Source organism: Thiocapsa imhoffii, from assembly GCF_016583985.1.
Lineage (GTDB): Bacteria > Pseudomonadota > Gammaproteobacteria > Chromatiales > Chromatiaceae > Thiocapsa > Thiocapsa imhoffii.
In genome coordinates, this window is the sequence record NZ_NRSD01000002.1 from 56,754 (window position 1) to 287,439 (window position 230,686).

General features: G+C 62.6%; 195 protein-coding genes, 1 pseudogene and 1 CRISPR repeat array (2 of these 197 only partly in view). Of the genes and pseudogenes, 102 read left to right on the forward strand and 94 right to left on the reverse strand.

What is annotated here, in order from left to right; genetic code table 11:
• The 3 genes in view from tadA to guaB are tightly spaced (at most 56 nt apart) and all read right to left on the reverse strand, a layout consistent with a single transcriptional unit that may run on beyond the window.
• A protein-coding gene (gene tadA / locus CKO25_RS02755) for a tRNA adenosine(34) deaminase TadA (protein WP_200386404.1) crosses the window boundary here: on the reverse strand, window positions 1–294 show its 5' portion. The gene continues 159 nt to the left of window position 1, outside the view; only the first 294 of its 453 coding nucleotides appear in the window; the start codon lies at window positions 292–294; its stop codon lies beyond the left edge, outside the window.
• A 24-nt stretch (window positions 295–318) separates the two neighbouring features.
• The gene (gene guaA / locus CKO25_RS02760) at window positions 319–1,899 is read right to left on the reverse strand and encodes a glutamine-hydrolyzing GMP synthase (protein WP_200386405.1); all 1,581 of its coding nucleotides are present in this window, start codon (window positions 1,897–1,899) and stop codon (window positions 319–321) included.
• A gap of 56 nt (window positions 1,900–1,955) precedes the next feature.
• A complete protein-coding gene (gene guaB, locus CKO25_RS02765) occupies window positions 1,956–3,422 on the reverse strand; it encodes an IMP dehydrogenase (protein WP_200386406.1) in 1,467 nt (488 codons plus the stop codon).
• Between the two features lie 299 nt (window positions 3,423–3,721).
• On the opposite strand from guaB, the gene xseA reads away from it, so the two are divergent.
• Window positions 3,722–5,125 carry an exodeoxyribonuclease VII large subunit gene (gene xseA, locus CKO25_RS02770; protein WP_200386407.1) on the forward strand — a complete coding sequence of 468 codons (1,404 nt, stop codon included), beginning with the start codon at window positions 3,722–3,724 and terminating at the stop codon, window positions 5,123–5,125.
• A gap of 42 nt (window positions 5,126–5,167) precedes the next feature.
• On the opposite strand, the gene CKO25_RS02775 is transcribed toward xseA, so the two are convergent.
• The 3 genes from CKO25_RS02775 to CKO25_RS02785 form a co-directional block, all read right to left on the reverse strand.
• Window positions 5,168–6,229 (reverse strand): lipocalin-like domain-containing protein, encoded by a 1,062-nt coding sequence (locus CKO25_RS02775; protein WP_200386408.1) that lies wholly within the window; start codon window positions 6,227–6,229, stop codon window positions 5,168–5,170.
• Between the two features lie 176 nt (window positions 6,230–6,405).
• Window positions 6,406–9,072 carry an FtsX-like permease family protein gene (locus CKO25_RS02780; protein ID WP_200386409.1) on the reverse strand — a complete coding sequence of 889 codons (2,667 nt, stop codon included), beginning with the start codon at window positions 9,070–9,072 and terminating at the stop codon, window positions 6,406–6,408.
• 37 nt (window positions 9,073–9,109) lie between these two features.
• Complete coding sequence (locus CKO25_RS02785) at window positions 9,110–9,781, reverse strand: ABC transporter ATP-binding protein (RefSeq protein ID WP_200386410.1); 672 nt, start codon at window positions 9,779–9,781, stop codon at window positions 9,110–9,112.
• Between the two features lie 134 nt (window positions 9,782–9,915).
• Between CKO25_RS02785 and CKO25_RS02790 the strand changes: the two genes are divergently transcribed.
• From CKO25_RS02790 to CKO25_RS02820, 7 genes are all read left to right on the forward strand, one after another.
• Window positions 9,916–10,632 (forward strand): glutamine amidotransferase-related protein, encoded by a 717-nt coding sequence (locus CKO25_RS02790; RefSeq protein ID WP_200386411.1) that lies wholly within the window; start codon window positions 9,916–9,918, stop codon window positions 10,630–10,632.
• Window positions 10,633–10,855: 223 nt separating this feature from the next.
• A complete protein-coding gene (accA, locus tag CKO25_RS02795) occupies window positions 10,856–11,833 on the forward strand; it encodes an acetyl-CoA carboxylase carboxyl transferase subunit alpha (RefSeq protein ID WP_200386412.1) in 978 nt (325 codons plus the stop codon).
• 4 nt (window positions 11,834–11,837) lie between these two features.
• Complete coding sequence (tilS, locus tag CKO25_RS02800; protein ID WP_200386413.1) at window positions 11,838–13,241, forward strand: tRNA lysidine(34) synthetase TilS; 1,404 nt, start codon at window positions 11,838–11,840, stop codon at window positions 13,239–13,241.
• Window positions 13,242–13,568: 327 nt separating this feature from the next.
• Entirely contained in the window at window positions 13,569–14,120 is a 552-nt protein-coding gene (locus CKO25_RS02805) for a cytochrome b (RefSeq protein ID WP_200386414.1), read from the forward strand.
• A gap of 274 nt (window positions 14,121–14,394) precedes the next feature.
• The gene (locus CKO25_RS02810) at window positions 14,395–15,573 is read left to right on the forward strand and encodes an aspartate aminotransferase family protein (protein WP_200386415.1); all 1,179 of its coding nucleotides are present in this window, start codon (window positions 14,395–14,397) and stop codon (window positions 15,571–15,573) included.
• Between the two features lie 44 nt (window positions 15,574–15,617).
• The gene (argF, locus tag CKO25_RS02815; RefSeq protein WP_200386416.1) at window positions 15,618–16,562 is read left to right on the forward strand and encodes an ornithine carbamoyltransferase; all 945 of its coding nucleotides are present in this window, start codon (window positions 15,618–15,620) and stop codon (window positions 16,560–16,562) included.
• 100 nt (window positions 16,563–16,662) lie between these two features.
• Complete coding sequence (locus CKO25_RS02820; protein ID WP_200386417.1) at window positions 16,663–17,346, forward strand: TIGR04211 family SH3 domain-containing protein; 684 nt, start codon at window positions 16,663–16,665, stop codon at window positions 17,344–17,346.
• A 101-nt stretch (window positions 17,347–17,447) separates the two neighbouring features.
• Here CKO25_RS02820 and CKO25_RS02825 read toward each other — a convergent pair whose 3' ends face one another.
• Window positions 17,448–17,741: a hypothetical protein gene (locus tag CKO25_RS02825; protein ID WP_200386418.1), complete on the reverse strand. Its 294-nt coding sequence runs from the start codon at window positions 17,739–17,741 to the stop codon at window positions 17,448–17,450.
• A gap of 381 nt (window positions 17,742–18,122) precedes the next feature.
• Between CKO25_RS02825 and CKO25_RS02830 the strand changes: the two genes are divergently transcribed.
• Together CKO25_RS02830 and CKO25_RS02835 are read left to right on the forward strand one after the other, a co-directional pair.
• Window positions 18,123–19,331 (forward strand): alpha/beta hydrolase family protein, encoded by a 1,209-nt coding sequence (locus tag CKO25_RS02830; RefSeq protein WP_200386419.1) that lies wholly within the window; start codon window positions 18,123–18,125, stop codon window positions 19,329–19,331.
• Between the two features lie 74 nt (window positions 19,332–19,405).
• Window positions 19,406–19,861 (forward strand): bacteriohemerythrin, encoded by a 456-nt coding sequence (locus tag CKO25_RS02835; RefSeq protein ID WP_200386420.1) that lies wholly within the window; start codon window positions 19,406–19,408, stop codon window positions 19,859–19,861.
• Between the two features lie 136 nt (window positions 19,862–19,997).
• On the opposite strand, the gene CKO25_RS02840 is transcribed toward CKO25_RS02835, so the two are convergent.
• From CKO25_RS02840 to CKO25_RS02855, 4 genes are read right to left on the reverse strand one after another with little or no spacing between them, the layout of a single operon-like run.
• Entirely contained in the window at window positions 19,998–20,534 is a 537-nt protein-coding gene (locus tag CKO25_RS02840) for a hypothetical protein (RefSeq protein ID WP_200386421.1), read from the reverse strand.
• A gap of 38 nt (window positions 20,535–20,572) precedes the next feature.
• Window positions 20,573–23,719 carry an efflux RND transporter permease subunit gene (locus CKO25_RS02845; protein ID WP_200386422.1) on the reverse strand — a complete coding sequence of 1,049 codons (3,147 nt, stop codon included), beginning with the start codon at window positions 23,717–23,719 and terminating at the stop codon, window positions 20,573–20,575.
• Between the two features lies 1 nt (window position 23,720).
• Complete coding sequence (locus tag CKO25_RS02850) at window positions 23,721–24,866, reverse strand: efflux RND transporter periplasmic adaptor subunit (protein ID WP_200386423.1); 1,146 nt, start codon at window positions 24,864–24,866, stop codon at window positions 23,721–23,723.
• Entirely contained in the window at window positions 24,863–25,510 is a 648-nt protein-coding gene (locus CKO25_RS02855; RefSeq protein ID WP_200386424.1) for a hypothetical protein, read from the reverse strand. Before CKO25_RS02855 ends, CKO25_RS02850 begins: the two co-directional genes overlap by 4 nt.
• A gap of 1,211 nt (window positions 25,511–26,721) precedes the next feature.
• Between CKO25_RS02855 and CKO25_RS02860 the strand changes: the two genes are divergently transcribed.
• The 4 genes from CKO25_RS02860 to nadE are packed head-to-tail and all read left to right on the forward strand — an operon-like array spanning window position 26,722 to window position 31,523.
• Complete coding sequence (locus CKO25_RS02860) at window positions 26,722–26,967, forward strand: acyl carrier protein (protein WP_200386425.1); 246 nt, start codon at window positions 26,722–26,724, stop codon at window positions 26,965–26,967.
• Between the two features lie 47 nt (window positions 26,968–27,014).
• A complete protein-coding gene (locus CKO25_RS02865; protein ID WP_200386426.1) occupies window positions 27,015–28,520 on the forward strand; it encodes a class I adenylate-forming enzyme family protein in 1,506 nt (501 codons plus the stop codon).
• Window positions 28,521–28,524: 4 nt separating this feature from the next.
• Window positions 28,525–30,519, forward strand: a complete 1,995-nt coding sequence (asnB, locus tag CKO25_RS02870; RefSeq protein ID WP_200386427.1) for an asparagine synthase (glutamine-hydrolyzing) — start codon at window positions 28,525–28,527, stop codon at window positions 30,517–30,519.
• Window positions 30,520–30,536: 17 nt separating this feature from the next.
• Window positions 30,537–31,523 carry an NAD(+) synthase gene (gene nadE, locus CKO25_RS02875; RefSeq protein ID WP_200386428.1) on the forward strand — a complete coding sequence of 329 codons (987 nt, stop codon included), beginning with the start codon at window positions 30,537–30,539 and terminating at the stop codon, window positions 31,521–31,523.
• 48 nt (window positions 31,524–31,571) lie between these two features.
• On the opposite strand, the gene CKO25_RS02880 is transcribed toward nadE, so the two are convergent.
• From CKO25_RS02880 to CKO25_RS02890, 3 genes are all read right to left on the reverse strand, one after another.
• Entirely contained in the window at window positions 31,572–32,423 is an 852-nt protein-coding gene (locus CKO25_RS02880) for a hypothetical protein (RefSeq protein WP_200386429.1), read from the reverse strand.
• 90 nt (window positions 32,424–32,513) lie between these two features.
• On the reverse strand, window positions 32,514–32,810 hold the full coding sequence (locus CKO25_RS02885) for a YMGG-like glycine zipper-containing protein (protein ID WP_200386430.1): 297 nt from the start codon (window positions 32,808–32,810) through the stop codon (window positions 32,514–32,516).
• A gap of 275 nt (window positions 32,811–33,085) precedes the next feature.
• Window positions 33,086–34,528, reverse strand: a complete 1,443-nt coding sequence (locus CKO25_RS02890) for an aldehyde dehydrogenase family protein (RefSeq protein WP_200386431.1) — start codon at window positions 34,526–34,528, stop codon at window positions 33,086–33,088.
• A 230-nt stretch (window positions 34,529–34,758) separates the two neighbouring features.
• On the opposite strand from CKO25_RS02890, the gene smc reads away from it, so the two are divergent.
• The 5 genes from smc (at window position 34,759) to CKO25_RS02915 (ending at window position 42,729) form a co-directional block, all read left to right on the forward strand.
• Entirely contained in the window at window positions 34,759–38,262 is a 3,504-nt protein-coding gene (gene smc / locus CKO25_RS02895; RefSeq protein WP_200386432.1) for a chromosome segregation protein SMC, read from the forward strand.
• A gap of 165 nt (window positions 38,263–38,427) precedes the next feature.
• A complete protein-coding gene (gene zipA / locus CKO25_RS02900) occupies window positions 38,428–39,129 on the forward strand; it encodes a cell division protein ZipA (RefSeq protein WP_200386433.1) in 702 nt (233 codons plus the stop codon).
• Complete coding sequence (gene ligA / locus CKO25_RS02905; protein ID WP_200386630.1) at window positions 39,126–41,456, forward strand: NAD-dependent DNA ligase LigA; 2,331 nt, start codon at window positions 39,126–39,128, stop codon at window positions 41,454–41,456. The genes zipA and ligA overlap by 4 nt, the downstream gene beginning before the upstream one ends.
• A gap of 198 nt (window positions 41,457–41,654) precedes the next feature.
• The gene (locus tag CKO25_RS02910; protein WP_200386434.1) at window positions 41,655–41,927 is read left to right on the forward strand and encodes a segregation and condensation protein A; all 273 of its coding nucleotides are present in this window, start codon (window positions 41,655–41,657) and stop codon (window positions 41,925–41,927) included.
• A gap of 4 nt (window positions 41,928–41,931) precedes the next feature.
• Window positions 41,932–42,729 carry a carbonic anhydrase gene (locus tag CKO25_RS02915; protein WP_200386435.1) on the forward strand — a complete coding sequence of 266 codons (798 nt, stop codon included), beginning with the start codon at window positions 41,932–41,934 and terminating at the stop codon, window positions 42,727–42,729.
• Window positions 42,730–42,738: 9 nt separating this feature from the next.
• Here CKO25_RS02915 and CKO25_RS02920 read toward each other — a convergent pair whose 3' ends face one another.
• Window positions 42,739–43,683: a glucosamine inositolphosphorylceramide transferase family protein gene (locus CKO25_RS02920; protein ID WP_200386436.1), complete on the reverse strand. Its 945-nt coding sequence runs from the start codon at window positions 43,681–43,683 to the stop codon at window positions 42,739–42,741.
• Between CKO25_RS02920 and CKO25_RS02925 the strand changes: the two genes are divergently transcribed.
• Window positions 43,682–43,828: a hypothetical protein gene (locus CKO25_RS02925; protein WP_200386437.1), complete on the forward strand. Its 147-nt coding sequence runs from the start codon at window positions 43,682–43,684 to the stop codon at window positions 43,826–43,828. The two genes, CKO25_RS02920 and CKO25_RS02925, sit on opposite strands and share 2 nt — an antisense overlap.
• A gap of 9 nt (window positions 43,829–43,837) precedes the next feature.
• On the opposite strand, the gene CKO25_RS02930 is transcribed toward CKO25_RS02925, so the two are convergent.
• The 3 genes from CKO25_RS02930 to CKO25_RS02940 form a co-directional block, all read right to left on the reverse strand.
• Complete coding sequence (locus CKO25_RS02930; protein WP_200386438.1) at window positions 43,838–44,926, reverse strand: hypothetical protein; 1,089 nt, start codon at window positions 44,924–44,926, stop codon at window positions 43,838–43,840.
• 113 nt (window positions 44,927–45,039) lie between these two features.
• Complete coding sequence (locus CKO25_RS02935; protein WP_338115056.1) at window positions 45,040–45,888, reverse strand: peptidylprolyl isomerase; 849 nt, start codon at window positions 45,886–45,888, stop codon at window positions 45,040–45,042.
• Window positions 45,889–46,029: 141 nt separating this feature from the next.
• Window positions 46,030–46,332 (reverse strand): YciI family protein, encoded by a 303-nt coding sequence (locus tag CKO25_RS02940; protein WP_200386439.1) that lies wholly within the window; start codon window positions 46,330–46,332, stop codon window positions 46,030–46,032.
• 38 nt (window positions 46,333–46,370) lie between these two features.
• Here CKO25_RS02940 and CKO25_RS02945 point away from each other — a divergent pair, with 38 nt between their 5' ends.
• Window positions 46,371–46,550: a hypothetical protein gene (locus CKO25_RS02945; protein WP_200386440.1), complete on the forward strand. Its 180-nt coding sequence runs from the start codon at window positions 46,371–46,373 to the stop codon at window positions 46,548–46,550.
• A gap of 160 nt (window positions 46,551–46,710) precedes the next feature.
• Here CKO25_RS02945 and CKO25_RS02950 read toward each other — a convergent pair whose 3' ends face one another.
• A complete protein-coding gene (locus CKO25_RS02950) occupies window positions 46,711–47,787 on the reverse strand; it encodes a DUF2914 domain-containing protein (protein ID WP_200386441.1) in 1,077 nt (358 codons plus the stop codon).
• A gap of 281 nt (window positions 47,788–48,068) precedes the next feature.
• Window positions 48,069–52,685 (reverse strand): DNA glycosylase AlkZ-like family protein, encoded by a 4,617-nt coding sequence (locus CKO25_RS02955; protein WP_200386442.1) that lies wholly within the window; start codon window positions 52,683–52,685, stop codon window positions 48,069–48,071.
• A 645-nt stretch (window positions 52,686–53,330) separates the two neighbouring features.
• Between CKO25_RS02955 and CKO25_RS02960 the strand changes: the two genes are divergently transcribed.
• The 3 genes from CKO25_RS02960 to CKO25_RS02970 all read left to right on the forward strand — a co-directional run bounded on the left by CKO25_RS02960 (window position 53,331) and on the right by CKO25_RS02970 (window position 60,695).
• Complete coding sequence (locus CKO25_RS02960) at window positions 53,331–56,504, forward strand: EAL domain-containing protein (RefSeq protein ID WP_200386443.1); 3,174 nt, start codon at window positions 53,331–53,333, stop codon at window positions 56,502–56,504.
• A gap of 536 nt (window positions 56,505–57,040) precedes the next feature.
• On the forward strand, window positions 57,041–58,543 hold the full coding sequence (locus tag CKO25_RS02965; RefSeq protein ID WP_200386444.1) for a hypothetical protein: 1,503 nt from the start codon (window positions 57,041–57,043) through the stop codon (window positions 58,541–58,543).
• Between the two features lie 151 nt (window positions 58,544–58,694).
• Window positions 58,695–60,695, forward strand: a complete 2,001-nt coding sequence (locus CKO25_RS02970; protein WP_200386445.1) for a BCCT family transporter — start codon at window positions 58,695–58,697, stop codon at window positions 60,693–60,695.
• A 33-nt stretch (window positions 60,696–60,728) separates the two neighbouring features.
• Here CKO25_RS02970 and CKO25_RS02975 read toward each other — a convergent pair whose 3' ends face one another.
• The 7 genes from CKO25_RS02975 to CKO25_RS21775 form a co-directional block, all read right to left on the reverse strand.
• Complete coding sequence (locus CKO25_RS02975; RefSeq protein ID WP_200386446.1) at window positions 60,729–62,264, reverse strand: mechanosensitive ion channel family protein; 1,536 nt, start codon at window positions 62,262–62,264, stop codon at window positions 60,729–60,731.
• Window positions 62,265–62,413: 149 nt separating this feature from the next.
• Window positions 62,414–63,241, reverse strand: coding sequence for a bifunctional DNA-formamidopyrimidine glycosylase/DNA-(apurinic or apyrimidinic site) lyase (gene mutM / locus CKO25_RS02980; RefSeq protein WP_200386447.1), 828 nt, complete (start codon window positions 63,239–63,241; stop codon window positions 62,414–62,416).
• Entirely contained in the window at window positions 63,241–64,569 is a 1,329-nt protein-coding gene (locus CKO25_RS02985; RefSeq protein ID WP_200386448.1) for a hypothetical protein, read from the reverse strand. Before CKO25_RS02985 ends, mutM begins: the two co-directional genes overlap by 1 nt.
• The gene (locus CKO25_RS02990; RefSeq protein ID WP_200386449.1) at window positions 64,566–65,939 is read right to left on the reverse strand and encodes a Gldg family protein; all 1,374 of its coding nucleotides are present in this window, start codon (window positions 65,937–65,939) and stop codon (window positions 64,566–64,568) included. The genes CKO25_RS02985 and CKO25_RS02990 overlap by 4 nt, the downstream gene beginning before the upstream one ends.
• The gene (locus CKO25_RS02995) at window positions 65,936–66,682 is read right to left on the reverse strand and encodes an ABC transporter permease (RefSeq protein WP_200386450.1); all 747 of its coding nucleotides are present in this window, start codon (window positions 66,680–66,682) and stop codon (window positions 65,936–65,938) included. Before CKO25_RS02995 ends, CKO25_RS02990 begins: the two co-directional genes overlap by 4 nt.
• A complete protein-coding gene (locus CKO25_RS03000) occupies window positions 66,679–67,623 on the reverse strand; it encodes an ABC transporter ATP-binding protein (RefSeq protein WP_200386451.1) in 945 nt (314 codons plus the stop codon). Before CKO25_RS03000 ends, CKO25_RS02995 begins: the two co-directional genes overlap by 4 nt.
• A gap of 58 nt (window positions 67,624–67,681) precedes the next feature.
• A complete protein-coding gene (locus tag CKO25_RS21775) occupies window positions 67,682–68,659 on the reverse strand; it encodes a universal stress protein (RefSeq protein WP_200386452.1) in 978 nt (325 codons plus the stop codon).
• A 427-nt stretch (window positions 68,660–69,086) separates the two neighbouring features.
• On the opposite strand from CKO25_RS21775, the gene CKO25_RS03010 reads away from it, so the two are divergent.
• Complete coding sequence (locus CKO25_RS03010) at window positions 69,087–69,944, forward strand: DUF6920 family protein (RefSeq protein ID WP_200386453.1); 858 nt, start codon at window positions 69,087–69,089, stop codon at window positions 69,942–69,944.
• A gap of 43 nt (window positions 69,945–69,987) precedes the next feature.
• Here the strand turns inward: CKO25_RS03010 and CKO25_RS03015 are convergent, their stop codons facing one another.
• From CKO25_RS03015 to CKO25_RS03035, 5 genes are read right to left on the reverse strand one after another with little or no spacing between them, the layout of a single operon-like run.
• Entirely contained in the window at window positions 69,988–70,485 is a 498-nt protein-coding gene (locus CKO25_RS03015; protein WP_200386454.1) for a PGPGW domain-containing protein, read from the reverse strand.
• A gap of 43 nt (window positions 70,486–70,528) precedes the next feature.
• Window positions 70,529–71,575 (reverse strand): hydrogenase expression/formation protein HypE, encoded by a 1,047-nt coding sequence (gene hypE, locus CKO25_RS03020; RefSeq protein ID WP_200386455.1) that lies wholly within the window; start codon window positions 71,573–71,575, stop codon window positions 70,529–70,531.
• A 13-nt stretch (window positions 71,576–71,588) separates the two neighbouring features.
• Window positions 71,589–72,728, reverse strand: coding sequence for a hydrogenase formation protein HypD (hypD, locus tag CKO25_RS03025; protein ID WP_200386456.1), 1,140 nt, complete (start codon window positions 72,726–72,728; stop codon window positions 71,589–71,591).
• Window positions 72,725–72,967, reverse strand: coding sequence for a HypC/HybG/HupF family hydrogenase formation chaperone (locus CKO25_RS03030; RefSeq protein ID WP_200386457.1), 243 nt, complete (start codon window positions 72,965–72,967; stop codon window positions 72,725–72,727). Before CKO25_RS03030 ends, hypD begins: the two co-directional genes overlap by 4 nt.
• A 55-nt stretch (window positions 72,968–73,022) precedes the next feature.
• Window positions 73,023–74,204 (reverse strand): nickel-dependent hydrogenase large subunit, encoded by a 1,182-nt coding sequence (locus tag CKO25_RS03035; RefSeq protein WP_200386458.1) that lies wholly within the window; start codon window positions 74,202–74,204, stop codon window positions 73,023–73,025.
• A 103-nt stretch (window positions 74,205–74,307) separates the two neighbouring features.
• On the opposite strand from CKO25_RS03035, the gene CKO25_RS03040 reads away from it, so the two are divergent.
• The gene (locus tag CKO25_RS03040) at window positions 74,308–74,898 is read left to right on the forward strand and encodes a methyltransferase (protein ID WP_200386632.1); all 591 of its coding nucleotides are present in this window, start codon (window positions 74,308–74,310) and stop codon (window positions 74,896–74,898) included.
• 175 nt (window positions 74,899–75,073) lie between these two features.
• Here CKO25_RS03040 and CKO25_RS03045 read toward each other — a convergent pair whose 3' ends face one another.
• Complete coding sequence (locus CKO25_RS03045) at window positions 75,074–75,646, reverse strand: tetratricopeptide repeat protein (RefSeq protein WP_200386459.1); 573 nt, start codon at window positions 75,644–75,646, stop codon at window positions 75,074–75,076.
• A gap of 814 nt (window positions 75,647–76,460) precedes the next feature.
• Here CKO25_RS03045 and CKO25_RS03050 point away from each other — a divergent pair.
• The 7 genes from CKO25_RS03050 to speE all read left to right on the forward strand — a co-directional run bounded on the left by CKO25_RS03050 (window position 76,461) and on the right by speE (window position 83,963).
• Window positions 76,461–77,168 (forward strand): response regulator, encoded by a 708-nt coding sequence (locus tag CKO25_RS03050; RefSeq protein WP_200386460.1) that lies wholly within the window; start codon window positions 76,461–76,463, stop codon window positions 77,166–77,168.
• Window positions 77,168–78,535 (forward strand): ATP-binding protein, encoded by a 1,368-nt coding sequence (locus CKO25_RS03055; protein ID WP_242467358.1) that lies wholly within the window; start codon window positions 77,168–77,170, stop codon window positions 78,533–78,535. The genes CKO25_RS03050 and CKO25_RS03055 overlap by 1 nt, the downstream gene beginning before the upstream one ends.
• Window positions 78,536–78,715: 180 nt before the next feature.
• A complete protein-coding gene (locus tag CKO25_RS03060; RefSeq protein ID WP_200386461.1) occupies window positions 78,716–79,180 on the forward strand; it encodes a peroxiredoxin in 465 nt (154 codons plus the stop codon).
• Between the two features lie 141 nt (window positions 79,181–79,321).
• Window positions 79,322–81,712 (forward strand): ATP-binding response regulator, encoded by a 2,391-nt coding sequence (locus CKO25_RS03065; RefSeq protein ID WP_200386462.1) that lies wholly within the window; start codon window positions 79,322–79,324, stop codon window positions 81,710–81,712.
• 80 nt (window positions 81,713–81,792) lie between these two features.
• Window positions 81,793–82,704 carry an ATP-binding response regulator gene (locus CKO25_RS03070; RefSeq protein ID WP_200386463.1) on the forward strand — a complete coding sequence of 304 codons (912 nt, stop codon included), beginning with the start codon at window positions 81,793–81,795 and terminating at the stop codon, window positions 82,702–82,704.
• Window positions 82,701–83,036, forward strand: coding sequence for an ArsR/SmtB family transcription factor (locus tag CKO25_RS03075; RefSeq protein ID WP_200386464.1), 336 nt, complete (start codon window positions 82,701–82,703; stop codon window positions 83,034–83,036). The genes CKO25_RS03070 and CKO25_RS03075 overlap by 4 nt, the downstream gene beginning before the upstream one ends.
• 75 nt (window positions 83,037–83,111) lie before the next feature.
• Complete coding sequence (gene speE, locus CKO25_RS03080) at window positions 83,112–83,963, forward strand: polyamine aminopropyltransferase (protein WP_200386465.1); 852 nt, start codon at window positions 83,112–83,114, stop codon at window positions 83,961–83,963.
• Between the two features lie 148 nt (window positions 83,964–84,111).
• On the opposite strand, the gene CKO25_RS03085 is transcribed toward speE, so the two are convergent.
• The 3 genes from CKO25_RS03085 to CKO25_RS03095 all read right to left on the reverse strand — a co-directional run bounded on the left by CKO25_RS03085 (window position 84,112) and on the right by CKO25_RS03095 (window position 86,596).
• Window positions 84,112–85,374, reverse strand: a complete 1,263-nt coding sequence (locus CKO25_RS03085; RefSeq protein WP_200386466.1) for an ammonium transporter AmtB — start codon at window positions 85,372–85,374, stop codon at window positions 84,112–84,114.
• A gap of 18 nt (window positions 85,375–85,392) precedes the next feature.
• Window positions 85,393–85,731 (reverse strand): P-II family nitrogen regulator, encoded by a 339-nt coding sequence (locus CKO25_RS03090; protein ID WP_200386467.1) that lies wholly within the window; start codon window positions 85,729–85,731, stop codon window positions 85,393–85,395.
• Between the two features lie 82 nt (window positions 85,732–85,813).
• A complete protein-coding gene (locus CKO25_RS03095) occupies window positions 85,814–86,596 on the reverse strand; it encodes a TorF family putative porin (RefSeq protein WP_200386468.1) in 783 nt (260 codons plus the stop codon).
• A 507-nt stretch (window positions 86,597–87,103) separates the two neighbouring features.
• Between CKO25_RS03095 and ubiK the strand changes: the two genes are divergently transcribed.
• The 16 genes from ubiK (at window position 87,104) to CKO25_RS03175 (ending at window position 108,452) form a co-directional block, all read left to right on the forward strand.
• The gene (ubiK, locus tag CKO25_RS03100) at window positions 87,104–87,370 is read left to right on the forward strand and encodes a ubiquinone biosynthesis accessory factor UbiK (protein WP_200386469.1); all 267 of its coding nucleotides are present in this window, start codon (window positions 87,104–87,106) and stop codon (window positions 87,368–87,370) included.
• A 20-nt stretch (window positions 87,371–87,390) separates the two neighbouring features.
• On the forward strand, window positions 87,391–88,917 hold the full coding sequence (locus tag CKO25_RS03105; RefSeq protein WP_200386470.1) for a YifB family Mg chelatase-like AAA ATPase: 1,527 nt from the start codon (window positions 87,391–87,393) through the stop codon (window positions 88,915–88,917).
• Window positions 88,918–89,038: 121 nt separating this feature from the next.
• Window positions 89,039–90,955: an ATP-binding cassette domain-containing protein gene (locus CKO25_RS03110; protein ID WP_200386471.1), complete on the forward strand. Its 1,917-nt coding sequence runs from the start codon at window positions 89,039–89,041 to the stop codon at window positions 90,953–90,955.
• Between the two features lie 392 nt (window positions 90,956–91,347).
• Window positions 91,348–93,855, forward strand: coding sequence for a glycogen/starch/alpha-glucan phosphorylase (locus CKO25_RS03115; RefSeq protein WP_200386472.1), 2,508 nt, complete (start codon window positions 91,348–91,350; stop codon window positions 93,853–93,855).
• Between the two features lie 392 nt (window positions 93,856–94,247).
• Complete coding sequence (locus CKO25_RS03120; protein ID WP_200386473.1) at window positions 94,248–95,444, forward strand: PP2C family protein-serine/threonine phosphatase; 1,197 nt, start codon at window positions 94,248–94,250, stop codon at window positions 95,442–95,444.
• 269 nt (window positions 95,445–95,713) lie between these two features.
• Window positions 95,714–96,106 carry an Hpt domain-containing protein gene (locus tag CKO25_RS03125; RefSeq protein WP_200386474.1) on the forward strand — a complete coding sequence of 131 codons (393 nt, stop codon included), beginning with the start codon at window positions 95,714–95,716 and terminating at the stop codon, window positions 96,104–96,106.
• Window positions 96,107–96,185: 79 nt separating this feature from the next.
• On the forward strand, window positions 96,186–96,527 hold the full coding sequence (locus CKO25_RS03130) for an STAS domain-containing protein (protein ID WP_200386475.1): 342 nt from the start codon (window positions 96,186–96,188) through the stop codon (window positions 96,525–96,527).
• A 91-nt stretch (window positions 96,528–96,618) separates the two neighbouring features.
• Complete coding sequence (locus CKO25_RS03135) at window positions 96,619–97,617, forward strand: SLBB domain-containing protein (RefSeq protein WP_200386476.1); 999 nt, start codon at window positions 96,619–96,621, stop codon at window positions 97,615–97,617.
• 79 nt (window positions 97,618–97,696) lie between these two features.
• On the forward strand, window positions 97,697–99,856 hold the full coding sequence (locus CKO25_RS03140; protein WP_200386477.1) for a GumC family protein: 2,160 nt from the start codon (window positions 97,697–97,699) through the stop codon (window positions 99,854–99,856).
• Between the two features lie 154 nt (window positions 99,857–100,010).
• On the forward strand, window positions 100,011–101,063 hold the full coding sequence (locus CKO25_RS21555; RefSeq protein ID WP_200386478.1) for a glycosyltransferase family 4 protein: 1,053 nt from the start codon (window positions 100,011–100,013) through the stop codon (window positions 101,061–101,063).
• Complete coding sequence (locus tag CKO25_RS03150) at window positions 101,060–102,073, forward strand: glycosyltransferase family 2 protein (RefSeq protein ID WP_242467360.1); 1,014 nt, start codon at window positions 101,060–101,062, stop codon at window positions 102,071–102,073. Before CKO25_RS21555 ends, CKO25_RS03150 begins: the two co-directional genes overlap by 4 nt.
• Window positions 102,074–102,226: 153 nt before the next feature.
• A complete protein-coding gene (locus CKO25_RS21560; RefSeq protein WP_200386479.1) occupies window positions 102,227–102,811 on the forward strand; it encodes an acyltransferase in 585 nt (194 codons plus the stop codon).
• A gap of 144 nt (window positions 102,812–102,955) precedes the next feature.
• Complete coding sequence (locus CKO25_RS03160; RefSeq protein ID WP_200386480.1) at window positions 102,956–104,335, forward strand: O-antigen ligase family protein; 1,380 nt, start codon at window positions 102,956–102,958, stop codon at window positions 104,333–104,335.
• 136 nt (window positions 104,336–104,471) lie between these two features.
• A complete protein-coding gene (locus tag CKO25_RS03165) occupies window positions 104,472–105,260 on the forward strand; it encodes a hypothetical protein (RefSeq protein WP_200386481.1) in 789 nt (262 codons plus the stop codon).
• A 53-nt stretch (window positions 105,261–105,313) separates the two neighbouring features.
• Window positions 105,314–106,966 (forward strand): oligosaccharide flippase family protein, encoded by a 1,653-nt coding sequence (locus tag CKO25_RS03170; protein ID WP_200386482.1) that lies wholly within the window; start codon window positions 105,314–105,316, stop codon window positions 106,964–106,966.
• Window positions 106,967–106,973: 7 nt separating this feature from the next.
• Window positions 106,974–108,452, forward strand: coding sequence for a phosphotransferase family protein (locus tag CKO25_RS03175; RefSeq protein WP_200386483.1), 1,479 nt, complete (start codon window positions 106,974–106,976; stop codon window positions 108,450–108,452).
• 340 nt (window positions 108,453–108,792) lie between these two features.
• Here CKO25_RS03175 and CKO25_RS03180 read toward each other — a convergent pair whose 3' ends face one another.
• The 3 genes from CKO25_RS03180 to CKO25_RS03190 all read right to left on the reverse strand — a co-directional run bounded on the left by CKO25_RS03180 (window position 108,793) and on the right by CKO25_RS03190 (window position 111,890).
• Window positions 108,793–109,431: a class I SAM-dependent methyltransferase gene (locus CKO25_RS03180; protein ID WP_200386484.1), complete on the reverse strand. Its 639-nt coding sequence runs from the start codon at window positions 109,429–109,431 to the stop codon at window positions 108,793–108,795.
• A gap of 238 nt (window positions 109,432–109,669) precedes the next feature.
• Window positions 109,670–110,743 (reverse strand): class I SAM-dependent methyltransferase, encoded by a 1,074-nt coding sequence (locus CKO25_RS03185; protein WP_200386485.1) that lies wholly within the window; start codon window positions 110,741–110,743, stop codon window positions 109,670–109,672.
• Between the two features lie 73 nt (window positions 110,744–110,816).
• A complete protein-coding gene (locus CKO25_RS03190) occupies window positions 110,817–111,890 on the reverse strand; it encodes a radical SAM protein (protein ID WP_200386486.1) in 1,074 nt (357 codons plus the stop codon).
• 349 nt (window positions 111,891–112,239) lie between these two features.
• Here CKO25_RS03190 and CKO25_RS03195 point away from each other — a divergent pair, with 349 nt between their 5' ends.
• Window positions 112,240–112,500, forward strand: a complete 261-nt coding sequence (locus CKO25_RS03195; RefSeq protein WP_200386487.1) for a hypothetical protein — start codon at window positions 112,240–112,242, stop codon at window positions 112,498–112,500.
• 421 nt (window positions 112,501–112,921) lie between these two features.
• Here the strand turns inward: CKO25_RS03195 and CKO25_RS21565 are convergent, their stop codons facing one another.
• Window positions 112,922–113,872 carry a leucine-rich repeat protein gene (locus CKO25_RS21565; RefSeq protein ID WP_371829692.1) on the reverse strand — a complete coding sequence of 317 codons (951 nt, stop codon included), beginning with the start codon at window positions 113,870–113,872 and terminating at the stop codon, window positions 112,922–112,924.
• 90 nt (window positions 113,873–113,962) lie between these two features.
• Entirely contained in the window at window positions 113,963–115,009 is a 1,047-nt protein-coding gene (locus CKO25_RS03205) for a pilin (protein ID WP_200386489.1), read from the reverse strand.
• A gap of 512 nt (window positions 115,010–115,521) precedes the next feature.
• On the opposite strand from CKO25_RS03205, the gene CKO25_RS03210 reads away from it, so the two are divergent.
• The 9 genes from CKO25_RS03210 (at window position 115,522) to CKO25_RS03250 (ending at window position 127,043) form a co-directional block, all read left to right on the forward strand.
• Window positions 115,522–116,865 (forward strand): glycosyltransferase family 4 protein, encoded by a 1,344-nt coding sequence (locus CKO25_RS03210; RefSeq protein ID WP_242467362.1) that lies wholly within the window; start codon window positions 115,522–115,524, stop codon window positions 116,863–116,865.
• A gap of 58 nt (window positions 116,866–116,923) precedes the next feature.
• On the forward strand, window positions 116,924–118,171 hold the full coding sequence (locus tag CKO25_RS03215) for a glycosyltransferase family 4 protein (protein WP_200386490.1): 1,248 nt from the start codon (window positions 116,924–116,926) through the stop codon (window positions 118,169–118,171).
• A complete protein-coding gene (locus tag CKO25_RS03220) occupies window positions 118,168–120,474 on the forward strand; it encodes a hypothetical protein (protein ID WP_200386491.1) in 2,307 nt (768 codons plus the stop codon). The genes CKO25_RS03215 and CKO25_RS03220 overlap by 4 nt, the downstream gene beginning before the upstream one ends.
• Window positions 120,471–121,718 carry a glycosyltransferase family 2 protein gene (locus CKO25_RS03225; protein ID WP_200386492.1) on the forward strand — a complete coding sequence of 416 codons (1,248 nt, stop codon included), beginning with the start codon at window positions 120,471–120,473 and terminating at the stop codon, window positions 121,716–121,718. Before CKO25_RS03220 ends, CKO25_RS03225 begins: the two co-directional genes overlap by 4 nt.
• Window positions 121,711–122,709 carry a glycosyltransferase family 2 protein gene (locus CKO25_RS03230; RefSeq protein ID WP_200386493.1) on the forward strand — a complete coding sequence of 333 codons (999 nt, stop codon included), beginning with the start codon at window positions 121,711–121,713 and terminating at the stop codon, window positions 122,707–122,709. The genes CKO25_RS03225 and CKO25_RS03230 overlap by 8 nt, the downstream gene beginning before the upstream one ends.
• 43 nt (window positions 122,710–122,752) lie before the next feature.
• On the forward strand, window positions 122,753–123,280 hold the full coding sequence (locus CKO25_RS03235; protein WP_200386494.1) for a serine O-acetyltransferase: 528 nt from the start codon (window positions 122,753–122,755) through the stop codon (window positions 123,278–123,280).
• Window positions 123,281–123,318: 38 nt separating this feature from the next.
• Window positions 123,319–124,647, forward strand: a complete 1,329-nt coding sequence (locus CKO25_RS03240) for a WecB/TagA/CpsF family glycosyltransferase (protein WP_200386495.1) — start codon at window positions 123,319–123,321, stop codon at window positions 124,645–124,647.
• Window positions 124,644–125,432, forward strand: coding sequence for a sugar transferase (locus tag CKO25_RS03245; protein WP_207161943.1), 789 nt, complete (start codon window positions 124,644–124,646; stop codon window positions 125,430–125,432). Before CKO25_RS03240 ends, CKO25_RS03245 begins: the two co-directional genes overlap by 4 nt.
• Before the next feature lie 123 nt (window positions 125,433–125,555).
• The gene (locus CKO25_RS03250; RefSeq protein WP_200386496.1) at window positions 125,556–127,043 is read left to right on the forward strand and encodes a nucleotidyltransferase family protein; all 1,488 of its coding nucleotides are present in this window, start codon (window positions 125,556–125,558) and stop codon (window positions 127,041–127,043) included.
• A gap of 49 nt (window positions 127,044–127,092) precedes the next feature.
• Here the strand turns inward: CKO25_RS03250 and CKO25_RS03255 are convergent, their stop codons facing one another.
• Window positions 127,093–127,560, reverse strand: coding sequence for an ATP-binding protein (locus CKO25_RS03255; protein ID WP_200386497.1), 468 nt, complete (start codon window positions 127,558–127,560; stop codon window positions 127,093–127,095).
• A gap of 174 nt (window positions 127,561–127,734) precedes the next feature.
• Entirely contained in the window at window positions 127,735–131,061 is a 3,327-nt protein-coding gene (locus tag CKO25_RS03260; protein ID WP_200386498.1) for a PAS domain-containing hybrid sensor histidine kinase/response regulator, read from the reverse strand.
• A 191-nt stretch (window positions 131,062–131,252) separates the two neighbouring features.
• On the opposite strand from CKO25_RS03260, the gene CKO25_RS03265 reads away from it, so the two are divergent.
• From CKO25_RS03265 to CKO25_RS03280, 4 genes are all read left to right on the forward strand, one after another.
• On the forward strand, window positions 131,253–132,038 hold the full coding sequence (locus CKO25_RS03265; protein ID WP_200386499.1) for a (Fe-S)-binding protein: 786 nt from the start codon (window positions 131,253–131,255) through the stop codon (window positions 132,036–132,038).
• A gap of 116 nt (window positions 132,039–132,154) precedes the next feature.
• Complete coding sequence (locus tag CKO25_RS03270; protein WP_200386500.1) at window positions 132,155–133,564, forward strand: LutB/LldF family L-lactate oxidation iron-sulfur protein; 1,410 nt, start codon at window positions 132,155–132,157, stop codon at window positions 133,562–133,564.
• Entirely contained in the window at window positions 133,561–134,205 is a 645-nt protein-coding gene (locus tag CKO25_RS03275; protein WP_200386501.1) for a LutC/YkgG family protein, read from the forward strand. Before CKO25_RS03270 ends, CKO25_RS03275 begins: the two co-directional genes overlap by 4 nt.
• Complete coding sequence (locus CKO25_RS03280; protein WP_242467363.1) at window positions 134,202–134,888, forward strand: plasmid pRiA4b ORF-3 family protein; 687 nt, start codon at window positions 134,202–134,204, stop codon at window positions 134,886–134,888. The genes CKO25_RS03275 and CKO25_RS03280 overlap by 4 nt, the downstream gene beginning before the upstream one ends.
• A gap of 183 nt (window positions 134,889–135,071) precedes the next feature.
• Here the strand turns inward: CKO25_RS03280 and CKO25_RS03285 are convergent, their stop codons facing one another.
• Window positions 135,072–136,142 (reverse strand): class III poly(R)-hydroxyalkanoic acid synthase subunit PhaC, encoded by a 1,071-nt coding sequence (locus CKO25_RS03285; RefSeq protein WP_200386638.1) that lies wholly within the window; start codon window positions 136,140–136,142, stop codon window positions 135,072–135,074.
• A gap of 94 nt (window positions 136,143–136,236) precedes the next feature.
• Window positions 136,237–137,304 carry a class III poly(R)-hydroxyalkanoic acid synthase subunit PhaE gene (phaE, locus tag CKO25_RS03290; RefSeq protein WP_200386502.1) on the reverse strand — a complete coding sequence of 356 codons (1,068 nt, stop codon included), beginning with the start codon at window positions 137,302–137,304 and terminating at the stop codon, window positions 136,237–136,239.
• A gap of 203 nt (window positions 137,305–137,507) precedes the next feature.
• On the opposite strand from phaE, the gene CKO25_RS03295 reads away from it, so the two are divergent.
• From CKO25_RS03295 to phbB, 4 genes are all read left to right on the forward strand, one after another.
• A complete protein-coding gene (locus CKO25_RS03295; protein ID WP_200386503.1) occupies window positions 137,508–138,692 on the forward strand; it encodes an acetyl-CoA C-acetyltransferase in 1,185 nt (394 codons plus the stop codon).
• A gap of 254 nt (window positions 138,693–138,946) precedes the next feature.
• Window positions 138,947–139,486: a polyhydroxyalkanoate synthesis repressor PhaR gene (phaR, locus tag CKO25_RS03300; protein ID WP_242467364.1), complete on the forward strand. Its 540-nt coding sequence runs from the start codon at window positions 138,947–138,949 to the stop codon at window positions 139,484–139,486.
• A 175-nt stretch (window positions 139,487–139,661) separates the two neighbouring features.
• Window positions 139,662–140,027, forward strand: a complete 366-nt coding sequence (locus tag CKO25_RS03305; protein ID WP_200386504.1) for a phasin family protein — start codon at window positions 139,662–139,664, stop codon at window positions 140,025–140,027.
• A gap of 224 nt (window positions 140,028–140,251) precedes the next feature.
• Window positions 140,252–140,992, forward strand: coding sequence for an acetoacetyl-CoA reductase (gene phbB, locus CKO25_RS03310; protein WP_200386639.1), 741 nt, complete (start codon window positions 140,252–140,254; stop codon window positions 140,990–140,992).
• Window positions 140,993–141,403: 411 nt separating this feature from the next.
• Here the strand turns inward: phbB and pufA (CKO25_RS03315) are convergent, their stop codons facing one another.
• The 4 genes from pufA (CKO25_RS03315) to pufB form a co-directional block, all read right to left on the reverse strand.
• A complete protein-coding gene (pufA, locus tag CKO25_RS03315; protein ID WP_200386505.1) occupies window positions 141,404–141,559 on the reverse strand; it encodes a light-harvesting antenna LH1, alpha subunit in 156 nt (51 codons plus the stop codon).
• A gap of 32 nt (window positions 141,560–141,591) precedes the next feature.
• Window positions 141,592–141,732 carry a light-harvesting protein gene (locus tag CKO25_RS03320; protein WP_200386506.1) on the reverse strand — a complete coding sequence of 47 codons (141 nt, stop codon included), beginning with the start codon at window positions 141,730–141,732 and terminating at the stop codon, window positions 141,592–141,594.
• Window positions 141,733–141,820: 88 nt separating this feature from the next.
• Entirely contained in the window at window positions 141,821–142,036 is a 216-nt protein-coding gene (pufA, locus tag CKO25_RS03325) for a light-harvesting antenna LH1, alpha subunit (RefSeq protein WP_200386507.1), read from the reverse strand.
• Window positions 142,037–142,055: 19 nt separating this feature from the next.
• Complete coding sequence (gene pufB, locus CKO25_RS03330; RefSeq protein WP_200386508.1) at window positions 142,056–142,199, reverse strand: light-harvesting antenna LH1, beta subunit; 144 nt, start codon at window positions 142,197–142,199, stop codon at window positions 142,056–142,058.
• Window positions 142,200–142,667: 468 nt separating this feature from the next.
• Here pufB and kaiC point away from each other — a divergent pair, with 468 nt between their 5' ends.
• From kaiC to CKO25_RS03355, 5 genes are all read left to right on the forward strand, one after another.
• A complete protein-coding gene (gene kaiC / locus CKO25_RS03335; protein ID WP_200386509.1) occupies window positions 142,668–144,134 on the forward strand; it encodes a circadian clock protein KaiC in 1,467 nt (488 codons plus the stop codon).
• A 38-nt stretch (window positions 144,135–144,172) separates the two neighbouring features.
• Window positions 144,173–144,451, forward strand: coding sequence for a circadian clock KaiB family protein (locus tag CKO25_RS03340; RefSeq protein ID WP_371829695.1), 279 nt, complete (start codon window positions 144,173–144,175; stop codon window positions 144,449–144,451).
• Between the two features lie 31 nt (window positions 144,452–144,482).
• Window positions 144,483–144,884, forward strand: coding sequence for a circadian clock KaiB family protein (locus CKO25_RS03345; protein ID WP_200386511.1), 402 nt, complete (start codon window positions 144,483–144,485; stop codon window positions 144,882–144,884).
• 56 nt (window positions 144,885–144,940) lie between these two features.
• Entirely contained in the window at window positions 144,941–147,019 is a 2,079-nt protein-coding gene (locus tag CKO25_RS03350) for an ATP-binding protein (RefSeq protein WP_200386512.1), read from the forward strand.
• 84 nt (window positions 147,020–147,103) lie between these two features.
• Window positions 147,104–147,775 (forward strand): response regulator transcription factor, encoded by a 672-nt coding sequence (locus CKO25_RS03355; RefSeq protein WP_200386513.1) that lies wholly within the window; start codon window positions 147,104–147,106, stop codon window positions 147,773–147,775.
• Window positions 147,776–147,832: 57 nt separating this feature from the next.
• On the opposite strand, the gene CKO25_RS03360 is transcribed toward CKO25_RS03355, so the two are convergent.
• The 15 genes from CKO25_RS03360 to cutA form a co-directional block, all read right to left on the reverse strand.
• Entirely contained in the window at window positions 147,833–151,282 is a 3,450-nt protein-coding gene (locus CKO25_RS03360; RefSeq protein ID WP_200386514.1) for a PAS domain-containing hybrid sensor histidine kinase/response regulator, read from the reverse strand.
• Window positions 151,275–155,276: a CBS domain-containing protein gene (locus tag CKO25_RS03365; RefSeq protein WP_200386515.1), complete on the reverse strand. Its 4,002-nt coding sequence runs from the start codon at window positions 155,274–155,276 to the stop codon at window positions 151,275–151,277. The genes CKO25_RS03360 and CKO25_RS03365 overlap by 8 nt, the downstream gene beginning before the upstream one ends.
• A 29-nt stretch (window positions 155,277–155,305) precedes the next feature.
• A complete protein-coding gene (locus CKO25_RS03370; protein ID WP_200386516.1) occupies window positions 155,306–156,478 on the reverse strand; it encodes a response regulator in 1,173 nt (390 codons plus the stop codon).
• A gap of 268 nt (window positions 156,479–156,746) precedes the next feature.
• Window positions 156,747–158,036: a phosphoribosylamine--glycine ligase gene (gene purD / locus CKO25_RS03375; RefSeq protein WP_200386517.1), complete on the reverse strand. Its 1,290-nt coding sequence runs from the start codon at window positions 158,034–158,036 to the stop codon at window positions 156,747–156,749.
• 55 nt (window positions 158,037–158,091) lie between these two features.
• A complete protein-coding gene (gene lpxA, locus CKO25_RS03380; RefSeq protein WP_200386518.1) occupies window positions 158,092–158,877 on the reverse strand; it encodes an acyl-ACP--UDP-N-acetylglucosamine O-acyltransferase in 786 nt (261 codons plus the stop codon).
• Between the two features lie 88 nt (window positions 158,878–158,965).
• Window positions 158,966–160,525, reverse strand: coding sequence for a bifunctional phosphoribosylaminoimidazolecarboxamide formyltransferase/IMP cyclohydrolase (purH, locus tag CKO25_RS03385; RefSeq protein WP_200386519.1), 1,560 nt, complete (start codon window positions 160,523–160,525; stop codon window positions 158,966–158,968).
• Window positions 160,526–160,627: 102 nt separating this feature from the next.
• Entirely contained in the window at window positions 160,628–160,936 is a 309-nt protein-coding gene (locus tag CKO25_RS03390; RefSeq protein WP_200386520.1) for a helix-turn-helix domain-containing protein, read from the reverse strand.
• Window positions 160,933–161,931: a tRNA dihydrouridine synthase DusB gene (dusB, locus tag CKO25_RS03395; RefSeq protein WP_200386521.1), complete on the reverse strand. Its 999-nt coding sequence runs from the start codon at window positions 161,929–161,931 to the stop codon at window positions 160,933–160,935. Before dusB ends, CKO25_RS03390 begins: the two co-directional genes overlap by 4 nt.
• Window positions 161,928–162,818, reverse strand: a complete 891-nt coding sequence (prmA, locus tag CKO25_RS03400) for a 50S ribosomal protein L11 methyltransferase (RefSeq protein ID WP_200386522.1) — start codon at window positions 162,816–162,818, stop codon at window positions 161,928–161,930. The genes dusB and prmA overlap by 4 nt, the downstream gene beginning before the upstream one ends.
• A gap of 50 nt (window positions 162,819–162,868) precedes the next feature.
• Complete coding sequence (accC, locus tag CKO25_RS03405; protein WP_200386640.1) at window positions 162,869–164,209, reverse strand: acetyl-CoA carboxylase biotin carboxylase subunit; 1,341 nt, start codon at window positions 164,207–164,209, stop codon at window positions 162,869–162,871.
• 94 nt (window positions 164,210–164,303) lie between these two features.
• Window positions 164,304–164,756, reverse strand: a complete 453-nt coding sequence (gene accB / locus CKO25_RS03410) for an acetyl-CoA carboxylase biotin carboxyl carrier protein (protein ID WP_200386523.1) — start codon at window positions 164,754–164,756, stop codon at window positions 164,304–164,306.
• A gap of 2 nt (window positions 164,757–164,758) precedes the next feature.
• Window positions 164,759–165,220 carry a type II 3-dehydroquinate dehydratase gene (aroQ, locus tag CKO25_RS03415; RefSeq protein WP_200386524.1) on the reverse strand — a complete coding sequence of 154 codons (462 nt, stop codon included), beginning with the start codon at window positions 165,218–165,220 and terminating at the stop codon, window positions 164,759–164,761.
• Window positions 165,221–165,352: 132 nt separating this feature from the next.
• Complete coding sequence (locus CKO25_RS03420; RefSeq protein ID WP_200386525.1) at window positions 165,353–165,916, reverse strand: TlpA family protein disulfide reductase; 564 nt, start codon at window positions 165,914–165,916, stop codon at window positions 165,353–165,355.
• On the reverse strand, window positions 165,913–168,342 hold the full coding sequence (locus CKO25_RS03425; RefSeq protein WP_200386526.1) for a protein-disulfide reductase DsbD: 2,430 nt from the start codon (window positions 168,340–168,342) through the stop codon (window positions 165,913–165,915). The genes CKO25_RS03420 and CKO25_RS03425 overlap by 4 nt, the downstream gene beginning before the upstream one ends.
• Window positions 168,321–168,647, reverse strand: a complete 327-nt coding sequence (cutA, locus tag CKO25_RS03430; protein WP_200386527.1) for a divalent-cation tolerance protein CutA — start codon at window positions 168,645–168,647, stop codon at window positions 168,321–168,323. The genes CKO25_RS03425 and cutA overlap by 22 nt, the downstream gene beginning before the upstream one ends.
• A gap of 560 nt (window positions 168,648–169,207) precedes the next feature.
• On the opposite strand from cutA, the gene CKO25_RS03435 reads away from it, so the two are divergent.
• From CKO25_RS03435 to groL, 3 genes are all read left to right on the forward strand, one after another.
• Window positions 169,208–169,648, forward strand: a complete 441-nt coding sequence (locus CKO25_RS03435) for an FxsA family protein (protein ID WP_200386528.1) — start codon at window positions 169,208–169,210, stop codon at window positions 169,646–169,648.
• 548 nt (window positions 169,649–170,196) lie between these two features.
• Window positions 170,197–170,487, forward strand: a complete 291-nt coding sequence (gene groES / locus CKO25_RS03440; RefSeq protein WP_200386529.1) for a co-chaperone GroES — start codon at window positions 170,197–170,199, stop codon at window positions 170,485–170,487.
• Window positions 170,488–170,563: 76 nt separating this feature from the next.
• Window positions 170,564–172,213 carry a chaperonin GroEL gene (gene groL / locus CKO25_RS03445; RefSeq protein ID WP_200386530.1) on the forward strand — a complete coding sequence of 550 codons (1,650 nt, stop codon included), beginning with the start codon at window positions 170,564–170,566 and terminating at the stop codon, window positions 172,211–172,213.
• Window positions 172,214–172,377: 164 nt separating this feature from the next.
• On the opposite strand, the gene CKO25_RS03450 is transcribed toward groL, so the two are convergent.
• On the reverse strand, window positions 172,378–173,055 hold the full coding sequence (locus CKO25_RS03450; RefSeq protein ID WP_200386531.1) for a DUF1826 domain-containing protein: 678 nt from the start codon (window positions 173,053–173,055) through the stop codon (window positions 172,378–172,380).
• Window positions 173,056–173,455: 400 nt separating this feature from the next.
• On the opposite strand from CKO25_RS03450, the gene CKO25_RS03455 reads away from it, so the two are divergent.
• The 5 genes from CKO25_RS03455 (at window position 173,456) to CKO25_RS03475 (ending at window position 176,999) form a co-directional block, all read left to right on the forward strand.
• Window positions 173,456–173,647, forward strand: a complete 192-nt coding sequence (locus tag CKO25_RS03455; protein ID WP_200386532.1) for a hypothetical protein — start codon at window positions 173,456–173,458, stop codon at window positions 173,645–173,647.
• Complete coding sequence (hemP, locus tag CKO25_RS03460; RefSeq protein ID WP_242467395.1) at window positions 173,647–173,928, forward strand: hemin uptake protein HemP; 282 nt, start codon at window positions 173,647–173,649, stop codon at window positions 173,926–173,928. The genes CKO25_RS03455 and hemP overlap by 1 nt, the downstream gene beginning before the upstream one ends.
• Before the next feature lie 97 nt (window positions 173,929–174,025).
• Complete coding sequence (locus CKO25_RS03465; RefSeq protein ID WP_200386534.1) at window positions 174,026–175,279, forward strand: FAD-binding domain-containing protein; 1,254 nt, start codon at window positions 174,026–174,028, stop codon at window positions 175,277–175,279.
• Complete coding sequence (locus CKO25_RS03470; protein WP_207161948.1) at window positions 175,276–176,844, forward strand: FAD-binding domain-containing protein; 1,569 nt, start codon at window positions 175,276–175,278, stop codon at window positions 176,842–176,844. Before CKO25_RS03465 ends, CKO25_RS03470 begins: the two co-directional genes overlap by 4 nt.
• Window positions 176,841–176,999, forward strand: coding sequence for a DUF2256 domain-containing protein (locus CKO25_RS03475; protein ID WP_200386535.1), 159 nt, complete (start codon window positions 176,841–176,843; stop codon window positions 176,997–176,999). Before CKO25_RS03470 ends, CKO25_RS03475 begins: the two co-directional genes overlap by 4 nt.
• Before the next feature lie 263 nt (window positions 177,000–177,262).
• Here the strand turns inward: CKO25_RS03475 and CKO25_RS03480 are convergent, their stop codons facing one another.
• The gene (locus CKO25_RS03480; protein ID WP_200386536.1) at window positions 177,263–178,837 is read right to left on the reverse strand and encodes an AAA family ATPase; all 1,575 of its coding nucleotides are present in this window, start codon (window positions 178,835–178,837) and stop codon (window positions 177,263–177,265) included.
• Window positions 178,838–179,046: 209 nt separating this feature from the next.
• On the opposite strand from CKO25_RS03480, the gene CKO25_RS03485 reads away from it, so the two are divergent.
• Window positions 179,047–180,003, forward strand: a complete 957-nt coding sequence (locus CKO25_RS03485) for a DNA methyltransferase (RefSeq protein WP_242467365.1) — start codon at window positions 179,047–179,049, stop codon at window positions 180,001–180,003.
• Window positions 179,943–180,251: a DUF8810 domain-containing protein gene (locus CKO25_RS22195; protein ID WP_503663876.1), complete on the forward strand. Its 309-nt coding sequence runs from the start codon at window positions 179,943–179,945 to the stop codon at window positions 180,249–180,251. The genes CKO25_RS03485 and CKO25_RS22195 overlap by 61 nt, the downstream gene beginning before the upstream one ends.
• A gap of 129 nt (window positions 180,252–180,380) precedes the next feature.
• Here the strand turns inward: CKO25_RS22195 and CKO25_RS03490 are convergent, their stop codons facing one another.
• Window positions 180,381–180,914, reverse strand: a complete 534-nt coding sequence (locus CKO25_RS03490) for an REP-associated tyrosine transposase (protein ID WP_200386537.1) — start codon at window positions 180,912–180,914, stop codon at window positions 180,381–180,383.
• Window positions 180,915–181,613: 699 nt separating this feature from the next.
• Between CKO25_RS03490 and CKO25_RS03500 the strand changes: the two genes are divergently transcribed.
• Window positions 181,614–181,862, forward strand: a complete 249-nt coding sequence (locus CKO25_RS03500; protein ID WP_242467367.1) for a helix-turn-helix domain-containing protein — start codon at window positions 181,614–181,616, stop codon at window positions 181,860–181,862.
• 228 nt (window positions 181,863–182,090) lie between these two features.
• Here the strand turns inward: CKO25_RS03500 and CKO25_RS03505 are convergent, their stop codons facing one another.
• From CKO25_RS03505 to CKO25_RS03545, 9 genes are all read right to left on the reverse strand, one after another.
• On the reverse strand, window positions 182,091–182,357 hold the full coding sequence (locus tag CKO25_RS03505) for an invasion associated locus B family protein (protein WP_200386538.1): 267 nt from the start codon (window positions 182,355–182,357) through the stop codon (window positions 182,091–182,093).
• Window positions 182,344–183,573 (reverse strand): TIGR03032 family protein, encoded by a 1,230-nt coding sequence (locus CKO25_RS03510; protein WP_338115058.1) that lies wholly within the window; start codon window positions 183,571–183,573, stop codon window positions 182,344–182,346. The genes CKO25_RS03505 and CKO25_RS03510 overlap by 14 nt, the downstream gene beginning before the upstream one ends.
• A gap of 174 nt (window positions 183,574–183,747) precedes the next feature.
• Window positions 183,748–190,254: an autotransporter outer membrane beta-barrel domain-containing protein gene (locus tag CKO25_RS03515; protein ID WP_200386539.1), complete on the reverse strand. Its 6,507-nt coding sequence runs from the start codon at window positions 190,252–190,254 to the stop codon at window positions 183,748–183,750.
• Window positions 190,255–190,343: 89 nt separating this feature from the next.
• Window positions 190,344–191,681, reverse strand: a complete 1,338-nt coding sequence (locus CKO25_RS03520; RefSeq protein ID WP_200386540.1) for an MFS transporter — start codon at window positions 191,679–191,681, stop codon at window positions 190,344–190,346.
• A 142-nt stretch (window positions 191,682–191,823) separates the two neighbouring features.
• The gene (locus tag CKO25_RS03525; RefSeq protein ID WP_200386541.1) at window positions 191,824–192,522 is read right to left on the reverse strand and encodes a gamma-glutamyl-gamma-aminobutyrate hydrolase family protein; all 699 of its coding nucleotides are present in this window, start codon (window positions 192,520–192,522) and stop codon (window positions 191,824–191,826) included.
• Entirely contained in the window at window positions 192,507–193,505 is a 999-nt protein-coding gene (locus tag CKO25_RS03530) for an amidoligase family protein (RefSeq protein WP_200386542.1), read from the reverse strand. The genes CKO25_RS03525 and CKO25_RS03530 overlap by 16 nt, the downstream gene beginning before the upstream one ends.
• A 244-nt stretch (window positions 193,506–193,749) precedes the next feature.
• Window positions 193,750–194,169, reverse strand: coding sequence for a gamma-glutamylcyclotransferase family protein (locus CKO25_RS03535; RefSeq protein WP_200386543.1), 420 nt, complete (start codon window positions 194,167–194,169; stop codon window positions 193,750–193,752).
• Window positions 194,170–194,214: 45 nt separating this feature from the next.
• Window positions 194,215–194,475: a hypothetical protein gene (locus CKO25_RS03540; protein WP_200386544.1), complete on the reverse strand. Its 261-nt coding sequence runs from the start codon at window positions 194,473–194,475 to the stop codon at window positions 194,215–194,217.
• A gap of 13 nt (window positions 194,476–194,488) precedes the next feature.
• Complete coding sequence (locus CKO25_RS03545; RefSeq protein WP_200386545.1) at window positions 194,489–196,303, reverse strand: Na/Pi cotransporter family protein; 1,815 nt, start codon at window positions 196,301–196,303, stop codon at window positions 194,489–194,491.
• 537 nt (window positions 196,304–196,840) lie between these two features.
• Between CKO25_RS03545 and CKO25_RS03550 the strand changes: the two genes are divergently transcribed.
• The 5 genes from CKO25_RS03550 to pyrC all read left to right on the forward strand — a co-directional run bounded on the left by CKO25_RS03550 (window position 196,841) and on the right by pyrC (window position 203,116).
• Window positions 196,841–197,752 carry a D-hexose-6-phosphate mutarotase gene (locus tag CKO25_RS03550; protein WP_200386546.1) on the forward strand — a complete coding sequence of 304 codons (912 nt, stop codon included), beginning with the start codon at window positions 196,841–196,843 and terminating at the stop codon, window positions 197,750–197,752.
• An 11-nt stretch (window positions 197,753–197,763) separates the two neighbouring features.
• Entirely contained in the window at window positions 197,764–200,652 is a 2,889-nt protein-coding gene (glnE, locus tag CKO25_RS03555) for a bifunctional [glutamate--ammonia ligase]-adenylyl-L-tyrosine phosphorylase/[glutamate--ammonia-ligase] adenylyltransferase (RefSeq protein WP_200386644.1), read from the forward strand.
• 71 nt (window positions 200,653–200,723) lie between these two features.
• The gene (locus CKO25_RS03560) at window positions 200,724–201,647 is read left to right on the forward strand and encodes a branched-chain amino acid transaminase (RefSeq protein ID WP_200386547.1); all 924 of its coding nucleotides are present in this window, start codon (window positions 200,724–200,726) and stop codon (window positions 201,645–201,647) included.
• Window positions 201,648–201,769: 122 nt separating this feature from the next.
• Entirely contained in the window at window positions 201,770–201,961 is a 192-nt protein-coding gene (locus tag CKO25_RS03565) for a zinc-finger domain-containing protein (protein WP_200386548.1), read from the forward strand.
• A gap of 60 nt (window positions 201,962–202,021) precedes the next feature.
• Complete coding sequence (pyrC, locus tag CKO25_RS03570; protein ID WP_242467368.1) at window positions 202,022–203,116, forward strand: dihydroorotase; 1,095 nt, start codon at window positions 202,022–202,024, stop codon at window positions 203,114–203,116.
• 99 nt (window positions 203,117–203,215) lie between these two features.
• Here the strand turns inward: pyrC and CKO25_RS03575 are convergent, their stop codons facing one another.
• Together CKO25_RS03575 and CKO25_RS03580 are read right to left on the reverse strand one after the other, a co-directional pair.
• Window positions 203,216–203,950: an MlaA family lipoprotein gene (locus CKO25_RS03575; protein ID WP_242467369.1), complete on the reverse strand. Its 735-nt coding sequence runs from the start codon at window positions 203,948–203,950 to the stop codon at window positions 203,216–203,218.
• A gap of 147 nt (window positions 203,951–204,097) precedes the next feature.
• Window positions 204,098–204,919, reverse strand: a complete 822-nt coding sequence (locus tag CKO25_RS03580) for a TraB/GumN family protein (RefSeq protein WP_338115059.1) — start codon at window positions 204,917–204,919, stop codon at window positions 204,098–204,100.
• A 121-nt stretch (window positions 204,920–205,040) separates the two neighbouring features.
• On the opposite strand from CKO25_RS03580, the gene rnt reads away from it, so the two are divergent.
• Window positions 205,041–205,694, forward strand: coding sequence for a ribonuclease T (gene rnt, locus CKO25_RS03585; RefSeq protein WP_200386550.1), 654 nt, complete (start codon window positions 205,041–205,043; stop codon window positions 205,692–205,694).
• Window positions 205,695–205,949: 255 nt separating this feature from the next.
• Here the strand turns inward: rnt and grxD are convergent, their stop codons facing one another.
• The 3 genes from grxD to CKO25_RS03600 all read right to left on the reverse strand — a co-directional run bounded on the left by grxD (window position 205,950) and on the right by CKO25_RS03600 (window position 209,802).
• A complete protein-coding gene (gene grxD, locus CKO25_RS03590) occupies window positions 205,950–206,282 on the reverse strand; it encodes a Grx4 family monothiol glutaredoxin (protein WP_200386551.1) in 333 nt (110 codons plus the stop codon).
• A 114-nt stretch (window positions 206,283–206,396) separates the two neighbouring features.
• Entirely contained in the window at window positions 206,397–208,181 is a 1,785-nt protein-coding gene (locus CKO25_RS03595) for an N-acetylglutaminylglutamine amidotransferase (RefSeq protein ID WP_200386552.1), read from the reverse strand.
• Window positions 208,182–208,185: 4 nt separating this feature from the next.
• A complete protein-coding gene (locus tag CKO25_RS03600) occupies window positions 208,186–209,802 on the reverse strand; it encodes a hydantoinase B/oxoprolinase family protein (protein ID WP_200386553.1) in 1,617 nt (538 codons plus the stop codon).
• Between the two features lie 253 nt (window positions 209,803–210,055).
• On the opposite strand from CKO25_RS03600, the gene CKO25_RS03605 reads away from it, so the two are divergent.
• From CKO25_RS03605 to CKO25_RS03615, 3 genes are all read left to right on the forward strand, one after another.
• Window positions 210,056–210,637 (forward strand): superoxide dismutase, encoded by a 582-nt coding sequence (locus CKO25_RS03605; RefSeq protein WP_200386554.1) that lies wholly within the window; start codon window positions 210,056–210,058, stop codon window positions 210,635–210,637.
• A 108-nt stretch (window positions 210,638–210,745) separates the two neighbouring features.
• Window positions 210,746–211,288, forward strand: a complete 543-nt coding sequence (locus CKO25_RS03610) for a Uma2 family endonuclease (RefSeq protein ID WP_200386555.1) — start codon at window positions 210,746–210,748, stop codon at window positions 211,286–211,288.
• A 79-nt stretch (window positions 211,289–211,367) separates the two neighbouring features.
• A complete protein-coding gene (locus tag CKO25_RS03615; protein WP_200386556.1) occupies window positions 211,368–211,556 on the forward strand; it encodes a hypothetical protein in 189 nt (62 codons plus the stop codon).
• 67 nt (window positions 211,557–211,623) lie between these two features.
• On the opposite strand, the gene CKO25_RS21000 is transcribed toward CKO25_RS03615, so the two are convergent.
• The gene (locus tag CKO25_RS21000) at window positions 211,624–211,932 is read right to left on the reverse strand and encodes a hypothetical protein (RefSeq protein WP_242467370.1); all 309 of its coding nucleotides are present in this window, start codon (window positions 211,930–211,932) and stop codon (window positions 211,624–211,626) included.
• Window positions 211,933–212,146: 214 nt separating this feature from the next.
• Here CKO25_RS21000 and CKO25_RS21005 point away from each other — a divergent pair.
• From CKO25_RS21005 to CKO25_RS03640, 8 genes and pseudogenes are all read left to right on the forward strand, one after another.
• Window positions 212,147–212,581: pseudogene (locus CKO25_RS21005) on the forward strand (DEAD/DEAH box helicase family protein).
• Window positions 212,578–213,939, forward strand: a complete 1,362-nt coding sequence (locus tag CKO25_RS21010) for a type I restriction-modification enzyme R subunit C-terminal domain-containing protein (RefSeq protein ID WP_276569000.1) — start codon at window positions 212,578–212,580, stop codon at window positions 213,937–213,939. The pseudogene CKO25_RS21005 and the gene CKO25_RS21010 overlap by 4 nt, the downstream one beginning before the upstream one ends.
• Entirely contained in the window at window positions 213,882–214,055 is a 174-nt protein-coding gene (locus CKO25_RS21570) for a type I restriction-modification enzyme R subunit C-terminal domain-containing protein (RefSeq protein WP_276569005.1), read from the forward strand. The genes CKO25_RS21010 and CKO25_RS21570 overlap by 58 nt, the downstream gene beginning before the upstream one ends.
• Before the next feature lie 41 nt (window positions 214,056–214,096).
• Entirely contained in the window at window positions 214,097–215,431 is a 1,335-nt protein-coding gene (locus CKO25_RS03625; RefSeq protein ID WP_242467371.1) for a class I SAM-dependent DNA methyltransferase, read from the forward strand.
• A gap of 33 nt (window positions 215,432–215,464) precedes the next feature.
• The gene (locus CKO25_RS21015) at window positions 215,465–215,665 is read left to right on the forward strand and encodes a hypothetical protein (RefSeq protein ID WP_242467372.1); all 201 of its coding nucleotides are present in this window, start codon (window positions 215,465–215,467) and stop codon (window positions 215,663–215,665) included.
• Window positions 215,665–216,816, forward strand: a complete 1,152-nt coding sequence (locus tag CKO25_RS03630; protein ID WP_200386557.1) for a restriction endonuclease subunit S domain-containing protein — start codon at window positions 215,665–215,667, stop codon at window positions 216,814–216,816. Before CKO25_RS21015 ends, CKO25_RS03630 begins: the two co-directional genes overlap by 1 nt.
• A gap of 346 nt (window positions 216,817–217,162) precedes the next feature.
• Window positions 217,163–217,807: a hypothetical protein gene (locus tag CKO25_RS03635; protein WP_200386660.1), complete on the forward strand. Its 645-nt coding sequence runs from the start codon at window positions 217,163–217,165 to the stop codon at window positions 217,805–217,807.
• Window positions 217,808–217,809: 2 nt separating this feature from the next.
• Window positions 217,810–218,541 (forward strand): HIRAN domain-containing protein, encoded by a 732-nt coding sequence (locus CKO25_RS03640; protein WP_200386558.1) that lies wholly within the window; start codon window positions 217,810–217,812, stop codon window positions 218,539–218,541.
• A 236-nt stretch (window positions 218,542–218,777) separates the two neighbouring features.
• On the opposite strand, the gene CKO25_RS03645 is transcribed toward CKO25_RS03640, so the two are convergent.
• Window positions 218,778–219,029: a hypothetical protein gene (locus tag CKO25_RS03645; RefSeq protein WP_200386559.1), complete on the reverse strand. Its 252-nt coding sequence runs from the start codon at window positions 219,027–219,029 to the stop codon at window positions 218,778–218,780.
• A gap of 3 nt (window positions 219,030–219,032) precedes the next feature.
• A complete protein-coding gene (gene zigA, locus CKO25_RS03650) occupies window positions 219,033–220,253 on the reverse strand; it encodes a zinc metallochaperone GTPase ZigA (RefSeq protein ID WP_200386560.1) in 1,221 nt (406 codons plus the stop codon).
• A 291-nt stretch (window positions 220,254–220,544) separates the two neighbouring features.
• Here zigA and gloA point away from each other — a divergent pair, with 291 nt between their 5' ends.
• The gene (gloA, locus tag CKO25_RS03655; RefSeq protein ID WP_200386561.1) at window positions 220,545–220,937 is read left to right on the forward strand and encodes a lactoylglutathione lyase; all 393 of its coding nucleotides are present in this window, start codon (window positions 220,545–220,547) and stop codon (window positions 220,935–220,937) included.
• A 140-nt stretch (window positions 220,938–221,077) separates the two neighbouring features.
• Entirely contained in the window at window positions 221,078–222,019 is a 942-nt protein-coding gene (locus CKO25_RS03660) for a DNA ligase (protein ID WP_200386562.1), read from the forward strand.
• Window positions 222,020–222,353: 334 nt separating this feature from the next.
• Window positions 222,354–223,300: direct repeats of the CRISPR family, unit length 29 nt; unit sequence CGGTTCATCCCCGCAGGCGCGGGGAACAC.
• A 91-nt stretch (window positions 223,301–223,391) separates the two neighbouring features.
• On the opposite strand, the gene cas2e is transcribed toward CKO25_RS03660, so the two are convergent.
• From cas2e to cas3, 10 genes are all read right to left on the reverse strand, one after another.
• Window positions 223,392–223,691 carry a type I-E CRISPR-associated endoribonuclease Cas2e gene (gene cas2e, locus CKO25_RS03665; RefSeq protein ID WP_200386563.1) on the reverse strand — a complete coding sequence of 100 codons (300 nt, stop codon included), beginning with the start codon at window positions 223,689–223,691 and terminating at the stop codon, window positions 223,392–223,394.
• Window positions 223,672–224,583: a type I-E CRISPR-associated endonuclease Cas1e gene (gene cas1e, locus CKO25_RS03670; RefSeq protein WP_200386564.1), complete on the reverse strand. Its 912-nt coding sequence runs from the start codon at window positions 224,581–224,583 to the stop codon at window positions 223,672–223,674. Before cas1e ends, cas2e begins: the two co-directional genes overlap by 20 nt.
• Window positions 224,584–224,644: 61 nt before the next feature.
• Window positions 224,645–224,857 (reverse strand): type II toxin-antitoxin system HicB family antitoxin, encoded by a 213-nt coding sequence (locus CKO25_RS03675; protein ID WP_200386565.1) that lies wholly within the window; start codon window positions 224,855–224,857, stop codon window positions 224,645–224,647.
• A 12-nt stretch (window positions 224,858–224,869) separates the two neighbouring features.
• On the reverse strand, window positions 224,870–225,055 hold the full coding sequence (locus tag CKO25_RS03680; protein ID WP_200386566.1) for a type II toxin-antitoxin system HicA family toxin: 186 nt from the start codon (window positions 225,053–225,055) through the stop codon (window positions 224,870–224,872).
• The gene (gene cas6e, locus CKO25_RS03685; protein ID WP_200386567.1) at window positions 225,052–225,675 is read right to left on the reverse strand and encodes a type I-E CRISPR-associated protein Cas6/Cse3/CasE; all 624 of its coding nucleotides are present in this window, start codon (window positions 225,673–225,675) and stop codon (window positions 225,052–225,054) included. The genes CKO25_RS03680 and cas6e overlap by 4 nt, the downstream gene beginning before the upstream one ends.
• Window positions 225,662–226,312 (reverse strand): type I-E CRISPR-associated protein Cas5/CasD, encoded by a 651-nt coding sequence (gene cas5e, locus CKO25_RS03690; protein WP_200386568.1) that lies wholly within the window; start codon window positions 226,310–226,312, stop codon window positions 225,662–225,664. The genes cas6e and cas5e overlap by 14 nt, the downstream gene beginning before the upstream one ends.
• Before the next feature lie 2 nt (window positions 226,313–226,314).
• Window positions 226,315–227,457 (reverse strand): type I-E CRISPR-associated protein Cas7/Cse4/CasC, encoded by a 1,143-nt coding sequence (gene cas7e / locus CKO25_RS03695; RefSeq protein ID WP_200386569.1) that lies wholly within the window; start codon window positions 227,455–227,457, stop codon window positions 226,315–226,317.
• Window positions 227,458–227,470: 13 nt separating this feature from the next.
• Window positions 227,471–228,028, reverse strand: coding sequence for a type I-E CRISPR-associated protein Cse2/CasB (casB, locus tag CKO25_RS03700; protein ID WP_200386570.1), 558 nt, complete (start codon window positions 228,026–228,028; stop codon window positions 227,471–227,473).
• Window positions 228,025–229,590, reverse strand: coding sequence for a type I-E CRISPR-associated protein Cse1/CasA (casA, locus tag CKO25_RS03705; protein ID WP_200386571.1), 1,566 nt, complete (start codon window positions 229,588–229,590; stop codon window positions 228,025–228,027). The genes casB and casA overlap by 4 nt, the downstream gene beginning before the upstream one ends.
• Before the next feature lie 20 nt (window positions 229,591–229,610).
• On the reverse strand, window positions 229,611–230,686 hold the 3' portion of the coding sequence (gene cas3 / locus CKO25_RS03710) for a CRISPR-associated helicase Cas3' (protein ID WP_200386572.1). It continues 1,597 nt past the right edge of the window; only the last 1,076 of its 2,673 coding nucleotides appear in the window; its start codon lies beyond the right edge, outside the window; its stop codon occupies window positions 229,611–229,613.

Below are 230,686 nucleotides of genomic sequence, written 5' to 3' on the forward strand. Positions count from 1 at the left end.
GACCTCGGCGACGCGAGCATGGATGATGGCCCCGGCGCACATGACGCAGGGTTCGAGCGTGACGTAGAGGATGGTCCCGGGCAGTCGATAGTTCCGAGCCGCGGAGCCGGCGGCGCGTAAGGCTTGGATTTCGGCATGCGCGGTGGCATCGTGCGCGGCGATCGGACGATTCCAGCCGGTACCGATCAGGTTGCCGTCACGCACCAGGACGGCTCCCACCGGCACCTCGCCCTCGCGCGCGGCGCGCTCGGCGAGGGCGAGCGCCTGTGCCATCCAGTGCTCGTCGTCATTCATGCGCGCCGCTCCGACGAGCTCAACTCACTCCCATTCGATCGTGCCGGGCGGTTTCCCCGTGATGTCATAGACCACACGCGAGACATCCGGGATCTCGTTGACGATGCGGCGGCAGACGAGATCGAGAAAGTCATATGGAAGATGAGCCCAGCGTGCTGTCATGAAGTCGATGGTTTCGACCGCGCGCAGGGCGATGACATGCGCATACTGGCGATTGTCGCCAACGACGCCGACCGAACGGACTGGGAGGAAGACGGCGAAGGCCTGGGAGACCTGGTCATAGAGCTCGGCGCGGCGCAGTTCCTCGATGAAGATGTCATCAGCCCGTCGCAGGGTCTCGGCGTCTTCCCTGTGCACCTCGCCGAGGATGCGCACACCCAGCCCAGGGCCGGGGAAGGGGTGGCGATAGACCATCTCGGACGGGAGCCCGAGTTCAATGCCGATCTTGCGGACTTCGTCCTTGAAGAGTTCGCGGAGCGGTTCGATCAGCTTGAGGTTCATCTCCTCTGGCAGACCGCCGACATTGTGATGGGATTTGATGACCTTGGCCTTGCCCGTCTTGGCGCCGGCGGATTCGATCACGTCCGGGTAGATGGTCCCCTGTGCCAGCCACTGCACGTTCTCGAGCTTGCTGGCCTCGTCGTCGAAGACCTCGATGAAGGTGTTGCCGATGATCTTGCGTTTCTGCTCCGGATCCGTGATGCCCTTGAGTCGGCCCAGGAAACGATCCTCGGCATCGACGCGGATCACGCGCACGCCCATGTGGCGAGCGAAGGTGCGCATGACCTGTTCGCCTTCGCCGCGTCGCAGCAACCCATTGTCAACGAAGACACAGGTCAACTGGTCGCCGATGGCGCGGTGCAGCAAGGCCGCGACGACACTTGAATCCACGCCGCCGGAGAGGCCGAGCAGCACCGCATCCGTGCCGACCTGGCGGCGCACCGTTGCGATACTGTCCTGGATGATGTTGGTGGGTGTCCAGAGTCGCTGGCAACCGCAGATGTCGTGGACGAAGCGATCGAGGATGCGCTGGCCCTGACGGGTATGGGTCACCTCCGGATGGAACTGTACCCCATAGAAACGGCGTGTCTCGTCCGCGATCCCCGCGAGTGGCGCGTTGGCCGTTTCCGCAATCACCTGGAAGCCGTCGGGCAGGCTTTCGACCCGGTCGCCGTGACTCATCCAGACATCGAGCAGGCCATAGCCTTCGGGACTGGTGTGATCCTCGATGTCACGCAGCAGGGCGGAGTGACCACGTGCCCGCACCTGGGCATAGCCGTACTCCCGATGCGTCGCGGCGGCCACGCGGCCCCCGAGTTGCGCGGCCATGGTCTGCATGCCATAGCAGATGCCGAGGACGGGGACGCCCAGTTCAAAGACGCAAGGGTGCGCGCGTGGCGTCTCCTCTTCGTGAACCGATTGGGGTCCACCCGAGAGGATGATTCCACGGGGCGCGAAGTCGCGAATCACCGCCGCATCAAGGTCGAACGGATGCAACTCACAGTAGACCCCGGCCTCGCGGATACGGCGGGCGATCAATTGGCTGTATTGCGACCCGAAATCGAGGATCAGGACGCGCTCGGCGTGAATGTTGTGTGTTGACATGGGGCTCGGGGGGGCGGGTGAGGCCGGCCCGGTCGGCGGGCCGGCAGGCAACAGGCTCAGGTGTCGATACGGTAATTGGGGGCTTCTTTCGTGATCTGGACGTCGTGGACATGGGATTCACGCATCCCGGCGGCGCTGACGCGCACGAACTGCGGCTTGGTGCGCATCTCCTCGATCGTCGCGCAGCCGGTGTAGCCCATGCTTGAGCCCAAGCCGCCGATCAGTTGGTGGATCACGTTCAGCAGGCTGCCTTTGTAGGGAACGCGACCTTCGATACCTTCGGGTACGAGCTTCTCCTTCTCGGTGTTCTCCTGGAAATAGCGGTCACTCGAACCCTCGGTCGCGCCCATGGCGCCGATCGAACCCATGCCACGGTAGGACTTGTAGGACCGACCCTGGTAGATCTCGACCTCGCCCGGTGCCTCGTCGGTGCCGGCGAACAGTCCGCCAATCATCACGCTGTTCGCCCCTGCGGCGATGACCTTGGCAATGTCGCCCGAAAAGCGCAGTCCACCGTCGGCAATCAGGGGGACTCCGGTGCCGGCGAGCGCCTCGGTGACGTTGGCCACCGCGGTGATCTGCGGCACCCCGACCCCGGCGACGATGCGCGTGGTGCAGATGGAACCCGGACCGATGCCGACTTTCACCGCATCGGCGCCGGCCGCGACGAGCGCATGCGCCGCCTCGGCGGTGGCGATGTTGCCACCGATCACCTGCAGATCGGGGTAGTGCGCCTTAGCCCAGGCGACCCGATCCAGAACCCCCTGGGAGTGCCCATGGGCGGTGTCGACGACGATGACATCGACGCCGGCCTCGACCAGCGCGGCGATGCGCTCGTCCGTCCCCTTGCCGACGCTCACGGCGGCACCGCAGCGCAGCCGCTCCTGGGCGTCGCGCGACGCCTTCGGGAAGTCCTTGGCCTTCTGGATGTCCTTCACGGTGATGAGTCCGCGCAGCTCGAAGCGATCGTTGATCACCAGCACCTTTTCGATGCGGTGCTCATGGAGCAGTTGCACGACCTTCTCGCGAGTCTCGCCCTCGCGCACCGTAACCAGCCGCTCCTGTGGGGTCATGATGGTCGAGACCGGTTCGGACATGCGCGTCTCGAAGCGCAGATCGCGACCCGTGACGATGCCCACCAAGCGGCCATGCTCGGTGACCGGCACGCCGGAGATGTTATGGGCGCGGGTGAGTTTCAGGACCTCGCCGATGCTGGTCTGGGGCGCGACCGTGATGGGGTTGCGGATGATGCCGCTCTCGTAGCGTTTCACGGCCATGACCTCACGGGCCTGCCGCTCGGGACTCATGTTTTTGTGAATGATGCCGATGCCGCCCTCGAGGGCCATGGTGATGGCGAGGCGCGCCTCGGTCACCGTGTCCATCGCGGCCGAGACGAGCGGGATCTTGAGCGCAATGCCGCGTGTGAGTTTGGTCTGGAGATCGACCTCGTTCGGAAGCACCCTGGAATGTGCCGGAACGAGAAGAACATCGTCGAAGGTGAGTGCTTCCTGGATCAGGCGCATGAGCGACTCCGCAGTCAGGGACTGAACGGGAAAGTAACCCGTAATGATAGGATTTCAAGCAGGACTGGTAAACTGAATTTATTGTGTGTGGTGCGCGGTCTTGGCCAGGATCCGCCATGGGACCGGGCCCGCGGGGCGCCGCGCCCCGCCCCGAGTTCGGACCGGCCGCTCGGACCGGCGGCTGTGACCGGGGGTTCAGGCCAGTCTGTTTTGGTTCGCCGTGAATCGCCTGATGCGTGAGCCCCAGAACACCGCGGCATGGCAGCGGCTTCTTTCAGCGTTGATGTGGGATGGGTCTGATGTCTCGAACTTCCTTGCGGCATGCGATCGACGACACGCGTGACATCTACAGTGTGGCCCGGTTGGCCAGCGAGGTTCGCGCCGTGCTCGATGGCAGCTTCCCCATCCTGTGGGTCCAGGGTGAGATCTCGAATCTCGCACAGCCCTCCTCGGGTCATATCTATTTCACGCTCAAGGACGCGGTGGCGCAGGTTCGCTGCGCGATGTTTCGCCCGAAGCGCATGCTCCTGCGCTGGCACCCGGAGAACGGTCAGACGGTGCTGGCGCGGGCACGGGTGACCCTGTTCGAACCGCGTGGTGACTTTCAGTTGGTGGTCGATCACCTGGAGCCGGGTGGCGAGGGTGCCTTGCGGCTCGAATTCGAGCGACTGAAACAACAGTTGGCCGCCGAGGGCTTGTTCGAGGAACGTCGCAAGCGTGCGCTACCCGAGTTTCCACGCCAGGTCGGCTTGATCACGTCGCCGACGGGGGCCGCGCTGCGCGATCTGCTCGCGGTGCTGAAGCGGCGCTGCGCCGCGCTGCCCGTGATGATTTATCCAGCCTTGGTGCAGGGTGAGGCCGCTCCCGCATCCTTGCTGTCCGCGTTGCGGGTGGCGAATGAACGTGCCGAGTGCGACGTGCTGATCCTGGCGCGTGGGGGTGGTTCGCTCGAAGACCTTGCGGCCTTCAATGATGAAGCCCTGGCACGGGCAATCCGGTCCTCGGCGATCCCCGTGGTGACAGGGATCGGGCACGAGATCGATATCAGCATCGCCGACCTGGTCGCCGATCGGCGCGCGGCCACCCCCTCGGCCGCGGCCGAGCTGGTCGCCCCCTCCGGTGAGCATCTGCGGCAACGGGTGGTGGCTTTGACAGCGCGACTGCGGATCGCACAAGCACGCCGGCATGAGGCCGCACGGCAGCGTGTGAACGCCGTGGTTCGCCACCTGACGCTTTTGCATCCGGCAGCACGCCTCCAGCAGCGGGCGCAACGCCTCGATCAACTCGAACAGCGTCTGGTCGCGCTCCTCGAGCGACGGCTCACGCAGGCCCAGGAGCGGCTGCGCCCGCTCGCGACCCGGCTGGCGCTGAGATCGCCACAACACCGGCTCGAGGGGCTGCGCCTGAGCCTGCTTGCCCTGCAGCGGCGTCTCCTCCAGGGGCAGGGCCGGGTGGTCGAGTGGCAGCGGGAACGCTTGGCGCGCGCCGCTGCTGGTTTGCAGGCACGGAGTCCGCTGGCGACGATTGCGCGTGGGTATGCCATCGTGACTCGCCTGCCGGAGGGCGACATCGTGCGCGCACCCGAGCAGGCCCCGCCTGGGACGCGGATCGCCGCGCGCCTCGCGCAGGGGACGGTGCACGCCGTTGTCGAGTCAGCGAGTCCGAGCCCAGTGCCCGCGAGGCGTGACGCGGATCGGTCCTGAGCCGCGTATTCTCCGAGCGGGGCCGGAACACTGGGGGCTGAGTCAGAACCGAGCGTGTTGCCCGTAGCCCGTCATTTCGAGATATCCACGTCCGATCTCCTGCTCCTCATCGAAGAGGGTCACGGCGCCTTCCCAGTAGAGGATCCCGGTGGAGGGGCGTGCGTCGAGTTCCTGGTCGTCCATCAAGGGTTCGAGTCGTAGGATGCGTCCGTCAAGATCGAGTTCCCAGCTGACCGGATAGGTCGCGCCAGTGCGTGGGGATTGCCAGTGACGTCGTGCCCGGAAACGGACCTCCTCCGGGGCAAGTGCTTGGGTGCTTCCGGATGGGTCGGTCAGAGTGCCCGCCGACCAGAGGGCGGTGCCATCATCGCGACGCATCTGGAAGGCCATGAGCGCGCCGCCATCGTGCAGGTTGATCCCGATCCAATCCCAGCCCTGGGCGTCGTCCGGCATGATCTCGCTCGACCACTCGTGGTCGAGCCAGGCCCGCCCGGTGACCTCCAGGTCACGGTCCCGCACACGGATCTGGCCGCTCACCGCGAGCTGAGGGCGGCTGTAGTAATAGCTCGCATGAGTCAGCTGTGGTGTTTTCTGGCTGAATCCCGCGCGCCCGTTGAGGACGGTGGGGATCGTTGGGGTCAAGGTAAGGTCGAGTGCAAAGCTATCCGCGGCAATGCGTGTGCGATAGCCTTCATCCCCGTCTGGTGGCCCCTTGAGCACCAGATCCCAATCCCGGATCCAAGCCTGGGTGCGCGCGACGGCGGCACCCGCAAGGGGTTCGAGCGCGCGCTCGAGACGCGCGTCATGCAACAGTCGGCCAATCGCCGGATCGGCGATCGCCGCGTGTGCGATGAGGAGTTGGCGGGGTGCGAAACGGCTTGGATTGTCGGCGCCGATCCCGGTCGCGACCCGGAAGAAGGTGACTTGAAAGCCCCGCTCGGCGCCGCTGGTGTCGGTCAACCAACCGGTGACATACCACCACTCGATGCGATGGTCGGGGTGTGCCCCCGTATCTTGCGGGAAGCTGAGGACGCGGCCCTCGAGAACGGGTGCGAAATCCTCCGCCGCGACCCCTGTCCAGAACAAGAGGGTGAAGACGAGCATCAGGATCCGCTCGCGGGTGACACGACTTGGGCTGGCGCGGCGCGACCGCGGCGTGCGGTCTGGCCGACCGGGTCGGGTTGGCCCGACTGGGTGAGGCCTGAAGGGTCGAGGACAGCTGTGGAGCGGACGGCACCGCCCTTGGCTGCGCCATTGCTCGAGCGCGGTGGAGCCCGCCATCACCAGTCTTCTCGAACCGCGAGCACGGCGTCTTGACGCATGGCCTCGCGGCCCGAGAGCCGCGCCGCGAGGGCGGCGAGGATGATCAGTGTCAGGGCGAACACCGCCAGGACGCCTGTGGGGATCTGGATGTCCATGCTCCAATGAAAGCTCTGCCGGTTGACGACCTCGATCAGGATGATCCCGATCGCGCCGCCCGCCGCGAGCCCGACGAGTACACCGACGCCGGCGGTCAGCGCCGCCTCGGTCGCGAGTAGGGCGCCGATCTGCCGCCGCTCGAGACCAAGATGTCGCAGAATACCAAATTCCTTGCGCCGACTCGTCGCCAATGCGGCGAAGGTGGTGCCGATGCCGAATAGCCCGATCATGACCGCCACGGCCTGCATCAAATAGGTCACCAGGAAGGTGCGATCGAAGACCTCAAGGATCATCCCGCGCAGGGCCTCCGGTCGGATCATCTCGCTGACCCGCTCGCCGAGCGTGTCGCGTACCGTCTGCATCACCGCCTCCGGGTCCGCGCCGTCGGCCAGGAAGAGACCGAGGTCATTGGTGAGCCGATCCTGCGTGATGGCGCGGAAGTCATCGAGCTCGATCACGATTGCGCCCTGCTGTCGTGCATAGTCGCGCCAGATCCCATCAATCCGAAACCCATGCAGGGCCTCGCCTAGGGGCAGGTCGAGCCGATCGCCGAGCCCGAGTTCGCCGCGATCGGCCAGCGCCTCGGAGATCCAGGCGGGCGGCAGCGCGGAGCGTGAGGTCAACGTGGTGGCCACAGTCGGGTCGGCGGGCCGGCTCGAAGCGGTGATGCGGCCTGCGACCAGCGGCAGCCCTGAGGTTGTGCTCACCGGGCGCGCGATCAACTCAACCGGTTCCGGCAGCCGGTCGAGACGCACGGTTTCGAAACGCACCGGCCGCACGCCGACGACGTCCGGGAGGGCGCTGACCCGCGCCACCGCATCCTCATCCAGGGCTCCGCTCGCCGTCGCAGCGGAAGCGCGCAGATAGAGATCGGCCGGCAACATGGTCCCGAGCCAGGCGTCGAGGGAGTCGCGAAACGAGGCGACCATAATGACCATGGACACCGCCAGGGCGACACTGGCGACGACACCCGCGCCTGCGATCACCGCTTGACCTGGGGCCGCGGCGAGACGGGCGCGCGCCAAGCGTGGGATCAGTCCGTGCCCGTTGCCGAGCAACCGCATCGCGACGCCGGTCATGCCGGGCAGGGCGAGCACGGCGCCGAGCAGCAGGAGGGCCACGGCGAGATAGCCGAACACTGGGATACCCTGGACGGGCGGCAACACACAGAGCCCGGCCGCGAGCAGGAGTGTGGCGCTCGTTAGGCGCCAACGCGGGTGCGCCCGATAGGACTCGGCTTCGTCGCCGGCGCGCAGTGCCCGGGCCGGGCACATCCGCGCCGCCTCGCGTGCGGGGAACCAGGCCCCGATGATGCCGGCGCAGATACCCAGACCGAGATAGAGCAGGGTCAGGAACGGTTCGAAGCGCAACGGTGGGGCCAGGCCGCGAAAGAACCCAGGTCCCAGATCGCCGCCGAGGACGCGGAAGGCCAGCGCCGTCATGAGGTATGCGAGGACCACTCCGAGCAGGCCGCCGATAAGGCCGAGCGTCGCCCCTTCGGCGAGCAGCGCGCGCCAGAGGAACCGGCGGTCGAGCCCAAGGGCGCGCAGCAGGGCGAACTCCTGGCGCCGGCGCACGACGGAGAGCCATTGCGCCGAGAAGACCAGGAAACCGCCCGTCACCAAGGCAATGGCCGCGAGCATGGTCAGATTGACGCGGTAGGCACGCGAGAGACCCAGCGCCTCGGAGGCGGCGTCTGCTGGTGTCAAGGCGCGCAGGCCAGCCGGTAACTCCGCGTTTAAGAGGGCTTGCGCCGCCTCACGCGTGATCCCGGGGGCGAGACGTAGATCCACGCGGGTGAGACGCCCGATCCGCTCGAAGGTCTGCTGTGCCGCGCCGATGTCCATAACGGCGAGCGCGGTGCCAACGCCGGCACCGGGAACCGAACCGGCGTAGCGCAGATGACGCTCGCTGAGCCCCACCTGGACCGCGATGGTGGCGCCCGGTGCTGGTGTGATCTGGCGGGCCGCGGTTGGGCTGAGAAAGAGTGCATCCGGGCGCAAGACGGCCAGCCGGTCGGGGCCATCCGTCGCGACGGTTCGCGGCGGCGCCGCGGCCTGATCAGATGACGCCGTGGCATCTGGATCGCGGTTCGGATGCGGCGCATCCGTGCGCGCCGGATCCGCATCATCGGTGCGGTCGACGCGAGGCAATAAGGCGGGCGTGATCGCCCCGACGCGAAAGAGATCGAGACCGATGATGCGCAGAGTCCTGTCCTGACCAGGCAGACGGGCCTCGATCTCGAGCAAGGGGCTCGCAACAGCCACTTCGGGGCGTTGGGCCAGCCATAGATACCAGTCGTCATCGAACCCGGCGCGGGCGCCGACCACTTGCAGGTCGGCCTCGCCCCCGAGCAGACGCAGACCACGACCGAATTCGTCCAGTGCGGTGGCATGGATGAGTTGCACGGCCAGGCCGAGCGCGACGCCGAGCGTCATTGCCAGCAATGTCAGGGCGGTGGCAAGGGGTCGGCGCCAGAGGCTGGCAAGAAAGAGGTGGCGCAGGAGGGGGTGGCGTGTGAACGCCATCCGCCAGTGGACTCTTCGGCTCATGGGTTTGGTCGCGTCAGTCCGGTTCGGGGATCAGGCCATCGCGGGTCAGGCGCAGGGTGCGGTCGGCGAAGCTCGCGGCCAGCTGCGAGTGGGTGACCAGGATCCCGATCGCCTGACTGGCCCGAATGCCTTCGAAGAGGAGTTCGAGGACGGCCCGGGCGCGTTGCGGGTCGAGATTCCCGGTTGGTTCATCGCAGAGCACCAGGGCGGGCTCATGCACCAGGGCCCGGGCGATGGCCACGCGCTGCATCTCCCCGCCGGAGAGATGGCGCGGCCAGTCATGGCCCCGGCGCGCAAGTCCCACCCGCTCGAGCATGGCGCGGGCGCGCCGCTCGGCGTGCGCCTCGGTTTGCCCGAGCAGCCAGAGCGGCAGGGCAACGTTCTGGACCAAGGTCAGATGCGGCAACAAATGAAAGGCCTGGAACACGAACCCGAGCTGGCGCCGACGCAGCTGTGCCAAGTCGTCCTCGGCGAGCCGCGTGAGGTCTACCCCAGCGAGTCGGATCCGCCCCTGCGCAACGGGTTCGAGGCCGGCGATGCAGTTGAGCAGGGTCGATTTACCGACGCCCGATTCGCCCATGATGGCCACCGATTCACCCGGTGCAAGCTGCAGTGAAACCCGCTGAAACAGCGGTTCTCCGGGCATTGGGCCGAACCCTTTCGCGAGATTCTCGATTGCGAGCATGGTGTCGAATTCCCGTTGCGATCCGCCGTGCCCGGTCACTGTATCATCAACTCGCGGCTGGACACCGGCCGAAGCAAGCACCGATCATAGCGGTTGTTGCAACGCCCATCGCTGCGGGTGATGAGGAGTCCTCGGTGAAGGTTCACGTTCTTCAACATGTGCCATTCGAAGACATCGGTGCGATCGCCGACTGGCTGCGTGCACGCGGTGCTCAGTGGAGCTACACCCGCTTCTATGACGAGGCAACCTTACCGGTGCACCTTCAGGAGCTGGATCTGTTGATTCTCATGGGTGGGCCCATGAGCGTCAACGACACCGCGCAACTGCCGTGGTTGGAGCCTGAGAAGGAGTTCGTGCGCAGGGCGATCGAGCAGGGCATCCCGACGCTCGGCATCTGTCTCGGCGCGCAACTCATCGCCAGTGCGCTCGGTGCTCGGGTCTACCCAAATCTTGAGAAGGAGATTGGGTGGTTCCCGGTATCCGCCGTGCGGGAGAACGCCGTCCAGCCCGCGCCTGCCTGGGGTTTTCCGCCCGCGATTCCGGTCTTCCACTGGCATGGGGAGACCTTCGATCTCCCTCCCGGTGCGACCCGGTTGGCCTTCAGCACGGCCTGTGCGAACCAGGCGTTCCACCTCGGGGAGCAGGTGCTCGGGCTGCAGTTCCACCTCGAGACGACGCCGGTCACGGCCGCGGCCATCATCGAGCAGTGTCGCGATGAGCTGGTTCCTGGACCCTGGGTGCAGAGTGAAACGACCCTGCTCGGTGCCGCGCCCAGTCTCTACCACAATGCCAACGCGCTCTTGTTCCAATTGCTCGAGCGCCTCGTCTCTGCTCGTTACCCCGCGGGTTGAGCCGGCCCGAGCTGAGTCAAGCGCGGTGGGCATCGAGCCAGCCGGTTGCATTGCCACTCGCACGCAGGCAAGCAGCGGGCACTGCTCGCGACCCAGTCATGGGGTGCGCCAATGACGGCATCCAGCTGCGCTCCCTGCAACCTGGCGCGCTCCAGGTTGCAGGTTGAACTTCGGCGTGCGCGGTGCGAGACTCGCGCTCGTTTTCACTGATGGCGCGATGGTTATGGATCTGAATTATCTCGACTTCGAACAGCCCATTGCCGAGCTCGAGGCTAAGATCGAGGAACTGCGGTTGGTGCGTTTCGACAGCGAGCTCGATATCCAAGAGGAGATCGAGCGACTGCAGACGAAATGCATCGCCTTGACCGAGTCGATTTTCTCCTCACTCTCGCCGTGGCAGATTTCGCAGCTCTCGCGTCACCCACTGCGGCCCTATTTCCTCGATTATACGCGGCGGATCTTCGATGAGTTCCATGAGCTACATGGTGATCGAGCCTTCGCCGATGATCAGGCCATTGTCGGGGGGTTGGCGCGGATCGATGGCCGTCCGGTGGTGGTGATCGGCCATCAGAAAGGCCGTGATACCAAAGAGAAGATCATGCGCAACTTCGGCATGCCGCGCCCGGAGGGATACCGCAAGGCGCTGCGTCTGATGGAGCTGGCGGAGCGGTTCAGTCTGCCGATCCTCACCTTTATCGACACCCCGGGGGCCTATCCGGGCGTCGGCGCCGAGGAGCGGGGTCAAAGCGAGGCGATCGCGCGCAATCTGCGCGAGATGTTCCGGCTGCGGACCCCGATCCTCTGTACCGTGGTCGGCGAAGGTGGGTCGGGCGGGGCGCTGGCCATCGGGGTTGGCGACTGGCTCGGGATGCTGCAGTTCGGCACCTATTCGGTGATCTCGCCGGAGGGCTGCGCCTCGATTCTCTGGAAGAGTTCGGAGAAGGCACAGTTGGCGGCCGAGGCGATGGCGATCACCTCCGACAAATTGCTCGAACAAGGTCTGATCGATCAGATCATCAAGGAACCCCTGGGTGGGGCGCACCGCAATCCCGATGCGATGGCCGCCTCCATCAAAGCGGCCCTGTTGTCACGTCTTGATGAGTTGTGTGGGTTGGATCCGGATATTCTGGTGGCGCAACGCTACGCGCGCTACAAGGCCTATGGCAAGTTCAAGGACGAGCGCGTCGTGGCGGCGCGGTGAGGCGATGACCGGGTTCGTCCCCGGCCGGCTTGTGGCCGATCTTGATCGGCTCGCGCCGGTCGCTGAGTGTTGGCTCGCGTTTAGCGGTGGACTGGACTCGACGGTGTTGTTGCATGCCTTGCATGCGGTGCGTGCCGACCTCCCGGGTCGACTGCGCGTCATCCATCTCGATCACGGACTGCATCCCGACTCAGCGCGCTGGGCCGCTCATTGCCGAGCGGTCTGCGAAAACCACGACTTGCCCTTTGAGGTGCAGCGTCTCAACCTCCAACCGGTCGCGGGTATGAGTGTCGAGGCGCTGGCGCGCACGGCTCGCTATCGGGCGTGCGCGGCGCGCTTGCAGCCTGGCGATCTCCTGCTGACCGCCCACACGCAGGACGATCAAGCCGAAACCCTCCTGCTGGCCTTGATCCGTGGCAGTGGGGTGCAGGGTCTGGCCGCGATGCCAAGCGTGACAGCGCTGGGCCTGGGACGTTTGGCGCGGCCGCTCCTCGGGGTGTCGCGCGCCGCCTTAGCCGCTTACGCCAAGGCGCAGGGGTTGCGTTGGATCGATGATCCCAGCAACGATGCGTTGTGGCTGGATCGCAATCTGCTTCGCCACCGCGTCATGCCGCTGCTGCGCAGGCGCTGGCCGGCGGTCTCCGAGACCTTGGCGCGTTCGGCCAACCATTGTGCGGAGGTTGCCCTGTGGGTCGATGCGTTGGCGTCATCGCAACTGGCGGAGACGCGCGGAACCCGGCCGGGAACCCTTGACTGCCGTATCCTCGCATCCCTCGCGCGTCCCGAGCAAAAGGCGGTCCTCCGACTCTGGATTCGGCAACGCGGCTTTGCGCTGCCGAGCACGCGCGTCCTGGAACGGGTGCTTGAGGAGATCCTCCCGGCGGGCCCGGATGCCGACCCGCTCGTGGCCTGGTCAGGCTGCGAGATCCGTCGCTATCGTCATGATCTCTTTGCTATCCCACCCCTGCCGCTGCCGCCCAGCGGGGCGCTCGACTGGTCCCCGGACCAGCAGCGGGCAGGTTTGCGTCTGCCGCCGCCGCTGGGGCAACTGCGCTGGATTCACGCGCCGTTCGAGCGCATGGAGTCCAGCGCGCGTTTCGGTGAAGGCGATGCCATGACGGTTCGTTTCGGGGTGCGCGGTGCCCTCTGCCGGGTGCGCACGGGCGGTCCGCGCCGTGCGTTGAAAAAGGTCTTTCAGGATGCGGCAATCCCCCGCTGGGTGCGTCCGTTCGTGCCCCTCGTCTTCCTGGGTGAATCCCTGATCGCCATCGCGGGTGTTCGCGGCTGTGTCGCGGACTGTCCCGGGCCAACGGCGATCCCCGCGCTCGAGTGGATCGAGCACCCCTGGAGCGATCTGGAGCTGTTCAGGCACGACGAAACCAGCTTGACCGGAGTCGCCGCATCATAATGTCTGGTCGCGAAGTCCTAGCCCGGATCGAGTAAGTGAGCGGTGATCCGCAGCGTCTCCTGGCGACTGAATCGCCACAGCGGCTCGGCATTCTGCGCGGATCACGCCCTAGAGTGTCGAGGAAACGAGCGGTTATACTCGCGCCCGTCGACCGTGTTGAATGGGAGACGCGCGCCAGACTTTGGGTGGCGAGTCATCCTAGTGTGCCGACAGAAGTGATCGACGACGCGATCACGTATCCCTCGATCCTTTTCGCGGAGACGTTCGCTCGTTCATGCCGCGGGTGAGATCCTGTTCCGCACCAATCCTGAGTCCACGGAGGATGCTATGGAGACCTTGCGCTATACCCTTGTTCAACGACTGTTGCATTGGATCATCGTCCTGCTTGTTCTGGGTCTGCTGGTCATCGGCACGATCTTGGCGAATGTGGGCTACGACAAGCTTGTCGAGCTGGTTGGGTCCGATATCACGAACCTGCTCTACACCTATCACAAGACCTTTGGTGTGCTGGTGCTGGCGCTCATGTTGCTGCGTCTGATCCTGCGGCAGGTCTTTCGCCCACCGGCCTATCAACCCGAGCTTAACCGCGTCGAACATGCGGTCGGGCTCCTCACGCACACGCTGTTCTATACCGCCTTGATCGCGATCCCGATCTTTGGCTGGTTGGGCACGGCGGCGGGTGGTTTTCCCGTGCAGTTCTTCGATTGGACCTTGCCGGGCTTGATCGGTCGGAACGATGAGCTGAGTGGTGCCTTCTTCCAGCTTCATGCGCTGATCAGTTGGATCCTCATTGGGTTGATCCTGCTCCACACCGGGGCGGCCCTCTATCATTGGCGGGTCAAGCGTGATGGGGTGATGCAGCGGATGAGTCTAATGTGATCGCGGTGCGGTGGAGCCGGCGCGCAATCAGGCGGAGGCCCTGAACGGGGTCGTACGGAGCATCTCGGCAAGGCCGTTGCCGCGCTGGCGCGTGGGGTCCGGATGAGGTCCCCCGTGCGTGCGCCCGTTTGGTTTGGGGACTGAGTGCACGCCGGATCTTGTCGCTGAGGTTCGTTTCGCGTTATATTTCGCGGCTTCGCCTTTGAGTCGAGGCGGTTTCCGTTTCGAGGAACCGCCTTTTTTGTTTTGTTGCGCACTAGCGGGGTCAATCGCGATGAGCGAACCCTTGATGGCCACCTACCGACGTCTACCCGTAGCCTTTGCGCGCGGAGAAGGGGTTTGGCTCTGGGATACCGAGGGTCGACGCTACCTTGACGCGCTCTCGGGCATCGCCGTGTGTGGGCTAGGCCATGCGCATCCAGCCGTTCGCGATGCCCTCTGTGAGCAAGCCGGCGTGCTGCTGCATACCTCCAATCTTTATCGCATCACCGAGCAGGAACGGCTCGGCGCCATGCTGACCGCGCAGGCCGGAATGGAGCGCGTCTTCTTCGCCAACTCCGGCGCCGAGGCGAACGAGGCCGCGATCAAACTCGCGCGACTCCACGCTCACCGCCAGGGCATCGAGAACCCGGCGATCTTGGTCATGGAGAATAGTTTCCACGGCCGCACCCTGGCCACGCTCTCGGCGACGGGCAACCGCAAAGTCCAGGCCGGCTTCGAGCCCTTGGTGCAAGGCTTCGTGCGTGTTCCCTACAACGACATTGCGGCAATCGAAACCGCTGCCTCGAATCGTCCGAACATCGTTGCGATCTTGGTCGAACCGATCCAGGGCGAGGGTGGAATCCGGATTCCGGCGGCCGATTATGGGGAACGGTTGCGTGCCCTATGCGACCGCCACGGCTGGTTGCTGATCTGCGACGAGATCCAAACCGGCATGGGGCGCACTGGACGTTTTTTCGGACACGACCACAGTGGGGCCGCCCCCGACGTGGTCACCCTGGCCAAGGGGCTCGCCAATGGCGTACCGATTGGGGCCTGTCTCGCGCGCGGTGCCGCGGCCGAGGTGCTAGGCCCCGGGACGCACGGTTCGACCTTTGGCGGGAATCCGCTGGTCTGTCGCGCCGCGCGTGCTGTGTTGGACACCATGGCCGCCGACGACCTCATCGCCAACGCCGAGACTCAAGGGGCCTATTTACTCCAAGGGTTCCGCGAGCGGCTGGCCGAAGTGCCGGGTGTGGTCGAAGTGCGTGGCCGCGGCTTGATGCTGGGGATCGAGCTGGACCGGCCCTGTGCCGACCTCGTCGCGTTGGCCCTGGCGGCTGGACTCTTGATCAATGTGACGGCGGAACGAGTCGTGCGGCTCTTGCCGCCGTTGATCCTTGAGCGCCCCGAGGCCGATCAATTGCTCGATCAACTTGGGGAGTTGATCGAGCGGTTTTTGCGCGATGCCTGAGCCCCGTCTCGGAATCGTCCTTCTCCGGATCGAGGTGGAAGTTCATGGAAGCTCGTCGCATCGGTGATTGCCGACACTTTCTCGCCTTGCATGACCTCACTGCTGATGAGGCACATGCCCTGCTCGCGCGCGCGACCGAATTGAAACGCATGCTGTATGCGCAAGAGGATTACCGTCCTCTTCATCATCGGACGCTTGCGATGATTTTCGAGAAGTCCTCGACCCGGACTCGGGTCTCGTTCGAGGTCGGGATGGCGCAACTCGGCGGTCATGCCCTGTTCCTCTCACCACGCGATACCCAACTCGGGCGTGGCGAACCGATCGAGGACAGTGCACGGGTGCTCTCGCGGATGGTCGATGTTGTCATGATTCGGACCTTCCATCATGAGACCGTGGAGCGCTTCGCAGCTCATTCGCGGGTGCCCGTGATCAACGGACTGACGGATTATTTGCACCCCTGTCAGATCCTCGCTGACATGCAGACCTACCGGGAGCATCGTGGTGAGATCCGTGGGCGGCGCGTGACCTGGATCGGTGATGGCAACAATATGTGCCATTCCTTCATGGAAGCGGCGCAGATGTTCGATTTTGAACTGCGCATCGCCTGTCCTGAAGGTTTCGATCCAGACCCTGTTTTGCTGAGCAGGCTTGGGGACCGCTGTCAGATCCTGCGCGATCCACACGAGGCCGCGGAGGGTGCGGATCTGATCGTCACCGATGTCTGGGCGAGCATGGGACAAGAAGACGAGCAGGCGCGGCGCATGGCCATGTTCGCACCCTATCAGGTGACCGATGCCGTGATGGCACGCGCCGCCGCCGATGCGCTCTTCATGCATTGTCTGCCGGCGCATCGTGGTGAGGAGGTGGCTGCCTCGGTGATCGACGGGCCGCAGTCGATCGTCTGGGACGAGGCAGAAAATCGTCTGCACGCACAGAAGGCCCTGCTGGAATTCCTGCTCCTTGGACTCACCGATACGCCAGCGCATTGAGCGAGGCCGTGGCTGGGTGGGTGCTCATCATGCGACGAACCAGCCCGCCGCGGTCAGCGCGCCCGTGCAGCCCGCACACCGGAACCCGTGAGGACGCCAGGTGAATCGACTGCGAGTTCTCGTTCTGTCGCTCCTGATCCTTCAAATCGTCTGCAGCGGGTTCGCGTGGGCGCAGACGCGCTATGTCACGGATGTGCTCGAGGTCACCCTCAGGACCGGAGAGACGACTCGACATCGCGTCATTCGCATGCTGCCGAGTGGGACCCCCGTGACGGTTTTAGACGTCGACGCCACGACCGGCTATGCTCGGGTTCGCCTTGAGGACGGCACGGTCGGCTTCGTGCTCGAGCATCAGTTGCAAGAGGAACCGGTGGCGCGTGCCCGGCTGGCCGAACTGGAGGCGCGCCTCGCTGATCTCCAGGCCGACCCCGATGCCCTGAGCGCGCGGTTGGCGGCACTGCAGAGCGAACAGATGCGGATGCGTCACGACTTCGACGTCCTCGAACGCGAGAAACGGCAAGCCGAGCAGGACCTCGCGACCCTTCGGCGTGCCTCGGCCAACATCCTGGACATCACCAATGACCGGGAACGTTTGCGCATCCAGGTCAGCGAACTCATGCGTGAGCGGGCGATGCTGGAGCAGGCCAACCGCGATCTCACCAATCGGGACCAGCAACGCTGGTTTTTGATTGGCGCTGGAGTGACACTCATCGGCATCCTGATCGGACTCCTGCTGCCGCATCTTCGTGTGCATCGGCGGCGGGGTTCCTGGGGGTCACTATGAGTGCTCGGGGCGGGATGCCGGTGCGTTGATTGGCCCGACTGGTTCGCGGACAGCATCATCACCTGATGGGTCCGCTCGCGGAACCAGTCGGGCGCGGCCGCTTAGGAGGTCGATTCACTCGTGACGTCGGCACTGACCTCAGGCGTTGCTTCCGGCACGGCTTCCTTCTTCCTTCCCGAGCCGCGGCAGTGGCTGCTGACTTCGATGCCATCCTTGCGGGTGTATCCGGCTTGCCAGCGACACTCCTCGGAGGTCTCGCAGAGCGCTTGCTCCATCCCCTTGCACACGGTTGCGGCAAAGGTCGTGGTGCTGACTCCGAGGATAAGGACCGCGCCGAACAGGCTCATAAGCAATGCGGTCCGGTGGCCGGTCTGGGACATCTGGTTTTGCGACATGCTGGTTCTCCTGATTGCGGATCGAGATGACACGGTCGTTTCGTAAACGATTCGTGCCCTGCAACCATAGAGCGAGAACGTACACATTTCAAGAACGAATTTTGGCCGCTGATCCGCATGGCCCCGTGATGCGCGCCCGTGGATGCGCGCCCATGATGCGCGGGTTTGGAGCACGGCATGCCCAGAACGGGTTGGTGTGCGTTGCCGCGGCGCGACGGTACAGCAGTTCAGGCGACTCCACAGGTCGGTCTGCGATTGGATTACGGCTGGTGCTCGTGATTCAATTCAGCCGTATCGGCGCGCCATCCGCTTGATGACCTCATGCGATCATCCGGCTGAGACGGTTCGGATCGGGTTCTCCTCAACGCAAGGGCAACGAGCATGCTGTCGAGCGATCGCTTCTTCAACGACCAGGCCATGCGGTCACTGATGCATATGCAGTTCGGTGGCGCGGATTTTGGTGAGTGTCTGACGACGATGCAGCGCGTGCCACCTGGTGATCATGACGCCTGGTTGCGCGAGTGGAGCGCGACGGCGCAACGGGTCGCCGCAATCGGGGATGCCTGCGCCGCGGCAGGCCATGCGGTCAGTGCGCGCGAGGCCTATCTGCGCGCATCGAACTATTTCCGCACGGCCTACCTGATGCATTATGGGGCGCCCACCGAAGAGGCGGTGGTCGATTGTTTCGAGCGCGAGTCGGCGGCATTCCAGGCGTTCGCCGAGCGGGCTGACCCACCCCTTCAGCCGCTCGAGATTCCCTACCAGGGGACGACCCTTCCAGGGTACTTCTGCCCCGCGCTGCGGAGTTCCGGCCGCGCACCGCTCCTGATCGCCACTAACGGCTATGACTCCACCCTGCATGAGATGTACTTTGCGTTTGCCGTGGCGGCGAACCGGCGTGGATATCACTGCCTGCTCTTTGACGGCCCTGGTCAGGGGCGTGTCTTGATTCGCCAGGGTCTGCCGATGCGACCCGATTGGGAGGCCGTGGTCCGTCCGGTCGTTGACCTAGCCTGGGGGCGCGCGGATGTCGATCCACGGCGGATCGCCCTGGCGGGATGGAGTTTCGGTGGCTATCTGGCGTTGCGGGCGGCCGCGGGCGAGCATCGCTTGGCCGCTTGTCTCGCAGACCCAGGTCTGTCCGGTCTGTGGCGTCCCATGGAGCGGCTCTTCAAAGATCTTCCGGCCGCGGCGCTGGCGGATCCACTGAGTGCCGATGCCGCCGTCTTCGAGCCCTTCATGGCGATGATCAATGCATCCCCTGAATTGCGCTGGAAGATCGTTCAACGTGGTTTCTGGGTGCATGGCGTCGCATCGCTCGCCGAGTATCTCGCGATCGCGCGCGACTATACGACCGAGGCGAGCGCGCCTGCTATTCGTTGCCCAGTATTCCTAGCGCAAGAGGAGCAGGATCCCTTGGGCGCGACGGCGAACGAGGTTTTTGATGCGTTGACGGTGCCAAAGGTCCTGGTTCGTTTCCTTGCGTCCGAGGGTGCCGGTGACCATTGTGCGATGATGGGCCGTTCGCTGATGCATCAGCGGATGTTCGACTGGCTCGACGATGTCCTGGCAGCCCGAACCCCGACCTGAGGCGTCCTCGCGGTTGGGGACGCTCGTGTAGGATCTCCCCCTTGTTCATTTGTCCGCTAGATGAAGGTCACACTATGCTGAAAGACTGGTCGGAGGTGTACAGCATTGGGATCGATGAGATTGACCAACAACATCGTGGTTTTTTCAACGCATCACATCGATTGTACCAAGCGATTCTCGATCGAGAGGGGCGGGACGGAGTGATCGAGGCCGTCGGCTTCATGCGTCATTACGCCGAGACCCATTTCCAGGCCGAGGAGGCCTTCATGCGTGCGCATGCGTATCCCGACCTGGAGGCGCATCTGCGTCAACATGGCCGCTTCATGCGCCAACTCGACGCGCTCGAGGGTGACCTGAGAACCTTCGGTCCAAGTCAGCAACTGGCGGATCGTGCCCTGGAGATGACCCAGGATTGGCTCATCGACCATATCGCCGACGAAGACGTCCTCTATGCCCTGCATGTGAAGTCCGAGGATCAGAGTGGGCAACCGAGAGTCACGTCTCGGCATCCGCCCATCGATCCCACCTGAGCCGCTCGCCGGGTGGTGGGTCTGAACGGCGCGGCCCCAGGCGAGCGACTCGGTGGTCGGCTGACTGGCGTTGCCGGATTGCTCGGCTCGCGCAAGGCCTGGGCAATTCATCCGCATGCCCAGTCCTTCGCGTGGGTTAGTGATGGTGCGCGTGCGGGTCCGAGGTCGCGGTGGCCTCGCCAGATGGATCGCGTGGTGAGCCGTCGAGATATTTATAGGGCGTGAAACGGACCTGCTCGTTGAGTTGATCGGGAGTCGTGAGCGTGACCACCACGACCATGTCAGGATCATGGCCGAACAGACCCGTGCCACTGAGCTGGTTCGCCTCGCTCGGCTCGAGCACGAGGGTGGTGCGCTCGCGATTGGCGACAATGACGGCGCGGGCACTGAACCCGGCGCTGGCGATGGGCTGATCGGCGTGATCGGTCAGAAAGACGGCAACCGGATGCAGGGCCGCCGGGCTCTCCCGTGGCGGATCAAGCACCAGTTCCAGATGGTGATCGCCCGCTACCCGGAGCTGGCCGCCATTGGGTCCGACTAGGGTGTCGAGATAGGCGTCGTCGTGCGCGCCCACGCTCGTGGCGAGCAGGAGGCAGAGCGCGGCGACGCCGCCGCCCGCGCGACTGCGGGTGAGGCCTCGTGGCCAAGTGTGAAGGGTTGATTGGTGTGGCATCTCAGTTCTCCTTAGGGTTGGTGGCGAAGCAAGCGGCTTTAGGGATCGTCCCGCTGGCCCAGGCCGCGAACTGGGCTCGGGAGGTCGCTCCGCTCGATCCAGCGTGCCAGTGGTTGCTGCCCATAGCACTTGAAGAGGACCGGGGTGACGACGGTATCGAGCAGTGTGGAGCTGATGAGGCCACCGAAGATCACCACGGCGACCGGGTAGAGGATCTCCTTACCTGGATCCTGCCCCGCGACCAGCAGCGGAATCAGCGCGATGGCCGTGACCAAGGCGGTCATCAGGACTGGGGTCAGACGTTCCGCCGCGCCGCGGAGGATGAGTGCATCGCCGAAGCGCTCACCTTCGTCACGCGCCAGATGGAGATAGTGGCTGATCTTGAGGATCCCGTTGCGTGTGCTCAGGCCCGCCAGCGTGATGAAGCCGACCAGACTGGCCACCGAGAGTGTGGCCCCCACGATCCAGAGCGCGGCCACCGCGCCGATCAAGGCGAGCGGGATGTTGCCCATGATGATCAGCACCAGCACGCTCGAGCGATAGCGGCTGTAGAGCGCGAGAAACACCAACAGGACCGAGAGGCTTCCCAGGATGGCGATCAGGCGCATCGCCTCCTCCTGTGCCTGGAACTGCCCCTCGAGAGCGAAGAAATAGCCTTCGGGTCGCGCGAACCGCGCCATGACCTCACGGACCTGTCCGACGGTTGCCGACAAGTCTCCGCCGCGACTGTTGGCCTGAATGACAATGCGGCGTTGGCCGTCATCGCGACTGATCTGATTCGGCCCGCTGCCCAAGCTGATCTCGGCGAGCGTGCTCAGTGGCACAAAGCCGGCGGGGGTCGCGATGGGTAGCCTCCGCAGTCCATCGACGTCGCGGTCTGGGTCGGCCAGTTGCAGCCGCAGATCGAAGCGGCGGTTGCCCTCGATGACCTGGGTGATGCGCCGACCTTCGGTCAGGGTCTCGAGCTGTTGCAGGAGCCGGCCCGGCGTCATCCCATAGCGTGCCAACGCGGGTTGATCGAGGATGACGGTCACTTGTGGAATCAGAACCTGTTTCTCGATCTGCAGATCGGTGAGGCCGGGGATGTTCCGCAACCGCTCCAGCAGCGCCGCGGCTTGAGCGCGTAGAGTGTCGAGGTCATCCCCGTGGATCTTCAGCGCGATCTGCGCGCGGATGCCCGAGAGCATGTGATCGAGCCGGTGTGAGATGGGTTGGCCGATTGAGACCGCCGCCGGGAGCAGCGCGAGACGGGTGCGGATATACTGCATGATGGCGTCACGATCGCGCTCGGAACGGCGTAGATCAACGTCGATCTCGCTGTAATGAACCCCTTCAGCATGCTCGTCGAGCTCGGCCCGACCGGTGCGTCGGCCCACCTGCGTGACCTCGGGAACCTCCAGAATCAACTGCTCGGCCAGCGTTCCGATGCGGTTGGACTCGCTCAATGACACCCCGGGGTTCAGCAGCAGATTGATGGTCAGGGTGCCCTCATTGAAGGCTGGAAGAAAACTGCGCGGCAGGAAAGGGAGGCTTGCCGCCGCCATCACGACCAACAGGAGCGCCGCGGCGAGGACGCGCCGCGGCGCTCTGAGGCAGACGCTGAGCACCCCTGCCTGCAGGCGTTTCAGATGCCGCACGACGGGGCTGTCGCCCCGTTCTAGGTGAGGTCGGCCGGGCAGCAAGGCGGCGCAGAGCACCGGGGTGAGCGTCATGGCTACCAGGGTGCTGGCTAGGATCGAGACGATGTAGGCGACCCCCAAGGGGCTGAAGAGCCGGCCCTCGATACCCGGCAGCGCGAACAGTGGGACGAAGACCAAGACCACGGTCGCGGTGGAGTAGAGGATTCCGGCGCGCACCTCGATGGTGGCGCGGGCGATGATGGGAATGGCCTCCGCGACCTGCGCGGCGTAGCCACTGCGCACACGGGCCTGTTTCAGGCGGCGCAGCACATTCTCGGTGCCCACCACCGCATCATCGACCAGTTCACCGATGGCGATGGCGATCCCGCCGAGCGTCATGGTGTTGATCGAGAGACCGAACACCTGGAACGTCAGGAGGGTCACCAAGACCGCCAGCGGGATCGCCGTCAGGGTGATGGCCGTCACCCGCACGTCGAGCAGGAAGAGCAGGAGCACGATCGCGACCAGGATGGCGCCGTCACGAATGGCCGTGGTGACATTGTTCACCGAAGCCGCGATGAAATCGGCCTGTTTGAAGAGAATCCGAGGTGCCTGCACCCCGGCGGGCAGGTTGCGGGCGAGGTCGTCGAGGGCGGATTCGATGGTCTCGGTCAAGGTCAACGTATCGACCTGTGGTTGTTTTTGGATCGAGAGGATCACGGCGGGCGCGGCGTTGAAGCTGGCTTCGCCGCGTTTGAGTGCCGGGGCGAACGCCACGTCCGCGACCTGCCGCAGCATGATGGTGCGGCCGTTGCGATGGGCCACGGCCAACTGTTGTAGATCCTCCAGACGGTCCGTTCGGCCCAAATGGCGGATCAACACCTCCTCGGCATCGCGCTCCAGGAACCCCCCGCCACGATTCGCGGCAAAATCCTCGAGCGCCGCGATGAGCTCCTCATACCCGATGTCGAGTACGCGCAAGGACTCCGGGCGTGGTGTGACGCGATACTCGCGGACCTCCCCGCCGATTGGAATCACTTGCGCCACCCCAGGCAGCGCGAGCAGGCGCGGGCGCATCACCCAATCGGCGAATTCACGCACCGCCATCGGACTGGCCTGAGATGGATCGATCGGGACCGCAACCAGCATGATCTCGCCCATGATGGAACTGATCGGACCCATGTGCGGCGTGATGCCGGGCGGAATCTCGTCCAAGGTGAGCGTCAGCCGTTCGGCGACCTGTTGGCGATGACGGTAGATGTCGGTCCCCCAATCGAATTCGACGGCGATCACGGAGAGTCCCACACCCGAGACCGAGCGGACGCGCTGGACGTTTGGAAGCCCTTTCATGGCCGTTTCGAGCGGCAGGGTCACCAGTTGCTCGACTTCCTCCGGGGCCAGGCCGCCCGCTTCCGTCATGAGCGTGACCGTCGGACGATCCAGATCGGGGAAGACATCGACCGGCAGCTCGCGAAAGGCCAGCAGCCCGAGGACGATCAAGAGCAGTGCCGCGCCCAGCACCAGGAGACGCTGGCGTAAGCTAAACCAGACGATGGCGTCGAACATGTCAGCGGACCTGGTTCAACAAGGAGGCGCCAAGGATGACCACACGTTCACCGGGCGTCAGTCCCGCGCCCACCAACACCCGTTCGGCATCGATGGGTTCGACCCGGACCAGCCGGGGCGTGAAGCGCTCGGCGGACGTATGGACCCAAACCTGATCCGCTCCCCCACCCTGGCGGACCACCGCGGGGCGTGGCAGCACCACGCCCGTGCGTTGATTCGCCGTCTCGAGCAGGACACTGAGCGGCTGTCCCAGTGCCAGCCTGGGGAACTCGCCGAGGAGTTCGAACTGGAGTGGCAGGGTTTGAGCTTGGAGCCTCAAGCCGCTGCCGATCAGTCGCAAGCGCAGCGGCTCGCCACTGGCCGTTCGCGCCGAGGCGTCGACGACGGCATCGATGAGGGCTGGATCCGAGACAAACGCCGTGACCTGGAGGCGCCGGGGATCGACCAGTTCCAGGAGGGCTTCGTGCTCGTCGACGATGGCTCCGGCATGGAGTCGGGTTTGGCTGACCACGCCACTGACCGGGGCATACAAGGGCTGGTGTTCGTCGAGGCCACGCGAGACGGCCGCGCGGCGCGCTTCGGTACTCGTCAGTTGCAGGATGACGTCTTCGAGCTCTTGGCGTGGTGCGCTCTCCTGTAACTGCTCGAGCCGTTCGAGCCGCTGCCGCAAGAGGGCCAGCTGCCCTTCGAGATCGGCCAACTGCGCCTCTTGGTTCGCGCGCTCGAGGCTGGTGGGCAGGGGTTCGAGCCAGGCCAAGAGGGTTCCAGCCGTAACCTCCTGACCCAACACGGGCAGACCCTGCTCCGTGGTGTGGATGCGTCCGAGCTTCGGGGCTTGCAGGAGTCCACTGGCATTGGGATCGGCCACGACCTCACCGATGACGTGCTCGCTGTGACCGACCTGGGTGAGTTCAACCTGCAGCGTGCGCACCCCGTACAGACGTTGCACGGATTTCGGCAGGAATAGACTCCCATCGGGCTGTCGCGTTGGGAGGTTAGCCGCGACCGGAACTGGCTCTGTCACGCCATGATCGTGTCCGGGATGCGCGAGCACCAGGCTAGGCAGGAGGCACCAGAGCAACCACGCGATGCGATGGCCGGGCAGCGAGCGCGGTGCTCGCACCGCCATAACGGCTGTGCGCGTCATGGGCGCTCCCCCACGTCCTGATGGCGGTTGGTGGCGTGGGCCAACGGCGGGATTGGTGGTCGCCTCCGCAGCCCCATCCCAGCGCCCAACCCGAGCAGGAAGACCAGGGCCAGGACACCGACCTGTGCTCCGAGATCCTCATTCGACCAGCTTGTGGCCAGGGTTTGGGGGCGTTCGGGTTCTGGAATCTCGAGCCGCGCGGTCAAGAGATCGAAACCGGCGTCATCCTGAACACTGATGAGGACGTCATGGCGACCTGGTTCGGTTAGCCATGGCGCCGACAGGCGGTAGACACCATCACCCTCGTCATGGACTTGGAATTCCTCCGGCCCCTGAGGGGTGCGGGTCTCGACCAGGACGTCGGCTGAGAGGATCGGGGCGTTGGTTGCAAAGTCGTCCAGGAAGATCAACAGATCACTGCCGTCCAACATGATCAAGAGTTCGAGCCGGTCGCTGTAGGCCTCGGCACGTGGCATGACGGCGACGGCTGGAGCAGGTCCCGCATCGTGATCGTGGCCGGGGTGAGCCCCCAGTGGCATCGAGAACGACGCCCCCAGACAGAGCCCAAGGACCCAGCCGACAGAGAGCGCTGGTCCTGCACGCAGCGTCAGGTTGCGTGCGCGAAACGGAGTGAAGTGCGGCATGCATCACCTCGAGCAATCAACAGAGCACGCCGATCACACTGTGCGGCGATCGGCAGGGGCGAATGGCTCAGATGGCGCTGTTGGGGGGACGCAAGAGGTTGGACGGGGCGACCACGGGAACAGTCGCAACGATCAGGGCATCCCAGCGAGGATCCAAGGGGGGGTGGCTGGTCCGGTCAACCTGTGCGACGAGAGTGGTACAAAGTGGGCAAACACCGCAGTTCCCCTGTTCTTGCTGGTCTCGATCGGCGTCAGGCATGCTGGCCGGTGAGAGGGTGAGGGCATTGCTTGCAGGGGTCTGGTGGGCGGTGGCCGGCGGTGAGGGTGGCGGTGAGAGTGATTGGTGTCCGGCATGACAAGGCGCCGCTATGGGCTGCTCGAGCGACGCATCGCGTTTCTCCAAGCCCAGCGTCCGATGTTCACCACAGCTCGCACACACTACACCACCGGTGATCATGTTCACCAGTGAGAGGATGAGAAGCGATGAAATCAGTCGACGAATCATGGATAACAAATGTGGATGAGCGCGACGCCTGTCAAGTGCGCCAACAACGTCCGCGGACGCGGCGAGGCCTAGGTTGCGGTTTGCGCCCTGTGCGCGCTCCTGTGAACAACGCGGACCGATCGGGGTTCGGGGCGTCTGTCCGCTGCCCGAGTCGCGAGTGCTTGAGTGGCTTGAAGTGACCGTGCGGCCGTGTGGATGGGCTGGAAAACCCTTGAACTCTGGTGTATCGTCATCGGCGTCTGATTGTAGTCGTTTCTCCACGCCCCGCGCCGATCCCCTGGGCGATCCATCGCACTCGGTGTGGAATGGCGGTCGCGTCGGAGTCTTGGTGCCGCGAGTAAGGTCTCTCTCTGCCAAGCACCCGGTGCGGCGCATCCATCCAGCACAGGGGAAGGCCTGGGCCGAATCGTCTCGCCTGATCAGGGCGATACCGCTTGGGCGCAGGGTATGCCTCACCGCTGCGGTCTGGCATGACGCTCGGAACTGACTTAGGACCCGATTCGGACTGGTGTCGCGGCAAGCCCGGGTGACTCCCGCTTTCCCACGCCAGGACTTTAGCCTTCACACGAGTGACCGCGAGCGTTTGCCGTGCTGATCAGATCGAAGAGAATGCGCGCAGTCATCTTCAGTTGTTTCCCATTATCGAATAGCGCGTCCTGGCTTCGCCCAGGCATTCAGCTCAGTGCTGATCAATAGGGTTTTTGACATGGATACCAGAGTGCAGATCCGCCAATTCATCGCCGAGAACCTGCTCTTCTCCGAGACCGGTTACCCGCACGAAGACGACGCATCCTTTCTCGAGCAGGGCATCCTCGATTCAATGGGCGTGATGGAACTTGTCCATTTCGTTGAAGAGGCCTTTGGCGTCAAGGTGGGCGACGATGACCTGACGCCTGAGAATTTCGATTCGGTGGACCTGCTGGCACGGTATGTCGAGCGTCACGTCTCCTAAATGCGTCGGGCCGCGACGCCGATCCTCGTCCGCGAGAGCACCAGGGTATGAATTTCGCTGACTACCTGCTCGAGATCGGCGCGGACGACGCGGCTGCCATCCTCTCCGGCTCCACCGTCCACACGCATCATGACGTGCGCGCGGCTGTCGCAAGCATGGCCGTGGCGCTGCGCGAGCAGGGTCTCGGCGTCGGTGATCGGGTGGCCATCATTGGCGCCAACTCACTGTTCTGGATCGCGTCTTATCTCGCAACCCTCAAGATCGGCGCGGTCGCGGTTCCCTTGCCCGTGACCACCTCGCCGGAGGAGCTGGGGGCGCGACAGAGTTTCATCCAGTGCCAAGGCTTTTGTGTGTCACGCCTGCTCTATCCGCGGCTGCGAGCGGTGCTCCCGCACGGCGCCGCGCTGCTCGTCGAAGACGCCACGCCACGCCCGCTGCCCCCAGCCTGGAGCGAGGTCCCGAGCGCGGCGGTTCGACCTGACGCAGACGCCGTCCTCCTCTTCACCTCGGGGACCACGGCACGCCCGAAGGTCGTGCGCCAGACGCACCGCAATCTGCAGGCGAACACGGATTCCATCATTGACTATCTCGCGCTCGATGCCAGCGAGCGGGTGCTGTCCATCCTGCCGTTCAGTTACTGCTTCGGCTGTTCGTTGTTGCACACCCACCTACGGGTCGGTGGCTCCTTGGTGCTGGCGCGATTCCTCTATCCCGAGCATCTCCTCGATCAACTCGAGTCGACCGCCTGTACCGGGATGGCCGGCGTGCCCTCGATCTATCAGACCCTGCTGCGCAACACCACCTTCAGTCAACGCGCGTTGCCGACGCTACGCAAGATTCAGCAGGCTGGCGGGAAGCTACCCGACGCCCTGATTACGGAGCTGATCGCGGCCGTGCCGCATGCCGAGGTGTTCGTCATGTACGGTCAGACCGAGGCCACCTCGCGGCTCTCCTATTTGCCCCCGGCCATGCTGGGGACGAAATTGGGCTCGGTGGGGCGTGGGATCCCGGGGGTGTCGTTGCAGGTGCTCAATGAACACGGCGACCCGGTGGCACCCGGGGAGATTGGTGAGATCGTCGCGCGCGGTGAGAATATCTCGCCGGGTTATCTCGACGCGCCGGATGAAACCGAACGGAAGTTCGCCGGTGGGGCGCTGCTGACTGGGGATCTGGCGCGGGTCGATGAGGATGGATTCATCTACATCGTCGACCGACAAGCCGATTTCATCAAATGCTTCGGGCACCGTGTCAGCAGCCAAGAAGTCGAGGCGGTCGCACTCGAGCTGAAAGACATCGTCGCCGCCGCGGCAGTCGGGGTTCCGGATCCCGTGCGTGGCGAGGCAATCTATCTCTTCATCACGGTACGTGGTGGCGCTGAACTGAATGCCGAGGCCGTCATCCACTACTGCAAACGCCGTTTGCCGGCCCACGCGGTCCCTCGCGACGTCGAAATTCTCAAGCAGATGCCCTTGAGTGAAAGTGGCAAGGTGCTGAAGTCTGCCCTGAGAGAGACGGCCCAGCGCGCGGGTGCACCAGCGGGCGAGGCGACCTAGCGGCATGTGTGGCGTGGTCGGCCAGGTCGTTGTCTCCGGCTCGACGCGCGTCGAGGAGTCCGAAATCCGCCAGATGCTTGCGATGATCCGGCATCGCGGGCCGGACGAGTTTGGAATCTATCTCGACCAGCAGGTTGGCCTCGGCAATGCACGACTGAGCATCATCGACCTCACGGGTGGGCAGCAACCGATCTCGAACGCCGATGACAGTCTCTGGATTCTCTACAATGGCGAGGTCTTCAATTTCCTCGAACTGCGCAGCGAGCTGACGCAGCGTGGCCATCGCTTTAAGACCCACTCCGATACCGAGGTCATTCTGCACCTCTTCGAGGAGTTTGGTCCGGCCTGCCTTGAGCGCCTGAATGGTCAATTCGCGATCGCCATCTGGGACCGTCGGCGCAAGGCACTCTTTCTCGCACGCGATCGTCTTGGTGTCCGACCACTCTTCTATACCCTGGTGGATGGCCTCCTTGTGTTCGCCTCCGAGGTGAAGGCCATTCTTGCGGTGCCACGGGTGACGGCGCGGATCCGTCCGTCGGCACTGATGCAATTGTTCACCTTCTGGTCGGTGCAACCGCCCCACACCATCTTCGAAGGCATTCAGGAACTCCCACCGGGTTGCTTTCTGATGGCCGAGTCCGGCACGGTGACGGTTCAGCGCTATTGGGAGTTGGATTTCCCCGTCGCGGCGTCGGCGTCACGAGCCTCGCACGCGGCCGAGGCCGAGGCGCTCGATCAACTGCGCCAGGGTTTGACCGATGCGGTCGCCCTGCGTTTGCGGGCCGACGTTCCCGTCGGGGCCTATCTGAGTGGTGGACTGGACTCCTCGATCATCGCCGCGCTGATTCGCCAGCGTGCCGGTCAGCGGCTGACGACCTTTTCGATCACGTTCGATGATCCTGATTTCGACGAAAGCGCCTATCAATTGCTGATGGCTCGGCATCTGGGCACGGATCATCAAGTCGTCCGGGCCACCCATGCCGATATTGGGCGGGTCTTCCCCGATGTCATCTGGCATACGGAGACTCCGGTGCTCCGTACGGCGCCCGCGCCGATGTTCTTGCTCTCGAAGTTGGTCCGCGACAATGGCTTTAAGGTGGTGCTGACGGGGGAGGGTGCCGACGAGTTCCTCGCTGGCTATGATCTCTTCCGAGAGGCCAAGGTCCGTCGCTTCTGGGCACGGCAGCCCGACTCGCTGATGCGTCCATTGTTGCTGAAACGGCTCTATCGCTTCGTCAGTCAGTGGGACGATGGCGCCTTCGCCTTTCAGAAGGCATTTTTCAAGCGTGGACTGACCGAAACCGATGCCCCGGACTATTCGCATCGGATTCGCTGGCAGACGACGCGTCGCGCGTTTCGTTTCCTCAATCCGGACGCGCTGGCGCCGGACCGGATGGGGACGGTTCCGCTGGACCTCGGTTGCATCTCCTATCCGGCGGGATTCACCGACTGGTCGCCCTTGGCTCAGGCCCAGTACCTGGAGATCAAGACCTTCCTGTCTCCTTATCTGCTGTCCTCGCAAGGCGACCGGATGGGGATGGCGCATTCTGTCGAGGGGCGTTTCCCGTTCCTCGATCATCGGCTCGTCGAACTCTGCAATCGGCTACCGGATCAACTGAAGCTGCGCGGCATGACCGAGAAATATCTGCTCAAGACGCTTGGCCAGACACTGTTGCCAAGCGAGGTGTTCACTCGGCTCAAACGCCCGTTCCGTGCGCCTATTCAGAAGAGCTTCTTCGGTGAGACGAGCCCGGACTACGTTCGAGACCTGCTGTCGCCGCAAGCAATCGCGGCAGCGGGCCTCTTTCAGCCCAAAGCAGTGCAGCTCTTGGTCGACAAAGTCGCCGCCGGGGCGCGTTTGGGAGAAACCGATGAAATGGCCCTGGTGGGAATGTTGTCGACCCAACTCCTCCACCAGCGCTTTATCCAGGATTTCCAAATGCCGCCACCCTTGTCCAGTCATGACCGGGTGAAGATTCACCGCGCTGACAGGCCCTAGCTCCGCAGGAGAGAACCGTGGAATTCAACAAAAACATACTCGATATCGATCCGGCCGAGGAAACCGAGCGTCTCGTCAAGTGGCTCAAGCAATCGGTCCAGCAGCGTCTCCGTCGCACCGGTGCGATCGTTGGCTTAAGTGGTGGGATCGACTCCTCGACCGTTGTGGGTCTTTGCGCCCGTGCTTTTGGGCCCGAACGCGTCGTTGCGATCCTGATGCCGGATCAAGATTCAGATGGTCAGAGTGAGATATTCGCCCAAAAGGTCGCCGATCGCTTCGGGATCAAGACCATCCATCATGAGATCACCGAAGCGGTGAAAGGCTTTGGCGGTTACGACCTGCGCGATGCGGCCATCCGCGCCGTCTTTCCGGAATACGACCCCGCGGCGGGCTACAAGGCGAAGATTGTCCTGCCGAGCAATCTCCTCGAAGACAACTCGCTCAATGTGTTCTCGGTCACCATCGTCACGCCCGCTGGAGAGGAGAAGAGCAAGCGGCTGAATCCGCGTGAATACTTGCAAATCGTTGCGGCCTCCAATCTGAAACAGCGGAGTCGTATGGCAACCCTGTACTATCACGCTGAGTCCCGTAACTACGCGGTCGTTGGAACCTCCAACAAGAACGAACATGATCAAGGATTTTTGGTCAAGTACGGCGATGGCGGGGTCGACATCCAACTGATTGCACATCTCTACAAGACCCAGGTCTATCAACTTGCCGCCTACTTGGGGGTGCCGCAAGAGGTCCAGGATCGCACCCCAACCTCCGACACCTACAGCGCCCATCAGACACAGGAAGAATTCTTCTTCCGCTTGCCCTTCGCAACCATGGATCTGCTCTGGTATGCCCAGGAGCACGGGATCCCTGCCGAACAGGTGGCCGAGGTCATGGATCTCACCGTCGCCCAGGTCCAGCGGGCTTACGCCGATTTCGTCCAGAAACATCGCTCCACCGAATACCTGCGGCTGCCCTCACTGAAATGGGGCGATACGTCCACGAACTGAGTGAGCGCGTCGGCCGAGCCCTCGAATGGAGGTCTCCAGGCGGTGCGCTCAGCGCGTGACGATCACCTCTTCGATGTCGAGATAGCGCTGGCGCTGGTCGATGATGTGCGCGAGGAGGGGCTCGAGGTCCGGATGCTTGAGGCGTTCTCGGTCGATCCCTTCGCAGCGGCCGAACAGGGCCTGGCGCAAATGCTCACAGGACTGGACTTGCGCGAGCACATCGTTCAACAGCCGATGGACCTCTTGGCGTGTTGGGGTGGCATCGATCCCTTCGAACAACTGATTCAGTGCGGTCAATAAGCCGATTGCGTCGGAACGCAGTCCAAACGCACCCGGTGTCATGAGCAGCCGCCGCTCGGAAACGCGGCCGACCCAGACGCGAAAGCTCTCCTGCTGCAGGGCGGGATACAGCGGCGTTTCACTGATCAGGAACAGCAACAGATGTCGCGGATTGGCGATATAGGGTGCATCGCCAACGTGCCAGCAGCGGTCTCGAATCAGACGATGGATGCGGATCTGCTCGCGGAAATCGGCGGTTTGGAGTTGGTCGAGGATGAGCGTGGTTGACTCGGCTTCGCTGAGTGCGCAAGCCTCGCTCACGACGTCATCGAAGGGCTCGACCGCAGGTTCATGACGGCCGTACGCATCCGTGCTCGAGGGTAGGATCACCGCCGGAGTGGGTGGGTGGCGGTCTGAAAAATCGTGATAGAGGATGTGGCGACTGTTCAGGGCGCGTGCGAGCGCCATCGCAAAGGACGTCTTGCGTCGCTCACCGTCACCCTGGATGCTGAGGGTTCGCAGACGATCCCGGGTGGCTGCCAGAAGACAGCGCACCTGGAAATCGTAGTCGTCATTCGATTCGAATCCGTGTTCAGCCATGGTCTCACGCAAGCTGCTCATGGCCGTTACGTCGATGTCGATCAACCGTTCCTGGTGGAGGTGCGAACCGGCGAAAACCTCCGCGGCGCGGAGGCGAGAGTGGAACGGCTATTAATAGCGGGTTGACTGCTGCTGTTGCGCCGCGCGCGCCCGCTGTGCTTCCCAGAGTTCGCGATCGCGCTGTTGTTGCAGTTCCTTTTCATTCTGGTCGTAGGCAAAGGCGCCGAGCGCGCCGACACCGGCGCCGATCAGGGCGCCACGGCCGGCATTCGCACTCAGCGAGCCAATGGCGGCGCCGGTTGCAGCGCCTGCCGCGGCACCCGTCGTGGTGCGGGATGCGGTGGTGGTCCCACAGCCGATCAGTGCGGCAGAGGCCAGGGTTACGAGGAGTAGGGTTGCAATCTTCATTCTGACGTCTCCATGGCGAGGGCCCGCTTGGGGGCCTCTTGGGTTGGCCACCCCTGAATCAGGCATCCGGAATGCCCAGGGTGTGGTCCAACCATTGTGATGATCCGGCTCGGTCAAGGTTCCCGATGGCCTGATCCCGTGGTCCGCCAATCCGGTTATCAACGCGATCCCGACCGCCGCTGTCCGTCCCTCAGAACGGCCGTACGGAATGGAGATTGCGCTGTCGGGTTGGCTCTCGTGCGGCTGGACAAAATTTATGCGGGTCCATGCGTCCATCACAACCCGGTCGATCTGAGGACAAGCATCTTTTCGATCTGCATCTCACGAAAACTGTAAGGGATGCCGCCCGTGCCAAGCCCCGATTGTCGCAGACCAGCGAATGGCATCCAATCGACGCGGAATGCCGTGTGGTCATTGATCATGACAGCGGAGGCATCGAGTCGAGTCGCCGCGCGTAATGCGGTGCCGAGATCCTTAGTGAAGACGGCCGCTTGAAAGGCATAGGGCAAGGCGTTGGCCCGCTGAATCGCGCGATCTAGGTCATCGTAGTGGTAGACCGCGATGACCGGACCGAAGATCTCCTGGGTGCTGACGCGTGCCCCATCTGGCGGATCCACCAAGACGGTCGGAGCATAGCAGGTCTCGGTCAAGGTGTCCCCGCCGCAGAGGAGCCTGGCGCCGCCGTGAACGGCTTCCTGAACCCAGGCATGGACACGCTCGGTTTCAGCTGGGCGAATCAGCGGGCCAATATCGGTCGCTTCGCTGAGGGGATTGCCGACGCGCATGCTGAGTCCAGCCCCAGCGAGTGCTTGGGCCAGGGGCTCGGCAATGACCCGATCGGCGAACACGCGCTGCACCGAGACGCAGACCTGCCCAGCGTGATAGAACCCCCCCTTGGCGAGTGCTGGCACCACCTCATCGAGATCGACGCGTCGATCGACGATCACGGGAGCGACCCCACCATGCTCGAGCGTGCAGCGGGTGCCGGGCGCGATTCGCGAACGCAGATGCCAGCCCACGCGGGCACTACCGATAAAGGTCAACAGGGCGACCCGGGGATCCGTCGCCAGTGCCTCGGCGGTTGCGATCTCGTCCGTGATCAAGGCCTGCGCCCAACCCGCGGGCAGGCCGGCCTCGCGCAGCAGATCAATGAAATGGAAGCAGGATAAGGGGGTCTCCTCGGCGGGCTTGATGATGACCGGGCAGCCGGCGGCGACCGCCGGGCCGACCTGATGTACGACCAGGTTCAGCGGATGATTGAAGGCACTGATGGCAACGACCGGGCCGATGGGTTCGTGGGTCGTGAAGGCGAGACGACCGGCCGATGCCGCGGTCGCACCCATGGGAACTTGTGCACCGCGTTCATTGCGCAGGAGTTCCGCACAGTTGTGAATCCCATCGATGGCCCGGGCGATCTCGATGCGCGAATCGCTGAGCGGTTTGCCGCCCTCGTGGGTCGCTTCGGTCGCGAGCCATTCGGCACGCTCCCGCATCAGTTCGGCGGTACGCTGCAGAATCGCCACGCGTGCGTGCGCCGGCAGCCAAGCGTCGCGGTCGCGAAAGAGGCCGATCGCGACCCGCAGTGCCGCATCGACACCAGCACGATCGACAACGTCGACTTTGGCGATGACACTCAGGTCGAAGGGGTTGCGAACCTGCAGGCGACCCGCGGACGGGACGGCTGCGGCGAGACGATGGGTGACGTGCGGCTCAGTCATGCGGCCTCGGTGTTCGCTGTGGAGTCTCCCCGGAGCGGACGCGGGGTGGGTAACCAAGCCGGCACTTGCGTGCTGCATGTTGTCTCAAGTTGACACCGGATACCTCAAAACATAGCAACGGGTGGTCCGGTGCGCAAGACGGAAGCGGTTGTGCATGCTGCCGGTGCGGGCGTGCTCTCGATGGATCCGGTTGCTTGTGCGGATGAATCGCCTTCCGGTATGTTGCCGGCATGCGTCTTGAAAAGATCCGACTTGCCGGCTTCAAATCCTTCGTCGATCCCACGACGGTCCGATTCCCGAGTAACCTCGTCGGTGTTGTCGGCCCTAACGGCTGCGGTAAATCCAACGTGATCGACGCGGTGCGTTGGGTGATGGGTGAAAGTTCAGCGAAAATGCTGCGCGGCGAATCCATGGCCGATGTCATCTTCAACGGCAGTTCTGGTCGGCAACCGGTCGGGGTGGCTAGCATCGAACTGGTGTTCGACAACACGGATGGGCGTGCCGGCGGCGCCTATGCCTCCTTCAACCAAATCTCAGTTAAACGGCAGGTCTCGCGCGATGGCCAATCCATCTATTCCCTGAATGGGTCGCGCTGCCGTCGCCGTGACATCCAGGACCTCTTTCTTGGGACCGGGCTTGGCCCGCGCAGCTACGCCATCATCGAACAAGGAATGATCTCGCGCATCATCGAGGCGCGTCCCGAGGATCTGCGCCTGTTCCTCGAGGAAGCGGCCGGGATCTCCAAGTACAAGGAACGGCGGCGCGAGACTGAGAGCCGGATGCGCCAGACGCGGGAGAACCTGGAGCGGCTTGATGATCTGCGGACCGAGGTGGGTCAGCAACTGCTGCATTTGGAACGGCAGGCCGCCGCGGCTGAACGCTACAGTCAGCTCAAGTCGGAGGAACGGCGTCTCGATCTGGAGTTGACGGCGTTGCGCTGGCGACAACTTGATGACGAGATCCAGACGCAGGAGCAAGGGCTTACCGAGGCACAGACCCGGCAAGCGGCGGCGGTGACTCGGCAGCGTCGGCTCGAAGCCGAAATCGAGGCGGGTCGCGCCGCCTATCAGGAGGCATCCGAAGACTTCAATCAGGTCCAGGGCCGCTTCTATGCGGTTGGCGCCGAGATCGCGCGTGCTGAACAGGCCATCCAGTTTGCGAACGAGACGCGTGGCCATCGTGAAGGCGAGCTGTTGCGGCTCGATCAGGAACTCAGCGAGACGACGGATCACGCGGAGCGCGATCAGCAGCGCTTGCAAGAGATCGACACCGGGCTGGCGGGTGATGAGCCCGCGCTCGATGAGGCGGAGTCAGCATTGGCTGAGGTGCTCACCCGGGTCCGGGGTGCCGAGACGCGGTTGCACGATTGGGAGACGGTCTGGGATGACTTCAGCCGTGAGGCGGCGGGGCCGATTGAGCAGGCGCAAGCAGCCCGTTCTCGCATCACCGGCCTGGAGCAGAGCGCACAGCGGGATCATGAGCGACTGCGGCGTCTCGATGACGAGGCGGCACACCGACAGGCGCTCGATCTCGATGACCAGCTCAAACCGCTCGCAGAGCAGGAAGCCGACCTGGACGCGGAGCGTGCAACCTTGGAGACGCGGCAAGCATGCCTAGACCAGACCCTCGCCACGCATGAAGCGCGGCGGGCGGCGGGTGTCTTGGAGCTCGATCGCACACGCACGGCCCTGCAAGAGTCCAGAGGCCGGCTCGCCTCGCTGCACGCGCTTCAGGAAGAGGCCTTGCGCGCGCAAGACCCGGCCGAGACCGACTGGTTGGAACAGCGCGGTCTCGCCGAGGCGCCGCGTCTCATCGATCAGCTCGAGGTGGATGCCGGCTGGGAGAACGCTCTCGAGGCGGTGCTCGGCGAGGCCCTGCACGCCCTCGGGACTGAGGATCTGGCCGCTGTGCTGGCCGATGGCCGCGATCCACCGCCGGGCTTGGTGCTCATCGAAACCAGCGATGAGGGGGGCCACTCGTCTCCGCCAACCGGCTGTTTGCGCGCGTACCTGCGGTGTCCTTGGCCGCTGGAGACTCTGATCGGCTCAGCGCGTCCCGTCGCCGATCTGCCCGCGGCCATGGCGATTCGGGCCACCTTGACCGGGAGCGAGCAGTTGGTTACGCCTCAGGGCGTGCGCGTGGGGCGCGACTGGTTGAAGACGCCATCCGTGCGTGTTGGCGGGGGCGCCATTGCGCGCGCCGAGTCGATCAAACAACTCTCCGATGAGATCAGCCAATACGAGGCTGAACTCAAGCGTCACGAGGAGGAGGGTGCGCGCCTGGGAGCGGAGCAGGCGCGGATGCGGACGGAGTGCGACGCGAACGCCCGACGTGGCCGCGAGATCGATCGACAACTCTCCGAGCTGAAGGCCGAGTTGGCGAGTCTGCGTGCGCAACGCGAGCATCGCCGTGAGCGGCTGCTGGCGCTGCAGGAGGAGCGCACCGAGTTGCAGGCGCGCATTGCCGAGACCCTCGAGGAGATCGAAGAGACGCGTGAGCAGCTCCACGAGGCACTCGATGCCGCCAATGTCTTGGCCACCCGCCGCGAGACGATGCAGGCGGAGCGCACGCGGCTGCGGGCCGAACTGGAGGCGGAGCGCGAACAGGAACGGTTGAGTCGCGAGCGTGGTCACGGGCTGCGGGTGCGGGTGGAGTCAAGCCGCGCGGCGCGCGCGGCGACTGTCCAGAGTCGCGCGCGGCTTGAGGAGCGGCGGGCCCTGCTCGATGCGCGGCGGCGTGAACTCCTGGAGGCCTTGGCAGCGGATCTCGACCCGCTTGCCGATCAGCGTGCGCGGCTCGACGAGCAACTCGCGCGGCGGGTCGAGGTTGAACAAGACCTGGCGCGCGCACGGACCCGTCTTGAGCAGTTGGACGCGCAGGTGCGAGCGCTTGAGCAGGAGCGGCAGCGGGTCGAACAGGCGGAGCAACTCAGTCGTCAGGAACTCGATCAACTGCGTCTGGCGCATCAGGAGCGGCTCGTGCGCCGCCAGACCCTGGTCGAGCAGCTCGCCGCGGCACAGCAGACGCCCAACGCGGTGCTGAACGGGATGGATCCGGCCGCCAACGAGTCCGTTTGGCAGGACGCGCTGGCGAAGACGAGCGCACGTATCCAGCGCTTGGGCCCGGTCAATCTCGCGGCGGTCGAGGAGTATCGGCAGCAGCGTGAGCGCAAGGCGTACCTGGATGCGCAGCACGAGGACATCAGTCACTCGCTTGATACCCTGGAACACGCGATCCGCAAGATCGACCGCGAGACGCGACACCGGTTTCGCGAGACCTACGAACAGGTCAACCAGGGCTTCCAACAGCTCTTCCCACGCCTCTTCGGCGGGGGGCAGGCGCGTTTGGAGCTCACCGACGAAGATCTCCTCGAGACCGGTGTCAGCGTCATGGCACGACCACCTGGCAAACGCAATGCGAGTATCCATCTGCTCTCAGGGGGGGAGAAGGCACTCACGGCCGTGGCGTTGGTGTTCGCGATCTTCGAGCTGAATCCGGCCCCCTTCTGTATGCTCGATGAGGTGGACGCGCCGCTCGACGAGGCGAATGTGGGACGCTTCTGTGAGTTGGTCCGCTCGATGTCGCAACGCGTGCAGTTCGTCTTCATCAGCCACAATAAAGTGACCATGGAGATTGCCGAGCATCTGCTCGGCGTGACCATGCATGAGCCAGGGGTCTCGCGTTTGGTTGCGGTCGATGTCAACGAGGCGGTGCGGCTCGCGGCCGTATCCTAGTGGTGGCGCACGTCGCGAGAGCGGTCCGGATCGGGTGTTCCCTGCGTGTGGTGAGGGCCGGCGGATGTCTGGATCGCGACGGAGCGCAATGCGGGCATACAGCGAGCGCCCGCATTGCTATACTCCACCCAATTTTTGAACGCTAGATTGACGCACACTGCCTGAATGGACGCCAATACGATTCGCATCATTCTGATCATCGTCGGAGCTCTTCTGATCATCGCCCTCTTCCTATGGGAGCGCAGTCGACGTGCCGAGGAGGAAGAGGATGGCGACTATGAGGAGTCAGACGCGCCCTATGGATTGGCGCAGGGCAAGCGCGAGCCGCGGGTCGGTGCGGTCACGGCCGTGACCGACCAGGCTGGGGCGGCGTCCGCGGTCTCCTCGGCGCACGCAGCCGAATCGGGCGAGCCGGAATCCAGGGCCGCGACCCCGGAGCCTTTGTTGATTCAGTTGAGCGTCAGTGCTCGGCGCGAACCCTTCGATGGACTCGAATTGATGGAGGTGGCCGAGTCCGTTGGGTTGCGCCCCGGGCGGATGGAGATCTTCCACTGTCTCGATGAGTTCGATGACGATACCCGCATCTACTTCAGCATGGCGAACATGGTGAAACCCGGAACCTTTCCGTTCCAGGAGATGACCACATTCAAGACCCCGGGGCTCATGCTGTTCGCACAGCTCGACGGGCGTCCGGAAGACATGACGATCCTTGAGGAGATGATCGCCACCGCGCGGAAGCTCGCAACCGATCTCGATGGCGTGGTGCTGGACGAAACCCGTCGGCCACTGACGGTGAACAAGGAAGAGATGATGCGTCAGGCTGTCCTCGAGCATGAACGGCGATGGACGACCAGCGGGACGCTCTGAGCGAACCCGATGCGGCGGGTCGGCGTGCCGCGCTGCTGCGCGAGCGGATCCGCTTCCACAACCACCGCTATTACGTGCTTGATGCCCCGGAGATCCCGGACAGCGAGTACGACCGGCTGTTTGCCGAGCTCCAGGGGCTCGAAGCGCGTCACCCCGAACTGATCACCCCGGATTCCCCGACCCAACGGGTTGGCGCGGCGCCGCTCGACTCCTTTGCCCCGATTCGGCATCGTGTCCCCATGATCTCGCTCGACAACGCCATGAGTGATGCCAAACTCGTGGAGTTCCATCAACGGGTGATCAAGCGTCTCGATGCCGCCGGGGAGACCATCTGTTATGTCGCTGAGCCCAAACTGGATGGCCTGGCGATCAATCTGCGCTATGAGCAAGGTATGCTCGTCCAAGCCGCAACCCGTGGTGACGGGGCCACGGGGGAAGAGGTGACGGCAAACATTCGCACCATCCAGAGCGTCCCACTGCGTCTGCGCGAGTCGGACTGGCCCGCGGTCGTGGAGGTTCGCGGCGAGGTCTACATGACCCGCGCTGGGTTCGAGCGCCTCAACCGGGAGGCGGCAGCGCGTGGAGAACGCCTCTTCGCCAACCCCCGCAACGCGGCCGCGGGGAGTCTGCGCCAACTCGATCCGCGCATCACGGCGACGCGACCCTTACGCTTCTGCTGCTATGGGTGGGGTGAACTCTCGCACGTGCCCGAGACCACGCAATTTGCCATGCTGCAGCGCCTTGCGAGTTGGGGGATCCCGATTTCGCGGGAACTGCGCCAGGTCGCGGGTCTCGATGGCTGCCGCACCTACTTCGATGCGCTCCAGGCGCGCCGCGAGCGTTTGGGTTACGACATCGACGGTGTCGTCTTCAAGGTTGATCGGCTCGCGGACCAGGTGCAACTCGGGGCAACCGTGCGACACCCCAACTGGGCGATCGCACGGAAGTTTCCAGCCACTGAGGTGCTCACGCAGGTTGCAGCGATCGAGTTCCAGGTTGGGCGCACGGGGGCGGTGACGCCAGTGGCACGGCTTCGGCCCGTGCCAGTCGCCGGGGTGACGGTCGCGAATGCCACCCTCCACAACTTCGATGAGATCCTGCGCAAGGATGTTCGTGTCGGTGACACCGTGGCGGTGCGCCGGGCAGGCGACGTCATTCCAGAGGTCGTGGCTGTGGTCCTGGAGCAGCGTCCGAGCGGGACCGTGCCGGTGCGACTTCCATCGCATTGTCCGGTGTGTGGTGCGGACGTGATCCGCGTGCCGGGTGAGGTGGTAGCGCGCTGTTCGGGTGGTCTCTATTGTCCGGCGCAACGGAAACAGGCCATTCGCCACTTCGCTTCACGCCGCGCCATGGATATTGAGGGACTGGGTGAGAAACTCATCGATCAGTTGGTCGATCTGGACCTGGTGCGCGAGCCAGCCGACCTCTATCGGCTCAACGTGGAACAACTTGCGGGACTCGACCGGATGGGCGGGAAGTCAGCCGCGAACCTCATCGATGCGTTGGCGCGCAGTCGCTCAACGACCTTTGCCCGCTTCATCTACGCGCTGGGAATCCCTGATGTTGGGGAGGCCACCGCCACCGCACTCGCGACGCAGTTTCGAGTGCTCGATGCGTTGCAGCAGGCGCGTGAGGCGGATTTCGTTCGCGAACGGGGCGTGAAGGGGGTCGGGCGCGAGACGGCGACCATCTTGCACCGTTTCCTGGCCGAGCATCCTGCTCTCGAGGTCGCGGTGGAGACCCCAGGCGAGCTGGCCACTTGGTTGGCCGAACGCAATCTTCCGGGACTGACGGTGGCGCGGGCGCAGCGGCTTGCCGATGCCTTCGGTCGCTTCGAGGCCTTACGAACGGCCGATCAAGAGGATCTCTACTGGAACAGCACGCGCTTGGTCGAAGGAATCGGCCCCATCGTTGCCGCGAAGATTGCCGGCTTCTTCGCGCAGGAACACAACCGCGAGGCGATCGCCCGACTCATCGCAGCAGGTATCCACTGGCCTGATCCAGGACCCACGGAGCGCTCCTCAGCGTCGTCCGGGGAGACACCTCAACCGCTCGCTGGGCAGTCGGTCGTGATCACCGGGGTCTTGAGTCAGCCACGTGATGAGATTGCCCAATGGCTGCGCGCGGCCGGGGCGAAGGTGACCAGTAGTGTTTCGGGGCAAACCGATTATCTGATTGCGGGTGAGGCCGCGGGGTCGAAGCTCGCCAAGGCGCGGACACTCGGGGTCAGGGTGCTCGATGAGTCCGCGCTCCTGCGACTGCTCGGGCGCATGGGCGATGCATCCGTCTCCATCGCTCGGCAGGGTGTGGATCCAGGCGCTGAATGAGGTGCGGCGAGCGGTGTCATCCAGGCTAGTCAAGGTGTCATGGACGGATGGTTGGATGACCGCGCCGCGGAGGCGGATCTTGGTCTGCTGGGGACGGATGTGTTTCGATCGGGACCCGCTACCCCCACCTTGATCCCATTTGATGTCCTACCCACCAACCCCAGCCACTGAGCGACGCGAGACAACCGAGGTTTTGCCATGAACGACCTGAGTCAAGAGCAGCAGATCCTGATCGCCATGCGGCACACCCTGTCTGCGATCATTCGTGACATCACGCCACCGCCTGGGATGCGCCATCCGCTCTCTGAGGGTACGATCGAAGATGTGCGGCAGTGTCTCGGCCTGATCGCGGCACGTGAAAAAGAACTGGCCGATGCGCAGGGACGCGGTGGGGAGCGGCCCTATTACGCCGATGCGCCACAGCCCGCGCAGGTGGTCCCAATCGCGGGTATCAAAAAACGAGGAGGGTGAAGCCATGGGCGACGGACGATGTGGTGGAGTGAGCGGGACGCGGCATGAGCGGGTCGCGCTGCTCGGAGGCGGTGCAATCCTGACATTGGCATTCCTCTCACCGTCGGTCGCCGAGACGCCGAATTGGTCCTATACGGGGGCAACCGGCCCGGCCCACTGGGGAGAACTCAGCCCGCTCTACGCGACCTGTGCGCAGGGTACGTACCAATCCCCGATCGCGATTGAGGAGACGCAGCGCGCGAGCTATACACCGCTCCAGTTTCGCTACCGATCGCAACTGCTTGAGGCTGAAAACACGGGTCATACCGTTCGACTGATCTCGCCTCCCGGGAGTGCCTTGGTGGTGCGCGGCCAGGCCTTCGACTTGACCCATTTCACCTTCCATGTGCCCGCCCTGCATCCGGTGAGCGGTGTCGCGGCCGAGGGAGAGATCCACCTCGTGCATCGCGACGCACAGGGAAACCAAACGATTGTGGCCGTTCCCTTACGCGTCGGAGAGCGCGAGAACCGGATTCTCGAACGCATCCTCGACCACTTTCCCATGACGCCCGGAAGCCGAGTTCGGCATCGGCAGGTTGGCATCAACCCACTGTTTCTCTTGCCTCAAGATCGCAGTTACTACCGTTACACCGGATCGCTGGTCACGCCACCTTGCACCGAACCGGTGCTGTGGTTCGTTTTTCGCGAACCGCTCGAGGTCAGCGCCGCGCAGATTCAGCGTATCGCGCAAGCGACCGGCGAGAACGCGCGCCCGGTCCAGCCACTCAACGGGCGACCGGTTTTCTCCCTCTTCCGCTACTGATGGCGTTGCTTAGGTGAAGGCGATCCTGTACCCCTCGTCATCGATCAGACGCTGTGCGTCCAGGACGAGCACGCCTGCATGGCGATCGAGGTGGTGCAGGCCACGCCACCCCCCCAGCGCGGGACCCGATCCGGACCAGATCCGCTGTTCGCGATAGACCTCAGGGGTGAGGTGGTCGATCCGATTCAATCCCAATCCATAGCCATAATGGGGCACGCAGTCCTGACTCGGTCGGACCAGCCTGCCGTGGGCGTCGGGTAGGATCCGCCCCGCCGGTCGCCCGCGCGAGAAGTCGCGGACGATGGGATTGCCCGCATGCGGTATCCAGTGGCGACTCAGCGGCGAGTCGGCGTGAAATGCGTAGAGTGACTCGTTCATGCGAATGCGGCCCTGATGCGCGGCACACATCAGCCACCACCGCCCCGCGTGCGCGAAGAGTGTGGCATCCGCGGCCTCGATGTTGGTCAAGAGGCTGTGACGACGGACCCATCGATCAGGGAAACGCTCGCATTGATACAGATCGACACAGCGACTCTGCGCACTCTCGGGAACCATGAAGAGGTCCCCACCAAAGTCGAACAAAAACGGGTAGGACAGATGGCGATCCTCGGCCAAAACGGTTTGCGCCTCGCCGCGCGGCTGCAAATCATCGCCGAGCGGGAGCACACTGATCTGTCCGATCGCGCGCGCGCGCGGATACTCCTCGACAAACAACCACCAGCGTCCATCACGACGCCACAGAAAGGGGTCGGCCCAGAAGCGATCCGGTGGCGGTAGGATCGGCTGCAAGCGGGCTGGATCGGGAATCCATGGTGTCGTCGGATTCTCCGGTCCAATGAGTAGGAACCATTGGGCCCAAGCCGTTTGTTGTTCGCGCCGCGCGGTCCGTTTCCCACGCGCCCGCGCAAGCTTCTGTTGCAGTCGGCGGACGGTCGTTAGGAGTGAAGTCCACATGGGATCACGCGCAGACCCTGAACCGGGGAAGATCGATGGGTTGGGTGCCTGGCCTCATGATCTCGATGCAGACCACTGGGTCGACCATGTCTTGCCCTGTTGGCTGAACGGCATGCCGGCTGGCGGCCTGGCGCGCGCGGGATGATTAGGCTGCTCAACCGCCATCGCCGTCACCCTGGGTCACGTAGAGTGGTTCCGCCACCGCCGGGAGATGGCGTGCCAGGATCGGCCCTGGGCGTCCAGACTTGCTCAACTTGGGGGTGAATCCGAGCGCTCCGACCAGGCTGGTGAGCGCGGCGTCGCTGACGAAGATTTCGGCCCGCTCAACCCGCTCACGCCGCAGTTCGTGCAGCGCGGCGGCGAACAGGGAGGCGCGCGCACGCTGGTCCTCGGGTGCCGTCAGCAGATCCAGGATCTTCCCGCGGCGACGCCGTCCCTGGTCGAACGCCCGCACCACGCAATAGCCACGCAGCGTCTGCCCGTCGCTGACCGTTAGGACATGATGCCCACCATCTGGATGATCTCGATAGCGCCAATTCAGCAAGCGGGCGTCACGCTGGCAGATGGCGGGGTAACGCTGAACAACGCGCTGCCACAGTTGATCAAAGCGCGCATCGAAGTCGCCGAGATGTGGTTCGACAGGCAACTCAGGTCTCGGCCAAGGCCCCATCGCCTGTTCGATCAGGGCGCCGGTGAGATCACCGAGTTGGGTGCCTAGCACACGTGCGATGGGATGACGGAGGGTGATACGGCGATGGAATCCGCCACTTTGAGCAACCGGAGCGAAGCCGACGCGCTCCCCGATTCTGGCCATGGGGTCGGCGACATGCTTGCCGAGTTGGATGGGACCGGCGGCTGGATGGTCGAAAAGCGCGGCAGCGATGCCGCGCGACAGATTGGGAACCTGGTCTGAATCCATGACGGGCTGAGCCGTGCGCTTGTGCTCGCGCAGGGCCTGGCGAGTCAAACCCCAGTGCACCAGGACATCGACGAACCACCAGGCTTGACAGGGTGCACCATCGACGAAGAGCCCAGCCGGAATGGTTGCCAGGTTACCGATGAGATGCCCCCGCCACACGGCGACGACGCCCCGATAGCCGGGTCGCTCCAGGCGTGGATCCTGGTGCCATTGCCAATCCCAGAGCCGCTCAGCCCGGCGCGCTGGCGCGACGCCATAGACCTCTTCCATCCGTTCCAGGATTTGGCCCCGATCTCCCTCGGTCCCGAGTCTGATCTCGATCATCGTGCGATGGTTAGCGTCGCCAAAACCTCGTCTCAGCGTGCCCCGCCGCGCGTGCGATGGGGCTGAATAGACCCTGGAAGCATCGGCAGCGGAGCGGGGCGATGACGCGACCCTTACTCGTCCTTGGGAGAGAACTTCACAACATCTTCATTCAATTCCACCATGGCGTTATCGCGCATCTCGATCAATTGATCGCCCAAGGCTTGACGTTTGAGGATGACGACGAGCTGCGGTCTCGCTTCCTCATAGCTGGGTGGCTGGGCCTCGCGGGATTCCTGGAGTTCGATGACGTGCCATCCGAATTGGGTCTGCACAGGCTCCTTGGTAAAGGTTCCAGCCTCCATCGCGACGACGGCTTCCGAGAACGGCGCGACCATTTGGTTGGCATCGAACCAATCGAGTTCACCGCCATTTTTTCCGGTGGGCCCGAGGGAGTGCTTGCGGGCGAGGTCACCAAAATCCGCGCCACCCTCGAGTTCCTGGATCAACTCCTTCGCCTCGTCCTCTTCCTTCACGAGGATGTGACGCGCCTTGTACTCGGTGCGCGCGACGTTGGCTTTGATCTCTTCGTAGGCCTGCTTGAGTTGATCCTCCGACGGTTCGATTTCCATGCCCATGGAGGCAAGGGCCGCATTGGAGAGCACCTTCATGCGGTGGAGCTCGATGGCGACCGCCACCTGCGGGTCGTCCTCGAGTTGCCGGCGCGCGGCCTCCTGAGAGGCGACGATCAGACTCATGAAGTCATTGAAGGCCTGTTCTTGCAATTCGGCCGAACTTTCGCCCTGGTTCTGTTGCAGCCGCTCGAGATAGAAGAGTCGAAACAGATCGAGCGAATAGGGCGTGCCGTTTACCGTGGCAATGGCCACGTCACCGCTCAGCGGTTCGGCCGTATCCTCGGCAGAGCAGGCTGTAGCCGTCATGAAGGCAATAAGAATCAATGGGATGCGTTTGATGTTCATCATCTAATATGGTTCCATTCTCGAAATGATTGGTCTTCCAGGTGGCGTGTGATGAGCGGACGTGCAGGCCGCTTTGGCGCCCTTGATGCCAGCCAGCGGCGCAAGCAGCCCGCCATCTTGAGGGCCGATCGCGGGATCCAAGCCTCAAGCAGGAAACACGCGCTTGAACGGTTTGACCTGGACGTTGCGGTAGACCCCGGCCGTGACGTAAGGATCCGCGGCGGCCCACTCTTCGGCCGCGGCAAGGCTGGGAAATTCCGCAACGATCAGGGATCCGGTGAAACCCGCCGCTCCAGGATCGGGGCTGTCGATCGCCGGGTGAGGACCGGCGAGCACCAGACGACCGGCGTCTTGCAGGCCTTCCAAGCGCTCGAGATGCCCGGGCCTGGCCTGAAGACGGCTGCTCAGACTGTCTGGGTTGTCGACGGCGATGATGGCATAGAGCACGTCAATCGGCCTCCAATGGGCGGGTTTGGTTCGTCGTGATGGCGAGCGCAATCGAAGGATCAGGCGATCACAAGGACAACGGGCTTGCCCATCATACCGAAGAGCTCGAAATTGACCCAGACTTCTTCGCAAGCCAATGGTCCGCAGGCGGCGCAAAGAGAACTAAAGATGCACGCGACCGCTTCAAGGCCGACCATCTGATTCTTGCCGAGGCCTGATCCGTGATCGGTTTCCGAGCGCGGTGGCTGAACTCGGTTGCCGACGGTATTGAGTGGCGTTGCGAGGCATCGAGCCGGGCTGCATCGAGTTGATTCGTGTCGCTGACGCCATCCAATGATGCCATGGGTGCGTCGTGAGCCGGTGCGCTTCGGCGCCGAGTCATAAGCGGAAGTCGATGCTCGCGAGCAGTTGTCCCGAGGCGTCGCGCAGCTCCGCTCGCCAGGTTCCCGTCATCCCCGGACCGAGACGCTTGGTGGAGTGACTGCGCCAACTGTCCGCGGTGACGGGCACGCGAATCCGCAGGACCTCCTCACCTTCGTACAGCCAGACATAGTGCAGTACATCGCCGCTCAGGCCGGTGACCTCGCTATACGAGGAGAGCTGTCGAGGCGGCTCGCCCATTGCCCTGAGGTCAGTGATCACGCCACGCGGTTCGCGCGCGACGACAGACCGTGCCAGCGCGAAACGTTCGACCGCGGCGGAGCGGATCTCGGTGCGCATCGATGAGGGTCCGAGTGGATTGATTGGCTGAGTCGTGGCGGTCCTGTCGGGTGCCCGTCGTGGTGCCTCGATCGTCCCGAGGCTCCGGGGGGGAGTGGCCGTGTCGGCTATCGCGGTGGCCTGGACCGGTTCTCGCGCCCGCGCGGCCTCGTCGCTCCCGGTCGTGGAGTCTCGCTCCCCGGTGTCCTCACTCGGGTCAGGCTGTGGCGCGACCGCGTCCTCTACTCCTGTGCCGGCGACGTCTGGAGTCCCGCGCATATCAGGCGCTGGAGCAGGTGTTTCGCCCACGGCGGCATTCCCCACATGTGGTGCGCTCCCGCCGGTCTGTGAGAGAGCGGAGTCGGCGCCCGCGCGCGTCACGGAATCGGCGGGGCCGGACAGTGGTGGGATCGCGGTGATTTCCTCACTGGGGATGCCGCCGGGCGCGGACGTCAGGCGCTCACCGAGCAGTTCGGGTGGTAACGCCCCCGGGTCCGGTGCCCGGCTTGGTTGCTCGGATGCGAGCGGCGGTGTGACGGGTTGCTCCCGCCGTGCGACCTCCTCACGATGGCTCGGTTCCAGGCTGGTCTCGGGGATGTCAAGAGGCGCCTTGGGGGTGAGCCAGGAGATGAGCGCGAAGACCAGCAGGACGATGGTCAGCAGCAGGACCGTGATCGCCCCAATGATGCGGTCCCAGTGATAGATGTATTGCGTCTTCGGCGTCGCGCTCGGCCGGGGTGCTGTCGTCTTGGGCATGGTGGGTTGGACTCAGGTGTTGGACTCGTTCTTGCGCCTGTCCATGAAGGCGTCGCGTCCGCGCGCTCGCGGGCGGTTGTCCCGGACCAGACTTGACCTGAAACGTCACAAAGTCGCGTCCGCGCGCTCGCGGGCGGTTGCCTCGTTGCTCTTGCGGGTGACGAGCGCGCCTTCGGCGCGATCCAGTCAGGCATCCATGCAAGTCAGGATGGTGAAAGATGGCCGGATCGTCAGGATCTGGAGGAAGCGCCGCAGGGTCAGGGTCAAGCGGGCATGGCAGTCTAACGGCCAATCCTACACTGTTGGGTGCGTGATGGAACGAGGGCCTTGCCGTCCGCCTCGAAACCGCCCCGGATCAAAGGCTCTCGCAGCGCGGACTCCAGTGCGGGTAGACCATCGATCTGCTCGATGGCGAACCGTTTGCGCCCGCTCGGCGGGAGCAGGAGGAGGGCGGCGATCGCGAGGGCGAGTTCGCCACCCGGCTCGGTCATGGATCCCGGAAACGAACTCAGTTGCCGTCTGCTGGCCGCGAGATAGAAGACAGGTTTCCCGGCGACGAGGAAGAGGGTGGCCCCGGCGAGACGCTTCGGTGGAACCCCCGCGCTGGTCGCTGGCCAGGGGAGGAGGGCGCCATAAGGGTTCGCGGGATCGATCGCGGCCAGGACGCGGACCGTCTCGGGGCTGAAGCCGTCGATCGGGATGTCCTCGAGGCGGGCGCCGCGCAGCCGTTCGATCGCGCCATTCAGGGCGAATTGGGCACCCGCGAGCCCCTCGACGAAATAGCCACGACGGACCTGCCCGCTCTCTTCCATCTGCTTGAACAGGCGATAGAGCAGGCTGAATCCTCCCATCGTCTCCTCGGCCTGAACCGCCTCGCGGCTGACAATCCCATAGCGTTCGAGAAGGATCCGGGCGCGGGCCAGCAACTGTTCGGTCTCGTTCGTCTGTTGGTGCAAACTGGCGACCAATGACCAGCGTCCACCGGCAAGCATGGGGCCGCGGCCGTGGCGCGCACGGGCGCCGCGCAGGGTTCTCAGGGGTGCGAAGGTGTCGTTGGTGATCACCCCGTCCCAGACGAGATCCCACAGGGCCGCCTCGAAGGCGTCGCGACCGAGCCGAAGTCCGGAGCGTTCGACGGCTTGGAGCAACTCCATCAGAAAGGATGCGCCATGGGAGGCCAGGTGTTCGTGCAGGATGGCGTGTACCTGGGTTGCCCCTTCACTGGCGTGCGCATGCGTGCCCTCGAGGCTGATCTGGGCTGCGGTGGTCGTGCCCGGGGACAGGTCTGGGTCGGGACTTGAAGCGGACCCGCGCGGGCGCGGCCGCGCGCGAGTCATGTTGGTCGCCGCGCAGAGTTCCGGACACCCGCGACGATAGATGGCGATGCGCCCATCCTTCGGCCCGGTGGCGCCACAACCGACCCAGACGATCTGCCCCGTCGCCGCGAGCAGATCCAGGTCCTCCGCGCGGAAGCCTGGCACCCGCGCCGGCAACAGTACCCGCTCGAGTTGTGACCAGGGGAGCGGCAGACCCTCCAGTTGGATCAGGGCCTCGAGCAGCCGGTCCGGACCCTTGAGATCCTCGCCGATGCCATGCCAGGCGGGCAGGAAACGGCCCAAGGTCGCGGCATCGACCGGCGCGACGGCATCGCGTGCCTGGGCCAAGGTGCGTCGTCGCAGCCGACGTAACACCTCCGGGTCGCACCATTCGGGCGTCTGACCCAAGGGACGTATCTCGCCCCGGATGAGTTCACCCCGACTCTCCAGGAGGTGCAGCACGGGCTCGAGCTGCATCACGCGCAGATCGTAGCGGTCGGCCACCGTCTTGGTGGTGAAGGGGCCGTGGGTGCGTGCATAGCGGTGGAGGAGCCGCTCCAATGGCGCCTCGCTCGCGAGCAGAAAGGCATCGGGCAGTCCGGGGGGTGGAACCAGTCCGAGTGCGTCGCGATAGAGGGCGGCATCCTCGGCCGCAATCCAGCGTTCACCCCCCGGGAATCGCATGGAAATGGCGCGCCGCTGTGCGACCAGTGTTGCGAGCCAGGGGGCGGGATCCGCACTGGTGCGCGCGGCGAGTTCCACCGCACTGAGATCGCCGAGTCGTCGCAGCAGATCATGCAGGGTGTCGGCATCCTGTGCTTGGCGCCCCGGCGAGAGGTGTTGGAGGTCTTGTTCAAGCGTCTCGAGCACGTTCTGGTCGATCAGTTCACGCAGTTCGGCCTGCCCAAGCAACTCGGCGAGTAGACCACGGTCGAGGGTCAGGGCCTGTACCCGCCGCTCCGCGATGGGGGCATCCTGTTCGTAGATGTAAGCAGCGACGTAGGCAAAGACGAGCGAGCGGGCGAAGGGTGAGGCCTGTGGAGTGTCGACCTCATGGACACGGATCGAGCGGTTGCGAATGCTGCCGCAGAGTTCTTGCAGACCCGCGAGATCGAAGACGTCACTGAGTGCGTGTCGATAGGTCTCAAGGACGATCGGAAAGCCCGGATACCGGCGCACCGCGGCGAGCAGGTTCTGGGCCTTGAGGCGCTGGGCCCAAAGGGGTTGGCGGCCCTTGGCTGAGCGCCGTGGCAGCAAGAGGGCGCGCGCGGCATTCTCGCGGAACAGGGATGCGAACAGGGCCGTATCGGCCAATTGCTCGGTCACCTGTTCCTCGAGATCCTCTGGCACGGGCAGCAGGTCATCGAGTTCCGGCAAGGCTTCACCATCGGCCAAACGCAGCACAATGCCATCGTCGGTGTACATGACCTGAATCTCGAAGCCCTGCCGACGCGTGAGACGCTCCTGTAGGGCCATCGCCCAGGGGGCATGGATGCGTGCGCCGAAGGGGGTGAGGATGCAGATGCGCCAATCGCCGAGTTCGTCACGGAAGCGTTCGACGACGATGGCGCGGTCATGTGGCACACACCCGGTGGCGGCGATCTGCTCCTGAATGTAGGCCGCCAGATTGGCCGCCGCGAACGGGTCGAGGGGCGTCTGCGCGCGGATCCAGTCGGCCGCGCGCGCGGCCGGTTGTGCCGCGACCTGGCGGCAGAAGGCACCGATCGCCCGTCCGAGTTCGACCGGACGGCCGGGTCCGTCACCGCGCCAGAAGGGGAGCTTGCCGGGCTCCCCTGGTGCCGGCGAGACCAGGACGCGGTCGCGCGTGATCGCCTCGACGCGCCAGGTCGAGGCGCCGAGCAAGACACAATCGCCGGCCTTCGTCTCGAATACCATCTCCTCGTCGAGTTCGCCGAGGCGCGGGCCATCGGCGCCGAGATGCACGGCGTAGTGGCCACGATCCGGGATGGTGCCGGCATTCAGACGGGTGATCATGGCCGTGCCTTTGCGTGCGCTCAGTGTATCGGTCGCGCGGTCCCAACTCAGCAGCGGTTTGAGGTCGGCAAAGTCGCTTGCGGGATAGCGGCCACAGAGCATTTCGAGCACGGCCTCGAAGGCCGCGCGCGAGAGCGCACGATAGGGTCCGGCGCGCGTGACCAACTGGTGCAGGTCGGCGACCCCACGGGACTGCTCGACACAGTGCGCGGCGATCTGCTGGGCCAGCACATCGAGGGCGTTGCGCGGCATCCGAAAAGGTTCGATCTCGCCGGTCAACATCCGTGTGGCGACGATTGCGCATTCGAGGAGGTCGCCACGAAATTTCGGAAAGATGCGCCCGGTACTCACCTCGCCGACCCCATGTCCAGCCCGCCCGACCCGCTGCAGCGCGCGGGAGACCGAACCGGGCGACTCCACGAGGATGACCTGATCAACACCGCCCATGTCGATGCCCATCTCCAGCGAACTGGTGGCGACGATGGCCTTGAGTTCGCCACGCTTGAGCGCCTCTTCGATCTCGCTGCGCTGCGTGGGGCTGACACTCCCATGGTGGGCTCGGACCAGTGCCGTGTCGGGTGCCGCCGTGGTTTGGGAGGAGGGATCGGCCACCGGCTCACCGGCGGGGACGTCCTGCGTTGCGGCGAGTTCGTTCAGCCGTTGACACAGACGTTCGCACAGGCCCCGACTGTTGACGAAGAGGATGGTCGAGCGATGCGCACGGATCTCACTGAGCAGGGCCGGATGGAGCGCCGACCACATCCCCTTGTCCGCGGGTGGTCGGGGCAGGGTGCGCTGATAGAGCTCACCCAGGATCGAACCGCCTTGCGCCCCGGCGTCAGTGGGCGGCTCGGGTGGCCGTTCCATATCGGGTACGGGGACCCGCACCTGAATGTCGAGCCGCGGTGGCGCGGCGGCATCCACGATTTCCACGGGGCGGACACCACCGAGATAGAGTGCCGCTTCGGACAGTGGGCGCACGGTCGCTGAGAGTCCGATGCGTTGTGGATCCTGCTCGCAGCGCGCGGTCAGGCGCTCGAGCGATAAGGCTAAGTGCGCGCCGCGTTTGGTCGCGGCGAGTGAGTGGATCTCATCGATGATGAGGGTCCGCACCCGCGCAAGATGGGTCGCGGCACGCGAGCCCAGCAGCAGATAGAGTGACTCGGGCGTGGTGACCAGGATATCAGGAGGGTCTTGCAACTGGCGCTGGCGCTCCCTGGCCGGGGTATCGCCCGTGCGGATGGCAACGCTGGGGATCCGTACCGCAAGCCCGAGGCGATCGGCCGCGCGCGCGATGCCGGCAAGCGGCGCGCGCAGATTGCGTTCGATATCATAGACCAGCGCCTTGAGCGGCGAGACATAGAGCACCTGAATCCCGCGTGGGGCAGCGGAATCGTCTGGCGTGCCCTGCATCAGGCGGTCGATCGACCCAAGAAAAGCCGCCAGGGTCTTGCCGCTGCCAGTCGGTGCCGTCATCAGGACGTGCTGCCCCGTGGCGATCACCGCCCAACCCTGGGTCTGCACCGCGGTCGGTGCGTCGAATTGTTGACTGAACCAGGCCTCGGTGGCGGGGCTGAAGGGGGTCATGACGGGCTCCAGGGTCTCCAGTCCAGTGTGAGGGGCACGTCCGTGCCGCGCGACGCGCTATCCTTAAGAGTGCGTGCGAGCGGTGGCCCAAGCGAGTGAATCGACGCGCAAGCGCACGATCAGGATGATGTCATCTTGTGCGCGCAGGTTGCACCCTGGATGACCCGCGGCGCGTTCGCGGGCGGTGCACGTTAGCCGGACCCGCGGTCGGGTTGCGTCGGGGATCGTGCAGGGTCGCGCGTTCGCGTGGGCGTTGCGTTTGGGTGAGGATCTGCGCAGAATCCGAGTATAAGAGGTAGCGCTGGGTGGAGCGGGGGCGAGCCGCCAACCGGCCATCCTGATGATGATTCCGATGTTCTGATAGCAAACCGATCCAAGCAGTGACCGCAGATCCCCGTCAGCGAGCCAGCGACGCCTCAACGGCGGTCCAGATCGCTTGCGTCAGACCCGTGATGCCGCCGCGGGTGTGGTTGGGACATTCACCGCACGCCATTCCAGGCTCGCCTCGCCAGCGTGCGCAGGCGGACACGTGACGCAGGGACGCAAGCCCATGAGGCGACACCGAGTCAAGGATGAGCACCGTCCGGTCACCGTGCGTCCGCCACGCCGCGCGTTGCGCTGCTCTTCGCAGAGGATGGATTGAAGATGGCGTTGACCGCGTTGCCGCTCGGCTGGCGTCTGGGCTCGATCTTACTCCTCGCCCAAGCACTGCTGCTGGGATGGGTCGTCTACGACTCCCAGCACCTCACCCAGGATGCCTTGGATAGGGTGCGCGAGACGCGCCTGGTGGAACTCACCGAACGAGCCGGTCCTGTTCTGGCACCCCTGATCGCGACGTCCGATGTCGACCGGTTGCGGGAGACGCTGGCGCATTGGGGGCGCATGCCTGGCATCGGCTATCTGGTCGTGGTCGACCCAAGTGGACAACCGCTCGCCGCGCATGGTGCCGCTCCGCTGGGGTTGGACCCGACCGCATTGGCGACGGGCACGGTCACGCCCGTGCCGCATCGAGCTGCCACCGAGACCCAGATTGCGCTCCAATTCGCTGGACAGACCCACGGGATGCTCCATGTGGGACACACCGAGGACGTCATCGCCCAGATCGGGCAACAGTTGCGCGAGCGGAGTCTGTTGCATGGGGTGATCGCTTTCTGCGGCCTCCTGTTCGTGATCATCCTCCTGACCCTGGGCCTCAGCCGTCGTCTGCGGCGGGTGGAGCGCGCGGCGCTGGCGGTGGCGGCGGGGGATCTTCAACAGCGTCTCGATGATCCCGCTGCGGATGAGATCGGACGGGTCGCCCAAGCCTTCAATGAGATGGCCACGGCCCTGCGTCAACGCGAGTCGGCGCTGCGCGAGACCCAATCGGAATTGGAGCGGGTTTCGGCTTACAAGTATCGCAACCTCCTGAATGCCACTTCGGACGCGGTCATGCTGTTCGATCCCCAACGCGGTCTTTACGACTGCAATCCCGCGGCCGTGCGCCTGTTCGATTGCTCCCGTGCGCAACTGATCGGATTCCAGCCGGCTGAATTGATTGCGTCACCCTGGCCACCCGACGTCCTGCCGGATGGGACGATGGTCATGCCTAGCAGCGAGAATCGCCGCTTTGAATGCCTGCTAAGGGGGCCGGATGGACGCGAAGTGGTACCGGCCGAGGTGCTCTTGACCCAGGTGGCGCTCGGGCACACGAGCCTATTGCAGATGGTTGCCCGTGATATCGGTGCGCGCAAGGCGGCTGAGCAGGCGCTCAAGCACTCGGAGGAGAAATACCGTTTTCTGCTCGAGTACAGCTACGACATCGTCTATCTCTTCAACTTGGATGGCGTCTTTACCTTCGCCTCGCCGAGTTGGTCGCGTCTCATGGGCTACTCGATCGAAGCAACCCTGGGAACCCATTATCGAGAGTATGTCCACCCGGATGACCTCGCGATCTGTGTGCGAGCCTTCAAGGAGGTCATCGAACAGGGCGTGCAACGCTGTGACATCCGCTATCGGGTTCGCCACGCCGATGGCACTTGGCGATGGCACGATTCCAGCGCCATGCCGTATCGTGATGAACAGGGCGAGGTGATTGGTTTTCAAGGCATCGCGCGCGATGTGACCGAGCAACAGGCGCAAGACGAACAACAGCGCGTCGCCGCGATCGCCTTTGAGGCTCAGGAAGGCATGGTCGTGACGGATGTCGAGGGGGTGATTCTGCGGGTCAACCGAGCCTTTACACTGATCACTGGTTATTCCGCCGAGGAGGCGATCGGTCAGACTCCGCGCTTGCTTAAATCCTCACAGCATGATCAGGCCTTCTACACAGAAATGTGGTCGCAAATCCTCGACACCGGAAGTTGGCAAGGTGAGGTGTGGAATCGGCGTAAGGATGGTGAGATCTATCCACAATGGCTGACGGTTTCCGCGGTTCTGAATGCCGCCGGCAGCGTCACGCACTATGTTGGAACGTTGACCGACATCACCGGGCGCAAGTCGGCCGAGGAGGAGATCAGGGCGCTCGCTTTCTATGATTCGCTGACGCGTCTGCCGAACCGTCGCCTCTTGTTGGATCGATTACAGCAGGGACTGACGCACTGCAAAGAGCAGGACTGTCTGGGTGCCGTCTTCTACATCGACCTGGATGATTTCAAGACCTTCAACGATACCCTGGGACACGATCAAGGTGATCGACTCTTGCAGTTGGTCGGGCAACGATTAGCCCAGTGCATTTCAGACACCGAGACCTTGGCCCGCCTTGGCGGCGACGAATTCGTAGTGATGGTCTCGAACGTGGGAGCCGATCCGGTGGAGGCGTTGCGGCAGGCCGAGCATCTTGGCAAGGCCTTACTCGACGTCATGCGGGCGCCCTTCGAGCTCGATGGCGCGAGCCATTACAGCACCTTTAGCGTGGGGGCCACACTGTTCGACGGCCAATCGATCCGTCCTGAAGACCTGATGAAACAGGCCGACATGGCGATGTATCGTGCCAAGGCCGCGGGCCGCAACACCTTGCGGTTCTTCAACCCTGCCATGCAGTTGGAGGTGCAGGCGCGCGCGGATCTGGAGATGCGTCTGCGAGAGGCACTGCGCCATGAACGCCTGCTCTTGCATTACCAGATTCAGGTCGACCGCCACGGCGAGGTCGTCGGCGCCGAATGTCTGCTGCGCTGGAATGATCCGGGACAGGGGTTGATTCCACCGGATCGCTTCATCCCGCTTGCCGAGGAGAGTGGCTTGATCCTGCCAATTGGTCACTGGGTGCTCGAAACCGCTTGCGCGCGCCTCGCCGACTGGGCGCGGCAACCCGAAACGCGCGACCTCACGCTTGCCGTGAACATCAGCGCGCGTCAGTTTCGTCAGCACCACTTCGTCGCACAGGTCGAACGCGCATTGCTCGATTCAGGCGCCGATCCGACGAAGCTCAAGCTCGAGATCACGGAGAGTCTGTTGCTCGATGATGTCGAGGAAACGATCACCAAGATGGTCGCCTTGAAAGCGCGCGGAGTGGGTTTTGCGCTCGATGATTTCGGCACCGGCTACTCGTCTTTGTCCTACCTGAAACGCCTCCCGTTCGACGTGCTCAAGATCGACCGGTCCTTCGTCTTCGATATCCTGACCGATACCAATGCGGCCGCGATCGCGCGCACCATCATCGCGCTTGGTCATACCCTGGATCTCGATGTCATCGCCGAAGGGGTCGAAACCGAGGCGCAACGCGACTGGCTGGCGGATCAGGGCTGCCTGGTCTACCAGGGGTATCTCTTCGCGCGTCCCGAACCGATCGAGCGTCTCGCCCCATTGCTGCGCGAGCGATTCGACTGCAACGCGGTCTACTAGGTCAACATCTCAGCGATACCGCGTGCTGAAGGGAACTCACGGCAGGGTTTCCGTGACGCTCCGTGGAGCTCGACAGGTTGCCCAACCTTGCATAGTCCACCTATTTTCGGATAAGTTCCCTATTCGGCCTTGGGCAATGGCCTGTGCACGTGAGATGGGATTCATCTGCTGACGTGTTGCCAGGCTGTCCAATCGCCATCGTCCCGATGCCCGCCGGATACTCAGGTTTCACCCTGCCGGTCGATCGGGACACGCGGTGCGTCTCACCGCAAATCAACATGTGAGCCGATCCAATACGGCTCATTCATCGCGGCTCGGTGCCGACGAATCCTCTCGCTAGTCGTCTTCGGCGTTCGTGGCGAGGTGGCTGTATCGCTTCAATCCGCGCGCAGCCGTGTCCAACCGGGTCGTTTCGCGCAACCTCCGGGCTGACCGTTTGCCGCGGCATCGGTTCGTCGGATTGGGGCGATTGCGTCCGTCTGGTCTGGCTTGGTCTCGACTGGACGTGCCCGTGATGGCCCGGTTGGAGATTTGCTATGGCAGGCACCATGCCGTTCCGCCCGCGATTGGGCCATTCGTTCTCCAGGATGCTTGGCGTTCTGCTCGTCCCCATGCTGTCGGCACCCCCATCGATCGTGCTTGGGGAAGCGTCTGATGTGGAAGAACTCGAGCAACGCGTCGCCAACCTGGCGAGTCAATTGGCTGCGGCGCAACGTTCTCTTGAGGCGGCGCGGGCTGGGCGCATCGAGGATCGGGTGGCTGATGATGCGGTGGTGTCGCGAGAGATGGTCGCGCCCGGGGTCGTCGCCGAAACAGATCAAGCCCTCGATGAGTCGGCACCTGAGAGCACTGTATTCAAGATCGGTCCAGTGACGATCGGCGGGGCGATGCGCGTCAATTACGTACTCGGCAGTTACAAAATCCCCGAGATCAATCCAGGCCCCAACCGGGGTGGTCGTGGTGGCAACATTGAGTTGGACACCTTCCGGATCAATCTCGCGCTCGACTATGACAACCTCATCGGTCGTCTCGAATATCGTTGGTATACCGCTGGGTCGGGTAAGAGTTACAACTTTCTCCATACCGGCTGGCTTGGATATCGGTTTGCCGACGACAGCGAAATCCAGCTGGGTGTCAATCGCGTTCCATTCGGACCAGGTCCCTATGGTGTGTCCCAGAGCTGGTTCTTTGATCAGCACTATTACGTTGGGCTGTCTGATGACATGGATCTTGGCATCAAGTACAGCACCACGATCGATCGCTGGTTGTTGGATGTAGCTTATTATCCAATGAGCGAGGGGAGCTATTTCGGACGGAGTCTGAATAGTACACGCTATAGCTACGATGCGGTGCGCTGGCGTGAGACGGTCGATGCCGATGGCAACGTGTCCTTCGGTGTCGAGAACAACGGCTATGACGAGCGCCATCAGTTCAATGTCCGTGCCATCTATCAGTTCGACGACACCGCGGTACCGACCGATCTCGGAGTCTCACTGCAATACGGACGGCTGAAGGGGCAGCGAGCCAATAACGGAAGCCATTGGGCTGCATCGGTGCATATGGTCAATCGCATCGATCAGTTCACCCTCGCTTCGCAGTTGACACGTTACGAATACGATATCGACAGTGATAACCCTTGGGGGACTGCAGCGCTGATCCCGATGGGGGCCTATGACTTTGCCTGGCCAGTCGCGAGCAAGGCATGGATTCCGGCCATCTCCATCAGTTATCTCAAGGAAACCCCCCAAATCCCCTGGCTTGACTCGGTTCTCCCCTATCTCGAATACAGCAGTATCGTTAAGGACGAGTCATCCTTCAACGACAGCCAGTTGTGGGTCGCGGGCGCGGCATGGGCGAGTGGCGGTTGGTATATCTACAGTGACTTCGCCTACTCGAACGGGAATTATTTCGTCGGGAACAGGGCCGCGGGAGGTGGCATGGATGACTATTCCCGCATTGATGGGGTCGGTGATTTTGGTGTCAACGGCAACGACAAGTGGAATTATCGCTTCAATCTCAATCTCGGATATTACTTCTGACGATCCCCGGTGTTTCGGTCAAGCCAGACGCGTGGTGTCGTGACCACGCTTATGGACCGAGTCCGAGCGCCTGCGAGTCACCGGTGGATCGGTGGCGACATCACCAACGCGTCGAAATCAGACGGATCATTCGCTAGTGCGGAGTGTCGACATGAGTGAGAACAAGAGTCCCGAGAGTCCCGATGAGCCACGGCCCTCCTGGATCCAGTGGAATCCTCCCGTCTTTATCATTTCAGCGGTCCTGGCCTTGGTCTTTGTGCTGTTTTCAGCCTTGGCCACCGAGATCGCCGAGCCCTTGTTCGGGTCGATCCAAAACTGGGTGATCGATTCCGCGGGCTGGTTCTATGTCATCTCGGTTGCGGGCTTCCTAGTCTTCGTCGTGGCCTTGGCATTCTCGGGATTGGGTCGGATCAAGCTCGGACCCGAGCACAGTCAACCCGATTACAGCTATGGCTCATGGTTTGCCATGCTGTTCTCGGCGGGCATGGGGATCGGACTCATGTTCTTCGGCGTGGCCGAACCCGTCATGCACTTCGTTTCACCGCCCGTGGGCGACCCGGAGGTCGCCGGGGCGGCACGTCAGGCGATGCGCATCACCTTCTTCCACTGGGGCGTGCATGCCTGGGCCATCTATGCCGTGGTGGCCCTATCATTGGCCTATTTCGCCTTTCGTCACAATTTGCCTTTGACGATTCGCTCTTCGCTCTACCCCCTCATCGGTGATCGCATCCATGGGCCGATCGGCCATGCCGTGGACATTTTCGCCGTGTTGGGAACACTCTTCGGCGTGGCGACCTCGCTCGGGTTCGGTGTGATCCAAATCAACGCCGGCATCAATTATCTGTTCGATGTTCCGGTGTCCATCGGGGTGCAGGTTGCCCTGATCACTGGGATCACGGCGATTGCGACACTCTCCGTCGGTCTGGGGCTGGATAATGGCATTCGGCGGATCTCAGAGTTGAATATGATCCTAGCCGTGGTTTTGTTGGTTTTCGTTCTCGTTGCCGGTCCAACGGTTTTTCTGCTGCAAACACTGGTCCAAAACACCGGCATGTATCTCTCGAACCTGTTCGAGATGACATTCAATCTCTATGCCTATGAACCAACCGATTGGATTGGCGGCTGGACCCTGTTCTATTGGGGATGGTGGATCGCGTGGGCACCCTTTGTGGGGATGTTCATCGCGCGTGTCTCCCGGGGGCGAAGTATTCGTGAGTTCGTATTCGGGGTGCTCTTTGTCCCGGTTGGTTTCACCTTTATGTGGATGACATTCTTCGGAAATACCGCCATCCATATGATTCTGATTCAGGGGATCACCGAGCTTGCCGATGCGGTTGCCGCGGATACCGCCGTTGCACTTTTCCAGTTCTTCGAGTATCTGCCCTTTTCGAGTCTGATGGCTCTGATCGCAACCCTCCTGGTGATCACCTTCTTTGTCACCTCATCGGATTCCGGTTCCTTGGTGGTCGATATTCTGACCTCCGGTGGACAGGATGAGTCACCGCTCTGGCAGCGCGTGTTCTGGGCGGTCCTCGAGGGTGTGATTGCGGCGGCCTTACTGATTGCGGGAGGGTTAGCCGCGCTGCAGACCGTCACGATTGCGAGCGCCCTGCCGTTCACAGTGGTTATGATTCTGATGTGCTGGGGCCTTTTGCGTGCGTTACGGCTCGATGGGATCAAACACATGAGTCTGCAGTCGGCCCGGGTCCTGACGCTCGGGTCCAGCGGGCTGGTCAACTGGCGCCGTCGGTTACGGACCATTATTCATCAGCCGACGAAGACGGAAACCCTGCGTTTCATTCAGGAAACGGTCAAGTCCGCGCTCGTTGAGGTGGTGGATGAATTGCACAAGATGACATTGGACGCCGCGTTCGGCGAGGGTGAGGATGGACGGGTCTGGGTGGAGATCCGACACGGTGATGAAATCGATTTCTTCTATTCAGTGCGACCGCGTCCTTATGAAGCACCAAGCTTCATTCTGCGTGACACGCGCGCGAGTCGCGCCCGAGAGCTGCAATACTTCCGCGCCGAGGTCCATCTGCGCGAAGGCGGCCAGGACTATGATCTGATGGGCTGGAGTACCCAGGACATCATTACCGATGTCCTCGATCAGTACGAACGTCACATGCACTTTTTGCAAACCGTGCGTTGAGTGGATGTCGGCGGCGTTGGCCGGGATCAGTCCTCAACGTACCGATCCTTGGCGCCCGAGCAAGCGTTCGATACGCTGACGGATATCACGCAGGCTCAACCGACCGACGGGTTGCCGGCTCGCGGCGCGGGCGGCATCCGCGGCATCGATGCGCTCCTTGACGATACGCGCCAAACGCTCGGCGAGATCCGGGCGTTTGGCCAAGAGCGCGCGTAAACAGTCGCGATCGATCCGAATCAAGGTCACGTCGCTTTTGGCACGCAGCTCGAGGAATGAGGGCTCATTGGTCAGCATGGAGGTGATGCCGAGATGATTCCCTGGACCCAGGATCTCGGTCACCTTACGGCTGCGGTCGGGCAGGGTGATCGCCGCTTCGACCAGTCCACCCGTGATCACATAGAAGGCATCACTGGGGCTCCCCTCGGCGAGGATGACGTGTCCACTGTCGACGTGCGAATAGACACTTTGTGAGGCGATCTGCTCCAACTCATCCTGGGTCAAGAGGCCGGCAAGATCGAGGCTCTTGAGTGCGAGCAGGATGGTTGGGGGTTCGGCCTGAACGGTGCTCGCGCGTCTGGTTCGCCACTCGTGGACCTCCGGAGCAAGGCTGATGCCTGCGCGACTCAGCCCCCAATGGATCTCGCGAAAGAGTTCCTCGCGGCCGCGGAACACCCCGGGATAATTCTTCAAATGCACCCACACCATGTACTTATAGGGTTGGGTCGTCGCATCGGCGAGGCGCACGATGGGATTGGGAAATTTGAGGATGTTCTCGCATCGCAGAGCGGCCTCGAGGATTAAGGCGGTGGCGAAGCGCGGATCGACTTCCGCTGGGATCTGCACGAAATACCAGGGCGCAAACAGATGTTGATCGTCGTGGAGATTCTTCAACGGCTCGCCGGCCATCTTGGAGTTGGGAATGACATGGGTGGCATTGTCCCAGCCTCGTAGGCGCGTCGCGCGCCAGTTGAGATCAATGACCTGTCCAACCGTCCCGTCGCGCAGTTCGATCCAGTCGCCCATCTTGAAGGGACGCTCAATCCCCAAGGCGATGCCTGAAAAGAGATCTCCCAATGTGCGTTGCAGTGCGAGTCCGACCACGGCCGCGGCCACGCCGGTTGAGAGCCAGATGCCGGTGAAGGAATAGCCCCTTTGCCACAGAAAAATGGCCAGGCCGATCAACATCAGCGTGCCATAGATCAAACCGAGAGCGAGCTTTGGAACCCGGTCGGGCAGTGCCGTGTCCGCTTTGCGGACGATCAACACCTCGATTAAGCGGGCGATCAGCCAGCTCGCGAGCAGATAGGTGAGGACCAGGATCCCGATCTGCAGACGTGCGTTCGCCTCGGCGAGACCGAGCCGAGCCAACAGGATCCTGAGCAGGATACCGACGATCAGGACCAACGCGGGGAGCAGGATCAGGTCAACGATGGCTAAGGTGATCGGAAAACGGGCCATCAGCCAGCGGCCCTGCAGTATCCCCTTGCCTCCGCGCCAGAGCATGAGCAACAGCGATAGGAGCAGACCGATGTGCCAGTGCTCGGCGATGAAGAGTTCAACGGCATTCATTGAAGATCATCCTACCGCCAGTCACTGCGATGGCTCAAATGGTCGGAAATCGTCCCAAGTCGCCCGCGGCGCGTCCTGGTGGGTGCCACCCAGGGTGGTTCACGCGTCGCTGCGGAGCATGCGGTTCGTCACAACGCCATGGCATCGCTTCAGTGCTGGCAGCGGGGACAATAGACGCTCGAACGTTGCCCGATGCGCTGCTGGCGCAGCGGCGTTGCGCACACGCCGCAGGGTTCGCCGGCGCGTCCATAGACCCGCAGCGACCGCGCAAAATAGCCGGGGTGCCCGTCTTCGCGGACGAAGTCACGCAGTGTGGTCCCGCCCTGGATAATCGAGGCCTCGAGCACCGTGCGAATGGTGTCGGCAAGCCGGCGATAGCGTTCCCGGCTGATCCGATGACAGGCGCGGTTGGGGTGAATGCCGGCGAGAAAGAGTGATTCGCTGGCGTAGATGTTGCCGACCCCGACGACGACGCGAGGGTCCATGATGAAGTTTTTCACCGCGATGCGCCGTTGCTGTGCGCTGCGATGGAGGTGTTCACCGTCGAACCCAGGACTCAAGGGTTCGAGGCCGAGTCCACGCAGTAGGGGGTGACGCTGCAGCGCGCACTCAGGCGTGTCATCGGTCCAGAGAAAGAGACCGAAACGCCGTGGATCATGAAAGCGCAGACACCGCTGGTCGGCGAGCACCAGATCGAGGTGATCGTGTTTGCGCACGGGGGTGTCCGCGGTGACGATCCGCAGGCTGCCGGACATGCCCAGATGGATCAGCAGGCTGCCTCGGTCGAGCTCGATCAAGAGATATTTGCTGCGTCTGCTCAGGGTCCGGATGGTGCATCCGGCGACCCGCTCGGGGGTTTCGGGTGCAATGGGCTGGCGCAGGCGCGGTTCACGGACGATCAGCCGCTCGATTCGCTTGGCTTCGAGATGGGGGCGGATTCCGCGCAAGGTCGTCTCGACCTCTGGGAGTTCAGGCATCAGCGGTGGTCCGGGTCGATGGCAAAGGGGTCTTCGCCGAAACCTTGAGGCGCGATGGGCGCCGTGTTCTCCCGATCGGTTGGGGCGGGAGCGAAGGGGTCTGATTCAACTTCCATCCCAGCGGGCCATGACTCGATGGGGTCGAATACGCGCTGATCACTGGCGAAGGGATCGTCTTGCGAGCCAGGAAAACGCGGCGTTGGGTGGGCCTGCTCAGGGGGCTCGAGCGCGGGCGCGAACGGGTCTTGACCGAAGCCGGGCGGTGGGTCGTGATCCGCCTCCCAGCCGAACGCGTCAGGCCGAACGATCGGCTCGGGCGTTGGCTCGTGGGGGCGCAGGTGGACGGCCGGCGCTGGTCCGAGCGGAAGATCTCCGGAGAGCGGCGCCTCAGGGTCCATCAGGCCCGTGGCCGCATCAACCGGGTCCGATGGCTCCAGTGACCAGGCATCCCAGTCGTGCGTCTCGGCGTCCATCGTGGTGGGTGCGACGCCGGGCCAACGCTGGTCGCTCTGTTCCTGGCCAGCGATTCCGGTGGGGTCCGATGGCCGTGGCAAGGGGGTTGGGGCGCGCGCCCCTGGATCGGTGACCAGCTCGATGGCCTCGGTGAGCACATAGGTCAGTCGCAGATCGGGCCGACTCCAGCGACGCCCGTCGGGTGAAACCAGATACTCGATCTGACTGCCATCCAGCGCGCTGAGTGTCAGGCGCGATCCCGCGCTGGTGTCCAGCATGGGTTCGACCCGTTCGGCCGTCAGCATCTGGATGCGTTCGAGGGTCTCGAGGTTCAGGGCCACGTCGTCGTGGGTGGCGTGGGCGATCACCGGGTGGCGGGGCGCGACCGTGCGGGCCACGAAGTCGATGGGTGGCGCGATCAGGCGATGTTGGAACTGGTCCTCGATGAGATGCACCAAGTCGTCGTTGCGTAGGTAACGCCATTGCGCGATCGGATCGAGGCCGCCGAAGGCAACCTCGGTTGTGTCGAGTCGGAGTCGCAGGTTGGCCGGGTCGAGGCCAAGTTCGCTCAACACGACCGCGTCCGCCGGCAGGCTGCGCAGCAGGTGGGCCTCGCGGATCGCAAGCAGGGCTTGCACCCGCTCGGTGTCCGCATCCAGATCCCAGGGCGCACGCAGGCGCCAACCCACGTCCTGGCGCTCGAGCCGAATCGTTGGTTCACCCGCTCGGGTAATTTCGACCAAGAGTGGCGGTCCGCTCGCGGTGTCGATCAAGGTCGGCGGTCGCCGCGGGCGTTCGAGTTCTTGATGAATCGTCCACCCGAGCATGGCCACAACCCCAAGGAGCAGGACATTGAGCAACCAGCGTCCGCTCATTTGGCGCTCCAGCGCAGCCAGCGGATGCCCAGGCCGATGAGCATCAAGGCCCCCGGCATGATCACCAGTGACCCCAGTCCGATCCACAGGCGTTGGCGTTCGCTCAACACCAGGGCGGTGGGCCGGTCTGGGTGTGCGGGCAAGGCCGTGAGATCGCCTGGTTCGCTGAGCCAGGCGAGCAGGGCGAGGGCGAGGGCGAGGTTGCCATAGGCGCCGATCTGGGCATTGCTCGCGAAATCGCCGTCACCCACGATCAGCAACCGTTGTTCGCGACTCGCCGCGGGAACGGGGCGGCTGAAGGCAAGCACGACCGGAAGCGGACCGGCGCGTTCGCCGATCACTTCATCGCGTTCGATCAGGCCATCGAGTCGACCGGTCTCGTTCCAACTGCGCTCACCGGTTGTGAGATAGGTCTCGAGTGTCCAACCCGGCGTGGCACTGGTCTCGAAGGCAAGGCTACCCGGTAGGAGCGCCGGGATGTCCAAGCCCACAGTGAGTGGGTGTTCGGGATACTGAGCGATCACGGCGACCGCGGGCGTGGCCACGCCGAGGCCGGCGGCCGCGGCATCGACGACCGTACCAGGCAGGGGGGTCAGGCCGAGGTGCGTGCTCAGGGGCTCCAGACCGTTGAGCGGGCCGGGATCGAGCAGCCATAGCAGATTGCCGCCGTCTTCAATGAAGCCGATGAGTTGCTCGACGACGCCGGGGAAGAGGGCGATGCGCGGCATGGAAAGAATGAGGATGCGGGTCTCGGGCGGAATCCCCTCGGCGAGGGTGAGGTCGAGCGGGCGGGTAAGAATGCCGCGCTCGTTCAGTTCCTGACCGAGGCGTCCGAGATCATAGCCGCTCACCCCCTGAATAGCGCGCTCACCGTGTCCCTCGATCACGCCGACCCAGGACGCGCGTGGGTTGGCGAGTCTGGCGATCGCGGCGCTGAGCGTACGCTCGCTCAGTTGTTCAAGGCGTTCGCGGCGCCCGCGATAGTCGAGCAGGACCTGTCCCACCAAGGTCACGCCGGCGTCGCGCGTGCGCTCCGGAAACTGCTGCGGATCGACCCACTCGACCCGGAGATCACCCAGGACCTGCCGATAGCGCTCCAGCAGTTGCGCGATGCCTCGAGCCAAGGGCGTCGTCGGCTCCGTGAAGACCGTCACATGTAGCGGATCCGCGAGTTGCTCGAGGATCGCTAGGCTCTCTGGCCCGAGGCTATTCACATGCTGGCTGCTCCAGTCCCAATAGCGGTCGTGGCGCGCCGTGAGCCAGCCGGCCGCGATTAGGATTGCGCAGAGCAACAAGGCGAATAGGGCATCGGCGAGCGGTCGATTGAGCCGGCCGAGAATGGCGAAGAGGGTGTGTTGGACGCGGTTCACTGCAGGAATCGATTGGCCAGCCGCCGGTGGGCGAGGGCGAGAAAGAGTCCAGTCAGACCCATGAGATAGACCAAGTCGCTTGCGCGCACCGCCCCGAACAGAAACCACAGAAGGTGCTCGTTCCAGGAGAGCCAGCCGAAGAGCGACAGACCGGTCTGTGTCGGGTCATGGAGGGCATCGACCCGACCGATCACGGACAAGGTCAGGAGGAGCGCGAAGGCGAGCAGGACGGCCGCGCCAGGCTGGGTTGTTAGGCTCGAGGCATAGAGCCCGATCGCGCCGAACAGGAGCGCGACCAACCAGAGGCCAAAGGTCGCCGCGGCGATCTGGCCGAGATCCAACTCAGCGCCACCGAGGAGCAACGCAAGATTGAATAAGGGCAGCAGGGCCAATGGTGTGAGCAGGACAGCAAGGGCCAGGAATTTCCCCATCAGGATCGAACCCACGCCGATTGGCGCGGCCGCGGTCAGGGCAAAACTGCCGTCGCGAAATTCCCCACTGAGCATCCGCATGGCCAAGAGCGGTGCGGCCAGCATCTGCACGATGGCCGCGAAGCCGAAGAGGTTGAGCGTCAGTTCAAGGCTGAGGCTCGCGCTGCGTTCCTCCACACCCAGTCCAGTGAACTGATCGACGACATTCAGAAAGATCCAGGACAGCACCACCTGGCCGCCCGTGAAGAGAATCCAGGGCAGTGGCGTCACAAGCGCGCCATGGATGTCCCGTCTAGCGATCACGCCGATCATCGCGCGCTCCCCATCCCGCCCGCACCGATGAGATCGAAGAAGACCCGTTCGAGGTCATGCGGTTCCGGGGTCAGTTCACGCAGTTCGAGGCCGGCGGTAAGGGCCTGCCGGGCCAGATCGGTTGAGGTTGCCGGTGGTGTGAGCAGGAGGCGATAGCGGTCCTCGCCGAGTGCGACCGCGGCCTCGACGCAGTAGAGTCGCTCCAATGTGTGGATCTGATCAAGAGCCTGCCGCGTCATGATTGGCGCGAGCCGCACCCGCCACACCTGGGTCGGGCGGGTGCGTTCGAAGCGATCCTGGAACAGCATGCGGCCACGGTGCAGGACCAGCACCCGATCGCAGATCGCTTGCACCTCGGAGAGAATGTGGCTGGAGAGGATGATGCCACTGGTGCGCGCAAGGTCGCGAATCAGGGTGCGCACTTCACGAATCTGCACCGGATCCAGACCATCTGTCGGCTCGTCCAGAATGAGTATCCTGGGTTCGTGCAGAATGGCCTGGGCGAGACCGAGACGCTGGCGATATCCCTTCGACAGCTTGGCGATCAGCGTGCGCCCAACGGTCTCGAGCCCACACAAGCCCTTGGCGCGCGTCAGCGCCGCGGCCCGCGCACGGGTCGGGATGCGGCGCAATCGTGCGCAGTGGTGCAGGTATTCGTCCACCTTCAATTCATCGAAGAGGGGCGGACGCTCAGGGAGATAGCCGAGGTGGCGCTTGGCCGCGACCGGGCGGCGAGCCAGATCGATGCCAAGGATCTCGATGCGTCCCGCGCTTGGTGCGAGGGTGCCGCTCAAGAGGCGCAGGCAGGTGGTCTTGCCCGCCCCGTTCGGACCCAAAAGTCCAAGCACCTCTCCTTGGCGCAGCTCCAGCGCGAGCCCCTGGAGGGCCTGATAATGACCAAAGCGGCGGCTGAGAGAGGTGACGCGGGCGAGTGTGTCCATGAGTGCGGAACGATAGCGGCTCGGGGTCCGAAAGCCAAACCGGCGCGGCCCGCCTGGGTCACGCGGATGCTTGGATCGATGAGGTGAACCCAACCGGCTTGATGGCCAGCACCGAGCAGTCAACCTGTCGCAGGATGGTTTCGGCGGTGTTGCCCATGATGAGACCGGGAATGCCGCAGCGGGCTAAGGTCCCCATGACGATCAGATCGGCGCCTAAGCGCTCGGCGAGCGCGGGGATTTTCTTGCGTGCCGCGCCCCGTGGCAGATGCAGCTTGGGCTTGCGCTCGGCGGGGGGCGGCGCGCCCAGTCCGCCGAGCACCTCGGTGACCAGGGCCTCGAGGGCGTGGGCGCAACGCGCATGGACGCTTGAGACATAGGCCGTGATCTGCTCCTCCGGGATGCTCAGCATGGTGCCCCGCATCAGCTCCTCCCCCAGGGCCTCCCAGACATAGGCCACATGCAGTTCAGCGGACTCGGAGAACGCCAAGGAGGCGGCCAATTCGAGAATCCGCCGATTCAACTCGCGTCGAGTCTCGTCCTCGCCGCCGTCGGCGGCAGTGACATCGATCGCGGCGAGGATCCGGCGAAACGAGCGCCCGGCATGACACTTGGTTAGCCACACCGGGCAGGGGCATTGGCGCAGGAGATTCATGTCGTCGCTGCCCAACATGGTGTCGAGCCAGGTGACGTCCTCCGGTGGACGGATCACCAGATCGTGCTCTTGGGCCAGGACCGCGCGGACGATCTCGAGATAGGGTGTTCCAATCAGGACCTGGCTCATGATCGGCAGTCGATCGCGAAACGAACGAACCATATCGGACAGACGGGCCGCACGGTTCGTCATCAAGGCGTCCTGCAGCGCCTGAATGGGGCTCGCCTCGCCACTTGTGAGCAGGGCCAGGCGGTTTGGCACGATGACGTCGGCGAGCGTGAGCCGGGCGTGGTTGCTCTCGGCCAGGGCCACGGCGTGTTCCAGCGCGGCCTGACAGCCACGCTGTGGATCCACGACAAAGAGGATGTTTTTGAATCGTTTCACTGCAACCCCCTGGGGACAGCGCCCTCAGTGGTCCCGTTGTTGATGCCGGTGCTGGCGCGGCCATCGAATCCGCTCTCACGGCATCCGCGATGGGATGTCCATGCGGTCCGGATGCCTCCTCCCAGGATGGTAGCCGAAGATCGATTGGACGTCAGATGTCATCATCGGCCGCGGCCGCCTCGAGGAGGGCTTCGGGCATGAGGGTGCGTTCGGTGCGCACATGGGGCCAAGGGTCATCGGTCCATCATCCACTTGAAATGCATCCCTGCCAATCAACCTCTTGAGCGAGCTATAATCGACATCCCTTGGACTCATCCCCCGCGCCAGTGTGACGGGAGCCGTGCACGCCTGGTTGCAACCTGGCCGCGTCAGGTCAACGCAGGCACGATCGGCTGGCAGGGGTGAACAATCTTGTCGAGAAGCGAACATGTGGTTGAACCTCGTTCTACTCTTGGTGCTCGTCCTGCTCTTCATCCCGATCAGCATCGTGCTCTATGGCATCACGCGTTGGCAGGCCGGAACCACAGTGCTGCGCGCACGCCTCGAGGGTGCCCGTGGGCGCATCATTCCGAACATTTATGAATCGACGGAACTCGATACGCTACCGGATCCGGTTCAGCGCTATTTTCGTGCTGTGCTGCGCGAGGGCCAGCCCATGATCGCAGCGGCGGAGCTCCGGCAAGAGGGCGAATTCGACCTGGGGCGCGAGACCTCCCGTTGGGCGCCAGTCGTCGCCACGCAGTCGGTCGTGACCCAGCCTCCGGGCTTCCACTGGGATGCGCGCATCCGCTTCACATTGGCGGCCAAACTGTTCGTGCAAGATGCCTATATCGTGGGAACGGGCGTGCTCAAGGCATCGCTGCTGGGTCTGTTCGATGTGGTCAAGGTGCCGAGCAGCATGGAGCTCACGCACGCCGAACTGATGCGATTCCTCGCCGAGGCGCCACTCTACCCCACCGCGTTGCTGCCGAGTCAGGGGGTTCACTGGGAGCCGATCGATGACACCTCGGCGCGCGCGAGCCTTGCCGACGGGGACTTGAGTGTCTCGCTGGTGTTTTTGTTCGATGAGACGGGGCTGATTCATCGCGTGCAGTCAACCGGACGCTATCGAGCCGTGGACGGGGCCATGGTGCAAACGCCGTGGGAAGCGGTGTTCTCGAACTACAAGGAGCGCGGTGGCATGCGCATCCCGGTTCAGGGCGAGGTTGCCTGGTCCTTGCCCGAGGCGCGCGCGCCCTACTGGCGTGGCTGCATCACGGACGTGCTCTACAAATTCTCGGCCTAGTGACGCTGCGGGCCGACTGGGAATGGGCATGTTCGCACGGCACTCAGGGGGCGCGCTGCGAGATTCGCCGCCCCTGGGTGGATGAGGCCACGAGCGGGGATGGCGACCGCGGTTCGGGCCAGCGCGGCGCAAGGATGGGGGGATGATTGCCGCGGCGGCGAATCCAGTTGATGGCGCAGAGAATGCGGTGCTGGCTGGCGAGCCGGCGTTCGAGGGCGAATTTCCCCGGGAAGTCACTGAGCAGGAGGCCCATGAGCATGGTCAAGATTCCCTGCCCCGGGAGGAACAACATCAGGAAGCCCATGAAGACCAGCAGCCACCCGAGCAGGTTCTTGAAGATGCGAATGATGATGTAGACCACCGGGTGGTGACGTTTTAACCGCGATGCATGACGTTGCGGATCGAGGAAGTAGTCCTCGGGGATGCGGGCGAGGAGGAGCGGCAGGGCGAGCAGTGATCCGATGAACATGACCACCGACAGTCCCGCTAACGCCAGCATCAGTCCCTGGTGTGTGGCGACCCAACTGAGTATCTCGGCCATGAAGTCCTCCGCCATGATAAAGAGGTCGCGGATGCGGGTCCGCTCAACAGATCCGCGGCAGTTGCTCCCCGACGAGCCAATCCAGGATCCGACTGCCACCGAAGCCGGTTTCCATCTGCACGAAATGCTGCGGATCCTCGACGACTTCACCGATGATCGAGGCATCGACGCCAAGCGGATGGGCACGCATGGCGGCGAGGAGGCGGGTGGCCTGTTCGGGCGGGCAGATTGCGACCAGCTTCCCTTCGTTGGCTACATAGAGCGGGTCGAGGCCGAGAAGTTCGCATGCGGCCGCGACCTCGGAGCGAATCGGGATGTCGGTCTCGCGGATCTGCATGCCAACACCGGATTGGTGCGCCAGTTCATTGAGGGTGGTGGCGAGACCTCCGCGGGTCGGGTCGCGCAGACAGTGGAGGTCGGGGACCGTTGCGATCATGCTCGCGACCAGGGTGTGCAAGGCGGCGCTGTCGGATTGGATCTGGGTTTCGAAACCCAGGTTCTCGCGTTGGGAGAGAATGGCGACGCCATGATCACCGATCCAGCCGCTGACCAAGATGCGATCGTTGGGCCGGGCCTGGTCACCGGAAATCGTGATCCCGTCCGGAACCACGCCGATGCCGGTGGTGGTGATGAAAACGCCATCGCCCTTGCCGCGCTCGACCACCTTGGTATCGCCGGTGACGACCGCGACGCCTGCCGCCTTCGCGGCCCGCGCGAGGCTTTCGACGATGCGCGCGAGATCGGCGAGCGGAAAGCCTTCCTCGAGGATGAAGCCAACGGCCAGATAGAGCGGGCGGGCACCCGCCATGGCCACATCGTTGACGGTCCCGTGGACCGCGAGCGAGCCGATGTCGCCGCCGGGAAAGAACAGCGGCGAGATCACATGCCCATCGGTACTCATCACCAGGCGTCCGGGTGGCGGTTGAAAGAGCGCCTGATCATTGCCCTGTAGCAACAGCTCGTCGTCGAGATGGCGCTGGAAGAGCTCGCTGATGAGCTGCGCCATGGCGCGTCCGCCCGAGCCGTGACTCAGTTCCAGGGTGCCTCGCTCGAGGTCGAGCCGAACCGGGAAACGCCGATCTGCGATCATGGTGACTCCTGATTCAGGCCGTTCGTGAGAGGCTGGCGTTCGGTTCGCGGAACCGCCCATAGCTCCAGTAGGCGGCGCATGCGCCTTCGGAGGACACCATGCAGGAGCCCATCGGATTCTCGGGCGTGCAGGGGTTGCCGAAGAGTTTGCAGTCGGTCGGTGTTTTGACGCCCCGTAGAATCGACGGACAGTCGCAGCCGCGGATCTCCTTGGTGGGGGCCGCCTCGACCGGGAAGCGGAGTTCGGCGTCCAGGTCCGCGTAAGCATCGGCGAGGGTCAAGGCACTCTCTGGCAGCACGCCGAGGCCGCGCCATTCGAAGTCGGCGCGGACCTTGAAGACCTCCGCCATGAGTGCCTGGGCCTTGCGGTTGCCGTCCTCAGTGACGGCACGTCGGTATTGGTTCTCGACCTCGCAGCGCCCGCTGTTGAGTTGGCGGATCAACATGAGCGTGGATTGCATGACGTCAAGCGGTTCGAACCCGGCGATCACCACCGGGATGCCAAAGCGCTCGGGGACGACGTTGTAGGGTCGGCTGCCGATCAAGGTACTGACGTGGGAGGGGCCGAGGATACCGTCGAGCCGCACGCCATCCGGACCCGCCGTGGCGAGGATCGTTGCCAACGCCGGTGGGGTCAGCACATGGTTGCAGAAGACCGAGACGTTCTTCAGTCCTTCGCGACGGGCGGTCAGGATGGCGACCGCGGTCGGCGGGGTGGTGGTCTCGAAGCCGATGGCGAAGAAGACGACCTGCCGCTCCGGCGCGGCGCGCGCGATGCGCAGGGCATCCTGGGTGGAGTAGATCATGCGGATGTCCGCACCGCGCGCCTTCGCCTTGAGCAGGGTTTGGCGCCCGCTGGCGGGTACTCGCATGAGATCACCGTAGGTGCAGAGTGTCACCTGATGCTGGGTGGCCAGGAGGATCGCCTGATCGATGCGTGACATGGGCAGGACGCAGACGGGACAGCCCGGGCCATGGATGAACCGCACGTTCGGCGGCATCAGGTGCTGTACGCCATAACGATAGATGGCATGGGTGTGACCGCCACAGAATTCCATCAGGCGGTAATCACGTTCCGGTCGCGCCTCGGCGGCGATCGCCTCGGCGAGACGACGCGCGAGGGTTTGATCGCGAAACTCGTCGATGAATTTCATGGCGTGTCGTCGGTGCTGGCCAGCGCGCCCATTTCGGCGATCATGGCCAGGGTCCGAGCCGCCTCCTCCTCGCTGATCGTGTTGAGCGCATAGCCCACATGGACGAGAACATAGTCACCGACCTTGGCGTCCTCGACCAGGGCGAGTGAAATCTCCTTGCTCACCCCATCGAGGGCGACGGTCGCGGTGTCGGACGTGCTGTGAACAGCGGTGATGCGGGCTGGGATGGCAAGACACATGTGCGATGACCTCAACGCGAATCAGGGATATCGGCCGGGTTGCTGATGCGGCAGACTAAGTTAGGTGAAGCCTGAAGGCAACGCAGGGGTCGATTGCCGTGATCAGGAGTTCGGCGCGGCGACGCCATGCGGCGTCCGGCGCGGGTGGGAGCGCGGTCAGGGCCGCGGCAACCACGCCTTCGGGATGAAAGTTCCACTCTGTGGGGGCGAGGATGCGGTAATCACTGATGCGGTCCTGGTCGAGGCGGGCGAGATGGACGAGCAGGCCGCGCGCGGCTTGGGTACGCCCGATGCCCACGCCTGTCCCGGGAGGATTCACCTGGGCCGGTGGCGGTGCGGGCGCCTGGTCAGGGCCGGTGCCCGCAACGAAACTGGTCGCGACCTCAAGCAAGGCCGCCGTCAGCCGCACCAGCAGTCCGCATCCGAAGCGCCCGAGCAGTGACGCGATGAGCGGATGTTCGCGCATGCGCGCATAAGGGCTGGTTTCGCGGGCAACGCCGTGCCAGGTTGGGCGCGCGACAAAGTGCGCGGCCCCGGGACCCGTGAGCGCCTCGAGCAGGGTCCGGTCAGGGAGGTCGGGCAACACCGCGATATCGGTGGGGCCAAGCCCGGCTTCGTTCGCGTCAATCAGGTGTCGCAGGAGGGGCGCGGCGACCCCGTCGGTGACGCGACACCAGTGCTCGAAGCGGGTGGCATCGATCACCTCGTCGAGCCAGCGCGTGGGTGCGACGCCGAACAGCGACCGGGTGAGCTGCGCCTCCAGCGCGCTGGCGGCGGCATCGAAGACCGCCTGCCGCGCCAACTCGGCCGGGGCCTCGCTGCCAGGATGGAAGAGGTCGCCCTGGGCATCCAAGGCCGCGAGCAGGCGAGTGGTCTCGCTGATGACCAATCGCAGGTCCTGCCGCGCGGGCGCCGTGCCGAGGAGCCCGGGCCAATCGAGTAGGATGCGCCAGAGATGCTCGCGCCCACGTTCCACGGCGATGGCCCGCTCGCGCCGGATCTGGGTCAGGGGACTCGCCACGCAATCGCGTGCTTGCTCCAAGGCCGCCGCGCAGGCACCGGCTTGTGCGCGTGCGCAGACCGAAAAGAGACGGGGTAAGCGCACACTGGTCTCCGCCGCCGTGCGGCCGATGAAGACCGACGCGGCGTGCACGGGCCGGGTGGAGCGGATCCAACACTGCGCGCCTGCCGCGGTGCGGTTCACCTGGATCTCAAGATTCCCACTTGGGTCTGTCATGGCAAGAGTGTAGCGTATCGGTCCGCGAACCCTATTCCGAAACGCCCATGTGGGTGCTGAGGAAATTCGTTCTGATCAGGATCTTGCCGAGGTCACCGCCAACGTGCTCACACCAGAACAACTCGATGGATTGCGCCGCGATCTCGTCTTTTCGGCTGAACTCGCAGGGCATTCCCTAAGGCTTCATTCCACCTGGGGATTGTTCTCGCCACGCGAGATCGACGAGGGGACCCGTTTGCTGTTGGCGCATCTCGAGGTTGACACGAATGCCGATTGTCTCGATCTCGGATGTGGCTATGGAGCCATTGGCTTGGCGCTTGCGAAGCGGGCGCCGGACGGGCAGATCCTGATGGTCGATAAGGACTTCGTGGCCGTGGAGTACGCGAATCGTAACGTCGCTTTGAATCGAGTGCCAAACGCCCGTGCTCAGCTCAGCAATGGCTTCGCGCACATCGACCCCGCGCTGCGCTTCGACCTCATCGCCAGCAATGTGCCGGCGAAGGTGGGCAAGGAGTTGTTGGCGATCCTCCTTCATGATGCCCATGCGCGTCTGCGCCCGGGTGGGCGTCTCTACCTGGTCACCATCAATGGTCTGCGCCAATACATGAAGCGCAATCTCAACGAGGTGTTCGGGAATTACGACAAACTCAAGCAAGGCGCGCACTACACGGTTGCCCTAGCCGAGCGCCGCTGAGGTCAGGCTCGAATCGGCACATCCTGGCGTCGTGATGGTTCGGACCAGGTGGCCCTGGAGCGTGGGCGCCCCTGAACAGGTCCGTCAGCACCCGACCTGGGATGCCCGTGCAGTGGGTGCTGACCGGTCCATAGGGTGAGGGCGCCGGCGGTTGCGGGAATTGAGGGGCCGGGACCTAGTCTGCCGGGATCAGGTCGAGCAGCCGTTGCGCCTCTTCGCCCATTGCGGTTTCAGGGCCGAGATCGAGTGCTTGTTGGAGTGCCGCGCGCGCCCCGCTGGCATCGTCGGCCTGCAGGCTGACGAAGCCGAGTGTCAGCAGGATCCGCTGATGCGTCGGATCCTGCGCCTGGCCAGCACGCAACTGGGTGAGCGCCGCGTTGGTCTCGCCGAGGTAATGCAGGGCGAGCCCGAGATCATTGTAGGCATCGACCTGGTCCGGAGCGAGTTCGATCAAGCGGCGGTAGAGGGGCACGGCCTCGCTGTAGCGGCGTTGCACGAACAGTTCATCGGCTTGTTGTGCGAGCAGTGCCGGGTTGGTTTCAGTGATGGCTTGAGGCGCGACGTTCTGCGGTGGTCGTGGTGTTGATGCCCCAGGTGATGGGGCGGCGCTGTGCGTGGCCGGTGCGGTGGCGATGGGTCGAACGAGTTGGCGCAGATAATAATCCCGCGTTGCCGCGAAGATCGTGAAGCCATAGAAAAACAGGAAGACGGCGAAGACAAACCACTGAAGGAGGGACAGACGGGGCATCGGTGGGACCAGCGTGAACGAATTGAACGAACAATCGTAGGAAGCCGCGGCCGGCCTGTCAAACCGCGCCACGTCTTGGGCCATCGTCTGTGATCGGCCTGGCCTGCCGCAACGCCGACGCGCCCGTGGCTCGGTCGGCGCAGCATCTCAGCTCACCGGGGCAGCCCACAAAAAAAGGGTCGCGACGACAGGGTGTGGTAGCTGCCGTGGCGACCCAACTGGCTTGCTGCTCGGGTCTCAACGCCGATTCCTTCAGGGAACTCGATCGACGCCGTGATTGAGTCGTCGTGGTCTGGTCCTCATCGGTCCCGGCCGACGCGAGCGCGCTCGGAACAGTACGGGCAGGCTCCGCCCATGAGGAGCGGCCAACACGGGTGGATCCGGGTTCGACGAAACCTGGGTTCCGGATCGAGGCCGTCATGCGGCAGGGGCGCCTTCGGTCGAACTGGTCTGGCGGGATTCAGGACACCGTGTCACACCCCCGCGCCGACTGGTCGTGCGGCGGATGCGGCATGCTGAATCCCTATGAAGCCTCTGAAGCGGATGCGGAGCAGCGTGATCAGACTGGAATCTATACTTGCACGGGAGACGTCAGTAGAGTATTTCACTGAGTGCTAATGTTGTAACAAGTTGTTACGGCCCACGACGCTGACGCTGCGTCACCCACTCAGTGGTAACAGGAAGTATTCCCGTCCCGCTCATGTGCGCGCCACGCGGTGGTCGTCTCCTCGCTGACTCGCTATCGGCCCGCGCGCAAGGGCGTTGGATCGTCCAGGTCGGCGTTAACCGAATGCGATGATGATGTGCCGAGACGATGTCTGAGAGACCGATTCGAATTCTCGTGGTCGACGACGATGCGGCATTGCGCGCCTTGCTCGGGGACTATCTCGCCGGAGAGGGATACCGCGTCGCCGGTGCCGAGGATGGCCTCGCAATGGATGACTGGCTGTCGGAGCATGAAACGGATTTGGTGATCTTGGATCTGATGTTGCCGGGTGACGATGGCCTGACACTGGCGCGCCGATTGCGTGCGCGCACCGATGTGCCCATCATCATACTCTCGGCGCGTGGCGATGACATCGACCGGATCGTTGGTCTCGAGGTGGGCGCGGACGACTATCTGCCTAAGCCCTTTAACCCACGCGAACTCCTTGCGCGGATTCGTGCGGTGCTGAGGCGTCGCTTTCCCAGTGACGCCGCGAGTGGGGGCGAGGTGCTTCGATTTGGGCCGTACCGGCTCGACCTGGCACAACGTGAGCTGCGACGCGGCGATGAAGTCATTGTCCTGACCTCCGGTGAACTCGAATTGTTACGGATCCTCACCGAACACCCGGATCGGGTGTTGGATCGCGACCGCTTGCTCGATCTTCTGAAAGGATACGAACGCTCTCCCTTCGATCGGAGTATCGATGTGCAGATTGCCCGTCTGCGCGCGAAGATCGAGCTGGACACGAAACGACCGCGCTACATTCGCACCATTTGGGGCAAGGGTTACATGTTCACGCCAACCGGTGAGGCCTGATGTCGCGGGCACGCTGGATCCCGGCGACCCTGTTTGGACGCACGCTCTTGACCTTGCTGGTCAGCTTCACCTTGTTCGGCTGTGTCACCTTCTGGGTCATCGTCACCTATGCGCTCACGCCGGTTGCACAACGCTCGGCCTCGGATCTGGCGAACATCATGGTGTTGTCCGCACGGACGCTCCACCAGTTACCCGAGGAGATGCGCGATGACTACTGCGCGCGCTTGCGGCGCGATTATCAGATCATGCTGCGCGAGGAGCGGCCATCGACCGATCCCTCGCATTTCTTCTTTCCCTATTTGCGCAAGGTCACGCAGGCGCTGGAGGAGCGACTGGGCCGGCCCGTGGACATCGTGTCGAGTCTGGACAGCGAGGATCGTTGGTTCTGGGTTGCGCTCGATGGTCGGGCTGGGAACATCTGGGTTGGCTTTCCTCGCAGTCGGGTCCAGACGCGCCCGATCGAAGGGCTCTCCATGATCGTGGCGGTGGCCCTGATGCTGATCATTGTGAGCGCCCTGTTGATTGCCGGGCGCATCACCCAGCCATTGAATCGTCTGGCGAAGGCCGCCGAGCAGGTCGCCCTGGGCTATTCACCAAAGACGCTGTCCGAATCCGGGCCAACCGAACTGGTCAACCTGGCACGCCAGTTCAATGTGACCAGCCGGCGCATCCGTGAACTGATCGCCAATCGGACCCTGTTGCTCGCGGGCATCTCGCATGATCTGCGCACGCCGCTCACCCGACTGCGACTGGCGGTGGAGATGCTGCCCCAGAACACCTCAGCGGAGCTGGTGTCACGCATGGAGCGAGACATCGATGAGATGAATGCGCTCATTACGCAGGCGATCGACTTTGGCAAGAGTCTTGGTCCCGGTCAGCGCGAGGAGGTCGATCTCAATACCGTGATCTCGGATTTGGTCGCGGGGCGGGCGCGAGTGATCTGGCGGGCCGGGCAGCCCTGTCGGGCGCGGGTTGACGTGATCGCGCTGCGACGCATCATCGGGAACCTGCTAGAGAATGCCTTGCGTTACAGCCAGGAACTGGTCGAGGTCCAGCTCGATTGCCGTCGTGGCCGCTCGATCGTCCAGGTGCTCGATCGTGGACCTGGCATTCCCGCGGCGGAGCGCGAAGCCGTGTTTCGCCCCTACTACCGACTCGAGGGCTCGCGTAGCCGCTTGACTGGCGGGACCGGGCTGGGTTTAGCCGTCGCCTATCAATTGGCCTTGGCAAACCAGCTCGAACTGCGGCTGGATGCGCGCCGTGGGGGTGGATCCGTTGCCAGTGTGCGTCTACCGCCGCTCACTCCCGAACGGGATCCCACGGTGATCGGAGGGCAAGCGGTTGACGATCCGCCCGCGGGTGCCTAAATTGCCTCGCGAGTTTCATCGATTCCAGAGGCGATCCGCTGGTCACTTCAGCGGTTCGGCACCACCCTGCGTCCTCGTGGTGCTTGGCCGGCTAACATGGCTCGATCATGGGCCCTTGGCCTCGGACGATTGGTCCCCCCTGGGGTCATCTTTACCCATCCACGACTCGGAGCACTTGCGATGCTGCAGCCCGGTGACAAGGCCCCCCCGTTCTCACTCCCTAACGCGGACATGGAACGGGTGACGCTCGATCGGTTTCTCGGGCAGCGGAACCTGGTGATTTATTTTTATCCGAAGGACGATACCCCAGGCTGCACCATGGAGGCTCTGGATTTCACGGATCTGGAATCCGAATTCGATGCGCTCGCCACCGACATCGTCGGCATCAGCCGCGACACCTGCATCAGCCACGGGGCCTTTCGTGACAAATATGGCCTGACGGTTCAGTTGCTCGCCGATACCGAAGGCGAGGCGTGCGAGGCCTACCATGTCTGGCGTGAGAAAGAAGTCCGTGGTGAAAAGCGCATGGGGATCGTGCGTTCAACCTTCATCGTCGATCGCGACGGGGTCGTGCGCCACGCGCTCTACGACGTCAAGCCCAAGGGGCATGCCGCCGAGATGTTGGAGTTGGTGCGCTCCCTGTGAGTCCCAAGCCTCCGGCGTGTCCGCCAGCAGTGGCCCGCGGGGCGGCCCGGTACGCGGACGGCTCGGTTCCAGGACCCCTGGGCGGGAACCGGCGGCCGCCACGCGGTTGAACGCAGGGCGCGCCGCACGCGTCCCCCTAGTATGAAGCTGCGTGCCTACATCCTGATCTTCCTGCTGGTGTTCGGACTGACACCGCTGGTCCTCGCTGTGACCATCAATTTGCCGCTGGTCCTGGATCGCACCACGTTATTTTATCAGCGCGCCTATTTGCAGAATCTGCGCGCGGATTTCCGTGACCTCGATCAGCATCTGGCGAGCCGCCACGAGATGATTCGCCTGCTCTCGAAGCTGCCCGAACCGGGTTTGATCCTCGGCGAGCAAGGCGACGCCGAGCAGATCGACTTAGCGCGTGCCCGCTACACGGAATGGATCAACCAAATCCTCGGTGATCAGCGCGACATCATCCAGATTTTGTTCGTCGGCGACGACGGGCTGGAGCGCTTCTGGCTCGCCCGCGACGCACGCACCCAGGCATGGCGCCCCACGGCCGCGCCGCCGCAGGTGCCGAGTCGGCAATTTCTCGCCGCGGGTCTTGAACTCCAGTCCGGAGCCGTGATGGTGAGTCGCATCCGGATCGATCCCATGGCGGGCGCGGACGACCCTCGCCAGCTCATGACCTTGAGCCTGGTCAGCCGTATAGGTGGCGAACTCGCCGAAGAACCGCGCGGCGTGGTTGTCATGGCCATCGACGTGGGTGGTTTGGCGCAATTCTACCGTGACACACTCTGGGTCAATCAGGACGGCAGCTACCTCCGGCCCGGCCAACCGGCCAGCGGTGAACCCGAGGCCTTCGAGGCCTTCCCTGGACTTGCTGAGATTTTCGCGCAGGGCAATCTTGCGGTATGGAAGGGGCGGCGTGGTCGGCAGTTGCTCTGGGTGCCCATGTTCCTGACCGAAGACGGGCGACCGCTTTGGGTCGGTCGCGCGGTCGATCCGTCGCCCATCGATGAGTTTCGCGATGCGCTCATCGTGCGTGTGCTCACCATTATCTTCCTGCTCGTGTTGGTGGTGATGGTGTTGGCCCGCTGGATCGCGGCCCGCGCCGAGTTTTTTGGCGATCAACTTCGCGGCGGGATCGGTCAGGTCCTGCGTGAGGGGCGGGCATTGCAATTCCACTGGCGCGGGCCCCGCGAGGTTCGGGAACTGGGAGAGCAACTGAGCACCTTGGCATTGAATCACGCCGAGTATCTCCAAGCCGCGCGCGCGCACACCCGTGAACTGGAGAAATCCAATCGCTACAAGTCCGAGTTCCTAGCCAACGTCAGCCATGAGCTGCGCACGCCCCTGAACTCGATTCTGCTGTTATCGAAGATGCTCGCCGCCGAGAGCGGTGGCTTGAATCCGGCGCAACGACGTCAGGCACAAGTGATCCATGAAGCGGGCCGCGACCTGCGTAGCATGATCGATCACATTCTTGATATCTCATTGATCGAGGCTGGGCATGTTGTGGTCGTGCCGGAGTGGTTGCGTCTGCGTCCCATGCTGGAGGAGTTGCTCGAATTGGTCACCCCGCTGGTGGCGGAAAAGACGGTGGTGCTCGCGTTGGAGATGGCCGCCAACACCCCGGAACGGATCTACACGGATCCCGATAAACTGAAACAGATCTTGAAGAATTTTCTTGCCAACGCGGCGAAATTCACCGAACGCGGACGGATCACCCTGGCGGCGGAAGGGGTGGGACCGGGACGTCGCGAGGTGGCGATCAGTGTCTCGGATACCGGGATCGGGATACCACCGGACAAGCAAGAGATCATCTTCGAGGCCTTTCAGCAGGCCGATGGCTCGACCCGCCGTCGCTACGGCGGCACTGGACTGGGCTTGACGATCAGTCGCGAGCTTGCGCAACGTCTTGGTGGTCGGATCCAGGTCGAGAGCACCCCGGGCGCCGGCGCCTGCTTCACGCTGTTGTTGCCGGTCGCGGCGAGTGGTGCGGTTGACGCCGAGACTCAGACGCATCCGCGACCGGTGCTCACCCAGGAGGAGGCGCCTGCGCGTTCGGATGCCCCGAAGGTGATCACGTCGCCGAGCGTTGCGAGCGATGGAGGTGCGCCACGGCGTGGCTGGGTGTTGATCGTCGAGCGTGATGTCAAGACACTGGTCGCCTTGGCCTCCGAGTGTTCGCGCCGAGATTTACGGGTGCAAACGGCCGCTGATCTCGACGAGGCGATCGAGACGTTGCAGGAGGAGGGGGACGGGTGCGAGCTCGTGTTGTTGGCTGCCGGGGTGTCGGCTGAAACGACCTGTGCTACGCTGACCGCGCTCTTGGGTCGAAGCGGCGATCCGAAACCGGCCGTCGCGGTGCTCGGCGAGGATTCGGCCGAGACCCAACTCGAGGGGTGTCTTGGTGCCGGAGCGATCGCCTACCTGCATAAACCGATCGATCCAGAAGCGTTCAGCGCGTTGCTTGCGCGCGTGTTACCGGATCGATCCATCCCGGCGACCTTGGGATCGGGCAGCGTCTCGCCCGGCTGAGTCGGGCCGGCCTGGGTCTGCGCGGGTTCGGTTCGTTGACGGCTCGGCGCTCGGCCGCGATGCCACACTGGGCGGAGAAGATGACCCGTTACGCTGGATTCAAGCTACTGATCGTCGATGATCATGCTCACAACCTCTTCACACTGCGGACTCTGATCGAGAGTCAGATGGATATCGTCGTCCTCGAGGCGACCTCCGGGCAAGAGGCGATCGACCTCACGCATCGCCATCCTGATATCGATCTGATCATTCTTGATGTCCAGATGCCGGATATGGATGGCTTCGAGACCGCCTCCATGCTCAAGCTGCGCAAGCGCACGCGTGACATCCCCGTCATCTTTCTGACCGCTGCCTTCAAGTCCGAGGAATTCCAGCAGCGCGGATTCGCGGTCGGCGCCGTTGATTATCTCCTCAAGCCGATCGACGACAATCTGCTGATCAACAAAATCAGTACCTACTTTCGTCTGATCGAAAAGGAGCGTGAACTCAATCGCACGCTCGAACAGGTCGTTGTCGAGCGGACGGCTGAACTTGCCGAGGCCCGTCAATATCTGATGAATATCCTCGATCATATGGGAGAGGCGCTCTTGGTGCTCGACCCACAGGGAAACATCAAGCTGACCAATCCAGCGGCCCAGCGCATGCTTGGCTATCGTGGCGAGGACCTGCTCGGCATGTCGATCGGCGATGTCTTCGAGGAGGAGGGCGATGCCGAGGCCGGAGCCTTCATGGGGACCTGGCTCGAAGCGCTGATTCGCACCGGTGCCTTGAGTCGGATCGAGGCTCGTTTCATTGCCAGCAACGGGCGTCGCGTGCCCATTCTCTTTTCTCGCACCGCGGTGAAGGATGGCGATGGGCGGATCAGCGATATCATCTGTATCGCCAAGGACATGACCGGGTATGCTCGGATCGAGGACGACAGCGCCGAGGCGGACACGTCGCGCCGTCGCGGCAGGCAAGACGAGAACTCGGTAGGAGGAGTACGACGATGAGTGAGCGGCCGATCGTGGAGAGCCCGGAGGACGAGAATACCACCCTGACCGCCAATGCCTTGAAGGCGATGGCGCACCCGCTGCGTTGGAAGATCCTCTGCTCACTTGGCGACAAGGAGCTCTCGGTCGGCGAGATCGTCGATCGCACGGGGACCTCGCAGAGCAATATCTCGCAGCATCTCGAACAACTGCGTAACAAGAATATTGTCGTCGCCCGCAAGGAGGCCAATCGGATCTATTATCGCATCCGCAACGACCAACTGCTGGACTTGATCGGGATTATGCGTGATGTCCTTTGTCCGGCCAATCTCGACGATCGTTTACCGAAATAGCGGCTGGTCATGGCGCGATCCTGCCCCGGCCAGTCCAGCGCTCCATCATCCCCGCCCCATTCAGGACCTTGACCCATGCTCGATTCCACCAACTGGTTCTCCGAGATTGCGCCCGAGGACGGTTCCGCCTTCTCGCTGCGGATCAAGACCCGCCTGCACGCCGAGCAGACGCCGTTTCAGCACATCGAGATCTTTGCCACCGATGGGTTTGGCAATCTGATGGTGATCGATGGCTGCACCATGCTGTCGAGTCGAGACAATTTTCTCTATCACGAGATGATGTCGCACCCAGCGCTCTTCACGCATCCAGAACCCAAGCGCGTTTGCATCATTGGTGGCGGGGACTGTGGAACCTTGCGTGAGGTGCTCAAACATCCAGGTGTCGAGCAGGCGGTACAGATCGATATCGACGAACGGGTCACGCGCCTGTCTGAACGCTATTTTCCAGAACTCACCGCATCCAATGCGGACCCTCGCGCCGAGTTGCTGTTCGAGGATGGTGTGCGGTGGATTCAACGCGCGGAGCCCGGCAGTCTCGACCTGATCATCGTCGACAGCACCGATCCGGTTGGACCTGCTGTTGGACTCTTCACCAGTGACTTCTATGCCGATTGCCGACGCGCCTTGGGGGCCGATGGTCTGTTGGTGCAACAGAGCGAATCCCCGCTCTATCATGTGCGGATCCTGACCGAGATGTCCGCTGCGATGCGTCACGCGGGGTTCCGCGAGATCCGCTCCCTCTTCTTCCCGCAGCCGATCTATCCTTCCGGCTGGTGGAGCGCGACCCTGGCCGGTACGGATCTCGATCCGAGTCGGTTCCGGTTCGAGGACGCCCGGGCGAAAGGGTTCGAGACGCAGTACTATAACGCCGAGATCCATCAGGCTGCCTTGGCCCAGCCGGAATTCCTCCGGCGCGCGCTCGGCTAGCGCTCACCAGGCAGCGTCCGCGCGCCTTGCGCGCATTCCGCGGCACACTTCCCGCGTGCCGAGGGTGCGGGTTCTGAACGCCACGAGAAAAAAAGGGGCCCCAGCGGGGCCCCATTGCGTTCACAACAGTCAGGCGTTTCAGTTGCCCTTAGAGTGCGGCTCCACGCGCTCCAACGAACTCAGGATAGGCCTCCAGGCCACACTCTCCGATGTCCACCCCGGAATACTCCTCTTCCTCGCTGACTCGGATGCCCATGATGAGCTTGATGATGAACCAGACGATCAAGGAGGAGATGAACACCCAACCGAGAATGGTGGCCAGACCGATGCCCTGAGCGGCGAAGCTTGCTTCTGGGTTGGTGATGGGCACGGCCATCAGTCCCCACATGCCGATCACACCATGCACCGAAATGGCACCCACCGGATCATCCACGCGCAACTTATCCATGGTGACGATCGAGAACACCACCACGACGCCGCCAATGGCGCCAATCATCATGGCCAGCAGCGGTGACGGCATGAGGGGTTCGGCGGTGATGGCGACCAATCCGGCCAGTGCACCGTTTAGCGCCATGGTCAGGTCGGCCTTGCCGAACAGCAGACGCGCGGTGATGAGCCCAAAGATGGTTCCGCCCGCGGCCGCCATGTTGGTATTGACGAAGACCGCGGCGACGGCATTGGCATCCTCAACGTTGGAGACCACCAATTGCGACCCGCCGTTGAATCCGAACCAACCGAGCCAGAGGATGAAGGTTCCAAGTGTCGCGAGCGGCATGTTGGCGCCTGGAATGGCATTGATCGAGCCATCCTTTCCGTATTTGCCCTTGCGCGCACCCAGCAAGATCACGCCTGCCAGGGCCGCGGAGGCGCCTGCGAGGTGAACGATCCCGGAGCCGGCAAAATCACTAAACCCGAGGTCGTCGAGGAAGCCTTCGCCCCATGTCCAGTAACCCTGCAGCGGATAGATGAACCCGGTCATGACTACGGCGAAAAGCAGGAATGCCCAGAGCTTCATGCGCTCAGCCACGGCACCGGAGACAATGGACATGGCCGTGGCCACAAAGACGACCTGGAAGAAAAAGTCGGCCATCCCGGAATAATAGATCTCGCCTTCACTCCCCAGAACATCGTCGAGCGCATTGTCGCCGCCAAACATGAAGCCCCAATCGATATCGGGAATGAAGCCATTGCCTCCGGCCGGGTACATGATGCCGTAACCGATCAACATATACATGATGGACGCGATGGCGAAGAGTGCGATGTTCTTCGTCAGGATTTCAGCCGTGTTCTTCGCTCGCACCATGCCCGCCTCGAGCATGGAAAAACCCGCGGCCATCCACATGACCAGCGCGCCCGAAATCAGGAAATAAAAGGTATCAAGTGCGTACCGAATTTGAATGATGTCTTCCACGTGGAACGCTCCTAGTCGTTAGAGTGCGTCTGATCCGGTCTCGCCGGTGCGAATTCGAATCACTTGACCGACATCGAAGACGAAAATCTTGCCGTCGCCGATCTTGCCTGTGCGCGCGGCGCTGCTGATCGCTTCGACGACCTTCTCGACCATATTGTCATCGACCGCGATCTCGACTTTGATCTTCGGTAAGAAATCCACGACGTACTCGGCACCACGGTAGAGTTCGGTGTGCCCTTTTTGACGTCCAAAGCCTTTGACTTCAATGACGGTGATTCCGGACACACCAATATCACCGAGTGCCTCGCGGACGTCATCCAGCTTGAAAGGCTTAATGATGGCTGCAACCAATTTCATCGCAAATATGCTCCGATGGAGGCTGAGGGGCAGGCCCCTCAGCCAAGGTGTGGAGGTTCCCGATTCGCGGCGCGAGCGGGAACTAGAACTCCTTCAACCAACCAACCCAGAATTGCGGGTCAGTGTCGTAGGTATCGCGACCGACCTGGTCATAGTTCAGGCTGAAGGTTCCGAACTCGCCCGCGTCGCGACTAATGGTCACGCCCCAATGACCGTAGTCGTTCCCGCCATCGTTATAGTCGAAATCGTAGTAGCCGCCGCGCAGCTCCAAACCGAAGTCATAGGGCAGCGCAAAATCGAGTGCGGCGTAGTAATACCAGTCACCCTGAATGAAGACGGCCTCGCCTGACTTCACTCCGTCCGCCTTGTCTGCCTGTCCATAGACGGTGTATGCCAAGCCGAGGGTCAACCACTTCCAGGTTCCGCTGGCGCCGAGTTCAGCGAAGTCGAGATCGTTGCCATCGGGATAGGCGTAGTAGATGGCGCTGAGATCGAAACTCAGGTCGTCGTTGATCGCAGCGGCATAGCCCAGATAGAGATCGAGTTCATAGCCAGGTGAGCTGTAGGAACTCACATCGAAGGTGTCGGTTGCCAGATCGATCTCGAATTCGTAACCGCTGCCAAAGTCGACGTTGGAGATCCAGGTTCCAGCGTAAAAGCCGCTGATGTGTTCGTAGTCGAGACCACCTTGGATGGCAGGCTTGTCTTGCGTCTGGGTGACGCCGCGGAAGAGATAGTTACTGACCGCGCCAATGTTGGCACTGAAGTTGTGCGGGCTCTGCGCCACAGCGGTTTGCAGTGAGCCGAGGCCCATGGTCAAGGCGCCGAGTGCGAGTGCGGTCCCGAAGCGGTGTGTGGTCGTCATGTTGTTGGCTACCTCATTTCAGAGAGTGGGTCGGCCTGGTTGATGCCTGAACCGCAACGTGTGACGTTGCGAGGCCGGGTTACGTCATGTCCTGGTCATATAAGCATGCTTCATGCCAGCGATGACTCCGGTCTGTGCCCAGAGGTTTTTCGGCACCATGTTGCGCTACAGCAACATCATGCCGCGCTATTGTGGTGCGCATTGTTTGGGTCTAGATCCATGTCGCACCATAATAGTGCGGAGAATCAACCCGGCGGGATTTAGCCCAGCCCATCTCCGCGGTGGGTCGCGCCAGAAACATCAGGCGGTCCTGCGTCTATAATGAAGGGCAGGCGGGCCTGCGCGGGCGCTCGGCTCAGCGACCTGGGCATCAGGCGGGGCGCTGCTGGCTCAGGTCTCATGCTCGTTCGACGTGACCATCGTGGGCTCGATGGTCGCCATCTTCTCACTCCCGGCATCCAGTTTGGATGCGGGATCCAACCCCATGCCTTGGAGTCAAGACACCGTATGTTGGACCCAAAACAGCTCGACGATCTTGCACAACGGTTGGCATCGGCGATGCCCAAGGGCATCCAGATGTTGCAGGAAGACATCAATCGCAATCTGCGGGCATCGCTCGAATCCGGTCTCGGTCGACTCAACCTGGTGACGCGTGAAGAGTTCGACGTGCAGTCCGCCGTGCTTGCGCGCAGCCGTGAAAAGCTGGCTCTATTGGAGGCGCGTATCGCCGAACTCGAGCAGTTGCTCATCCAGACGCAAACGCCAGGAGACTAAGACGGGCGCCGATTAAGAGCGTGGCGCTCTGCATCCTCCATAGTCGTGCGCGGGTTGGCATCCACGCCCCGACGGTGACGGTCGAGGTCCACCTCGCGGGTGGCTTGCCGTATCTGTCGATGGTCGGGTTGCCTGAAATGGCGGTGAAGGAGAGTAAGGACCGGGTGCGCGGCGCGCTCCTGAACAGCCGTTTCCAGTTCCCCATCGGTCGCCTGACCATCAACCTCGCGCCCGCTGATCTGCCGAAGGAGGGTGGGCGCTTTGATCTTCCCATCGCCATCGGAATCCTCGGGGCATCCGGGCAGGTCCCGATGGACCAACTTGATCGGTACGAGTGGATCGGTGAACTGGCGCTGTCGGGTCACTTGCGTCCCGTCACCGGTGTCTTGCCGGCCGCCATGGCTGCTCGGGCCGCGGGTCGAGAGCTGGTCGTGCCCCTCGAGAACGCCGAGGAGGCCGCGCTGGTCGGCGGGCTGGTCGTGCGCCCGGCGGGCCATCTCCTGGAGGTCTGTGAGCATCTGAGCGGCACCCTGGCGCTCCCGCGGTGCGGGGCGAAGGAGACGGTGCAACGACAGCCTGACTACCCCGATCTCGTTGATGTGAGAGGGCAGGATCATGCGAAGCGAGCCCTGGAAGTCGCTGCCGCCGGTGGGCATGGCTTGTTGTTCATCGGGCCGCCGGGAACGGGCAAGTCGATGTTGGCCAATCGCCTGCCGGGTTTGCTGCCACCCCTGACCGAGGACGAGGCGCTTGAGGCCGCGACGATCCGCTCGGTCAGCGACCGTGACCGTTTCGACCCGGAGCGGTGGCGCGAGCGTCCCTTCCGTGCCCCGCACCACACCGCATCGGCGGTGGCGCTTGTCGGCGGGGGCAGTAATCCACGGCCCGGGGAGATCTCGCTCGCGCACCAGGGCGTGCTCTTCCTGGACGAGTTGCCGGAGTTCGACCGCAGGGTCTTGGAGGTGCTGCGTGAACCGTTGGAGTCAGGCCATATCGATATCTCGCGCGCCGCGCGCCAGGCACGGTTCCCGGCTCGATTCCAACTGGTCGCCGCGATGAACCCTTGTCCCTGTGGTTATCTCGGTGACGATAGCCGGCGCTGCCGCTGTACGCCCGAGCAGATCGCGCGCTATCGTGGGCGCATTTCCGGCCCGTTGCTCGATCGCATCGACATGCACATCGAGGTTCCCCGGCTCGATCTGAAGGTGTTTTGGCCAGATGATGCCGAGGCGCCGGCACGCCTCTCCAGCGCGGAGGTACGGGCGCGTGTCGCTGCCGCGCGCACGCGGCAATTGGCACGCGCCGGCAAGCCCAATCATGCCCTGGGGCCAACCGAGGTCGAACGCGACTGTGTGCTCGACCCTATTGGTCTGAGTCTGATGCAGCAGGCGATCGATCGTCTCGCCTTGTCCGCGCGGGCTTACCATCGCATCCTCAAGGTCGCGCGCACCATTGCCGACCTCGATGCAATGGCGCGGATCGAAGCGCCGCACATCGGCGAGGCGATCGGTTATCGTCGACTCGATCGCGGCACCGCGGCGGGGTGACTGGCGCCGGGCGCCCTCCTCGGCGTGAGGCCGGGTCCTGGGTGTCGTGCGCTCGACCAGCAGCGCATGCTGAGTGCGTCCGGGAGTGCGCCCTGCTGTTTTCAACGATGAACCCGAAATCATGCTGCAACTGCAATCACTGAGTCTTCGCCGTGGGCCGCATCTGCTGATCGATCAGGCCGACGTCACCGTGTATCCGGGCCAGAAGGTGGGACTTGTCGGCTACAACGGCTGCGGCAAGTCCAGTCTCTTCGCCCTGCTGCTCGGGGAGCTGCAAGCCGACACGGGAGGGGCCGCGATTCCGAACGCCTGGACGATTGCGCATGTGGCGCAGCACACGCCGGAGGGGCCGCGAGAGGCGATCGAGTTCGTACTCGATGGCGATGCCGAACTGCGCCGCATCGAGGCCGAGTTGCGCCAGGTCGAGTCGAGCGGCGATGGTCTGCGACAGGGCGAGCTGCTCGGTCGGCTCGAGGCGATCGATGCCTATGGAGCCGAGAGTCGGGCCGCGCGCCTGCTGCATGGGCTGGGTTTCGCTCCTGGCGAAGAACGACGCCCGGTCAATGATTATTCGGGTGGTTGGCGCATGCGTCTAGCATTGGCGCGGACCCTGATGTGTCGCTCGGATCTCTTGCTGCTTGATGAGCCGACCAATCATCTCGACCTCGACGCGGTGATCTGGCTCGAGGGTTGGTTACGGTCGTATTCGGGGACGCTCCTCCTGATCTCCCACGATCGCGACTTTCTGGATGCCGTGACCGGACACATTCTGCATCTCGAGCGCCAACAGTTGACGCTCTACAGCGGCAACTACTCTGCCTTCGAGCGCCAGCGTGCCGAACGCCTCGCGCAACAGCAGGCGGCGAGTGAACGTCAGCAACGTGAAATGGCTCACATGCGTCGTTTCGTCGACCGTTTCCGGGCCCAGGCAACCAAGGCGCGGCAAGCGCAGAGTCGTTTGAAGGCGCTGGAGCGCATGGAGTTGATCGCCCCCGCGCATGCCGATTCTCCCTTTCGATTTGCCTTTGCGCCGGCGGAAACGTTGCCGCGACCACTGCTCCGACTCGATCAGGTGGCCGCGGGATACGGTGGCACCCACGTGATCGAGCGGGTCGCGCTCAGCCTAAACCCGGGTGATCGCATCGGCTTGTTGGGACGCAACGGGGCTGGTAAATCGACCTTGATCAAGGTCTTGGCTGGTGTGTTGACACCCAGCGCAGGGCGCATGGAATGCGCTCAGGCGCTCAAGATCGGCTATTTCGCCCAGCACCAGATCCATCAACTCCAGCTCGATGAGAGTCCGCTCGCCCATCTGCGTCGTCTCGATCCGGCCGCGACCGAGCAAGCGCTGCGCAGCTATCTCGGTGGGTTCGGTTTTGCCGGGGATCGCGCCCTCGATCCCGTCGGGCCACTGTCGGGTGGCGAAAAGGCGCGGCTGGTGTTGGCCTTGCTCATCCGGCAGCGCCCGAACCTGCTTCTACTCGACGAGCCGACCAACCACCTCGATCTGGAGATGCGTCATGCGCTGAGCGAGGCACTGCAAGGCTTCGATGGGGCGCTGGTGTTGGTCTCACATGACCGCCACCTGTTACGCGTGACCAGCGACACGCTGTTGCTCGTCGACGCCGGCGCGGTGCGGCCTTTTGATGGTGATCTGGATGACTATCCGGCCTGGTTGGCCGGTCGCGCGAGCAAGGATGCCGTGCTTGAGTCCACCGGCAATGCGGCGGCGAGTGCGTCCGACGGCAAGGATCGTAAACAACAACGTCGCCAAGCCGCCTTGTCCAGACAGTCTCTGCAACCGCTGCGTCAACGGGAGAAGACGCTGGAACAGCGCCTCGACAGCCTCGCGGCCCGGCGCTCACGGATCGAACAGGCCTTGAGCGAGCCGAACCTCTATCTCGCCGAGGCCAAGACCCAACTGCTCACCCTGCTCGAGGAGCAGCGGCAGGTGAATGCGGAGCTTGAGGAAACCGAGGAGGCTTGGCTCGAGATCACCGAGGCTCTCGAGCATGCGCGGCAGTGTGAGGAGGGATGACAGAGCACGATGATCCCCACTCGAACGCCACCTGAACCGAATTCAGCGTCTGCAAAGCGAGCAGGGCCGCGTCATGATGTTCGGCGTCCGAACGCTCGGCAGCGCCGTGGCTCCCGGTGCGTCTGCGCTCAAGGGCGGCCTCGTCAAAACGGTCCGAAGCTTGCATTGTCTGGCTGCGGGTATGCACGGTCGCACCCTGGAGTCGTCTCGGTATGGTCGCGGGTTCTGGTGCGATTGCTGCCGCCGGGCGAGCGAGTCGGTGCAAACATCCCGCGGACGATCGATCGAGAATCGTGGCCTCGCGTGATCGGCTGAGCGGCGTCCTCCGCGGCAACGCCGAATCCCGGTAGCGAGTTCAACCTAACCCCCAACTCTAAGGACCAAATGGCGCCATGTCACCGTTCAAGAATCTGATCAACGCTCGACCGAACGACCAGTTTTTCGATCTGCCGTCGCTGCCCATGACACCAGAGGGGATCGCGCGGAGTTTCCAGCACTACTACGCCTATACCTTGGGGCGCGATCGTGACTGCCACTCGGCCTACTACCCGTACAAGGCGCTGGCCATCTCTCTGCGCGACCGTCTGATGGAGCGCTGGAAGTGTACACGTCAAGCCTATGACAACGCAGGTTGTAAACGCGCCTATTATCTGTCGCTCGAGTTCTTGATGGGTCGAACCCTATCGAATGCCATGCTCAATCTCGGCATCACAGACGCCGCAACCCAGGGCCTTTATGATCTCGGCATTGCGTTGGAGGAGATTGCTGGAAACGAACCCGATGCCGGCCTCGGCAACGGTGGGTTGGGTCGGCTCGCTGCCTGCTTTCTTGACGCCTGCGCGACTCTCCAATTGCCGGTGCGCGGCTATGGATTGCACTATGAATACGGCATGTTTCGTCAGGTCATCGAGAACGGAAATCAGATCGAGGAACCCGACCATTGGGTTCGTGACGGCAATCCCTGGGAACTCGAACGCCCGGAATTCACCCAGCGGATCCAATTCGGCGGCTGGACCGAGACACACAAGGATGCAACGGGGCGCGAGCTGGTGTCCTGGGTTGGTACCAATGATGTCCTCGCCGTACCCTACGATATTCCGATTCCTGGCTATCACAACAACACCATCAACACCTTGCGTCTGTGGAAGGCGGCGGCCACCGACGAGTTCGACCTCGGGGAGTTCAATTCGGGTAGCTATCCCGAGTCGGTCGCGCGCAAGAACGAGGCCGAGCACATTACCATGGTGCTCTATCCCAATGACGCAAGCGAGAATGGCAAGGAGCTGCGTCTGCGCCAGCAATTCTTTCTCGCCAGCGCGAGTTTGAAGGATGTGCTGCGCGATTGGATCCGGTTGAATGGTCGCGATTTCAGCCAGTTCGCGGCAAGGAATTGCTTTCAACTCAATGACACCCATCCAGCCGTTTCGGTTGCTGAGTTGATGCGCCAATTGATGGACGAACATGGGTTGGAGTGGGGCGAGGCCTGGTCGATTACCAGCCAGACCATGGCCTACACCAACCACACCCTCCTGCCGGAAGCGCTCGAACGCTGGCCCGTGCGATTGTTCGAACGTCTTCTGCCGCGGATCCTGCAGATCATCTACGAGATCAACGCGCGTTTTCTCGACGAGGTCTCCACGCGTTGGCCTGGTGATAATGACCGGATACGGCGCATGTCACTGATCGAAGAAGGCCACGAGCCACAGGTGCGCATGGCGTATCTCGCCATCGTCGGGAGCTTCTCGGTCAATGGTGTTGCTGGTCTGCACTCGCAGCTCTTGATCGAGGGACTGTTCCGCGATTTCTACGAGCTCTGGCCGAAGAAGTTCAACAACAAGACCAATGGTGTCACCCCGCGGCGCTGGCTCGCGATGTGCAATCCGGATCTGCGTGAACTCATCAATGAAACCATTGGCACCGACTGGGTGAGGGATCTCGATCAACTCGAGCGACTCGCACCCTACGCCGAGGACGCGGCCTTTCGCGCGCGCTGGGACGCGATCAAACAGGCGAACAAACGCCGGCTGGCCGAGACCGTCGAACAGGCGTGTCGGGTAACCTTTCCAGTCGATGCGCTGTTTAATGTGCAAGTCAAGCGTATCCATGAGTACAAACGGCAGTTGCTGAATGTGCTGCACGTGGTCCATCTCTACAACCGGATCAAACGCGGTGACACGAAGGATTGGACTCCTCGGTGTGTCTTGATCGGTGGTAAGGCCGCTCCTGGCTATTTGATGGCTAAACAGATCATCAAGCTGGTGAACAACGTTGCCCGCGTCATCAATGGCGATCCCGAGACCGAAGGGTTGCTCCGCGTTGCCTTCATCCCTGATTACTGTGTCTCGTTGATGGAGATCATCGCCCCTGGAACGGATCTGTCAGAGCAGATCTCCACGGCCGGCAAGGAGGCTTCGGGCACCGGTAACATGAAGTTCATGATGAACGGTGCCATTACGATCGGAACCCTTGACGGGGCCAATATCGAGATCCGCGAGCGGGTTGGGGAGGAGAACTTCTTCCTCTTCGGATTGACCGCCGCGGGCGTTGAGTCACGCCGCGAGCACTATGACCCGAATGGCATCATCGCCGCGGACTCCGCCTTGCTCGAAGTCATGAGTCTCTTGGAGTCCGGTCACTTCAACCGTCACGAGCCCGGGATCTTTGATCAGATCATCCTGTCGATTCGTAACGCCCATGATCCCTGGATGACGGCGGCCGATTTCCGCAGCTATATTGACACCCAAGCCCTAGTCGACGAGGCCTACCGTGATCGCGAACGCTGGCTGCGGATGAGTATCCTGAATACGGCATACAGCGGCTATTTCTCCTCGGATCGCACCATTTCGGAATACAACCGCGACATCTGGCATCTTGAGTCCGTGCTGCCGCGTCCCCTGTAACCCTGCTCGATCAGGCTGATCGTTCCGCACGGGACGGTTGTCGTCAATCTCAGGTTCGGGGCCGCCCCAGGACGGGGGGCCCCGGCCTGCCCGCCACCATGCGGGGTGGCGGCAACGGTCGTCATCCTTAACGTGACGCGCTGGCGCGCGCGCCCCTTAATCGACGCGAGGAGTGCATTGCAGCCCTTGAACGTCAATCCGCGCGTTCGGACCGCGTCTGCGCGCACGGCTGAAAATGCTTTGTCCGGGTGCACAACAGGGTCTAGGATACAGCGCCAGGTGAGGTTTGCCAGGACCATCGAGCATTCAATTCGAATGAGTTGAAGACATCAAGACGACTCGACGGTTTGAGTCCGGCACGATAGAAAACGGCGCGAGAGCCATGAGCAAGCATGCGAATTTTGATCGTCGATGATGCCCTCGATGCGCGAGAAATCGTCGCGCGCCTGCTCAAACGCTGGGGCCATGATGTGGTGACGGCGTGCAATGGCCTCGAAGCCCTGGAGATCCTACAGCGCGAGCCGATTCGGCTGATCATCAGTGATTGGATGATGCCCGAACTCGACGGTCTCGAACTCTGCCGTCAGGTCCGCGCCACGCAATGGACGCACTATGTCTATTTCATCCTGCTGACGGCACGCGATGACAAGGATGATCTGATCGAGGGGATGACCGCTGGGGCAGATGATTTCCTCACCAAGTCCTTCAACTTCGAGGAGCTGCGGGTGCGCTTGCGGGCGGCCGAGCGCGTCTTGAACCTGGAGAGCCAGCTCGCCGAGCGGAATCGCAAGCTCAACGAGATCAATCAGGAACTTCAGGTTGCGCTTGATCGCATTCAACTCGATTTGCGTGCGGCGGCAAGTTTGCAGGCAAGCCTCCTGCCTAAGAACCCGAATCTCTCCCCGCGTCTGGTTCTAGATTGGCTCTTTCTGCCGGCCGCGGTCGTCGGGGGAGACATCTTCAGTGTCTTCCCACTCACCGACGATAGCCTGGGTTTCTACCATCTGGATGTAGCGGGTCATGGAGTGCCGGCGGCGATGCTGTCGGTCACCTTGAATCAGACGATCAAATCGGCCCTCGCGGAGGGACGGCTGACCGTCGCGACGGGACCGACGGTGCGGCCGAAGCCGCCGGATGAGACGGTCGCGCTCCTGAATCAGCGCTTCCAGTCCAATGACTCCGTGCCCTATTTCACGATGGTGTTCGGGTATTTCGAGATCTCGACGGGTCGTGGGCAGTTGTGTCAGGCCGGCCATCCCCATCCAGTGCTGGTCCGTCACGGCGGTCGGGTCGAGCGTGTGGGGCATGCGGGTTTTGCGGTCGGGATGTTCGAAGATGCGACATTCGACTCCGTGGACTTCGAACTGGCGCCGGGAGATCGGCTGTTCATCTACTCCGACGGCATCACCGATTGCCGGAATCCGCAGGGCGAAGGCTTCGAGGCGCAGCGTTTCGAGTCACTGCTCGCGGCGTGCCATGAGCTGTCCTTGCCCACCCTCACGCATCATCTTGATGCCTCGCTCGCGCGCTGGCGTGGGGTTGGTGAGATCGAGGATGATATCTCCCTGCTCGCGCTGGAGCGACGGTGATCGCGAGTGATCCGGGCTGACGACGGGCTTGCGGTGGTCAGTCTGCTCTATCTGCAGGCTGTGAAGTCTGCGAGAATCCACCGTCATGGTGCTGAGTGAGCCCCTGTCACGCCCGCGCCACACCCTGGTGGCCCGTGCGCGTGGCGACGACTACTCAGCGGGTGTGTACTGTGTCAAGGCACGCGGAGGTCCCTTCCTCCAGAGGCGTCGTTTGCCTGGAGTCGGATAGGTGCTCGTTCGGTTCGTGCGTTTCAGATCAGGTGGCCGGCATGTCAGTCTCGAATCACATCTCCAACAAACAGATCATCGACGAACGTGTCCTCCAGGATATCCGTGATCTGATGGAAGCGGATTTTCCCGGTTTGGTCGAACGCTTCATCGTTGATGCGGGATCCTTGTTGGACGAGATCGAGGACGCTCTGGCGCAAGATGACGCAGGGCGCGTGCATCGCGCGGCCCACACTCTCAAAGCCAGCTCGGCATCATTGGGTGCCAGCGCGTTGTCTGAGTGCGCGAAGGCATTCGAGACGATGGGGCGATCCGGCCACCTCGACGGGGCGGCGGACCAATTCGCGACGGCGCGTGAGCAGTATCGTCTCGTCACGGAGTTGCTGGAACAGCGCCTGCGCGATGCTCACCCCAACATCCCATCTCAAGACTGATACCGAAGCAGCGCGCCTCACGATGAGTGAGCGCACGCGACAGACCGAAACGAATGCCAGAGCGACGGAGTAACCGAGCATGAAAGTCACCTTGACGAATCGCCGGATCGGCCACCTCGAGTGCGTGGCCATTTCCGGTAGCCTCACCGCGGCCGATACCGCCGTTGCCAGGCAGCATCTACTCGACCGCCTGGAACAGGGTGACGGAAAGCTGGTTCTCGACCTCAGCGAGTTGAATTTCTGTGATTCCAGCGGGCTCTCTGTTCTGATCTCGGCGCTCAAGGCCGCACGGGCACAACAAGGGGATGTCGCCCTGGCCGGTCTGACGCCGCCGATTCGCGCCCTCATCGAGTTGACTCGCCTGCAGCAGGTCTTTCAAATCTTCGACAATGCTGAACAGGCCGCCGTGGAGATGCGCTGACGTCCCACCGCGCATGTTCGAATGAGCCGATTCGCGCGTCCCGGCGGGAGGGTTCGACGGTGGTGCCACGTTTGCATAAAGGCCTTGCGTCATGTGGCGAATTTCAGGGTGTGCGCTCCTGGCAACTGCCGTCCTGAGCGGGTGCGGAACCTGGGAACGCGTTCCGCGTGCGACCCCTGACGCGGCCGCGGCGTTCGAAGTTCCGGAGCGACGCATCGAGGCGACGAGCTTCGAACTGCTGAAACAATTCGAGGAGGCTGGCGAACCCCTTTATCGGCTGGGTCCGGGAGACGAGATCGTCGTGGATATCGCCGCCCGACCGGAGATCTCGGGATCTCATCTGGTGGGACCCGATGGCTTCATCACGGTGCCCTTCGCGGGCCCTGTCCTGATCGGTGACTTGACCCGCGAGCAAGCCGCCGACCAGGTCCTCGCCGCCCTGGAGCCCTACTACTTCGATCTCTCCGTGACCGTTGGCATCATGCGCTACGGATCGAACCGGATCGTGGTGTTGGGTCGTGTCGAGAATCCAGGGGTTCTGCAGTTCGACAGCCCACCGAATCTGCTCGAAACTCTGGCTCAAGCGGGTGGTCTTCCCTTGTTGCGGCCAGAGCAACTCCTCACGCGTTGCGCCATCATTCGCGGCGATGCGATTCTTTGGGTCGATCTGGCGCGGCTGCTGACCGGCGATCTATCGCTGAACATTCGGCTGCAGCGGAACGACATCGTCTACATTCCGGATTCGACGGATACGCCGGTGTATGTCTTGGGCGAGGTCCAGAGTCCCGGCGTGTATCGACTCACGCCGCAGATGTCTTTCCTCGATGCCTTGAGTCAAGCCGGTGGTCCGACTCGTGATGCCAACCTCAATCGCATTCATGTCATCCGCCCGGCCGATCGTGTCAACTTCAGTTTCTCCTTTATGCAAATTCTCCAACCGGATCCTTCGTTGAACGTGGCCCTCAAAGAAGGCGACATCGTCTATGTCGCGCGCAGCGGCGTCTCGCAGATCGGTTACATCCTGGATAACTTCAATCCATTCAGTACCCTGTTGTTGATCAATCAGCTGTTGGCTGTCAACGAAGACTGATGCGGTCGGCATCCTGTCCAGTCGGGCTCTGTTCCGTCTTGCACCAGGCGCGACCAACCGGTGACCGTCTGGGTCTCGCATGAACGCACCACCCCCGCAACCGACCTCAACGGGCGCCTTCCAGCCGCTCAATAGCATTTGGAACCATAAGGTTCTGGTGATCCTGATCGCCTTCATCGTCGCGACCGGCGGCACCTACGTCGCCTACATCAAAGGCACCGCGGTCTATCGGGCGACCGCGGTGATCTATGTGGCGCCGCGCTTTGCCAATATTCTCGGTGAAACCAAGGAACTTGAGTTCCAGTCCTTCACTCAGTTTCAGAACTTTATCAAGCAACAGGCTCGTACCATCAATCGTTACGATATCGTGTATGAGGCTTTGCAGCGTCTCGGTGATCGACGTTTCGGATTATGGCAGCAGCCGGGCGAGACCGAGCGCGCGGCCGCCGAGCGGTTGCAACGGTTGCTGCAGGTGCGTGACGTGCGCGACACCTATCTGATTACCGTAAGTCTGGACTCGGAGAATCCAAACGGACTCGACCTGCTCGTCAACACCGTCGTCGAGGTCTATCTCGAGAAGACCAAACGCGAAGAGATCTATGCCGGTGAGGATCGCATGGAGATTCTGCTTGAGCGGCGTGCAGAACGCGTGCAGCGGGTGCGGGAACTGACACAGCGACGCAACGAACTGGCCCAGATTCTTGGGGTGACCACCTTCGTCGAGGGAACCCTGAATCCCTACGATACCCTCTTGATCGAGGGCACGAGCGCGGTGCTCGCGGCGGAGCGCACGCGGATTACCGCGGCCGCGGAGTTGGCGACCTATGACGAGGCGGTTGGTGGCGAGACCGCCGCACGGGCCTTGAGTGCGGCAGCCAGCGATCTGGCGGCAAGAGACCCGGGGCTGAACAGCCTCAAGGCGAATCTCTATAAACGACGCAGCGAGGTGCTCGAACAGACGACCGGGCTGACCGAGAACCATCCGGTGCGGCGCATCGCCCAGCGTGAACTCGACGACCTCGAGAGCGAGGTGCGCAGTGCCTCGGAGCAACTCATTGCCGAGAAGTCGGTGATGTTGCTCGAAGAACGCATCGCACGTTTGCGCGAGGCCTCCGAGATCGAGACGGTGCTGCGCACGCAACTGCGTGAACAGCAAGACCAGGCGTCCTGGTTCTCCGCCCATTATAACGAGGCGCTCGATCTGACCAATGAGATCGCCCGCGAGCGCAAGGCCTTGGAGGCGATCGATGATCGTTTCGAGTTCCTTGAGATCGAGGCGAGTGCGCCGGGGTTTATCCGCATCTCGACCTGGGCCTTGCCGCCGATCACGCCAGTGAGCGGTGGGCGCACCAAGCTCGCGGTGATCTTTGCCGCAGCCGGTGGCATCCTGGGTCTCTTGGCCGCCATCGGGATCGATCTGTTCGACCGGCGTGTTCAAACATCGCGTCAGGTGCAGGCCATTCTCGGGTTTCCGCCCTTGGCGTCGTTCCTCGACCCCTCACCCGATCCGGCACGGCGCGCGCTCCTGTCCGATCAAATGCGCCAACTCGGTCTCGCGCTGCGGCGCGAGCACAGTGCCAACGGGGTCCGTCGCCTCGTGGTGACCTCGGCCCGTCATGGCTGTGGCGCGACCACGATCATCCTTGATCTGGCACGCGAACTCGATCGCCAAGGGTTACGCGCCATCGTGGTGGAGGCCAATCTGCTGATGGCGGATCCCCGCTATCAGGGTGATCCGGCGCGGGCCGGGTTGATCGATGTTCTATCGGGCAAGGCCGAGCTGAGCGCAGCCATCGCTCCTGGCGATGACCGCTTGCCCGACCGCATCGGAACGCTTGGGACCAATTGGGATCGGCTCGTCGACTGTCGCCGGCTGCCGGATCTCATTGAGCGACTGCTGGAGCAATACGAGATGGTGATCGTGGATGCGGCACCCATTCGTCTCTCCGCCGATACCGAGTATCTGATTGGCTTCTGCGATGCGGCCTGGCTGGTCGTGCGTGCGCGGTTCGCCCAGATCGGCGAGGTCAAGGGCTCCGCGTCACGTCTGGAGAAGGCGTCACCGCCTGCCGTGGGCTTGATCATGAGCGGGCTCCCCATCTTCTTTGGCGGTGGGTATTACAACGAGATCCTCAAGGAATACCGCCGGCTGTTACCCAAAGAGGAGTCCAAGTGGCGCAAGCGCTGGCGATCCCGATCGGCAACCGCACGGCATGATGAGATATCAGCGCAACCCTAAGGTCGATCGCCCGAGTCAACGGGGGCGATCGTCATCATCGCAAGACCGGCCTTTGATACTATGATGAATCATGATCTTTCGGCGCCCCCGGTGCGGAGCCAGCGCGCGGCAAGACGACAGATCTCCAACGGTATCAATCACGGAACGCCAAAACATGCCCAGACTGGTGTATGTGTTGCACAGTGGCAATCTCTATGGAACCGAGCGGATGGCCCTAGCGACGCTTGAGGGGTTGCGCGATGACTTCTCTCCGTTGTTGTGCTCGCCCGCGGGGCCGGTGATCGCCGAAGCGCAACAGCGTGGCGTGGCGACCTGCGTCTTTGAGAATCCGCGTGACCTGGCGCAGATTCTGCGTCGGGAACTCGCGCAGCACCGAGATGTGTGTTTCGCGGCGACGGCAGTGACGCATTCGGTGCTGTTCGCGGCCTTGAATCTGTTCTACCGGCGTCGTGGCGTGCATGTGCACATGGTGCATGGCGGGACCGATGAACGCGACAGCTACGGGCGGAAGAAGGTGTTGAATGGGATGGGCTCAATCTTCGTGGCGGTCTCCGACTATGTGCGAGAACGCCTCATTGCGAACGGTGCCCGCGCCGCGCGGATTCGTGTCATCGAGAATTTCCTGAGTCCCGAGGACGTTGCGACGCGACCGCGCCGGCCGCCATTCTCACGCCCCGGTGTGCGGCGTGTGCTCGTGGTCTCGCGGATCGATCCGATCAAACGAGTCGATCTGCTGCTCGAGTGTCTCGACCGCCATGCGGATCTCAATGCACTCAATGTGCGCATTCTCGGCACCGGATGGGATCTCGAGGCGTTGCGTGAGCGTGCCCGGGCGACACATCCGAATGTGACCTTCGTCGGCTTCTCCGATCAGGTGCCGCGCGAATTGGCCGAGGCTGATCTACTCTTGCACCTATGTCCGGTCGAGCCCTTTGGGCTGGCGCTCCTGGAGGCCATGGCAGCAGGTCTGCCGGTGCTGGTGCCGAACTCCGGTGGTGCCGGCTCATTGATTGAGGACGGTGTCAGTGGTCTGCACTTTCATGCCAATGACGCGGATGATCTTGCGCGGCGACTGGTCGAACTGCGGACCGCGGAGGCGGCGATGCTGAACCAACTCGTTGCCGCGGCGGATCGACAATTGGCGAGCCGTTTCTCCGCCGCGGCCCGGATCGAAGACTACCGGCGGCTATTTCACGGAGTCGTATGATGAGATCGCAGGCAGCGAACCTAGTGTTTTCGGTGGTCATCATCGGGCGCAACGAGGGGGCGCGACTGGAGCGATGCATCCGCTCGGTGCACACCACGCGGGGTGTACGCGGTCAGTTTGATCTCATCTATGTGGATTCGGACTCAAACGATGGTAGCCCTGAGCTGGCGAGAAAACTCGGTGCGCGTGTCATTCGGGTCAAACCCGAGCGCCCATCGGCCGCGCTGGGGCGCAACGCCGGATGGCGCGCCGCGCACGCCCCCGTTGTGCTCTTCCTCGATGGCGACACCATTTTGGACCCGGATTTCGTTGCCGCGGCCCTGCCTTTGCTCAAGGACCCCAGCGTTGCGGTGGTGTGGGGGCATCGCCGCGAACTGCGCCCGGATGCCTCGCTCTACAACCGGGTCCTGGATCTGGATTGGATCTATCCACCGGGGCCGAGCGAATTCTGTGGCGGTGATGCCCTGATGCGGCGCTCCGCGCTCGAACATGTGAATGGTTTCGACGAAGGTCTGATCGCCGGTGAGGAGCCCGAACTCTGTCAACGGCTGCGCCAGCAGGGCTACCGGATCGAGCACATCGATCATGCCATGACCCTGCACGATCTTGCGATCACGCGCTGGAATCAGTACTGGCGCCGGGCGGTTCGTGCCGGTCATGCCTACGCCGAGGTCGCCGCGCGTTTCCGCGACAGCGATCAGCCCCTGTGGACGGCAGAGGTGCGTCGCAATCGCATCCATGCCGCGGTGCTGATGCTCGCCGCCCTTGGCGGCATCGCCTTGGCCGTTTATGAGGCGGCCTTCTGGCCGCTGCTGTTGCCGCTGGTCTTCTATCTGGGGTTGATCGTCCGCACGGCGCATCGCGTGGCGTGGAAGGATCCGAACCTGGTTACCCGCTTGCTCTATGGGGTGCATTCGCATCTGCAGCAGATTCCGATCCTGTTCGGGCAAGTCGGGTTCTATCGTGACCGGCGGGCAGGTCGCCGCAGACGTCTGATCGAGTACAAATGATCGTCATCCACCAGATTGGCCAGGTTCCGGTGCTACCGGAAGATGATGGCCTGGTGCCGCGGGCGGGACTCGGCGGCTGACCGGCAAGCTGACGCGCTCACGCGATGATCCGTTGTGGGTGCGACTGGCTTCATGACTTCGAGGGGGATGTGAATGGGACAAGGGTTCAAGGCATACGCGGTGGCGATGCTGGTGCCGATAGCGCGATTGCGCCGCCGGCTCGCGCCGCTCACACGCCTCTGGAGTCATGCGCGATTGCGCGAACGCATCACCTCGCCACTCGATCCCTCGGTGGTGGTGCTGGCAACCCCGGAGATTCATGGTACCGGCAGGCTTCGGCTCGGTCGCGGGCTCTATCTCTATCCCGGTCTCTATTTCGAGACGCAGGAGGAGGGTACGATCGAGATCGGCGATGAGGTGGTGATGTCGCGTGGTGTTCACGTGGTGGCCTTCCACGGCATCCGGATCGGCGCGGGCAGCATGATCGGCGAGTACAGCAGTGTGCGCGATGCCAACCATCGTCGGGACGGTGATCAGGCGCTCCGGTGGGCTGGCCATGAGAGTCGGCCGATCGAGATCGGTCGGCAGGTGTGGATCGGGCGCGGCGTGACGATCCTGCCCGGCGTCACCATTGGCGATGGCGCCGTGATTGGTGCCAATGCCGTGGTCACCCACGACATCCCAGCGGGCGCGGTCGCGGTTGGGGTGCCGGCGCGGGTGGTGGGCGCCGGGTCCTGATGAGGGGGATCGCGTGCACCTGCGGCGCGTTTCTTCCCGTCACCCGTGCCCCGGGGTCCGTGTCAAAGGCAAATGAATCCATGATCCGAGCCCCGATTGCCAGTTCCGACTGAGCACCGTCCAGCCACCTGAGCGCACTTCTCGATGCTTGCGAGTATTGCCATCATCCCTGGCCTGATTGCGCTCTGGATCGGTTTCACCCGTGGCCCTCACTACGCCTTTATCTTTGTCTATCTGCCCAGCATGCTCTTGCTGCCGGAGTATTATCGGTGGGTCATCTCCGGGCTGCCGAGTCCGACCTTCAGTCTCGGTGCTGCATTCGGGACTGCTGCCGCTTTCTTCGCTCGGGGAGCGCCGGGCTATCGCTTCCATGCGATGGATCTGCTGGTCTTTTCGTTTGTTTTAACCGCCTTCTATTCCGAATTTCGCGTCTCCGGCTACAAGGATGCGCAGAATCTCCTGATCAACCTCACCGCCTGGGCCGTGCTGCCCTACATCTTTGCCAAGAGTCTGGTCGAGCCTGCTGGATTGCGTGTGCTCTTCGCGAAGACCTTGGTGGTCTGTCTTTTCATCATTTCGGTCGTTTCGGTCTATGAGTTTCGGATGGGAACGACGCCATGGCGCATGATCCTCGATCCCTTTTTCCCCGGACAGGCACGTTGGGTCACAACCTTCCGCTGGGGGTTTGCCCGCGTTGCCGGTCCCTATGGACATGCGATCCTGGCCGGCGTGATCCTGGTCATCGGCTATCGGATCCAACGGTGGCTTGAGTGGAGCGGCGCTTGGGATCCGAAGCCCAAATATGCTCCCTGGCTGCCGATCAGTCAGGGGCGGCTGATCACGCTCGGGATCTTGGCTGGGGTCATCATGACCATGGTGCGGGGGCCTTGGATGGCGGCGATCCTGGCATCAATGCTGGTGATCATCGGACGTTCGCGCCAACGTGTCGCAGCGATCGCAGTCGTTTTAGGGCTCCTCATCTTCGTCGGGGTTCCCGGGATCATCTGGTTCCTCGACTACGTCTCGGTTGGCCGGCAAGGGGCGCAGACGGTTGCTCAAGAGTCAGCGGCCTACCGTTGGGAACTCTTGACCAAATACGCCGATATCGCGGGCGAGAAACTCTGGTTTGGCTGGGGCTTGAATGATTGGCCGAAGGTACCGGGGATGCCTTCGATCGACAACTATTATCTGCTGTTGCTGCTCATGCATGGGTTGGTGGCCGTGATCAGTCTGGTGGCCATCATGTTGATCATGCTGGTCCGTCTCACGGCGCACGGGATGCGGCAACCCCTTGCCGAGCCACGCGGCAGTTCGCTGGCGTTCACGCTAGCAAGCCTCTATCTGGCGATTGCCTTCTCCATTGCCACGGTCTATCTCGGTCTGCAAACGGTTCCCTTGTTCTTTATGATCACCGGTTGGGGCATCGCCTATCTCCAGTCTGGAGTTGAGGGCCTTGGCGGCGAGGCGGCGGCAGCCCCAATCGAAGTCGCGCCACCCTATCGTTTTCGGCGGATCATGACATAATGACTTCCGTTGTCCTGGTGAGCCAAGACGTTGGGAACTGGTGATCGCTCAGATCGGCGGAGGCGGCGAGCTGGGCTCTGATCACGGCAGCGTGCGCGGCGCGAGCCGATTCGCTTTCCACTGAGACGTTGCAACCATGCGTAACCACATCATCCTGACCAGCGGACGCAGCGGCAGCAATTATCTGACCAATGTTTTGAATCGGCACCCGCGCCTGGTGAATTACGGTGAAGTGCTCGCGCCCATGATTCCACCCTACAAGTGGTTCTTGAAGTGCAAGCTCTGCCCTTGGTCCGTCGAGCGCTATCTGAACGGGTTCTACCACAGCCGATTGGTCTTTCATGCGGGACAAGTCTATTCCGCGCGCGCGCATCGCAAGGCGAAGAAGCCGGTGCATCACAAGCGCTATCGTGACGTTGTCAGCATTGGCACCAAGGATTTCTTCTTGAGCGTCAAAAATGCTGGGATGACGGACTATTATGTGGCGCGCCCCGAGATCTCGATCATCTATCTACGGCGCGATAATCTGCTCAAGCGTTACCTCTCGGGCGTCTTCATGCGCAAGACGCGAATCGCGGCGAGTGAACAGGCGGTCGAGGTGCCCAAGGGGCGGGTCGATCTCGAGCACCTCGATCGCTCCCTGATGATCATGGCTGCCGAGGTGGCGCATGAACAGGCGGTGATGGCCGCGTTGACTCGCCACCCGGTGATGTCGATTCGCTACGAAGACTATTTCGCGAGCGACGTATCGATCATCGACTACAATCAACGCGTCTTCGCATTTCTCGGTGTCGAGCCGATCCCGATCAAGAGCGAACAGAAAAAGATCCTCCCCCAAGCCATTCGAGATCTCGTCGAGAACTACGATGAATTGTGCGCGCATCTCGCGGATGGGCCCTATGCGAAATTCCTTGAGGATGCTTGACCAGCACCCATGCTGGTCATCGTGCAGATCCGACGGATAACGAGTCATCAGCCATGTCGGAAAGGGGTTCGAGACAAACAACAGCAACACGCAGTGCGGCCGAGACACTCGATCAATCTGGTCTGAGTCGCCTGATCGGGCGGAACGTCTTCAGCTCGGTCGGGGCGAAGATTCTTTACTTGGTCACCCGTTTTTTTCTTCCGCCCATTATCCTCGCCTATTTGACCTTAGAGGAGTATGGCATCTGGGCGATCTGCTTCATCCTGATTGGCTACATGGGGATGGGCTCGTTCGGCGTCACCAATGTTTACGTCCGCTATGTGGCTCAGTACCACGCCCAGGGCGAGGAGCACCGGATCGGAGGGTTACTCTCAACGGGGCTGACGGTGGTGAGTCTGCTTGGTGCCCTTATCCTTGCCGCCCTCTGGTTCGGTCTTCCGCAATTGATCACGGCCATGTCGGTCTCCACCGAGTTGCATGAGACCGCCTTCGTGCTGATTTTCAGCACCGCCGTGGTCTATGTGTTCGTGATGAGTTGGGGCGCGTTCGCCTTCGTGCTGACCGGGTTACAACGCATCGTGCAACAGAATCAGGTCTGGGTCGTGTCCTTCATGCTGGAGACACTCCTGATCGTCGCCTTCCTGATGGCGGGTTTTGGCCTCTATGGACTGCTCTATGCCTTCGCCATTCGCTACGCGCTGTCCATACTGATCAACATCTGGCTCTGCTTCCGTTACATCCCAGGTTTGCGTCTTTCCTTCTCCAGTATCAATCGTGGCGACCTAGCGCTTTTCTCCAGCTATGGCGGCATTCTCCAGCTCTCTGGCTTTCTCGGCATGTTCCTGCGCTCGATCGAGAAGCTGATTGCCGGCTTCTTCATCAATGTGCAAGCGACGGGTTTGTTCGACGTCGCACAGAAATTCCCGGTGATGGCGACCTCCATCCCATCATCAATGAATGCGGTCTTCCTGCCGGCGACCGCCTATATGTTCACTCAGGAGCGACGCGACGAACTCTTGGGCCTCTACGTCAAGGGTGCCCGCTACATCAATCTGCTCACGGGGGCGATGATGGGGTTCATGGCGGCGTTCGCGGCGCCTTTGCTTATCGCTTGGCTCGGTCCCAAACCTGATCTTGCGCTCGCGCCCTTGATCCTCGCTTGCTTCACTTTGCCCTTCCAGCTCAATGTGCTCACTGGTCCGGCGACAAACATCTATCGAGGGATGGGAATCCCGGCACGCGAGCTGATCTATCCGCTGACGCAACTCGTCCTGGTCGTCGCTTTGGTCGCAGCGGGTTTCCTACAGTTTGGCATCAATGTCGTGGTCATCACCCTGGCGGTTGCGTCGGCCATGGTCCTGAGCGCGCTTATCTACATGATCTATACCAATCATTTCGTCGGTCTGGGCCAATGGCGATTCATGCGGGTGGCACTCTTGCCTGGACTCTTGCCCTATGTCACCGGCTTTGCCTTGTTTTTCCTGATGCAGCCCTGGATCGACGCAGTTGCCGAGGATCGCTGGGGGAGTGCGTTGCTGGTGCTGGCCGCAGCGCTCGCATACGGGTTGCTGCAAGCGCTCCTCACTTGGTTCCTGCAGCTCGATGCCAGCGAGAAAGGCTATGTCGCGGATAAGGCGCGGGGCGTGACGCGACGCTTCAGTGGCAAACGACGCCGACCAGGTCGGGGGGCGCCGCATGACCCATGATAGAACGATGAATGCGTTTGCCGAAGACTATCGGCTGGCGGATTTCAAGTTACTGCTGCCATTGCGTCCAGATGCCAGAGTCTTGGTGATGGGGGTGCGCGACCTCGCCTTCCTCCCGCATCTGATTGCGGAGATCGGTGGAGAGATCGATTGCGTCGGTGATGAGACCATGTTGTCGAGCCTGCCTGAGAATGTGCGATCCGTCACCGCACCGAGCGGGACCTACGATCTGGTCTTCTCCGACACGGCGACGGCGGGGCGATACCTGCGCCCCGGCGGGGTGCTCTGCCGGTTCCTCGGGCAAGGCGAGGATCTTGACAGAAAGGACGTACAGCTGCTTGGCCGTTGGCGGGCCTATCCGACTTGGCCGGCGTTCCGCGTCCTCATCCCGGATCACGCACTGGGCTGGCGGGCCGCCGCTCGACATTTGTGGGTGTTTCCAACGCGGTCGATGGTGGGACTCTGGGCACGGCTGGCTGCTGGGTCGGTTGCAAGACGATTTCCAGAGCAGGGGATCGCGCTCAGCCGGCGGGTGGGTTCTGCTCCGGCTTCGACGATGCTGGACGCATTGCGTGGCGCCCTGGCGGCCCGCACACAGGATCCGCTACGCGACACGCCACTCGAGCGCTGGTTGATCACCTCGGGACGTCTCGGGCCGGGCAACCCGATTCTCGCCTTTTGTCTGGACGAGGAGGGACGCCCACAACGTCTCATCAAGGCCGCTCGCGAGGTCGGTGCCCAACATCTTCAAATCGAGGCCGCGCAACTCGAGGAGATCGAACAGGCGCTTGGTCCCGCGCTGGCGTCTCGGGTGATCCGCCCAACCGCCTCGGCGGTGGTCGCTGGGCGTTGGGCGTTGGCCTACGACTTCGAGCCAACCCACCCCTTTTTCGGTCCGCGCTGGCGGTTGCAGGGGAGGGCGCATTTCTGCACTGGGATGGCGGATTGGCTCGCGGCGCTAGGGTGTGCGACCCGCCGGACGGCGGCACGCGAGGAGATCCAGGACCGTCATGTTTTACCCCTTCAGCGCTTGGTGGCGCGCGCGATCCTGCCGCACCCGCTGCAACGGCAAGCCGAACAGGCATTGGACACCCTCCAGCGTCTGGCTCCATCGCTTCCATTGATCCTTGAGCATGGCGATCTCGGCATCTACAACGCCCGTCTCACCCGTCCGGACGGTCGCGATTTTCGTGTTCTCGATTGGGGTTCCTCGACCTTTGCGGGGATTCCGCTCGGCGATCTCTGCTACCTCCTAAGTTCGGCTCGGGCACCGGTTCATCTGGCACGCCGCTGTCTCGATGCTTATCTGGTCGGCATGAAACGGCCCACTGGAGAAGCGCCCGCACTCTGGTTCAGCTATCTGGCAAGGCGTTGGGAAGAACTCGATGGGATCCGGAAGCCCGTTGCCGGCGACCCGACCTCTGGGGGTGGGATCTTACTCGCGACCCATGCACGGGTCGCGTCTTATCTGCATGCGCTGGTTTGAGTGCCGGTCGTGATTTTCCACCGCGACGCACCTAAACAGCATGGTCCTGATTACAATTGGTGCGCATTCAATGAGATTTTTCCGGGTCGACGTCGATTCGTCGACGGTGTTGATTGATCGCAATCAAAGCACACTCGGTCGTTCTCTAAATCATCAAATAAATGCTCGTATCAGCTTTAATCAATTACACCGATTCTAGAATGGACAGGTTCGTATATTTTATTTTTCTCAAGCACAACAATGGAGTCATGGATATGAATGCCAGAGCAGTTTCGGCTGACGGAAGCATATTTCATACCCTTAGTGTGATACCAATGGTGCATATCGTCTACGAGATCCATCAATACAGAAAAAAATTCATCTTGGCCCGGTATCCACCTCCTAGCTTTCTCCAGTAGGCGGTATGTAAATCCTCGATCATATAAATTCCCCCATAGTTGAGATGTGGAAAGAGATAGTTCAAGGTCACAGGAATATGTTTCATCTGATGACTGCCATCGTCCAAGACGATATCGAGTCCACCCATCTCTGCGACGACTGATTCCAGGAAATGCTCGTCAACCTGGGAGCCTATTCTGACCTGGCCAGCCTGACCATTAAACGCCATACACTCTGGATTGATATCAATACCAAAGATGATGGCGTCATCGCCAAAGTAATTTCTCCACATCTGAAGGCTGCCACCCTGACTGACACCAATTTCTAGGAATCTTATTTTTAGACCTCGATATGGTGAAAAATAGCGATGGTACAGCGGGATGTAATGATGCCATTTGTGCACGACCGTCTTGCTGTTGGACGTGAAATAGTCGAGCAAGTCACTATTGTGCTGATATTTTTTTTGGATATCCTCTTTGACTTCCATCCGATGGCGGGAGTGAAAAGAAAACCTTTTGATACTTTCTTGGCGACCTCGATTGTTGTGAGATGCTTTGAGGAAATTAGGAACCAACAGCGCGATGAATTTCGTGAGTCTCATTCAGATCATCCCGTGTGAAACTTTTCGTAATTAACTGGTTGCGATCATCCAAATATGATTATACATAATCCGTATTTAATCATCGGAGTGAATCCATTTGCCTCGATTGAGCCATCGAGCGGTATTCAGTTGAGCCATAATTAACTCTGATGTTCTCTAAACGATACTCTTCCTATCCGGAGTGACCCAGTAGCTTATTGATCGTCTTTGGCCGAGGATGGCCTAAGGCGATGCAGTATCATGATCTGTATGCTAAAAGCGTTAGATGCTCGTGTCGTGCTGGATCGCGACGTTCATCTTTAAGAGCGCATTTTCGCACTGCCAATGAAGCTCTTTGAATCTGTTCGGTAGTCGATGCTTTCAGAATCAACTCACTCTTCGAAAAATAGCTGTCGACCGCATCAGCAGAAGTCACGAGTTGGGTTCGGATAAAACCTGCGTTGTTGAGTATTTTCTTCAGTGCTTGGAGTGAGGGAAGGGCTAAGTGACGTGGCGGTTCTAGACCGCGCCAGTATGGACCATAGATGTCATGGCCGATCGAATCGATATTTGGGATCTGAATCCATAAGCGCCCATTTTTTTTCAGTAAACGAAAGCACTCCCGAAGTCCAGCATTTGGATCATGTAAATGTTCAAGAACATGATGAAGCGTGATGTGGTCAAACCTTGCCGATTCTAATGTAGTATCTGGCAAGCGTGCTTGTATCACTTTCTCACCAGTAGCTCGAGCATTCTGAATCACAACGGGATCGATCTCGATGCCGATAGCATCATATCCAAGCTTCCGCGCGATGCCTATAAAACGCCCGTTGCCACAACCGATATCAAGCAACTGATCACCAACCTGTGGTGAGGGGAGATTCCTGATGAAATAATCCCATTGTCGAGTGAATGGTTTTGTGCTGATGAAGGCAAGGCGGTTTAGCCAGAAAAAGTCTGGTTTTAAATTGTGTCCGTATTTGGTGTTCAAGTAAGCCGAACGTAATCTGTCGTGAAGTCGAAACGATCGCCTAATCTTGCCTGAGGTATGATCGGCATTGTGCTTCGGATGATGCGATTCATGCGTGTAGTAAGTAGCGTAGGCAATGCTGATATGATCTATCGTCGGTCGGGGATCCAGATAGCCACTCTGGCATTCATCGCAACGCCACATCGTCCATGTGCCAGGCGCACAGAAGAAAATATGATCCTGTAATGCTTCATGTAAGATGTGTCTTGATGAGCCATCACAGACCGGGCACTTTGAGAGTTTTTCAAGCCCTGCTGATGGCCACTCCCGATTCAGCTGACCTGATTTTGATTTCGTCTCCATTTGTAAATTCCTCTCTCAACCATTGCCATGCAAAATGGTTCATACACTTAGGGTTGATTTGAGAAAGTGGTCATTAGGGTCGGAGTAGCTTCAATCCCATTTTGATTCGCTCAGCAATGGTTTTTTGTGACACGCAAGTCATCAAACAAAGTTGCTCACAGATCAGGGTCTGCTGACGTATTTCCCTTGCTTTTTCGCTGTACCATATTTCCTTTGCACTTTGTTCCTTGATATTTCCAATACTCGGAAATTCATTACAGAGCTTTACTTCGCCCCCAGCTTCGATCAAAAAGTTGCGGAGTCCTACCCGACAGGGCAATACGCTTTCTGAAGCCGATTCATGGTGGAAGTGAGATACATACAATCGTAGTACTTCATCGCTATTCATAATTGGCGCGCCACTCTTTTTCATTTCGATCAAGTGCTCAATCACCTGCGTGAGTTCCTCTTGATCTTCCTCTTCGATCCAGAGTTCTTCATAGGTTTCAGTGGTCCAAAGGTTGACAGGTTGAAAGTTAATGGCAGTTGCACCGATTTGTTGAGTCCATTTAACGAGATCTGGCATCAGTCGAAAGTTCAATCTGTTGATCGTGGGTTTGATAATAATTGGGAATTTCACAGATTGTTTCTTCTGTTCTTTGAGCAAAAACTGGATTCCCTCCGATAGCCGTACAAATAATCCCGGCTTGCCTCGAAGATAGTCATGGAGTTCTGGGTTCGGTGCGTCCACAGAAATGTTCACATTAAATGGTCGAGCTGATACTGTCTTAGTGACTTTTTCCTTGGTCAAGAAAAAGCCACTGGTCGTGATACCACAGTGAATACCATGCCGATGGGCAAAAGCTAGTAGATCGATAAAGCCTTTCTTGAGATAGGGTTCGCCGCCGCTGAAGTTGATAAAAAATTCGCCGACGAACTGCTTGATGCTAATCAGAGCAGATTGCCACTCTTGAATTGTGATTTCTTGTTTGTATTCTGGCAAACGCCAATATTCACATTGTCTGCACTTAATATTACAGCGCTCATTGATAATGCCGTAAAATGTGACCGGCTTGGTTAGATCATAGCCAGTTTGGATTCTTAGGCGCTCTGCCAGAGCATTTTCTGAATGTTTCAAACCAAGTTTTGTAAGATTGATGATATCCATGTGTTGCCACCTCAATTGAGCAGGAAATGAGGACAATCAGTTTTTAATACGGAGAGTTGCAGACTCGGTCATTGTTAGGCGATAGATATACGCGGTCACTCTCTTTATTGCATGGCAGGCATCCATAGCACATCGTAGAACAGCAAGATATTATTAGGTGCTGTATTTCAATCGTTTGTGAGCGATTGAGTGATCATGCTGGTCTTGCGAGTTTTAGTGTCACGGATTGTTTTCGGGGAGGTCATCTTCGCACAGTCTTCACTGTTTGTCCCTAGGTGACTCGACCCGCCGTCAAGGCCGGGGCGACACGAATTGTCGGACTGCGGCTGGAGTGCATTGGCCCCTTAGGATGCCGCTTGACGATCTCATTGACCTCCTGAGTCCGGATCGGGCACCGGTTCATCTGGCGCGCCGCTGTCTCGATGCTTATCTGGTCGGCATGAAACGGCCCACTGGAGAAGCGCCCGCACTCTGGTTCAGCGATCTGGCAAGGCGTTGGGAAGAACTCGATGGGATCCGGAAGCCCGTTGCGGGCGACCCGACCTCTGGGGGTGGGATCTTACTCGCGACCCATGCACGGGTCGCGTCTTATCTGCATGCGCTGGTTTGAAAGCCATGCCTCCGCGGGGGGCAGCGCACGACGGGGTTTCTGCTTGAGAGGGTCTTCAGTTTGCGCGCACTCGGGAGGAGTCGCTCAGCGTTATGATTGAGACACGCATAAGGATCGGAGACCACGATGAGTGCCCCGCTGACCTTCGAGCGGATCATATCGTCGCGATAGGCTGGGACACCGATGGCAGCCAGGATTTCCAACCAAGGAAACCGCGCTCATGAGTTCGTGGAGGGTGAAACCTGGAGCGCGGCTTTCGCTTGGTTTCAATGACGTTAGCCGAATAATCTGTGTGCGTGATCAAGGCCGCACAGCAGCTTCTTAAGTATTGTTCTGTCGAACTGACGGGCGGATCATCCAGTTATGATCGTCATTTACGGCAACGGTTCTTCGTACGAAAAAGAGTATCTAAAGTGGGGTTCTAGCCACTTTGCTTGATCCAGGTTCCCCCATCCAATATATAGGTCCCCGCGCCACCATTTGCTGATGTGTAGGCATCCCTAAAGGCATTATTGCCGTTGATTGAGTTATTCAATAGGTTGTTGCGCTCTGATCCAGAGGGGTGAGTATTGAAATTCAAATTCCCCCCAACCGTAATTTTTTGAAGTCCTGTAAAGGCATTGCTTTCTATCGCCGTCACACTATCTGGAATGACTACGGAAGTGATGTTGTTACCGTCAAAGGATAGCTGATCGATTCTTCGTAGATTTGGAGGTAGGGTCACTTCTGTCAATTCGTTGTTTCGAAATGCTCTGGCATGAATGTGTACGATTTCACTGTCATTTTCGAATGCAAGGGAGGTCAATCCTTTGTTAAGGAACGCATCTTGGTCAATTTGGGTAATGGTTGTTCCCTCAAGTGTGGTCGGGATCTTAATATTCTTGTCATCCCCTTCATACTGACCTCTCAACCTACCGGTAAACCAGCCAGTGCCTAAGTAAAATCCATCAGACAATCTGATCGTGTAGCTTCCATCGCCTGTCTGAATTCCACCACGACACATTGCCGGCACATGCCGAGGAAGGCCAGCCAACAGCTGGCATTCCCAGTTGATCGCACCACCGCTCATGCTCGGAATCAGTGCGAGAATGGGATCATCGATGGCACCAGTACGCTGAGTCTCAAGTTCGATCACGCCCAGGTCCTCGATCCGCACCTCTTTCACATAACGCGTTTCGGAGACTTGAGCGAGGGTTGCGTTGTTGCCAGCAGTGATGCTCTCGAGCCCACTCATGGCGGCGGCCTCGACGACGGCGATCTTGGGCACAGACGCCATGATGAGCGCCTCGCTGACTTTTGCGCGAATCGTGTAGTCCCGATAGGCCGGGACGGCTATGGCGGCTAGGATCCCGATCACGGCGACCGTGATCATGAGCTCGAGCAGGGTGAAGCCTGGACTACGGCATTCACGCGGTCGACATGTTGGAGATCGGGTTGTCATGTTCACGTTGATGGCTTGCTGTCAAGGTGTGGTCAATTGCGAGCTGGCGACATCAAGATCGGCACGGTTCCAAGATCGCATCCCGAAATTTCCGTCAGGCCCTTCGAGTTCATTCGAAGTGAACAGCGGATTTCCGTTCAAATTGACCGTTACTTTGTTGTCCTTCAATGCGAAAGAATAATCTCCGGACCAGTTATTTCCAGATGGGTATCCGTCGAGTGGGATACGTTGAAATGGATTCGTCCAAGCGTGGGCACCGTTGGTCCATTTCTGAATGACGATGCAAGGCCCTGGCCCACCGCAGGCTCGGTTGCCGTCCGACCCACCGACTGGCTCAAACTGTATCGTGTAGCCTGAGAATAAGGCTCGGCCGTTAACCGTTGTTTCATAACCCTTGACTGCAAGACCCCAGCCCCCGTATTTGAGATCGCCTGACATCTTGACACCATTCAAGGTTAAGGTGCCTGATGAGATGGTATCGCTGCCTGCGGACATGAGCATCGGTTGATTCAATCCAGTTACCGGATTGACGCGAAATGTGCCTTCCTTCTCATCACGGACAGTGATCTCGACATGCTCGTGCCGATCCCCCCAGGGCGCCCAAATGGGTGCACGTGAGATTGATGCGCTCCCGGTTTCACCAACACGGCAAATCACTGGTACATGTCTCGGCAGTCCCTGACGGATTTGGCATTCCCACGAGATCGCACCGCCTGCCATGGTTGGGACCAAGGCAAGAATCGGGTCATCCAATGCCCCCGTGTTGTGGGTCTCCAGCCAGATGGTTCCTCCGCCCTCGATTCGCATGCCCTTGAAGTACCGTGTTTCGGGGACCTGAACGAGGTCCGCGTTGTTCTCGATGCTCTCGAGCCCACGCATGGCGGCGGCTTCAACCACAGCGATCTTGGGCACAGAGGCCATGATCAGCGCCTCGCTGACCTTCGCGCGGATCGTGTAGTCGCGATAGGCCGGGACGCCAACGGCGGCAAGAATCCCGATCAGGGCGACCGTGATCATGAGCTCGAGTAGGGTAAAACCCTTCGTGTTGCGATCGTTACGGGCAGTCATCGTGATCTCGTAGGTGAGTTCGATGGGAGCAAAGCAAAATCAGGGCCACTCTGGCTCGTGCCGGACGGGCGCCTTAGACCTGACTTGGTTCCGCAGCCGGTCGTCGATGGCGAAGGGCTTGATCGTGGCTGACCGTATCATGGACCGATGATGAGCGATCCGTGATGCTGAAGGGAAGATGGAGCGATGACCGGCATCTTGACAGCTTGGTTTCGGTGACCGAATTTGTCAAAACGTGACGTTTTTCACGCTATTTTTCATGCTCATTGGCATGGTGGCCGTGTGAGCGGGCCGATTCCGCGGGTGGGTCGCGGCGCAATGATGTGCTGGTATGAAACCTGATTGCCTGAATTCCGATGCCCCGACCTTCCATCGGGTAGTAGACTGAGACACGTCGGGTAGATGGTTCCGCTTGAGGCGATCGCGCGATCGATGATGCACCCGCGGGTCACTGGTGCCTGGATCGCAACCCCAATGCTTGGCTCGAGGAGGCGGCTCCTCGTGGAGCGCTGATGATGACGTCAGATATCGGAACCCCCCGCGTGTTGGTGTCGGCCTATCAATGCGGGCCCGGCATGGGTTCGGTCTCACAGATCGGTTGGCATTGGTATCGACGTCTCGCGCAACAGTTGCCGACCACGCTCTTGACGCACGTGCGCAATCGCGAGGCCATCGAGGCGGCTGGTGGTGCGGTCGCTGACAGCCAGATCCTGTATGTCGATACCGAGTGGTTCGCCGGTCCACTCTATCGCTTCGCCTCGCGACTCTTCCCAACCAGCGAGCATGCGGTGTTCCTGATCTCCTCGCTCGATTTCTTCGTCTATGACCGCGCGGCTTGGCGGCTCGCCCAGACATCGATCGACACGCACGGCCCCTGGGATCTCGTGCATGCCCCGACGCCGGTCTCGCCGCTTGCGACGACCCGACTCTATCGCCTCGGCGTACCAACCCTGCTCGGACCCTGGAACGGCCACCTCGGCGTGCCACGAGGCTTTCGCGAGATCATGCGCAAGGACTCGATGTGGCTCAGTCCGCTGCGCGATCTCGGGCGCTTCGCCGATGCCCTGATCGGTGGGACACGCCACGCGAGCGTGCTCCTGACCGCGACCGCGGCAACTGTCGCGGGGATACCACGCCGCTATCGTCATCTCTGCGTGCCGATGTTGGAAAATGGGGTGGACCTGGAGACCTTCCAGCCCGCCCCCTGGCCGAAGGCACCGGGAATCGCGGGGGAGCCATTGCGTCTCGTGTACGTGGGTCGGCTTGTTCCCTTCAAGGGCCTTGGAATGTTGCTCGACGCGCTCGCGCGACTCACGGATGAGATGCCGATCCAGCTGAGTGTGGTGGGGGAGGGGCCGATGGCGGCTGAGTGGCGTGATCAGGCGGCCCGCCTCGGGCTCGAGGACCGGGTGCGATTCCTGGGCAATCTGCCCCCTCCGGCAGTCGCGGAGGAGATGCGCCGCGCTCACGCCTTCTGCCTGCCCTCGGTGCGGGAATCCGGTGGCGCGGTGCTGCTCGAGGCCATGGCGTGCGCGCGTCCGGTGATTGCGGTCGCGTTCGGTGGGCCGGCCGAGATCGTTGACGATGCGGTGGGCCGTGCCCTGCCCGCGGACGGGCCGGAGGCGGTCGTGGCGGGCTTCGTGGAGGCTTGTCGTGATCTGGTGCGTGATCCAGACACCTGGCGGCGGCGCGGCGAGACCGGACGCCAACGGGCCGAGGAGCGCTACAGCTGGGATGCCAAGGTGGCATCGGCGATCGCCCTCTATCGGGACCTCCTGACCGATCCGGCGGGGGCGCGTGCGCGCCGGCAGACGGTCGCGACAGGGGGCGGGCATGACTCGGGCGAGCGCTCCTGATGAGGCCTGATTCCGCTTCCCCAACAGCTCGTCGACACCCTGGATCAGGAGTCCGCAGATGACCGCACACCCGTCTCCCGCCGCCCCGGCGCTCGCCTATCTCGTCAGCCAATATCCGGCGGCGTCGCATACCTTCATCCTGCGTGAGGTGCGGCGGCTGCGTCAGCTTGGTTTTCGTATCGACGTCGCCTCGATCAATCGTCCCGACCGCAGTGGCGCCGCGCTCGCTCAGGAGGAGCGCGAGGAGGAGGCCGTCACCTACTACGTCAAGGCCGATGGCGTACGGGGTGCGCTGAGTGCACACTGGGCAACGGTGCGCACCCGTCCCGGCGCCTATTTCAAGGGTCTGTGGGGTGCGGCGCGGCTCGGTGGGACAGATCTCAAGCGTGTGGTCTACGCCCTCTTCTACTTCGTCGAAGCCGTGATGGTCGGGCATTGGCTGACGCAACGTGGCTTCGGGCATCTGCACGTGCACTTCGCCACGCCAGCGGCAACCGTGGGGCTGATCGCCAAGCGGGTATTCGGGATCGGTTTCTCCATGACGGTACACGGACCAGACGAGTTCTACGATGCACCGGGCTATCGTTTGGCCGAGAAGATCGACGGGGCGGACTTCATCTGCTGCATCGGCTATTACTGCCGCAGTCAATTAATGAAGCTCTCGGCTCCGGCGCATTGGTCGAAATTCGAGATCGCGCCGCTTGGTGTCGATCCCAAGGCCTTCAGTCCGCGCCCCTTCCGGGCCCAGCCGACACCGTTCGAGATCCTCTGCGTCGGTCGCCTGGTCCCGGCGAAGGGGCAGCATGTGCTGATCGCGGCGCTGGCGCAATTGGTCGCGGAGGGCCGTGATCTGTGCTTGCGCCTGGTCGGCGATGGTCCGGACCGCGCTGCTCTCGAGGCGCAGGGGCAGACCTTGGGGGTCACGCGGCATCTGATCTTCGAGGGGGTCGTCAATCAGGATCGCATCCGGGCGATCTATGCCGAGGCGGATTGCTTCGCCTTGGCCAGCTTCGCCGAGGGCATTCCGGTGGTGCTGATGGAAGCCATGGCCATGGAGATCCCCTGTGTCACCACCTTCATCACGGGCCATCCGGAGCTCATTCGCGACGGCATCGATGGTCTCTTGGTCGCCCCATCCGACACCCAGGGCCTCGCCGCGGCCATTGCCGCGCTGATGGACGATCCCGCCCGCCGCCAGCAACTCGGCGCGGCGGGGCGGCAGCGGGTGATCGAGCACTATGACCTGGAAGCCAACACCAACCGCTTGGCGGAGATCTTGCGGCACCGCTTGGAGACAACATCATGAGAGGCACACACTGGCTCGTGTGCGCGACGTGCGCGTGCTTGACTTGGGGCAGCGCGGTGGGCGCGCCGCCCGGATCGCTCGCGGCTCCGAGCGATGTCCGCTTGGTGATGACCCCAGGGGTAGCCGTGGCGATTCAGGTCGAGCCCGAGCCGATCGTCACGGATGCGCGGCGGATCGGCATCAACCTGGGCACCTGGAACTATTGGGGCGCGGAGCAGTTCTCGCGCAACATCATCAAGAATCCAGGCTTCGAGGGCCTCATCGATCGCGCCCTCGTGCGGGTGAGCGCGCTGGGGCGGGATCGTTTCCATGACGATCAGCGGTGGCTGGGACGGGATGACGGCTTCTGGTCAGGGGCGCAATACGAGGTTCTGACCGGCAGTGCGGCCGGCGCGGTCGGGACCATCCTGGATTCGCTCAAGCGCGGTCGCAATGATCTCCCTGAGTTCACCACCCTCGAGCCGTTGCCGTCCACACTGGCCGTCGGCGACATCGTCACCCTCACGCACCAGCGCGATGATCTGTTGCCGACGCACTGGTGGCTGCCCCGGGATGCGAGCGGTGGCGTGATCCGCGTGGTACCGGGATTGACCGCGCCGGACAGCCCCGGTCACCGCTCCCTGCTGCTGGCGCCCTTCACGGGCAAGTCACTGCGCATTGCGAGTCATCTCGACACCATCGGTTCACGGACCGGCAATCATTTGCTCCCGGTCTCCGGTCCCTGGCAACTGCGACTGTGGGTGCATGCCGAGGACGCTGCCACGGCACGCTTGCGCATCCTGTTTCGGCGGCACGGTTCGCAGCCATTCCTGAATCTGACAGTACAACCAAAGGCTGGTTGGCAGCTGATCGAACAGACCTTCGAGGCGAACGATGAGGGACCAATCGGTGCCTTGGAATTGGCGCTCGAGGTGACGGGACCGGGCGCACTCGCGCTCGACGACCTGTGGCTTGGACCCTTGGTTGAGCCCGCTGACGATGCGTTGGCGAGCAGCGCCGAACAGCGGGCACTCGAGGCGTTTCGCCCCGAGGTCATTGCGGTGTTGCGCGAACTCAATCCCGGCTATCTGCGCGACTGGCAGGGGCAACTCGGCGATCGCTTGGAGAATCGCTTGGCCGAGCCCTGGGCGCGGCGGATGAATCGCTATCGGCCCGCGCACAGCGGGGAGTTCTCCTACGGTTTGCCCGAGTTCCTCGATTTGAGCGAAGCCGTCGGCGCCGATCCCTGGCTGGTGATGCCAACGACCTTTTCGATCGCCGAGGCCGAACAGTTCGGCGTCTGGCTCGCCGCACGGCTCGCCACGCAGCCGTTCAACGAGGTCCTGATCGAATTCGGGAACGAGAACTGGAACGCCATCTTCCGGCCAGGCGGAATTCAAGACCCGCTGCACCATGGTGCGGCCGCCGATCGGCTGTTCACGGCGCTCAAGGCTGGCGCGGGGGAGCATCCGGCGCTGCGTCTCGTTGTCAATGCACAGCATGCCAATCCCTACAGCGCCGGGAAGGTCGCCCAGGCGACCTCCTCCGCCGAGATCCTCGCGGTCGCGCCCTATGTTCTCTCGCGCTTGAACGAAGCCGACCGTGAGCAGGCACTGGAACACTTGTTTGCCGATGACGGTGGCCGTCTTGCGGAGATCCGTGGTCGTCAACCCGCGGGGCAAGAACTGGCGGTCTATGAGGTCAATCTCCACACCACCCGCGGTGACATCAATCCGAGCGATCGCGCGGCGATCACCACGGGTGCCGCCACCGGCAGCGCGCTCGCCAAGCGCCTGCTCGAGGCGCTCGCACTCGGAGCGCGTCGTCAGTGTGTCTATTCCCTAGCGGGTTTCGACACCAAGCTCGAGGATCAGAATGCGTTGGTGCCACTGTTCGGGGTCACGCGTGACTTGACGCGGGGTGATCGGTTGCGCCCGAACGGGTGGGCCATGGCGATGTTGAATCAGGTGATCGGTGGTGATCTCCACCGCCTGACAGGACTCGATGAGCACTCGGCCTTAACCATCGCCCCCTTTCTCGGTCCTCATGGCTGGTCGGTGGCGATTGCCTCGAGTGCAGCCGAACCGCGCCGCCTGACCCTGTCCTTTCCGGTCGAGCGGGCGCCCGGGCAGCGACCCACGCGGGCGCCGCGACCCGCGTGGGCGCAGGTGCTCGATGCCTCACAACCCTTTGCGAACAATGAGACCAGTGATCAGGTGCGGCCCGCCGCACTGCCGCTGCACGCACAGGGATTGGATCGGGTCCGGGTCGTGGTTCCACCCTACAGTCTTGTTGTGATGGGACCGCCGGAGCCACTGCCATGAGCGGCGAGGGCCTGATCTGGCTGTGGGCATTGCTTGGCATCCTGCTGGTGTTGCCCAGTCTGCCCGGTACGATCGAACTGTTGCTGCTCACACTCGGTGGCGCCTTGCCGCCACGCCGTGCGCCCGCGGCCTTGCACGAGGCACAGCCGATCGGGCGGATCGCCATCCTGGTGCCGGCTCATGATGAAGCAGCTGGGATCACACAGACCGTGGTGTCGCTGCTGACGTGCGATCCCGGCGCGGCGGGGTACGATGTCGTCGTGATCGCGGACAATTGTCAGGATGAGACCGCCGCCCTCGCACGCGCGGCGGGCGCGCGCGTGATGGAGCGGCAGGATCCGCAACGGCGTGGCAAAGGCTATGCCCTCGACTACGCCTTCGGTCTGCTGCTCGCGGAGCCCTATGATGCCTTCCTCGTCGTCGATGCCGACACCCGGGTCGCGCCGAATCTGGTCACCGCTGGTCGCCGCGTTTTCTCACAAGGCGCCGTGGCGGTGCAGTGTGGTTATCGGATCAACAACCCGGAGGCCAGTCTGCGCGCGCGTCTCCGGGATATCGCCTGGATGGCGTTCAACGTGCTGCGTTTGCGTGGTCGTGAACGCTGGGGTCTCTCGGTTGGCTTACTCGGGAACGGCTTCGGTCTCACGCGTGAGACCCTGATCGCCGTGCCCTATGAGGCAACGAGCGTGGTCGAGGACATGGAATACCACCTGCGACTGATCGGTAGCGGGCGTCGGGTGACCTTCATCCCCGACACCATGGTGTGGTCGGACGCACCGCACGACCGTCGTGCCGGTGCGGTGCAACGAGCGCGTTGGGAGGGCGGGCGGTTTCGCATGATTCGGGACTGGACGCCAATTTTGACGCGGCGCGTGCTGGCGGGTGAACGACGGTTGCTCGAGCCCTTGCTGGAACTGCTGTTGTTGCCTCTGGCCTTTCATGTTCTGCTGTTGTTGCTTGCCCTGATCCCCCCCTTTGGCCCAACGCGTCTCTATGCCCTGTTTGGGTTGCTGTTGGTGGTGGTGCATGTGCTGGTGGCGATTCGGATCGGACGCGGCGGCTGGCGTGATCTGCTGGCGCTGGCGAGCGCCCCGCTCTACATTTTCTGGAAATTGACGATCGTGCGGGCCATTGGACGCGCCTCGCGCACGGATGCCGCGTGGGTGCGGACCGACCGCGCTGCCACCCATGACCCAGCACGCCCTCCTGAAGGGCATGAGCGAGGGAGAAGCCCCGATGCCTGATACAGCGTCCCCAACGGTCTCGGTCATCATCGTGTCCTTCAACACACGCGACCTGCTCGTCGAGTGTATCGAGACCCTGATCGCGCAGGCCGGCCCGGTGTCCTACGAGATCATCGTCGTCGACAATGCCTCCCGAGATGGCTCGGCTGACCGGGTCGCTGAACGATTCCCAGACGTCGTGCTCATTCGCAGTGAGCTGAATCTGGGGTTCGCGGCGGCGAATAATCTGGGGTTCACGGCCGCGCGGGGGCGCTATTTGGTGCTGTTGAATTCCGACGCCTTCCTCACGCCGGGCGCGCTCGAGCGCGCCGTCGCTGAGATGGACGCGGACCCTGGGATCGGTCTCGGTGGGGCGCGGCTGATCGGTCGGGATGGGGCGTGGCAGCCTTCGGCGCGGATGTTCCCCTCCTTGCTGAACGAGTTCCTCACGCTCTCGGGCCTGGCCGCGCGTTATCCGCGCAGCCGCTTCTTCGGTGCCTTCGATCGCACCTGGGCCGATCCCCTAGCGCCGGCGGATGTCGACTGGGTGCCTGGTGCCTTCTCCATCCTCCGACATGATCTGCTCGATCGCATCGGCGCCTTCGATGAATCCTTCTTTCTTTATTATGAGGAGGTTGATCTGTGCCGACGGGTTCATGCGGCTGGGTTGCGCGTGCGCTATTGGCCGGATGTGGTGGTGGTGCACATCGGAGGGGAATCCTCGCGAACGCACGATGATCTCGCCATGAGCGCCGCCGGCAAGGGGGCGCAGTTGACCCTGTGGCGAATGCGCAGTGGCCTGCTTTACTATCGCAAGCATCACGGCTGGTTCGGGGCGTGGGCGGTCTGCCAACTCGAGTCAACCTGGCATCGTTTGCGTGCTTGGCGCAATCGCGGCGAGGATCCGACGCGACGGCTGAAGCGGGCGGAATCTCAAGCCGTGAGGGACCTCCTGGCGCAGGCTTGGACCGAGACGCGCGGGGGGCGCGTCTCCCCTCCGCGGCCTTGGTGAGGCGCGGCTCAGCAGGGTCATCGCGTGTCGATCGGAGATCTCCATGTTTAACCAGATCCGTGAAGATTGGCAAACCTACGAGCGTGATCTCGCTCGTCAGGGCTTTTGGGTCATGCTCGTGTATCGCTTTGGCCGCTGGCGCTACCGGATTCAGAATCCCGTGTTGCGCTGGCCCTTTTCCTTACTCTACAAGATCCTGAAGCTGCTCTCGCAGATCATGACTGGCATTGATCTGCCTTGCGAGGCGCGGGTCGGGCGGCGGTTCCTGATTGAACATTTCGGTGGGATCATCATCAGCGGCGATGCCGTTTTTGGTGATGATTGTGTGGTGCGCAATGGCGTGACCGTCGGTCTGCGTCACCGTGGGGTGCGCGGCGCGCCGATCATTGGCGACCGGGTCGATATCGGCGCGGGTGCCAAGGTGCTCGGGCCGATCCGCATCGGTAATGATGTGGCGATTGGCGCCAACGCGGTCGTCATCAGGGATATTCCGGATGGTCATCTCGCGGTGGGTGTGCCGGCGCGCATCCTGCCGCGGCGTTCTCCACCTGTCGCGCCCGCCGCGAGTTGAACCCCAATCCACCGCACTCGACACGACTCGCGACGACCATGATACGCAAACAAGATTTCGAGATTCCGGGACCGCTCGGACGACGCCAGCGACCGCTGCGTGCGCTCTGGCTGCGCAGCTTGCTCCCGCCATTGATGGTGCTCGGCGGTCTCCTGTCGCGGTTCATCGATGTGATGATTGCCCTGCTGCTGTTGCTGCTCTTGCTCCCGTTGCTCCTGCTGCGTGGTGCCATCGCGCACTGGCGCAGTGGGCGGGTGCTCGAGGCAACCCGCCTGGTTGGGCGTTTCCGCATCCCCTTCATGCGCCTGCGCTTTGCGGGTTCGGCGCCGGGTGCGGAGCTGGCAGTATTGCTGAACATCCTGCGAGGCGACATGGCGATCGCTGGGCCCCGCCCGCTCACCGAGGCCGAGGCCGAGCACCTGAGCGTGGACGCCGTAGTGCGCTTCACTGTGCGGCCAGGGGTTTTCTCACCCTATCGGTTGCGGCGGCGCACCGGGATCGCTTATGCACCAGAGGCCCAGGTCGACAGCGAGTACGCCTACGCACAGACCACCGGCGGGGATGCGGGACTGATCGTGCGCTCGCTGATTGGTGAGGTGCTCGGCGGGGGCGAGGCGCCAACGCCACCGATGTTGGAGTTCTTCGGGATTCCGATCGTGAACACCACCATGCCCGAGGCGGTGGACTGGATCGCGGAGCGCGTGCGCGCGCGCGAGCCCGCGCTGCTGACGTTCGTGAACCCGGATTGTCTCAACATCGCCTATGTTGATGCCGCCTACCGCCAGATCCTGCTCGATGCCGCGCGGGTGCTGCCCGACGGGATTGGTATCCACATTGGTTGTCGCATGCTTGGGGTGGCGTTGCAGGCCAACGTCAATGGCACGGATTTGTTCCCGAAGCTCTGCGAGCGTGCCGCGCAGACCGGATTTGGGCTTTTTCTGCTCGGTGCGCGTCCGGGGATCGCCGAGGCGGTCGCAGCCAATCTGCAGGCCCAATATCCCAACCTGACGATCGCGGGGACGCATCATGGGTATTTCAGCCCCGATGAAGAGGGCGCGGTGATCGAACAGATCAATGCCTCGGGCGCGGCCGTTTTGCTGGTCGCCTTCGGCGTGCCCCGCCAGGAGGCGTGGTTGGCGGCCCATCAGGCCCGGTTGCACCCGCCGGTGCGCATGGGCGTGGGTGGCTTGTTCGATTTCTACTCTGGGCGCATTCCGCGCGCGCCGGTTTGGATGCGCGAGATCGGTCTAGAATGGGTGTGGCGTCTGCTGCAGGAGCCGGGGCGTATGTGGCGCCGTTATGTGATTGGCAACCCCTTGTTCCTCTACCGTGTCTGGCGACAAGCGCGGGGCGGAGGTGGCTCATGAGCAAACGCACGGAGCAGCCTGGAACGGACACCGGCGCATCAAGAGTGACACACGCGAGTGCACGCACGCAGACCGAGTTGCAACAACGCCTCATCGAGCGTTACAGCCGTAAGGCTCAGCCGAGTTGGCTGGTGTCTCTACGCATTGGGATGAAGAGCCTGCTCTGGATTCTGGTGGTGCGCTCGGCCTATGTCCTGAAACGAACCCTGGATATCGTGCTTGCCGGCCCTCTGTTCCTGCTGCTCTTGCCCTTTTTTCTCCTGCTGGCGCTGGCGATCCGGATCGAGTCGCCAGGCTCACCGATCTTTGCGCAGACACGCGTCGGACGCTGGGGCGAGTTGTTCAAGATGTATAAATTTCGCTCGATGTACATCGATGCCGAGGCGCGCAAGGCCGAATTATTGGCAACCAACGAGATGGCCGGAGGGGTAACCTTCAAGATGCGGCGTGATCCACGCATCACCCGCATCGGTCGCTTCATTCGCAAGGCCTCCATCGATGAATTGCCACAGTTGTGGAATGTGCTCAAGGGGGAGATGTCCCTCGTGGGGCCCCGTCCAGCCGTTCCCGCCGAGGTCGAGACCTACTCGCTCGCCGACCGGCGGCGGCTCGAGGTCACGCCTGGCATCACCTGTATCTGGCAGGTCTCGGGGCGCTCCGACATCCCGTTCGATCAACAGGTTGAATTGGATGTGCAATACATCGAGTCCCAGTCGCTGTGGACCGATTTGAAGCTGCTGTGGCAGACCATTCCGGCGGTTGTGTTCGGCCGAGGTGCCTACTAGGCGCGGCATCCGACAGGGGTTCGGACAGGGTGTTTGGAGCCATGAGCGTGCTCGGTACAAGACCAATTGTTCCCCGGCGGCCCTCGGCGCGCGCGGGGCGTCTCCTTCTCCGAGGAAGTGAATATGGATCAGGCCGTCCTCTTTGCCGATCGTTTGGGCGCGGAGTTGATGCCCTTGACGGAACGCACCAGCGTGGCGCTCTTGCCGGTCGTGGCAAAGCCGATCATCGAGCATGCGTTGGAGTCCTTGGCCAAGGCCGGGGTGCGGCAGGTGCTGGTCGTCGTCTCGCCCTTTGCCGACGCAATCCAGCAGGCACTCGGCGACGGGACGCGGTGGGGGCTGCGCCTGAGGTTCGCCCTGTCGCGTGGCGAGGAATCTCCGACAACGATCATCGGGCGTTTGGCTCAGGATCAGGCGCCACGGATGCCATTCGTTGCGCTGCGCGGCGATGTGATCCACGGCTATGATGTGGCTGGCTGGATTGCCACCGCCGCAGGGACCGACGCGGACGCCGTCTGGGCAGAGGCCGATGGGCGCTCGGCACTGTGCGGCGTGCAGCGCGCCGGCGAGCTCGATCTGGCGCCCCTGTCCTGGCCACCGCGCGCGTGTACGGACTGTGCCGATAAACTGGCATGGCATCTGGTCGCGAAGGAACAGGTCCGCTTGCTGAGCAGCCTGGCGGACTATCATCGGGCGAATCTGGACGCGCTCGCTCAGCACTTGCCCGGCCTCATCCTGCCTGGTCGTCAAGCCGCACTGGGACTGATGGTTGGGCGCCGCTCGCGCGTCTCGCCGCGCTCCTTGAAACAGGGGCGCAGTCTGGTCGGTGCGAACTGTCGGGTCGCGCCGGATGCCGAACTCATGGGCGAGGTGGTGATCAGCGATGAAGTGATCGTCGATCGCAGTGCGACGCTCCGGGCCTGCGTGATCCTGCCACACACCTATGTTGGTGAGCTGGTCGAGATCGAGAATGCCATTGTGCAAGCCAACGCCATCATCCGGGTCGATACCGGCGCGGTCTTGCAGGTGACGGATGCCTGCCTACTGGCGGATCTGCAGGTGGCGACCATGCGCGCGGGCATTGCCGAGCCTCTGAATCGGTTGCTTGGTGGGCTTGCGTTGCTGCTGTCGCTACCCTTGTGGCCGCTGGCCGTCCTCGCAGCCTTCGGCAATCGTGCGCAAGGTTGGCGGGTGCCGGTCTCGGTCAGGGGGAATAAACGCGAGGTCGACGCAATCGGTCAGATCCGCAAGCGTGACGTCGTCATTTACGAGTGGAATACCTCGGTGCCGATTCTGCGGCGTCTGCCCTGGTTGCTGGTGGTTGTCTCAGGTGATCTCCGGCTCGTCGGCGTGCAGCCTTTGTCGCCCGAGGAGGTCGATGGACTCATGACGGATTGGGAACTGACCCGCGAACAGGCGCCGGCTGGCTTGGTCGGGCCAACCCAGTTGGATGTTCCCGCCGACGCACCGCTCGAGGAGCGACTCATGAGTGACGTCTTCTACGCCCGACAACGCCGCACCAGCCGTGATGCTCACTATCTGGTCAAGGGGCTTGGCGCGCTCTTTAGCCCGCGGACCTGGAAGCCGGCCGGACGGTCATCGGCGCGGTGAGCGCGGGGCGAATCGGCACCTGAGGTGAGTGGTCTCCTGGAGCCCGGTTTCAGACTGCTCTGTCGCTGTGCGTCGGCAGAGGTTTGCGCATCACGAGACAATAACGATCCCCGCTCTGCATGACCTCGCAGGCGTCCATGATGACCTTGATGATGCGCAGCCCGCGACCGCGTTTTTCACAATCGAAGGCATCAAGTGGCACCTCGAGATCGTCAAAGCCGACGGGGGCCGCGGCGACCAAGGCGGCATCGAGTGGCACCCCGAACTGACAGATCCGGATCTCCAGTGTATCTCTGTGTACGATCGCATCGACCTCGATGCGATGGCCCGGCTGGTTGCCAAAGGCGTGTTCGACGGCGTTGGCGAATGCCTCGTGCACACAGAGTTCGATCCGAGGAATCTCGACCTCGCAAAAGCCAAGCTCGGTGGCGAGTGCGCCGAGCTGCGCGCCGGCCTCGTGTGCCGCCTCGAACTGGCTGTCGAATGCCCACGTCATGTTGATTGCATCGTTGTTCATGGCAGTCCTGGCGTCCTGACTGAAAAGCACTCGAAGTGTATTCTAACCGGAAGACTCCGAATGCGACTCCGCACCTTGCCTGGCTGCGGGTGTGTGCTTCGCGCTGGGTGTCGCGACCGCTGTGCAAGGCTCGAGTGACGGGTCAACTCGGCGAGGAGGCCGGCACCGGACTCTTTACCCGAGCTGTCTGGGTACAGCCGACGCGCCATCGGATGGCCTGTGCGCGGGTAACCACCGTTCGATGGTGTCGGCCAAGATGCCGGGGTCAACCGGTTTGGTCACATAATCATTCATGCCCGCTTCGAGGCAGCGTGCTCGATCTCCCTCAAGGGCATGGGCGGTCATCGCAATGACCGGGATCTGGTGGTCGAGGACGGGCGAGGTCCGATTACGGATCCGACGGGTGGCCTCAAAGCCGTCCATGACCGGCATTTGCACGTCCATGAGCACCAGGTCGTAGGGCAGCCTTTGCAATGCGTCGACCGCCTCCGCGCCATCGGCGACAGCATCGGCCCGGATCCCCATTTTTTTCAGTATACCCATTGCAACCATGCGGTTCGTGCCGTTGTCCTCGACCAACAAGAGGCGGAGGTTGCGGCCTAGGAAGCGGCCAGACACGGGCTTCTTCCGTGGAGAGTGCGACGGTCGGGCCGCGACGTTGCACGATTTTTTCGCCTGTTCGTCGCAGGCGAGACAGTTCAAGAGGTCAAGGAGTGCCTGGCGTTTGATCGGCTTCGTCAGTTCTGCGTTGGCGCTCCATGACTGATCTGCCATGGGCGCAGTGGCGCTAGTCTGCTCGATCCGTGTCATCGCCACCAGCAACAGTGATGCGAACCGTGCGTCGGCTCGAATGGCTTGGCCGAGTGATGGACCATTCAGGTCACGCAGGCGCGGATCGATCAAGGCGATCCAAAAGGGGGCCGACGCAACCTGAGCGGTCTCGAGCAACCTGAGTGCCTCCTGGGTCGTGCCGGCGGTCTGTACCTGCAGCCCCCACGCCTCGAGCATGGTGGCTAGTGTTTGGCGACTCGTGGGATGGGTGTCCGCAATTAAGATCCGCTGTCCTTGCAGCCGTGCCTGGGGCGCATGCGGAACAGAATCGGATTGAGGCTGTTTCGCCAGCCGCACACTGAATCGGAACACCGAGCCCTGGCCAAGTTCGCTGGTGATACCGATGGTTCCCCCCATGAGCTCGGTGAGTTGTTTGCAGATCGCCAAGCCGAGTCCGGTTCCTCCATGGCGACGTGTGGTGGAGGTGTCGGCCTGGCTGAATTTCTCGAACAGGATGTCGTGCTGATCCTGCGCGATCCCAATTCCAGTATCGCTCACGGCGAAGCTGAGCACGGCGGCATCCTGGTGATCCTCGAGCAACGAGATCCGGATGACAACCTCACCCCGTTCGGTGAATTTGATCGCGTTGCCAGCCAAGTTGATCAGGATCTGGCGCAGTCGACCGGGATCACCAGATACCGCGGTCGTGACCGCGTCATCGATCGTACAGACGAGTTCTAAACCCTTTTGGTGTGCCTTCAAGGCCAGGAGTGTCCCGACCTCGTCGAGCAGGTCATGCAGATCGAAATCGACTTGTTCGAGTTCCAGTTTCCGCGCTTCGATTTTTGAGATATCCAGGATGTCGTTGATCAGTCCGAGGAGAGATTCACCACTGTCATAGGCCACTTGGGCGTAGTGACGTTGCGGCGGCGTCAAAGCGGTGTCGAGCAAGAGGCCAAGGGTGCCGATCACGCCGTTCAGGGGCGTGCGGATTTCATGGCTCATGTTGGCGAGAAATTCGCTTTTTGCGATGCTGGCGAGTCGGGCTTGCTCGGCCATCGCGTTGGCGCGTGCCGTTGCAATCGCGAGCTGCTCGTTCGAACGGCGAATGGCATCCTCTGCACGCTTGCGCTCAGTGATGTCCTGGATCAGCGACCAAATCACCCACCGTCCGTCCGGATGGGTGATCAGGAAGCCATTGAGCAGGACCGGATAGCGCGTGCCGTCGCGCCGGATGAATTCTTTCTCGTAAGGGCCGTATCGACCAGTGGTCGCGAGGCTGGTCCGCTGTAACTGTTCCTGCTGAGCATACTCCGTGGGCGTGAGAGCCCAGTAAGTCAAACGACGAAATTCCGCCTCCGTATAGCCAGCCGAGCTGTAAAGGGCGGCGTTGCATTCCAGAAAGGCTCCGGTTTCCCAATCGTTCATCGCGATTCCGATTGGCGAGGAGTCAAAGAGCGTGCGAAATTTCGCCTCCTCCGTGGCCAGGTGATCACGTGCGATCTTCCACTCGTGGATATCCTGTAAGGCACCGAAGACGCGTACGCAGACACCGTTGCGAAAGCTGGGTGCGCCCACCGCGCGCACCCAGCGGTGGTTGCCCTGGGCGGTGCGGATCTCCAGCTCACAGTCATAGGGCTCACCGTCCTGGGTTGCGCGCTGGAAGGCCTGTTGGATCTGTTCGCGACTCGGGCCCTCGACGAAGAACTCGATCGCCTCGCCCAGGGTCGGAACAAAATCGACTGGGACCCCGTGAATTTCTCGGGTAACGTTGCTCCACCAGATGAGGCCCCGCTCGAGGTCGACCTCCCAACCCCCAACGCGCGCGACTTGGTTGGTCTGCTCGAACAGCTCTTTCAAGCGCGCAAGCTCTGCCTGCGCCTGAAACTGCGCGGTCACGTCAACGTGGCTGCCGACGATTCGCCGTGGTGATCCATCAGGATTCCAGGCAACGACCTTCCCCGCGCAGATGACGAACACGGTCGATCCGTCGCGATGGTGATAGCGAACGACCTGATTGAAAGGCTCTGCCCCACGGGTTGCGATATGGCGTTCGAGCGCGGCCTCCACGGCGGGCAGATCCTCCTGTACGATCAGGCGCCGCCAACTCTCGGGCCGGTTCGGTAGCTCGTCGTCGTGGTAGCCGAACATGGCCTTGAAGCGTGGGCTGAGATACTCCTGATCGGTCGCGACGTCCCAATCCCAGATGCCGGCGGTGATGGAGTCAACGATGGCCTCAAGGACCTGCTTGTCCTGTTGCAGGGTGGCCGGCGCACCCGGCGCTGAACGCTGTTCAGGTCTCGCGGCATCCTTTGCATCGTGGACTGCATCCAACGCAGAGAGCAGGGTCCAGATTCCAACCAGGCGAGTCGGCGTGCCCTCTGGCGTCCGCTCAAGCACGATGCCGCGATCGAGGACATGCTGATAGGAGCCGTCACCGCGGCGCACGCGATACACGCTCGAATAGGTTGTGCGATTCCCATTGAGCAGCCCCCGCCAAGCCTCGCGACAGCGCGCGTGATCTTCCGGGTGTATCCGGCCTTCCCAAACGGTGCGCGTGCGACAGACCGGATCCTCCGCTTCGCTGAGCAGCACGGCGAGCGCCGTTGAGCAGGTCAGTGCGTCGGTCCTGGCATCCCAGTCCCAGCGGACGTCGCCAAAGCGGTCCGTGACCTCGTGCCAAGGGTCGATCTGATGGGTCATGGCCAGGCTGCCCTCTTCGTGGGTCAAGTCGTCGTCAGGTCACGGGATGAATTCATCGTATCGAAGCGCACCGCGCTCGCGCTGATCCTGCCGTTAGGATTCGTTCGTCTCAAAAATTGGTACGGTCAATGGATTTTGCCTCATGATTGTGGCCTCGTCGCGCGCACAGTGCGCGGTTGGATTCCGCAGCCTGGCCTGGTCCAGGGGAGCATCGCCATATGACCGATTCCAGCAGGGGGAGACCGCGAGTCGGTCTGTTCGTAACCTGTTTGATGAACCTGTTTCGGCCGAACATCGGTTTCGCGACAGCGAAGCTCCTGGAGGAGGCCGGTTGTCGTCTGGTGGTCCCCCAAGGGCAAACCTGTTGTGGGCAGCCGGGCTACAATGCGGGTGACGAGGACTCGGCGCGCGCGCTCGCACAGCAGGTGATCCTCGCCTTCGAGGAGTTCGATTATCTGGTGGGTCCATCGGGATCCTGTCTGGCGAGTATCCGTCACGACTATCCGCTGCTCTTTGCCGCGGCGCCAGCCTGGCGTGCACGGGCCGAGGCCTTGGCGGCGAAGAGTTGGGAACTGACCTCTTTTTTGGTGGACGTGCTTGGGATTTCCCAGACCGGGGCGCGCTTCGATGGTGTTGTGACCTATCATGATTCTTGTTCGGGGCTGCGCGGACTTGGCATCAAGGGCCAACCACGGCAATTGCTCGCCGGGATCGAGGGTCTCACCCTGCGCGAGATGGCCGAGACCGAGGTGTGCTGCGGATTTGGCGGGACCTTTTGCGTCAAATACCCCGAGATTTCATTGAAGCTGGTTGATGACAAGATCCAGAATGTCCTGGCGACCGGAGCCGATACCCTGCTCGGCGGTGATCTGGGCTGTTTGATGCAGGTGGCCGGACGTCTGCGACGCCGTGATCTCCCAATGCGGGTTTATCATGTCGCCGAGGTTTTGGCGGGGTTGGCGACTGGACCCTCGATCGGCGAGGGGCCGCTCGCGTCCGGGTAAGTTCACGCGCGCCCTGGACTCATCAGGGTCTCTGCAAGGGCGAGCGGTGGCCACCACACCGATCGACGTGGCCGTGCGGCGAACCGATATCGACATAGGTCTGCGAGGGGCCCACAGTGGATCTCCATTCACACGAATTTCAGTCACGCGCCCGCACCGCCCTGCATGACACCAGCCTGCAGCAGGCCTTGGATCAGGCCCGTGATGGCTTCGTTGCCAAACGCGCGGCGCAGGTCGCCGAGTTGTCGGAGTTCGAGGCGCTGCGCGAGGCGGCGGCGCAGCTCAAGGATCACATCCTCGAGCATCTCGACGACTATCTCGAGCGCTATGAAACCGCCGTCAATGCGGCCGGAGGGCATGTCCACTGGGCCCGTGATGACGCTGAGGCACGACGGATCATCCTCGACATCTGCGCGCGTGTCGATGCGCGCACCGTCACCAAGGGCAAATCCATGGTGTCGGAGGAGATCGGACTCAATGAGGCCTTGATCGAGGCGGGTCTGAAGGTCGTCGAGACCGATCTGGGTGAGTACATCATCCAACTCGCGGGCGAGGCGCCCTCGCACATCATTGCGCCGGCCGTGCACAAGACCCGCGAGCAGGTCGCGGATCTCTTCGAGGCGGCGCATGGCGGTCCGCGCCGCACCGAGATTTCGGACCTGGTCGATGCGGCGCGCCAGGCGTTGCGTGGGCGTTATTTCGAGGCGGATGTCGGGATCACCGGCGGTAATTTCCTGATCGCCGAGACTGGCTCGAGCCTGATCGTCACCAACGAAGGCAACGGTGATCTGACCCAGACGCTGGCGCGGGTGCACATCGTCACGGCTGGGATCGAGCGGGTGGTGCCGACGCTGCACGATGCCACCCTCTTCCTCAGATTGCTCGCGCGCAGCGCGACGGGCCAGGAGACCGAGACCTACACCACCGTCTCGACCGGACCGCGGAGGCTGGACGATCTCGACGGTCCGGAGGAATACCATGTGGTGCTGGTCGACAACGGTCGTTCGCGGATGCTGGCCGGACCCTTCCGCGCGATGTTGCGCTGTATCCGCTGCGGGGCCTGCATGAACCACTGTCCGGTCTATGGAGCGATCGGTGGTCATGCGTATGGCTGGGTGTATCCGGGTCCGATGGGGTCGGTGCTGACCCCCTTGATCAAGGGATTGGACCTGGCCTATGACCTGCCGAACGCCTGTACCCTGAACGGGCGCTGTGCCTCGGTGTGTCCGGTCAAGATTCCGTTGCCCGATTTGCTGCGCCAGCTACGCCATGCACAATTCACGCAAGCCATCACGCCACGGCGCCAGCGCGGCGCGCTGGCCGCGTGGCGGGTCGTGGCGACGCGTCCATGGCTATACCATGCCTTGGAGCGGGTGGTGGCGCGCATCCTGGCGCGACTGGGCGCTCGAACCGGGCGTCTGCGCCGCGTGCCAGGCGCGCATGGCTGGACCCTTGGGCGCGATCTGCCGACCCCCGCGGCTCGCACCTTCCTCGAGTGCTGGCACCACGAACGGGAGAAATCATGAGGGCGGCGCGCGATGAGATTCTCGCAACCATTCGGCAGTCGCTCGGGCGTGGACCGCTCGAGCCAGATGCCACGGCAGTGCTGGCGGCGCGCATGGCCGCGCCACCTCAGCACCCACGGCCGGCCTTCGAGGAGGACCTGACCACACGCACGATCCGCAAACTGGAAAGCCGCTCGGCAACCGTCGCACGGGTCGCGGATTGGACTGATGTGCCACGGGCGGCGGAACAGTTCCGTACAGAGAATGGGATTGAGCCGCGCGTGGTCATCGGTGCCGGTCTCGCCGCGCTCGCCTGGCCATCCCACTGGTCCTGGCACTCCGGGCCCGCCGCGCCGGATGCCGTCCTCTCGGTCACCCCGGCCTTCGCCGCGATTGCTGAAACCGGCACCCTGATGCTGGTGGCCTCTCCGGACAGTCCGACTACCCATAATTTCGTCCCGGAGCATCAGATCGTTGTCCTCAAGGTCGAACAGATCGTGCGTCACTTCGAAGATGCTTGGTGGTGTCGACAGCAGACGGGTGCTGGTTTGCCGCGTGTGGTCAATCTGGTCTCGGGTCCATCACGCACGGCTGACATCGAGCAGACGATTCAACTCGGGGCCCATGGGCCCCGGCGCCTCCATGTCATCCTGGTTGGATGACGGAGCCCGCGTTGGCGCGGGTCAGCCATGCCGGGGATGGATTGGCGATGGTCATTCGCAAACAGGGCGCGCTGGGGATCGGTTCTGTCCCGGCGCGTGTTCAGTGGAGCACAACATTGGCGACATCATCAGGAAACATCTACCAACTCAAGATCGTGTTGCAAGACTCCAAGCCGCCGATCTGGCGGCGTCTGCTCGTCGACTCAGCGATCACCTTGCAGACCTTGCATCAGATCCTGCAGATTGCGATGGGCTGGCAGGATGTGCACTTGCATCAGTTTGCCGCGGGACATGCCTACTATGGTCAGCCTGATCCTGAGTGGGACGTCGAGGAGCTTGTCGATGAGGCGCGGGTGCGTCTCGACGAGGTGCTGACGCAGCAACAGAGCACCATGCGCTATGAATATGACTTTGGTGACGGATGGCGACACAAGATCACGCTTGAGCACATCGTGCCGCACGACCCGCAGCGGCTGCTGCCGATCTGTCTGAAGGGGAAGGGTGCTTGTCCTCCCGAAGACGTCGGGGGTGTCTGGGGGTACGAGCGATTTCTCGAGGCCCTGAAGGATCCCGAACACGAGGAACATGAAGAGTTCATGGACTGGATCGATGGCGACTTCGATCCCGATGTGTTCGAGTTAGAGGCCGTGAACGCCGAGTTACGCGCCGCCTTCGGCGGCTGAGGCGAAGCACGTATGACGCACGCCGCCCTGGTTCAGGGTGGCGTGACGCCATGTCAATGCGGAGGTCGCTGGGTTAGGCCGAGCCTGGCTCGGGCCGGTCGCGTCTCGACCCGAATCACCCGCGCCGTCAGAGTGCCCGGCATGCGTGCGCATGCGGGCGACTCCTGTTCGGTGTGAGCGGATCTAAGCGGTGCGCTCGTTCAGCCACTTGCCGATGGCGGGGGTGACTTCCTTCTGGGCCTTGCCACTGACATAGATGCCGATGTGGCCGCCGGGGAAGGCCAGCTCGGTGTAGTCGTGACTCGCGGTGCGGCCCTTCAGTGCCTTGGAGGCGTCTGGCGGAACCAGGTGATCCTGGAGCGCGAAGATGTTGAGCACCGGGCAGGTGATCTGCATGAGGTCGACCTCACGGCCGCCAAGCATGACGCCGCCATTGATGAAGCCGTTGTTCTGGTAGAAATCCTTGATGAACTGCCGAAAGGTCTCACCAGCCTGATCTGGGCTGTCGAAGATCCATTTCTCCATCCGTAGAAAGTTCTTCACCTTCGCGGGGTCATCGAGCAGATCAACCATGTTGATGTACTTCTGACCGGTCAGGCTGAAGGGCTTGAGCGACAGGAAGGTCCAGTTCAGGAGTTCCCCGGGGATATTGCCCATGGTGTCGACGGCGAGGTCGATATCGACGTTTTGCACCCAGGCCGAGAGCAGATTGTCGGGGGTCTTGAAGTCAACCGGAGTCACCATGGTGACCAGATTGTTGACCTTATTCTGGTGCAGGGCGGTGTACATGAGACTGAAGGCGCCGCCCTGACAAATCCCCAGGAGATTGATCTTCTCGACGCCGTGTGCTTCGCGGATGTAGTCGACGCAGCGGTCGATGTAGCCGTTGATGTAATCATCGAGCGTGATGGCCCGATCAGCCTGGTCCGGGTAGCCCCAATCGATGAGATAGACGTCCTGGCCCGTGCCGAGCAGCCCCTTGATGGTGGAGCGGTCCTCCTGGATGTCGGTCATATAGGGCCGATTCACCAGGGCGTAGACGATCAAAAGGGGCACCGGCTCAGGCGTCACGCCCGTGGGGGTGTCGTAACGATAGAGGACCAGTTTGTCTTCGGCATAGACCGGCTGCTTGGGGCTGACACCGGTGTCGATCTGGTCGGCGTTTAGAAGATTTTCCATGCCCTGCGAGAGCTTGCGAGAGTAGTCCAGCATCTCTTGGGTCAGCTTGTCGGGCCGGATATCGATTGGGATCACGGTTCGGTTCCTCAGGGTCATCTGGAAAGGCACTCCCCGGCGCGCGTCATCGCGTCATCCTGGGGACAGTGGCGAATCGGTTGGGGCACTCGTCTCAGCTTGAGCCCGCCGGCTTCGCGGCCGCTTTTTTGCGTGCGGGCGGCTTCGCCGCTGGGGCGGTTGCCTTGATGGCCGTCGGGACGGATTCTTGCGCACCACCCATCAGTGTCTCCACCTGCCGCTCGATGTTGTGCAGGCTCTGGCGCAACTGCTTGTTCTCGCGCCGCGTCTCTTGCAATCGATCCTGCAGGGTGCGCAGCTCACTGCGACTGGGCATATTCAATGCGCCAAGATTCTCATCGACCAACACGGCCATGCGTTTCTTGAGGGCCATTTGGGCATTAACCAGATGACCGTGGATCTGTGCGTATTCGGGGGTTGCGACCTCTTCGGCATAGACGGCCTCGCAGCACATCACCCAGTTGTCGTACAAGGCACGCGCCGAATCGATCGGCTGACCGCTGTCCATGACGCCTTTCAGGAAGGTGCCCATCCGCTCGATCGACTTGGTCCCAAGACGGGTGTAGAAGCTGTTGTACTCTTGCAGCGCGTTCTGATAGGCCATCGTGGCGCGAATCAGCTCCTGATATTGGCTTTGCTCCTCGCGGGTGTAGCCAAGGCCCGGCGCGGAGAGAACGCGATTGAGATGATCATGTGGCATGTTGCGCAACGCATCTCCAGGCATGGGTGACATCGACGACATCATGCGCTGCCAGTTGTCGAGTGGCATCTCCCAGAATGACATCATGCGGTGCATGACGTGATCGCCATCGTCCACCGAGCCGGTCATGCGCTTCTGGACGTCTTCCATGAAGCTGGTCCAGGCCGACAGACCGTCCGGCAGGGCGTTGCCGCGATCGGTGGTCGCGGCGAACGATTCACCAAAGCGAAAGAATGACTTGCCCTGTTCCATGAGTTTTTCCATGAACTGCTTGGCGGTATCCGGCGCGGCCGGTGAAAGTGCTTTCCACCAGTTGTCCAGCGCCGCCTCCCACGGGGTCGCAAAGGCACCCGCTCCACCGCTACCGCTTGCCATTCCCTTGCGGCCCAACTCAGACCAAGCATCCCAGTACTTGCGTTGTAGGTCCATCCAGGTATCGTTGAACAGGGTTTCGTTACTCATCTTTATGTGCCCTCCTTCGGGTCGTGTAGCCCTTGACGGTATCACGTTGATTTGTGCACTGCAACAAAGCCGCGTAAACTCTCGGTTGCACCTCTGCCACGAGCGGGGCATTTTAGACCCCGCAGTCGTTTCTCGCGATTGGAACGGGCTTGCGCAACGAGCCTCCTCGACCTATCACCTCAAATTACCAAGGCATTCACACCATGAGCGAACACATCGTGATCGTTGACGCCGGTCGCACGGCGGTTGGCACCTTCGGCGGGACTCTCTCCTCGCTTCCCGCGACCGAGCTTGGCGCTGCCGTGCTCAAGGCGCTGGTGGAGCGCACGGGAGTTGCGCCCGACCAGATCGATGAGGTCATTCTCGGGCAAGTGCTCGCGGCCGGAGTCGGCCAGAACCCCGCACGTCAGACCACCCTGATGGCCGGGTTGCCGCATCAGGTTCCGGCGATGACGATCAACAAGGTCTGTGGTAGCGGCTTGAAGGCGGTGCACTTGGCCATGCAGGCGATCGCTTGCGGCGATGCCGAGATCGTTATTGCTGGTGGGCAGGAAAGTATGAGTCAGTCCGCGCATGTCTTGCCGCGCTCGCGCGATGGTCAGCGGATGGGCGACTGGGCATTGAAGGACACCATGATCGTCGATGGACTCTTGGATGCGTTCAATCAATACCACATGGGCGTCACGGCCGAGAATATTGCGAAGAAATATGATTTCAGTCGTGAGGCGCAGGATGCCTTCGCCGCGGCGTCACAGCAGAAGGCTGCCGCCGCCATGGCGGCGGGCCGTTTCAACGATGAGATCATTCCGGTGAGCATCCCGCAACGTAAGGGTGACCCGGTGGTGTTCGCCACCGATGAGTTCCCACGTCCCAGCACCACGGCGGAGACTCTCGCCAAGCTGCGTCCCGCCTTCGACAAGGCCGGCACCGTCACCGCGGGCAACGCCTCGGGCATCAATGACGGTGCCGCCATGGTGATGGTCATGAAAGAGTCGAAGGCGCAGGAACTCGGACTGAAGCCCATGGCACGACTGGTGGCCTTCGCGAGTGCGGGCGTCGATCCGGCGATCATGGGAACAGGCCCCATCCCGGCCTCGATGAAGTGCCTGGAAAAGGCCGGATGGACGCCGCAGGATCTCGATCTCATTGAGTCCAACGAGGCCTTTGCCGCGCAGGCCATGTCGGTGAATCAGGAGATGGCCTGGGATCTGAGCAAGGTGAATGTCAATGGTGGCGCCATCTCGATCGGTCATCCGATCGGTGCCTCTGGCGCGCGGATCCTGGTCACGCTGCTCTACGAGATGAACAAGCGCGATGCAAAGAAAGGTCTCGCGACCCTCTGCATCGGTGGTGGCCAAGGGGTTGCGCTCGCGGTTGAGCGCGTCTAGAGCAGGCTGTATCTCAGCGGTCACGGCACTACGGGACCGTGACCGCTGATGCTCGAATGGCTACGGTGGGGATGTTTCAACGGCGTGTGATCGGTTTGAATTGACTCATCCACCCGCCTAGCTGATCCTAGGTCGTTTTGCGTCAAACCAAAACTGATCGTCTCACACGTGCGTGGTGACTTGCGTAGCGAATGGATGTTCAGCTCTGCTGGGTTACACTCCCAGAACCGATGGACAACGATGTCGAGCTGCCCATGAAAGACGAGCGCATCATCAAAAAGTACCCGAACCGACGTCTCTACGACACCAAAGTCAGCCGCTATATCACACTGTCTGACGTGCGTGACCTGGTGATGGCGTGCACGGACTTCAAGGTCGTCGACACGGCAAACGACAACGACATCACCCGCTCGATCCTGCTCCAGATCATGCTAGAAGAGGAGAGTGGTGGCGAGCCGCTCTTCAGCGCGACCATGTTGTCGCAGATCATCCGCTTCTATGGCGGCACGCTGCAGGGGATGTTCGCCCGTTACTTGGAAGGCTCGCTCGATCTGTTCTCCAAGCAACACCACGAACTCGTTCGCACGCTTGGCGAGACGCCGTTTGATGCGATGACCCGGATGACCCAGAAGAATGTCGAGCTCTGGTCCGAGATTCAGGCCGAGCTGATGCGCGCGGCGGGATTTGACCTCCGCGGAGAACGCAGCGGCTCCCATGAGCCCTCGGCCTCTGGTGCGAGTGAGCCGCCCGTGTCGGGTGAGCGGCATGGCAAGGGGCGCGACGAGACGGTCTGAGCACCGCGGGTCGTTGTGGCCCTGTCCCGGACCTGGCCACAGTGAGCGCATCGGGCGGTTTCATTTATCGAGTCAATCGACATGATTGATCATCTTGGGGTTGACAGACGATTCAGACCTGTCTATTGTGCACTGCAACAATTGCTGCACTGCACAAACTTGACTGGAGTGAACCATGACTGTCACCGAAACCCTGAACACTGTGAACGACATGACCAACAAGACCGTTGAGCGCATGACCAGCCTCGGCGAACTCAACGTCCGCATCTTCGAGAAGATGTCAGCGCGCCAAATGGATGCCATGAGCCTCTACATGGAACACGCGATGCGTGTCATGAAGCTCGCGACCGAAGCGAAGGGCTACAATGAGTTCGCTAAGGGTCAGGTCGAGGCGACCAAGGAACTCGGGGAGCGTATGCTGACCGAGAGCAAGACCGGAATGCAGGCCGTCAGCGAAGTTCGCGATGACTACCGGGCTTGGTTCGAGAAAAATATGGCCGAGGTCTCCACCGACCTGCGTAAGAGCGTCACCGTCGCTTAATACGACCGAGTCACCTCTCGTGACTGACGGGCTGTCCAGGGATGGACAGCCATTCGCAACGCCCCGGACTGGAGCGTTGCGAATGGCGTTGAGCCGGGTGTTTCAACGCGCCCGCGGGCTGTGAGCGCCAATCACCGATTGAAGTGCGTCAGACGTCTGACCGCACCTTCTCGGGCATGATGCAACACCATAACAAATCGATAACAAGCTGGAGGAAACAGAATATGACACGTATTGCACTAGTGACGGGTGGTATCGGCGGGATTGGTACGGCCATTTGCACGCGCTTGACGAAGGATGGCTGCAAGGTCGTTGCTAATCACCATCCGTCCGAGTCCGCGGTGGCAGACGCTTGGAAGAAAGAGCGCGCGGGCGAAGGCCACCACATTGAGACGTTTGCGGCGGATGTTTCCTCGTTCGAGGATAGTGCCCGCATGGTCAAGGAGATCACCGAGCAGCACGGCCCCATCGACATCTTAATCAACTGTGCCGGGATCACGCGTGACAAGACCTTCAAAAAGATGGAGCTTGCCCAGTGGGAAGCGGTCATGAAGGTCAACCTCGACAGCGTCTTCAATGTGACGCGTCAGGTCTGGGAAGGTATGTTGGAGCGCGGCTTCGGGCGCATTATCAACATCTCCTCGGTTAACGGTCAGCGTGGTCAATTCGGACAGGCGAACTACTCGGCGGCTAAGGCCGGCATGCACGGCTTCACCATGGCGCTGGCTCAAGAGGGTGCGACCAAGGGTGTGACCGTGAATACGGTGTCGCCCGGCTACGTCGAGACAGCCATGACCTTGGCCATGGACGAGACTGTGCGCAACAGCATCATCTCCGGGATTCCGATGCGCCGAATGGCTCAACCGGATGAAATCGCCGCCGCGATTGCCTTCTTGGCAAGCGACGAAAGCAGTTATATGACTGGCGCCAACTTGCCGGTCAACGGTGGACTCTTCATTCACTGAAGTGCCCTCCACAACCATCTTCGAGCAATCCCTGGCCTGCCGCCATCCGCGCGGCCTAGGATTCTAGCATCGAAAATAGTGTCCTCCTCGTCTCTCTCATCATGAGACGTTTATGGCCCGGCACCCCGCCGGGCCTTTTTTTTGCGAAAAAAAGGAGCGAATGCTCACGCACTCGCTCCGACATAAGAAAAAGATCAATCGAGCGAAAAAGCTGCCTTTACTGTGACGCGGGGCGAATGGCAACCAACTGGTCACCCTGATCCGTCTATGTCACTGTGACAGGACAGGATTCAGCCGGATCGCAACCACAACCTGCCGCGAGCTAGGGTTGTACTCAGGGTTCTTGCTGTGATCTCACCGCGACGCAGGGGGCGGCATCTGGTCGATGTTCGCCCCCACCCCGCACCTCGACTAGAAGCCGTAACCCAGCGAAATCACAAAGCTGTGGACAACCAAAACGACGAGCAGGACGGCGAATAGGATCGGCATCAGCCAGTTCGCAGGATTCACGACGAGCCACACTTTCCAATCGTCTTCAGGATTTTTGGGTTTGTTGATTTCACTCATGATAGTCACCTTATCAATAATGCTGAGACGGTTCAGAACCAGGGGTTCACGGCGATGATGAAGAGATGCACCAGCGCGGCGATGCCGACGAACGCGCTATAGGTGATCTTGAACTGCTCGTGAAATTCCTTCGCTTGCTGCTCAGTCAGGCCAGACAATGATCGATCGGCCATTTCCAATCTCCCTAGCGGGTATCTGAAAAACCAGCCTGCTCAGATGCTCACCCCGGAAACCAGTCCCGGGGTAACACCCTGTTCGGGTCTATTCGGCCACCGCTGGCGCAACTTCGACGGCCACCGGCGCGACCTCGGCCGTTTCGAGCGGATCGAACCCAATACCCAATGACCAAGCGTAGGCATGGACAGCCAGTGCGATACCCAGGACCGCGATCAGGATCGGGATCAGCCAGGTAGCTGGATTCACCACCAGCCAGAACCGGTAGTCCTGCTCAAGCGGCTTGTAATCGAAGACGTTCATTGATCTCTCCTGTCAGAACCTAGAACCATGGGTTGGCCGCGAGCACGAAGAGGTGCACGACCGCGGCGATTCCGACAAACGCGGTGTAGGTGATCTTGAACTGCTCGTGAAATTCCTTTGCTTGCTGTTCGGTGAGACCCGAAAGGCTTGTCTGCTCGGCCATGTGATTACCTCCAGTCTGTCAATGGTGTCGAACCAGAAGGCTCGACTGTTTACTCCCTCGCGTGGAACAGCCACGCGAGAACCTGCCTTACTTCGGTCTAGCTCCTACACTAGGTCAAGTCTTTGTTATTAAAAGTATTTTGACTTACAAAAATAAGTATTTTTACGTTTAATGTACGTAACATTACGTGTCAGTCTAGCTTGACATTGTAAAATGTCAAATTATTTTTACAGTCACATTTCAACGCTTTTGGCACGACACGCCAGGACTTCGATCTGCCCAAGGAAACTCTTTTCTCAGCTACTGATTGCCTTAGAATCAAGCTGAGCAGTGCCCCGTCTTGCACCTGATGGCCTCCGGGGCGGATTCATGGCGCTAAGCGCGAGACGCGTGCGCAACACTGGGCTGTCCTAGGATCGCGTTCGACCGGACGGATGCCGTCACACGAGGATGATCGAGCCAGCAACCATGATCGAATCGACCACAGATGCCTCCTCCGCTGCCGCTTCCGGGATCAGCAAGTGCCCGACCGGTATCTTCGGTTTCGATGAGATTACCGGTGGAGGTCTGCCGCGGGGACGACCGACGTTGCTGGCGGGTGCCGCTGGGTGCGGAAAAACCCTGTTGTCGATGGAGTTCATTGTTCGGGGAGCCCGGGACTTTGGCGAGCACGGGGTCTTCATGTCTTTTGAAGAGAGCGAGCAAGAACTGATCACCAACGTGCGATCGTTGGGTTTCGACCTGGCAACACTAGTCACCACGCAACGCGTCGCGCTGGATGCGGTGCGGATCGAGCGCAGTGAGATTGAGGAGACCGGCGACTACGATCTCGAGGGGCTCTTCATTCGTTTGGGCAGTGCCATCGACGCAGTGGGTGCGCGCCGTGTCGCATTGGATGGCGTGGATGCTCTGTTCGCCTCGCTGCCGAGCGAGGCGATCCTGCGTGGAGAGTTGCGTCGCCTCTTCCGCTGGCTCAAAGCTCGAGAGGTGACCGCAATCATCACCGGTGAACGCGGTGGGGGCACACTCACGCGACATGGCCTGGAGGAATACGTGAGCGATTGCGTCATCTTCCTCGACCACCGCATCAGCAACCAGGTCGCGACGCGGCGGCTGCGGATTATCAAGTACCGTGGATCGCGCCACGGGACCAACGAGTATCCGATACTGATCGACGCGCAGGGCTTCGGCGTGTTGCCGATCAGCTCCGCGGGCCTGGATCATCGGGTCTCGCGCGACTGTCTCTCCACCGGCATCGATGGCCTCGACGCATTGTTAGGGCGACGAGGTTATTACAAGGGCAGTAGCGTGTTGGTGTCCGGCACCGCTGGTGCGGGGAAGAGTAGCCTGGCGGCGGCGTTCGCCGATAGCGTCTGTCATCGGGGCGGACGTTGCCTGTACTGGTCTTCGGAGGAGTCCCCGGATCAGATCGCGCGCAATATGGCTTCCATTGGATTCGATCTGGAACAACATTTCACCAGCGGCCGGCTCTACTGCCATGCTGTCCGACCGACCCTCTACGGCCTGGAGGATCATCTGGCACGACTCCATAGGATCGTTGGGGCGCTGAAACCCGACGCCGTCATCTTGGATCCAATCTCCAGCTTTACCGCTGTTGGCAACCTTGCCGAGGTGAGGATCATGTTGACCCGAGTCATCGATTTTCTCAAATCGGCAGGGATCACGGCATTTTTCACTGGATTGACACAGGGTTCCGAGCCGGTCCACCTCGAACGTACTGAAGAGTGCGTCAGCTCCTTGATCGATACCTGGTTGCTGTTGCGCATGACAGACGTCGCCGGCACGCGCAAGCGGCTGCTCCATATCCTGAAGAGCCGCGGCATGGCGCATTCGCACCAGGTCCACCAACTCCTGCTGGATGACTGCGGCGTTTCTGTTGTGGCCGCTGCCAGCAACCCCGGAGAACCGAGGTGACGACCTCGAGCGAGCCCTCCACGTGCGAGGTGGAACAGGTGAGGGGGTGGTGCCTCCGCCTCTACGTGGCTGGGAGCAATCCGCGCTCCGTGCGTGCTTGCGAAAACCTCAAAGTGCTCTGTGAGACCCACCTAGCCGGCGAGTACGAGATCGAGATCATCGACCTCCTCGAGAACCCATCATTGGCGCGTGGTGACCAGATCGTCGCCGTACCCACCCTCGTGCGCAAGCTGCCGGAGCCAGTCCGCAGGATCATCGGCGATCTATCCGATACCGAGCGCGTTCTCGTTGGACTGGACCTGCGCCCACGCAGATGATCGAGTCACCATCAACCAAGGGGGAATTGCCATGACCGTGACCCGCTTTCCGGCATCGGATACGCATGCAACCGACGGGAATCCGCTCCCGAGCGACTCGGGCTATGGCGTGGCGGCGTTACCCGACGGGCCTGACCTAGGCTATGTGCTCACACTCTATGTGGCGAGCCTCACTCCACGCTCATCGGCCGCGATTCAATCGGTTCGAGACGTGTGCGACAAGCATCTCAAGGGACGATATTCGCTTGAGGTGGTTGACATCTACGAACAACCATCCTTAGCCAAGCGCGAGCAGATCCTCGCCGCACCGACCCTGATTAAGCATCTGCCGCTGCCGCTGCGACGTCTGATCGGCGACATGGCCGACGAGCATCGCGTGTTGTTAGGCCTCGACCTGCGAACGCGTGACGCCAGTCAGAACCCATCGGCATGACAGACACACCGCCGCCGCTCTCTGATCCGAATTCCGCGCCGCAAACGGATCGCTCCGTGACGACCTTGCTGCAGGAAAATCTGGATTTGCGGGCGTGCTTGGAGGAGGCTCAGGACGCACTGCGGGCGATTCGTGAAGGCGAGGTCGATGCCGTCATCGTCAGCGGGAGCCAAGGCGATCGGGTGTTCTCGTTGATGGAGACGGAGAATTTACACCGACTCATGGTGGAGACCATGAACGAGGCCGGGCTCGCCATCTCACTGGAAGGCATCTTGCTCTATGCCAACGATCGAGCCTGTGCGTTGCTACAACGAACCCGCAGTGGTCTGCTCGGGCATGCGATCGATGAGTTTGTCGGTCCGCTCGACCGTCAGCGTCTCTGTAAGCTCTTGGACGCATCACAGACAGGAACCGCCGACGATCGCATCGTCTTCCTCACGGATGCCGAGGCGGAGGTCCCCATGCATCTCTGGGCGAGTCGTCTACCACGGTGCGATGGGGATATGATCTGCCTCGTAGGGACGGACCTGAGTCGACTCGAAGCCGACCAGGCCCTGCTCGATCGGCTCCGCGAACATCAAGAGGCGCTCAAGGCGTCTCGCGCGCAAGCACTAGAGTCGATGTCGCAGGCCCTAGCCGCCCGTGAACAAGCCGCGCGGGCGGCTCACGAGTTGCGCGAGAGTGATCGTCTGAAAGATGCCTTCCTCGCGACCTTGGCTCATGAGCTGCGCAACCCACTTGCTCCGATGCGCAATGCGCTGTCGATCCTGCGACTCGAGGAGATCGATCCGAGCACCCTAGTCACGGCGCGCGAGATGATGGAACGCCAGCTCCTGCACTTGATTCGATTGGTCGATGACCTGATGGAAGTCGCACGCATCACCCATGGCAAGATCGATCTGCGGAAAGAGCGCCTTGAGTTGACGGAGGTCATCGATAGCGCAGTGGAAACCGTGCAACCGCTCCTAGACGCAACCGGTCAGCTGATCGAGGTCGAGCGTGCATCAGAGCCTGTGTGGCTGGAAGGAGATCGGATCAGACTGTCACAGGTCTTTGGAAATTTGCTCAACAATGCGATTAAATATACGAATGCAGGCGAGGTGATCCGCATCCGGGTGCAACCAAAAGGGGAGGGTGTCGAGATCTCGATTCGCGACCCAGGTATCGGAATTTCCCCGGAAATGCTGCCACGTGTCTTCGAGATGTTTGCTCAAGGACGCGTGTGTGCGACACAGCGCGAGGGCGGCCTCGGAATCGGCTTGACCCTGGTGCGCAAACTGGTCGAGTTGCACGGTGGTCGCATTGAGGCGTTGAGTGAAGGATCTGGACAGGGCAGTGAGATGCGGGTCTATCTGCCGCTTGGCGTCCCGTGCACACCGCGTCGCCCGTCACGCGCGGCCCGTCACCAGAGTGGAGGTGTTCAGGCCAGCACTTTGGCCAAGCATCATATCCTGGTTGTCGACGATAATCGGGATGCGGCCACGAGTCTCGCGACGCTCCTGCGATACCAGGGCGCCGTGGTCCGGATTGCCTATGACGGACGATCGGCGCTGGACGCACTCGAAACAGAACCCGCTGATGTCGTGATTTTGGATATCCGCATGCCTGATCTCGATGGTCGAGAAGTCGCACGTCGCATCCGCATGCGACCTGAGTGGAACGACATCCGGCTGATCGCCATGACTGGGCTGGGCGAAGCGGCGGATCGGCAACGCTCTCGAGAGGCTGGGTTCGACGTGCACTTGGTCAAACCCGTGTCCATCGAATCTCTCGACGAACTGTTCAGGGACCCTGTCACAGGGTATCGAGCAGAAGAACAGAGCGGTCCGAACCGCTCACTCCCGCCGCGGGTCCCGCGGGAGTGGGCGCTGTCACCGGATCACCTGAATGAACCGTCGCTCGTCTCCCTGATGATGCATGATCTGGCGCAGCCATTGAGTTCGGCAGCATGTTACGCCGTCGCCGCGCGCACCTTGGCTGAGCGCCCGACTGCGCGAGCCGCGACACTCGACGCCGCGCTTGCGGGTATCGAAGGGCAGCTTAAGCTCGCCAGCCGCAGCTTGGAACGTCTCCGTGATTACCTCCTGCAGGACGAGTCGGGACGGGATCGATTCAGCACCTGTGTTGGCGAATGACGCGCTCGGCTCGATGGATTGCCATCAACGATGCTCTTCCCTTGCATGGCTCAGGATGTGCGTTTGCCACCCGCGGAGCGTGACATGAGCACTGCACCCGTCGCCTTTATTGTCGATGATGATCCAGCGCTGCGCGACGCACTCTGCATGCTGCTGGAGTCAGTCTCCATCCACTGCAGGTCTTTTGCTGGCGCAGAAGAACTCTTGCTCTCCGGGGCCCTGATGCAAGCCGGCCCAGCCTGTTTGATCGCCGACGTTCGCATGCCTGGCATCAGTGGCATGACCTTGCTTGAACGACTGCGGCGGGATGGCATCCGTATCCCAACGATCGTGGTCACCGCTTACGGGGATATCCCGATGGCCGTGCGGGCCATGAAGCTTGGTGCAGTCGACTTCATCACCAAACCAATCGATCCTCAGGCCGTTCTGGAATTGGTGCAGAAAACTCTCGAGACACTGACGACTCCGCGAGCGCCCGACGCCGCAGCCAAGATCGAGACACAGCTGCGGTGCTACGCGACCTTGACGCCGCGCGAGCAACAGATTTTCCAGCGGATTACCGCCGGTGAGAGCAATCGCATGGTGGCCGATGCCCTGGGTATTAGCATCCGGACCGCGGAACTCCATCGCGCGCGGGTCATGAAGAAGATGCAGGCTCAGAACCTCGCCGAACTGACGCTGATCTGGGTCTCGATCCAGGATCACCTGGGCCAGGATGGCGCAGCGTCCCAACCAGAGCGCGCCCGCAGCCGCTGAGCCTCGCGTTTCAATTGTGCGGTTGCTTTCGTGTCACCCATGAATCACGGCCGCGCCTCACTCAGCGCGGGCGCGACGTAAGGTTTCCAATGCTTGAGCATAAGCACCACGCGCGATCTCCTCATGGAGCTGCCGGTGATCTTCTGCAAACATGGGCGTGGCTAGACCCTCAAGTTCGTCCCATGCCTGCAAAGCCCGCGGATCGCCTTCGGAGAGTAGGAACTCCAATTGGGCCAGAAGGACCTGCGCGATGGCCGGATTCGCGTTCGAGGTCGCGCCTCTGACCATTGCCGGCTCGGCTGTCGCGCCGTCGTCCGCGATCCGGGGCTCCGAGAGCAGGGTGGAGATTGGCGGCGCCGGCCGATCATCCCGGCGCAGACGCGCGGTCATCCAGAAGAGACTGCCTTGCCCCGGGGTGCTGGTCACACCGACCTCGCCACCCATCAGGGTCGCCAGTCGTTTGACGATCGCCAGGCCGAGTCCAGTGCCACCATGGCGACGCGTCGTCGAATCGTCGGCTTGGGTGAAGGGCTGGAACAGACGCGCTTGCTGATCCGGTGTTAAACCCGCCCCTTGGTCCTCCACCTCTAGACGGAAGAGAATACTGTCTGTGCTCTCTTCGGCCAGCATCGCCCGCACCTGGATCTCGCCTTGCTCGGAGAACTTGATGGCGTTGCCGAGAAAATTGACCAGGATCTGCTCCAGACGCATTGGATCCCCAATCACTCGCGCCGGCAGGCGCGGATCGATCGTCGTCAGCAGTCGAAGACCTTTCTCGGACGCACGCGCACCGAGCAGGCCGACACCCTGCTCGATCGCCGTCGCCGGCGTGAACGGCGTTTGCTCTAAGACAAGCCGACCGGACTCGATCTTCGACAGATCGAGGATATCGTCGATGATGAGCAGCAGATGAGACGCGGCATCGCCGAGCTTCTGTAGCCTGGTTCGCGCGGCGGGCGCGGTTACCTCCTTCAGCAGTAAATGATTCAGCCCGAGAATGGCGTTCATCGGGGTGCGAATCTCATGGGTCATGTTGGCCAGGAACCGTGTCTTCGCCCGGTTTGCCGCATCCGCCGCGTCGCGTGCCTCGGCGAGCTCCGAGGTCCGCTCCGCGACCAGATCCTCTAGGCGATGGCGATACTGCTCGAGCTCGGACTCGGCCACCTTGCGCCGAGAGATATCGAAGAAGGTCACGACGATCCTCTGCATCCGACCCTGCTCATCATGTAGCGGATGCGCCTCGCAATGCACCCATACGGGAGCGGTGCGGTCAGGTCTGACGATGCCCAGCGTCACGCCCTGAAGAGCCTGTCCGGTCTCGGCGACACGCTGGACCGGATAGGCATCCACCGGTACCTGGGTGCCATCCTCATGAATGAAATGCCACCTCGGGTCGACGGCGGCGAGTCCCTGCATCTGCTCGAACGTCAGCCCTAAAAGATGCGACGCCATCGGGTTAGCGTACAGAATCCGGGTGTCGGGTGCGTGCGCGACTAAACCGGCATAGAGGTTGTCGACCAGCGTGCGGTAGTTGCGCTCGCTCTCGCGTAAGGCCGCCTGGGCGTCCAGGCGGACCATGGAATCGGCGGCGGTATCGGCGATGGTTTCCAGCATTCCCAACCATTCGGACGCCTCTGGACGTCGCCGCACATCACCGAGCGAGAGGGTTCCCAGCACCCGCTCGCCGACCTTGATCGGAATGCAGATGAAGGTCACGGCGCCGAGTGCCCGCAATGCCGGCAGGGCGTACTCGGGTCGCTGATTGGCATCGTGCTCCACCAATGCTTCGCCGTGCGTCGCAACCCAGCCGGAGAGCGTCTGCTCGACCGGGACACGCAAGGGCTCGTCCAGCGACCCCGGAATCCCGACGGCGCCGACAAAGACCATCTCTCCGGAGGCACTGTCGTAGGTCTCGATCGCGACGTGGGGCCAAGCAAGCCGCGTGGACAGCAGCTCGGCGAGGGCTTGGCAAAATTGGGCCGCGTCGTCCGAAGAGACCGCCAAGCGGGCGGCGGCGGCGAGTGTCTCGCGCGCCTGCTGCTCCCGGATTCGCTCGGTGATATCGGCGTAGGTGACGACGACGCCGTACCCGGCCAAGGGCAGATGCGTGGCCACCACGCCGAGCCAGGTGACCTCGCCATGCGGCTTGCGGATTCCCATTTCGGCACGATGTAAACCCCGCGTGGTCTGCAAGGCCAGAACACTCGGGTATTCCGATGTGGACATGGGTGTTCCGTCCGGGCGGATCAGGTCCCACGCAGCGCCGCCGAGCGTGCGTCGCAGCTGCTCTTCGCGCGAGATTCCGAGGATGGACTCGGCGATGGGATTGGCCTCGACGATCGTGCCATGTTCGTCAGCGACCGTAATCCCGAGCGGAAAACTGTTGAACAAGGTGCGGTACTTGGTCAACGTGACATCGAGCGACTGCTCCGTCTGTCGATGCGCATCCAGTTCCAAGGCCAGGCGCGCAGCCTGCGCGCGGAACTTGGTGATCGCATGCACGAGACCGGCAAGGAGCACACTGACGAGGATCCCGACGAGGGCGGTCGAGCAGACCTTCAGGGCACCGATGGACAGCCCGCCGGTCGCCTGGCTCGAGAACACCAGGGTCCAATGGTGGCCGTTAAACTCGAGCGGGAGGCTCAAGACGCCGGCCCCCACCGGCGACTCGGCGACGGGTGCCTCGCTCTGACTGTCGTAGAGCAAGGTTGCGGGCGCGACGGTGTCTCCATCGTAGACGGCGAGACGGATCCGCATTCCATCCCTCTGCTCCCATCCGCCCAGAATGCCGCGCATCAGGTCATTCATGCGGTAAGGGCTATAAACCCATCCCGCCAGGGCGGCGCGACGCTCCTCGATGGTCGTCACCGGCATGCCGGCTCGGTAGACCGGCACATACATGAGTGCGCCGGCCTGCACGTCTTCGTCGGTCTCCTGGACCAGGCGGACCCATCCTGACAGGGCCGCGATGTCCCGATCACGTGCCTCCTCCATCGCGGCCCGTCGCACCGGCTCGGAGAACATGTCATATCCGAACGCGCGCAGATTACGATCGCTGAAGGGCTCCAGATAGACGATCGTGGAGTAGAGCGCGCGCTCGTCATCGGGCCAGACACGGTAGTCCGGAAACCCCTCTCGACGCATCGCATCGACATGCGCCGGCAACAGTTCGGGCGTGATCAGGAGGGAGAATCCGACGCCCTGGATCCCGGGTAGCTGGTCGTCGAGCCGCAGGCCGACAACAAAGGTCCGCCATTCTTCGCGCGTGACCTCCTCGGAAGCAGCGAACAGGGCCGCACCGCTGCGCAGGATCTGCGCATGCGCGGCGAGTCGGAGCTGAATGCGATCGGCAATTTCCTCCGCCACGAAGGTCCGCTCGTACCGGGCGAGTGCCTCGACCTCGGCTCGAACCACAAGGGTGAGGAACACAGTGCACAGCAGCCCCGAAAGCAGTGTCACCCACGCTGGCCAGGCCGAGCGGCGCAGGATGGGTCTTGGATCATCCATCGCGCGCATGGGTAACCAGACGCAGCGTGTTCAGCGCCTGCTCGAAGTCGAAATTCTCGACCTGGGATCGGAATCGTGCGGCATGCGTCCCCAAAATCGCCTCGATCAGGGGTGCGGACTCAAACACGAGGTCTTTGGCGCGCGTATTATCCTCGGCCAAGAGCGTCTCGAGCTGGGCTAGAACGATCGGTGCCTGCGACCAATCCAGGTCGGGGGGCGCACTCGCTTCCGCGCTCAACGCCAAGCGGATGCCCTGGAGAAGCGGAGTCAGAACGGCGTCCAAGGCCGTCATGCCGGCCTCCAAGTCCGACGTCGATGCGCCGGTTTCGACGCGCTCCACAAGCTCGCCCGCGCGAGCACCCAAGGCTGTCGCACCTAGCGTTGTCGAGAGTCGTTTCAGCGTTCGCGCTAGGCGCTCGACCTCATTGAGTTCGCCCGCCGCCAGGCGACGGCGCAACACCGACACAGCGTCGCCATGCGCCTGGGTAAACACGTCGAGCACACGCCGATACCCGGCATGATCGGAGCCGACGGCACGCAGTCCGGCCGCGACATCGAGACCACGAATCGTCGCCAATTTGCCCGTCAAGGTCGCCTCGTCGACGCGGCTCGCGGTCGACGCATCGCCCACTGCGAGCGCCCCCGACATCGGCGGAAGCCAGCGCAGGAGTACGCTATAGAGCCGCTCGGGTTGCACTGGTTTGCCGATATGGTCGTTCATTCCGGCGTCCAGACAGGCCTGACGATCGTCCTCGAAGACATTGGCGGTCATGGCCAGGATCGGCAATGTCTCGCGACCGGGCAGGTGACGAATCGCCTTGGTCGCGGACAGACCATCCATCATCGGCATCTGCACGTCCATGAGGACCAGTGCATAGTCACGCTCGCGCGCTAAGTCCACCGCCTCCTGTCCGTTCTCGGCAATGTCCACGATCAACCCGAGTCTGCGTAGCAGCTCGCTGGCCACCTCGGCATTGAGCGGATCATCCTCAACCATGAGCAGACGAACCCCACGATAGCGTCGCGCCAGACGTTCCTCCAAGTCAGCGGACGGCTGGAGATGGAGATCATTCACAGCCCCCGGAGTCGAGCCCTTGTCGTCACGCAGCGGGATCTCGACCCAAAATCGGCTTCCCTCCCCCGGCATGCTCTCGACCCCGACCTCGCCGCCCATCAACTCGGCTAGCCGTTTGCAGATGACCAGTCCGAGACCCGTACCGCCGTAACGGCGGGTCGTGGAATCGTCGCCTTGGGTGAAGGGCTTGAAGAGTCGCTCGCATTGGCTCGGGGTCAGACCGATGCCCTCGTCCGCGACCTCGAGGCAGAGCAAGCGCCGACCCTCATCCTCTTCTCGGATTCGAGCACGGACGCGAATCGTGCCCTGCTCGGAAAACTTGATCGCGTTGCCGAGATAATTCAGCAGAATCTGGCCGAGCCGGTGGGCATCGCCAAACAGCACGGCCGGGATGCGCGGGTCCACTGACTGCTCAAGGGTCAGTCCCTTGGTCGTCGCGCGCTCGCCAAGGAGACTGAAGGCGTGTTGAATCAGAGCAACGGGCGAGAAGCTGGTCTCCTCAAGCGTCAACTGACCGGCCTCGATCTTGGAGAGGTCGAGGATGTCGTTGATGATCGACAGAAGATGCCGGGCCGCATCCACGATCTTCCCGACCTGAGCACGCGGCTTAGGATCGGTCACCTCGTGCTCCAGCAGATGGCCGAGACCAATGATGGCGTTCATTGGCGTGCGTATCTCATGACTCATGTTGGCCAGGAAAGCGCTCTTGGAGCGGCTGGCCGCCTCGGCACCCTCCTTGGCCTTGGCCAGCGCAAGCTCGGTACGACGGCGCATGATGATCCGCCACAGATCGTCTCCGACCAACTGAAGCTGCTGGCGGTCCGTTTCGTCGTAGTCGATCGGCTTGTTGCCTACGCCGATGAGCATGCGGACCTGCGCCCCCTCCTTGATGGGTACGCCGAGATGACGCATGAGCACGGCATGTCCCTGCGGGTAGCCGTGGCGGCCGGACATCGTCTGAACATCGTTATGGATGACGGCTTGCCCGGTGCGCAGGGTATCCGCCCAGATCCCGGCCTTGGATACCGGGTAATGCGTGTCGTATTCGGCCGCGCAGTAGGCCAGCGTTCCGCGCGACCAGGTGCAAAGCTGAATGGTTTCCTGATTCTCGTTGACGAAATGAAGGTAGCCGATGAGACTGTCGGTCAGATCGACGGCGGTGTCGATGCCCGCCTGCATGAGCTCGGACTCGCTCAAGCTCGGTGCCGCCTGACTCAAGTCGAATAGGGCCTTCAGACGCCGGTCGCTGCGCATGAGATCGCGGTTGGCGGCATCCAGTTCGGCGGTCCTGGCATCGACGAGCGCCCGCAAATGATGCCGGTGCAGATCCAGCTCTGCTTTGGCGAGGGTACGCTCGGTGATGTCCGTCACGATCGCGACGACATAGGGATGCCCCGCGATCTCGATCGCACGATTGCCCACCCGTACATACCGGATGCTGCCATCCTTGTGACGATGCAGGGTGTCGAAGTCGCCCCGACCGTCTCTTAGGATCATGCGCAGGCCATCACGCACGCCGGCCAGATCACGCTCGGCCTGAACATCCGCGATTCCGAGCTGGGCGAATTCCTCGCGGGTGTAGCCGAGCGCCTCGCAAGCGGCATCATTGAACTCGACGAAACGAGTGGTCTCGGCATCGACCAGAATGATGCCATCGCTGGCCTGCACAAAGATGGCGCGATAGACCTCCTCGCGCTCGCGCAGCGCATCCTGGGCCTCGCGCAGCCTGGTGATGTCCATTGCGGTGCCGACCGCGAGAGCGGGACATCCGTCAGGGTTTCGGCGTACAACACGCCCACGCGTCTGGAGCCACACCCAGCGGCCGTCTCGATGGCGACTCCGATACTCGCATTCGATCAGCGGTTCACCCGGCGCAAAGGCCGCCTGGAAGGCATGCATCGCGGTGTCGCGATCATCCGGATGCACGGACTCCAGCCAGGCAGCCCGATCAAGTGGGGTCTCGACCCCTCGAAGACCGAGCAGATCGCGCATCGTTTCGTCGCGATAGAGCAGATCCGCGCCCAGGTCGAATTCCCAGAAACCGATGCCGGATGCATCGACGGCCATTCGCAACCGCTGCTCGGTATGGGCTTGCGCTCCCAACAAGCGCTCGGTTCGGCGCTTGGTCTCGTCGTGCAGGAGGTTGAACCCGATCCGCTCCATCAGGTTATGCAGCGTCAACATCCCCATGACCTGTCCGTTGGCATCCACGACCGCGAGATGCCGCAGGCCCTCTTGTTGCATCAGGCACGCGGCATCCGACACGGGGCTGTCGTCGCGGATCATCCGCACGGGCGATCGCATCACATCGCGCACGATCAAGTCCCGGGCCTGTGCGCCCCGCCTTGCCAAGAGATCGGGAATGTCGCGCTCGGTGAGGATGCCCAGCGGGCGCCGCGCCTCCACGATCAGCACATAGGAGGCGCGGTACTGCAGCATGAGCCTGCGCGCCTGTGCGACGGACGCATTGGGCGGCATGAGTGGCAGGTCGCGATCCATCACGGCGGTCAGGTCATCGAGCTGCTTGAGCAGGCGCAGCGTTAAATAGCGACGAAAGTCGGTCTCGCTCGCGACTCCGACGGCCTTGCCGCTCGGGTCGATCGCCACCAAGTGGCGAATCTGGTGATCGAGGGCCTGGAGGTAAGCGGAGGCGAAATCGGTCTCCATGGGGATGGCGAGCACCGGTGCGCTCATCACCTCGGCAACCGGCCGGTCGAGATTGACCTCCCGGTCTAGCAGTCGCAGCAGATCACGCTCGGTCAGGATCCCTAAGGGCTGCTCATTCTCAAGCACGAGGATACATGAGAGTCTTTCCCGCGCCATGGTCCGAACGGCATCGCCGAGCGGGCTGTCTGGCATCACGTATTGCAGCGCCCGCGACATGATGTCGGCGAGCGTCAGCTCGATGGCATCCGACATCGACACACTCCTTGAACGATACGAGTCATTCAGGTCGATCCCGGGCTGGCAGGCTCGGGCGCGGTTGATTCGCACCGCCGCGCGACCTGGTGAATGCGGCGCGAGTCGCTGTCGGCGAAGCGCACGGCAATGTTCTGGAATGCCTCGCGCCGCAGCATAAAGGCGTCGACCACATCCGGATCGAAATGGGTGCCGCGTCCCTGCTCGATGATGGACACGGTCTCATCGAACGAGCAGGCACGCTTGTAGACACGCCGGCACATCAGCGCGTCGAAGACGTCCGCTAGCGCCATCAACCGGGCGGCGATCGGGATTGCATCGCCCTTGAGACCCTCCGGATACCCGGAGCCGTCCCATTTCTCGTGGTGATAGTGCGCGATCTCCTTGGCGATCGCCAAGAAGGCAATTGGGCACTCGGCATCGCGCTCGGCCAGCTCGATCGCCTCGCGGCCCAGACGGCTATGCGTCTTCATGATCTCCCATTCCGCGGGTGTGAGCTTGCCGGGCTTGAGCAGGATGTGATCGGGCACGCCGACCTTCCCGATGTCGTGCAGCGGTGCTGACTTGACCAACAGATCGATGGTCTGCTCGGTGAGAAAAGGCGCAAAACGCGGGTGCGTGCGCAAGGCGTCGGCGAGCAGCCCGACGTAGCCTTGGGTGCGACGCAGATGGTTGCCGGTCTCGGGATCCCGGATCTCCGCCAGATGCGCTAGTGCGCGAATGCTCGCGTCCTGGATCAGGATGTTCTCCTGCATGCGACGCGATACCTCGGCCTCGAGCAGTAGATTCTCGTTGCGCAGACGGTCCCGAGCGGTCTTTAGTTCGAGTTGAGTCTTGATTCTGGCAAGAACGATCGCCGGCTTGATGGGCTTGGTGATGTAGTCCACCGCGCCGAGCGCAAGACCGCGCTCCTCGTCGATCGCCGTGTCTAAGGCTGTGACGAAGATCACCGGAATGTCCGCGGTTGTCGGCTCGGCGCGCAGCCGCCTCATCACCTCGTAGCCATCCATGTCCGGCATCATCACGTCGAGCAGAATCAGATCGGGACGCGGTTCGGCAAGCGCCTGCAACGCTCGCCGGCCGGAGCGAACGGCGCGGACACTGTAGGCCGGACTCAAGAGATCGGACAGAACGGTCAGGTTCTCGACCATGTCGTCGACAATGAGAATGGTCGCTAGGGCCGTGCGGGTATCCGTCAACATCAGCACTAACTCCTAAACCGTAGCTAAGACGCTGTATCGCAGTGATTGCTGAACCAAGACGGGAACTCCTCCGGCTCTGCCGTGGGATTGTGACCTCATCGTCTCGTGGTCAAGTTGGCCTTCTTTTCCATGATGGTCAAGAAGTCGGAAGATCAGGATCGAACGCTGTCCGAGCGCTGGCGCGCGGCCTGGCACGGCACATCGGCTGCTGTTGCGAGCGGGCCCGTGACCGCGATCACTGACCCTGTCCTGTGTAGTGAGCCGACGTTTAGCGCGATCGCTCGCGCTCAATCGCCCGATAACCGATGTCGCGCCGGAACTGACAATGTTCCCAACCGATCCTTTCAACGGCCTGGTAGGCCAGGGACTGGGCGGCCGAGACGCTGTCGCCGAGTGCGGTGACGCAGAGGACGCGTCCGCCGTTGGTTAGGATCGCCGATCCATCCGCTTTGGTGCCGGCTTGGAAGACCTTGACGTCCGCGGGCAACGCGGCGTCCAGACCGCTGATCGGGTGGCCGGTCGCGTAGCTGTCCGGATAACCGCCGGCCGCCATGACCACGCCGAGCGCGGGACGCGGATCCCAAGCGGTTGTCACCTGATCAAGACGGCCTGCGATCGCGGCGAGGCAAAGCTCGACCAGGTCTGACTCCAGACGCATCAGCAGCGGCTGAGTCTCGGGGTCACCGAGCCGGCAGTTGTATTCGAGCACCTTGGGCGTGCCGTCGGGCGCGATCATGAGCCCGGCGTAGAGGAAGCCGCGATAGGGGATGCCCTCGGCGGCGAGTCCGGCGACCGTCGGCTCGATCACCTCGCGCAGGATGCGCTCGTGGATGGCGGGGGTGACGATAGGCGCGGGCGAGTAGGCGCCCATGCCGCCGGTATTGGGACCACGATCGCCGTCGTCGCGCGCCTTGTGGTCCTGCGAGCTGGCGAAGGGCAGGACGTGCGCGCCGTCGACCATGACGATGAAGCTCGCCTCCTCGCCCCGCAGCCATTCCTCGATGACGACCCGCGCGCCGGCCTGGCCGAAGCGCCCGGCATCGAGCATGTCGAGCACGGCGGTTTCGGCGGTCGCGAGGTCCTCGGCGAGAATCACCCCCTTGCCGGCCGCGAGCCCATCGGCCTTGATGACGATGGGTACCCCCACCTCGCGCAGATAGGCGAGCGCGGGCGCGGGTTCGGTGAAGACGCCATAGGCGGCGGTCGGGATTTGATGACGCGCCAGGAAATCCTTGGTGAAGGCCTTGGATCCCTCCAGTTGCGCGGCGGCTTGGCGTGGCCCGAAGCAGCGTAGACCGGCGGTCTCGAAGGCATCGACGAGACCGGCGACCAAGGGCGCCTCGGGGCCGACGATGGTGAGGTCGATCGCCTGCTCGGTGGCGAAGCGGCACAGCGCCGGGATGTCGTCCGCCGCGATCGGCAAGTTCTCGACCTTGGGCTCGGTGGCGGTGCCGCCGTTGCCGGGCGCGACGAAGACACGTTCAGCGCGTGGCGATTGCGCGGCCTTCCAGGCGAGCGCGTGCTCGCGTCCACCACCACCGACGATCAGGATCTGCATACTGGTTGATTCCTCACGAGATGCGGTCGAGCCAGGGCCCTAGCAGCCGCCCGGATCAGAGATCCCGGCCGAACGACAGGACGCCCCGTCGGCTCGATTCAATGAAATGGACGATGTGCCCGGTCTCGGGACTGGGGTAGGTCCGTTCGGCCTCCACCAGGGCCTCGGCGAGACGCAGGCCCGACGTGAAGATGAGCCGATAGACGGACTTGATCCGGCTGCGTTGTTCCTGGGTGAAACCAGCGCGTCGCAGGCCGACCAGGTTCAGGCCGATGATCCGCGCGCGATGACCGTCGACCAGGGTGTAGGGCGGGACGTCCTGGGGGACACCGCTCACGCCCGCGACCATGGCATAGGCGCCGATTCGGCAGAATTGATGCACCGCGACCTGTCCCGAGAGGAAGGTGCGGTGCTCGACCTCGACATGTCCGGCGAGCGTGGCCGTGTTGGCGAGGATGTTGTGATCGCCGACGATGCAGTCGTGACCGGCGTGCGAGAAGGCCATCCAATAGTTGTGGCTGCCGATCCGGGTGCCATCATCAGACTTGATCCCGCAGCTGATGTTGACATTCTCTTTGAACTGATTGTGATCGCCAATGGTGAGCGGTCGCGCCAGCTCGGGTCGAAAGCCGAGATCCTGGGGCTCGGAGCCGAGGGTGACACCATGACAGACCCGATTGTGCGCGCCCATGCGGGTCATCCCGTAGATGCGCGCGCAAGACTCGATGCGGCAGCCCTCGCCGATCACGGCGCCCGATTCGACGATCGAATAGGGGCCGACGATGACGGATTCGTGCAGTCGAGCACCGTCTTCGATGATGGCGGTGGGATGGATGCGCATGTGTCGAAGGTCTCCAACGCGAGAGGATCAGCCGCTAGCTCCGGACCAGCGATCTCGGGGCTGACGGCCGAACGCCGATGCCCGATCCTCAGTGCCGGAAGTGACGCATCCCGGTGAAGATCATCGCCATGCCATGGGCGTTCGCCGCGGCGATCACCTCCTCGTCGCGCATCGAGCCACCGGGTTGGATAACCGCCGTGATGCCTACCGCCGCGGCTTGGTCGATACCGTCACGGAAGGGGAAGAAGGCATCCGAGGCCATGACCGCGCCGGCGACCGCGAGTCCCGCCTGCTCGGCCTTGATGGCCGCGATGCGTGCCGAGTTGACACGGCTCATCTGACCGGCGCCAACTCCGATAGTGGTGCGGTCGCGGCCGTAAACGATGGCGTTGGACTTGACGAACTTGGCCACGCGCCAGGTGAAGAGCAGATCGGCCATCTCCGCCTCACTCGGCGCGCGCGTCGTGACCGTGCGTAGGGATTCGGTCAGGCGCAGATCCGCGTCCTGGACGAGCAGTCCACCGTTGACGCGCTTGAAATCGAGCCGGTGGGTCAGCTCGGCGTCCCAGTCGCCGCATTCGAGCAGCCGGACGTTCTTCTTGGACGCGACCGCCGCGCTCGCCTCGGCGCTCACGCGCGGGGCGATGATCACCTCGACGAACTGACGCTCGACGATGGTCCGCGCGGTCGTGGCGTCGAGCTCGCCATTGAAGGCGATGATGCCGCCGAAGGCCGATTCGGGGTCGGTGCCATAGGCGCGCTCGTAGGCGTCGAGCAGGGTCGCGCCGAGGGCGACCCCGCAGGGGTTGGCATGCTTGACGATGACGCAGGCCGGACCCTCGGCGAACTGTTTGACACACTCAAGCGCCGCGTCGGTGTCGGCGATGTTGTTGTAGGACAGTTCCTTGCCTTGGAGTTGGCGCGCGGTCGCGATGCCGGTCTCGAGTTCACCATGTTCGGTATAGAAGGCCGCGTGCTGGTGCGGGTTCTCACCATAGCGCATGGTTTGCTGACGCTTCAGCTGGAGGCTGAAGGTGCGCGGGAAGCCGCCTGGCACCTCGGTGGCGAGCCGGCCGCCGAGATAGTTGGCGATGGCTCCATCGTAGCGGGCGGTGTGCTCGAACGCCTTGACCGCGAGATCGAAGCGCAGGGCGTCACTGACACTCCCCTGCGTGGCGATCTCCTCGGCAACCCGCGCATAGTCGGCTGCGTCCACCACCACGGTGACGCTCGCGTAATTTTTGGCCGCGGCGCGCAGCAGGGTTGGCCCCCCGATGTCGATGTTCTCGATCGCGGTAGCAAGATCACAGGCCGGATCCGCGACCGTCTGCTCGAACGGGTAGAGGTTGACCACCACCAGGTCGATCGGCTTGATCTCGTTCTCGCGCATCACCCGATCGTCCGGTCCACGACGCCCGAGGATGCCGCCGTGGATGCGCGGATGCAGCGTCTTTACCCGTCCCGCCATCATTTCGGGGAAGCCGGTGTAGTCCGACACCTCGGTCACCGCGATGTTCTCATCGGTCAACAGACGAGCCGTTCCGCCGGTTGTCAGGATCTCGATCCCATGCGCGGACAGCGCGCGCGCAAAGGGGACCAAACCCGTCTTGTCGGAAACACTGATGATGGCGCGGTGAATGGATTGCATGATGTCCGTCCGAGTGAAAGGGTGCCGAACCGCTCGCGTCAAGGATCCGGCTTGTGGCCGCCGCGGCATGGGTCGAGCATCGCGTGGTATCAAGCGAGTTAATCAGGCTAGGCGATCGATGCCATAGAGGGCGAGCCGCTTGCGCAGCGTTGCGCGCGTCATGCCAAGCATCTTCGCTGCTTGGCTCAAATTGCCGTTCGTGAATCGCAGCACGGTTTCGAACATGGGGCGTTCGACCTCTTCCAGCACCAGCTCACGCAGATTCGTGATCTCATGGCCGGCCATGTTGTCGAGATAGAAGCCGAGTGCCTCTTCGACACACTGTCTCAAGGGGGCATGGCGATCGGCCGCGGTGAACTGAAGGCGTGTCGACTGAGTCTCCCGGTCATCGTCCAAGGCGGCAATCCTCATGCGGCTTGATTCTCGGTTTCGGAGCATGCGGCGAAGAATTCGGCCACCCGCGATGTTTGCGCGCTCGGTTCATCGGTGCGATTGATCCGCTCGCGAAAGGCTGCTGAACCCGGGAGTCTTCGGCAATACCAAGCGATGTGCTTGCGGGCGATCCGCACGCCGGCATGGTTGCCGTAGAACACGTAAAGCGATTCCAGATGCTCTTGCAGGAGTTCGTGGATCCAGGCAATGGGTGGCTCGGTCGGCAGCAACCCCGAGGCGAGGTATTGAGCGACGTCGCGAAAGATCCAAGGCCGTCCCCGAGCCGCGCGTCCGATCATGATAGCATCCGCGCCCGTGCAGTCCAGAACTCGCTTGGCCTGTTGCGGATCGGTGATGTCGCCATTGGCGATGAGCGGCAGCGCGACCCGCTCACGAATGGCGCGGAGCGTGTCGTATTCCGCGGGCACGTCATACCCGCAGGTGCGTGTCCGGCCGTGGACGGTCAAGGCCGCGATGCCGGCATCGCGCGCGAGTTCAGCGATGCGTGGCGCATTACGGGTCGCGGGAGACCAGCCGGTGCGAATCTTCAAGGTGACCGGAACCCTGACGGCACCGACCACGGCCTCCAGGATGCGAGCGACACGGGCCTCATCACGCAGCAACGCCGAACCGGCGTCCTGTTTGCAGACCTTTTTGGCTGGACAGCCCATGTTGATGTCAATGATCTGAGCGCCCAGCTCGACATTGGCACGCGCCGCGCGTGCCATCGCTTGCGGATCCGAGCCCAGGATCTGTGCCGAGACGGGGCCGAACTCATCACGATAGTCCAAACGCCGGACCGATTTCGGGGTACCCCAGAGTGCCGCATTCGCGGACACCATCTCCGCCACCGCGAGCCCCGCGCCGAGGCGGCGGCAGAGGTTACGAAAGGGCCGGTCGCTGATGCCGGCCATGGGGGCGAGCACCAACCCATTGGCGAGCTGGTAGGGGCCGATCGCGAAGCCGTTCGTCAACGACGCGTTCCGCTGATCAATGCCCAATCCTCTCGCAACCGCACCGGAGCAAGGGCGATGCGCCCAGCATAGGCGGCGCTCACGCTCTCGACCTGCTCGGCGAGCACACCCGAGAGGGCGAGGGCACCGCCAGGGCGGAGGGCAGCGGTCAGGCGTGGGGCGAGCGCGATCAGCGGACCCGCGAGGATGTTGGCCACGACGACATCGACCTGGGATATCAGTTGGGTGTCGGCGGCCTGGATATCGAGTCGATCCGCGACCCCATTGGCCCGTGCGTTCTCGATCGTGGCCTCGAGCGCTTGGGGGTCGTGGTCGATCGCAATGGCCCGCGTGGCGCCGAGCCGCAGCGCCGCGATGGCGAGGATGCCCGAGCCGCAGCCGAAGTCGAGCAGGGTCTGGCCGGTCAGATCCTGTCCATCGAGCCATTCCAGACAGAGCGCCGTGGTCGGGTGATGGCCGGTGCCGAAGGCGAGACCTGGATCTAGGGCGAGGATGACGTCTGCCTCATCCGCGCTCGAATCATCCGGCCTCTGTCCATGCGGGCAGACCCAGAGCCGACGCCCGAAGCGGGTCGGTTTGAAGGTCTCGAGCCACACCCGCTCCCACACCTGATCAGCCAGCCGCTCGATCCGTGGTTCTGCCAGTGCTTGCGCAGCGAGTGCGCGGGCGAGCTCGCCGACGCGCTGTTCGGTTTCCTCGCCCGTCTCGAAGAGGGCGGTGAGCTTCACCCGTGACCACAGCGGCGTCTCACCCGGTCCCGGCTCGAGCTGCGGTTCGTCGGCGGCGTCGGCGAGCGTCACCGACAAGGCCCCGTGCTGCTCCAGCGTGGTGACGACCGCGTCGGCGTGCGGCTTGGAGACCTCAATCAGGAGTTGGAGCCAAGGCATGCGTGTGATGTCTCGCGTGGGGCGAAGCGGGTGGTCTGCGCGAATCGCCGCTACATCCCAAGCTTTTTCTCGAGGTAGTGAATGTTCGCGCCACCGGCGAGGAATGCCCCATCACGCAGGATCGAGCGCTGCAGTTTGATATTGGTGTTGATCCCGTCAATGACGGTTTCACGCAGGGCATTGCACATCCGGGCGATCGCCGCCTCGCGATCCTCCCCGTGCGTGATCAGCTTGCCGATCATGGAGTCGTAGTAACGCGGTACCGTGTAGCCGCTGTAGATATGGGTCTCCAGTCGTACCCCCGGGCCACCCGGGGCATGGAATTCGGTGATCTTGCCGGGACTCGGCATGAAGGTATCGGAGTCCTCGGCATTGAGGCGGCACTCGATCGCATGGCCACGGATGATGATGTCCTCTTGCCGATAGCGCAGCGGTTCGCCAGAGGCGATGAGGATCTGTTCCTTGACGATGTCAACGCCGGTGATCATCTCGGTGACCGGGTGTTCGACCTGGACCCGGGTATTCATCTCGATGAAGTAGAAACAGCCATCCTCATAGAGAAATTCGAAGGTCCCGGCGCCGCGATAACCGATGGTCCGACAGGCCTCGGCGCAGCGCTCACCGATCTCGCGCCGTTGGTCCTCGGTGATGCCGGGGGCGGGGGCCTCTTCGACGACCTTTTGGTGACGGCGCTGCATCGAGCAGTCGCGTTCGCCGAGATGGATGGCGTTGCCATGCTGGTCGGCGAGGACCTGGAATTCGACATGGCGCGGGTTCTCGAGGTACTTCTCCATGTAGACCATGTCATTGTTGAAGGCGGCGGCCGCTTCCGCCCTGGTCAGCGAGATGGCATTCAGCAAGGTCGCCTCGGAGTGCACGACGCGCATGCCCCGCCCGCCGCCGCCCCCGGAGGCCTTGATGATGACGGGATAGCCAATCGTGCGCGCCATCTCGAGCGTGCGCTTCTTGTTGTCGTCGAGGGGGCCATCCGAACCTGGGACGCAGGGCACTCCGGCCGTATGCATGGCGGCGATCGCCGAGACCTTGTCGCCCATGAGGCGAATGGTCTCCGGTTTGGGGCCAATGAAAATGAATCCGGAGCGTTCGACGCGCTCGGCGAAGTCGGCATTTTCCGACAAGAAGCCGTATCCGGGATGGATGGCGACGGTGTCGGTGACTTCCGCCGCGCTGATAATGGCGGGCACGTTCAGATAGCTGTTCAGTGACGGCGGAGGGCCGATGCAGACGGACTCGTCGGCGAGCAGGACGTGCTTGAGATCGCGGTCGGCCTGGGAGTGGACCGCGACGGTTTTGATGCCCAATTCGCGGCAGGCGCGCAGGATGCGCAGTGCGATCTCACCGCGGTTGGCGATCAGAACCTTTTCGATCATTGCAGCCATGTCGGGGTCTCTTCGCTGAAGAGGTCGCCGCGCACGATGGCGGTGCGCCGCGGCTTGGTGGTGAGGCGGACCATTCCGGTCGTGCTCATTCGATCACGAACAGTGGCTGGTTGTACTCCACGGGTTGGCCATTCTCAACGAGAATACGCTTGATCTTCCCGCCACGCTCGCATTCGATCTGGTTGAGGATCTTCATGGCCTCAATGATACAGAGGGTGTCGCCGACCTTGACGCTCTGACCCTCTTCGACAAAGGATTTCGAGCCGGGGGAGGGGGAGCGATAGAAGGTGCCCACCATGGGGGAGCGTACGAGGTCGCCGTCTTCCTCCTCGTCTTCGTCCTCGTTGAGGGTAACGTGGGTGGTGGGGGTCGCGGTCGGGTTGGCCGCCATCGGCATGGCTTGCGGCATGTACATCGGCATCGGACTCGAGCCCTGGCGGCTGATCCGCACCGACTCCTCACCCTCGTGGATCTCGATCTCCGCGACGTCGGATTGCTCCAACAGTTCGATGAGCTTCTTTACCTTGCGGATATCCATGTTCAGTGATTCTCGTTGGGTGAGGTCAGGGCGAGGCGGCGGGTCGCGGCACGCAACGCAAGGAGATAGCCCTCGGCGCCGAGCCCGCTGATCACTCCGACGGCAATATCGGAGAAATGGGAGTGCGCACGGAAGGGTTCGCGGGCATGCACGTTCGACAGATGAACCTCGATGAAGGGGATGCCGACCGCCAAGAGGGCATCACGGAGCGCAACGCTGGTGTGCGTGAAGGCCGCCGGGTTGATGATGATGAACTCGACCCCGTCGAGCGCGGCCCGATGGATGGCGTCGATCAAGACATGCTCGGCATTGCTCTGCAGGACCTCGAGGCTCAGTCCCCGCGTCGAGGCGAACCCTTCCAGCTGCTGCTGGATTTCGTCGAGCGTGGTCTGGCCATAATGGCCTGGCTCGCGACTGCCGAGCAGGTTGAGGTTCGGTCCGTTCAGAACGAGGATCTTGGCCATCCGGTCACTGTGCTCCAGCGCGTGCGAGGGGCTTCTCGAGTCGGGCTCACGCCGTGAACGGCGTGAAACCGTCGCGAATTGTCCGGATTTTACGCGATGTTGTCTAGCTTGGAGGTCGCCTTGATCGTCCCTTCAGGAGCCCTTGGTCTTAATCAAGGGATCGAGTTCGCTGGCGAGTTCGGCCGCTGTGATCTCGCCGGTGCGACTGAAGACCCGCCGGCCGCGCTGATCGAAGATCACGGTGAACGGCAGTCCCTCGACTCGATTGCCGAGCCGTTTCGACAAGGCCATGGCCGCGGGGTTGGCGATGAGGATCGGGTAGTTGAGCGGATAGTCGGCGATGAATTGCGTGATGTCGTCCAGTCGATCGACCGCGATCCCCACCACCTGGACCTGCGCCTCACCGAGGGTGCTCTGGGTCTGGATGAAGAGGGGGATCTCGCGCACGCACGGGGGGCACCAACTCGCCCAGTAATTGAGGATCACGATCTTGCCAGACCACTCGGAACTGGAGACCTCATCGCCGTGCAGGTCCGGGAGGCTGAACTCGGGCAGAATCTGCAGTGGGGCGCTCGGGCGGATGATGGTCACCTGATCGGTGCCACGGGCATCGATCCAGCGTTGTCCGATCATCGCCACGCCCACGCTGATCATGCCCGCGAGCAGGATCGCTAGGCCGATGCGGGTGCGACTCATGGGGCGGCTCGCTGCAGGTGCGTGACGAAGGCATCGGCGGGCTTGAAGCCGACCAATCGGTAATTCCTGAGTTCGGCGCCGCTGGGATCGAAGAACAGGATGGCGGGTGGCCCAATGATTCCGAAGTGCTGCATCAACGCCTGATCGGCTGCATCGTTGGCTGTCACATCGGCCTTGAGCAAGACAAACCGGTTCATCTCCGCGATCGCTGCCGGGTCACTGAAGGTATAGCGCTCCAGTTCCTTGCAGGTCACGCACCAGTCGGCATAGAAGTCGAACAGCACCGGTTTGCCAAGCGCGGCCGCCTTGGCGACCTCGCGCTCGACATCCTCGACCGTCTTCACGCGCACGAAGGTTGCCTCCGCGGCGCTGCCCGCGCCGCCCCCCACCGCGAGCCCGCGCAGCGGTTGCAGCGTATCCTTCCCACCGGCGGCGGCACCGATCAACATGAGCGCGCCATAAATGAGGAGGAAGACACCGAGGCCCTTCCAAAGCTTGCTCCAGCCACGCGCATCCTGGGGGAGCTGACTGAGCGCGCCCATGTAGACCGCCGAGCTGATCAGCAGGAGCCCCCACAGCAGCATCGCCACCGCGGGCGGGAGGATGCGCTCCAGCATGAAGATGGCGACCCCGAGCAGGGCAACGCCGAACACCGCCTTCACGGCATCCATCCAGGCGCCGGCGCGGGGCAGCAGCTTCCCGGCAGAGGTGCCGATCGCGATCAGCGGGGCGCCCATCCCCATGCTCAGGGCGAACAGGGCAATGCCGCCAAGCACCGCGTCGCCCGTCTGACTAATATAGATGAGTGCCCCGAACAGCGGTGGAGCCACGCAGGGGCCGACGATCAGGGCCGAGAGGAGGCCCATGATGGCCACGCCGAGTAGGGTTCCACCCTCCTGCCGGTTGCTGATCTCGGCCAATTTCGACTGCCAACTCGATGGCAATTGCAGGTCGTAGAAGCCAAACATGGACAGCGCGAGCAGGACGAAGATGAGCGCGAAAACACTCAGGACCCAGGGGTTCTGAAAGGCCGCTTGAAGGTTGGCCCCGAATAGTCCCGCAAGGACGCCGACCACCGTGTAGGTCAAGGCCATCGCCAGGACATAGACCAACGACAGCACAAAGGCCCGCCGTGTCGTGAGACCGGGTCCCTGGCCCGCGATAATCCCCGAGAGGATCGGGATCATCGGAAAGACGCACGGTGTGAAGGCGAGCAATAGGCCGAACCCGAAGAAGGCCGCGATCACGACCCACACCCCGCTGTTGGCGAGCACGGAGGCGATGCGATCCTGCTCGGAGACCATGTCGTCGACCGTCGCGGGCGGGGGCGTGTCGCTAATGGTGGACGCGGCTGCCGCAGTTGGCAGGACGCGAGTCACCAGCGCCTCCGGCAGGCTGAACGTCAGCCGTTGGCTCTGGGGGGGATAGCAGATGCCGATTTCGGCACACCCCTGATAGTTCGCGATGAGGGTCACCTCGGTCGGAGCGCTGGCGCCACGCACGAGTGGCACGTTCAGAGCGACCCGATCATGATAAACCTCGACATCACCGACACTGCCATCGGGTAGGACGGAGTTCTGCTTGATCTCCCCGGCGGGGCGCTCGAAATGATCGAGCGCGACCTCTTCGTGATCCTCTAGTGTCACCTCAAGCAGGTGACTGTAGAGATAGGTCCCGTCGGCGATCTCCCAGGTTAATGTGATCGCATCAGGCCCGACGACCTCCGCGGAGAGCAGGAAGGCCTCTTCGGCGGGCAGGATGTCATCGTCAAAACCCAGACCGAGCGACTGGCCAAGACTGGGGAGCGCACTGAGCGTTTGTTCGCCACGGATGGCCGCGGGTGCCGCCGATGGCTCAGCCGGTGGTGGCGCGGTGTTCTGACTCTGACTAGGCGCTGGCGTGGCGGCCGCGACCGCGGGCAGTTCGAGCAAGAGTCGGTGGCGATGGGGCGGGTAGCAAAATCCCGCATCGGCGCAGCCTTGTGACAGGGCCTCGAGGGTGAGGAAGTTTCCGGCCTCCGCCTCGCGTGCGATGGGCACCCGGATCTCGACACGGTCCCGATACACCTGGACCCGGCCGAAGAATTCATCCTCCTTGGTCTCGGCCGCGGGCATCTCGGGGCTGCCGAGGGTGATTCCAGGGCTGTCGGAGTCGAATCCGAACTTGCTCTGATACATGTAGTAGCCATCGGCGATGTCCCAACGGACCCGCACGGCATCGGGGCCATCGGCTTCGCCGGAGATTCGGAAGGCTTGATCCGGCTTGAGGAACTCGCCTTCGGCCATGACACTCGGGGCGGCAACCAGGACGAGCAACCAACTGATTGCGAGTGCCCATGCGCTGGCTAGTTTACGCGCGCCTGGGCGCCACTTGGGCTGCGCGTCGAGGGTTCCTCGTTCCACCTTCAGTCGTTGTTCTTGGTGCATGTGGTGACCCAGCTCAAATAGTCAGGGAGTCCTTCGGTGACGGGGACGGCGATGATCTCGGGAAGCTCGTAGGGATGCCGCATCCGCAGGCGCGCCATCAGCTCCGGGACCCGTGTCGCGGTGGTCTTGATCAGGAGCAGCACCTCGGGATCGTGCTGGATGTTCCCCTCCCAGCGATAGACGGAGGTGATGCCGGGCAGCAGATTCACGCAGGCGGCAAGCCGTTCCTCAACCAGGGTGGTAGCGAGCTCCTCGGCGGTCGGTGCATCCGGGCAGGAACAAAACAGGATGCGATGCGCGCTCATGATGCGCACCAGCGGCCCGAGTGTCGACCCGCATCCCCGGGTGGTAGCGGCGTGACGAGTGGGCGGCCGTTCAGAGAGCTAAAATGAGATTGATTCATCCGGTCAGGATTGCCGAATCCTTGCGATTGATCAAGTGGAGAACCAGGGTTGGCACGATTTCTCAGGCGATTTCCGGGAAACCCCATCCCAACCGTGGACCGGGGATCGCCGTTCGCGGCGACGAGGTCACTCTGGTCGGGAGATACGATTCTCCGCAAATCGCCCTAAGTGGCTTCGAGCTCGCCCGGTGACGAGAGGTTCCGAACGACTTCATGCCTCCGGTCCCGTCAGGCGCCGTGACAGGCCACGCCAAGCGACAGAGCTCCACGTGGCAGCGAGCGCAGACCACGCTCACACTCTAGAGGCTCGCGGATGAGATGCCACCAAGATCGTTCCATCGGCGCCCGGGTTGCTCTATCCTGAACCACTCCAGAGCGCACTTGTCACATCGCTCATCAGGACCAGGTCCGCCATCGCGGATCCCGGGCAATCGAGCGATCGATCTCAGGAGACCCTAATTCGTGCCGCTGATCATCCTTCTGGCCCTCCTCATTGGCCTCCCCCTCATCGAAATCTATGTGCTGATCGAGGTGGGATCCGAAATCGGTGCTCTGCCCACGATCGGCTTGTCGATCCTGACCGCGGTCCTGGGGACATGGCTGGTTCGCCATCAAGGCTTCGGCTTATTGCTGCGCGTGCGGGAGATGACCGACCGCGGCGAGGTGCCGGCACTGGAGGTCCTCGACGGCGCACTGCTGTTGATTGCCGGTTTCTTCCTGCTCCTGCCGGGGTTTTTGACGGACGCCGTCGGGTTCCTCCTCTTGATTCCACCCTTACGGCGTTGGATGGTTGGGCGTTATGTCCGCGTGCTTCCCGTCGGGGCGTCGAGCGAGTCGCGCGACGCAGGTCCCGCACAGGAGCGTGCGCGAATTATCGAAGGCGATTATCGACGCGAGGACTGACGCGCGTTGCGCGGTGGCGTCGCCTCCCGCGCCTTCGCCGCGTGCTCAACCGCTCATGCGGGATGGGAACCGCGCAACCGACCCGTGAGTGCGCCGTTTCAGCTGAGAGCTCCAAGGCGGGCGAACCCGCTCTGACGGTGTCGCGCTCTGGTGTTCTCCAGGTCATCACGTCGCTGTCTGCTCGATCGCCAGCCGTGCGGTCCAGCTCCACGTTCCCACCACAACCACTCCCAGCCGTTCACCATCCGGTCGTGCGCGCCACGGCGCACGCCCGGACCAGCCGCCGCTCCCAGCCTGCTCGCCAGGAATCGATCCCCCACAGGCCATGAGGCACAGATGCAGGATCCGGCGCGACCCGCCCTGATCACGCCGCGGCCCCCCGGTGTGCATCGAGCGAGGATTTTCGCCGTGAACCACCGCGAATGCTTGACAGATGACGAGAAGGCTCTACTATTAGCACTCGTTTGAGATGAGTGCTAACAGAGTGTCCTTCGTCCGGTCGACTCTCAGGTACTTCCAATCCATACATCGCACGAGGAGATCGCCTTATGAACATCCGTCCCCTGCACGACCGCGTCGTCGTTCGCCGCATGGAAGAAGAGCGCACGACCGCCGGTGGGATCGTCATCCCGGACTCCGCGGCGGAAAAGCCGATTCAAGGTGAAATCATTGCCGTGGGTAAGGGCAAGATTCTCGACAACGGTGAGAGCCGCCCGCTCGACGTCAAGGTCGGCGACCGCGTCCTGTTCGGGAAATACTCTGGCACCGAGGTGAAGCTCGACGGGAACGAGTTCCTGGTCATGCGAGAGGAAGACATCATGGGCGTCATCGAGGGCTGAGGCCGAAGGATCAAGCGATCCTTTCTGAGCCCGTCCTCTGACACCCGATCACCCAACGAATTCGAGGAAAGACAGTATGAGTGCAAAAGACGTTAAGTTTGGCGGCGAAGCCCGCGCCCGCATGATGGACGGCGTGAACATTCTGGCCAACGCCGTGAAGGTGACGCTCGGTCCTAAGGGCCGCAATGTCGTGCTGGAGAAGTCCTTCGGTGCCCCGACCGTCACTAAGGACGGTGTGTCCGTGGCCAAGGAAATCGAACTGAGCGACAAGTTCGAGAACATGGGCGCCCAGATGGTCAAGGAAGTGGCCTCTCACACCTCTGACATCGCCGGCGATGGCACCACCACCGCCACAGTATTGGCTCAGGCCATGGTGCGCGAGGGCCTCAAGGCGGTTGCCGCGGGCATGAATCCGATGGATCTGAAGCGCGGCATCGACAAGGCCGTCGAGGCCGCCGTGGAGGAGTTGAAGAACCTCTCCAAGCCCTGCACCGAGAGCAAGGCGATTGCGCAGGTTGGCACCATCTCCGCCAACTCCGACGATTCGATCGGCCAGATCATTGCCGAGGCGATGGAGAAGGTCGGCAAGGAAGGTGTCATCACGGTTGAGGACGGCACCTCGCTGCACAACGAACTCGCAGTGGTCGAGGGGATGCAGTTTGACCGCGGCTACCTCTCACCCTACTTCATTAACAACCAGCAGAGTCAGAGCGCGGAACTCGACGATCCCTTCATCTTGTTGCATGACAAGAAGATCTCCAACATCCGCGAACTCCTGCCGGTGCTCGAGGCCGTTGCCAAGGCGGGCCGTCCGCTGCTGATCGTCGCCGAGGATGTTGAGGGCGAGGCCCTGGCGACGCTGGTGGTCAACACCTTGCGCGGAATCGTGAAGGTCTGCGCCGTCAAGGCCCCGGGCTTTGGCGATCGTCGCAAGGCGATGCTGCAGGACATCGCGATCCTCACCGGTGCCACTGTGATTTCCGAAGAGGTCGGCTTGTCGCTCGAAAAGGCAACCCTGAATGACCTCGGGACCGCGAAGAAGGTCCAGGTCGGCAAGGATGAGACCACCCTCATCGACGGTGCCGGTTCCGAGATGGACATTAAGGCCCGCTGCGAGCAGATTCGTGCCCAGGTCGAGGAGACCACCTCCGATTATGACCGTGAGAAGCTGCAGGAGCGTCTCGCCAAGCTCGCCGGCGGTGTCGCCGTGATCAAGGTCGGTGCGGCCACCGAGATGGAAATGAAGGAGAAGAAGGCGCGTGTCGAAGACGCCCTGCATGCGACCCGTGCGGCCGTCGAGGAAGGCATCGTCCCGGGCGGTGGTGTCGCACTGGTGCGTGCTCAGACCACCATCAAGGGCCTGAGTGGGGCCAACCACGACCAAGACGTCGGGATCACGATCGCCCGCCGTGCGATGGAAGAGCCGCTGCGCCAGATCGTCGCCAATGCGGGTGCCGAGCCGTCGGTCATCCTGCACAAGGTCGTCGACGGTTCGGGTAACTTCGGTTACAACGCGGCCAACGGTGAATATGGCGACATGGTCGACATGGGGATCCTGGATCCGACCAAGGTGACCCGCTCGGCCCTGCAGAATGCCGCCTCCGTCGCGGGTTTGATGATCACCACCGAGGCGATGATCGCCGAGGAGCCGAAGGATGATGCCCCGATGCCGGGTGGTGGCGGTATGGGTGGAATGGGCGACATGGGCGGCATGGGCATGATGTAAGCCCAGCCGCTGGGTCGTTCGATCCAGCCCAAGAGGTGACCAAGCCCCGCTTCGGCGGGGCTTTTTCGTTGGTCTGGTACGGCTAGGTGGACACCAGTTCGGGGCCGCCACTCGCTCGATGGACTGGCTTCAGATCGATCTTGGCGATTCGGTCCTGACGGGAGTTAGTCGGTCCAGAGCGCATCCAGAGCCAAGATGATCCGCGGGCATGCCTCGGGAGCCACGCTTGGCGAGCGGTGGATCGCGCCACGTTGCTCGGCGTGACCCGGCCAGGCGGTTCCCTTCAGGAGCAGGAGATCGAAGGGCGCGGCGCGCCCGCTCGCGGGAGAGTCCCCGGCCATCGTTGGCAGCGCACGGTGATCGATGCCAGCGGCATCCAACCATTCGGTGCCGGGTCCGCGCCAGGTACAGAGGAGTCTGATCCCAGTGCGGTCCACGTGCCATTTCGGACACATGGCGCGGTCGAGGCGCTCTACCCTCAAACCGATGCTGGGGCAGCCGATCAGGTCGGCGTAGAGCTGTGTCAGGAATCGGATTTCCGCGGTGATCGCGGCGGCCTCCGGATGCTCTGGAAGCCTGAGACGATCGATTTGAGGGATGCCATCGGAGCTGACTGGAACCACGGCACGCAGGCCCGGCCAGGACTGAAACACAGGTTGCGCGAAGGCGTCCATGATCCGCGTGCAGGCACGGCGAGGATGATGGCAGATCAGGACATCGGATTCGAAGATCTCGCTGAGATCGGCGAGCCGATCGACTCGGCGGGTGCTCTGCATGGCCAGTGGCGAGGCAGCGTAGGCGACGGGGCGCATCGCGGTCGGGTGGGGAATCGTCGGTTCCATAACGGATCGATTTGGTGAGTTGGTCAAGGGTCTCGGAGGTTTAACTTAGAACGGAACAAAGATGCTATAACATAACATACAGGTTGACGTCACGGAGCACAGTGCCGCATCCCTGATCGACCTCAACGCCCCAGATGCTCAGCGTGTTTCGGGCCGGCCCGAAAACCCCCTTAATGACTGGCCTATCAGCAGCGCGCTTCACGCCATCCGGTAGGTGCTTGCATGGAGTCAACGACGTGGTCTCGGATGACCGACTTGCATCGTCGGACTTGCATTATAAATAAGAACGATTATCATTAACTAAAAGGGGCGTCACGTCATGACCCTCTTGGTGGTTTGGACTTTTTCCTATCGAGGCCGCCGCGCCAGGCTCCTGGGCGGTGTCCAGGAGTTGATCCTCATGCGTGATTTCGTTCTCGGCTCGGTTGCGGTTGGTGTCGTTTTGCTGGTGCTGATGGTGTTGGGCGATACGGTGCATCTGGACTCGGATGCCTCTCTCTCAGGGCGGCATCATGAGGCTGCCCTGGAGCGGATGAATGCGAACGTGGCAACACCGCGCGTGATGACGGCCCACGGAGGATCAGTGTCGTGATGCGTGCGATTGAGCGGCGTCAGCGCCATCCCCGGCCCGCCCAACCGACCCGATTGATCCCGACCGATCCGGCTTCAGCCGTGGCCGCGTCCTCCCTGGTGCAGCATGCCGTCTATAGCGCAGAGCTGTTCGATCCAGGGGGTGAGCTGCCGATTTTGCATCGTGGCCGGCTGTATCGACTGCGCTTGGGACCGGAGGGCGAACTCGAATTGGTGGGACCAGCCGCCATGGCGACGGGACAGCGTCATCTTGTCAGCAATCGGGGCCGCCGCAGCGACTGAGCAAGGTGCTCCAGGGCCTCCGTCGCCCTGGCGATCGACTGTTACCCCTGGTACGGATCGGGTTGAAATGCGCGGGCAACCCGCCTAACTGGGCGGGATGAGCACTGTTCATCACCCCAATTGGGAGCCTGTCGCCGCGCTCACGCGCGATGCTGGGCTGGCACGCCTCGCGGAGTTTCTGCCGCATGTAGCCACCTACGGACGCGTGCGTAACCGTGCCATCCCACCCTACGACGAGGTGTCGCGCCTGTCGGTCCATCTGCGTTATCGCCTGCTGCTGGAACCCGAAGTGATTGCGGCGGTGTGGGAGGCTCATGCCCCTGCCACGGTCGAGAAATTCGTCTCCGAGGTCTTGTGGCGAACCTATTGGAAAGGCTGGCTCGAACTGCGCCCGCACCTCTGGAACCAATACCTCGAGCAAGTCGAGCGCGATGCCGAGTCACTGACAGGCACGGCGTCGCTACGCTATGCCGAGGCCACGGACGGGCGCACCGGCATCGCCTGTTTTGATACCTGGGTGCGGGAACTGATGGTCACCGGTTATCTGCACAACCATGTGCGCATGTGGTTCGCCAGCATTTGGATCTTTACCTTACGTTTGCCTTGGAGCCTCGGGGCAGCCTTTTTCCTCCGCCATTTGCACGACGGCGATCCCGCCTCCAATACCTTGTCTTGGCGCTGGGTAGCGGGGTTGCACACGCGCGGCAAGCATTACCTCGCCCGTGCCGAGAACATCGCCCGCTATACCGACGGGCGCTTCAATCCCAAGGGTGAACTCGATGAGCAGGCTCTCCCCGTCAGTGAGCCGCCGTGGGATCACCTACCGCGACCACTGCCGGTGTGCCCGGAGCCGCTCTGGGATCAACCCAGCGCACTGCTGGTGACGCCCGAGGATCTGACGCCAGAACTTTCCGTGCTGGCGGCGCACCGGTATCGCGGCATTGCGGGTGGTTGGAATGCCACCATTAACGTGACCCTGGCGTTGGCGCCACCCGTGATTGACCGGGCGCAGAGCGCGCTCGCTGACGCCTTGGCACGCTCGGAGGCGCATGGCTCAGTGCCGATACATCGACTCGATGCCTCCGACTGGCTCGCGGATGTCGAGAACTGGGCGCGTGGGCTAGGGGTGCGGCAGATCGTGACTCTGGTGACGCCAGTCGGACCCTGGAGGACCTGTCTGAACCAGCTTACAACCCGGCTCGCCGTGCACGGGATCCAACTGCTGCAGGTCCGTCGCCGTTGGGATGACCGACTCTGGCCCGCAGCGACCCATGGCTTCTTTCGCTTCCGCGATCATGCCCAAGGGCGCGCCGATCTGTCACGTCTGGTGTCGGAGTCTCGCTCGGTATGAACGGCATCCAACTGCTGTGGTTCAAGCGTGACCTGCGCGTGCACGACCACACCGCCCTGGTCGAGGCTTCCCGTCGCGGGATCGTTCTGCCACTCTACATCATCGAGCCCGATTATTGGGCCCAGCCGGACGTCTCGGGACGTCATTGGGCCTTCGCTCGCGAGTGCTTGGACGGGCTGCGGAAAGAATTGGCGGCCTTGGGTCAGCCCCTGATCGTGCAGGTCGGTGAGGCGGTGACGGTGCTGAACCGGCTCTTGCAGCAGCAGCCGATCGAGGCGGTCTGGTCGCATGAGGAGACCGGCAACGACTGGACCTATCGGCGCGACCAAGCCGTCGGTGAGTGGCTCCGATCCCAGGGTGTGCCCTGGCATGAAGTGCCGCGGCATGGCGTGGTGCGGCGTTTGAAAACGCGCAATCAGTGGTCCCGCATCTGGGAGCAGCGGATGCGCGCCCCCTTGGAGCCGCCACCTGTTCTGCGTCCGCTCGCTGTGCTGGTCGACCACGAGATGGTCGACGCACTGCCCGAGGCGCGGGAACTCGGCCTGGTTGATGATCCTTGCCCCGGGCGACAGTGCGGTGGTCGGTCCGCCGGTGTTGCTCTGCTCGAGGGCTTTCTCGGTGCACGCGGTGAGTCCTACCACCTTGAGATGTCGAGCCCCCTGACGGCCTTCGAATCCTGCTCACGTCTGAGCCCGCATCTCGCGTGGGGCACGCTTTCCATGCGGGAGGTCGTGCAGGCCACGCGCTACCGTCGCCAGCAAATCGCGGACCTCGGGCGCAAGGGTGAACGTGGCACCTGGGCGAAGGCGCTCGCGGCGTTCGAAGGGCGGCTGCATTGGCATTGTCACTTCATGCAGAAGCTCGAGAGTGAACCGCGGATCGAGTTCGAGAACCTCCATCGCGCCTGCGATGGGCTGCGCGATCCCCAGCCCGATGCGGACCGGCTCGTGGCTTGGAGCCAAGGCTTGACTGGTTTTCCGTTCGTCGACGCCTGTATGCGGGCATTGCGTGAAACCGGCTGGATCAACTTTCGGATGCGCGCCATGCTGATGTCATTCAGTTCCTACCATCTGTGGCTGCATTGGCGCGAACCCGGCTTGCATCTGGCGCGTGTCTTCACCGACTACGAGCCGGGGATCCATTGGCCTCAGGTGCAGATGCAGTCTGGAACGACCGGCATCAACACCCTGCGAATCTACAACCCGGTGAAGCAATCCCAGGATCAGGATCCGCACGGCGAGTTCATTCGTCGTTGGGTTCCTGAATTGGCGGGGGTGCCCGATGCACGCATCCATACTCCCTGGATGCTCTCGAGCACCGAGCAAGACACCTATGGCTGTCGCATCGGCCATGATTATCCGGATCGGCTGCTCGATCATGAAGCCGCCGCGCGCGCGGCGCGCCGCCGCTTCGGGGCGATCCGTCGTACCCCCGAGTCACGCGCGGAGCGTGAGGCGATCTTCCTCGCGCACGGCAGCCGTCGGCGCGGGGCGGGGCGCGCGGCAGGGCCGCGTCGGGCACGCATGACTGGAGGAACGATGGGTCCTGACGAGCCAACCGCATGAGCCACCGCAAAGTACATCTGCCGGCCAAGGTCTGCGTGATCTGCCAGCGCCCCTTTACGTGGCGCAAACGCTGGGCGTCCTGTTGGGATCAGGTGCGCTATTGCTCGGATGCATGCCGGGGGCGCCGTCGCCTGTCCCGAGGCCAGAGGGACTGAATCAGCCTCGCTGGCAAGGGCTGCTTCGCACGCAAGCACGACGATCGAGCCGAGCGCCGGTTTTGGTGGCGGCTGGAGCCGTCTCGCCTGGAATGGATCGCCGAGTTGCGTTGGCAGGCCATTTTTTTTGCGCAACGCTTGCCGAATCTGCCGGAGCGCTTGCTGACCCCCGCCTGGTATCGGCTGAAATACCGGTCGTTACGCCAGGCGTGGTGCGAGCGACGGGGGCGGAAGGCGACGATGACGCCTTGACGTCAGCCGCCTCAGGCGCGCACCACCTCGATGGATCGCCCGTGCGGACTCAGCGTCGTGCTGCTCGCGGTGCGCTCGGCCATCGGCGGTTGATCAGCGCGCCGGTCGAAGATCACCAGCCAGCCTGAGTCCAACCCGAGGCCAGCCAGATAGCCGTCCAGTTGCTCCAGCCCCTCGGCCAGCGGATCCGGTGCGCCGTCGCGCCAGACCTTCAGCTCCATCCCCAGGGTGACCGCGCCATAGCGTAGGCACAGATCCATCCGCCCCATGCCGATGGCGTATTCGCGCTCCAGGGTGCCGCCGCCGTTGATCACCCGATGCAGAAAGGCCATCAACACCAGATGCGGGGCGATCTCGTGATAGGGCGCGCTGCGCAGCAAGGGCGCGCCGTGCTGGCGCCAGAAGGCGAGGAAGGTCTCCAGCAGCGCAGACGGGTTGAGCGTCCCGTCGGCGTTGAGCCAGGTCGGGGCAATGCGTGGCAGGGAGTCCTGCGGTCCGCTGGCCAGGGCGCGCGGCAGCACCTCGCGGTAGATGGGATTGGCGACCACCAGCCCACCCGCGCCGTCGCGCCGTAGCAGACCCAGATCGACCAGATACTGGCGATCGTCCTCTGAGGCTTCGCCCGGCAGTGTGCCGGCGAGCATCGGTTCGATGACCCGCCGCACTCGTGGTTCCTGCAATTTGTGGGCGAGTTGGTCGAGATGGGTGACGCGCTCCAGGATCAGCGCCTCCTTGGCCTGATCGATCAGCGCCAGGGTGATGGGCCGGGTCCGATCGCGTCCCTCGGGCAGCTCGAAGCAGGCGCGATAGGCCAGGGCATTGACCAGCCAGGGTTGGCCTTGAGTGAGCGCCCAGACCCGGTCCAGTGCCTCGGAGGTGAAGACCTGCCCGGTCTCGGCGGTATGCTGCAGCAATAAGGTCCGCGCCTCCGCGGCAGTGAAATCGCCCAGGCGCAGCGATTTGGCTTTGATGTTGAAAGCGCTGCCACCGGTGATGGGATCACGCTCGGAGCTGGCATGGATACGGTAGTCGCGCAGGTCACGCACGCCACACAGGATGATGGTCTGGGGGAAGGCCAGCGGGCGCTGGGTATAGCCGGCACGCACCTGGCGCAGCAGCGAGATCAGGGTGTCGCCCACCAGGGCATCGACCTCGTCGAGCAGCAGCACCAGCGGTTGTGGACTGTTCAGGCACCAGCGTTCGAGCAAGGCGTTCAGCACCCCCTCGGGCCCGTGCGCCGGCCAGACCTCCTCGGTCCAGGTGTACAGCCGTTCCTCACCCAGATCACGCCGTGCGGCAGCACCGATGGCCCCGCAGATAGCCCGCATGCCGCGCGCCACATCCTCGCGCGCGGTCTGGGCGATCTCCAGATTGGCATAGACCGCCCGATAGCGCTCCGCGCGATTCAGATACTCGCCCAGCGCCAGCAGACAGGTGGTCTTGCCGGTCTGGCGCGGGGCATGAAGCAGAAAGTATTTTTCCTGATCGATCAGCTCGAGGATCTCGTCCAGGTTCCAGCGCGACAGCGGCGGCAACGAATAATGACGATCAGCGCGGATCGGCCCTTCGGTATTGAAAAAACGCATCGCCGGGTCTCCGGGGCTCGCGGGGCAAATGGAACGGGGCGTTCGCCCCGCGGACCGATTGATTTTGCGCTCAAGGTCATGAACGATTGACTGACCCGTCGAAACTCTAACCGAAATGTTGGCAAGACGGACCGCTTCGATCGGTCATTGAACAGCCTGCCCTGGCGCCGTCTGCTCACTATCGAGCCGTGAGCCGTGAGCCGTTTTCCGTGGCGGTGTTCGAAACCGCGCCGGCTCCAGCGGTTGTCACGTCTGCCGGGGCCGAGCTGGTGTCAGACGAGTCACATGCCGTGCGGCTTCTGGAGCAGGCCCAGAAGCTGCTGGACCGTTGTCCCTTCATCTGCTTTTGCGAGGACATCGGCCTGCTGCCGGCCAAGGTGCTGAACAGCGCCCTGACCACGAACACCGAAGGTTTCGTCAGCGTCTCGCGTTGGCAGCAGCTCCGCAGTCTCTTCGAGGTCATGGACAAGGGTCTGCCGGCGATGCGGATCAACGCCTACAACGGCGGTCTCTTCGCCAAGGACGCCGCGCTCGATGCCCTGGTGGTGGCGGATGCCGCGCTCGACGGCATCCGTGCGCTCTCGGACTACGATTTCGAGACCGATCTGAACGTCAACATCCTGGGCCACATCTTCGAGCAGTCGATCACCGACCTGGAGTCCATCCGTGCCGAGATTCGCGGCGAGGGCGACGACCGGCAGCGTTCGCGACGCAAGCGCGACGGCATTTTCTACACCCCGGATCTCATCACCCGCTTCATGGTCGCGCGCACCATCGGCGGTTGGCTGGCCGAACGACATGCGCAGATCGAGGCCCGCCATCGCACCGGCAAGCCCGGCCCCCTGTTGAACGAGACCCGTCTGAAGATCTGGGTGGATCATCTCGAGTTCCTGCGGCGCATCAAGGTGATGGATCCGGCGTGCGGATCGGGTGCCTTCCTGGTCGCCGCCTTCGAGTATCTGATCGGCGAGTACGAGCGGGTCAACCGCACGGTCGCCGAGCTGACCGGCGCGCCCGGACAGCTCGGTCTGTTCGATCTCGACCGCCAGATCCTGCAGGACAACCTCTTCGGGGTCGACCTCAACCCCGCGAGCTGCTCAACTGGCTGCGCCACGAGTTCGTCGTCGAGAAACCGGGCCAACAGCTTGAAGACTTCGCCCGCCTGACCGCCGACGCCTTCGCCGCCGAGGTCCGCAAGCGTCGCCCCAAGGGCGCGCCCCGCCTGACCCCGGCCGCGCTCGGCGAGCTGACCGACACTCACACCCGCTATGCGAGCCCCATTCAGCAGCGTGCTGCCGAGATCCGCGCCCTCGAACGCCGTTTCTCCGACCTGGTGAATCAGGCTTATCGCCTAAGCGACGACGATATCGCGCTCATCCGGCGCACCGCACCGCCGCGTATGCCGGGCGACTAGCCCCTCGATGCGGTGAACAACGACGGCATACGCCCGAGCCATGCCGAGAAGCACGATAAGTGTTAGCTCGTGACACCGCTCTGCGGTGTCACGTGTCTATTGGCGCTCCGCGCCCCGTCCGAGAAGGGATCACCAATCCCTGAACACCTCAATCAACCCCGCGCGCCCGGCATAGCAGCGCGCGCTCGACCAGCGCCAATGCTCCGGCTCATCCACAAAACCCCTCTTGACGGGATTGTTGTGAATGTACTCCAGCTTCTGCCGCAGCATGACGTCCCCCTCGATGCATTCCGGATGGGATCCCTCTTGCCAGAGCTGATACGAGCGATCACTGCGCCGCGCCTTGAACGTGAAACCCATGCGGTCCAGCAGCCGTCTTGCGCCCTTCTCCTCAAGCAAATCAATGAGGTTTCTGGCCGAGTAGGATTTGAAGCGCTTCCACACATCCGGCAGGTTCGGCGCTTGAGCGACGGCATGCAGGTGATTTTCCAGCACGACAAAGCCGTAGATGCGAAGCTCGGAATGCTTCTGCAGGTACGACCAAGAGTCGAACACCACTTGCACTGTTTCGGGTCGAGTGAAGATGGGCAGCCACTCGACGACGGTGCACGTCAAGAAATGTGGCTGATCCTGCGAGGCGAAACGGTAGCGTGTCCGAGCCATTGGCCTGCCGAGAAGGTTGTGTTTCCCTGCACTCTACACGATTCGTTGTTTTATTGTGTGCTGTTGCACGTGGCGCGGAGCGCCATGGGATTCGTGACACCGCAGAGCGGTGTCACGAGAATAGGGATTGGTGTCACGAGACGCAATTCAGTGGAGCTGCAAGGCGGCCCGACAACTGAGCAAGATCAAGGAGAAGTCCGCCCGTCAGCGGATCTTCGCCGAGATGCAGTGACTCGCGACGTTTCCGGATTGTGTCCACGTCAAAAAGCTCACCAATCACGTCTATTCGTACCGACTTCGCATCGGCGACTATCGTGTTTTTTTGAGTTCGACGGCGCCGTCCGTATCGTCCTGATCGAGGAGGTCAAGAAACGCAATGAACGCACCGATTGACTTGCAGATCATCAAACCTAGATCCGGCAGTTGAACGGCCCCTGGAGTGCGTCCCGCGTGGTGTCCAACAAGGCGCGACGAGGCGTCGTAGTGGTTCTACGACAACGAGTTGCAACGCAGTCGGGCGCCGCGCGGGGCGTGCTTCAGGGGCCGTAGCGGCCATCACCCCGCAGGTGAGGTTTCAGATGACCAAGATACTCAACGACGTCAAGCCGTTGCATGCGGCACGAAGCGGTCAACTGCCGGATCTAGGTCAAAGAGCCTGACGGGCAGCCGGCCTTTGTCGTTCTGCCCTATGACGAGTATTTGCGGCACTATGCGCGCGCGCATGAGCTGATTCCAAACGAGGTCGTGGGTGACATCATTCGTGATGAGATGACCCCGGCTCGCGCCTGGCGCGAGTACCTTGGCCTGACGCAAGCCGACGTTGCCGCGCGGGCCGGTATGTCGCAAGCGGCCCTCTCGCAAATCGAATCCGGCGCTCACAAGGCCCGTAAGGCAACGAAGGTCAAGCTCGCCGCAGCACTCGGAATCACCGTCGACCAAATGACCTAAACCGCGCCCGGTGCGGTATGCGATATTTTTTGGATGGGATCGGTCCGGGCGGATTTGACGATCGGCGGGCAGCACGCTGAACCCAACGGCACGCGGCGTCTCGGCCCTGGCGCCGCTCGGAAGCAGGATTAGGATCAGGAGCAAGGCCAGCCAAGCGCGGAGAAGGCCGAACGCAGGACACCAGGACCGGGATGGCGCCGATCCGAACGACCAAGCGCCGCGCGCCACTCAGGGTGTCTCGTACGCCAAGCCGAAACCGCCCAAGGACAGGCCGAGGTCAAGGGTTTGCGCGTCGTTCAGGCGCAAACGCAGATGGTCCTGTTGGCCCTGACGTGCCGCATTGATGAAGGTCTGCGTCAATGCCGTGCCAGTCGAGCATCCGCGGGGCAGGCAGATCTGCGCAACCAGGTCGACCGTCGGACTGGCGTCGGTCTGGAGCTGGAGGGGTGCGTCCAATAGGACCGCGACCGCGCTCGCGTGCTTAGCTCGCCGCATGGGTTTCTCCGCCAGCCGGCGGCTGCCAGTCCCACCCGCGCTGATCGAGCGGTCGGTCCGGCGCTTCGATCGAGACGAAGCTGGCCAAATCCGGCCCCATGGCCTCCACCGCCATCGGACAGCGCACCCCCGGTAGGATCTGGATGTCGAACAACTCCCGAATGGCCCCGTCAAAGCGCAGCCATTCCACGATGTCGCCGTTCTCCAGGTTGACGATCTGCACGCCGCACCAGGATTCGCCGCCACGTTTGGCCAGCTCGGCCTCCAGCGCCAGTCCGGTGAGCCGCCCATCGCGCGGCATCGAGAGCGCGATCACGGCGTGTCCGCGGTGCAGGGCCAGGCCGCGCATGAAGCCGGGGCAGAAGGCGACCGGCTCGCGTTGCCAGGTCTGGCGATCCACGCGGGTCAGATAGCCGTTGCCGGAATCAAGCAGCCAGAGGACGCCGTTGTCGAGGCGCGGGGAGTGGGGCATCGACAGACCGCTCAGCAGGATCTCATCGGTGTCGACGTCGATCAGCACCCCGCCGTCGCCGCGATGACCGCGCCAGCCATCGACGAGATCGGTGGTGGAGACCGCCGTCACATAGCGCACCCGGCCGTCTTCCAGACAGACCCCGTTGAGATGACAGCGGTCCTCCGGCGCCAGCCGCGAGATGAACTTGGGCCGCCACACCGGCTTGAAGCTATGCACGTTGCTCACCGTCGCCAAACAGGAGTAGCGGGTGTTGACGAAGATCAGGCGTCCATTGGACTCGAGCACCATCTCATGCGCATCGACATCGGCGACGGTCTGCGCCGCGCGCGGGATGTAGAGCCGGTCGAAATGGCCATTGGCCCGCTGCTCCGGTCCCAGAACATTCTGGAGCCGCCAGATGTGCGCCAGCCCGGCGAGATAGAGCGACCCTCCATCGGCGTAGAGCCCCATCGCCCGCACGAAGTTGCGCTGATGGATCGAGAGCCCGCCTTCGGGTGTAACCCCGATCAGAAAGAGCTGGCCGGTTTGATAGGAGGTCAGTGCCAGACTCACCTGATTGAGCATCAGCCAGCGGGCAAAGCCGCGCGAGCTGCTGATGTTGGTCAGATTGACTTGCTGATAGGCCTGATCGGCGGCAGTGGGATTGCCTTGCGCGGACCCGGCGCCGGTGCGCTGACCCTGGGATGCGTCGGGATGCTCCGTCGGAGCAACAGCGGGTCTGCCTGATGGTGTTTCGGACACGAAATGCCGTCCTCTGAATCGTTGGTCTCATCGCCCGGCATCAGCGCCAACATTGTTGCCAGGCGGCAATGCGACCGGCGCTGAGACCAGATCTTCTCAAGTGGATGGTCATGCTCAACGGATTGCGCGTGGTCACGAGCAACCCGCCAGCGTGCCTGCTGCTTCAGTGCGGGGCTAGAACCGATAGCTCGCTTCCAGATAGCCGCTCTGATCGTCGAATCCATCGCCGAACGCCAGACCATACTGCAAGGACAAACCAAAGCCTTCGTCCGTTTCGATCTGAGCGCCCAGCGACAGTCGACCGAGGACATCGGGAACCGTTTGAACCACCTCGAACGTGGGTGTCCCCGGAGTTCCCAATAGCCGGCCGCGCTGGCTGAGCTCATCGGTCGAGAGCAGGGTCAAGCCGAGCGAGCCGTAGGGACGAATCCGCATCCCATCACGCTCCATCCGCGCGCCTAGTTCCAACGTCGGCGTTGCCGCGACGATGGTTTCGCTGGTGCGATCCATCGCGAGATTGAGCGCCCCCGCACCCCGCTCCCGATACGCATCGACCTGCACATGAATCAGATCCACATCGAGCGAGGGTTTCAGGTAGTAATTGTCCTGTGTCCACTGATAGGCCACCCGCGCGCGGGCAAAGAGCGATTGGGTGCCAGGCGATGAGAATGCGATGGCGGGCTGGGCACCGAGCAGATCGATGCGCCGCGTGCCGTCGCCCCAGCCTTGTCCGCCTCCGAGCGCGGCACTGAAGGACCAGTTCTCAAGCTGGTAGGTTAGGGCGAGCGAGAGCGATGCCGCCGTCGCGTCGAGTCGCTCTTGGCGGCCCTGCGTCTTATAGTCGGCCTCCTGATAGGCCAAGGCGCCGCTCAGGAACCAGGTCTCGCTGAGTTGGAGCTGTCCGCCGATGCTCAGATCGAATGCGTTGCGGTCGTAGCCGCGTGCGCCCAATTGGCCATCCTGGTTCGTTTTGGTCACCTTGAGGTCGGCCCAGACACACTGCGACTCGCGTTGGAGGGCACCGGTCTCGGTGAAGGTACGACAACCGATCGCGTCGTTGACCAGCCCGAAGGTATCCAAAACGGTCATGGTCATGTTGGCCAGGACCGTGTTGGACAGGAGTTGATCGACCTGGCGGTCGAAACTGCTGCGATCCTTGATCTGGCCAAAGGCCGTAAAGAGGTTATCCATGGCGGGGCCTGCACCCCAGGGCGCCGAGGAATCAACGTTCCCGGTGGTGCCCAGCCCCCAGGCCTGATCGAGATGGGTGGCGACCGCGACCAGATTGGCCTCACGGCTGCCGAGCGCCGCGGCGAACCGCGAATCGGCCTGCAACCGGTGCCAGCCGCCGGGCGCCGTCGGCGAGGCCAGACGGAAGTCATAGGCGAGTGGGTCGATCAGGGTGAGCGCGGCGCTGTCGAAGGTCCCGGCACGGAGGATCTCAAGCTCCACTCCGGGCTTCATGCTCAGGATGTTAAAGCTCATTTGCATGGGACCGGCTGCCCCGCCGGCCAGGGTTCCACCGACGTCGAGCTGGTCGGAGCGCCCACCGACCTGATCGATGTCGACATCCCGGATGATGCCGCTGCCGGTCAAGCCATGACTGATGGTCGTGGTCTGGATGCGCCCCGTCCCGCCGATGTTAAGCGCGCCGTTGTTGATGACCTGGAGACCCTTGACGTAGTCGCGAGTGATGAAGGTGTTGAAACTGGTGTTGGTCAGCGTCGAGGTCGGCGTGGTCGTGGCGTAGTTGTAGATCGAGCTTTGGTTAAAGACATTGCCCTCTAGAGTGCCGTTCAGCAGGATCTGGTTGCCGCCGGCCTGGCTCCGCATCAAGATCGCTCCGCCCGCGGTCCCGGTGCCGGCGACCGAGGCCCCGGCATCGATCGTGATCTGGATCGGTGGGGTCGTGGATGCCGTGACGCCCTGCGTCTGTGCATAGATCCCCCAGGCGCCATTGCCAGTGACGGTTAGGTCGCCGCCAACCGTAATATTGATGGGCTTCACCATGGCGGTGCCGGAGTTGCCTTGCAAGCTGCCGACGGACACGCCACTGCCATTGTCCCAAATCCCGCCGCCGCCGCTGATACTCTGCGCCAGGATCCCGTGCGCATTCCCGCCGCTGGTCGTGATCCCGCTGCCGGACGCCAAGTTAACCGTGACACCGTAGCCGAACCCTCTGCCACTGTTTCCCCCTCCGCCCGGCGTGCCGGACACTGGAAAGAAGGTCTGTGTGGCATCCGCGGCGAAGCCGCCGCTTCCACCAATCGACTGAGTCAGGATCCCGATCGCACCGTCACCGGCAGTCGCAATCCTCGCCCCGCTGTCGAGTGTGACTCGGACCGGGCTCGCATTGACGTCTCGGGCATCGGGTGTATTTAGACTCACGGCTTTCATGCTGTTGACGGAGCCAGAGAAGAGCCCACCCCCGCCGCCGATGGATTGCGCAGCGATGCCGAAACTCCGGGTTCCGCTGGTCTGGATGCTGGCGTTCTGCTGGAGCGTGACACCAACAGTCCCCGCGTTCATATTGCCGCCGGCTTCCGCGCCGAGACTGACCTCAATACTGTTCGCAGCGCCTTGGCCAGATGCGGATTGGCTGTTGCCCTGCGCTGCCGCGGCCAAGCCACCTCCACCACCAATTGACTGGGCAAGGATCCCAAAACTATCCGAGCCGCTGGTCTGGATCTCGCCGAATGCTTGGACCGTGACAGCGCTACCACCGCCCGCGGAGCCTAAGGTCGCCTGACCTTGGAGATCCAGTTTGCGGCTTCCAAGTTGAGTCTTGACCGTCCTACTGACGCCACTGGCCACGCCCACGCCGCCGCCCCCGCCGATCGATTGCGCGACGATCCCGTGCGAAGAGAAGCCACTGGTCTGAATGTCGTTGCTGTACACTTGGATGTCGCCGCCATAGCCGCCGGACCCACCCATGGCACCGAGGTAGAGATTCATGGTGGCGCTGCTGCTGCCGGCGGATGTAGCCGCATTCCCGCCACCCCCACCGATTGATTGGGCCAGGATCCCATGCGAGAGAATCCCGGCGGTCGAGATCGTCCCATTCGCGGTGTAATTGCTCACCCCGGTTGACTGGCCCGGGGCGAACCCGACAACGACGTTGCCACCGTCGCCCCCGTACCCACCCTGACTCCCTAGAGCCAGGGTCAAGGTTCCGAGTGTCGTGGGATTCGTATTCTGCCCCGCGGTCGATGAGTCGCTTGTTGTATTCGACGAGGACTGGTCATTCACGGGAAAGGCTTGATCAAAGGCTTGTGCGGAGGGAATGGTGAGCGAGGAGTCTCCCGCGCCCGCGTTGCCGCCACCGCCGCCAATCGACTGAACCAGGATGCCGTCGGACCAATCGCCCTGGGTCGACACTGAGCCCTGGTTCCAGGCATAGGCTGGCCCGCCGCCACCACCGGAGCTGCCCGCATGTCCCAAGGCCAGGGTGACTCCCAGGGTCCCGCCGCTGCTGCCTGCCCCGCCGCCGGCATTGCCACCACCGCCGCCGATGGACTGGACCAGGATGCCACGGGAGTTGTTACCGCTCGTGTGGATCGAGGCGGATCCCTCATTTGCTCCAAACGCCATCCCGCCGTAGCCACCTCCGTAGCCGAAACCACCCAGCGCGGTCGAGAGCGTGACCGCTGTGCCGGTGGCGTTAGTTTTGGCATTGCCCGCACCGCCATTGCCCCCGCCCCCACCGATGGATTGAACGATCATGCCGTCGGCGAACAGGCCGTAGGTCGCAATCGCGCCCTGATTCTTGGCGGTTGCGCTGCCGCCGCCTCCCGCTGCCGCGCCATCACCACCGTGCGCGACGGCGATGGTTAGATTCAGCGTCTCCTCGCTACCGTTGCTGATGACTCCGAGCTTCTGCAATTTTTGCTGTAGGATTCCGGCCGAGGCTACGGCGGTTGAATCGCCCGCATTGCCGCCGCCGCCGCCGATCGACTGGACCAACATCCCGCTTGCGCCGTCGCCGAAGGTGGTGATGCCGGAGATACTGGTGCCGGCTGCGATGGTGTTCCCGGCGCTGCTGCCCGGATTGACACCATTGGATGAGGTCACGGTGTCGCGCCGGGTCGAGAGCGTCTGCGAAGACTGATTCAAGGCATACGCGTTGCCGCCATTGCCGCCGCTCTCGCCGCTGCCACCGGTCGCGATGCTGATCGCTCCGCTCACCGCGATGTCTGTGTCCGGGATGGGCACGTCCAGGCCAAATGACTTGGCGCTCGAGCCCCCGCCGTTGCCGCCGCCGCCCCCGATGGATTGGACAATCACCCCGATGGCATCGTACCCATAGGTCGTCACATTACCGGAGACCTTCGCCGTGGCCTGGCCGCCTGCTCCGCCCTCACTGCCGCTCCCGCCCATGGCCACGGCGATGGTGAGGACGCCAACGGCTGTCGCCTTGGAAGAACCGCCGGCACCCCCACCGCCGCCAATCGACTGAACCACGACACCGGAGGACTTCAGCCCCTGGGTGCTGATATTGGAGGCCAGGTTACCGTTAGCCTTGGCATAGGCATAGGCATCGCCGCCATCGCCCCCCGCACCACCTGAGCCGCCATGGGAGAAGGACAGCACCGTGCCCCACGTGGTTGCCTTGCCGCCGTTGCCGCCGCCCCCGCCGATCGACTGGACAAAGAGGGCGTCCGAATAATCGCCGTAGAGCGTGATGCGCCCGCCCTGGTTGGTGACGGTCGCCGAGCCACCCGCGCCGCCGGCGCCACCGGCCCCGCCGGTTGCGACAAAGATCCCTGACTTGTTGCGCCCGTTCCCACCGCCGCCGCCGATGGATTGCGCCAGGATGCCGTGGGCATCGTAGGCATAGGTGGTAATGGTGTTGTCGTTATTGACGCTGACCGTGCCGCCGTTGGATCCTGAGCCGCCCGCGCTCCCCTGCCCGCCAATGCTGAGGATGCCCTTGCTGACCGCATTGGCGCCGCCGCCGCCGATGGATTGCGCCAGGATGCCGATCCCGCCGGTGCCGTAGGCCGCCTGGTAGGGACCGAGCGCGGTGGTGCCGCTGGGCGCGTTCGCATCCGCCGCGCCGGTGCTGATCGCGCCCGAGTTGGTCACGGTCACCGCGTTGCCGGAGACTCCGGTGCTCTGGCCGCCGACCACCATGTTGCCCGAATAGCTTGCATAGACACTGCCGCCGGCGCCGCCGATGGATTGGGCGAGGATCCCATGAGAGTCATTGCCGCTGACGGCGATACCGATGTTGCTCTTGACGGTGACCGAATCACCGGCCGCCGAGGTGCTGCTTTGATCACCAACGTAACTGGCGCTGGTCGAGTAGGTGCCGCCTCCCGCGCCGAGAGACTGGGCGACGATGCCGTGGGCGCTGGTCCCGGCCGTCGTTATCCCGCCACCATCCACATACACCGTCACCGCGGAGGCTGCGCCGCCGGTGGCGGCACTGGCGTCCTTGCCGTTGCCCTGCAGGCCGATGGCGCCGGCGCCGCCGACGCTTTGCGCAACCAGGCCGGACGAATAATCTCCCTGGGTCGTGATCGAGGCGGAAAAATACTCGCTCACCGTACCAACGCTGATGCTGCCCCCGGTCCCGCCGGTGCAATTGGGGTCGCAGCCGGAGCTGCTGCTGCCGCCGTTTTGGCCGATTCCGCCCTCGCTCACCAGATAGATGCCCGGCGACTGGGCGCCGCCCGTCGAGACAGATGCGCTACCGGTCCCGCTGAGCGAGACCGCGCCCCCGTTGCCGCCGTTTGCATTGAAGGCCGATGCCCCCGCACGCGAAATGCCGGCGATGCCGGCGCCGGAGAGTCCTCCACCCATTTGGATCGAGGAGTCGTAGGGGATGACGGGACCGACCTGCTGGGTACTGATCGTGGTGGTCGATGCGTCAGACGCCCCGATGGTGATGTTGACTGCCCCTCCAGCGCCACCTGTTCCATAGTCACCGCTGCCGCCCGCATTGGCGCCGATGGACGCGACGTAGACTCCGGGTCCACCCTTCGCGCCCGCCTGGATGGTGGCCGTCACGCTGCTCTGGTGGAAATTGACCGTGCCCCCGGCGCCGCCGGCACCGGCTGGTTCATTCGTACCGCTTGTCTTGGCCGCGCCGCGACCGCCGGCGCTGTACACGACGATCCCATAACCGTAGGAACCCGCATTGATATCCGCCGTGTTGACGATATACAAGTCGCCGCCTTGGCCACCGTAGACGCCACCATCGCTGGGGAAGTTGGTACTGCCGCGCGAGCCGGCATAGAACGCACCTAGGCCGGTCTTACTGATGTTGTTCTGGCCCGGGATGGAGCTTGGGGCCATGATCGAGTTCTGGGGTGTTCCGGACAGGCTGATCGTCGCGTCATTCGTGACGTACATTTTGAGCCCGGGTTCGTCATCTCCGCTCGTGCTGAAGAGCTTCGCTCCGCTGTAGAACAGCTGTGCCTGGGTTTCGGTGTCACTGTTGGTCGCGCAGAAGATCGACGTGTAGCGTTGGATATTGCCACTGGGGGTGTAGTTGCAGGTCGCCGCGTAAGCCGAGCGCGAATAGCCGCCGGCGATCAGCGGCACACCAAGCGCAAGCTGCAAGGCTAGGGTGCTGACGGTCAGCGCGAGTGGCGCGGACTGTTCATGCGCCGCCGCGACCGCTCGCGTGTGTCGATGTGAAGACTGTCTGAATCCAAGATGCTTGCGGGTGACCATCCGATACTCCTCCGAGACGCGAGATATTGATACAGAAACGACACCACATCGAACAAGCATCGTGTGGTCCCTGCGTGCAACCGGTCTGCTCAACCCGAAACCTCTTTCCAGCGCAGACTCAGCCAGGATCCAGCCAATCCGGCGAATCCGAGTAGCAGAATGGTCGCTTCGACCGAAACGGTTGCCGCGAGGGCGCCGATCAGGCCCGAGGCGAGCAGCAGCGCCCCGATGACACTGTTGCTGACGGCGACATAGTCGGTGCGTTGGTTCCCTTCGGCCATGTCGACCAGGTAGGTCTTGCGCCCTAGCCGGACGCCGGCGTGGGCGATTCCCAACCCAAAGAAGGTGATGGGGTAGAACCAGAGTGCGATCGCGCTTGACATCCCCAGCCAGGACCCGATGGCCACCGCGATCGAGAGCAGGGCGGCGAGGGCGCAGGCGGTGGCAAATACTTGACGGCTGGAGTGGTCCGCCCACCGCCCCCAGATCGGCGAGCTGACGAGGCCGGCGAGTCCCTCGACCGCGATGAAGAGCCCCAGCAGCGCGATGGCGCCGCCGAGATCCTCGCGCGCGAGGGCGATGTAGAAGGGTGCGGCCAGCCCCGAGCCCATGGCCAGCGCACGGGCGACCACGAATTGCCGGAACGGGGGGTCGTCACGCAGGATGCTGAGTTTGGCCAATGCCTCGCGAAAGGCATTGGCACCACCCTCCGTCGCCCCGGGGAATTCGACGATCCGGCTGAAGGACCAAGCGGCCAGGAACCAGAGCATGGCCGCGCCGAGTAGGAGGGCGACATAGAGTTCGGCCGATGCGGCCGTCTCCTGCACGGCGCCAAGCCCGAGTCCGACGCCCATGGCACCGAGCCCGGCGATGGCACTGATCCAACCCGCCAGACGGCCGCGACGGGTCTTGGGGATCGTCTTGCCTTGCACATCCTTATAGGCCACCGAGCAGGCGCCACGTGCGAGACTGAATAGGATCAAGAGCGCGATGATGGTGCCTCCGGCGATCGCGCCCGTAAGCGCGAAGGCGACCCATCCGATCGCCGCCAGACAGAGTCCCTGGATGAACCCGCCCCAGACCCAGATCCACTTGCGGATCGCCTGACGTCGGACCACCGCGCCGATCAGGATCTGCGGCAGCATGGAACCGGATTCGCGGATCGGGACCAGCAGGCTCAACATCCAGCTCGGCGCGCCCAGTTGGAGGAGCAACCAGGGGAGGGTGGTCTTGGCGCTGGCGAGGCGATCGGCGATGTTGCTGAGGGTGTTGGCGATCAGGGTATGGAGAAAATTCCCGGGGATCTCGCGACAGGCGTCGGCACTGATCTCCTGGCAGGTCCGTCCCTCGTCGTCCTCGGCGAGGCGTTCGTAGAGACTCTCCAACCACTCGGGGTGGCGTTTGGCGGTGGCGGTGGATTCAGACATGGATCAGGTCCTGCGAACCAAAGGGATGATCGGTGTCAGCCGAAAGTCCCGCGGATGAAGCATTGGAAATGTCACCGGTGCGATGCAAGCGAGTCACCTGCCCTGATCGCTTGCAACAGGGCGCGGTGGCCTCTTGCCACCATCATCGCGTGGCATGCTCCGCGTTACGTATCTGGACGACGCGTGCCTGCTCGACCAGGGTCTTGAAGAGATGGCGTTGCCGGCGGATCAGGATCAGGAACTCCGGGTGCCATTGGACGCCAATTTGAAACGCGGCGCTTGGGTCTTCGACCGCCTGGACGATGCCATCGAGATCGCGCGCGCACACCCGCAGCCCATCCCCGACCCGGTCGATCCCTTGGTTATGCAGGCTGTTGATCCGGCTCTGGTCGGGGCCGATGATGGTGGCGAGTCGACTGTCGTGCTTGACATCAACGGTCTTGAGCGGGAGCACCGTCCAGCGATTGGAGGTCTTGCGGCGTCGTGAGCGCAACTCCTGGAATAAGGTGCCACCGCGACAGACATTGAGCAATTGTGCCCCCCGGCAGATACCGAGAACCGGAAGCCGTCGGGTGAGCGCGTCGCGGATCACGGCCGACTCAAGCAGGTCGCGTGCCTGATCGTAACGGGGCTCGACCTCGGGTTCGGCGGCGTAGAGCACGGGATCGACATCGTGACCACCCGTGATCACCACCCCTTGATAATCGAATGCGCTGGGCGTGTGGCTGGGCCGGATGTGGATTGGACGGCCGCCATAGAGCCGCACGGCCAACTCGACGAGTCGGCGTGGTCCGAAGGCGCCACGTTCCGGGCCCGTAATGGCGATCAGGGGGCGAGCCATCTGTGCTCGACCAGGCTGCCCCAGTCGTCGCGCAGGCGTGCGAGGGGATCATTCAAGTACTGGAGATAGGCAGCGCGACAGTCCTGCAGTCGCGCCGGGTCGGCGGCCAGCCGTTCGACCTCGATCCAGTCGTTCCAGGCGAGATACAACCCCCAATCCGGGAGGTGGACCTCACAATCGGGCAGGCGATAGTGAAAGGTCGGTCGCGGCTTGATCAAGGGATCGGTCGTTACCGCGCGCACCCGATCCGGGTCGAGATGCAGGAAGAGCGGCAGCAGATCGAGCGCACGATTGCGGGTGGGATTGGCGGCAAGATAGTCGTCGATCAGTGTTGCCAGGGTGGGTGCCTCAGCGGGAGCGATGACGTGGCGGACATAGTCGATGGGGAAGGGGTCGACATAGCGCGACAGACGCCGTGTCACATCGATGTCGGCGCGCAGATAGAGCCAGTCGTAGAGGCACAGAAAGGCTTGCAGAAAGGCGGTCAAGAGTGCTGGGTCGGCGCTCGGGATCTCGGGGTTGAGCTGCATCCCAAAGACATTCAGCAGGCTGTCGGAGGTGCCCTTGGCGCCGGCCGCGCGCAGCAACTCGATCAGTGACTCGACCTCGTCGAGGCGTGTCATCGGCAAGGGCGGGCTGACCAGTTCGATCGGAACCAGATTCTCGGCTAGCCAGGCCAAGGCAACCTCGGCGGTGTGCTCCAGTTCACCGATGAGGGTTTCAGTCTCGCGCTCCTCACGACCGAGCCGCTTCAGCAGGGCGTAGTCGTATTCCACGATCCAGTCCCCGGCAGGATCGCCCGTGAGTAGGCGTTCGTAGCGACCCGTCGATCGGATGTCGGTCTTGAGGAATGTCGCGACCGTGCGCGCGCACTCGTCGATGCCAAGCCCCGTCATCTCGAGTTCGATCCCGATGCGTCGTGGGTGGCCCGCATCATTCAACGCCCAGGGGGACTCTTTAAGTGCTGTGTTGGCGCGGATCATGGTTACTTGGTCCTGCTTGCGAGCCGTGGCACGATCATCAGGATGCCAAGTGTGACGGCAACACCCGTCCTGGTGCAATGCGCACCGTGGATCCGCCCCACCATAGCCGGTCACCGTCCATTCTCCTTCACCCACTCCAGGGGTCTGGCATGGGGGTTGGCAGCGCCGGTGCTAGCGCCGGGGTGAGACGCTAGAGCACGTGCGCGAGCCTGATGTGTTGCTGCCGAGTGGGGTGCCGGGCGGGTCAGCGTACGATTCGTTGATAGACCCAAGCCCATGACCCGTCCGATAAGGGCTGTTTGCTTCGCTCATAGCGCACACCGAGACGTTCGTAGCGGTCAAGGCGGCGTAATTCCTCGGCCGTGACCCTGATGATCAGCCCTGGAGTCTGGTGCCGCGGGTCGGGCTGTACGTCGAGCCCAACCTTGCGATGGTCCGGCAGCCTGGCCTCGTGCGTCTCGCCCGCGCGCCCGAGGACCAGCCAACGCACGAGCGGCGAACGCAGCGTTCCATAGACGAAGATCTGCTGCATTTCCTGCGAGTCGCTCGGCGCCAAGTCCTCGGGGTGGGTGAAACCGAACGGACTGAGGAAGGTGAACCAGAGCCACCAGAGACCGCCGACCAGGGCGAGGGTGAGGCTTGCGATCAGGGGGCGAGGGGACATTGAGAGCGGAGCGATTGGGCTGGCGTGGGCGCTCAGGCCGTTCACTTAGTCCTTGTTGCGGCCGGCGCGCAACTCCTGAATGAGTGTGAGGGCCTTGTGGCGTTGAGCCTCGATCACATCAAGCTTGCCTTGGAGTTCGGCACGCTCATCGCCGGGGGCGGTGGTCTCGAGCTTATGGCGCAGGTCGCGTTCCTTGTCCTTGAGTTTCTTTGTAACCTTCAGGATCGAATCGATTTCCTTGCGCTGTGACGCCCGATCGGCATCGAAGAACCGAGCCAGTTTGTTCAGGAGTTTTTTGCGCGTCATGGTCTCGGCCCGGTCAGTTGGGTTCAGGAGTGCTGTCGACGAGGCGCTGGAGATCATCCTCATCGAGCGCCAGCTTGCTCTCGATGGCCTGATCCCGTGGCGAGCTTGGTTCCAGTAGCGCTTGTGCCGCCTCGATCAAATTTTGGCCGATTTCGAAGGTGTAGCTCTCGTCATTCATCATGGAGGTGGCGATGCGCGCCGGGAGTCGGCGGGCGCGAACCAGTCGATTGAGTTCCGAGATGAACTTTTGGCTCGAGGTTTCGCTGGACAGTTTAAGTGAATCCAATGACAAACTCGTGACGGTTTCGGGATCTTGCGAGCGGATCTGCTGGATCTCGCGCAGCAGTCTGGCAATGGTCAGACGAATGGCGTCGTAGGGTTCCCGCACCACCGGGTTGGGTGAAACGCCATGGCGGGAGAGATTCTTGTGTAGATGCTTCATCCCCTTCACCGCCTCGACGATGTCGCGGCTCGCTTGCTGCAGCGTATAGAGTTGCCGTGCCGCGGGCTCCTCGAGTCCGCGTCCCTGGATCTCACTGATGAAGTCGATGATCTCGCTGTGTAAGCTCTTGATCTTACGTTCATAGACGTCGTCGACATCCAGCGGGATGATGCGCCGGGTCATCTTGACCGCCTCGCTAAGGGACTGATCGGAGTCGATGAGCGCCGGGCGGAGACTCAGTCCCATGGCGATCAGCTCATAGGCGTTGTCATAGAGATGTCCGACCTCCTTGCGCAAGGCGTTGATGGCGGTGGCGGGGGTCTCGAGCGCGCCAGGATAGAGATAGCGCGGTTGCTCCATGGGCTTGGGTTCGAAGCGCACGGCGCGCACCAGGAACCGTTCGAGTGGGCGCGTGAAGGGTGCGAGCAAAAGGACGCCAAGGAGGTTGAATAGGGTGTGGAAGAGGGCGAGCTTCAACAAGACATCGTCCTCGGCGATCCCGATCTGGGCGCTCAGATGATCGACGGCCCAGCTCATCTGCTGGATCAGGACGATCGCGACCGTCGCGGTCAGCAGGTTGAAGACCACGTGCGCGATGGCCAAACGTTTGCCCCCGAGGTTCGCGCTCATCCCGCCGAGCGCGGAGGTCACGGCGCTGCCGAGGTTCGCGCCAATGGCCAAGGCAAGTGCGTTCTCGTAGGTGATCTGCCCCGCCGAGAGCGCGGTGATGATGACCAGCAGCGTGGCATGGCTCGACTGCATGATGATGGTGATGGCCATGCCGATCGCGGTGTAGACCAGAACCCCGCCGATTCCGGGAATCGCATAGGCCGAGAGGTCGAAGGCCGTTTGGAAGGCATCGAAACCGCTCTTCATGTAGGCGATCCCGAGGAAGAGGAAGCCGACGCCCAGGGCGAGGTAGCCCAAGCCCTTGGTGACCTTGCCGCGTTGCAGCAGGAGCACCACGCCGAAGACCAATGCCGGCATGGCGTAACTGGCGATGTCCACGCGCAGCCCGAGACCGGCGATCAGCCAGGCGCCGGTCGTGGTCCCGAGGTTGGCGCCCATGATGATGCCGATCCCGCCGGCGAGACTGATCATCTCGGCGCTGACGAAGGAGATGGTAATCAGCGAGACCAGGGTGCTGGATTGCATCAGGGTCGTGCTGATGACCCCGAAGCCGATGCTCTTCCAGAGACGGTTGGTCGAGCCACGCAAGATGCGTTCGAGCGTGCCACCGGTGAAGGACTTGAACCCCTGCTCGAGCGAGAGCATGCCGAACAGGAAGAGGGCAACTCCGGCCGCGATCTCTTTGAAATTCGCGCTCAGCCAGAATCCGTAACCGAGTGCGATGAGGAGGAGGGCAAGGGTGATGTGGCGGATCATCGGACCCTCGCCCAGTCCGCGCGGGTGGCCTGCTCCGGGCGTGCGCACCAGTCGAGACGAGCCCGCTGGTTCGGCCGCACGCGGTTCACCATCGCCATCGGCGACCGCTGCAGATCGACCAGTAGCCGCGATGCCGGAGCAGGAAGAGACCAAGCGGACGCTCGGGCTCGCTGAACGGGTCGCGTTCGATGAAATCGCATTGTCATCATCGTGATGGTAACGAAACCGTCATCTTTGGGAAACTGATACAGGCCGTCGGGTTTTCCGTGGGTCAGGGAACGGGTCCCGACCTGCTGACGTGACAATCCATGATGAGTAGGCAAAAATGGCCTGCGTCTGGCGCAGCGCTGACCGATGTACAGTGCAGCGGGTTCGTACTGCGTCGGCGCTGCTTTGCCGCACGTGTTTGGCACCGTAACTGGGTCTGGAATGCAGACCATCCGCTGGAGTGGTCGGTTCGATGATCACGGGATCGTCTGACCCCACATCTCATTCACTGACGCAACGGCCCGCGTTGACCGGGGCGAAGGAGCTGGCATGGATATCGAGGCGTTGAATGCCCAGTTTGGCATCGAGAACGTACTGCGAGTCGTGACGGGACGCGGCGGCTTGACCATGATCGAAATCACCAACGGGTTGGCGACTGCGCTGATCTCGCCTCATGGCGGACAGGTCCTGTCGTTTCGACCCGCCCACGCCGCCGAGGATCTGTTCTTTGTCAGCGAGCGGGCCTACTTCGAGGCTGGCCAGGCGATCAAGGGTGGCGTTCCCGTGTGCTGGCCCTGGTTCGGTCCCGATCCGCAAGGTCAAGGACGTCCGGCACACGGCTTCGCGCGGATCTGGCCGTGGACGATCCTGGCGACCGCGCAGGAGCCAGACGGCTCGACCTTCGTCCAACTCGGTATCGCGGATGATGAACACACGCGCGCGCTCTGGCCGTACTACTTCAACCTGCTGATCGAAATCAGGGTCGGCACGACACTCGCGATCGACCTCATCACCCGCAATGCGGGGGATCGACCGCTGCGATTGACGCAAGGTCTGCACGCCTACTTCAAGGTTGGGGACGCAGGCGAGGTCGCGGTCCACGGCCTCTCGGGTTGCCGCTATCTCGACAAGGCCGCGGATGGCGCGGATGCCGTGATCGAACAAACCGGGCCTGTCCGGTTCGATCGCGAGGTCAACCGAATTTATGAAGCCGTGCCCGCCGAATTGTCGATTGAGGATCCCGTGCTGAAGCGGCGGATTGGCATCGAGACGAAACAGAGTCGCACCGCGGTGGTCTGGAACCCCTGGGTGGAGACCGCGCGCGCGATGCCGGACCTCGATGATGCCGATTATCGACACTTCGTCTGTGTCGAGACCGTCAACACCGCCTCCGAGGTCATCGAGATCCCGCCCGCGCAAGACTACAGCCTAGGAGCACGCTATCGGATCGAGTCGGCTTGAACTCGCCGTTCATGGGTGCGTTCGAGAATCTCGACCCAACCGCCGAGGCCCATTGGCTGACCTGGTGCGATTGGGCTGAGGAGCAGGGCCTCGCGCGGCCCAATGATGCCGCCTTCACCGAGGCACGCGCGCGCGTCTGGGAGGCGAGCGACTTCGTTGCCGTTACCGTGGCGCGCCACCCGGAGGTGTTTGCCGATCTGATCGCGAGCGGAGCACTCGAACGCCCCCATGATGCGGTCGCGCTCACCCATGCCCTCGACAGCGCGTTGCGGGAGGTCAGCGACGAGGCGGGACTGCAACAGGCCCTGCGGCAGTTTCGCCGGCGCGAGATGATCCGCATCATTTGGCGAGATGTCGCCGGTCGCGCCGACTTGGTGGCGACCCTCGAGCATCTCACCACGCTTGCGGATCTGTGCATCCAGCGCGCACTCGAACGCCTGCACGCCTGGACCTGCGCTGAGTTTGGCACCCCGCGCGACGAGACGGGTCGGGCCTTGCGCATGGTTGTGCTGGGCATGGGGAAACTCGGCGCGCGCGAGCTGAACCTGAGTTCGGACATTGATCTCATCTATGCCTACGCGAGCAAGGGCGAAACCGACGGTGGTCCACGCCCGCTGAGCAATGAGCAGTTCTTTCTAAAACTGGGTCAGCGGTTGTCCCAGGCGCTCGGTGCTCAGACGGTTGACGGCTTCGTCTTTCGTGTCGATACGCGACTGCGGCCGTTCGGTGAATCCGGTCCGCTGGCGATGAGCTTCAACGCCTTGGAGGATTATTACCAAACCCAGGCGCGGGAATGGGAGCGCTACGCCATGATCAAGGCGCGCGTGATCGCCGCTGATCCGCGCGACGCGGCGCACATCATGGCGTTGCTGCGACCATTCGTGTATCGCCGCTATCTCGATTTCGGTGCGATCGAATCCTTGCGCGATCTCAAGCGGATGATCGCGAAAGAGCTCTATCGGCGGGGTATGGACGCCAATATCAAGCTTGGTCCCGGCGGTATCCGCGAGATTGAATTCATCGGTCAAGCCTTTCAGTTGATCCGTGGCGGTCACGAACCGGATCTGCAGATCCGTCCCATTCGCTCGGTGCTCGCGCTGCTGGGGCGTAAACAGCTGATGCCGGTCGCCGCCGTGCGTGGTCTGGATGACGCCTATTGTTTTCTGCGTCTGGTGGAGAATCGCCTGCAGGCCTATCGCGACAAACAAACCCACCTACTGCCTGATGACGAACCCGGTCGCCGACGGCTCGCGCGGTCGATGGGGTTTGCGGATTGGCCATCCTTCGAGGTCGTCCTGCAGTCACATCGCGGGCATGTCCAGAGCCAATTCGATGCCGTCTTCGCCGAGCCGGACACCGAGACGGTCGCGGAGAGTCAGGAACTGGTGTCCCTCTGGCACAGCAACCTGGGTGGTGACGGCGACGCGGCGGTCGAGGCCAGCGAGGAGTTGGTGGCGCTGGAGCGTGCTGGATTCGCGCAGCCCGCGGCGGTGCAGGAGCAATTGCTCCGGTTTCGCCAGTCGATCGAGCGCAAGGGGCTGAGCCGGCGAGGTCATGAACGTCTCGACCGACTGATGCCACAGGTCCTGGCGGTGGTGGCGGCAAGTGAACAGCCTGATCTGGTGCTCGGGCGGGTCTTGAAGGTTCTCGAAGCGGTCGCGCGTCGCACCTCCTACCTGGCCATGCTGGGCGAGCAGCCGGAAATCCTCTCGCAGCTTGCGCGCTTGGCGAGTATGAGCCCCTGGTTCACGGAACGCGTGTGCCGACAACCGCTGTTGCTCGATGAGATGATCGACTCGCGGCGGCTCTATGCCCCCTTGCGGCGAGCCGATCTCGAGGCCGAGCTCGATGCCCTGTTATTGCGCATTGATACCGATGATCTCGAGCAGCAGATGGAACGTCTGCGCCACTTCGTGCAAGGCAACATGCTGCGGGTCGCGGCGGCCGATCTCACCGAAGTCATTCCCCTCATGATCGTCAGTGATTATCTCACCGAGATCGCGGAGGTCTCGGTGCGCCGAGTCCTAGAACTGGCGTTCGCGCATCTGGAACGTCGGCACGGGCGCCCGACCGAGATTCTCGGCGAGCAGACCGGCTTCCTGGTCCTGGGTTATGGCAAGCTCGGCGGCATCGAATTGGGCTATGGGTCTGATCTCGATCTCGTCTTCGTCCATGGCACCGAGAGTCCAACCGCCATGACCGATGGCGAGAAGGGCATCAGTAACGAGCAGTTCTACTCGCGTCTCGGACAGCGCATCATCCACATGATGACAACGCAGACCCCGGCGGGGGTGCTCTATGACGTGGACATGCGGTTGCGCCCGGACGGCAGTCGCGGCTTGCTGGTGCGCTCGTTCAAGGCCTTTGCCGCGTACCAGGCCGAGGATGCCTGGACGTGGGAGCATCAGGCGCTGATCCGCGCGCGCCCCGTGGCCGGAGATCCACGCATGGTCGAGGCCTTTGCCGCGCTGCGCCGCGAGATCATTTGTCGCGATCGGGACCCCGTGGAATTGGCCGCCGAGGTCCGCGAGATGCGCGGTAAGATGCGCGAGAATCTCGATAAGAGCGGCCAGGGCCGCTTCGACCTCAAGCAGGGGCGAGGCGGTATTGCGGACATTGAGTTTATGGTTCAATACGCGGTCTTGCGCTGGGCCTCGGCGTATCCGGCGCTGGCTGATTGGACCGACAACATCCGTCTGCTCGAAACACTCGGTCGCCTCGCGTTGCTTCCCGGGCAGGCCGCCGAGGAACTCACCGCGACCTACAAGGCGCTGCGCGTGGCGTACCATCGCAGTGCCCTGCAGGAACAGCCGAAGACGGTCGCAGACAGTGCGCTCCAGCTGGAGCGCGAACGGGTGCAGGCCCTGTGGCACGATTTGATGGGGGAGCCGCCGCCCTGAGCAGCGACCTTCATCCTGATTCAGGTCTCGAACCGGGACGCGCGTCCCGTCACAACCGGAGTGAGTACGACATGGCAACGATGGCTGATCGTGATGGCCTGATCTGGCACAACGGCGAGATGGTGCCTTGGCGTGAGGCCCAGACGCATGTCCTGACTCACACCTTTCACTATGGCATGGGCGTCTTCGAGGGCGTGCGGGCCTACCAGACGGATCGGGGTCCGGCGATCTTTCGCTTGCGTGATCATACCGACCGTCTCTTCGACTCAGCCCACATCCTCGGCATGAAGATCCCATACGATCGCGAGACGCTCGACGCGGCACAGCGCGCGGCCGTGCGTGAAAATGGTCTCGACTCTGCCTACATCCGCCCGATGTGCTTCTACGGCCCCGAGGGCATGGGCCTGCGTGCCGACAATCTGCAGGTGCATTGCATCATTGCCGCCTGGGAATGGGGAGCCTACCTGGGCGAGGAGAACATGACCAAGGGGATCCGCATTCGCGTCTCATCCTATACCCGCCATCATGTGAACATCACCATGTGCCGCGCCAAGGCTAACGGCAACTACATGAACTCGATGATGGCCTTGCAAGAGGCGCTGCGCGACGGCTATGACGAGGCCTTGATGCTGGACGCCTCGGGCTACGTCATGGAAGGCAGCGGCGAGAACATCTTCCTCGTGCGCAAGGGTGTGCTCTACACGCCCGATTTGACGTCCGCGCTCGATGGCATCACTCGGCGAACCATCATGACCCTGGCAAAGGAACTGGGCATCGAGGTGATCGAGAAGCGGATCACCCGCGACGAGGTGTACATCGCCGACGAGGCCTTTTTCACGGGCACGGCCGCCGAGGTGACACCGATTCGCGAGGTCGATGGCCGGGTCATCGGCAGCGGCGGGCGTGGGCCCATCACCGAGCGCTTGCAAACGCTCTACTTCGATCTGGTGCATGGGCGGCTTGAGAGCCACTCCGAGTGGTTGAACTGGGTCTAATCGCCGCGCGCGCGACCCGGCATCAGCTCCCGGGCCTGACCTGCCGGGCGAGGTGGCGAATCCGGCCCTGACCAGCCTGACCCATCCAGCGTTTCCTAATCCTGTCGATGGAGATACCGTTGATGTCCACCGCAGTCGAGACCCGGGCAGAGCCCGAACTGATCGAGGTCAGTCGCAAGGACCTGCCACTGTCGTGCCCCTTGCCGGATGCGCCCGTCTGGAATATGCATCCGCGGGTCTATCTGCCGATCGAGGATGAGCCCAACGGTGAGGTGACCTGCCCCTACTGTGGCGCACGGTATCGACTGGTCTGAGCAGAGCCGTCACCCGCGCCGCGGGTGCTATCGGTGAGTGACCCACGACGAGATCAAAAGATGTCAGACGCGCACCGCGACATGACCACCCCGGCGGGCGAGCTGCGCATCACCCGTCCCGACGACTGGCATCTGCATCTGCGCGACGGTGAGGTGCTCACGGACGCGGTTGCGCACAGCGCACGCTGTTTCGCCCGTGCCATCGTCATGCCCAACCTGCAACCGCCCGTGGTCACGACGGAGCAGGCGCGCGCCTATCGTCAGCGCATCCTCGCGGCGCGTCCAGCGGGCAGCGACTTCGAGCCCCTGATGACGCTCTATCTCACGGACGCGACCACCCCGGCCGAGATTCGCACCGCGAAAGAGAGCGGCGTCATCCGTGCGTGCAAGCTCTATCCGGCTGGAGCGACCACGAACTCCGAGAATGGCGTGACGGACCTGCTGGGGTGCTATGGCGTTTTCGAGGCCATGGAGCGTGACGGGCTGCCGCTGCTGGTGCATGGCGAGGTGACCGATTCCGCGGTTGATCTCTTCGATCGCGAACAGTGCTTCATCGAGCAGCGTCTTGAGCCGATCGTGCGGACATTCCCCGGCCTCAAGGTCGTGTTCGAGCATGTGACCACGGCGGATGCGGTCGCCTTCGTGCGCGCCGGACCAGCGACCCTGGCCGCGACCATCACGCCGCATCATCTACTCTACAATCGCAACCACATGCTGGCGGGCGGAATCCGTCCGCACCTCTACTGCCTACCCGTGCTCAAACGAGAACGCCATCGCCAAGCCCTGGTCGCCGCAGCGACGGGAGGAGAGGCGCGTTTTTTTCTCGGCACCGACAGTGCCCCGCATCCACGCTCAGCCAAGGAGAGTGCCTGCGGCTGCGCCGGCGCATTCAGCGCACATGCGGCCATCGAGCTGTATGCGGAGGTCTTCGAGCAGGCTGGCGCACTCGATCGTCTCGATGCCTTCGCAAGCCAACAGGGGGCGGATTTCTACGGTCTGCCGCGCAACAGCGGGACTCTTCACCTTCGGCGTGAATCCTGGACGGTGCCGGAAACCTACCCGTTCGGCCACGCCTGCGTCGTGCCGCTGCGTGCAGGCGAAACGGTTGCCTGGCGTCTCGTCTCAGTCGACCGGACCACCGGGACAAACACCTGATCCCGACGCTCGAACCCCCTGCGCTAACGCCGTCCAAGCAGTCGCTGTCGATCCAACGCCGGGGGCGCGTACCCAGGTGCGAGGCCTAGGACCGAACGGCTAGTCGTCGAAATCGATGTCATCCCAAAAGTCCTCGCCGTCCCCGAGATCGGGAGGGTTGCCATCGTGGACTCGGTAATGGCGCCGTTGAAGATAGGCGTCACGCAGCAGGATGTAGGGATCGAGCGCGGCGTCCTCGAGGATCTGGGTCGTGGTCAGATAGTTCGCACGTCGATCGACAGCGCGCAGGGCAATCAGCCCCCAGTAGACATGTTCCTCGTCGAAGCCATAGAGCGGCCCCAGGTGGAAGAGCGGATCGGTGAAGAGATCGCCGACATCGCCAAAGGCGTCACGCACGCTGCTCGGCCCGAGGAAAGGCAACATTATGAAGGCACCCGAGTCGAGGCCCCAGTAGCCGAGCGTTTGGCCAAAATCCTCTTTGTAGCTCGGCAAGCCGACATTGGTCGCGACATCGACGAAGCCGAACACGCCAACGGTGGAATTGATGAAGAGTCTTCCCACGTCACTGCCGGCGCGCGACATCTTGAATTGTAGGATGTTGTTGACGACCGAGGTGACATCGCTAATGTTCGCGAAGAAATTCGTCACCCCGCGTTCGACCGGGGCGGGGGTGATGGCACGGTAACCTTTCGCGATCGGCTGTAAAAAGGCCTTGTCAAAATCGCTGTTGAAGCGGAAGACGGCGCGATTGAATGGTTCGAGTGGATCACGGGGTTCGGAAATCCGACTCGGTGATGATCCACAGCCCATGAGGAGCAGGGGAACCAGGATCATCAACCAAGCCCACCGATGACAGGCGTGTCTCGCATGCTCCTTCATACCGAACTGATCTCTCTCGATTAGAATGCTGAATGCTACCACAGCCGCTCCATGGCTCGGCTTTCGCTGGTGGCCGATCGGTGGTTGCGGGTCCGGCGCGGCTCAATCCGCCGGTGTCACCCGATAGCCCTGCTGCCGCAACAAGGCGACGATGCCCTCATCGCCCGGGAGGTGCAGGGCGCCGAGCGCGATGAACCAGCCACCTTCGTGCAGTAAGGGGCGCATGCGTTCGACCATGCGGTGGTTACGAGAGTCGATCACGCGTTCCTGGAAACGGACGGCGAGGGCTGGGTCGCTCGCGCTCAGGGTCGTGTCGCCGAGGGTCTGGAGTCGGTCGAGATCAGCGTCCAGATAGGCACGAATCAGTGCCTCGACGGTGTCGGCAAGTTCCTCGCGCGCGGCCAGTGTTTCGCGCAACAGCGTGATCTGTTCTGACTCGCTGAGGTCTTCGAAGAGGGCAAGTTGCTCGGCCATGGTTTCCAGTCCTAAGACGGACTTACCTTCAGCATTTGCTCGGGTATAGAGCTGGTGATCCAGGAACTCGCCCGTCTCGGAAGGGGGGACACTGAGTAAGAGGACAACCGCCCAGGGTTTGAGATCCTTGATGGCCTCTTCGGGCATGCCGAGTGCCTCGAGTGCCGCGGCGGTCTCACGATAGAGATCGGCCGGGATCACCTCCCGCAGTAGGCGACCATCCGTATAGACCATGCTGACCATAGCCTTGATGATGGCGGTGGCATCGGGAATGACCTCAAGGGCGAGTCGCGGGCTGCTGGCGAAGGTACGCAGCACCTGGTCGGGCAAGTCAAGGACGCGCGGATCCTCGCTATGGATGGTTCCAAAGAGATAACTGGTCACCGCGCCGTCAGGCGGTTGAACCCGGTAGAGGAGACCGGAGGGCCTGAGCGGCTCTGCGATGGCCACCAGACAGAACCACGCCAGGCCCAGACAGGCCAGGCTGCGCGCGGCAGCGTGTCCCGCGCTCCGGCCCCATCCGCGATGCCTGGTGATTGGTTTTCGGGCGTGTGACACTTATGCTTCCGCGATGAATCAAGAACCCAAGATGCGAGAAGGCATCGCCCAGCGCTTTCGCGGTTTTCTCCCCGTTGTGATCGATGTCGAGACGGCGGGGTTCGATCCGCAGCGCCATGCCCTGCTGGAGATCGCGGCCATTATCATTCGGATGGGGCCTGATGGACGGCTCGAGCCGGCGGCACCCATCGCCTGCCATGTCATCCCATTCCTGGGGTCTGAACTCGACCCCAGTGCCTTGGCCTTCAACAAGATCGATCCGGATCATCCCTTCCGCGAGGCCATCTCGGAGTGGGATGCGCTGACCCGCATCCTCGCACCGATTCGCAAGGCTGTGAAGTCGACCGGCTGCACCCGAGCGGTCTTGGTGGGGCACAATGCGCACTTCGATCTCGCTTTCCTTAAGGCCGCGGTGGAGCGCACCGGCTTCAAGCGCAATCCCTTCCATGCCTTCAGCGTGTTCGACACGGTGTCGCTCGCCGCGCTCATGTTTGGCCAAACCGTGTTGGCTCGCGCCTCTCAGGAAGCAGGACTGGGATGGCAAACGAGCGAGGCCCACTCCGCGATCTATGATGCCCAGCAAACCGCGCGACTCTTTTGCACGATCATCAACCGCTGGAACGAACTCGATCCGGTTCGAGTTTGGGAGTTGAACAAAGGACGCTGAAGGTGGGCTTGGCAGAGGGACTACGGGTGCCTCGTGCGCGGTCTGTAGGGAGCGAGGTCGCGGTGTCCGCAGGATCGCATCGAGCCTGTGAGGTCCTGATCGTTCATCGGAATGGGCGCGGAAAGATGCTCAAACAGGCCGTCTGGAGAGGGTCCGCTCGGTTTGGGGCGGGGGTGTTGCCCTGATGTAGAGTGGCCCGCGAGGATTTCCCGAACTCGCGTCCGGGAAATCGCTACAACCGCGCATTCGGCTCCGCTAAGACGCCGTCTCCTGGCTCGAAGCAGCCGTTTCCATCATCTTCTTCAACTCGCCGTTGGCGTGAAGCTCGAGCGTGATGTCGCAGCCGCCGACTAACTCGCCACCAATGTAGATCTGGGGGAAGGTCGGCCAGTCCGCATAGCGGGGCAGGTTTTCGAAAATCTCGGGGTCTTGCAAGACATTGACGTAAGCGAAGGGGATGCCGCACTCCTGCAGCGCGGCCGAGGCCCGCATCGAGAATCCACACTGGGGAAACTGGGGGGTTCCTTTCATGTAGATGACGACCGGGTTGCCCTTCACCTGTTCACCGATTCGCTCCAATACATCCATCGTTAGGCCTCTCGCGGGAAATTGACTCGTGTTCTGCGCAAGGTTCGGGACATGACGCGGCATTTCAAGGCATCCGTGCGCTTGCGTCAGGTGAGTATCCCAAATGGGGTGGTCTCAAGGAGCGGGGTCGACGGTGCGTTGCAACCAGAGTTCGAGCAAGGCGAGATGCCACAACTTATTGCCCTGAATCCGGGTGTGATGCAGGTCGGGCGCGGCCAGCAATTGATCGAGATAGGCCTGTTGGTACAACCCCCGCTCGCGGCTCGCTTGGGAGGTGAGCACATCACGCATCAAATTGAAGAAGGGGCCGCGTACGTATTTCAGTGCCGGCATCGGGAAATAGCCCTTGGGACGGTCGATCACGGCATCGGGCAATAATCCTCGCGCCATCGCCTTGAGTGGATACTTGCCGCCATCGCGCAGCTTGAGTTCGGGAGGGCAGCGTGCGGCCAACTCGACGAGTTGGTGGTCGAGGAAGGGCACCCGGGCCTCGAGCCCCCACGCCATTGTCATGTTGTCGACCCGCTTGACCGGGTCGTCGACGATCAGGGTGGTGACGTCGAGTCGCAGAACGGCGTCGATGAGTTCGTCGGCACCGGGTGCGGCGAGGCGTTCAGCAACCAGAGCCGAGGTGTGGTCGTCGCCGCCATACTGGGCGCCGATCATCCGGAGATACTCCTGGTGGTCGCGATCGAAATAATGCTTGCTGAAACGATCCACCGCTGAACCCGTGGTCTCCGCCGCGATGCGTGGATACCAGAAATAGCCGCCGAAGACCTCGTCGGCACCCTGACCGGACTGGACGACCTTGACCTCGCGGGAGACCTGCTCGGCGAGCAGATAGAAGGCAACCGCATCCTGACCGAACATGGGTTCGGTCATGGCGTCGATCGCCTCGGGGAGCCGTTCTAGGACCTGTGCATTTGGTACCAGGAAGCGACAATGGCGGGTGCCATAGCGTGCGACCACCTGGTCTGAATACTGAAACTCGCTGCCGGCTTCCTCGGGGGTGTCCTCGAACCCGACCGAAAAGGTACGCAGATCCGAGACGCCCGCCTCGGCGAGCAAGGCGACCAAGAGGCTCGAGTCCAAACCACCCGACAGCAGCACGCCGACGGGGACATCGGCAACCTCGCTGCGGATCTTCACCGCGTGACGCAGTGCGACATGGATGGCTTCGAGCCACTCCGGCTCGCTGCGTGGCTGATCAGGACGCGTGGCGTCGAGCTGCCAGTAGGCCGCTTCGGTGCGGGTGCCGCGTGCGTCGATGCGCAGCCAGTGTCCGGGCGCGAGCTTGCGCACGCCCTGCAGGATGGTGCGCGGTGCCGGAACCACGGCATGGAGCGTGAACAGATGATGCAAGCTCACCGGGTCGATGCGGGTGTCCACACCACCACCGGCGAGGAGGGCTTGGGTGCTGGAGGCAAAGCGCACCCGCCCGGGTTGCTCGGTCCAGTAGAGCGGTTTGATGCCGAAGCGATCGCGCGCGAGGAAGAGGACCTGTTGGTGGGCGTCCCACAGCGCGAAGGCAAACATCCCATGCAGACGCTGGCAGCAATCCGGCCCCCAAGTATGCCAGGCCTTGAGGATGACCTCGGTGTCACCTTCCGTGAAAAAGCGATATCCCCGCTGTTCGAGTTCGCGCCGCAGGGCGCGGTAGTTGTAGATGGCACCATTGAACACCAGCGCGAGACCAAGCTCGGCATCGACCATGGGCTGATGGGAGCGCACCGAGAGATCAATCACCGCGAGACGACGATGGCCAAACGCGAGTGATCCATCACTGTAGCTGCCGCCGTGATCGGGTCCACGCCGCTCCAGCTCGCGCATCATTGTCTGGATGGCATCCAGATCGGCTGGTGCGCCGTCGAGTCTCAATTCACCACAAATACCGCACATGGCGTCATTCTCCTGAACTGGGATCGCCCGGATGGGGTTCGTCGTGACGAGCCCGGTCCGCTTGGTCAGTGGGCACGTTGGGTGGAGGTGCCGGACCCCAACCACCGCCACCCGGTGTTGCGATCGTCACGCGATCGCCCGCGGCGACCTCGAAACTGATCTTCGCTGGCAGCTCTGCGCCGTTGAGACGATTGTGCCCGGACGCGCCAGGACTGCCGCCCGCGAGCCCCCAGGGACGCGAGCGACGTCGCTCGGTGAGCAACGTGACCTGCGCGGGGGCGAGAAAGAGGAATTCGCGGATCAGGCCCTCACCGCCCGGGTGCGCCCCGTCACCACCAGAGCCTTGCCGGAGTGCATAGCGGGTCACACGCAGTGGATATCGGGTCTCCAACACCTCGATGGGTGTGTTGAGCGTGTTGGTCATGTGCGTCTGCACGCCCGACCAGCCGCCGCCGTGGGCGCCCGCACCCATCCCCCCGCCGATGGTTTCGTAATAATCCCAAGCCGCCCCGGGAGCGGTGAGGCCGACGGCGAGATTGTTCATGCTGCCATGGCTTGCGGCCGGGATGCGATCAGGGATGGCCTGAGCCAGCGCACCGAGCAGGACGTCGACGAGGCGCGTGCTGGTTTCAACGTTACCGGCCGCGACCGCGGCTGGGCGCTGGGCATGAATCAGACAGCCCTCCGGAGCCCGGATCTGGATCATCCGAAAGGTGCCGGCGCAGGCTGGAGTGTGCGCCGGCATGAGGCAGCGTAACGCATAATAGACCGCCGCCGCGGCGACCGAGAGCGGACAATTGATGTTCCCCGGGACCTGGTTCGCGGTCCCCGTGAAGTCAACCTCGATGGACGCCGGCGTGACCGCGAGAGCAACGCGAACCACGACCGCTTCGCAGCCTTGGCCATCGTCGTCCATCTGGTCCGCGAAGCGATAGACCCCCGGTGGGATCACCGCCAAGGCCGCACGGGCAAGGCGTTCACCATAGTCGTTCAACGCCCCGATGGCCTCATCGTAGGCCGTGATGCCGAGGCGATCGATCAATTCGCCGAGCCGGTTCAATCCCGCACGATTGGCGCTGATCTGGGCGAAAAAATCGCCATGCGCGTCAGCGGGGTTGCGGGTTGCATCCAGGATGCGTTGCAGGAGCGCGGCGTCGAGTTGCCCGCGCCGGATCAAGTGACAGGGCTGAATGATCAGGCCCTCCTCGGCGAGGGTGCGCGAGACTGGCATCGAGCCGGGTGCCGCGGCGCCAATGTCCGCGTGATGGGCGCGATTGGCCACGAAGGCGACCAGTCGTCCCGCGACGAAGAGCGGTGCGATCAGGGTCACATCGGGCAGATGGGTGCCGCCGAGATAGGGATCGTTGAGCACGACCATGTCTCCCTCGGCCCATTCGATGGTTCCGACGATGTCCGCCATTGCATAGGCCATGCTCCCGAGATGAACCGGGATGTGCGCGGCCTGGGCGCTGAGCTGTCCCGCCTGATCGAAGACCGCGCAGGAGAAGTCGAGGCGATCGCGGATGTTGGTCGAGAAGGCGGCGCGGCGCAGCATCTCTCCCATCTCCTCGCAGACCGCCTCGAGACGGCTGGCGAACAGACCCAGTTCGATGGCGTTCATGCGTGTGCTCCTCCTGCTAGCGGATCGCGGGTCATGCCCCCGGACGCCGCGATCCAGGCCCGATGCGCGCCGGCCCGGTGCCAGGGGTTTGGACGCTGGCCGAGCGCCACCGCGGCGGCCTTGGCGCAGGCCGGACCGCCGACGTGGCAAGACCGCCCAGTTGCCTGGTGCATCTTGAGTTAGAGGAACATGGGCCAACATTGCACGTCATCAGGTTTGATCATCCAACAACAACCAACCTGGAGACGAACACATGGCTCACGAACTTCCGATTCTCCCCTACGAACGCAACGCCCTCGAACCCGTGATCTCGGCCGAGACCATCGAGTACCACTATGGCAAGCATCATCAGACCTACGTCAACAACCTCAATAATCTGATCCCAGGAACCGAGTTTGAGAACATGAGTCTCGAAGAGATCATCATGAAATCCTCGGGCGGATTGTTCAACAACGCCGCGCAAGTCTGGAATCATACCTTTTATTGGAATTGTCTGAGCCCGAATGGCGGCGGTGTCCCAACGGGTGCGCTGGCGGACGCGATCAATGCGAAGTTTGGATCGTTCGACGAGTTCAAGAAACAGTTCACTCAGGCCGCCGCGACCAACTTCGGTTCGGGCTGGACCTGGCTTGTCAAGAATGCCGACGGCACGGTCGAGATTCACAACACCTCCAATGCCGGCACCCCGATGACCGAGGGCAAGACCGCGCTGATGACCGTCGACGTCTGGGAGCATGCCTACTACGTCGATTATCGTAACGCCCGTCCGAAGTACCTCGAAGCGATTTGGGACAAGATCAACTGGGAGTTCGTGGCGGCGAATTACGGCGCTTGAGATCGTCCTGCCTGACTCATGATTAAGGTGATCTCCAGACACCAGCAACCCGTCTGAGGTCATCCGCTCGTCATGAAGGGGCGACTTCGGTCGCCCCGCCAATACCCGATGGAGGCCCGCAAACTGGCAAGCGTCGCCGACCTGCTCGCATGCCCGGATGAACGGGTGGAACTGATCGGCGGGGAGATCGTTCGCCGACCGCTGGCGCGCGGTGAGCACGGGATGGTCCAAGGTGCTACGCACGACGAGCTGAGCCCCTTCCAGCATAAAGACGGCCCCGGCGGCTGGTGGATCGCCACCGAGATCAGCGTCGCCTACGAAGCGCACGAATGCCCGATCCATGACCTTGCCGGCTGGCGCAAGGAGCGCAGCCCTGAGCGTCCGCGTGGTGTCGTCGAGCTGACGCCGGACTGGGTCTGCGAAATCGTCTCGCCCGGCCACGAGCGCAAGGACACCCTGATCCTATTCCTGCTCCTGCAACGCCACCGTGTCCCTTTCTACTGGCTGATCTGGCCGGAAAGCCGCGCCCTGATCGCCTACCAGCTTGACGGTGAGCACTATCGCGTGATCGCCACCGTTGAGCCCGCCCGCGTGCGTATCCCACCGTTCGACAGTGTCGAAATGGACTTGCGCTACGTCTTCGGCGAATAGCAGTGGCATCCAAGGCGGTATCCGAGACACATCATCCCGGGCGAGCCCGAACAAAGTCACTTGACCGTAGGCGCGTGGCTTGCCCGCGCTGAACCTCACGAAGCGCGCCACCGACTGGAGGCATCTGCCGCCGTCGGCACGGGAGCGTATTGGGGATCTCACGCCAGGCGAAGCGCTCTTTCTGCTTCAGGATCTCCAGAATCCGAACGATCCGAGCGCCCTACTGATGCGTACCGCGGACCCGCTCTCGATTCTCGGCTATTGCTGACTCTCGGGCTATGATTAGCAGAGTCGCCACATCGGAGCGCGGAGGCGTTCGCTGGAGCATCAGGATGTCACTCAACGAAGCGGATACCTGCAGGGTATTCGTCACGCCTAGATTGCGCGAAGCCGGCTGGGAGGATCCGCCCCATCTGATCGCCGAGCAGCAGACCTTCACGGATGGGCGGATCAAGATCGTCGCCGGCAAGGCCGTTCGCGGCGATCGCAAGCGCGCCGATTATGTTCTGCTCTACACCCGTGATTTTCCGATCGCGGTGGTCGAGTCCAAGCCCGAGGGTGCGCCCGATGGTACCGGACTCCAGCAGTCGAAAGGCTCCGCCGAGCTTCGCGACCTCAAGTTCGCCTATGCCACGAATGGACACTGGATCCTCGAATTCGACTTTCTGACCGGCCTCGAGAGCAGTCTGGATGCCTTTCCCACGCCCGACGCGCTTATCGGGCGACTCCGGGCAGCCACCGGCCTCGGCGACGAGGCGACCAATCGTCTCCTGACCCCATCCTACCCCATCCTACCCCGCGCCCGAGTCCATCCCCCGCTATTACCAGGACATCGCGATCAACCGCACGCTTGCGGCGGTGCTTCAGGGCCAGCTGCGCATCCTCCTCTGCATGGCCACGGGGACCGGCAAGACCCTGGTCGCCTTTCAGATCTGCTGGAAGCTCTGAAGCGCACGCTGGACGCGCGACGGCGCATCCCGCAAGCCGCGCATGCTCTTCCTAGCCGACCGCAGCGTCCTGGTCGACGAGCCCAAGGACAAGCAGTTCGCCCCCTTCGGCAATGCCCGTTGGAAGATCCAGGACGGTATCGCCGAGAAAAGCCGGCAGATGTACTTCGCGCTCTACCAGTCCATCGCCGAGGACAAGGTCCGCCCCGGCCTCTATCGCGAGTATCCGCGCGACTTCTTTGATCTCATCATCATCGATGAGTGCCACCGCGGCAGCGCCGGGGACGCCAGCAACTGGCGCACCATCCTGGAGTGGTTCTCGAGCCGGCCTATCAGATCGGCATGACCGCCACGCCGCTGCGGGCCGAGAACCGCGTCACCTACCGCTATTTCGGCAACCCCATCTACACCTACAGCCTGCGCCAAGGCATCGAAGATGGTTTTCTCGCCCCTTACCGCGTCCATCGGGTCATCACCGATGTCGATGCGACCGGTTGGCGACCCGGCAAGGACGAGGTCGACCGCTACGGCCGCGCCATCCCGGACGAGCACTACGAGACCAAGGATTTCGAGCGCATCATCGCGCTGAAGGCGCGCACCCGTGCGATCGCCAAACACCTCACCCGATTCATGCGGCGGACCGACCGCTGGGCCAAGACGATCGTCTTCTGCGTCGATCAAGAGCACGCCTCCGAGATGCGCAAGACGCTGACGCGCTTCAACCGGGACTTGGTAGCCAAGCATCCGAACTACGTCGTGCGCATCACGTCCGACGAGGGCGATATCGGTCGTGGATTCCTCGGCAGCTTCCAGGAGCCGGAAGAGACCACGCCCGTCATTGTGACCACCTCCCAGATGCTGACCACCGGTGTCGATATCCCCACCTGCAAGAACGTGGTCCTGGTTCGGGTGATCAACTCGCTCACCGCTTTCAAGCAGATCATCGGGCGCGGGACGCGTCTGCGAGAGGACTACGACAAGACCTGGTTCAACATCATCGACTACACCGGCTCGGCCACGGAGCGCTTTGCCGATCCGGACTTCGATGGCTACCCCGAGGAGATCGACCAGACCGAGATCGACGCGCACGGCAACGAGGTCGGCACGCCCACCTCCGAGCCGACCGACTCCGACTCTGACCCCAACGCCGATTTAGGGGAGGACGACGGCACGCCCTGCGAGGACATGCAGGTGACCGGAGAGAACACGGAGCCGGACGAGGGCGAAATCGGCGAGCCGCCACGACCCCCGAGCAAATACTATTTCGACGACTGCCGCTTCAAGGTCATCGGGCACCTGGTCTACGAACTCGACGAGGAGGGCAAACAGCTCCGCGTCGTGCAGTACACCGACTACACCGCCGACCAGATCCGCACACTCGTGCGCACCCCGGAGGCGCTGACCGCCGACTGGGCCGACCCCGTGACACGCGACGACATGCTGGCGCGGCTCGAGCGGGTCGGGATCCGCTTCGAGATCTTGGCCGAGGCCACCGACAACCCGGATGCCGACCCCTTGGATCTGCTCTGCCACCTCGCCTTTCAGCGACCGTTGCGCACCCGCCGCGAGCGGGCGAGCATCTGCGCCGCAATTCGCCCGACTTCTTCGATCGCTTCAGTACGGCCGCACGCGGTATCCTCGACACCCTGCTCGACCAGTACACTGCGCACGGGCCGAACGAGTTCCGGATCCCGCAGGCCCTGAAGAACCCGCCCATCGCGGCCCACGGCAACGCCATGGAGATCGCCGAGCTGTTCGGCGGACCCGTGGCCATGCGCCAGGCCGTGACCCAACTGCAAGCGCTCCTCTACCGGAGCTAGGCCCCTAAGGCCCTGTCCAGCTGCGAGACCCAAGCCAGACCATGCCGCCAAAGAAGACCGCCACACCCCAGACCACCGCCCAGCAGCTCGCAGCCATCATCAAGTCCGCCCGCAACGTCATGCGCAAGGACAAGGGACTGAACGGCGACCTCGACCGTCTGCCCATGCTCACCTGGATCATGTTCCTCAAGTTCCTCGACGACATGGAGCAGATGCGCGCGCTCAACGCGGAGCTTGCAGGCAAGCCCTTTCGCCCGGACATCGCGCCCCCGTACCGCTGGCGCGATTGGGCCGCCGACCCGGCCGGGATCACCGGGGAGGACCTGATCGCCTTCGTCAACAACGACGAGGCCATGCGCCCCAACGAGACCCGCGGCTCCGGGCTGCTGTATTACCTGCGCGGATTGCGCAGCGCCGAGGGCGGGGATCGGCGCGACGTGATCGGCACCGTGTTTCGCGGCATGCAGAACCGCATGACGGATGGTTTTCTGTTGCGCAGTGTCATCAATCTGGTCAACAGCATCCACTTCACCGCCACGGACGAGATGCACACCCTCAGCAGGCTCTACGAGAGCCTGCTGCGCGAGATGCGCGACGCGGCCGGCGACTCGGGCGAGTTCTACACCCCGCGCCCGGCGGTGCGCTTCATGGTGCAGGTCTTGGATCCACGCTTGGGGGAGACTGTCCTGGATCCCGCCTGCGGAACGGCCGGCTTTCTGGTGGAGGTCTTCAAGCATCTGCGCGAGCAATGCCGCTCGGTCGCCGATCAGGAGACCTTGCAGAACGCCAGCATCCTCGGCGGCGAAGCCAAATCGCTGCCCTATCTGCTGGCCCAGATGAACCTCCTGCTGCACGGGCTCGAACATCCGCGCATCGACCCTGGCAACAGCCTGCGCATCCCTTTGCGCGACATCACCGACAAGGACCGGGTGGACGTGATCCTGACCAACGTCCCCTTCGGCGGCGAGGAGAAGAAGGGCAACCTCGGCAACTTCCCCAAAGACCGCCAGACCACCGAAACGGCGCTGCTCTTCCTTCAGCTCATCATGCGACGCCTCAAGCGCCCCGGACACGGCAACGACTGCGGCGGCCGGGCCGGCGTCATCGTCCCCAACGGTACCCTGTTCGGCGACGGGATCTGCGCCCGCGTGAAAGAGGATCTACTCAAACACTACAACCTGCACACCATCGTGCGTCTGCCCGAAGGCGTCTTCGCGCCCTACACGGACATTCCATCCAACCTGATTTTCTTCGACCGCTCCGGCCCGACCCACGACATCTGGTACTACCAGATTCCGCTCCCCGAGGGGCGACGCAAATACACCAAGACCAAGCCGATGGAGGATGCCGAGATGGCGGGCTGCCTGGTCTGGTAGAGCGATCGGACAGAGGGACCTCACGCCTGGCGCGTGCAGGCCGCGGATGTCCTCAAATACGATGCGGAAGGTCGCCTCTTGTCGGTCAACCTGGATATCAAGAACCCCAGCAGTCTGGAGGTGTTGGAACATCGCGAGCCGCGCGAGCTGATCGCCGACATCGCGCGCAAGGAGCGTCGCGTCCTGGATCTGATCGCGGAGATCGACGACTTGCTGAGTCCGGAAGGCGCCTGATGCACGGCTGGCCTTTGGTTGCATTGGGAGACCTGCTGACCCCGTCGATCGACCGGCACCCGGTCGAAGCCGGGAAGCTGTATCCCAACATCGGGATCTATGGTTTCGGGCGGGGGGTTTTCGAGAAGCCGCCGATCGATGGCGGGTCGTTCGCTGCCGACAGTCTCTATCGCCTGCGTGCAGGTCAGTTTGTCTATAGCCGGCTGAAGGCGTTCGAGGGCGCCTATGGTCTGGTCCCGGAGTTTGGCGACGGCGCATTCGTGACAAACGAATTTCCGGCCTTTGACATCGCCTCCGAACGGGTTTTGCCGCAGTTCCTGCTTTGGTACTTTCGCCGACCAGGAACTTGGGAGCAACTTGCGAAGCACTCCGCGGGTGTCGGGGCAAGGCGCGAGCGTTTGCACCCAAGGAGCTTGTTGGCTGAAGTCGTTGCGTTGCCGTCCCTGCCGGAACAAGCTCGCTTGGTCGCTGGACTGGACGCATTGGCTACTCGCCTCGCAGAGGTTGGCCAGCTTCGCCGGGAGATCCAGAACGACGCCCAGGCCTTGCTGCACAGCGTCTTTCACCGCCTCATCCAGGGCGCCGAGTACCGTCCCCTCGCCGAAGTCGCACCTATCGTGCGCCGGCCCGTCGAGCTTGATTTGGATACAACATATGAAGAGATCGGGATCCGGTCCTTTCACCGAGGTGTCTTCTTCAAATGTCTTTCGCTCGGCTCCGACATCAGTCACAAGTCTATGTTTCGGATGGTTCCTGGCGACCTGGTCTTCAGCAATATCATGGCCTGGGAGGGTGCTGTTGCTGTGGTTCGACCGGAGGATGAAGGGCGCATCGGAGTCCATCGCTTCATCACCTGCGTTCCCAAGGCCGAGATCGCCGATGCCCATTTTCTCTGGTTTTACTTTCAGACCGGCGAAGGCTTCGAGAAGATTGTTGCAGCCTCTCCGGCGACCATCGCAAGGAACCGAACTCTGAGCATGAAAAAACTCGAAGCGATCCATGTCCCGGTCCCGGCTTATAAGGAGCAACAGGAATTCAGCGCCCTCCAAACCAAGGTTGCCGCCATCCGCCGAGTCCATGCCGACAACCAACCCGAGCTGGACGTCCTTCTGCCCGCCGTGCTGGATAAGGCATTCAAGGGCGAGTTGTGATTAGGACCGCCAAGGCATCCGAGCAGCTATCGCATCGTCGGCCGGGCAGACTCGCAGGCAAAATACACTCGATGAAGAGGAAGCCGTGACCTATCCGATCATCACAGTTCCCGACGAGGCGGGCGACTCGATCGAGCAACTCGGCACAAAGCGCAAATTTTGGTTCGACGACAAGCGTCGGCTCTACAAGCAAGGTCGACCGGGAACGGGGGAGGATTGGGCGGAGAAGGTCGCGTGTGAGCTTTGCGTCCTGCTCGGTCTCCCTCATGCACACTACGACTTCGCCACATGGCGGGGTCGGCCAGGCGTTGTCACCAACTCGTTTCTTCCGCCGCGATGGCGTCTCGTGCAGGGCAATGAGCTGCTCGCCAAGGCTCACCCTGATTACCTGACTCAAAAGCGCTACGAGCGACGTCAACATACGGTCAGCGCCTTTATCCGGGTTGGTAAGATCTCACGGATCGAGCCACCGCCGGGTTATGCTTTCCCGCCACCTCTGCGTATTGCGGCTGATGTCATGGTGGGATATCTGCTATTGGACTGCTTGATCGGCAACCAGGATCGCCACGACGAAAACTGGGGATTGATGGTCCTCGCCGGATCGCCTCCCCGCGTCGCGTTGGCGCCGACCTACGATCATGCGTCGAGCCTGGGGCGCAACGAAACGGATGAGAGACGCCGATTCAGAATGACGACCAATGATCGTGGCGCAGGGGTTGAAACCTTTTGTGCGCGCGCACGCTCTGCATTCTACGGCGTTCCAGATGCGGGTAGGACGATTACCACGTTGGACGCGTTCGCAGCTGCCAGCCGTCTGCGCCCAGCGGCTGCGGAGTATTGGCGGGATCAACTCGTAAGACTTGGGGCTATGGACTTTGATGCCATCTTAAGGCGGGTGCCGCCGGAGCTGATTTCAGAGGCGGCGATCGATTTCGCGCTTCGAATGCTGGATGTCAACCGAGCGCGCCTGCTCAAGCTAGGCGGGGAATAACAGTGACAAACCGAGTATTTCTGGCATGGCGGGATCCCGAGTCGCGACGCTGGCTGCCTGTCGGGCAACTTTCACGAGAAAGCGATGACTTTCGGTTCGTTTACACCAAAGGTGCCGAGGAGTCCGAACGGTTCGTGCCATTTGGTCGCATGACGGACCTGCATGCGGTCTATGTGGCAAACGAGCTGTTTCCACTTTTTTCCAATCGGCTCATGCCTCGATCCAGGCCCGAGTATCGCGACTTCTTGATTTGGCTGGGACTCGATCCGGGAGACCACGACGCGCTGGAGCTTCTCGGCAAAAGCGGTGGCGCGCGGGCGACCGATGCGTTGCAGGTGTTCCCGTGCCCGGAGCCGACCCCCGAGAACACCTATGTCGTAGAGTATTTCAGTCACGGCATCCGGCATCTGCCTCAGTCGGCGAGGGAGCGCATTGGGGATCTCACGCCAGGCGAAGCGCTCCTTCTGCTTCAGGATCTCCAGAATCCGAACGATCCGAGTGCCCTGTTGATGCGCACCGCAGACCCCCTGTCGATCGTCGGCTATTGCCCGCGGTTCTACTCGGCGGAGTTCTCGAAGCTCATCGCGTTGGTGGGCCCGGACAAGGTCAAGGTGACGGTTGCCGGCGTGAATCCGGACGCACCGCTCCAGTTTCGCCTTCGCTGCCGCCTGAGCGCACCTTGGCCGGCTGGATTCACCGCCTGTTCGGACGATGTGTTTCAGTCGCTGGGTTAGTTCGGTCCTCCATCACTATCCTGCGGAGATGAGGTTTGACGGAGAGCATGACCGCATCATCGCCAACAACGCTCAACCAACCCGAGTGCGCATCCCCCCAGACGATACCTTGGAAAGGGCACACGGGCACGATCCAAGTTGTCGTCAGCCGATGATCGGCAAGCGTTAAGACCATATCCTCTCACACATTGATCGATCGCCAGGGCGGCGCGAGTCGAATCAAGCGTTGGCCGGGATCACCGCGCCGCCGTACCGAGCTCTGCCTGCGTCTGACGGAACCAACTCAGAACCTGACTGAGATGGTCACGGCCATAGGTGCGCGCAAAGCGCTGCGTCTCCTCTTGGCCCGGATCAGCCAGGACACGGAGACGTTCCTCGACATAGCCGGGGGTCAGCGGGATGCCGCATTTGACCTCGATGCAATAGCGCCAGCTCGCATAGCTGGTGGGAATGATCTCAGCAGCAAACTCCGCGGTGTCATCGGCCATCGGTCACTCCTCCACACCGCGGGTCCAGGCCGGAAACGGATCCGGCAGTCGTCGCCAGCCGTCTGGCCCGAGTGCCATCTCAGTATCATCGAGAAGGCAGGCATCGAGCCGCGCGTGCATCTCCAGTGGATCCAAGTGCTGACCGATGAAGACGATCTCCTGGCGACGATCACCGTAAGGGCCGTCGAAGTCGGACTCGATGCGGGCGCGCTGGGCCGGATCGTCCGGCCAATGCTCACGTGGGGCTGCGTCCCACCACAACCCTGCCGGCCCGTGGCGTACCAGGCCGCCGGCCTGGGACCACTCGCCAGCCCAATCGGGGCGCGAGGCGAGCCAGAAGAAGCCTTTGGAGCGCAGCAGGTTGCCAGGCCACTCATGGTGCATGGCGGCATGGAAGCGCCCGGGGTGAAAGGGTCGACGGGCGCGATAGACGAGGCTGCCGATGCCGTATTCTTCCGTCTCCGGGGTGTGGGTGCCACGCAGCTCCGCGAGCCAGCCGGGTGCGTTGGCGGCACGGGCGAAATCGAATCGGCCCGTGTCGATGACCTCCGCCAGTGGAACCTGTCCGAGCACGGCCGGGAGAATGCGCGCGTGGCGATTGAGCTGTCGCAAGGCATGGATGAGGCGCTCGCGCTCGGCGCTGCTGATCAGGTCGATCTTGTTGACGATGATGACGTCGGCGAATTCCACTTGGTCGATCAGCAACTCCGCGAGGGTGCGTTGGTCTTCGGCACCGAGCGATTCGCCCCGGTCGGCCAGGTCGTCGGCAGTCTCCAGATCGGCCGGAAAGGCGACTGCATCCACCACCGTGACCAAGGTGTCGAGCCGGGCCAGGTCACTCAGACTCACACCGGCCTCGTCGCGAAACGTGAAGGTCTCGGCCACCGGCAGCGGCTCCGAGATCCCGGTGGACTCGATCACCAGCACATCGAAGCGCCCAGCGCGCGCCAGGGATGCGACTTCGACCAGCAGATCCTCTCGCAGCGTGCAGCAGATACAGCCATTGCTCATTTCCACCAGCCGCTCCTCGCCGCGACTCAAGGTCACTTCGCGTTCGACCAGGCTGGCGTCGATATTGACCTCGGACATGTCGTTGACGATCACCGCAACCCGCCGGCCTTCGCGGTTGTTCAGGATGTGGTTGAGTAACGTGGTCTTGCCGGCGCCGAGGAAGCCGGACAACACGGTGACGGGAAGGCGAGGGTCAGGATGGGATGATGTCATGGGCGGTTCGCTCGTGGTGGATGACAAGAATGTTATGTTATTACATTATTGAGCGTAAACCCTGCGGAACTTCTGGTGATCACGGCGCGTTCGGTCTCTTCAGGAACCTCGACCAGAAGGGCGCGGGCCAGCCGCCCCGTGATCTGGTGGTACCACGGGTCATGCCGTTCGAGAGCATGACCTGCTCCGATCCTGACTGCTTCGATTCGGAGTGATGACAGCGTCTGGCTTGTCTGTGGCCCTCTCCGACCACACTGTTCTCTATGAATCAGCGATGAGGACAACACTGAAATGCGCATCCTTCACACCATGTTGCGAACGGGCGACCTCCAACGCTCAATCGATTTCTACACCAATATGCTCGGCATGCGTCTGCTGCGCCAAAAGGACTATCCGGAAGGTGAGTTCACGCTGGCCTTTCTCGGTTACGGCGACGAGTCCGAGCACACGGTGATCGAGTTGACCTACAACTGGGGCGTCGAGCACTACGAGATCGGGACCGCGTATGGTCACATCGCCATCGAGGTGGATGATGTGTATCAGGCGGCTGATCGCGTTAAGGAGAAAGGCGGGACCATTTTGCGCGAGGCCGGTCCCATGAATGCGGGCACCACCATCATCGCCTTTGTGCGCGATCCGGATGGGTATCCGATCGAACTCATCGGGACTAAGCGCGAGGATTGAGCCACCGCTCTCGAGCTGCTTTCCCGCTGACGACGACAAGTCTCCGCTTGTCCCGAGGCGAGCCTTCCGAAGTCGCTTCTGCTTGCAATCCGCGCGTCAGACGCTAAAGTCACGAAACGTGTAATTTGTGGCTTGGCCTTATGAACGACCGGATCAGTCTCCGTCTTGTGCTGTCGCTGCTGTTGCTCGACGTCATGCGTCCCCTCGTCGTGATCGCCGGCGGGGATCACGGCGTCGCTGTCCGATCACCACATCCTGGGCCCGAGGTGGCGGACACGCCCTCTGTGCGGATCGAGGGACCTGTGCGTGTGCCGCCCGCGTTGGCATTGGCCGAAGTCTATGTGCCGGGCATTGCACTCGATCGTTACTTGGTCAGCGAGAAGCTCGATGGTGTGCGTGGATATTGGGATGGCCAACGGCTGCTGACGCGCGGCGGTCATGTCATCCAGGCGCCGAGTTGGTTTACCGCGGACTTTCCGGCGCTACCTCTCGACGGCGAGTTGTGGATGGGCCGCGGAACCTTCGAGCGCCTCTCGGGGACGGTCCGTCGGCTGGAACCGGACGCTGTGGCCTGGCAAGCGGTTCGGTTCATGGTCTTTGATCTACCGGCGCATCCGGGTGACTTCGAGACCCGCTTGGCCTTGCTGCGGGGTTTGGTCCAGGCGAATCCGAATCCGGCATTGGGTCTGGTTGAGCAGATGAAGGTGAGTGATCACACGGCCTTGATGGAGATGCTGGACCAGGTGGTTGCCGCGGGCGGTGAGGGTTTGATGCTGCATCGTCGCGACGCCGTCTATCGCGCCGGACGGTCGGCTGATCGCCTCAAGGTGAAACCCTATTTGGAGGGGGATGCTCGTGTGATCGCGCATTTACCTGGGCGCGGGCGACACGTGGGTCGCATGGGGTCGCTCTTGGTCGAAGAATCGGACGGCACCCGCTTCCAACTCGGTACGGGGTTCACGGATGCCCAACGCGACGCGCCGCCACTGATCGGAGAGGTGGTCACTTTCAAGTTTCATGGTCGCACGGTCCATGGCAAACCACGGTTTGCGAGCTTCCTCGGCGTGGTCGAGACATTTTGAACAGGCCGAGCCGTGAGTCGATCCTGTTGCCACCGTGCTGCACCCAGCACCTTCCGGAGTCCGCACTCGACACGCTGTAGCCCCCTGGTGTTGCCAGACTGGTCATTTCATGACCGGTGTGGAGAAAATGCTGACTTCAGGTTGGGTTAAGGGCTGCCCGCACAGCTTATCCACAGTAACGGCCACAGCGATTGGGGACAAACGAATGGCGTTGTTGTCCGCGTCACGAAGCGTGGTTGGTCTCATTGATCGCGTGTAGTTCGTGTTGCCCGTCTCGCGGTCGCCTTCGAATTTGGGCAACACCATCTTCTCATTGCCCTCAGAGACTCATTTGCGCTTCATCCCCGCTGGGGCGGGGAACACATCGGCCATTGCCGAGCCTCCACGCCCACTGTAGGTTCATCCCCGCAGGCGCGGGGAACACTGCAGATGGACAAGCGAACACTGGGCAAGAGGCGGTTCATCCCCGCAGGCGCGGGGAACACGGCAGCCACCGCTGCGACGGTCTTGCCCTTGTACGGTTCATCCCCGCAGGCGCGGGGAACACCTGAGCTTAGCGGCGTTGCTGAGCGTATCAGCCGGTTCATCCCCGCAGGCGCGGGGAACACCAGTGTGCCATGCCGCTGTCTGCCGAAATGGGCGGTTCATCCCCGCAGGCGCGGGGAACACAAGACCTCGGCAGTGCGCGGCTCGGCAAGCGCCGGTTCATCCCCGCAGGCGCGGGGAACACCAGTGTGCCATGCCGCTGTCTGCCGAAATGGGCGGTTCATCCCCGCAGGCGCGGGGAACACAAATCAGGACCAGTCTTGCACTAGAACAGAAGCGGTTCATCCCCGCAGGCGCGGGGAACACCCTCCCACCGCTCGTCTAACCAGCACCACCCACGGTTCATCCCCGCAGGCGCGGGGAACACGCTTATCTCCTATTCCGGGGTGCAATGTGAATCGGTTCATCCCCGCAGGCGCGGGGAACACATCCTTCATCTGAACTTCCAACATTAGAAGAACGGTTCATCCCCGCAGGCGCGGGGAACACTTGAAATACAGCCGGTCATAGTGCTCTTGGAGCGGTTCATCCCCGCAGGCGCGGGGAACACTCACCCATCGGCAACGATTCTCGCGTAGAGGTCGGTTCATCCCCGCAGGCGCGGGGAACACACATCAGGAGCACAAGCAGCATTAGGCCATTCACCGGTTCATCCCCGCAGGCGCGGGGAACACACCGGATTGCCAATCGACGAACCCGACATCAGCGGTTCATCCCCGCAGGCGCGGGGAACACACTGTCAGCATCCTGCTGATCTTATTAATGAAATTGTGCGCGTAATATTCCACCAAAAAAATCCTTGTTTCGATGGGGTAGGTCTAAACTGTTAAGGAGCGTTTGCGTGTTCATCTGGGGGCAGAAAACTGACTAATCGGAGACCATCGAAATCGACCGGGATCCTGCGGTTTTTACCAACGGTGGCAAAATCGTAGCCCGATTCGGTATTGGTGTTCCAGGCGATGACAGCGTTTCCATCTTCGACGCCTTCACAAACCTGATCCCAGATCAACTCACGCAGTCGTTTCGATGGAGTGCCGATGTAGACACCTGCCCGGACCTCTACTAACCAGACCGCCAAACGCCCGCGCAGGCGGGGCGGGACGTTCTCAGTGACGATGACCAACATCGCCCATGCTCTCCTGTTCCTTGATGGCCGGGGGGACCGACTCCTTCGGGGGTTTAGGTGGCTCCAGACCACCTGCGGTCAGGACCTCTTCGATCATGGGAATGATCTTGCCTAGCAGTTTGCTTTCACGGAACACGTCTCGACAAGCTAGCCGGACAACTCTTTCTGGTTGCTGAGGCCCTTTGGCGGCGATCTTGAACGCTACAGGGACCACGGTCTCGAATTTCACGATGTCCGCGATATCATAAACGAAGGACAAGGGTTTCCCGGTATGGATAAACCCGACCGCAGGCGCATAGCCGGCAGCCAAAACAGCGGCTTCTGTGATGCCATAGAGACACGCGGTAGCGGCCGAGAGACAGGTGTTCGGGAGATCGCTCGTGTCCCAATCGGTTGGATCGTAACGACGTCCTCTCCAAGCCACACCGTAGCGCTTTGCCAAGTTGTCGTAGATTTTTTTCACCCGAGCCCCTTCGATGCCACGCAACTGTTCAACGCTGCGTCGTTCCGGGGGCTTCTCACCAAACCGCAGTTCGTACATCTTGCGTACGACCTTGAGACGGGCCTGATCATCGAGCGCTAGCTTGGCTTGATAGAGCAGCCGGTCAGAGCGTGCACCGCCGGGCTGGCCGGAGGCATAGAGCCGCACCCCAGCCTCGCCGACCCAGACCAGCAACGTGCCGACGCGCGCCGCCAAAGCCGCGGCACGGTGCGAGACCCGGGTGCCGGGTTCCAGCATGATGCAGGCCACGCTGCCGATAGGGATGTGCGTGCGCACGCCGTTCTTGTCGATCACGACGAAGGCGCCGTCGAGCACGTCAATCTCACCGTACTCGATGAAGATCATCGAGATGCGTTCCTTCATGGCAATCGGCTTAAGCGGTGGGAGCATGCGTCATGGAGTCCGCTGGCAGGGGTGGATCTGGCGCCCGAAGGGGCGGCGGTGGCTCGACTCAGGCGGCCACTTCGACATAGTCCACCTGGCTCGTTGGCAGAGGTGGCGTTAAGCCGTCTTCCTTGAGGCCGGCCAGGTGCAATTCGATCGCCTCCCGAATCTCCCGCTCGGTCTCTTCGGGCGTGTGCCCAGTGGCGACGCATCCGGGCAGGTCGGGGACATAGGCGGAGTAGTTGTTCTCCGCGCGCTCGATCACGATCGCGTAACGCATGCTGTTTGGTCCTCATTTCCAGCCGGCTTGTTTGTGGATACTGTTCACCGTACCCGGTGCCAGGTCGTCGTTCGGTCGACCGGGCACCGTGACGCGCCCCGGCTTGGTGTCGTGTTTGTACTGACGATGGCTGCCACGGGTTGCGACGAGACGCCAACCGTCGTTTTTCAACCGCTCTAGTATCTCGGAAACCTTCACGACGATCGCGCTACCGACAGCAATCCCAAGCCCCATGCTTTGCCATGCCCGATGCCGGTCAGGATCGCTTTTCGCAGTCGCTCCGGGTCAGCTGCCTCCAGGTGGCCTTCGTATAAAGCGGACTGCAAAGTAATGCGATGGCCGGTTGTCGCATGGCGCGCCTGAAGTCGCTCACTGGCGGCCCTGATACAGGCTAGGATCTGGAAGCCATGCTGTTTACCTTGTCGATCCAGCCATGCGAGCTGTTCTTCTTCCCTCGCCAATCCCCAACGCTTGCCGTTGCGGTTTACGATCGGATTAGCCTGGAGACGGAAGCGATAGCGTCCCCCCGGTTGGATCAGTCGTTCCAGATCCACTGGTTTGTTAGGAAGGATCTCCAAGGCATAGCCAGTTTGCGCCTTCAGTGCCTGCCAGTTGGCACCAACCGCAGATTGTACGAGCAGCACGGCCGAACCAGTGGTCGGTGGATTCGCTTCCAGACGCCAGAGGAACGGATGGGGTGGCGATTCTGTGCCTGTTGAGTAGGCGCGCGCCAGGGTTCTGTGCATTTCGTAGGGGTTGCATAGGTCGCGTCGCGCGTGTGGATGTTGTGCATCGAGTGTCAGTTTAGAGAGGTACATGAATGACCTCCGTCGTGACAAAACGTGGCCCGAAACGGCGCTCGGAAAAAGGTGCGATGGGTTGATCGAAGCGCATCGCCCCCGCCGTTTCATGTTCGAGAAGCAGGCGCACCGGCGCATCGCGATCCTCGAAGCGCGGCGGGGCGATGCGCGGCGCAGCGGTCAAGGTATCTCGCAAACCCCGGTCGACCCTTCCGGGCTCGCACCAGACCGGCGAGGAGGGTGGAAACGCCTTTCGGCCGAGCGACAACGGCCAGACCGGATCCCGCAATGCCGCGTCGATGGCTTTGAGCAGGGTTCGATTCTCACCCTCCAACCCGACGAGAAAGGCGGCGTCCGCGAGATAGTATCTGGGGCTGACGACTGTGCGTCTTAAATCGACCTTACCAGCGCCAGTTACGACGCCGGTGGCCGTCTGGTAATCACGCATCAGCAGCCCTTCCCGATCGACACGGACGCCGAAGCGCAGGAGGGTTAGATCATCCAGGGTTGCGGTGCGGTCGCGCCCGAACGCGGCGCACACGAGTCCCAATACTCCGGATTTCGAGGGCTCGAGCTGGCTATCACGCTCGTCGAACCGGCTGGTGGTACCCCATGCCTGCATCGGACCTGCCAGCCGCAGGAGCAGTGTCGGCATGATCAGCCCTCCAGCCGGGCGCGGGTATTCTCGACGACCCAATCCGCCAGCTTTTGCAGCGTCTTGTGCGCAATACCCTTCTCCTGCGGCCAGGCCCCGGTGAGATCGAGGTATCCCCACGTGTCCTGACCATCGCTGAATGCCTCGGCGACAGCGGTATCCTGCTCGGCCAGCTTTGCGACTGAAAGCGCCGTCAACTCGTGATCCGGCTTGGGCCAGATCGGTCTTTCGAAGGCATTCGCGAGATTGAAGGGGCTAGCGTGTCGAAACACGATACCGATGAAGCTTGGCGGATTATGGGCCGCGAAGGTGTTCTGTTTCCCGGTTGGGATGGCACGCGCCATGGACTCGGTGAACGCAGCGATTCCCTTTAGGGCCAAATCGTGATCACCCTTGAGGTTGTCAACGAGTTTGCGCGGGTCGATGACGGCATAGCGGTAGAAAGTAGCCGAGTTGAAATCAACGTGTCCGATCATGCCGGCGCCGGTCTCGTCGATGCCGCCTTCATCGTCGACGGCGGTGAAATAGTCGAACTCGCGCTCAACCCTGTGGGTGCTGATGGCGTGGGCGACCTGGCAGGCGGCATGCTGGTTGACTTCGGGCAAATCGGCGAGCATTCGCCCAAACAGCGCGACGTCAATGGCCTTTTGGCCGTCTAGGAGCGCCTTGGCTGCTTTGACGACCTCCGGTGCAGCGCTCGCCTTGGCCTGCTTCTTGGTTTTCTTGGACTCGTCGTTTGCGGGGACCACCAGGACATCCCAATGTGCGTGGATCAAATCGGCGAGGCGCTCGACCTCGCCTCGGCCGAGAAAGAGCAGGTACTCGGTTTTGCCATCCTCCTTGATCTTGAGTCCAGCGGCGGACAGGGCGGTTTCGATCTGAGTGCCGGCTTCTGGGTGACCCAGCTCGGTAAGGCGCCGCTGCAACAGCACTTTGAGTCTCTTTGTCCGAACGGAGCTGAACTCGGCAGGGACCATGCCCGACTCAGCAGACTTGAGCCGGATCGCTCGTTTGAAACATTGGCTGCTGACCCGCGCCCGTCGATGACCGCCGAAGAGTGCGTCTTTCGGTGCGCCGGTGTCATCACGATTGAGATTGGATGGGGCAAAGTTTTGGATTAGATGGTATTCGATGAAGAGGCTCATGGTGCGCTCCTTGTCAGTCTGGCGTTGTGGTTTGGATGGACGCTTCGTGATCGCCGTTGTTCGAATCAGGTTCGTAAGCACGGTAGAAGTCACGCGCCCAACGCTGGCGAATTGAGCCCCGCCGTTCGAGGTCGAAGGGTCTCAGCCATACGCCCAGATCATCGAGCAGGCGGACGTAGTTGCAGGGACGATCGTCCGCCGCCAGCAGTGAGACCGACTGGCGGAGCAGATTGTGCAGGCTCTCCGGTTCGGCGCCGAGGAGGGCAATAAAGCGCTGTTCGATACTCTTGCTTTCGCGGGTCCGTGCAATGGACCCTAGCGCCGCGGCCAGGCTTATATCCGGGCGATGCTTGGGATGAAGGGCGAAGAGCGCGGCCGTGAGATAGAGAGCCTTACGCCATGGATCAGCGGCGTGGCATTCGTTCGGAACGAATCGCTCGACGTAGGGATAGGCACGAGGGAAGCCACCCGGAGTAAAGCCTAAACTGCGGCGCAGATGGGCTAGGGCACCGCGATCCCGTTCCGCCAACTCGGACAGGTGAGCGACGAAGGATTGAGCGTGCTCGCTCATGGAATGGTCTCCTCTGACGTGATGGCGGATGGGTCCAGCGAACGAACGAGGCGGTGCAAGCCCGGGTCGGCGCGGGCCATTGCACGCAGGGCGCGCGGTGTTTCACCTAGCGCGCGGCAGGTGGCTGTCCAGGCTCTTCGGGTGGCTGCTTGCAACTGCTCCAGCCAATGCTGATGGGCGCCGTCGCTATCGCCTGCGGCGATTCTCTGTATCAGAACGGGGAGACCACGCTCGGTGGTGGAGAAGAAGACAGGCGCGGTAGGACCGTTATCCAGAATCGACCTGGCGCGGGCCTTGGTGTCTTTATGGCTCGGGTCGGGCATGGTGTCAGTGACCATCTCGACGCATATCGCGCGCAAGCGAAAGTAGGTATCTTCTGCCTGACGAACTCGGGCGCGCAGGTCGGCGGCAGCCTCCGGGTTCGCGAGGACTGTCAAAGGCAGATCGAAGCGCTCGATCCGCCAGCGGAGCAGCTTTGCTTGGTCGCTGGCGAGACCTGCGATCAGGACCGGTATCGGTTCGTCGAACTTTCCCATTTGCTCGAAAAGATTCGCCGCTCCGGACAGGATGGTGGCTGGCTGGTTGAATTTGCCTGTTGCGTCAGGCACCAGGGCCGGCAGCTCGCGCCACAGTGCACGTCCTTCTGTGAAAGAGACACGAATGGCTTTACCATCCTTGTTAAAGCGATAACAGGCCATCGGGTCTGGCGCATGTGCGTCTTCTTCCAATGCGAGTCCGGCTGCGAAGAGGATGTGGCGAATCCCTCTATCAGCGCCTGCGCGAGCCAACAGAACGGCGCGCGTCAGTCGTGTATATCGATCGTTAGGGCCGGTGACCAGTCGTGGCGGCGCTTTAAGCGACTCTATATTCGGCCGAGATTGCTCCCAGGAGGGTCGATCATCCTGTCCTCTTGCGCGGTATGGGTGAAGGCCCGAGAGCAGGGTTGATGTCAGCGTTTTGCCGATCGGCATGACTGCTGCCGTGTTCGCGAGTGGTCCAGCTTTGTCTGAGTCGCGAACGACCTTGACCAGCCCTCCAGGCGTGAACTGAAGAGCGCCAAGCAAATGTCGACATGCGAGTGATGGCATGATCTCGGCCGGAAGATCATCCAGTGCGTGATCGAACACCAACGGGGTATTGCCATTGGCGCATTCAAGGCAAATCTGTGTCCATGGCTTCTGCTTGTCGCGAATTTCGGGTACATCCGCAAGTGCCGCAACTTGCATGAAAGGATGCTCTGGGTGGAATAACCAGAAGCGTTCCCGCCATTCGTTTAAATAGGCGCAGATTGGCGCCTCTGGCAAACCTTCACGGTACCAGCGAGCACGCACGGCATCCGTCCAGGCTCCATGATGCGAGCTCAAGGCCCGGTGTAAGATCGTGAGCAGGAGTCGATAGAGTGCGATCAGGTTCGGTGGTGAGGTTTCGGCCAAGGCAGAGAAACGATCGGCTTCCAGTAGCGCTTGGCTTAAGCTGATGTCGAGAGTCTCGCCGTGCAGCATGCGTACCGGTATCCAGGGCTCGTCCAGCAGATTGAAGGCCGGTTCCGTCGTTCTGGTCATGTCGCCTCCGGGCAGTTGGATCAGGTGTTGTCGTAGACAATGCCGAGCTCGGGGTCGAGACGGACAAGTAATCCACCAATCTCGGCGACGCCGCCGACCAACGGTAGTGGGCGCAGGTGCCGCAGCAGCGGATGCTCATCGAAGCCACGCGGTAGCGGCAGCTTGAGTAGGGCATGGACGATGCTCTTGCGCGACAGCCGGACTTGGCGCGCGACCAGTCGGCGAGCCAGGTCATCGTCCGGCGCGGTGTTCGGGTCGAATGGCGGATCGTCCGGGTGCAGGTGCCAGCCGGCATCCGTTGACAGGACAGGAATGGTCGGCAAGCTGTCTTCACCAAGCCGGGTGACCAGCGGAATGCCCTCGCCGTCTTGCTCTTCCTTGCCACGCGGGTGCCCGTCATAGGCGGTTTGAGGCTCGGCTTCCGCGTCGATGGCGGCATGCTGCGCTTGCAGCCGCTGATTCTGGATCTCGGCGTAGTGATCGCCCAATGCGCGATTGAGCGTCGCCATGAAATCAGGTCGCGCTTCCTCCGCGAAAGGATCTCCTGTGTAAACGGCCTGCACCAAGCGATCGATGTCTTCAGGCAGCTGCCAAGATGGTTTGTGCAGAAGGACGGCCCAGGTGCAATAGAGGACATAGGGGTCATAGACGAAGCCCCACGCGGTTTCGGTCAATTCGGGTGGGCGTTCTGCCAGCAGGCCGGCGATGCGCAGATGCGGGGCGGCATGCGCGGTCGGGCGGTTACGCTGATGCCGGTGCAGCCGTCCGGCACGCTGCAGTAGGAGATCGACGGGCGCCAGGTCGGAGAGCATGAAATCGAAGTCCAGATCTAGGCTTTGCTCCGCGACCTGAGTGGCGATCAGTAGGCAATGCGAGGGGCGGTGTTCGGCTGGTCCGGGACCGAAACGTTTCACTACCTCGCGTTCAAGTGCCGCGCGCTCGTCGGCGGGAAAGCGCGCGTGGAACAGCAGGATTGTGCTCGGATCGGGCGCCCGTTCACGCAGGAGACGGTAGAGGTCCTGAGCGCGTTGGACGGTATTGACGAGGATCAGCCCGCAACCACTGCCCGCGAGGCAGATCAATGCCTCGTGTGCCA

Coding starts and splice junctions, on each gene's coding strand:
- guaA (WP_200386405.1), bottom strand. CDS start 1,899: ATGTCAACACACAACATTCACGCCGAGCGCGTCCTGATCCTCGATTTC.
- guaB (WP_200386406.1), bottom strand. CDS start 3,422: ATGCGCCTGATCCAGGAAGCACTCACCTTCGACGATGTTCTTCTCGTT.
- xseA (WP_200386407.1), top strand. CDS start 3,722: ATGTCTCGAACTTCCTTGCGGCATGCGATCGACGACACGCGTGACATC.
- CKO25_RS02775 (WP_200386408.1), bottom strand. CDS start 6,229: ATGCTCGTCTTCACCCTCTTGTTCTGGACAGGGGTCGCGGCGGAGGAT.
- CKO25_RS02780 (WP_200386409.1), bottom strand. CDS start 9,072: ATGGCGTTCACACGCCACCCCCTCCTGCGCCACCTCTTTCTTGCCAGC.
- CKO25_RS02785 (WP_200386410.1), bottom strand. CDS start 9,781: ATGCTCGCAATCGAGAATCTCGCGAAAGGGTTCGGCCCAATGCCCGGA.
- accA (WP_200386412.1), top strand. CDS start 10,856: ATGGATCTGAATTATCTCGACTTCGAACAGCCCATTGCCGAGCTCGAG.
- tilS (WP_200386413.1), top strand. CDS start 11,838: ATGACCGGGTTCGTCCCCGGCCGGCTTGTGGCCGATCTTGATCGGCTC.
- CKO25_RS02805 (WP_200386414.1), top strand. CDS start 13,569: ATGGAGACCTTGCGCTATACCCTTGTTCAACGACTGTTGCATTGGATC.
- CKO25_RS02810 (WP_200386415.1), top strand. CDS start 14,395: ATGAGCGAACCCTTGATGGCCACCTACCGACGTCTACCCGTAGCCTTT.
- argF (WP_200386416.1), top strand. CDS start 15,618: ATGGAAGCTCGTCGCATCGGTGATTGCCGACACTTTCTCGCCTTGCAT.
- CKO25_RS02825 (WP_200386418.1), bottom strand. CDS start 17,741: ATGTCGCAAAACCAGATGTCCCAGACCGGCCACCGGACCGCATTGCTT.
- CKO25_RS02830 (WP_200386419.1), top strand. CDS start 18,123: ATGCTGTCGAGCGATCGCTTCTTCAACGACCAGGCCATGCGGTCACTG.
- CKO25_RS02835 (WP_200386420.1), top strand. CDS start 19,406: ATGCTGAAAGACTGGTCGGAGGTGTACAGCATTGGGATCGATGAGATT.
- CKO25_RS02840 (WP_200386421.1), bottom strand. CDS start 20,534: ATGCCACACCAATCAACCCTTCACACTTGGCCACGAGGCCTCACCCGC.
- CKO25_RS02845 (WP_200386422.1), bottom strand. CDS start 23,719: ATGTTCGACGCCATCGTCTGGTTTAGCTTACGCCAGCGTCTCCTGGTG.
- CKO25_RS02850 (WP_200386423.1), bottom strand. CDS start 24,866: ATGACGCGCACAGCCGTTATGGCGGTGCGAGCACCGCGCTCGCTGCCC.
- CKO25_RS02855 (WP_200386424.1), bottom strand. CDS start 25,510: ATGCCGCACTTCACTCCGTTTCGCGCACGCAACCTGACGCTGCGTGCA.
- CKO25_RS02860 (WP_200386425.1), top strand. CDS start 26,722: ATGGATACCAGAGTGCAGATCCGCCAATTCATCGCCGAGAACCTGCTC.
- CKO25_RS02865 (WP_200386426.1), top strand. CDS start 27,015: ATGAATTTCGCTGACTACCTGCTCGAGATCGGCGCGGACGACGCGGCT.
- asnB (WP_200386427.1), top strand. CDS start 28,525: ATGTGTGGCGTGGTCGGCCAGGTCGTTGTCTCCGGCTCGACGCGCGTC.
- CKO25_RS02880 (WP_200386429.1), bottom strand. CDS start 32,423: ATGAGCAGCTTGCGTGAGACCATGGCTGAACACGGATTCGAATCGAAT.
- CKO25_RS02885 (WP_200386430.1), bottom strand. CDS start 32,810: ATGAAGATTGCAACCCTACTCCTCGTAACCCTGGCCTCTGCCGCACTG.
- CKO25_RS02890 (WP_200386431.1), bottom strand. CDS start 34,528: ATGACTGAGCCGCACGTCACCCATCGTCTCGCCGCAGCCGTCCCGTCC.
- smc (WP_200386432.1), top strand. CDS start 34,759: ATGCGTCTTGAAAAGATCCGACTTGCCGGCTTCAAATCCTTCGTCGAT.
- zipA (WP_200386433.1), top strand. CDS start 38,428: ATGGACGCCAATACGATTCGCATCATTCTGATCATCGTCGGAGCTCTT.
- CKO25_RS02910 (WP_200386434.1), top strand. CDS start 41,655: ATGAACGACCTGAGTCAAGAGCAGCAGATCCTGATCGCCATGCGGCAC.
- CKO25_RS02915 (WP_200386435.1), top strand. CDS start 41,932: ATGGGCGACGGACGATGTGGTGGAGTGAGCGGGACGCGGCATGAGCGG.
- CKO25_RS02925 (WP_200386437.1), top strand. CDS start 43,682: ATGGGATCACGCGCAGACCCTGAACCGGGGAAGATCGATGGGTTGGGT.
- CKO25_RS02920 (WP_200386436.1), bottom strand. CDS start 43,683: ATGTGGACTTCACTCCTAACGACCGTCCGCCGACTGCAACAGAAGCTT.
- CKO25_RS02930 (WP_200386438.1), bottom strand. CDS start 44,926: ATGATCGAGATCAGACTCGGGACCGAGGGAGATCGGGGCCAAATCCTG.
- CKO25_RS02935 (WP_338115056.1), bottom strand. CDS start 45,888: ATGATGAACATCAAACGCATCCCATTGATTCTTATTGCCTTCATGACG.
- CKO25_RS02945 (WP_200386440.1), top strand. CDS start 46,371: ATGGCGAGCGCAATCGAAGGATCAGGCGATCACAAGGACAACGGGCTT.
- CKO25_RS02950 (WP_200386441.1), bottom strand. CDS start 47,787: ATGCCCAAGACGACAGCACCCCGGCCGAGCGCGACGCCGAAGACGCAA.
- CKO25_RS02955 (WP_200386442.1), bottom strand. CDS start 52,685: ATGACCCCCTTCAGCCCCGCCACCGAGGCCTGGTTCAGTCAACAATTC.
- CKO25_RS02960 (WP_200386443.1), top strand. CDS start 53,331: ATGGCGTTGACCGCGTTGCCGCTCGGCTGGCGTCTGGGCTCGATCTTA.
- CKO25_RS02965 (WP_200386444.1), top strand. CDS start 57,041: ATGGCAGGCACCATGCCGTTCCGCCCGCGATTGGGCCATTCGTTCTCC.
- CKO25_RS02970 (WP_200386445.1), top strand. CDS start 58,695: ATGAGTGAGAACAAGAGTCCCGAGAGTCCCGATGAGCCACGGCCCTCC.
- CKO25_RS02975 (WP_200386446.1), bottom strand. CDS start 62,264: ATGAATGCCGTTGAACTCTTCATCGCCGAGCACTGGCACATCGGTCTG.
- mutM (WP_200386447.1), bottom strand. CDS start 63,241: ATGCCTGAACTCCCAGAGGTCGAGACGACCTTGCGCGGAATCCGCCCC.
- CKO25_RS02985 (WP_200386448.1), bottom strand. CDS start 64,569: ATGAGCGGACGCTGGTTGCTCAATGTCCTGCTCCTTGGGGTTGTGGCC.
- CKO25_RS02995 (WP_200386450.1), bottom strand. CDS start 66,682: ATGATCGGCGTGATCGCTAGACGGGACATCCATGGCGCGCTTGTGACG.
- CKO25_RS03000 (WP_200386451.1), bottom strand. CDS start 67,623: ATGGACACACTCGCCCGCGTCACCTCTCTCAGCCGCCGCTTTGGTCAT.
- CKO25_RS03010 (WP_200386453.1), top strand. CDS start 69,087: ATGTGGTTGAACCTCGTTCTACTCTTGGTGCTCGTCCTGCTCTTCATC.
- CKO25_RS03015 (WP_200386454.1), bottom strand. CDS start 70,485: ATGGCCGAGATACTCAGTTGGGTCGCCACACACCAGGGACTGATGCTG.
- hypE (WP_200386455.1), bottom strand. CDS start 71,575: ATGATCGCAGATCGGCGTTTCCCGGTTCGGCTCGACCTCGAGCGAGGC.
- hypD (WP_200386456.1), bottom strand. CDS start 72,728: ATGAAATTCATCGACGAGTTTCGCGATCAAACCCTCGCGCGTCGTCTC.
- CKO25_RS03030 (WP_200386457.1), bottom strand. CDS start 72,967: ATGTGTCTTGCCATCCCAGCCCGCATCACCGCTGTTCACAGCACGTCC.
- CKO25_RS03035 (WP_200386458.1), bottom strand. CDS start 74,204: ATGACAGACCCAAGTGGGAATCTTGAGATCCAGGTGAACCGCACCGCG.
- CKO25_RS03045 (WP_200386459.1), bottom strand. CDS start 75,646: ATGCCCCGTCTGTCCCTCCTTCAGTGGTTTGTCTTCGCCGTCTTCCTG.
- CKO25_RS03050 (WP_200386460.1), top strand. CDS start 76,461: ATGTCTGAGAGACCGATTCGAATTCTCGTGGTCGACGACGATGCGGCA.
- CKO25_RS03055 (WP_242467358.1), top strand. CDS start 77,168: ATGTCGCGGGCACGCTGGATCCCGGCGACCCTGTTTGGACGCACGCTC.
- CKO25_RS03060 (WP_200386461.1), top strand. CDS start 78,716: ATGCTGCAGCCCGGTGACAAGGCCCCCCCGTTCTCACTCCCTAACGCG.
- CKO25_RS03065 (WP_200386462.1), top strand. CDS start 79,322: ATGAAGCTGCGTGCCTACATCCTGATCTTCCTGCTGGTGTTCGGACTG.
- CKO25_RS03070 (WP_200386463.1), top strand. CDS start 81,793: ATGACCCGTTACGCTGGATTCAAGCTACTGATCGTCGATGATCATGCT.
- CKO25_RS03075 (WP_200386464.1), top strand. CDS start 82,701: ATGAGTGAGCGGCCGATCGTGGAGAGCCCGGAGGACGAGAATACCACC.
- speE (WP_200386465.1), top strand. CDS start 83,112: ATGCTCGATTCCACCAACTGGTTCTCCGAGATTGCGCCCGAGGACGGT.
- CKO25_RS03090 (WP_200386467.1), bottom strand. CDS start 85,731: ATGAAATTGGTTGCAGCCATCATTAAGCCTTTCAAGCTGGATGACGTC.
- CKO25_RS03095 (WP_200386468.1), bottom strand. CDS start 86,596: ATGACGACCACACACCGCTTCGGGACCGCACTCGCACTCGGCGCCTTG.
- ubiK (WP_200386469.1), top strand. CDS start 87,104: ATGTTGGACCCAAAACAGCTCGACGATCTTGCACAACGGTTGGCATCG.
- CKO25_RS03110 (WP_200386471.1), top strand. CDS start 89,039: ATGCTGCAACTGCAATCACTGAGTCTTCGCCGTGGGCCGCATCTGCTG.
- CKO25_RS03115 (WP_200386472.1), top strand. CDS start 91,348: ATGTCACCGTTCAAGAATCTGATCAACGCTCGACCGAACGACCAGTTT.
- CKO25_RS03120 (WP_200386473.1), top strand. CDS start 94,248: ATGCGAATTTTGATCGTCGATGATGCCCTCGATGCGCGAGAAATCGTC.
- CKO25_RS03125 (WP_200386474.1), top strand. CDS start 95,714: ATGTCAGTCTCGAATCACATCTCCAACAAACAGATCATCGACGAACGT.
- CKO25_RS03130 (WP_200386475.1), top strand. CDS start 96,186: ATGAAAGTCACCTTGACGAATCGCCGGATCGGCCACCTCGAGTGCGTG.
- CKO25_RS03135 (WP_200386476.1), top strand. CDS start 96,619: ATGTGGCGAATTTCAGGGTGTGCGCTCCTGGCAACTGCCGTCCTGAGC.
- CKO25_RS03140 (WP_200386477.1), top strand. CDS start 97,697: ATGAACGCACCACCCCCGCAACCGACCTCAACGGGCGCCTTCCAGCCG.
- CKO25_RS21555 (WP_200386478.1), top strand. CDS start 100,011: ATGCCCAGACTGGTGTATGTGTTGCACAGTGGCAATCTCTATGGAACC.
- CKO25_RS03150 (WP_242467360.1), top strand. CDS start 101,060: ATGATGAGATCGCAGGCAGCGAACCTAGTGTTTTCGGTGGTCATCATC.
- CKO25_RS21560 (WP_200386479.1), top strand. CDS start 102,227: ATGGGACAAGGGTTCAAGGCATACGCGGTGGCGATGCTGGTGCCGATA.
- CKO25_RS03160 (WP_200386480.1), top strand. CDS start 102,956: ATGCTTGCGAGTATTGCCATCATCCCTGGCCTGATTGCGCTCTGGATC.
- CKO25_RS03165 (WP_200386481.1), top strand. CDS start 104,472: ATGCGTAACCACATCATCCTGACCAGCGGACGCAGCGGCAGCAATTAT.
- CKO25_RS03170 (WP_200386482.1), top strand. CDS start 105,314: ATGTCGGAAAGGGGTTCGAGACAAACAACAGCAACACGCAGTGCGGCC.
- CKO25_RS03175 (WP_200386483.1), top strand. CDS start 106,974: ATGAATGCGTTTGCCGAAGACTATCGGCTGGCGGATTTCAAGTTACTG.
- CKO25_RS03180 (WP_200386484.1), bottom strand. CDS start 109,431: ATGAGACTCACGAAATTCATCGCGCTGTTGGTTCCTAATTTCCTCAAA.
- CKO25_RS03185 (WP_200386485.1), bottom strand. CDS start 110,743: ATGGAGACGAAATCAAAATCAGGTCAGCTGAATCGGGAGTGGCCATCA.
- CKO25_RS03190 (WP_200386486.1), bottom strand. CDS start 111,890: ATGGATATCATCAATCTTACAAAACTTGGTTTGAAACATTCAGAAAAT.
- CKO25_RS03195 (WP_200386487.1), top strand. CDS start 112,240: ATGCCGCTTGACGATCTCATTGACCTCCTGAGTCCGGATCGGGCACCG.
- CKO25_RS21565 (WP_371829692.1), bottom strand. CDS start 113,872: ATGATCACGGTCGCCGTGATCGGGATCCTAGCCGCCATAGCCGTCCCG.
- CKO25_RS03205 (WP_200386489.1), bottom strand. CDS start 115,009: ATGACTGCCCGTAACGATCGCAACACGAAGGGTTTTACCCTACTCGAG.
- CKO25_RS03210 (WP_242467362.1), top strand. CDS start 115,522: ATGATGACGTCAGATATCGGAACCCCCCGCGTGTTGGTGTCGGCCTAT.
- CKO25_RS03215 (WP_200386490.1), top strand. CDS start 116,924: ATGACCGCACACCCGTCTCCCGCCGCCCCGGCGCTCGCCTATCTCGTC.
- CKO25_RS03220 (WP_200386491.1), top strand. CDS start 118,168: ATGAGAGGCACACACTGGCTCGTGTGCGCGACGTGCGCGTGCTTGACT.
- CKO25_RS03225 (WP_200386492.1), top strand. CDS start 120,471: ATGAGCGGCGAGGGCCTGATCTGGCTGTGGGCATTGCTTGGCATCCTG.
- CKO25_RS03230 (WP_200386493.1), top strand. CDS start 121,711: ATGCCTGATACAGCGTCCCCAACGGTCTCGGTCATCATCGTGTCCTTC.
- CKO25_RS03235 (WP_200386494.1), top strand. CDS start 122,753: ATGTTTAACCAGATCCGTGAAGATTGGCAAACCTACGAGCGTGATCTC.
- CKO25_RS03240 (WP_200386495.1), top strand. CDS start 123,319: ATGATACGCAAACAAGATTTCGAGATTCCGGGACCGCTCGGACGACGC.
- CKO25_RS03245 (WP_207161943.1), top strand. CDS start 124,644: ATGAGCAAACGCACGGAGCAGCCTGGAACGGACACCGGCGCATCAAGA.
- CKO25_RS03250 (WP_200386496.1), top strand. CDS start 125,556: ATGGATCAGGCCGTCCTCTTTGCCGATCGTTTGGGCGCGGAGTTGATG.
- CKO25_RS03255 (WP_200386497.1), bottom strand. CDS start 127,560: ATGAACAACGATGCAATCAACATGACGTGGGCATTCGACAGCCAGTTC.
- CKO25_RS03265 (WP_200386499.1), top strand. CDS start 131,253: ATGACCGATTCCAGCAGGGGGAGACCGCGAGTCGGTCTGTTCGTAACC.
- CKO25_RS03275 (WP_200386501.1), top strand. CDS start 133,561: ATGAGGGCGGCGCGCGATGAGATTCTCGCAACCATTCGGCAGTCGCTC.
- CKO25_RS03280 (WP_242467363.1), top strand. CDS start 134,202: ATGACGGAGCCCGCGTTGGCGCGGGTCAGCCATGCCGGGGATGGATTG.
- phaE (WP_200386502.1), bottom strand. CDS start 137,304: ATGAGTAACGAAACCCTGTTCAACGATACCTGGATGGACCTACAACGC.
- CKO25_RS03295 (WP_200386503.1), top strand. CDS start 137,508: ATGAGCGAACACATCGTGATCGTTGACGCCGGTCGCACGGCGGTTGGC.
- phaR (WP_242467364.1), top strand. CDS start 138,947: ATGAAAGACGAGCGCATCATCAAAAAGTACCCGAACCGACGTCTCTAC.
- CKO25_RS03305 (WP_200386504.1), top strand. CDS start 139,662: ATGACTGTCACCGAAACCCTGAACACTGTGAACGACATGACCAACAAG.
- phbB (WP_200386639.1), top strand. CDS start 140,252: ATGACACGTATTGCACTAGTGACGGGTGGTATCGGCGGGATTGGTACG.
- pufA (WP_200386505.1), bottom strand. CDS start 141,559: ATGAGTGAAATCAACAAACCCAAAAATCCTGAAGACGATTGGAAAGTG.
- CKO25_RS03320 (WP_200386506.1), bottom strand. CDS start 141,732: ATGGCCGATCGATCATTGTCTGGCCTGACTGAGCAGCAAGCGAAGGAA.
- pufA (WP_200386507.1), bottom strand. CDS start 142,036: ATGAACGTCTTCGATTACAAGCCGCTTGAGCAGGACTACCGGTTCTGG.
- pufB (WP_200386508.1), bottom strand. CDS start 142,199: ATGGCCGAGCAGACAAGCCTTTCGGGTCTCACCGAACAGCAAGCAAAG.
- kaiC (WP_200386509.1), top strand. CDS start 142,668: ATGATCGAATCGACCACAGATGCCTCCTCCGCTGCCGCTTCCGGGATC.
- CKO25_RS03345 (WP_200386511.1), top strand. CDS start 144,483: ATGACCGTGACCCGCTTTCCGGCATCGGATACGCATGCAACCGACGGG.
- CKO25_RS03355 (WP_200386513.1), top strand. CDS start 147,104: ATGAGCACTGCACCCGTCGCCTTTATTGTCGATGATGATCCAGCGCTG.
- CKO25_RS03360 (WP_200386514.1), bottom strand. CDS start 151,282: ATGGATGATCCAAGACCCATCCTGCGCCGCTCGGCCTGGCCAGCGTGG.
- CKO25_RS03365 (WP_200386515.1), bottom strand. CDS start 155,276: ATGTCGGATGCCATCGAGCTGACGCTCGCCGACATCATGTCGCGGGCG.
- CKO25_RS03370 (WP_200386516.1), bottom strand. CDS start 156,478: ATGTTGACGGATACCCGCACGGCCCTAGCGACCATTCTCATTGTCGAC.
- purD (WP_200386517.1), bottom strand. CDS start 158,036: ATGCAGATCCTGATCGTCGGTGGTGGTGGACGCGAGCACGCGCTCGCC.
- lpxA (WP_200386518.1), bottom strand. CDS start 158,877: ATGCGCATCCATCCCACCGCCATCATCGAAGACGGTGCTCGACTGCAC.
- purH (WP_200386519.1), bottom strand. CDS start 160,525: ATGCAATCCATTCACCGCGCCATCATCAGTGTTTCCGACAAGACGGGT.
- CKO25_RS03390 (WP_200386520.1), bottom strand. CDS start 160,936: ATGAGGATTGCCGCCTTGGACGATGACCGGGAGACTCAGTCGACACGC.
- prmA (WP_200386522.1), bottom strand. CDS start 162,818: ATGCCTTGGCTCCAACTCCTGATTGAGGTCTCCAAGCCGCACGCCGAC.
- accC (WP_200386640.1), bottom strand. CDS start 164,209: ATGATCGAAAAGGTTCTGATCGCCAACCGCGGTGAGATCGCACTGCGC.
- accB (WP_200386523.1), bottom strand. CDS start 164,756: ATGGATATCCGCAAGGTAAAGAAGCTCATCGAACTGTTGGAGCAATCC.
- aroQ (WP_200386524.1), bottom strand. CDS start 165,220: ATGGCCAAGATCCTCGTTCTGAACGGACCGAACCTCAACCTGCTCGGC.
- CKO25_RS03420 (WP_200386525.1), bottom strand. CDS start 165,916: ATGAGTCGCACCCGCATCGGCCTAGCGATCCTGCTCGCGGGCATGATC.
- CKO25_RS03425 (WP_200386526.1), bottom strand. CDS start 168,342: ATGCACCAAGAACAACGACTGAAGGTGGAACGAGGAACCCTCGACGCG.
- cutA (WP_200386527.1), bottom strand. CDS start 168,647: ATGAGCGCGCATCGCATCCTGTTTTGTTCCTGCCCGGATGCACCGACC.
- groES (WP_200386529.1), top strand. CDS start 170,197: ATGAACATCCGTCCCCTGCACGACCGCGTCGTCGTTCGCCGCATGGAA.
- groL (WP_200386530.1), top strand. CDS start 170,564: ATGAGTGCAAAAGACGTTAAGTTTGGCGGCGAAGCCCGCGCCCGCATG.
- CKO25_RS03450 (WP_200386531.1), bottom strand. CDS start 173,055: ATGGAACCGACGATTCCCCACCCGACCGCGATGCGCCCCGTCGCCTAC.
- CKO25_RS03455 (WP_200386532.1), top strand. CDS start 173,456: ATGCGTGATTTCGTTCTCGGCTCGGTTGCGGTTGGTGTCGTTTTGCTG.
- hemP (WP_242467395.1), top strand. CDS start 173,647: ATGCGTGCGATTGAGCGGCGTCAGCGCCATCCCCGGCCCGCCCAACCG.
- CKO25_RS03465 (WP_200386534.1), top strand. CDS start 174,026: ATGAGCACTGTTCATCACCCCAATTGGGAGCCTGTCGCCGCGCTCACG.
- CKO25_RS03470 (WP_207161948.1), top strand. CDS start 175,276: ATGAACGGCATCCAACTGCTGTGGTTCAAGCGTGACCTGCGCGTGCAC.
- CKO25_RS03475 (WP_200386535.1), top strand. CDS start 176,841: ATGAGCCACCGCAAAGTACATCTGCCGGCCAAGGTCTGCGTGATCTGC.
- CKO25_RS03480 (WP_200386536.1), bottom strand. CDS start 178,837: ATGCGTTTTTTCAATACCGAAGGGCCGATCCGCGCTGATCGTCATTAT.
- CKO25_RS03490 (WP_200386537.1), bottom strand. CDS start 180,914: ATGGCTCGGACACGCTACCGTTTCGCCTCGCAGGATCAGCCACATTTC.
- CKO25_RS03505 (WP_200386538.1), bottom strand. CDS start 182,357: ATGCGGCGAGCTAAGCACGCGAGCGCGGTCGCGGTCCTATTGGACGCA.
- CKO25_RS03515 (WP_200386539.1), bottom strand. CDS start 190,254: ATGGTCACCCGCAAGCATCTTGGATTCAGACAGTCTTCACATCGACAC.
- CKO25_RS03520 (WP_200386540.1), bottom strand. CDS start 191,681: ATGTCTGAATCCACCGCCACCGCCAAACGCCACCCCGAGTGGTTGGAG.
- CKO25_RS03525 (WP_200386541.1), bottom strand. CDS start 192,522: ATGGCTCGCCCCCTGATCGCCATTACGGGCCCGGAACGTGGCGCCTTC.
- CKO25_RS03530 (WP_200386542.1), bottom strand. CDS start 193,505: ATGATCCGCGCCAACACAGCACTTAAAGAGTCCCCCTGGGCGTTGAAT.
- CKO25_RS03535 (WP_200386543.1), bottom strand. CDS start 194,169: ATGTCCCCTCGCCCCCTGATCGCAAGCCTCACCCTCGCCCTGGTCGGC.
- CKO25_RS03540 (WP_200386544.1), bottom strand. CDS start 194,475: ATGACGCGCAAAAAACTCCTGAACAAACTGGCTCGGTTCTTCGATGCC.
- CKO25_RS03545 (WP_200386545.1), bottom strand. CDS start 196,303: ATGATCCGCCACATCACCCTTGCCCTCCTCCTCATCGCACTCGGTTAC.
- CKO25_RS03550 (WP_200386546.1), top strand. CDS start 196,841: ATGGATATCGAGGCGTTGAATGCCCAGTTTGGCATCGAGAACGTACTG.
- glnE (WP_200386644.1), top strand. CDS start 197,764: ATGGGTGCGTTCGAGAATCTCGACCCAACCGCCGAGGCCCATTGGCTG.
- CKO25_RS03560 (WP_200386547.1), top strand. CDS start 200,724: ATGGCAACGATGGCTGATCGTGATGGCCTGATCTGGCACAACGGCGAG.
- CKO25_RS03565 (WP_200386548.1), top strand. CDS start 201,770: ATGTCCACCGCAGTCGAGACCCGGGCAGAGCCCGAACTGATCGAGGTC.
- pyrC (WP_242467368.1), top strand. CDS start 202,022: ATGTCAGACGCGCACCGCGACATGACCACCCCGGCGGGCGAGCTGCGC.
- CKO25_RS03575 (WP_242467369.1), bottom strand. CDS start 203,950: ATGATCCTGGTTCCCCTGCTCCTCATGGGCTGTGGATCATCACCGAGT.
- rnt (WP_200386550.1), top strand. CDS start 205,041: ATGAATCAAGAACCCAAGATGCGAGAAGGCATCGCCCAGCGCTTTCGC.
- grxD (WP_200386551.1), bottom strand. CDS start 206,282: ATGGATGTATTGGAGCGAATCGGTGAACAGGTGAAGGGCAACCCGGTC.
- CKO25_RS03595 (WP_200386552.1), bottom strand. CDS start 208,181: ATGTGCGGTATTTGTGGTGAATTGAGACTCGACGGCGCACCAGCCGAT.
- CKO25_RS03600 (WP_200386553.1), bottom strand. CDS start 209,802: ATGAACGCCATCGAACTGGGTCTGTTCGCCAGCCGTCTCGAGGCGGTC.
- CKO25_RS03605 (WP_200386554.1), top strand. CDS start 210,056: ATGGCTCACGAACTTCCGATTCTCCCCTACGAACGCAACGCCCTCGAA.
- CKO25_RS03610 (WP_200386555.1), top strand. CDS start 210,746: ATGGAGGCCCGCAAACTGGCAAGCGTCGCCGACCTGCTCGCATGCCCG.
- CKO25_RS21010 (WP_276569000.1), top strand. CDS start 212,578: ATGACCGCCACGCCGCTGCGGGCCGAGAACCGCGTCACCTACCGCTAT.
- CKO25_RS03625 (WP_242467371.1), top strand. CDS start 214,097: ATGCCGCCAAAGAAGACCGCCACACCCCAGACCACCGCCCAGCAGCTC.
- CKO25_RS03630 (WP_200386557.1), top strand. CDS start 215,665: ATGCACGGCTGGCCTTTGGTTGCATTGGGAGACCTGCTGACCCCGTCG.
- CKO25_RS03645 (WP_200386559.1), bottom strand. CDS start 219,029: ATGGCCGATGACACCGCGGAGTTTGCTGCTGAGATCATTCCCACCAGC.
- zigA (WP_200386560.1), bottom strand. CDS start 220,253: ATGACATCATCCCATCCTGACCCTCGCCTTCCCGTCACCGTGTTGTCC.
- gloA (WP_200386561.1), top strand. CDS start 220,545: ATGCGCATCCTTCACACCATGTTGCGAACGGGCGACCTCCAACGCTCA.
- CKO25_RS03660 (WP_200386562.1), top strand. CDS start 221,078: ATGAACGACCGGATCAGTCTCCGTCTTGTGCTGTCGCTGCTGTTGCTC.
- cas2e (WP_200386563.1), bottom strand. CDS start 223,691: ATGTTGGTCATCGTCACTGAGAACGTCCCGCCCCGCCTGCGCGGGCGT.
- cas1e (WP_200386564.1), bottom strand. CDS start 224,583: ATGCTCCCACCGCTTAAGCCGATTGCCATGAAGGAACGCATCTCGATG.
- CKO25_RS03675 (WP_200386565.1), bottom strand. CDS start 224,857: ATGCGTTACGCGATCGTGATCGAGCGCGCGGAGAACAACTACTCCGCC.
- cas6e (WP_200386567.1), bottom strand. CDS start 225,675: ATGTACCTCTCTAAACTGACACTCGATGCACAACATCCACACGCGCGA.
- cas5e (WP_200386568.1), bottom strand. CDS start 226,312: ATGCCGACACTGCTCCTGCGGCTGGCAGGTCCGATGCAGGCATGGGGT.
- cas7e (WP_200386569.1), bottom strand. CDS start 227,457: ATGAGCCTCTTCATCGAATACCATCTAATCCAAAACTTTGCCCCATCC.
- casB (WP_200386570.1), bottom strand. CDS start 228,028: ATGAGCGAGCACGCTCAATCCTTCGTCGCTCACCTGTCCGAGTTGGCG.
- casA (WP_200386571.1), bottom strand. CDS start 229,590: ATGACCAGAACGACGGAACCGGCCTTCAATCTGCTGGACGAGCCCTGG.